We start from the raw sequence: 227,695 nt of genomic DNA on the forward strand, positions 1-227,695 counted from the left end.
CCGTGATCATGTTCTTCACATAGTCAGCGTGGCCCGGGCAGTCAACGTGCGCGTAGTGGCGGTTGGCCGTTTCGTACTCGACGTGGGCGGTATTGATGGTAATACCGCGTGCCTTTTCTTCCGGCGCTGCGTCGATTTCGTCGTACTTTTTGGCGGCACCACCGAACTTCGCAGCCAGCACCGTAGCGATCGCTGCCGTCAGCGTGGTCTTGCCATGGTCAACGTGACCAATCGTACCAACGTTCACGTGCGGCTTGGTCCGCTCGAATTTTTCCTTTGCCATTTTTCAGCTCCTGATAGGAATGCAATCTTGTTGTTTCATCGCGCCGCCGCACCGGCAGGCGCGGCGGCGAACTTCCAATTACTTGCCCTTGGCCGTCATCACGGCTTCGGCGATGTTCTTCGGTGCCTCTGCGTAATGCTTGAATTCCATGGTGTACGTGGCGCGGCCTTGCGTGGCCGAGCGCAGCGACGTCGAATAACCGAACATTTCCGACAGCGGGACTTCGGCCTTGATGATCTTGCCGCCGCCCACCATGTCATCCATGCCCTGCACGATGCCGCGGCGGGACGACAGGTCGCCCATCACGGTACCCGTGTAGTCTTCCGGCGTTTCCACTTCCACGGCCATCATCGGCTCGAGCAGAACCGGGCTGGCCTTGCGCATGGCTTCCTTGAAAGCCATCGAGCCGGCCATGCGGAACGCGTTTTCGTTCGAGTCCACGTCGTGGTACGAACCGAACGTCAGCGTGACCTTCACGTCCACCACCGGGAAGCCAGCCAGGATGCCGTTCGGCAGCGTGTCGACGATACCCTTTTCGACCGCCGGGATGTATTCGCGAGGAATCACACCGCCCTTGATGGCGTCGATGAACTCGAAGCCCTTGCCCGGCTCTTGCGGTTCCAGCGTGATCACAGCGTGACCGTACTGGCCGCGGCCGCCCGACTGCTTGACGAACTTGCCCTCGACGCCTTCGGCCGTCTTGCGAATGGTTTCGCGGTAGGCCACCTGCGGCGCGCCGATGTTGGCTTCCACGCCGAATTCGCGCTTCATGCGGTCGACCAGAATTTCGAGGTGGAGCTCGCCCATGCCCGAAATGATGGTCTGACCCGATTCTTCATCGGTACGCACGCGGAACGACGGATCTTCAGCGGCCAGGCGGTTCAGGGCGATGCCCATCTTTTCCTGGTCAGCCTTGGTCTTCGGCTCGACGGCCTGCGAGATCACCGGCTCCGGGAACACCATGCGCTCGAGCACGATCGGTGCAGCCGGATCGCACAGCGTGTCGCCCGTGGTGGCGTCCTTCAGACCCACTGCAGCGGCGATGTCGCCGGCCAGCACTTCCTTGATTTCTTCGCGCTGGTTGGCATGCATCTGCAGAATACGGCCGAGGCGTTCCTTCTTGCTCTTGACCGGGTTGTACACGGTGTCGCCCGAATTGATCTTGCCCGAGTAGACGCGGAAGAAGATCAGCTGACCAACGAACGGGTCGGTCATGATCTTGAACGCCAGTGCCGAGAACTTTTCGTTGTCGTCAGCCTTGCGCTCGAGCTTCTTCTCGCTGTCGTCCTCGTCCGTGCCCGTAACCGGCGGAATGTCGACCGGCGACGGCAGGAAGTCGATCACGGCGTCGAGCATACGCTGCACGCCCTTGTTCTTGAACGCGGTGCCGCACAGCATCGGCTGGATTTCGCAGGCGATGGTACGGTCACGCAACGCCTTGACGATCTCGGCGCGGGTCAGCTCTTCGCCGCCCAGGTACTTTTCCATCAGCTCTTCGCTGGCTTCGGCGGCGGACTCGACCATCTTCTCGCGCCATTCGTCAGCGGTGGCTTGCAGCTCAGCCGGGATGTCCCGGTATTCGAACTTCACGCCTTGGCTGGCTTCGTCCCAAATGATCGCCTTCATTTCCAACAGATCGACGACGCCTTGGAAGCCGTCTTCAGCGCCGATCGGCACCACGACGGGCACCGGGTTGGCCTTCAGGCGGGTCTTCAGCTGGTCATAGACCTTGAAGAAGTTCGCGCCGGTACGGTCCATCTTGTTGACGAATGCCAGACGCGGCACGCCGTACTTGTTGGCCTGACGCCAGACGGTTTCCGACTGCGGCTGCACGCCACCCACTGCGCAGTACACCATGCACGCGCCGTCCAGCACGCGCATGGAACGCTCCACCTCGATGGTGAAGTCCACGTGGCCCGGGGTGTCGATGATGTTGAAGCGATGCTCGGGGTAGTTGCCGGCCATGCCCTTCCAGAAGGCGGTGGTAGCAGCGGAGGTAATCGTGATGCCGCGCTCCTGCTCCTGCTCCATCCAGTCCATGGTGGCCGCGCCATCATGCACTTCACCGATCTTGTGGTTCACACCGGTGTAGAACAGGATGCGCTCGGTCGTGGTGGTTTTACCCGCGTCAATGTGAGCCGAGATACCGATATTGCGGTAGCGCTCAATGGGAGTCTTACGAGCCACTTTAATCCTCTATTCGTCCGTGAGGCGCCGGCATCTCATGGCCCGCGCCCCTAACACAAACGGGCGAGATGTGTAAAAACACAGCCCGCCCGGCAACCAACAAACGCTATCGCGCGCTTAGAAGCGGAAATGCGAGAACGCCTTGTTGGCTTCGGCCATGCGGTGCACTTCGTCACGCTTCTTCATTGCGCCGCCACGGCCTTCCGATGCTTCCAGCAGCTCACCTGCCAGGCGCAGCGCCATCGACTTCTCGCTGCGTTTCTTCGCGGCCTCGCGCAGCCAACGCATCGCCAATGCCAGACGACGCGACGGACGGACTTCGACCGGAACCTGATAGTTGGCGCCGCCCACGCGACGGCTCTTCACTTCCACCACCGGCTTCACGTTGTTGATGGCAACGGAGAACACTTCGATGGGGGCCTTGCCTGCCTTCTTTTCGATCTGGTCGAACGCGCCATAGACGATACGTTCGGCAACCGACTTCTTGCCGTCCAGCATCAGCACGTTCATAAACTTGGCAACTTCAACGTTGCCGAACTTCGGATCAGGCAGAACATCCCGCTTGGGGACTTCACGACGACGTGGCATCTTCTTTCCTTTAGATTCAGTTGAGAGCGCGGTCAGTTGTTCCCGCTCTCCGGCCACCAACTAGCTTGCATTCTTTTGCAGCAAATTCGCCGGGTGACCACTTACTCGACGGCACGGTTGCCAAAAAGGCGCTCCGTTGTACCGCCGCCTGGTGACAGCACCATGACTCGCGCCACAGGCTATCGTTTGTTGCTTCGGGTCTTTCCGACCCAGGCTGCTTAAGCTTAGGCTGCCTTCGGACGCTTCGCGCCGTACTTCGAACGAGCCTGCTTGCGGTCCTTCACGCCTTGCAAGTCGAGCGAGCCACGGACGATGTGGTAACGCACACCCGGCAGATCCTTCACACGGCCACCGCGGATCAGCACGACCGAGTGTTCCTGCAGGTTGTGGCCTTCACCGCCGATGTACGAAATGACTTCGAAACCGTTGGTCAGGCGCACCTTGGCAACCTTACGCAGTGCCGAGTTCGGCTTCTTCGGCGTCGTGGTGTACACGCGGGTGCACACACCACGGCGCTGGGGGCAGTTCTCAAGCGCCGGGCTCTTGCTCTTGACGACTTCAGAGACGCGCGGCTTGCGAACCAGTTGGTTGATAGTTGGCATTGTTCAATCCAGCTTGGTTTTACGAAAAACGCCCCTCGCACCGGCATGGGCCAGGAAGGAGAGGCAACTACGGGTTTTGGGCGGGAGAGATGAGCGGACGCGCTCTGGAGACGGGACTGTGCGGTAACAGCATGCCAAAGAGCGCGAGCCGGCACCCGGATCCCGCGTCTGCCGCCACCGGTCCATCAAACCGATCCGGGAGGCTTGCCGGCAGCGGCATGAAAGCCACATGTCCGACGGGCGAGCGAAATCCAAAGCCAAAAACTCGAATCTGGCACTCTAGCAGGGGAAGCGTATACCGTCAAGTCGTATACCCAACCTGTACATTCGGGGGGCCGCCTGAGACTAGACGCCGCGCAGCGTGTCCAGAATGCCTTGGCCATAGCGCTCCAGCTTGGAGGCACCAATCCCGGGAATGCCCTGCATCGCCGACAGCGAGTCGGGTGCGGTGCGCGCCAGTTCAGCCAGCGTCGCATCGTGGAAGATCACGTAGGCCGGGACGCCATGCTCGCGCGCGGCCTCGGTACGCCAGCGGCGCAGTGCCTCCCAGTTGGCCAAGGTGTCGGCGTCCATGTCGGCGGTGTGATCGGTGCGGGTTCCGCGCGCCGCGCGCTCGCCGGACTTGCCCGGCTTGGCAGCCTGGCGGCGCAGGATGATCTGCCGCTCGCCCTTGAGCACCTCGCGCGCGCCCTCGCCTAGCAGCAGCGCGCCGTGGCCGCCGTGGTCGATCACCAGCCAGCCCTGGGCGATCAGCTGGCGAAAGACGGTGTGCCATTCATGCACCGACCGATCCTTGCCAATGCCGAAGGTCGATACCTTGTCATGGCCCCACTGCCGGATCTTCTCCGAGGCGTTGCCGCGCAGCACGTCGACCAGGTGGGTCGCGCCAAAATGCACGCGGCTGGCCTGCGCGGTGCGGTACACGCACGACAGAGCCATCTGCGCCTCGCGGGTACCGTCCCAGGTAGCGGGCGGCTCGAGGCAGGTGTCGCAGTTGCCGCACGGCTCGCTGGTTTCGTCGAAATAAGCCAGGATGCGCACGCGCCGGCACCCGGCGGTCTCGCACAAACCCAGCAGCGCATCGAGCTTGGCCGACGACACGCGCTTGAAGGCCTCGTCCGCCTCGGACTCGTCGATCATGCGCTTCTGCTGCACCACGTCACCCAGGCCATAGGCCATCCAAGCATTGGCCGGCAGCCCGTCTCGGCCGGCGCGGCCGGTTTCCTGGTAGTAGCCTTCCATGCTCTTGGGCAGGTCCAGGTGGGCAACAAAGCGGACGTCGGGCTTGTCGATGCCCATGCCGAAGGCGATCGTCGCCACCATCACCAGCCCTTCTTCCTCACGGAAGCGCGCCTGATGGCGCTGGCGCACCTGCCCGTCCATGCCGGCGTGGTACGGCAGCGCGTTGATGCCGTGCCCGCTCAGCCACTGCGCGGTGTCCTCCACCTTCTTGCGCGACAGGCAATAAACGATGCCGCTGTCGTGTGTGCCGTCAGCCGCGGTGTGCTCGGCCTTGATGAAGGCCAGCAGTTGCTGGCGCGCATTGTCTTTCTCGACGATGCGGTAGCGGATGTTGGGACGGTCGAAGCTGGAGATAAAGACGCGGGCGTCGTCCAGCGCCAGGCGCTCGATGATCTCGTTGCGCGTGAGCGCGTCGGCCGTGGCTGTCAGCGCAATGCGCGGCACATACGGGAAGCGCTCGTGCAGCACGGACAGCTGGATGTACTCGGGCCGGAAGTCATGGCCCCACTGCGACACGCAGTGCGCTTCGTCGATGGCAAAGAGGCCGACCCGAATGCGTTCGAGCAAATCCTGGAAGCGCGGCGTCATCAGCCGTTCCGGCGCCACGTAGAGGATCTCGATGCGGCCGGCGAGCAGGTCGCGCTCCACCGCGGACGCTTCCGAGCCACTCAGCGTCGAATTCAGCACCGCGGCACGGACGCCCGCTTCGGTCAGCGCCGCCACCTGGTCCTGCATCAGCGCGATCAGGGGCGACACGACGATGCCAACACCCTCGCCGCCGCGCTGGCGCAGCAGCGCCGGGATCTGGTAGCACAGCGACTTGCCGCCGCCGGTCGGCATCAGCACCAGGCAGTCACCGCCGGTAGCGACGTGATCGATGATCTCGGCCTGGCGCCCGCGGAAGGCGTGATAGCCGAAGACATCTTTGAGGATCGCCAGCGCGTGCGACATAGACAACGGAATTGCTGAAGCCGGAAAAGCCGTAACCATACCACTAAGGGACCCCGCTTCCGCGGCGGCAGGGCAAACTCTCCGACGTTTCTCACGAAAGCAAACGCCGCGTGCAGGCGAAAAAAAGCCCGGCTGGATCAGCCGGGCTTTCGGGCCGCCTTGCGGCGGCAAACAGCTTACTGCGTTCAGACGTTGTCGCCTTCGCCTTCGGTCGTCGCCTGCACCACCGGCGCCGGCTCGATGAAGAGCGACTGCTCTTCTTCGGCGATCGCCTGGGCGCGTTCGCGCTCGGAGGCCTCGCGCGCCTTGCGGGCACGATGGTAGGCCAGGCCGGTACCGGCCGGGATCAGGCGGCCGACGATCACGTTTTCCTTCAGACCACGCAGGTCGTCGGTCTTGCCCATGATCGCGGCTTCGGTCAGCACGCGCGTGGTTTCCTGGAACGATGCCGCCGAGATGAAGCTGTCGGTCGACAGCGACGCCTTGGTAATACCCAGCAGCAGGTTCTCGTAGGTAGCCGGACGCTTGCCTTCGGCGATCACGCGGTCGTTCTCGTCGAGCAGTTCCGAACGCTCCACCTGTTCACCCGGAATGAACTTGGTGTCGCCGACATCGGCGATCTGCACGCGGCGCAGCATCTGACGAACAATCACTTCGATGTGCTTGTCGTTGATCTTCACGCCCTGCAGACGGTACACGTCCTGGACTTCGTCCACGATGTAGTGCGCCAGCTCTTCGATGCCCTTCAGGCGCAGGATGTCGTGCGGATCCGCCGGACCTTCCACGATCATTTCGCCCTTGTTCACCACTTGGCCGTCGTGCACCAGCACCTGCTTTTCCTTCGCGATCAGGAACTCGTGGGCATTGCCGTCCAGGTCGGTAATGACCAGGCGCTGCTTGCCCTTGGTGTCCTTGCCGAACGAGGTCGTGCCGGTGACTTCCGCCAGCACGGCGGCGTCCTTCGGCGAACGCGCTTCGAACAGCTCGGCCACACGCGGCAGACCACCGGTAATGTCGCGGGTCTTCTGCGATTCGGTCGGGATACGCGCGAGCACTTCACCCACGTGCACCTGCTGGCCGTCCTTCACGGTAATCAGCGCGCCGACCTGGAAGCCGATGGTCACGGAGTGGTCCGTGCCCGGGATCTTCACTTCCTGGCCGCTGGCGTCGAGCAGCTTCACCTGCGGGCGGATGCCCTTGGTTGCAGCCGTGCGGCGCTTGGCGTCGATCACCACCAGGGTCGACAGGCCCGTCACTTCGTCCATCTGCTTGGCGACGGTCACGCCTTCTTCGACGTTTTCGAACTTGGTCGTACCGGTGTATTCCGAAACGATCGGGCGAGTCAGCGCGTCCCACGTGGCCAGCTGCGTGCCAGCCTTGATGGCCTGGCCGTCCTGCACCAGCAGCGTGGCGCCGTACGGGATCTTGTGGCGTTCGCGCTCGCGGCCGTGGTCGTCGGTGATCAGCGCCTCGCCCGAACGCGAGATGACGATCAGTTCGCCCTTCGCATTGGTGACGTAACGCATAGTCGCCGTGAAACGCACGGTACCGGTTGCCTTGGCTTCCACGCTCGATGCCACTGCCGCACGCGATGCCGCACCACCGATGTGGAACGTACGCATGGTCAGCTGCGTGCCCGGCTCACCAATCGACTGGGCGGCAATCACGCCAACCGCTTCGCCGGAGTTCACCAGTACGCCGCGGCCCAGGTCGCGGCCATAGCACTTGCCGCACAGGCCGTAGCGTGTGTCGCACGACAGCGGGGTGCGGACCTTGACTTCGTCCACGCCGATCGCGTCGATCAGCTCGACCAGGTCTTCGTCCAGCAGCGTGCCAGTTTCGATCGCGGTTTCCTGGGTTTCCGGGTTCACCACATCGGCCACGGTCACACGGCCGAGGATACGGTCGCGCAGGGCTTCGATCACTTCACCGCCTTCGACCAGGGCCTTCATGGCCACGCCGTTGGAGGTGCCGCAATCGTCTTCCACCACGACCAGATCCTGCGTCACGTCGACCAGACGACGAGTCAGGTAACCCGAGTTCGCGGTCTTCAGTGCCGTATCGGCCAGGCCCTTACGGGCGCCGTGGGTCGAGATGAAGTACTGCAGAACGTTCAGGCCTTCACGGAAGTTCGCCGTAATCGGCGTTTCAATGATCGAGCCGTCCGGCTTGGCCATCAGGCCACGCATCCCCGCCAGCTGGCGGATCTGCGCTGCCGAGCCCCGTGCGCCCGAGTCGGCCATCATGTAGATGGAGTTGAACGACTCTTGCTTCACGGTCTTGCCTTCGCGGTCGACCACGTCTTCGTGCTGGAGCTGCTCCATCATCGCCTTGCCCACCTGGTCGCCGGCGGCGCCCCAGATGTCCACGACGTTGTTGTAGCGCTCCTGGTCGGTCACCAGGCCCGACATGTACTGCTTGTCGTATTCCTTCACCTTGGCCGAGGCCTCGGCGATGATCTTTTCCTTCTGCGGCGGCACCAGCATGTCGTCGATGGCGATCGAGATACCGGCGCGGGTTGCCAGGCGGAAGCCCGACTGCAGCAGCTTGTCGGCGAAGATCACGGTCTCGCGCAGGCCGCACTTGCGGAACGCGGTGTTGATCAGGCGCGAGATTTCCTTCTTCTTGAGCGGCTTGTTCAGCACCGAGAACGGCAGCCCCTTCGGCAGAATCTCGGACAGGATCGCGCGGCCGACCGTGGTGGCCTGCAGCGTGATCTTGGGTGCGAAACGGGCGTCGCCCTCGGCGTCCTTGTCGACCAGCTCATACTCGGTGATACGCACGTTCACGCGGGAAGCCAGCTCGACTTCCTTGTTCTCGTAGGCGCGGATCACTTCGCTGATGTCGGCGAAGGTCATGCCCTCGCCGCGGCCGTTGATCTTGTCGCGGGTCGTGTAGTACAGACCCAGCACCACGTCTTGCGACGGGACGATCGACGGGTCGCCGTTGGCCGGGAACAGCACGTTGTTGGAGGCCAGCATCAGCGTGCGGGCTTCCATCTGCGCTTCCAGCGACAGCGGGACGTGGACAGCCATCTGGTCACCGTCGAAGTCGGCGTTGAACGCCGCGCAGACCAGCGGGTGCAGCTGGATGGCCTTGCCTTCGATCAGCACCGGCTCGAACGCCTGGATACCCAGGCGGTGCAGCGTCGGCGCACGGTTCAGCATCACCGGGTGCTCGCGGATCACCTCTTCGAGGATGTCCCACACCACCGGCGTCTGGCTTTCGACTTCCTTCTTCGCCGCCTTGATGGTGGTGGCGATGCCCATCGTTTCCAGCTTGTGGAAAATGAAGGGCTTGAACAGCTCGAGCGCCATCAGCTTGGGCAGGCCGCACTGGTGCAGCTTCAGCGTCGGGCCCACCACGATGACCGAACGGCCCGAGTAGTCGACGCGCTTGCCCAGCAGGTTCTGACGGAAACGGCCGCCCTTGCCCTTGATCATTTCGGCCAGGGACTTCAGCGGACGCTTGTTGGCGCCGGTCATCGCCTTGCCGCGACGGCCGTTGTCCAGCAGCGAGTCAACTGCTTCCTGCAGCATGCGCTTTTCGTTGCGCACGATGATTTCAGGCGCCTTCAGTTCCAGCAGACGCTTCAGGCGGTTGTTACGGTTGATGACGCGGCGATACAGGTCGTTCAGGTCCGAGGTCGCAAAGCGGCCGCCGTCCAGGGGCACCAGCGGACGCAGCTCGGGCGGCAGCACCGGCAGCACTTCGAGGATCATCCACTCGGGCTTGATGCCCGAACGCTGGAAGGCCTCGAGCACCTTCAGGCGCTTGGCAAACTTCTTGATCTTGGCTTCGGAACCGGTGGCCTGCAGCTCGGCGCGGATCTGTTCGATCTGCTTCTCGATGTCGATGCCGCGCAGCAGTTCACGGATGCCCTCGGCACCCATCATGGCGACGAACTCGCCCTCGCCGTACTCGTCGCACTTCGCCAGGTAGTCGTCCTCCGACATGATCTGGCTCTTCTTGAGCGGGGTCATGCCGGGTTCGAGCACCACGAATGCTTCAAAGTACAGCACGCGCTCGATGTCGCGCAGCGTCATGTCGAGCACCATGCCCAGACGCGACGGCAGCGACTTCAGGAACCAGATGTGCGCGGTCGGCGCGGCCAGTTCGATGTGGCCCATGCGCTCGCGGCGCACCTTGGCCAGCGTCACTTCAACGCCGCACTTCTCGCAGATCACGCCACGGTGCTTCAGGCGCTTGTACTTGCCGCACAGGCACTCGTAGTCCTTGATCGGGCCAAAGATCTTGGCGCAGAACAGGCCGTCGCGCTCCGGCTTGAAGGTACGGTAGTTGATCGTTTCCGGCTTCTTCACTTCGCCGTACGACCACGAACGGATCTTCTCGGGCGAGGCCAGGCCGATCTTGATCGCGTCGAACTGCTCTTCCTGCTGAACCTGCTTAAAGAGATCGAGCAATGCTTTCATTGCAACTCCTTGTTTCGCCACCGCCCCGGAATCTGTCCGGGTCGATGGCATTCATCCTGTGGGAAATCCTTGCCGCTGTTTCGTCGACAGGGAGCCGGCCGCAACCGGCTCCCCTCACCTGCCCGATCAGTAGCGATCGAGATCGATGTCGATACCCAGCGAGCGGATTTCCTTCACCAGCACGTTGAACGATTCCGGCATGCCGGCGTCGATCGAGTGCTCGCCCTTGACGATGTTCTCGTACACCTTGGTACGGCCGTTCACGTCATCGGACTTGACCGTCAGCATTTCCTGCAGCACATACGATGCGCCGTAGGCTTCCAGTGCCCACACTTCCATCTCACCGAAACGCTGGCCACCGAACTGGGCTTTACCACCCAGCGGCTGCTGCGTCACCAGCGAGTACGGGCCGGTGGAACGTGCGTGCATCTTGTCGTCGACCAGGTGGTGCAGCTTCAGCATGTGCATCACACCCAGCGTGACCGGACGCTCGAACGCTTCGCCGGTGCGGCCGTCGTGCAGCGTGACCTGCTGCTTGGAAGCAGTCAGGCCCTTCTCCTTCGCAATCTCTTCCGGATAGGCGAGGTCCAGCATGCGGCGGATTTCGTCCTCATGCGCACCATCGAACACCGGCGTCGCGAACGGCACGCCCTTCTTCAGGTTCTCGGCCAGTTCCAGGACTTCCGAATCCGACAGGCTGTCGAGGTCTTCGACCTTGCCACTCTCGTTGTAGATCTGCGTGAGCAGGTTGCGAACTTCGGCTGCCTTGGCTTGCGCCTTCAGCATGTTGCCGATGCGCTCGCCCAGACCGCGCGCGGCCCAGCCCAGGTGCGTCTCGAGAATCTGACCCACGTTCATCCGCGAAGGCACGCCCAGCGGATTCAGCACGATGTCGGCAGGCGTGCCGTCGGCCATGTAGGGCATGTCTTCGATCGGGGTGATCTTGGACACGACACCCTTGTTACCGTGACGGCCTGCCATCTTGTCGCCAGGCTGCAGGCGGCGCTTGACGGCCAGGTACACCTTGACCATCTTGATCACGCCCGGCGGCAGTTCGTCGCCCTGCGTGAGCTTCTTGCGCTTCTCTTCGAAGGCCAGGTCGAACTCGTGACGCTTCTGCTCGATGGCTTCCTTGACGGCTTCCAGCTGGGCAGCCACGTCCTCGTCGGCCGGGCGGATGTCGAACCAGTGGTACTTGTCGATATCGGCCAGGTACTCCTTGGTCAGCTTGGCGCCCTTGGCCAGCTTCTTCGGACCGCCGTTGACGGTCTTGTCGAGCAACAGGCGCTCCAGACGCTGGAACGCGTCGCCTTCCACGATACGCAGCTGGTCGTTCAGGTCCAGGCGGTAGCGCTTCAGTTCGTCGTCGATGATCGACTGGGCACGCTTGTCGCGGGTCACGCCTTCGCGGGTGAAGACCTGGACGTCGATCACGATGCCGCTCATGCCCGAGGGCACACGCAGCGAGGTGTCCTTCACGTCCGATGCCTTCTCGCCGAAGATCGCGCGCAGCAGCTTCTCTTCCGGGGTCAGCTGGGTCTCGCCCTTCGGCGTGACCTTGCCCACCAGCACGTCGCCGGCTTCAACTTCAGCGCCGATGTAGGTGATGCCCGACTCGTCCAGGCGAGCCAGCTGGGCTTCGGCCAGGTTCGAGATATCCCGCGTGATTTCTTCCGGTCCCAGCTTGGTGTCGCGGGCAACGACCGACAGTTCCTCGATGTGGATCGAGGTATAGCGGTCTTCGGCCACCACACGCTCCGAGATCAGGATCGAATCCTCGAAGTTGTAGCCGTTCCACGGCATGAACGCCACCAGCATGTTCTGGCCCAGTGCCAGTTCACCCAGGTCGGTCGAGGCGCCGTCGGCGATCACATCGTTGCGGGCAACGATATCGCCAACCTTGACCATCGGACGCTGGTTGATGTTGGTGTTCTGGTTCGAGCGCGTGTACTTGATCAGGTTGTAGATGTCCACGCCGACTTCACCGGCCACGGCTTCGTCGTCGTTCACGCGGATCACGATACGCATCGCGTCGACATAGTCGACCACACCGCCACGCATCGCCTGCACGGCCGTACCCGAGTCGACCGCAACGGTGCGCTCGATGCCGGTACCGACCAGCGGCTTGTCCGGACGCAGGCAAGGCACAGCCTGACGCTGCATGTTCGCGCCCATCAGTGCACGGTTCGCGTCATCGTGTTCCAGGAACGGCACCAGCGAGGCAGCGGCCGACACGATCTGCGACGGCGCCACGTCGATGTACTGCACGCGGTCCGGCGTGACCATACGGGTTTCACGCTCGGAGCCTTCACGCGCCGACACCAGTTCGTCGGTGAGGATGCCTTCGGCGTCGACGGTTGCATTGGCCTGCGCCACCACGTACTTGCCTTCCTCGATAGCGGACAGGTAGTCGACCTGGTCGGTCAGCTTGCTGTTCTCGACCTTGCGGTACGGGGTTTCCAGGAAGCCGTACTCGTTCAGGCGCGCGTACAGTGCCAGCGAGTTGATCAGACCAATGTTCGGACCTTCCGGCGTTTCGATCGGGCACACGCGGCCATAGTGGGTCGGGTGCACGTCGCGGACTTCAAAGCCGGCGCGCTCGCGCGTCAGACCGCCCGGGCCCAGTGCGGAGACACGGCGCTTGTGCGTGATCTCGGACAGCGGGTTGGTCTGGTCCATGAACTGCGACAGCTGCGACGAACCGAAGAACTCGCGGATCGCCGACGAGATCGGCTTCGAGTTGATCAGGTCGTGCGGCATCAGGTTCTCGGTCTCGGCCTGGCCCAGACGTTCCTTGACAGCACGCTCCACGCGCGACAGGCCGGCGCGGAACTGGTTTTCGGCCAGTTCGCCGACGCAACGCACGCGACGGTTGCCCAGGTGATCGATGTCATCGACCTCACCCTTGCCGTTGCGCAGGTTGACCAGGATCTTGATGGTCTCGAGGATGTCCTCGTCCTGCAGCACCATGGCGCCTTCGCCGCTGGGGCGGCCCAGGCGGCTGTTGACCTTCATGCGGCCAACGCGCGACAGGTCGTACGACTCTTCGCTGTAGAACAGGCGCTGGAACAGCGCTTCCACCGCTTCTTCGGTCGGCGGCTCGCCCGGGCGCATCATGCGGTAGATCGCGATACGCGCAGCGGTCTGGTCGGCGGTCTCGTCCACGCGCAGGGTCTGCGACATGTACGGGCCCTGATCCAGGTCGTTGGTGTACAGGGTCTGGATCTGCTTGACGCCGGCTTCGCGCAGGTTTTCCAGCAGCGTTTCAGTCAGCTCGTCGTTGGCGTTGGCAATCACCTCGCCGGTATCCGGGTCGATGATGTTCTTGGCCAGCACGCGGCCCAGCAGGTAGTCTTCCGGCACGCTGATCAGCTTGGTGCCGGCCGAGTCCAGGTCGCGGATATGCTTGGCGTTGATCCGCTTGTCCTTCTCGACCACCACGCGACCGTTCTTGTCGGCGATGTCGAAGCGTGCGACTTCACCGCGCAGGCGCTCGGGCACGAACTCCAGCTGCGCGCCTTCCGACTGCAGCGTGAAGTTGTCGAACACGAAGAAGTGCGCGAGGATCTGTTCCGGGGTCAGGCCGATCGACTTCAGCAGGATCGTCACCGGCATCTTGCGGCGGCGGTCGACGCGGAAGTACAGGATGTCCTTCGGGTCGAATTCGAAGTCCAGCCACGAACCGCGGTAGGGGATGATACGTGCCGAGAACAGCAGCTTGCCCGAGCTGTGGGTCTTGCCCTTGTCGTGCTCGAAGAACACGCCCGGCGAGCGGTGCAGCTGCGAGACGATGACACGCTCGGTGCCGTTAATCACGAACGAACCGGTGGAAGTCATCAGTGGGATTTCGCCCATGTAGACTTCCTGTTCCTTCACTTCCTTGACCTTGCCAGGATTCTCGCGATCGTTGATGATCAGGCGAACCTTGGCGCGCAGGGCCGAGTGGAAGGTCAGGCCACGCTGTTGACACTCCTTGACGTCGAACGGCGGGTTGGACAGGTGATAGGAGACGAACTCCATACGGGCGAGCCCGTTATGCGAGGAGATCGGGAAAATTGCGTTGAAAGCGGCCTGGAGGCCTTCAGTCTTGCGACGCGCGGTCGGCGTTTCCGCTTGCAAGAACTGGGTGTAGGATTCAATCTGGGTGGCAAGCAGGAATGGAACCTGATGTACCGTCGCACGCTTCGCAAAACTTTTGCGAATGCGCTTCTTTTCGGTGAAGCTGTACGCCATGGGATCTCCGAATCATCGCAGGACGGCTGGACCTGGCCGCGCCTGAGGTGTTCAGCGACTGGGAGGGGATTTGGCGGTTGGCCGCTACCAACCTCTGGCTGACGGTGTCCGCACGCTGCGGGCGGTGTGGTCGTCGCATCAGCGCAACGCCTGTACTCGCCCGGGGGACACCCGACCAAACTTGTCTTCTGCAGTCGGTTCAGAAGACAAACATCAGCAGCAACCCCTTAGTGTGCCACTGATGTTTGGCCTCTGCTGAATCGCCGGCAAATCAAGTCCTGCCGGGGATCGCAAACATCACTTTTTACGACTTTGTTGCTGTGCGGAGTGGTGACTAAAACACAATCGCACAAGCGCAAAAAGGCTGGCGCCGGGAATTTCCCTTTGCCAGCCCCATTCGCGTGCCGCAAGGGCACGCGAGCACTGCATTACTTGACGTCGACCTTTGCGCCGGCGTCTTCCAGCTTCTTCTTGGCTTCGGCAGCAGCGGCCTTGTCCACGCCTTCCTTGACGGGCTTCGGTGCGCCATCGACCAGATCCTTGGCTTCCTTCAGGCCCAGACCGGTGATTTCGCGAACAGCCTTAATCACGCCAACCTTGTTGGCGCCGACTTCGGCCAGGATCACGTTGAATTCGGTCTGTTCTTCGGCAGCAGCAGCGGCAGCGCCCGGGGCAGCAGCCACGGCCATGGCAGCGGCGGACACGCCAAACTTCTCTTCGAACGCCTTGACCAGGTCGTTCAGTTCCATCACGGACATCGCGCCAACGGCTTCCAGGATGTCGTCTTTGGTGATTGCCATTTGAAATACTCCTACTAGATTTGATTCGGTATCGGTAATGCGATCTTTCGATGCGAGGCCTGGATTGCCTTAGGCGCCGGCGGCTTCCGCTTCCGCGGGAGCGCCTTCTGCGTTCTTGGCAGCCAGTGCAGCCAGCAGACGGGCGAAGCCCGACACCGGTGCCTGCATCACGCCCAGCAGCTGAGCAATCAGTTCGTCGCGGCTCGGGATCGAGGCCAGCGCCTTCACGGCGGCAGCGTCGAGAACCTTGCCGTCATACGACCCAGCGCGCAGGACCAGCTTGTCGTTGGTCTTGGCGAAGTCGTTCAGAACCTTGGCCGACGACACTGCATCTTCGGAAATACCGTAGATCAGCGGACCGGTCATCTGCTCTGCGAGGCCTGCAAACGGCGTACCTTCGACGGCACGGCGGGCCAGCGTGTTCTTCAGAACACGCAGGTACACGCCTTGCTGGCGAGCGGCAGCACGCAGCTTGGTCAGATCGCCAACCGCAATGCCGCGATATTCGGCCACGACGATGGTCTGGGCCTTGGCGACTTGCGCCGAGACCTCAGCAACGACGGCCTTCTTATCTTCAATATTGAGTGGCACGGTTAAGCTCCAAAATGACGCTGTCTCTCCGGCAATACCGGAGCCTTCACGTCAGCACAAACGAACGGCGTCCGATTGGCCCGAATCGACCGGGGCAGTGCCCGGCTTCTTCAATCCCTTCGGGTGCGCCATCTGCGCTGGCTGGCCGGAAGACGTCGCTCAGGCTGGGAAGCCTTCCCGCACGTTCCGACCGATTAAGCCCTTTCCGCATCACTGCCGCAGACAAGGACACCAGCGGTCTTTGATAACCAGCAGTGCCCGCCGATATGCTTGCGCATCCGGCCGGACACCACTGCCCAAAGCCTTGCTCCATCCCTCGCGGTCCGGAGACGACCCCCGCCATTGGCCAGGGTCTTCAATTCTTCTTGCCGACCAGCGTTATCGGGTTCCGGTCAGCAATTTGCCGTCAGCTCAGGCAGCCAGCGTACCCTGGTCGACACGCACGCCAACGCCCATGGTCGACGAGACGGCAACCTTGCGCAGGTACACGCCCTTGCTGGTAGCCGGCTTGGCCTTGACCAGCGCGTCCAGCAGCGCCGCCAGGTTGCTCTTCAGCGCGGTGTCTTCGAACGAACGACGGCCGATGGTGGCGTGGATGATGCCGGCCTTGTCGACACGGAACTGGACCTGACCGGCCTTGGCGTTCTTCACGGCCTGGGCCACGTCGGGGGTCACGGTGCCAACCTTCGGGTTCGGCATCAGGCCGCGCGGGCCCAGGATCTGGCCCAGCGTACCGACGATACGCATCGTGTCCGGCGAAGCGATCACGACGTCGAAGTTCAGGTTGCCGGCCTTGACTTGCTCAGCCAGGTCTTCCATGCCGACGATGTCAGCACCGGCGGCCTTGGCGGCTTCGGCCTTCTCACCCTGGGCGAACACAGCCACGCGCACCGACTTGCCGGTACCGGCGGGCAGCACCACGGAGCCACGAACCACCTGGTCCGACTTCTTGGCGTCGATGCCCAGTTGCACGGCCACATCGATCGATTCGTCGAACTTCGCCGAGGCGCAGCCCTTCACCAGGCCCAGGGCCTCGTCGATCGGGTAGAACTTGGTACGCTCGATCTTCGCCTTGTTGGCGGCGACGCGCTTGGAAACCTTAGCCATTTACAGACCCTCCACGGTGATGCCCATCGAACGAGCCGAACCGGCGATGGTACGCACGGCGGCGTCCAGGTCGGCGGCGGTCAGGTCAGCGTTCTTGGCCTTGGCGATTTCTTCAGCCTGGGCGCGGGTGATCTTGCCAACCTTGTCCGTGTGCGGCTTCGGCGAACCCTTGGTCACGCCGGCTGCCTTCTTGATCAGCACGGTCGCGGGGGGCGACTTCATCACGAACGTGAAGCTCTTGTCGGCGAAGGCGGTAATCACCACCGGCACCGGCAGACCAGGCTCCATGCCTTGGGTCTGGGCGTTGAACGCCTTGCAGAACTCCATGATGTTCAGACCACGCTGACCCAGTGCGGGACCAACGGGCGGGGAGGGATTTGCCTTACCAGCCGGAATCTGCAGCTTGATAAAGCCAATGATCTTCTTGGCCATCTCTACTCCAATCCGGATCGCTCTTTCGGGATGCGATCCTGTTGAGTCGTAACGCGCTGTCGCCGCACCGTCGGCACGGCCTCACGCTCCTCTTGGCGCCGCCACCGGGGCAGCGTCGCCGTTGCCAGTTGCCGCCCTTTCAGGCTGCAGCCGGCAAATTCCTTAAACCTTCTCGACCTGGCCGAACTCGAGCTCGACCGGCGTTGCGCGCCCGAAGATCGTGACCGAGACGCGCAGGCGCGACTTCTCGTAGTTCACTTCCTCGACGTTGCCGTTGAAGTCGGTGAACGGGCCATCCTTGACCCGCACCATTTCGCCCACTTCGAACAGCGTCTTGGGACGCGGTTTCTCGACCCCTTCCTGCATCTGGGTCATGATCTTGTCGACTTCGCGCTGCGAAATCGGGCTCGGGCGGTTGCGGGCGCCGCCCACGAAGCCGGTGACCTTGCTGGTGTTCTTCACCAGGTGCCAGGTTTCGTCGGTCATTTCCATTTCCACCAGCACGTAGCCCGGGAAGAAACGGCGTTCGGTGACCGACTTGTGCCCGCCCTTGATTTCCACGACTTCTTCGGAAGGCACCAGGATGCGGCCAAACTTGTCCTGCATCTCGGCGCGCTCGATGCGCTCCTGCAGCGCGCGTTGCACGCTCTTCTCCATACCGGAGTAGGCATGCACGACATACCAGCGCTTCTTCGACGAAGGCGATTCCGGCGCGGTGGTTTCCTGCTGAGCGTTATCCGTCATGTGCTACCTCTTATTTCCAGCCCAACACGAGCGAGAAGACGATCCACTCGATGAGCTTGTCCGCCGACCACAGGAACAGTGCCATGATGACGACAAAGACGAAGACCAGTCCCGTCATCTGCCCGGACTCCTTGCGCGTCGGCCAGACGACCTTGCGAACTTCCCGGTACGATTCCTTGGCGAACCCGATAAAGTCCTTGCCTGGTGCCGACACCAGCGCAACCACGATACCCAGTGCAATGCCGCCGAACAGCGCAGCGCCACGTACATAAGACGGTTGCTGTGCTAGTGCATAGAAACCGATGACACCGGCAACCACCAGCAGCACCGCGACGCCGAGCATCCACTTGCCGCTGTTGGCGTTCACGGTTTCAACATTGGGATTGGCCATGTTTCGCAAACGAGACTAAGCCGCGTCACGATTGTTCTTCGCGACGCGGCTGATTGATTTGGCAGGGGCAGAGGGAATCGAACCCCCAACCTTCGGTTTTGGAGACCGACGCTCTGCCAGTTGAGCTATACCCCTAAAACAACTGGGGGCCGACGCACGCGCCAACCCCTTTCTGGCAACGAACGCGGCCGGTTGGTGCCGCGTTCGCTATCGAACAACTTAGTCGAGGATCTTTGCCACGACGCCGGCGCCGACGGTACGGCCGCCTTCACGGATAGCGAAGCGCAGGCCTTCTTCCATGGCGATCGGGGCGATCAGCTTGACGGTGATCGACACGTTGTCACCCGGCATCACCATTTCCTTGTCCGCCGGCAGCTCGATCGAGCCGGTCACGTCGGTGGTACGGAAGTAGAACTGCGGGCGGTAGTTGTTGAAGAACGGGGTGTGACGGCCGCCTTCGTCCTTCGACAGGATGTACACCTCGCCGGTGAAGTGGGTGTGCGGCTTGATCGAACCCGGCTTGCACAGCACTTGGCCGCGCTCGACGTCTTCACGCTTGGTACCGCGCAGCAGCAGGCCGACGTTGTCGCCAGCTTGACCCTGGTCCAGCAGCTTGCGGAACATTTCCACGCCGGTGCAGGTGGTCTTCACGGTCGGGCGGATACCGACGATTTCGATTTCTTCGCCGACCTTGATCACGCCACGCTCGATACGGCCGGTCACCACGGTGCCGCGACCCGAGATCGAGAACACGTCTTCCACCGGCATCAGGAAGGTACCGTCAACGGCACGCTCCGGCGTCGGGATGTAGTTGTCCAGGGCGTCGGCCAGGTTCATGATGGCCACTTCGCCCAGCTCGCCCTTGTCGCCTTCCAGCGCCAGCTTGGCCGAACCCTTGATGATCGGGGTGTCGTCGCCGGGGAACTCGTACTTCGACAGCAGCTCGCGAACTTCCATCTCGACCAGCTCGAGCAGTTCAGCGTCGTCCACCATGTCGCACTTGTTCAGGAACACGATGATGTAAGGCACGCCAACCTGGCGGGCCAGCAGGATGTGCTCACGCGTTTGCGGCATCGGGCCGTCAGCGGCCGAGCACACCAGGATTGCGCCGTCCATCTGGGCAGCACCCGTGATCATGTTCTTCACATAGTCAGCGTGGCCCGGGCAGTCAACGTGCGCGTAGTGGCGGTTGGCCGTTTCGTACTCGACGTGGGCGGTATTGATGGTAATACCGCGTGCCTTTTCTTCCGGCGCTGCGTCGATTTCGTCGTACTTTTTGGCGGCACCACCGAACTTCGCAGCCAGCACCGTAGCGATCGCTGCCGTCAGCGTGGTCTTGCCATGGTCAACGTGACCAATCGTACCAACGTTCACGTGCGGCTTGGTCCGCTCGAACTTTTCCTTTGCCATTTCGCGACTCCTGTCTCGGTAGCGATATTGCCAGTGCGTGGTATTGGTGCCCATGGGCAGGATCGAACTGCCGACCTCTCCCTTACCAAGGGAGTGCTCTACCACTGAGCCACATGGGCGAAACTTGACGTACTACTTTGACAGCAACCGCGCGACTGGAGCGGGTGAAGGGAATCGAACCCTCGTCGTAAGCTTGGAAGGCTTCTGCTCTACCATTGAGCTACACCCGCCCGGTTCTTTCCTGCTTCTTCACCGGCACTGCCGGCTGCTGTCTTACATTCTGGTGGAGAGGGCTGGATTCGAACCAGCGTAGGCGTAAGCCAACAGATTTACAGTCTGCCCCCTTTAGCCACTCGGGCACCTCTCCGCAGAGAACTATCGATTATGGGGCTGTTCACCTCGCCTGTCAAGCACTTTCCGTTGCGGATGCTGTACTTGTTCAGACTAGGGAAGGCGTTCCAGCGTGGCGCTTGACGCCGCCTGATCGCTCCCACAAGCGCAGTTTAGATTTCTGCGTTCTCACCCTATAGGGCTTTCCGGCGCCAGCTCCTGGACGCTCTTAGGCCGCCTGGCGGGCGCCGGCGGCACGCACACCGACAACCGGAAAAGACAAAACCCCTCGCAGCATCAGCTGTCGAGGGGTTTTGCGGTATAAGAGCCTGGCGATGACCTACTTTCACACGGGTAATCCGCACTATCATCGGCGCGGAGTCGTTTCACGGACCTGTTCGGGATGGGAAGGGGTGGTTCCAACTCGCTATGGTCACCAGGCATAAGGGGTTGCAACGCTGGGGTTGAGGCCAACGCTGCGAATAGGGATGTAGTTGGGGTTGTGCGTCTTGTGTCAACTGTTTCGGCACAGTCGCGATCACACATACCAGGTAAAACACACTGGTTATAGGATCAAGCCTTACGGGCAATTAGTACTGGTTAGCTTAACGCATTACTGCGCTTCCACACCCAGCCTATCAACGTCCTGGTCTCGAACGACCCTTCAAGGAGGTCAAGCCTCCAGGGAATCCTCATCTTCAGGCGAGTTTCCCGCTTAGATGCTTTCAGCGGTTATCTCTTCCGTACATAGCTACCCTGCGATGCCTCTGGCGAGACAACAGGTACACCAGCGGTACGTCCACTCCGGTCCTCTCGTACTAGGAGCAGCCCCCGTCAAGATTCCAACGCCCACGGCAGATAGGGACCAAACTGTCTCACGACGTTTTAAACCCAGCTCACGTACCTCTTTAAATGGCGAACAGCCATACCCTTGGGACCGGCTACAGCCCCAGGATGAGATGAGCCGACATCGAGGTGCCAAACACCGCCGTCGATATGAACTCTTGGGCGGTATCAGCCTGTTATCCCCAGAGTACCTTTTATCCGTTGAGCGATGGCCCTTCCATTCAGAACCACCGGATCACTATGTCCTGCTTTCGCACCTGCTCGACTTGTCGGTCTCGCAGTTAAGCACGCTTTTGCCATTGCACTTTAGGTACGATGTCCGACCGTACCAAGCGTACCTTCGAACTCCTCCGTTACACTTTGGGAGGAGACCGCCCCAGTCAAACTGCCTACCATGCACTGTCCCCGACCCGGATTCACGGGCCAAGGTTAGAACCTCAAACAAACCAGGGTGGTATTTCAAGGACGGCTCCACGTGAACTAGCGTCCACGCTTCAAAGCCTCCCACCTATCCTACACAGATCGGTTCAAAGTCCAATGCAAAGCTACAGTAAAGGTTCATGGGGTCTTTCCGTCTAGCCGCGGGGAGATTGCATCATCACAAACACTTCAACTTCGCTGAGTCTCGGGAGGAGACAGTGTGGCCATCGTTACGCCATTCGTGCAGGTCGGAACTTACCCGACAAGGAATTTCGCTACCTTAGGACCGTTATAGTTACGGCCGCCGTTTACCGGGACTTCAATCAAGAGCTTGCACCCCATCATTTAATCTTCCGGCACCGGGCAGGCGTCACACCCTATACGTCCACTTTCGTGTTTGCAGAGTGCTGTGTTTTTATTAAACAGTCGCAGCCACCATTTTATTGCAACCCCGTCACCCTTCTGGCGCAGGCCAGTCAAGCTACCAGGGCGTACCTTATCCCGAAGTTACGGTACCAATTTGCCGAGTTCCTTCTCCCGAGTTCTCTCAAGCGCCTTAGAATACTCATCTCGCCCACCTGTGTCGGTTTGCGGTACGGTCTCGTATGACTGAAGCTTAGAGGCTTTTCTTGGAACCACTTCCAATTGCTTCGCAGCACTAGGCCGCTCGCCCCACATCCTTGAATTCCGCGCCCGGATTTGCCTGAGCGCCTTCTCCAATGCAGGGACCGGGACTTCCAACACCCGGACAACCTTCCGCGATCCGTCCCCCCATCGCATCATACGACGGTGCAGGAATATTAACCTGCTTCCCATCAGCTACGCATCTCTGCCTCGCCTTAGGGGCCGACTCACCCTACGCCGATGAACGTTGCGTAGGAAACCTTGGGCTTACGGCGAGGGGGCCTTTCACCCCCTTTATCGCTACTCATGTCAGCATTCGCACTTCTGATACCTCCAGCATCCTTTACAAGACACCTTCACAGGCTTACAGAACGCTCTCCTACCACGCACTTGCGTGCGTCCGCAGCTTCGGTGACTGGCTTAGCCCCGTTACATCTTCCGCGCAGGACGACTCGATCAGTGAGCTATTACGCTTTCTTTAAAGGGTGGCTGCTTCTAAGCCAACCTCCTGACTGTTTTAGCCTTCCCACTTCGTTTCCCACTTAGCCAATCTTGGGGACCTTAGCTGGCGGTCTGGGTTGTTTCCCTCTTGACACCGGACGTTAGCACCCGATGTCTGTCTCCCGTGATTGCACTCTTCGGTATTCGGAGTTTGCTATGGCGGGGTAATCAGCAATAGACCCCCCAACCATGACAGTGCTCTACCCCCGAAGGTGAGACACGAGGCACTACCTAAATAGTTTTCGGAGAGAACCAGCTATTTCCAGATTTGTTTAGCCTTTCACCCCTATCCACAGCTCATCCCCTAACTTTTCAACGTTAGTGGGTTCGGTCCTCCAGTACGTGTTACCGCACCTTCAACCTGGCCATGGATAGATCATCTGGTTTCGGGTCTACACCCAGCGACTCAACGCCCTGTTCGGACTCGCTTTCGCTACGCCTTCCCTAATCGGTTAAGCTTGCCACTGAATGTAAGTCGCTGACCCATTATACAAAAGGTACGCCGTCACCCCCGAAAGGGCTCCGACTGTTTGTATGCATGCGGTTTCAGGATCTATTTCACTCCCCTCCCGGGGTTCTTTTCGCCTTTCCCTCACGGTACTGGTTCACTATCGGTCGATCACGAGTATTTAGCCTTGGAGGATGGTCCCCCCATCTTCAGACAGGATTTCACGTGTCCCGCCCTACTTGTCGTACACCTAGTTCCACAACGCTGTTTTCGCATACAGGGCTATCACCTGCTAGGGCCGGGCTTTCCATCCCGTTCTGCTAACAATGCTGCTAAAGAGTACAAGGCTGTTCCCATTTCGTTCGCCACTACTCTGGGAATCTCGGTTGATTTCTGTTCCTGCAGCTACTTAGATGTTTCAGTTCGCCGCGTTCGCTTCCCACACCTATGAATTCAGTGTGGGATGACCCATACGGGCCGGGTTTCCCCATTCGGACATCTCCGGATCAAAGCTTGTTTGCCAGCTCCCCGAAGCTTTTCGCAGGCTACCGCGTCCTTCATCGCCTGTGATCGCCAAGGCATCCACCACATGCACTTGTTCGCTTGACCCTATAACGAGTGTGTCTCGATCGCTCGAAGACCTCGCTACAGGATGAGTTCTCGCATTTGTGCCGTATTCCAAGTCATCTTTCGATCACTTAAATACATTTTGGTTGATACAATCACAACCCGGTATCGCGTTGGTACTGCAGCGTCTCATCAACGCTCGCGCGACACCTTTACTACATCCCATATTGTTAAAGAACAGCCGATCGTTAGATCGCTTGGCAATGCCAAATGAAAACACTCGCAACCTCATCGTCGCGATGCGCTTTCATTTGACAACCAATCCAAGGTACCAGGTGATGGTGGAGGATGACGGGATCGAACCGACGACCCCCTGCTTGCAAAGCAGGTGCTCTCCCAGCTGAGCTAATCCCCCGCATGGATAACTTGGTGGGTCTGGTAGGACTTGAACCTACGACCCCCGCCTTATCAAGACGGTGCTCTAACCACCTGAGCTACAGACCCTTGGCTGTAACAGCAAACAAACCGATAAGTGTGAACGCTAGGCTTGAGACACAAGCCTCTGGAAAGGAGGTGATCCAGCCGCACCTTCCGATACGGCTACCTTGTTACGACTTCACCCCAGTCATGAACCCTGCCGTGGTAATCGCCCTCCTTGCGGTTAGGCTAACTACTTCTGGCAAAACCCACTCCCATGGTGTGACGGGCGGTGTGTACAAGACCCGGGAACGTATTCACCGCGGCATGCTGATCCGCGATTACTAGCGATTCCAGCTTCACGTAGTCGAGTTGCAGACTACGATCCGGACTACGATGCGTTTTCTGGGATTGGCTCCCCCTCGCGGGTTGGCAACCCTCTGTACGCACCATTGTATGACGTGTGAAGCCCTACCCATAAGGGCCATGAGGACTTGACGTCATCCCCACCTTCCTCCGGTTTGTCACCGGCAGTCTCTCTAGAGTGCTCTTGCGTAGCAACTAAAGACAAGGGTTGCGCTCGTTGCGGGACTTAACCCAACATCTCACGACACGAGCTGACGACAGCCATGCAGCACCTGTGTCCACTTTCCCTTTCGGGCACCTAATGCATCTCTGCTTCGTTAGTGGCATGTCAAGGGTAGGTAAGGTTTTTCGCGTTGCATCGAATTAATCCACATCATCCACCGCTTGTGCGGGTCCCCGTCAATTCCTTTGAGTTTTAATCTTGCGACCGTACTCCCCAGGCGGTCAACTTCACGCGTTAGCTACGTTACTGAAGAAATGAATCCCCAACAACTAGTTGACATCGTTTAGGGCGTGGACTACCAGGGTATCTAATCCTGTTTGCTCCCCACGCTTTCGTGCATGAGCGTCAGTGACGTCCCAGGGGGCTGCCTTCGCCATCGGTATTCCTCCACATCTCTACGCATTTCACTGCTACACGTGGAATTCTACCCCCCTCTGACATACTCTAGCCTTGCAGTCACAAGCGCCATTCCCAAGTTAAGCTCGGGGATTTCACGCCTGTCTTACAAAACCGCCTGCGCACGCTTTACGCCCAGTAATTCCGATTAACGCTCGCACCCTACGTATTACCGCGGCTGCTGGCACGTAGTTAGCCGGTGCTTATTCTTCCGGTACCGTCATCGACCCGGGGTATTATCCCAGGCCATTTCTTTCCGGACAAAAGTGCTTTACAACCCGAAGGCCTTCTTCACACACGCGGCATTGCTGGATCAGGGTTGCCCCCATTGTCCAAAATTCCCCACTGCTGCCTCCCGTAGGAGTCTGGGCCGTGTCTCAGTCCCAGTGTGGCTGATCGTCCTCTCAGACCAGCTACTGATCGTCGCCTTGGTAGGCTCTTACCCCACCAACTAGCTAATCAGACATCGGCCGCTCCTGTAGCGCGAGGCCTTGCGGTCCCCCGCTTTCACCCTCAGGTCGTATGCGGTATTAGCTAATCTTTCGACTAGTTATCCCCCACTACAGGGCACGTTCCGATGTATTACTCACCCGTTCGCCACTCGCCACCAGGCCGAAGCCCGTGCTGCCGTTCGACTTGCATGTGTAAGGCATGCCGCCAGCGTTCAATCTGAGCCAGGATCAAACTCTTCAGTTCAATCTCTGTGTGGACCCTCGCGGGTCCTCGCTCTTTCGAGCGGTCGCTCACTCTCAGAAAACTGACTGACCAGATCCGAAGATCCAGTCACGTTTTGCTGTGCGAGCACTGATAACTTTTGAAGCAACACTGTCCGAAGACAGCGGCGTCCGCTACCCAGCGCCCACACTTATCGGTTGTTTGGTTGTTAAAGAACCCGGTCTTTCGACCTCGCCTCCGGCTTTGCCGTTTGCGTCGCTGCGTCAGCAGCAGAGAAAGAGATTATGCAGAGCTTTCTTCGTTTCGTCAACCGTTTCAGCAATCTTTTTTTGCTGCGGTCAGCGCTGCAAACCTCGCTGCGCCAACCTCCCGGTCGACCCCGCAACCCTTGCTGCGCCTGCTTTGCAGCGCTGCGTTGTGTTGCGAGGGGGCGAATATTAAGGGAGCCATGCGGGCTTGGCAAGCGATTTCGCGAAATAATTCGCGGAATCGACAAAAGCGGCGTGTACGCCTCAAATGTCGTGATGGCGACAGCTTCCTGCCGAGGCTCGGCTTAAGCTGATGCCAAGGCGCTGACCCAACCCGAACCGCCTTCTCTTCTATATATAGGCGTCGAATACGATCAGAGCAGTTGAAGGAGACAAGATGACCCAACCCGTGAAGCCCGGCCTGTCGCTGGTTGCCGGCAATCCCGACATTCCCCTTTCCGACGAGACGATCCCTGCACTGCTGGCCCGGGCCGTCGCGGCAAACCCCGGCGGCCCGGCCGTGGTGTTCCGCGAGCATGGCGTGCGCTGGAGCTGGGTCGAGTTTGCCGACCAGGTCGACCGCCTGGCCAGCGGCCTGCTCCAGCGCGGCATCCAGCCCGGCGACCGCGTCGGTATCTGGGCGCCGAACCGGCCCGAGTGGCTGGTGACCCAGTTCGCCACCGCCCGCATAGGCGCAATCCTGGTCAATATCAACCCGGCCTACCGCCAGGCCGAACTGGAATATGCACTGAACAAGGCCGGCGTGCGCATGCTGATCACCGCCGCGCGCTTCAAGACCAGCGACTACCTGGGTACGCTGCTGGCGCTGGCGCCGGAGTTGGCCCAGGCGGAACCCGGCGCGCTACGCGCCGCGCGCCTGCCTAAGCTGCAATGGCTCGCGCGCATGGGTGCGGAGGCCACGCCAGGCATGCTGAACTACGAGGCGCTGCTGGCCGAGCCGGATGCGGTCCGGCTGGACGCCATTACCGCCACCCTCAGCCCGCACGACGCCATCAATATCCAGTTCACGAGCGGCACCACCGGCAACCCCAAGGGCGCCACGCTGACCCACCACAATGTAGTTAACAACGGCCGCTTCGTGGCGATTGCAATGCGCTTCGGGTCCAGGGACGTTTTGTGCATCCCAGTGCCGCTCTATCACTGCTTCGGCATGGTGCTGTCGGTGCTGGCCTGCGTTTCGGTCGGGGCCTGCATGGTCTTTCCTGGCGAGGCTTTCGATCCGCTGGCGACCATGGAGGCCGTCAGTGCGGAACGTTGCACCGCCCTGCACGGCGTGCCAACCATGTTCATCGCCCAGCTCGACCACCCAGAGTTCAGTCGTTTCGACTTCTCCGCGTTGCGCACCGGCATCATGGCCGGCGCCCCCTGCCCGATCGAGGTCATGAAGCGGGTAGTCGCCGATATGCACATGGCCGAGGTCACCATCGCCTACGGCATGACCGAGACCAGCCCGGTCTCGTTCCAGAGCGCCACCGACGACCCGCTCGACAAGCGCGTCTCCACCGTCGGCCGCGTGCAGCCGCACCTGGAGTGCAAGGTGGTCGACGCGCTCGGCCAGATCGTGCCGACTGGCACCACCGGCGAGCTGTGCACTCGCGGCTATTCCGTGATGCAGGGCTACTGGGAAGACGAGGCGCGCACGCAGGAGGCGATCCGCGACGGCTGGATGCACACCGGCGACCTGGCCACTATCGACGACGAGGGTTACTGCAATATCGTCGGCCGGGTGAAGGACATGCTGATCCGCGGCGGCGAGAACATCTATCCGCGCGAGATCGAGGAGTTCCTGTTCCGCCATCCCAAGGTCCAGGCGGTCCAGGTGTTCGGCGTGCCTGACCAGAAGTACGGCGAGGAAGTCTGCGCCTGGATCGTGCTCAAACCCGGCCAGATCGCCACCGAGGAAGAGATCCGCGCCTTCTGCCGCGACCAGATCGCCCACTATAAGATCCCGCGCTATATCCGCTTTGTCTCGGAAATGCCGATGACTGTCACAGGAAAGGTGCAGAAGTTTGTCATGCGCGACACCATGATTCATGATCTGGGGCTTGAGGCAAACGCGAAGCCCGACGCAACCGCGTAGGCGAACATCAGCGGGATCATCCATGACCATCCGAATCGTAAAACTGGGTTCGCCACGCGCGGCCGATGAAGGCCTGCGCATCGGCACGGTACGGCGGCCGCCGCGCGGCGTGCCCAAGTCCGAGTTTGCCAGCCGCGATTTCTACGATGTCTGGTATCCCGCGCTGTCGCCTTCGCCTGAACTGGTGGCACAGGCGCTGGCGGCCAGCGACGACAAGGAATGGCGCGCGTTCGTCAGGCACTTCCGCAAGGAAATGGCCGAACCCGAAGCGAGCCGTACGCTCGACCTGCTGGCCGCGCTGTCGCACCAGACCAACTTCTCAGTGGGTTGCTATTGCGAAGATGAGGCGCATTGCCATCGGTCCATACTGCGCGAGTTGCTGGCCGAACGTGGGGCCGTGATCGGCTGATCCTACGCTGTGCCGGGGGCAACCCCGGAGATCCCTTCCCAGCATTCGCAATCCGATGGCCCTGAACGTAGTCTGGCTCGGTTTTTTCCTGATTTCCTTCCTCGCCGCCTGCATCCGCCTGGCCAGCGGCGACCTTGCCGTCTTCCCGGCGATGCTGGCCAGCCTGTTCGACAGCGCGCGCACGGCCTTCGAGATCGCGCTTGGCCTGGCCGGGGTGATGAGCTTGTGGCTGGGCATCATGCGCATCGGCGAGCGCGCCGGCGTGGTCGATGCCTTTGCGCGGCTGGTGAACCCGCTGCTGCGCCATTTCTTTCCCGGCGTGCCACAGGGCCACCCGGCGCAGGGCGCGATGATGATGAACGTGTCGGCCAACCTGCTCGGCCTGGACAACGCCGCCACGCCGCTCGGCCTGAACGCCATGCGCGAGTTGCAGACGCTGAACCGGCGCCCGGACGTCGCCACCGACGCCCAGATCATGTTCATCGTGCTGAATACGGCCGGGCTCACGCTGATCCCGACCTCGGTGATTGCGATCCGTCAGGCGATTGCGGTCAAACAGGGCCTGGTCGGCTTCAATGCCGCCGATATCTTCCTGCCGACGCTGCTGGCGACGGGCGGCTCATGCCTGGCGGGGCTGTTGGCGGTGGCCTGGGTACAGCGGCTCAACCTGTTGCAGCCGGCCGTGCTCGCGGCGTTCGGGCTGGTCGCGGCGCTGCTGGGCGGCATGTTCGCCTGGCTGCACCACGCGCCGCCGGAGCAGGTCGGCAGCGTGACCGCACTGGCAGGCGCCGGCTTTATCCTGTCGCTGATCACCCTGTTCCTGGTCTGTGGCGCGCTGCGGCGGGTCAATGTCTACGAAGCCTTTATCGATGGCGCCAAGGAAGGTTTCGGCGTCGCCGTGCAGATCATTCCTTATCTGGTGGCGATCCTGGTCGCGATCGGATTGTTCCGGGCGACAGGCTGCATGGACGTGCTGATGGGCTGGCTCACGCTGGGCTTTGCCTACCTGGGGGTCAATACCGATTTCGTGCCAGCCCTGCCGGTTGGACTGATGAAAATCCTGTCGGGCGCGGGCGCCCGAGGGCTGATGGTCGACGTGATGACGACCTACGGCGTGGACTCGTTCCAGGGCCGGCTGGCAGCGATCATCCAAGGATCGACCGAAACCACCTTCTATGTGCTGGCGGTTTATTTCGGCAGCGTCAATGTGCGCAACACCCGCCATGCGCTCGGTTGTGCGCTGGTGGCGGATGCAGCCGGCATCTTTTGTGCTGTTTGCGCCGCTTATCTGTTCCGGTAGTGCATTTCGCGCCGCAAAATTCCACCCTGTTGCATCAACGCAACGCTATTGTGCTTATCGCCAGACATTAACACATGGACGACTTGGTGCGTCGCAACAAAGCGTGTATAGTGAAGTCTGTCTCCTCCACCACCTCGGTGGATTCCAGCCCACGCACAACCTGCGTGGGTTTTTTTTGCCCTGTCGCCGGCCACTGCAACCGGCGTTGCTGATATTAGGCGGGACAAGCGCTGAATTTGTGCTTTGCGCACCTCGGCGGGCTTGCGACGCCCAGTACCGGTGCAACCACCCGCCGGAAGCGGCCCCGATGCCGGCTTTGTTGCACCGCACCAACCTGTGTCGTAGAGTGGCTAGACGATGGGCGGCCAATCCGGCCCCGCCTTCGTTACTTCCGGCCCGCATGTTCGCCAACGCCCGCCTGATCCAATACTGGCCCGAAACCGCGCTGCTCCGACGCGGGACCATCTATGCGCTGTCGTTCCTGGCATTGGCCGGCGTGGGCTGGCTGACCGGCGAGCAGGGCTACCTGTGGTCGGCCACTGCCTCCATCTGGACTTGCCTGGCGGACCGGCCGGGGACCGCGTCGGCGCGGTTCTCAAGCGTGGGCGCGGTCGGCATCGGCGGGGCAGTGGCGAGTGCGCTGGGCGCCGCGGTGGCACCCACGCCGTGGCTGGCCGTGCTGGCCGTCATGGCGGGCGGTCTCGCCGCGGGGCTGGCGGAAACGCGCGGCCAGGCCAGCGCGCTGGCAGCCAAGCTGCTCTATGTGGTGCTGGTGGCCGCATGCCTGCAGCCGATCACCGGGCCGGACCTGGCAGCACAGGCACTGCAGGGCGGCCTGGACTACCTGCGCGGCGGGGTGTTCGCTTGCGTGGCATGCCTGGCGCTGATCCCGTCCGCACGCGACGAACGGCCGCGCGCCGAAGTACTGGCCACCTACGATGCCCTGTTGCGGTTCGCCGCGGCGCTGGCGGACACGTCCCACGGCAGCGACCTTGCCGCTTGCAAACAGGACGTCCGCAACCGGATCGAAGCCGCGCGCCTGGCCATCGCTGCGCGCCGCAGCCTGCGCGACACCTTCAGCCCACTGCACCATGCCTATGCGGTAGGCGTGGCCGACGCCCTGTTCGCCCTGCTGATCGTTGCCGGCGAACTACGCGAGCGCGCCGGCGCCGTCCACGGCCTGCCCCTGCGCCATATCGCACGCAGCGTGGCCGATGCCCGCGAGCAGGTCAGCCAGGCACTGGATCGCCACGCACCCGACCTGCCGGCACTGAGCGCCGCACTGCGCCACGAACTGCGCCGCCTGACCGCGCCGGGCGCCAACACCGGTGCCCCGCCTTCCTATCACTCAGCGTTATCGGCCCTGGCGCGCCACCCCGATTTCGATACCTGGCGTGCCGGCTTTGCCTGGCCACGCCGGGGCCTGAGCCATGGCCTCGGCCGCATGCTGCGCGCGCTGGCCGACCACGCGGCACGCGACGCTCTGGCCGCGCGCCACGCCCTGCGCCTGGCGCTGGCCGGCAGCCTCAGCCTGGTGCCGGCGCAGCTATGGCACCTCGACCACGGCTACTGGGTCGCGGTGACGGTGATCATGGTGCTCAGCCCGCAGCTGCAGACCACGCGGCAGGTGTCGCTGAAGCGGTTCGCCGGATCGCTGGCTGGCGCGCTGGGCGCATGCGTGATCGGCCTGCTCCATCCGGCGCCCGCGGTAGCTCTGGGCATCAGCTCGGCCTTCCTGGCCGGCGCCTACGCCAATCGGCTGGCCGGGCAGCCGGGTGCATTCGCCTTCTGCCTGACGCCGGCGGTGATCCTGTTCTCATGGGTGGGCGCACCGGCCATCGACAGCAGCCACTTTGCCGCGCTGCGGGGGATCGACACCGCGCTGGGCTGCCTGATCGCGCTGGCCACGTACTATGTACTGGCCCCGCGTGTGGAAATGTCGCGCGTGTTCCGCCACGCCGTCGACGCGGTGGCGGTCAATGCGGTCTACCTGCGCGCCGCCCTGGCCGCCAGCCGAGTGGCCGATGCGGCCACGGCGCCGGCCGTGCCGCGCCTGGAAGCCTTGCGCATCGCCGCCGGCCGTGCATCCACCCGCGCCGAGCACACGCTGGCCCAGTCCGCCGCCGCCCTGGCGCCGGACTATGCGGGCGCCTACCAACGGGTGCATGCGACCGCGCGCCGCATGGCGGCGCTGGCAGGGGTGGTGCGAGCGGGGGTGGAGTCGGGCGCTTTTACGCTGCCCGCCGGCACCGAAGTGCGCGCGCTGATGGCAATGCTCGAAGCGCAACTGGCCGAGCTGGCAATGCGCCCGGGCCTGGCCGAGCGCGCCGGCACCGCCGAACCCACGGTCCTGCCGCGCTGCGCCGCAGGCGCCCTCGACGCCTTCCTGGCCGAGCAGGCCGACTATGCCGCCGCGCATCTCGCCGCCGCGCACGCCGCGGTAGCGGACCTGCGCGCGCTGGGGGTCACCGCGCGCCCGCCGCTGGGGCGCCGGCGGGCGCACAGTGGCTGATCGAAGGGAAGCAATCTGGCAGCAGCGCCGGCCGCCGACGCACGCGCGGCGAGGGAAGCCTTTACGGAACGCGACGATGACCTAGAATGATCTAATACCCGCCGCCAGCACGAGGCACGCCATGTCAGACATCACGTTCCCTCGCAGCCTCCCGACCTACTGCGCAGCCAGCCTGACGCTGTCCTGTCCCGCCACGGTCAACGGCAGTCCCACCCTCTATTCCGTCACCGCCGAGGCCCTCGAGGCCCATTTCGGCGCGCGCTCGCCGCGTGAGGAGGACCTGGTCGCCGCGTTCACCAGCAACCGCCAGCGCATCGAGCGCCTGGCCGAAAGCCTGTTCGAGCTGACCGAGGCGCGCGAGATCGTGCTGCGCAGCGGCCATTTCCGTTTCGCTGGCTGATCTGCACCGGATTCCGATCGAAGGCGCCAGGGGCGATGCCGCCCCGGCGCCCGCACGCGCTCAGTCTGCCTTGGCTTCGCCGCGCACCAGCAGCACCGGCATGGTGGACTGGCGGATCACTGCCTCGGCCACGCTGCCCAACATCAGCCGGCGCACCCCGCGCCGGCCGTGCGTGCCGATCACCAGCAGGTCGGCGCCCCACTGGCGCGCAGCCTCGTTGATCGAGGCACCGATATCGCCGGGCACCGGTGCTTCGCTGACCAGCCGGGTTTCATGCGCCACACCGGCCGCTGCAAGCCGCTGCGCCGCCGCTTGCAGCGCACGCTGGCCGCTTTCCTCGAACGCCTTCTGCAGTTGGCTCGGGTCGTAGTAGCCGGCATCGAACATGGGCATGAAGTTGTCGACGACATAGATCGCCAGCACGGTGGCGCCGCCCGGGCCCGCCACGCGGATGGCCTCGCCCAGCGCCAGCTCCGACGTGCTGCTGCCGTCCACCGCTACCACGATCTTGCTGTATGCCGCGCTTGCCATATGCGTTACCTCCGTAGACAGGTCTGGAACAGAAACAAGAAGGCGGCGGCAACGCCGCCCACGCTTCGATACTACACGTGCGGCAGTCGCCACGTGCCTGGTCGGATCAAGGCATCAGCACGGGAAACGGCCTCCACCTTAAATTGACCGACCGGTCGGCTTATATATAATAGGGCCAGCCGCCGCGCCCGGAACGGACCTGACAAAAGCGCGGCACCCCCGCGAGAGGAGGCCCCATGTACACCCAGAGTCTGGACCTGCCCGGCCAGCACGCCGAACCAGGCCAAGCCCACGCGCCCCAGGACGACGCTGCCCGCCAGGCCGCGTTCGATGCATGCATGGCCGCCGACGGCAAGATCGAGCCGCAGGACTGGATGCCCGCCGCCTACCGCAAGACGCTGGTGCGCCAGATCTCGCAGCACGCGCATTCCGAGATCGTCGGCATGCTGCCCGAGGGCAACTGGATCAGCCGGGCCCCGTCGCTCAAGCGCAAGGCGATCCTGCTGGCCAAGGTGCAGGACGAAGGCGGCCACGGCCTCTACCTGTATTCCGCCGCCGAAACGCTGGATGCCTCGCGCGACGACCTGGTCGACGCGCTGCACAGCGGCAAGGCCAAGTACTCGTCGATCTTCAATTACCCGACGCTGACCTGGGCCGATGTCGGCGTGATCGGCTGGCTGGTCGACGGCGCGGCCATCATGAACCAGATCCCGCTGTGCCGCTGCTCGTACGGCCCGTATGCGCGCGCGATGATCCGCATCTGCAAGGAAGAGTCGTTCCACCAGCGCCAGGGCTTCGACGCGCTGCTGGCGATGATGCGCGGCACCGACGCCCAGCGCGAGATGGTGCAGGACGCGGTCAACCGCTGGTGGTTCCCGGTCCTGATGATGTTCGGCCCGCCCGACGCAGCCTCAACCAACAGCACCCAGACCATGGCCTGGGGCATCAAGCGCATCTCCAACGACGACCTGCGCCAGAAGTTTGTCGACGCCACGGTCGAACAGGCGCGCGTGCTCGGCGTGACCCTGCCCGACCCCGGCCTGCAATGGAATGCCGAGCGCGGCCACTATGACTACAGCCCGCTGGACTGGGACGAGTTGTGGCGCGTGATCAACGGCGACGGCCCCTGCAACAAGGAGCGTCTGGCCACCCGCGTCAAGGCGCACGAGGACGGCGCCTGGGTGCGCGAGGCCGCGCTGGCGCACGCCGCCAAGGTGGCCGAACGCGCAGCGCGCGAAAGCCGCGCCGCCGCCTGACCCCCCAACCCCGTTAGCGAGGACGGAGGAGACAACGATGAACCGCAAGGAATGGCCGCTGTGGGAAGTGTTCGTGCGCAGCAAGCAAGGCCTGGAACACAAGCATTGCGGCAGCCTGCACGCCGCCGACGCGCAGCAGGCGCTGCACATGGCGCGCGACGTCTATACGCGGCGCCAGGAAGGCGTGTCGATCTGGGTGGTGCCGTCCGCGGCCATCACCGCGAGCGTGGCCGAGGAAAAGCCGGAGCTGTTCGACCCGATGGCCGACAAAATCTACCGGCACCCGACGTTCTACCAGCTGCCCGACGAAGTCAATCACATGTAAGGGCCCCGCATGATCACTGCGCCCCCACCACCCACTGCGCCCGCCACGCTGGACCACCTGCCGCCGGCGCGCACCGCCGCGCTGCGCTACTTGCTGCGCCTGGCCGACAACGCCCTGGTCCTGGGCCAGCGCAACGCCGAATGGTGCGGCCACGGGCCGGTGCTGGAAGAGGACATCGCTCTGGCCAATATCAGCCTGGACCTGATCGGCCAGGCACGTCTGCTGTACGGCCGCGCCGGTGAGCTGGAAGGCGAGCTGACCGGCCTGCCCCGCCATGAGGACGACTACGCCTACTGGCGCACCGAGCGCGAGTTCCGCAACTGGACGCTACTGGAGCTGCCGCACCGCGGCCCGCTCGCCGGAAACGCGGCCGCCGAGCGCGACTACGCCGTCACCATCATGCGCAACTTCCTGTACAGCGCGCTGATGGTCGAGCTGTGGCAGGCGCTGCTGGCGAGCCGCGACGAGCAGGTCGCCGCCATCGCCGCCAAGTCGGTCAAGGAAGCGCGCTACCACCTGCACCACGCCGCCGGCTGGGTGGTGCGCCTGGGCGACGGGACCGAGGCATCGCACGCACGCATGCAGAGCGCGCTGGAGCACCTGCTGCCCTATATGAACGAGTGCTTTGCCGAGGACGCGGTGGAAACCGAAGCCGCCGAGCAGGGCATTGGCATCGTCACCGCCACGCTGCGCCCCGCCTGGGACGCCACCGTCGCCGAGACGCTGCAAGCCGCCACGCTGACGTTGCCGCCGGCCACGAGCTTTGTCTCGACTGGCAAGCACGGCGTGCATTCCGAGCATATGAGCTACCTGCTGGGCGAGATGCAGGGGCTGGCACGTGCCCATCCGGGTGCGCAATGGTAAGCGCACGCTTCGCCGCCAAGGATTGGCCAGCATGAAAGTCGCCACCCTCCCCCGCCGCAGCGATGGCGCCGCCGACGGCCCCACCGACGACCGCCTTGCGCGCGCGTGGGCGGCGCTCGAGGCCGTGCCTGACCCGGAGATCCCGGTGGTGTCGATCCGCGAGCTGGGCATCCTGCGCGATATCACCGCCGCATCGGACGGCCCCCTGGAAGTGGTCATCACCCCGACCTACTCCGGCTGCCCGGCAATGTCGCAGATCGCCGAGGACATCGGCCAGGCGCTCGACGATGCCGGCCTGGCGCCTTGGCGCATCCGCACCGTGCTGGCGCCGGCCTGGACCACCGACTGGATCACCCTGGCCGCGCGCGAGCGCCTGCGGGAATTCGGCATCGCGCCGCCGGGCCAGTGCGGCACGGCCGCCGCCGCGCAGGAGCTGCGCTTCGTGCCGCGCGCCGCCCGCGCCGGCGCGCCCGACACCGTGGTCTGCCCGCGCTGCGGCAGCGTGCATACGCAGGAGATCTCGCGCTTCGCCTCGACCGCATGCAAGGCGCTGTACCGCTGCCTGGACTGCCGCGAGCCGTTCGACTATTTCAAACCCTACTGAGCCCCGCCGGGCCGAAGCCAGGCTGCCATGACCCCACAGTTCCACCCGCTGCGCGTAGCGCAGGTGCGCCCCGAGACCGCCGACACCATCTCGATCGCATTCGAGGTGCCGGAGGCGCTGCGCGACGCCTACCGCTTCACGCAGGGCCAGTTCCTGACGCTAAGGGCGCCGGTCGATGGCAAGGACCTGCGCCGCTCGTACTCGATCTGCTCGGCGGTGCAGGACTATGACGAGCACGGCGAGCTGCGCGTGGCCGTGAAGCTGGTCGAGGACGGGCTCTTTTCCTCGCACCTGCATGACTCCATCGCACCCGGCCAGGTGATCGACGTGATGACACCCGACGGCCGCTTCCATGTGCCGCTCGATCCCGCCGCCGCGCGCCACTACGTGGCCTTTGCCGCCGGCAGTGGCATCACGCCGGTGCTGTCGCTGATCCGCACCACGCTGCAGGCCGAGCCGCTCAGCCGTTTCACGCTGGTCTATGGCAACCGCAACGTCGACAGCATCATCTTCTCCGAGACGCTGGAGGACCTGAAGAACCAGTACCTGGCGCGCTTCACGCTCTACCACGTGCTGTCACGCCAGCCGCAGGAGGTCGACCTGTTGCACGGGCGGCTCGACCATGACCGCGTAACCGCCTTCCTGCAGACGCTGATCCCGGTGGACGATATCGACGCGGCCTTTGTCTGCGGGCCAGCCTCGATGATCGACGAGGCGGAGGCGGCGCTGCGCGATGCGGGTCTCGATCCGCACCGCATCCATGCCGAGCGCTTCGGCGTGCCGCTCGCGCAGGCCAGGCGCAAGCCCGCCCCCGCCCACACCGATCATGCCGGCACGGCCGAGCTGGTGGTGGTGCTCGACGGCAAGCAGCACAGCTTGCGCCTGCCGCTGGAAGACGCCAACGTGCTCGACACCGCGCTGGCCGCCGGCCTGGACCTGCCTTTTGCCTGCAAGAGCGGCGTCTGTTGCACCTGCCGCGCCAAGGTGCTGGAGGGCCAGGTGGAGATGGAAAAGAACTACACGCTCGAGCCGTGGGAGATGGAAAAGGGCTTCGTGCTCACCTGCCAGGCGCGCGCGCTGACGCCCCGGGTGGTGGTCAGCTACGACGAACGCTGACCCGGACGCTGAGGAGGCGCCGCGGCCGTGGCGCCTCGTACGCGTTCAGACAATCGCCGGCATTGGCCGGGTATGGAGCAACACCGCCCGTGATTACAATGGCGGCAGACCGGCATCCGGCTGGCGCGATGCTTGCGGGAGGATGACCGGCTGGCAGTGCCAGCGAACCGTCCCACCCATATACAATCACGGCCATGCAATATATCCACGTCGTCAACGGTGATGTAGCAGGCACGACCTTGCGCCAGGCCCTGGCCCAAGCAGCGCGGCCCGACCCGGTCGTAGTGCTGCGCGACGACCTCGCGGTGGGCCCGCTGGCCGACATCGACAGCACCGGGCTGATCCGCTCCGGCTTCTGGCAGCGGGTGGCCCCGCACACGGACATCGACTTCGCCGCCGAGATGCGGCAGGCGCTGGACCAGCTCCAGGCGCTGCGCCAGGACGACATGGAAGTGGCGATCTGGCACGGCCAGAGCGCGGCCGACCAGCTGATGCTGCGCCGGGTGGTGTTCCACCTGTACCAGGCGCCGCAACGGATCAATGAAGTCGCGATGGACCTGCGCGAGCTCGAAATGCCCGCGCAAGGCAACCTCGCGGCCATCGGCATGTACTCGCCCGCGCGGCTGGCGCGGCGCTTTTCCACCATCGCGCCGGTCTCGGTGCTGCGGCTGGGGCGGCTGGGCTACGAGTGGCAGCAGAACGTCAAGGAAAACGCCGACGTGCGCCTGTGGAAAGGCAACACGCTGGTGCCGGCGGCGTACCACACCATCGACGAGATCATCATGGAGCGCGCCCCGCTCGATTGGACCCCGGCGGCGCAGGTGGTGGGCAGCGTGATGGGCGCGATCGAAGGCCTGCTGGCCAGCGACTGGTTTGTGTTCTGGCGCTGCCGCGAGCTGATCGCCATGGGCCAGTTGGTGCTGCGCGGCAGCGCCGACTCGCTCGAGACCTGCGAACTGCGCCGCCACTCAGGTACCGGCGGCGAATAATCATCAATATGGCCCGTACCAAGGCACCCGATTTCGAGGCGCAGCGCGAACAGATCCTGGACCTGGCCGCCGCCGCCTTCGCCAACAGCAGCTACCCCAGCACCTCGATGGCCGACCTGGCCGCCGCCTGCGGCACCTCCAAGGCGCGGCTGTATCACTATTACGAGAGCAAGGAAGCGATCCTGTTCGACCTGCTGGACCGCTACACGCGCCGGCTGATGCTGCTGGTCACCGAAGTGGAAGCCGACGCCGAACGCCACGCCCGCAGCGACAAGGAAGCCTTCGCCAACCTGATCCGCGCCTTCCTGGCGGAGTATGAGACTTCGCAGACCCGCCACGTCGCGCTGATCAACGACGTCAAGTTCCTGGCCGACACCCAGCGCGACCTCATCCTCGGGCGCGAGCGCGACGTGGTGGCCGCCTTCTCGCGCCTGCTGCGCCGGGCCTATCCGGAACGAGTCACGCGCGATAACCAGACCGCGCTGACCATGACCGTGTTCGGCATGATCAACTGGACCTTCACCTGGCTCAAGCCGGGCGGACGGCTGTCGTACGCGGAGTTTGCCGAGATGGTGGTCGACCTGCTCGAAGGCGGTCTGCCCGGGCGGGCCGCGGCGGGGCGCTGATCCCGCCAGTCCCGCCAGTCCCGCCAGTCCCGCCCTGCCTCCAGGACCTCAGGTCCACTCCGCTTCTTCCCGCTGGCGCCGCTGCTCGCGGTCCTGGCGGAACATCTCCTCCAGCTCGTCGCGTGCCTGGTGCGCCAGCGAGACCAGCTTTTTCTGATCCGTGTAGTGCGGGTAGAAGCGGTCGATCGCCTGGATGTTGTGGCGCCGGAAACGCAGCGCCACGTTGCGCGCCTCGGCCGGGTCGAAGCCCAGCCCTTCCAGCACGCGCCGGCCCAGCATCAGCGAACCCTCGAACATCTCGCGCTCGAACAGGTGCACGCCGCGGTCCTTGAGCTGGTAGACGTGCGACACATGGCGTGCCCGCGCGTAGATCTGCAGCTCCGGGAAGCGCTCGCGCACGCGGTCGATCAGTTGCAGGCTCTCGTCCATGCCGTCGATCGCCACCACCAGGATGCGCGCACGGGCGATGCCGGCGGCTTCCAGCAGGTCCAGCCGGGTAGCGTCGCCATAGAAGACCTTGAGGCCATACTGGCGCAGGAACTCAATCTGGTCCGGGTCGTGGTCCAGCACCGTGACGCCCACGCCCTGGCTGTACAGCAGCCGCCCGATGATCTGGCCGAAGCGCCCGAAGCCGGCGATCAGCACCGGATTGTCCTGCGGCGTGATGGTCTCGCCCGGGCGCGCGCGGCGCCCGCCCAGGCGCGGCGCCACCAGTTGGTCGTAGGCCAGCAGCAGCAAGGGCGTGGCCACCATCGACAGCGCCACCACCAGCACCAGCAGCGCTTCGGTCTCGCGCGCGAGCAGGCCCGCGCCGCCGGCGACGCCGAACACCACGAAGGCAAACTCCCCGCCCTGCGAGATCAGCAGCGCGAACAGCAGCCGCTGGCCGCGGGCGACGGCGAAATGCCTGGCCAGCAGCGCCAGCACCACGGTCTTGGCGGCGACAAAGGCCGCCACCAGCCCGAGCACCAGCCACGGCGAGCGTGCCAGGATGGCAAAGTCGATCGACATGCCGACCGCCATGAAGAACAGCCCCAGCAGCAGGCCCTTGAACGGCTCCAGGTCGGCCTCGAGCGCGTGCCGGTATTCCGAGTCGGCCAGCAGCACGCCGGCCAGGAAAGTGCCGAGCGCCATCGACAGGCCCACCGCGTCCATCATCAGCGCGATCCCCACCACCAGCAGCAGCGCAAACGCGGTGAACATCTCGCGCATGTCGGTGCGCGCGATAAAGCGCAGCGCCGGCCGCACCAGGTAGCGGCCGCCGGCAACCACCAGCCCGATCACCGCCACCGCCTTGCCCGCGGCCAGCCAGCCGGTCGCGCCCGCCGCGCCTTCTGCACCCTGGGTGGCCAGCAGGGGCAGCAGCGCGATCATCGGGATCGCGGCGATGTCCTGGAACAGCAGGATGCCGAAGCTGGCCGCTCCCGCCGGCGTGCCGAACAGGTTGCGCTCGGTCAGCGTCGCCAGCGCGATCGCGGTCGACGACAGCGCCAGGCCGAGCCCGGCCACCAGCGCCACCTGCCACGGCGCGCCCGCCAGCGCGGCGGTTACGCCGATCACCAGCGCGCACGCGGCCATCTGCGCGCCGCCGAAGCCAAAGATGCTCCGCCGCAGCGCCCACAGCTTGCGCGGCTCCAGCTCCAGGCCGATCACGAACATCATCAGCACCACGCCGAACTCGGAGAAATGCAGGATCGACTCGACATTGGTGACCAGGCGCAGCGCGAACGGCCCGATCGCCGCCCCCGCCAGCAGGTAGCCCAGCACCGCGCCCAGGCCGCTTCTGCGCGCCAGCGGCACCGCCACCACGGCCGCGACCAGGAACACCAGCAGCGCAATCAGGAAGTCGTGCTGGTTCATGCCTGCACCTCCGCCGGGGCCGCATCGGTGCCCAGCCGTCCGCAGACATGGGCGATATGGTCGGCCAGCGCCTGCGCGTCGGCATTGTCGGCATCGTGCAGCACCACCGGCGGCAGCCAGTTCATGCCGCACAGCGAGGTGGTCTGCTCCAGCGGCAGCAGAAAGTCCTCGATCGGATGGCCATGGCTGCCGTCCGGCCCGTACGAATCGGCAGTACCACCGGCGCTGACCACCGCCAGCATCGACTTGCCGCGCAGCGCCGTGCCGCCGGGGCCGAAGGCCCAGCCGGCCTCCAGCACCTCATCCAGCCAGAGTTTCAGCAGCGCCGGCACGCTGTACCAGCGCACCGGGTACAGCAGCACGACCGTGTCCGATACCGACAGTACGCGCTGCTCGGCGACGACGTCGATGTCGTAATCCACATAACTGCGATAGAGGTCGCGTACCTGAACCTGCGGCAACGCCGCCAGCGCATCGGCCAGGGGCTGGTTGACGCGCGAACGGCTGGGCGTGGGATGCGCGTAGATCACAACGATTGGGGGCTCGGTCATCGGAAGGCGATCGGCTGGTAGGAGGAAGCGGAAGATACGGGATGCGGCGGCCGATTGCGGCGTTGCACCAAATCCACAACTGATGGCGCGCAACAAATCATCACATTTATTCAAACCGTTGATTTTATTTGATTTATCGCGCGCATGAGGCGATACGCAGACCTGTTGCGGCGCAGGAAGCTTACGCCGAACTGACAATTCCACTACAATACTTTTCGCACTGTATCAAGATGGTGTTTCCCCCGAGTCTTGCACCGAGCCAGGGAAAAGCGCCTGGCGGAACACCAACGCAGTGCTATTTTTATCTGTGACTGCATCAGGAAGGAAATAATCGTGAACCCGCTCGAACTGAGCAAGGCCGTCGGCGCACTGACCGACGAAGATCTGCGCAAGGCAGCCGAAGCCGCACAGGCCACCCACCGCGCCACCGTCCTGGTGCGCGAGTTGGCGGCCCATCACCGCTCGCGCCTGCTGAAGCATTTCCTCGCCCTGGGCGAGGAGGATCGCCTGCTCCGTTTTGGCCAGTCCGTGGGCGATCACGTGATCGAAGCCTATGTCGACAGCATCGACTTCGACCAAGACTCCGTGTTCGGCGTCTACGACGACAAGCTCGAGCTGGTTGGCGTGGGGCACTTCGCCAACCTGCGCGACAACGCCCAGGGCCGCGTCGCGGAGTTCGGCGTGTCGGTATCGCGCAGCGCCCGCGGGCGCGGCATCGGCAGCGCGCTGTTCGAGCGTGCCGCGATACACGGCCGCAACACCAATGTGCGAACGCTGTACATGCATTGCCTGTCGCGCAACGCGGCGATGATGCATATCGCCAAGAAGGCCGGCATGAAGGTCCAGTACGCCTATGGCGAGGCCGACGCCTACCTGGAACTGCCGCCCGCCGACACCGTCAGCCGCCTGACCGAGGCGCTGGACGAGCAGCTCGCCGACCTGGACTACGCGATGCGCCGCAACCTGCGCGACGCGCGCCGCTTCGGGCTGCGCTTCTGGCGCAGCATGGTGCCGCAGAAGCATACCGCCTGACCCAGCCCTTCGTGGCTTTCCTGCCAGACGGCGCATCGCAACGATGCGCCGTTTTTGTTTCAGGCCGTCAGGCGGCGCCGCCCACCGGCAGCGCGGTGGTGTCCTTGATGCTTTCCAGCGCAAAGCTGGAACGCACATCGATCACCGACGGATGCGCCAGCAGCTGTTCCTGCATGAAGCGCGCGAAGTGTTCCATGTCTTCGACGTAGACCTTGAGCAGCAGGTCCATCTCGCCGGTCATGGCATGGCACGCGGCCACCTCCGGCCAGACCGCGATCGATGCGCGGAACAGGTCCAGCGGCGCCTTGCCCTTGGGCGCGCCGCCATGCTTTTCCAGCCGGACGTTGATATAGGCCAGCAGGCCCAGCCCGATCTTGTTGGGCTCCAGCAGCGCCGCGTACTGCCGGATCACGCCGATCTCTTCCAGCCGCCGGATACGGCGCAGGCAGGGGCTGGGCGACAGGTTCACGCGCTCGGCCACCTCCAGGTTGGTCAAACGGCCGTTGGTCTGCAGCACTTCCAGGATCTTCCGGTCGATCTTGTCCAACTCCACCTTGCTCACGATATTGTTGCTCCGCAATATGTTTATTGGCAATTTTTTTGCGCAAATTTAGCAAGCCGTGCACAAGTACGCAATTTTTTGTTTGGTTGCGCCCGATCCAGCCCCCGTTCGCACCAACCGGCGGCCTCATCGGTCACTCATGCAGCAGCCGGTCGGGCTGGGCAATCCTGTTGGCACGGGCGTATCGCCATCGCGCTCGCCGACCGGGAGCAGGCAAGGATGGTGCCAAGCCCGGCGCACAGGGAAGCGGCATTCTACGGGCGTTTGCCACGCAAGTCAGAAGCTTCCTGGTACACGCAGCGCCCGGGGGCCGGCGGTGCTGCAAAAAGATGCGCAAATCGGGATAGGGGCGGTCAGGTAATCTGACCGGTCCCCTCCCACACCACCTGGCATGCGGGTCCGCACCAGGCGGTTGGAATGGTTGAGGTCGTCGGGCTTGTGTTGCTCCCGACCCGACGCCCAGGCTTGCCTTTGTCCGGTTCGGCGGAACTGATTCCTCGCTGCCGGGGCCTGTCGGGCTTCACCCTATCCACCTTACCGACGAGCTTCGCTCTCGCGAACATCTGAGGCGCTTCACTTCCGATAACCAGAGGGCTCCCCCTCCCATTCCTTCGGCCCTTCGCCGGCAGCTTTAGCTTTCCCAGCCACGCCGCCCAACTACTATGGCCTCTGCTGACTCCTCGCTCCGACTCGACGTCGTTGCCCTTTCAGGCATGAGGCGAGGCCTCCCCAGGTAAGAACGCACTCCTTCACCGCACAGCCGCTGCATTTACGCCACTTCGCCTTGGTCACAAGAGCTTCGCGGTTTCTTGCCCGCTCGCCCTGCTCGGCAGCGCCTTCTATGCAGTTCTTGTCCATCGGCTCGCGATTTACGCTCCACGCTTCCTCCCCACACTCGGTCGCCCTCATGCGGTTGCGCTTCACTTCATTCGCCGTGACCAGCTTATGGCGGGACTTACACCCGCAGGAGTGCGCCCATGCTGGGCGCACAAGAAAAAACGCGCGCCCCAAGGGGGCGCGCGCGCTCACTGTGTCAGCGGCAGGACGTTCTGGCCGCCCTGCCCCGGGATCAGCCGCCGCTGGTGGCCGGCGCACCCGGCGCACTCGGGGTGGCCGGCGCGGGCTGGCTGCCGCGCTGGCCGCGGTCATCGCGTTGGTGGTGGTCGCGGTGCATCTTCTCCATGCCGGCGCGGATCTCGTCGCGGGTCAGCTTGCCGTCGCGATTGGCGTCAAGCTGGTCGAAGCGCTTGGCCAGGCGCGGCAGGCCGGCGTTGGCCTCGGCCTTGGTCAGCGCGCCGTCGCCGTTCTTGTCGGCGGCCTTGAATTTCTCGTCGAAGGCAGCCTGCATGCGGGCGTGGCGCTCGGCCATGGTGGCCTTGCGGTGCGCTTCCATCTCGGCCTTGTCGATCTTGCCGTCGCGGTTGGTGTCGAGCTTGCTGAACCACGCGTCGGCTTCCGCCTTGGAGATCGCGCCGTCGCCATCGGTATCGATGGACTTCATCCACATGCCGCCGTGGCCCATATGGTGATGGTGGCCGTGCCCCGGCTTGCCAGCCTGGCCGGAGGGCGCGGCAGGCGCGCTGGCCTGCGCAAAGGCGCCACCGGCGACCAGGAGGGCGGCCGATGCGGCCAGGAACTGCTTCAGGATCTGCGGCTTGTGATTGCGTTGCATGTCTGGCTCCTTTTCATCACGTTTGGCATGTACGGATTAGAACGCAGACGATGCACGTAAGTTGGCGCTTTTAATACGATGTTACCCGGCTCACAGAAAAGCCGGCACGCCGTAAGGGAACGCAATCCAGTGCGAATATTCGCTTTATCGCCGGGTTAGTTCTTCGGGACCAGCGCGCCCCCGGCGGGGGCCGGCGGGACCATCGCGGGCTGGTACTGGCGGGGATCAGCCATCTGGGGCTGGGCCGGCTGGCTCGGTTGGGTCTGGGGCTGAGGCTGCGGGCTCTGCGGCGGCGGTACCGGCTGGCTGACCACCGGCGCCGGCGGTGGCATCGGTGTCGCCATCGGAGCCGCGGCGCCGGCCGGCGGCGTGGGCAAGGCAGCTGGCGCGGCGGGCGGCGGCGCGGCGCGCGTGGCGCCCGCCTGCAACGGCAGCGCGATCTCCTGGCGCACGCCGTTGCGCTCGATCACGACCGAGCGCTGGCGGATTTCCGCCAGCCGGATCTGCTGCGACAGCGACGCACCGGAACGCACCGCCTTGGGCGGGCCGCCGTCCAGCGACACGATCGCCGCGCCCGCGCCGCCGTCCACCTCAGCCACCACGCCGAGCAGCTGCACGTCGCGGGGGCCGCCCTGCGCCGAGCCACCGAACAGCGTGGCCACCGCACCGGTCTCGACGGCCTCCGTCTGCGCCACGCGCGCACTCTGCGGGACCGGGATGGTGCGCATCGCGCTGAAGGTCAGCGCCCAGTACGTGGCCAGCGCACACAGCGCGATAAACAGCACCAGGCTGGCCAGGCGTGGCAGCCAGGCCGCCGAGGCATCGAAGCGAAAGTCAGGCCGGAGAGAGAGTTGCACGGAACGGTACCCTTGGCGCGGGCGATAACGCAGAAGTGCGGACGCGCCAAGCGTACCAGAGCCTCATGACACTGTCTGTCCCGCTGCCGCTCGGATCAGGCTCAGAGCAGGTCGTCCAGCAGGTCGGGCCCGAACACCTCGCGCTCGATATGCGCCACCGGCACGCCCGTGCTGACCAGCGCATGGCGCAGCGCCTGCATGAAGCCAAGCGGTCCGCACAGGTAGAAGCGGCCGTCGATAAAGCGCTGCAGGTCGGGCTGGCTCAGCAGCTCTGTCAGCGGCATGGTGCCGGCGTGGTCGTAGTCGCGGCCGGCGACATCGCCAGATTCCGGGGCTTCATAGCTGACGTGCGTGGCCAGTTGCGGCAGGCGCTCGCGCGCCCATTGCACGTCGGCACGGTGCGCGTGATGGCGGCCGTTGCGGGCCGCGTGGGCGAACAGGATCTGACGCTGCGAGCCCTGCGCGGCCAGCGTGCGCAGCACCGACAGCATCGGCGTGATGCCGATCCCGGCCGACAGCAGCACCAGCGGGCGGCGGCCATCGAGCGCCGGCGTGAAGTCGCCGAACGGCGCGCTTACCTTCAGTTCCGTGCCCTCGTGGGCGTTGGCGTGCAGCCAGCCGGAGACCGCGCCGGCCGGCGTGGCCTGGTCGCCGTCCTCGCGCTTGACCGAGATGCGCCAGGTCGGCAGCCCGCTTTCGCCCGACAGCGAATACTGGCGCAGCTGGCGCGTACCGTCATCCAGCAGTGCCTCGACGCTGATGTACTGGCCAGGGCGGAATTCGCGCAGCGGCCCGCCGTCAGCGGCGGCCAGCGTCAGCGCAACGACCTGCTCGCCCTGCGCCTCGCGGCGGATCACGCGTACCGGCGTCAGTTCGCCGGCGGCGACACCGGTGCGCTGGTACAGGCGCGCCTCGGCGGCAATCATATCGCCCGCCAGCAGCCAGTAGGCCTCGTCCCAGGCGGCCAGCAGCGGCGGCGTGGCGGCCTCGCCCAGCACCGCGGAGATGGCGCCCAGCAGGTAGTGGCCGACGATCGGGTAGTGCGCGGGGGTCAGGCCCACGGACGCGTGCTTGTGCACGATGCGTTCGATCACCGGCGCCAGCGCCGCCGCGTTGTCGATATTGGCGCCGTAGGCAAACACGGCCGAGGCCAGCGACTGCTGCTGGCTGCCGTTGGCCTGGTTGCCCATGTTGAACAGCTGCGTCAGTTCAGGCCGGTCGGCGAACATCTCGCGGTAGAAATGCGTGGTGATGGCTAGGCCATGCTCGCGCAGCACGGGGACGCTCGCATCGATATAGGGGCGGGAAGCGGCGGACAGCATCAGGTAACACTCCGTTCAATAATCATGCATGTAATATGCATGTTTTTACTCACAATAAAACCGGCGCTCGTCGGCGCCTGCTCGGACAGGGTCCGCTCAGGCCGAACGCCGGTTCAGGAAATCGCGATGCAGCCGGATGATCGACTCGGCCGTCTGGCTGCCGGTGACATCCGCCAGCGTGACATCGTCCAGCGCCCGGTAGAACGCCTGCTCGGCCACGTCCAGCGCGCGCCGCAGCCGGCAGTTGCCATTCAGCGCGCAGGGCGGGTTGTCGCAGTCGATGATCGGCTTGTGGCCTTCCAGCTCGCGCAGGATGGTGCCGATGGTCAGCCGTTCGGCGCCCGGGCCCAGTTGCAGGCCGCCGTGGCGGCCGCGCGTGGCGGTGATCCAGCCCAGCTTCGACAACCGCGCCGCCACCTTGACCAGGTGATTGTGCGAGATATCGAACTGCTGCCCCACCTCGGCAATGGTGATGGGTCGGCTGCCGTCGCCACGGGCGACGTACATCAGCAGGCGCAGCGCATAGTCGGAGAAGCGGGTCAGTTGCATCGTGCCGCCATCTTAAAAAAGATGCATTTGAAATGCAAGTTAAATCCGACGGCCGCCCCGGGCTGTGATCCGGATCAGACTTTGCCGAGGCGCCAACGCCACCCCCCATAAAACAGTCATGTGGCGCCGGTTATACTGACTGGCGAACCCGGCCCGCCGCGTCTCCCAGAGCCGCGGCCAGGGCCCAGCCATCCAAGCAACGAGGTCCACAGACGATGCGCATTTTCACTACCCGTTCCGCCAGCCCTGCCCGTTCTGCATCCGCGCCCGTGCGGCATGCCCGCCGTGCGCGCGGCTTCACCCTGATCGAGATCATGGTGGTGATCGTGATCCTCGGCGTGCTGGCGGCGCTGGTGGTGCCCAAGATCATGAGCCGTCCTGACGAGGCCCGCATCGTGGCCGCGCGTCAGGACATCTCATCGATCATGCAGGCGCTCAAGCTGTACCGGCTCGACAACAGCCGCTACCCGACCACCGAGCAGGGCCTGGCCGCGCTGGTGAGCAAGCCCACCACCGAGCCGGTGCCCAACAACTGGAAGGGCGGCGGGTACCTGGAAAAGCTGCCCAAGGATCCCTGGGGCCATCCGTACCAGTACCTGAACCCGGGCGTGCGCGGCGAGATCGACGTGTTCAGCTTCGGTGCCGACGGCCAGGCCGGCGGCAGCGGCAACGACGCCGATATCGGCAACTGGGAATAAGCGCGGCAGCGCCTCCACCAACCTTCCATGACCACGGCCCCGCGCCCCCGCGCTCCCCGTCGGCGGCGCCGGGGCTTCACCCTGCTCGAACTGCTGGTGGTCATGGTGATCGCCGGCATTGTGATTTCCCTGGTGGCCGTCAACGCCTCACCCAATGAGCGGGGCCGCGTGCTGGACGACGGCCAGCGCATCGCGCGGCTGTTCGAGCTGGCGCAGGAAGAGGCGCAGCTGGGCGCGCGCCCGATCGCCTGGGAGGGCGACGCCAGCGGCTGGCGCTTCCTGGAATCGACCCCTAATGGCTGGATCCCGATGCGCACCGACGTGTTCGCCCCGGGCCACTGGCGCCTGGCGCTGGACCAGGTCATCGTCACCGAGGGCGGCCGCACCGCCGGTACCGGCGGCCCGCCCCGGCTGATCTTCGGGCGCGAGCTGATCGACGCCCCGCAGCGGCTGATCCTGGTGCGAGGCGATATCCGCGTGGACATAGCCAGCGACGGCAGCGGGCGCTATTTCGCCAGCACGCCATGACCCGACCCGTCATGCGCCGGCGCGCGGCCGGCTTCACGCTGATCGAAGTGCTGGTGGCGCTGACTATCCTGGCGGTCGCGCTGACCGCCGCGATGCGCGCGATGGGCTCGATGGTCGATGCCAGCATGTCACTGCAGACGCGCATGCTGGCGGAATGGAGCGCGGAGAACCACCTGGCCTCGCTACGCCTGTCCAAGACTTGGCCGGAGCCCGGCGTCAGCGGCTACGCCTGCCCGCAGGGCGGCACGCCGCTGTACTGCGAGCAGTCGGTCTCGGCCACGCCCAACCCGGTCTTCCGCCGCGTCGAGGTCGCGGTCTACCCGTCCGCCACCGACAAGTCCGTGCGGCTGGCGTGGCTGGTCACCATCGTCCCCAATGAAACCCGCAACGTGCTCTGAGCGCCGGCGCGCGCGCGAACGCGCTGGCAAGCGCCGCGGCTTCACGCTGCTGGAGATGCTGGTCGCCATCACGCTGCTGGCGGTGATGGCGGTGATCGGCTGGCGCGCGCTCGACAGCCTGACGCGCAGCCACGAACGGCTCACCGACCACGATGCGCGCCTGGATGCGCTCAAGGTCCTCTACGGCCAGTTCCAGACCGATTGCGAACACCTCGCCGATCCCACGCTGCTGCAAGCCAGCCCGGTCGAGATCGGCCAGAACCGCCTGCTGCTGGTGCGCGACCGGCGCGACGAAGGCCAGCCGCCGGCGTGGCAGGTGCTGTCATACCAGCTCGACGGCAATACCCTGCTGCGCGTGGCCGCGCCGCCGGTAGACAATCGCGCCGCGCTGCAGTCGGCCATGCTGGCGCTGCGCCAGACCGGCGGCACCAGCGCCGCACAGGTGCGGCGCGTGCTGGCCGACGTGGACGGCATGAGCGCGCGCGCATGGGTGGAGCCCGCCGGCTGGCAGGCAGATACCGGGCGCATCCGCAATGTGCTGTTCAGCGGCAACGCCGCCAGTGCTGTGGAGGCCTCGGCCGTTGGCGCCGCCCTGCCCAACACCGGGGTGCGCGCAGTGGAGCTGACCATTTTTGCGCGCATGGGCGGCGGCGACGCGCCGCGGCAGTTCCAGAAGATCTGCATGACCGGGCTATGAGCCACGCCCTCCGCCGCTCCCCTCGCTCCCTGCCCTGGGCCCGCCGCCAGCGCGGCGCCGCCGTGGTCACCGCACTGCTGATGGTGACGCTGGCCGTGGTGGTGGTGTCGGGCATGCTGTGGCGCCAGCAGGTGCAGATCCGCGCTATCGAGAACCAGCGGCTGCTGGCCCAGGCCACCTGGATCGAGCGCGCCGCGGTGGACTGGGCGCGCCTGATCCTGCGCGACGACCAGCGCCGCACCAATGTCGACGAACTGGGCGAGCCCTGGGCCGTGCCGATCGCCGAGACCCGGCTGTCGGACTTCCTCGGCGCGTCGCTGCGCACCGATGTCGCCGGCGAGACTTCGTTCCTGTCGGGCCGTATTCTCGATGCGCAGGCACGCTTCAACCTGGCCAACCTGGTGATATGGACCGCCAGCGGCGCGGAGGGCGGCCGCATTGCCTCGATCGACCAGCCCGCGCAGGCGGCCTACCGCCGGCTGCTGCAGACCGTGGGCCTGAACCCGGCGCTGGCCGAGACCACCGCGCGCTACATGCTGCAAGCCGCCCAGGGCGGCAGCAGCGACGGGCGCGCCGCGCCGCGCCCGCTGGACAGCGTGCAGGGCCTGCTGGCGCTGCCCGGCTATACGCCCGAGATGGTGGCGGTGCTGGAGCCCTTCGTCACGGTGTTGCCCGAGCGCACGCTGGTCAACGCCAATACCGCCGAGGCCGAGGTGCTGGCCGCCGTAATCGACAAGCTGCCCGTGGAGCGCGCGCGCGAGCTGGTGCGCCAGCGCGACCGCGCCTACTTCAACAACATCAGCAACCTGCAGACGCAGCTTTCTTCCTTGGCCCCGCAGGCGGATACCAGCAACCTGGGCAATATGCTCGACGTCCGCACCCACTATTTCCTGGTCTACGGACTGGTGCGCCATGAACGCGCCAGCCGGCTGCAGGTGTCGCTAGTGTTCCGCGGCGAGCCGCTGGGCGCCACCAACACCACCCGCGTGGTCTGGATCCAGGATGCGGACAGGCTGCCGGTTCTGCGCTGATGTCTGAAGCAATGCCGGCGAAGCAAGGAATTCCGCGGCGCCGGCTACCGGGGAGAATGCTATTGACGCGGTTTAGTCACACAGGCAAGGTATGCTGCGGCGCTGGCGCGAGCGTGGCACCAGCCCACCCGCCGCCGTCCGGCCTGCCTGGCCGCCCGCCGGCATCCCCGCGCCCCGGCCGTCGTCCGATTCCGGGGCGATCCCGGGCGCAATCCCCCGGGCCATGCGCCTGCCCGAGCCGTTCCACCGAAGCCAAAGCAAGGAAACCTTGAGCACCACCCTGTACGTCCGCCTGCCGCATCGGCCGCATGACCAGCCGCAACCGTGGCAGTTCGGCGCCCTGCCGTTCGCGCTGGTGCGCACGGCCGCCGCCGCGGCGGTCGGGTCCGCACGGCGCGGGGAGGCTCGCACGGCACCGGAAGTGTTGCGCGAAGGCCACGCCCGCATCGCCGAGCTGCCCGCGGCCGAGCGCCTGGTGCTGATCCTGGCCGCCAGCGACGTACTGCTGACCACCGCCAGCGTGCCGCCGCTACCGCCCGCGCGTTTGAAACTGGCACTGCCGAACCTGATCGAGGATGCGCTCGCCACCGACGCGCAGCCCTGCCATGTCGGCGTGGGGCCGGTGCTGGACGGCAGTGCCCCCGCGCGCGGCCCGCGCCGGCGGCTGCTGATGGTGGCCGACCGCGCCTGGCTGCGTGCCGTGCTCGACGCCTTTGCCGAACACCGCCATCGCCGCCGTCACGTGCTGGCCGCGCAATTGTGCATGCCGCTGGTCCCGCCGGAAGCCTCCCCGGCCGAGCCGTCGCTGGCGCCGGCCGCCGAAGCTGCGGCACCCGAGACCACGCCGGCGCAGCCGGCGACCCTGGTGGTCGAAGCCGCCGCAGGCGCTTTCGCGCAGAGTGGCGAGCTGCTGGACCCCGCCGCCGTTGCCGCCGCGCCGGCCGCACCAGCCCCGGCGCGCCAGTGGCAGCTGACCGTGCGCACCGGCGAGCATGCCGGCTACGGCCTGCTGCTGGGCGACGACGCGCTGGCCGCCTGGCAGGCCCTGGCGCCGGCGGGCACCTGGTACGCCGATGCCGAAGCCGCCGCCACCGCCCCGGTGCCCGAGCTGCGCCAAGCCTCCCGTACCGGCTGGCGCCTGTGGATCGAAGGCGCACAGGAATGCCTGCGCGAGCCGGCGCTGGACCTGGCGCAGTTCGAGTTCGCACAGGGCCGCGCCGACCGCTGGAACCTGGCCGCCTGGCGCTTGCCGCTGGCGCTGCTGGCCGGCATCGTGCTGGTGCAGGTGCTGGGCATGAATATCCACTGGCTGCTGCTGCGTCGCGAGCAGCAGCGCCTGGAAACCGCGCAGCTGCAGACGCTGCGCGGCACCTTCCCGCAGATCCAGACGGTGCTGGACGCGCCGCTGCAGATGCGCCGCGAGGTCGAGCAGCTGCGCACAGCCAGCGGGCGCAGCACGCCCGAGGACTTCCTGCCGCTGGCGGACCGCTTCGCCCAGGCCGCGCGCCGCCTGCCGCCCGACGCGCTGCAGGGGCTGGAATACCGCGGCCGCATGCTGTTGGTCACGCTCAAGCCGGGCACCGACATCGCCGGGCTGCGCGGCGCCGCACGCCAGGCCGGACTGCAAATGGAAGAGGACAAGACCGGCGGCGCAGTCAGTGGTACCGCCACCAGCGCGGGCAGCCCCGTGACGCCAGGCTCGCGCTGGGCCGTCAGGCCGGGCCTGTAAGGGCCCGACGAGCAAGCATGAACGCAGTCAACTACCCCGGCCTAAAGGCCGGAGCTTGAAAGGCAACTGACAAGCTCGGGTTGACCAGGCAAAGCGGTAGCCAATCCGCTACGTTGCGCGCAGGTGCAAGACCGACGTTGGGATGCTTCCTTAGTCCCAACCTCTCGAAGCCCCGGTTGCAGACAAGCGACAGGGTAAGCACGAAACGGATCGGGGCAGATCGCCGGTTCGCAACATTGCCGAAGGGAGACGCCCCGCAAGGGGCGCGTAACCAGGCCCGTAAGGGCACCTAGTAGGAGAGATTGCATGGCAGTCTTTGTGCTGGACAGGCACGGCAAGTCGCTCATGCCGTGCAGCGAGAAGCGGGCCCGCTTGCTGCTCGAGCGCGGGCGGGCTCGCGTGCATCGACTGGTGCCGTTCGCAATCCGGCTGACCGACCGGCGACTGGTGGACAGTGAGCTCCAGCCGCTGCGCCTCAAGCTCGATCCAGGCAGCAAGGAGACCGGTGTCGCCATCGTCCGCGAAATGGCTTCGCACGCCGGCGGCGCGCCAGACGCCTTCGTGCTTTCGCTGGCCGAGATCATCCACCGCGGCCGGCAGATCAACGAGGCACTTACTGCCCGACGCGCCATGCGGCGGGCCCGGCGCGGGCGCATGACGCGCTATCGCGCGGCCAGATTCGACAATCGTCGAAAGCCGGAAGGCTGGCTCGCGCCCAGCCTTCGTCACCGCGTCGAGACGACTGCGGCATGGGTGCGCCGCTTCCGCAAGCTTGCCCCAATCACCGCCCTCAGCATGGAATTGGTGCGCTTTGACATGCAGGCCATGGAAAACCCGGAGATCTCCGGCGTTGAGTACCAGCAAGGCACGCTCCTGGGCTACGAGGTCAAGGAGTACCTGCTGGCGAAGCTCGGCCGAACTTGCGCATATTGCGACGCAACGGATCGCCCCTTGGAGACTGAACACATTGTCGCCAAGGCCAAAGGCGGGTCCAACCGCGTTTCGAACCTGACGCTTGCGTGCCGGCCCTGCAACCAGAAGAAGGGGAACCTTCCATTAGAGGTCTTCCTGCGCAAGGACCCCGATCGCGCCAAGCGCATCCTGGCGCGCGCGAAAGCACCGCTGCGAAACGCCGCAGCCGTGAATGCAACTCGCTTCGCCCTGCTCAATGCCCTCAAATCCTTCGGGCTGCCGGTCGAAACCGGATCCGGCGGTCAGACGAAGTACAACCGGAGGCGTCTCGACATCCCAAAGTCGCATGCGCTAGACGCGGCCTGCGTTGGCAACGTGCATTCCGTCTGGCCCTGGCAACGGCCCATACTGCGCATCAAATGCGCCGGCCGCGGTAGTTATCAGCGCACTCGCGTTACCGCTCACGGCTTCCCGCGCGGTTATCTCATGCGCAGCAAACGCGTGTTCGGCTTTCAGACCGGCGACATGGTCAAGGCGGTGGTTCCCTCCGGGAAAAAGGCAGGTACGCATATTGGCCGGGTTGCCATCCGAGCAACCGGCTCTTTTAACATCCAAACCGTCGCTGGCGCCGTGCAGGGTATTTCCTACAAGCACTGCAATCTGCTCCAGCGCGGCGACGGGTATGGATATTTCTTCATAACGCCCACCACAAAGGAGAGCGAGACCAGGGGCGACGCTTCGCGTCGCGCGCTATCCCTCCCCGACCTGAAGGCCGAGGTTTCTCGCGCAAACTGATGAAAGACTCCGCCCGCAACCAGACGCCCCGCCCTCATGCCACGAATGGCCCTGCCCGGCCCGCCGCGACCTCCGCGCTGGGCGCGCGCCTGGCGCGGCTGCGCCCGTCGGTGCCGCAGGCCTGGCAAGACCGCTTCAACGCCTTCTGGTCGGCGCGCAACCCGCGCGAACAGGCGATCCTGGCCGGCGGCGGCGCCGTGCTGGTGCTGGTGATCGGCTACATGCTGCTGTGGGAGCCGGCCGCCGAGGGCCGCCAGCGCCTGGCGCGCAGCCTGCCGCAGATGCGCGCCGACCTGGCCGAAATGGAATCGCTGGCGCAGGAAGCACGCGGCCTGAAGGCCACGCCGGCGCCGTCGCTGCGCGGCGATGCGCTTACGCAGGCGCTGCAGGACAGCCTCGGCCAGCACGGCCTGAAGGCGAGCAGGCTCGCCGCCGGCGCCGACAACAGCGTGCAGGTGCAGCTGGACAAGGTACCCTTCGGCGCGGTCAGCGCCTGGCTGCAGGACGTGCGCCAGCAGCAGCGCATGAAGGTGATCGACGCCCGTATCGTCTACGTCGGCGCCACGGCGCTGGTCAATGTCAGTGCGACCCTGCAGGGTCCGGGCGGCCGCAGCTGATGGTACGGCTGGAAACGCTGCGGCTGCCGCGCCGCAAGCCGCGCCAGCCGGGCGCGTGGCGGCGGCTGCGCTGGCTCGGGATCGGGCTGGCCAGCGCCGCGGTGACCGTGGTGGCGATGCTACCGGCGACCTGGATCGCCGAGCGCGTCGCCACGCAGACGCAGGGACGGGTATTGCTGGCCGATGCCAGCGGCTCGGTGTGGCGTGGCAGCGCCACGCTGGCGCTGTCGGCCGGCACCGGCAGCCAGACCGCGACGGTGCTGCCCGGGCGGCTGCAATGGACGCTGGCTTTCTGGCCGCTGTTGACCGGCACCGCGCGCCTGGTGGTGAGCCACTCCGAGGCGATGGCCGCGCCGGTGGCCATCACCGTGACGCCGGGCGGCTGGACCGCGCAATCGGGCGCGATCCGCTTGCCGGCGTCGCTGCTCGAAGGCGTCGGCGCGCCGTTCAACACGCTGCGCCCGGACGGCCTGATGCGCCTGAACTGGTCCACGCTACAGGGGCGTTTCTCGGGCACGAACGGCAACGGCATGAGCGGCCATATGACACTGCGCATCGAGCAGGTGTCGTCGGCAATCAGCCGGCTGCGCCCGCTGGGCAGCTACCGCGCCGAGATCGACTGGGCCGGCGCGGGCGGCGGCAGGCTGCAACTGAGCACTATTGCCGGGCCGCTGCACCTGGAGGGCAGCGGCACGCTCGGCCGGCAGGCGCGCTTCGAGGGCACCGCGCACGCCGAACCCGAGGCGGCAACACAGCTGGCCAGCCTGCTGAGCCTGCTGGGACGACGAGACAACCATGTGACAAGGCTGCGCTTCTGATACCAGGCAGAAGCAGAAGTGCACGGAAATGACTATGAAAACCCACGCCATCCGACCTGTTTTCCAGACCGCCTGCGCCCGCGCGGTGGCCCTGCTGTGCGGGATCTCGCTGCTGGCGCCCGCGCCGCTGTGGGCCCAGCCCGCTGGTGCCGCAAACCCGCCGCCGCCACCAGACATCTCGCCGTCCAACCGCGATCAGGTGGTGCTGAACTTCGTCAACGCCGACCTCGATTCGGTGATCAAGGCGGTCGGCCAGGCCACCGGCAAGAACTTCGTGATCGACCCGCGCGTCAAGGGCACGGTGAACCTGGTCACCGAGCAACCGGTCTCGCGCGCGCAGGCGCTGCAGACGCTGGGCTCGGTGCTGCGCATGCAGGGCTATGCGATGGTCGAGAGCAATGGCTTCACCAAGGTCGTGCCTGAGGCCGACGCCAAGCTGCAGGGCTCGCCCACCGTGATCGGCCCCGGCGCAAGCCGCGGCGACCAGGTGGTGACGCAAGTGTTCCGGCTCAACTATGAATCGGCCAACAACCTGGTGCCGGTGCTGCGGCCGATGATCGCGCCCAACAACACGATCACCGCCTACCCGGCCAATAACACGCTGGTCATCACCGACTACGCCGACAACCTGCGCCGGCTGGCACGCATCATTGCCGCCGTCGATGCGCCGGCCTCGGGCGAGGTCGAGCTGGTGCCGCTCAAGCACGCACTCGCCAGCGATACCGCACTGGTACTGCAGAAGCTGATGGACCCCTCGGCCGCGGGCGCGGCCGGCGGCGCCGGCGCGCCCGGCATCGACAGCAGCCTGCGCACCACGGTGGTGGCCGAGCCGCGCAGCAACGCGCTGATGATCCGCGCCTCCAGCCGTGCGCGGCTGCAGCAGGCGCGCCAGCTGATCGAGAAGCTCGACCAGCCCTATGCGCGCCCCGGCAACATCTGGGTGGTGCCGCTGAAGAACGCCGATGCGGTCAAGCTGGCGGCGACGCTGCGCGCGATCGTCGCCGCGGACAGCAGCTTTACCACGGCCACCCAGCCCGGCGCCGCGGGCGCTGCCGCCGGTGGCATCGGCGGCGCCGCGGGGATGACCAGCGTCTCGACGCCGACCGGCTCGCAGTTCACCGGCGGCACCACCGGCACCCAGACCGGCATGCGCAGCGGCAACGGCGGCACGGGCGGCGGCGCCTATGGCAGCTCGGCCTTCGCCGCGTCGTTCGGCACCAGTACGCAGCCGACCACCGGCGGCATCATCCAGGCCGACCCGTCCACCAACTCGCTGATCATCACCGCCAGCGAGCCGGTCTACCGCAACCTGCGCGGCGTGATCGACGACCTGGACGCGCGCCGCGCGCAGGTCTACATCGAATCGATGATCGTCGAGGTGACCTCCACGCAGGCGAGCGAGCTGGGCATCCAGTGGCAGGGCCTGATCAGCTCGCCGGGCGGCAACAACAACGTCTTTGCCGGCACCAACTTCGGCTCCGGCGGCCAGAACATCCTGAACCTGACGCTGGCCGGCGCGCTGTTCGACACCAACCGCACCGCCGGCATCGCTGCCGCGCAATCGCTGGTGCCCGACGTGGGCGGCCTGAACCTGGGCATCGTCAACAAGGCCATGGGGCTGGGCGCGCTGCTGCGCGCACTCGGCACCAATGGCAGCGTCAACCTGCTGTCCACGCCGAACCTGATCACGCTGGAAAACGAGGAAGCCAAGATCCTGATCGGCCAGAACATCCCGATCACCACCGGCTCCTACGCGCAGACCGGCGGCGCGGCCTCGGTCACGCCGTTCCAGACCTTCGACCGCAAGGACGTGGGCATCACGCTGCGCGTCAAGCCGCAGATCACCGACGGCGGGCTGGTGAAGATGCAGATCTTCCAGGAGTCGTCGTCGGTGGTAGCGGGCACGCTCGCCCAGATCCAGGGCCCGACCACCAATGTGCGCTCGATCGAGACCAACGTGCTGGTCGATGACGGCCAGATCATCGTGCTGGGCGGCCTGATCGAGGACACGTACGGCGACGGCGTGCAGAAGGTGCCGCTGCTGGGCGACCTGCCGCTGATCGGCGGCCTGTTCCGCTATGAGAACAAGAACCGCGGCAAGACCAACCTGCTGGTGTTCCTGCGCCCGTATGTGATGCGCACGGCTGGCGCCGCCGACCGCCTGACGCAGGACCGGTACGACTACATGCGCGCGCAGCAGCAGGGCTTTGTTTCGCCTAACATCATGTTGCGCGAGCCGAACACGCCGATGCTGCCACCGGCCGATGCGCCGACCACGCCGTTCATCGACCCGCGCGCGAACGGGCCGGTTGCCGCCCCGCTGCCTCTGCCGCAGACGATTCCGCAAAATGCGCCGCAGCCAGGTGTCCCGGCGCAGCCTCAGCCCATCCAGCAACCAGCGACCGCACCGCAGCCGCTGAGCCAGCGTGGTGAATCCGCCACGCTGAACGCCGCGCAGCCGGCTACGCCGGCCCGCCAGAACTGAGCCCTGCCATGGCAAGCGAAGTCCAATCCGCTACCCCCGAGCCGCTCGAGCCGCCCTCGCCCATGGCCGCGCGGCTGGTCTCGTACGGCTTTGCGCGCGAGGCGCCGCTGCTGATCGCGCACCAGCGCGCCGACGGGCTGGAGGTGTGGGTCAGCCGCGCCACCTCGCCGACCGCGCTGGCCGAAGTGGCGCGCGTGCACGGCGCGCTGCGGCTGCGCGTGCTCGAGCCCGAGGCACTGGAACTCGCCATGGCCGATGCCTACAACCGCCAGGACGCCGGCAGCGCCGCGCAGGTGGTGGGCGAAGTGGAAGGCGAGGTCGACCTGTCGCGCCTGATGCAGGACATCCCGGCGGTGGAAGACCTGCTCGAGTCCGAGGACGACGCGCCGATCATCCGCATGATCAACGCGCTGCTGACGCAGGCCGCGCGCGAAAACGCGTCGGATATCCACATCGAGCCGTTCGAGTCGTCGTCGGTGGTGCGCTTCCGCGTGGACGGCACGCTGCGCGACGTGGTGCGGCCCAAGAAGGCGCTGCACGGCGCGCTGATCTCGCGCATCAAGATCATGGCGCAGCTCGATATCGCCGAGAAACGCCTGCCGCAGGACGGCCGCATCACGCTGCGCGTGGGCGGGCGGCCGGTGGACGTGCGCGTGTCGACGCTGCCGACCGGGCACGGCGAGCGCGCGGTGCTGCGCTTGCTGGACAAGGAAGCGGGCCGGCTGGACCTGGCCAAGCTCGGCATGGCGCCGGGCACGCTGCGCGGCTTCGATCACCTGATCAACCAGCCGCACGGCATCGTGCTGGTGACCGGGCCGACCGGCTCAGGCAAGACCACCACGCTGTACGCGGCGCTGTCGCGGCTGGACTCGCGCACCACCAACATCATGACGGTGGAAGACCCGATCGAGTACGACCTGGACGGCATCGGCCAGACCCAGGTCAACCCGCGCATCGACATGACCTTCGGCAAGGCCCTGCGCGCGATCCTGCGCCAGGACCCGGACGTGGTGATGATCGGCGAGATCCGCGACCTGGAGACCGCGCAGATCGCGGTGCAGGCCTCGCTGACCGGTCACCTGGTGCTGGCGACGCTGCACACCAACGACTCAGCCTCGGCGGTGACGCGTCTGGTCGACATGGGGATCGAGCCGTTCCTGCTGTCGTCGTCGCTGCTCGGGGTGCTGGCGCAGCGGCTGGTACGGCGCCTGTGCCAGCACTGCAAGCGCGAGGACATGATCGAAGTGACCGCCGCCGAAGCCGAGGCACTACAGGCGCAGGGCAAGCCGCTGCAGCGCGTCTGGCACCCGGTGGGCTGCGACAAGTGCGCCCAGTCGGGCTACCAGGGGCGCATGGGCGTCTATGAGCTGCTGACCGTCGATGACGAGATCCGCACCATGATCCACCGGCAGTCGCCCGAGTCCGAGATCAAGCACGCGGCGCTGGCGCGCGGCATGCACACCATGCGTGGCGATGCGCAGCGCTGGATCGACAGCGGCGCGACCTCGCTTGAGGAAGTGTTGCGCGTGACGCGCGACTGAGCGGAGCCGCCCGGATGCCAGCCTTCCGCTATGAAGCCGCCGACGCCACCGGCAAAACCGACCGCGGCGTGATCGAGGCCGACAGCCCGCGCCAGGCGCGCTCGCAGCTACGCGCGCGCGGGCTGACGCCGCTGACCGTCGATGCGCTGGCCGGCGCCGGCCTGGCGCCGCGCAGCGGCAGCCAGCTGTTCGCGCGCAAGCTGTCGACGCAGGAGCAGGCGCTGTTCACGCGCCAGCTGGCCAGCCTGATCGTGGCCGGGCTGCCGCTGGATGAGGCGCTGGGCGCACTGGCCGACCAGGCCGAGCGCCCCTACGTGCACGAACTGCTGGCCGGCATTCGCGCCGAGGTGATGGGCGGCAGCTCGCTGTCGGTGGCGCTGGCGCAGCATCCGCGCGATTTCCCCGACATCTACCGCGCGCTGGTTTCGGCCGGCGAGCACTCCGGCCACCTGGGGCTGGTGCTGGAGCGACTGGCGGGCTATATCGAGTCGCGCAACACGCTGGCCTCCAAGATCCGGCTCGCCTTCACCTACCCCGCAATCGTCACGGTGGTGGCGTTCGCGATCGTGATCTTCCTGCTCTCGTACGTGGTGCCGCAGGTAGTAAGCGTGTTCGCCAATACCAAGCAAAAGCTGCCGACGCTGACCATCATCATGCTGGCGCTGTCGGACTTTGTACGCAACTGGTGGTGGGCGGCGCTGGCGGTGATCGCGGTCGCGGTATTCGCGATCCGCAGCCTGCTGAAACAGCCCGCGGTGCGGCTGGAATGGGACCGCTGGCTGCTGACCGCGCCGCTGCTGGGCAAGCTGATCCGCGGCTACAACACCGCGCGCTTTGCCGGCACGCTGGCGATCCTGGTGTCGGCCGGCGTGCCGATCCTGCGCAGCCTGCAGGCCGCGGGCGAAACGCTGACCAACGAGGCGCTGCGCGCCAATGTGGAAGATGCCAACACGCGCGTGCGCGAAGGCGCATCGCTGGCGCGCGCGCTGGCCGCGCAGAACCAGTTCCCGCCGGTGCTGGTGCACCTGATCCGCTCCGGCGAGGCCACCGGCAACCTGCCGGTGATGCTGGACCGCGCCGCGCAGGGCGAGGCGCAGGAACTGGAACGGCGCACGCTGTTCCTGACCAGCCTGCTGGAGCCGCTGCTGATCCTGACCATGGGCGTGGTGGTGCTGCTGATCGTGCTGGCGGTGCTGATGCCGATCATCGAGATCAACCAGCTGGTGCGCTAAAGCAAAGCGCCGGCACAGGGCCGGCGCTTCTTGCGCTTGCGGCCGGCATTGCGCCGGCCTGCCATATCACTCGGCTTTCTCCTTCTTGCTCGGGCGCTTGCGCGTCTTCCGTGCCGGTGCCGGCGCGGGCGCCGCTTCGGCGGCCGCTTCCTGCCGGGGCTGCACCTCAGGCTGGGGCTCGATCTGCGCCGTCAGCACCGTCGTGCCCGGCGCAGCAAACACCGACTGGTCGATCGGCCACGGCGTTTCGCTCAGCGTCACATCCGGGCGGCGCGCGGCGCGCTTGCGCGCGGTGTGGCCCTTGGGGGCGGCCTCGGGCTGCGGCGCGGCCTCGACTACCGGGTCGGCGGCGGGATCCGGCTCGACCGCATCGGCGGCGACGAACGGCAGATCGGGCTCGGGTTCGCGGACCTGCACCGGCTCCGGTGCCGCCTCCGGCTGGGACATGACGGGCGCAGGCGGATCCGCGGGCACGGGCGCCGGTTGCGGCTGGCGGCGCGCTTCAGGCTGTGCCTGGGCCTGCTGGGCCGGGCGCTGCTGCTGCGACTGTTGCGGCTGGGATTGTTGCGGCTGGGATTGTTGCGGCTGCGGCTGGCCACGCCCGTCGCTCTCCCCGCCACCCTTGGAACGCTTCTTGAGCCGGATCCAGATGGTCTTGTTGTTGCCGCCGTTGCGGGTCTCGACCTCGAACAGGCCGGTGGCTGCCACCAGCTCGGAAAGCTTGCCGTAGCCGTAGTTGCGCGAGTCGAATTCCGGCGCCTGCTTGGCGATATGGTTGCCCATGCTGCCCAGCGTCAGCCAGCCGTCCTCGTCCGACACCGCCTGCGCCGCGTTCTGCAGCAGGCGCACCAGGCGCGAGTCCTGGCGCAGCTCGCCGGTGCTGCGCTTGCGCGTGGGCGCGGCGGCCTCGTCGGCCCCCTCCGTATCCGCATCGGCGCGCAGCACGTCCGAGTAGATGAACTTGTCGCAGGCGGTGACGAAGGGCTTGGGCGTCTTGCGCTCGCCGAACCCGTAGACGGTCAGCCCCTGCTCGCGGATGCGCGAGGCCAGCCGGGTGAAGTCGCTGTCGCTCGAGACGATGCAGAAGCCGTCGAAGCGCTCCGTGTACAGCAGGTCCATGGCGTCGATGATCATGGCGCTGTCGGTGGCGTTCTTGCCCACGGTGTAGCGGAACTGCTGGATCGGCTGGATCGAGTGCGACAACAGCCGCTCCTTCCAGCCGGCCAGGTTGGGCCGGGTCCAGTCGCCATAGATGCGCTTGACGGCGGCCACGCCGTACTTGGCAACCTCGGCCAGCAGGCCTTCGACGATGGCGGGCGCCGCGTTGTCGGCGTCGATCAGCACGGCCAGGGTCGCGGTGCCCTGGCGGGGGGAATTGGTCATGTTCAGGTATTCGCTGGTTTGCCCGTGCACAGGACAGGCAATCGGAAAGCAGGTTGCACCAGGCTGGCTGTGCAGATGTGGCGCATCGCAGACAGCCTGGCAGTGACGCGGGCCATCTCGATGCAACGCAGTGTACACGCGAACCCCTGTCCATACGGGAAATCACGGGCGCCACGGGCATGCTTTGTGCTGCATTGCAAGGTACCGCCAATTTTGTGGCGGTGCTACCATGCCGCGCAGAGACACGACCGCCCTACGCCTTCACAAGAGGCCACGAGGCGGTTGCCCACAACTGTAGGTGTCGGTGATCCCGACAGCACGCCCATAGAGGAGCACCTATGAATGCCCCCCTGACCCCTCCGGTCAGCGACGCCATCCGCCGCGCGCTCGAAAACGTTTCCCTCGAAGACAAATACACGCTGGAGCGTGGCCGCATCTATATCAGCGGCACGCAGGCCCTGGTACGCCTGCCGATGCTCCAGCAGGAACGCGACCGCGCTGCCGGCCTGAACACCGCCGGTTTTATCTCCGGCTACCGGGGCTCGCCACTGGGCGCGCTGGACCTGTCGCTGTGGAAGGCCAAGAAGCACCTCGCCGCGCACAACATCGTGTTCCAGGCCGGCCTCAACGAGGACCTGGCCGCGACCTCGGTGTGGGGGTCGCAGCAGGTGAACATGTATCCGGACGCCAAGTTCGATGGCGTGTTCGGCATGTGGTACGGCAAGGGGCCGGGCGTGGACCGCACCGGTGACGTGTTCAAGCACGCCAACTCGGCAGGATCGTCGAAGCACGGCGGCGTGCTGGTGCTGGCCGGTGACGACCATTCGGCCAAGTCCTCGACGCTGGCGCACCAGTCGGAGCACATCTTCAAGGCCTGCGGCCTGCCGGTGCTGTATCCGTCGAACGTGCAGGAGTACCTGGACTACGGCCTGCACGGCTGGGCCATGAGCCGCTACTCCGGCCTATGGGTGGCGATGAAATGCGTGACCGACGTGGTGGAATCGTCGGCCTCGGTGGAACTGGATCCGCACCGCGTGCAGATCGTGCTGCCGGACGACTTCATCATGCCGCAGGGCGGCCTGAACATCCGCTGGCCGGACCCGCCGCTGGAACAGGAAGCACGCCTGCTCGACTACAAGTGGTACGCAGGCCTGGCCTATGTGCGCGCCAACAAGATCGACCGCATCGAGATCGATTCGCCGCATGCGCGCTTCGGCATCATGACCGGCGGCAAGGCCTACCTCGACACACGCCAGGCGCTGGCCGACCTGGGCCTGGACGATGCCACCTGCTCGCAAATCGGCATCCGTCTGTACAAGGTGGGCTGCGTGTGGCCGCTGGAAGCGCACGGCGCGCGCGCCTTTGCCGAGGGCCTGCAGGAAATCCTGGTGGTCGAAGAGAAGCGCCAGATCATGGAGTACGCGCTCAAGGAAGAGCTGTACAACTGGCGCGACGATGTGCGCCCCAAGGTCTACGGCAAGTTCGACGAGAAGGACAACGCGGGCGGCGAATGGTCGATCCCGCAAAGCAACTGGCTGCTGCCGGCGCACTATGAGCTGTCGCCGGCGATCATCGCCAAGGCCATTGCCACCCGGCTGGACAAATTCGAGCTGCCGATGGACGTGCGCGCGCGCATCACCGCGCGCCTGGCGATCATCGAGGCCAAGGAGAAGGCGCTGGCCACGCCGCGCGTGACCGCCGAGCGCAAGCCGTGGTTCTGCTCGGGCTGCCCGCACAACACCTCGACCAATGTTCCCGAAGGCTCGCGCGCGCTGGCCGGCATCGGCTGTCATTACATGACAGTGTGGATGGACCGCAATACCAGCACCTTCAGCCAGATGGGCGGCGAAGGCGTGGCGTGGATCGGCCAGGCACCGTTCGCGGGCGACAAGCACGTGTTCGCCAACCTGGGCGACGGCACCTACTTCCACTCCGGGCTGCTGGCGATCCGCGCGTCGATCGCGGCGAACGTCAACATCACCTACAAGATCCTGTACAACGACGCGGTGGCGATGACCGGCGGCCAGCCGGTGGACGGCCAGCTCTCAGTGCGGGACATCGCCTGGCAGGTGCATAGCGAAGGCGCGAAGAAGATCGTCATCGTCAGCGACCAGCCGGAGAAGTTCAACGGCGCGATCAAGCTGCCCGAGGGCATCACCATCTATCACCGCGACCAGCTCGACCGCGTGCAGCGCGAACTGCGTGAAGTGCCGGGCTGCTCCATCCTGCTCTACGACCAGACCTGCGCCACCGAAAAGCGCCGGCGCCGCAAGCGCGGCACGATGGAGGACCCGCAACGCCGCGCCTTTATCAACGATGCGGTGTGCGAAGGCTGCGGCGACTGCTCGGTCAAGTCCAACTGCCTGTCGGTGGAACCGCTGGAAACTGAATTCGGCACCAAGCGCCAGATCAACCAGTCGTCCTGCAACAAGGACTTCTCGTGCGTGAACGGCTTCTGCCCGAGCTTTGTCACGGCCGAAGGCGCGCAGGTGCGCAAGCCCGAGCAGCACGGCGTGTCGATTGGCAGCCTGCCCGCGCTGCCTGAGCCGGAACTGCCGCCGATCCGCCGTGCCTACGGCATTCTCGTAACCGGCGTGGGCGGCACCGGCGTGGTGACCATCGGCGGGCTGCTCGGCATGGCTGCGCACCTGGAGAACAAGGGCGTCACCGTGCTCGACATGGCGGGCCTGGCGCAGAAAGGCGGCGCGGTGCTGTCGCACGTGCAGCTGGCCGCGCGCCCGGACGACCTGCATGCCACGCGCATCGCGATGGGCGAGGCGGACCTGGTGATCGGCTGCGATGCGATCGTGTCGGCCACCGACGAGGTCATCTCCAAGACCCAGGCGGGCCGCACCCGCGCCGTGGTCAACACCGCGCAGACGCCGACGGCGGATTTCATCAAGAACCCGAAGTGGCAGTTCCCCGGCCTGTCGGCCGAGCAGGACGTGCGCACCGCCGTGGGCGAGAAGTGCGAGTTCATCAACGCCTCGGGTCTCGCCGTGGCGCTGCTGGGCGACGCGATCTACACCAACCCGCTGGTGCTCGGCTATGCCTGGCAGAAGGGCTGGATCCCGCTGACGCTGCAAGCGCTGGAGCGCGCCATCGAGCTGAACGGCGTGGCTGTCGAGAAGAACAAGGCCGCATTCGACTGGGGCCGCCATATGGCGCACGACCCCGAGCACGTGCTGTCGCTGACCGGCAAGCTGAAGAACACCGCGGAAGGCGCGGAAGTGGTCAAGATGCCGACTTCGAGCGGCGCGATGCTGGAGAAGCTGATCGCCCGGCGCATGGAGCATCTGGCGGCCTACCAGGATGCCGCGTACGCACGCACCTACCGCGAAGCCATCGACCGCGTGCGCGTGGCCGAAAGCGCGCTGGCTGGCAGCGGCAAGTCGCTACCGCTGACGGAGGCCGCGGCACGCAACCTGGCCAAGCTGATGGCGTACAAGGACGAGTACGAGGTGGCACGGCTCTACACCGACCCTGTCTTCCTCGACAAGCTGCGTGCCCAGTTCGAGGGCGAGCCGGGCAAGGACTACCAGCTCAATTTCTGGCTGGCGCCGCCGATCAGCGCCAAGCGCGACGACAAGGGCCACCTGGTCAAGCGCAAGTTCGGTCCCTCGACGATGAAGCTGTTCCGCGTGCTGGCGAAGATGAAGGGGCTGCGCGGCGGGATGTTCGATGTCTTCGGCAAGACCGAGGAGCGCCGCATGGAACGCGCCCTGATCGGCGAGTATCGTGCGCTGCTGGACGAACTGGTTGCGGGCCTGAGCCTGGCCAACTATGACACCGCGGTAACGCTGGCGAACCTGCCGGACGATATCCGCGGCTTCGGCCACGTGAAGGAGAACAACCTGAAGGCAGTACGCGGGCGCTGGGCGAAGTTGCTCGAGCAGTTCCGGCATCCGGAGACGGCGCAGCGCGCTGCCTGACCGGCGCCGCATCCCCCAACGGCCTCGCTTTGCATGAAGCGAGGCCGTTGTGCTTTCAGGGCTGTGCGAGCGTCGCTTCGCCAGGTTTCACATACATCGAATTCTTCGGCTGCGACAGCACGCGCCGCACCATCGGCTCGAAGAACGACAGCGGCAACGTGTCGTAGTCCGTCATGAAGGCCGCGGCATCATACTTGCGGCAGAACTCCGCGGTGCGCTCGAACAGTTCGGGCTGGCTGCGGTACTGCTCGCGCAGGTTGCGGTCCAGGCCCAGGTGGTGGAAGAAGTAGTAGCCCTGGAATACGCCATGCTTTTCCACCATCCACAGGTTCTCGGCGCTGACGAAGGGCTTGAGGATGGCAGCGGCGATATCGGGATGGTTAAAGCTTCCGAGCGTATCCCCGATATCGTGCAGCAGCGCGCAGACCACGTACTCCTCGTCCTGCCCGTCGCGGTGCGCAAGCGTCGCGGTCTGCAGCGAATGCGTCAGCCGGTCCACCGGAAAGCCGCCGCAATCGCCGTCGAGCAGGCGCAGGTGCGCCAGCACGCGATCCGGCAGGGCCTGCGCGAAGGGCATGAACTCGGCGGAGATGGCCGCCCAGTCCTCGCGGGTGCCTTGCTCCATGTGGCTGAAAGTGGCGCGTGCAGGCGCGTGGGTGTCGCTCATGCTGGTCTCCTTTGTGGGGGCGTGCGCGGTGGCCGCCATCATCGGTTATGCAATTGTTCCGGGGCATTGTGGCATCCGCAGCAGGGCTACACTGTCAAAAAGCCAACAATGTGCGCGTATTGCAGCGCACCACAGCACTATGCTGATCCGCCCTTTCCGCACCGAAGACGAAGACACGATCGTTGCCCTGTGGCAGGCATGCGGCCTGACGCGCCCCGTGGAACGACCCGCATCGCGATATCGCGCGCAAACTGACCGAGCAGCCGGAGCTGTTCCTGGTGGGCGAACTCGGCGGCCAGCCGGTGGCCTCCGCCATGGTGGGGTTCGACGGGCATCGCGGCTGGGTCTACTATCTGGCAATACACCCCGAGCTGCAGGGCAAGGGTTACGGACGCATGCTGATGGCGCATGCCGAACAGCTGCTGGTCAAACGGGGCTGCCCCAAGATCAACCTGCTGGTGCGCGCGGGCAATCGCGCGGTGATCGATTTCTACGACCAGCTGGGCTACGCGCCCGACGAGGCGGTCAGTCTTGGCAAACGGCTGATCCCGGATATCTAGCAGCCGAGACAGGCTGACGAAAGGAGACGACATGACCTTCCACGGAAGCTGCCACTGCGGCGCGATCGCATTCGAGGTCGAAGCCGACAGCATCCCCAGCGTGATCCGATGCAACTGCTCGATCTGCCGCCGCCGCGGCCACCTGCTGTGGTTCGTGCCGCGCGCGAGCTTCAAGCTCGAGACGCCCGAGAGCAACGCCTCCACCTATCGCTTCAACACCATGAAGATCGCGCACCGCTTCTGCCCGGTCTGTGGCTGCGGCCCGTATGCGGACGGCCAGGACAAGGACGGCAAGCCGATGGCCGGGGTCAATGTGCGCTGCCTGGACAATGTGGACCTGGACAGCCTGAAGATCATCGACTATGACGGCCTGCACCACTGACGCCGCCATGTTCCGCATCCTCGGCATCGATCACCTGGTACTGCGCAGCGCCGACGTGGAGGCGCTGCGGCGCTTCTATGTCGACGTGCTGGGCTGCAGCGTGGAGCGCGAACAGACGGACCTGGGCCTGACGCAGCTGCGCGCGGGCAATGCGCTGATCGACCTGGTCTCGCTCGACGGCCCGCTGGGCCGTGCCGGCGGCGCGGGTCCCGGCGCGGAAGGGCGCAACCTCGACCACTTCTGCGTGCGCATCGACCCGTTCGATGCCGGCGCGCTGCGCGCCTGGCTGGCGCAGCACGGCGTGCAGACGGGAGAGGTGGCGCAGCGCTTCGGCGCCGAGGGCAAAGGGCCGTCGCTCTATGTGCAGGACCCGGACGGCAACGTCGTCGAACTGAAAGGACCGCCCACACCGGTGACCGCACAGTAACGCGCGCGTCCCACCGCACGGCGCGTGCAGGATCGCTACAATTTCCGGCTGGCCCCACGCGCCGCCACCATGGCGATCTCCCCCCCCCGGGCCCGCCATGACCCAGTGCGCGGCAAGCCCCGCCATTCATGGTGGGGAAGGATAGCGCGGACGGCGTAGCCGTCCTTGCTGTTGGTTTTTCAGTGTGGGGTCTGCTGTTGTTCGATGTACTGGCGCACGATGGCGATCGGTGCGCCGCCACAGGATGATGCGAAGTAGGAAGGCGACCACAGCACGCCCTTCCAGTAGCGTTTCTGGATGTCGGGTCTTTCCTTGCGCAGCAGGCGGCTGGACACGCCCTTGAGGCTGTTCACCAGATTCGACACCGCGACCTTTGGCGGGTACTCCACCAGCAGGTGAACGTGATCGTCCTCGCCGTCCATCTCGATCAAGTTCGCCTCGAAGTCGGCGCATACCTTGTCGAAGATGGCGTGCAGCCGTTTGATGGCGTCGCCGTCGAACACTCTGCGGCGGTATTTCGCCACGAAGACCAAATGGACGTGCATCTTGAAAACACAGTGTCTTCCGTGTCTAATATCGTTGTCATCGCTCATAGGCCAAGAGTATGATTGAGCCATGCAGCGACTTCAAGCCTACAAGTACGAACTGATGCCGACCGGCGAGCAGCAACGCAACATGCGTCGCTTTTCTGGTTCGTGCCGGTTCGTCTTCAACAAGGCACTGGCGTTGCAGAAGGCTCGTTACGAGCAAGGCGAGAAGAAGCACGGCTACGCCGGACTGTGCAAGCTGCTCACCGAGTGGCGCAACAGCACGGAAACCGCATGGCTGGCCGATGCGCCGGTTCATCCGCTGCAACAGACGCTCAAAGATTTGGAGCGGGCCTACGGCAACTTCTTTGCCAAGCGGGCCGACTTTCCGCGCTTCAAGAAGAAGGGCCGGGGCGACAGTTTCCGCTATCCCGACCCCAAGCAAATCAAGCTCGACCAGGCCAGCAGCCGCCTGTTTTTGCCCAAGCTGGGCTGGCTACGATACCGCAACAGCCGGAAGGTGCTGGGGGTGGTGAAGAACGTCACAGTCAGGCAGTCCTGCGGCAAGTGGTTCGTGTCGATCCAGACCGAGCGTGAGGTCGAACAGCCGGTGGCACAGGCCGCGAGCGCGGTTGGCATCGACATGGGTGTTGCCCGGTTCGCCACGCTTTCGGACGGGACGTTCTACGCCCCGCTCAATAGTTTCAAGCGGCAAGAGGCCGCGCTGCGCAAAGCGCAGCAGGCGATGAGCCGCAAACAGAAGTTCAGCAGCAACTGGAAGAAGGCGAAAGCCCGCGTCCAGCGCATCCATTCCCGCATCGGCAATGCCCGCCGAGACTACCTCCACAAGTGCTCCACCACGATCAGCCAAAACCACGCGATGGTGTGTATCGAGGACTTGCAGGTACGGAACATGTCCAGGTCGGCGGCAGGCAGCACCGAACAGCCGGGCAAGCAGGTTCAGGCCAAGTCCGGCCTGAACAAGGCCATCCTCGATCAAGGCTGGTTCGAGTTCCGCCGCCAACTGGACTACAAGCTGGCTTGGAACGGTGGTTATCTCATCGCCGTGCCACCGCAGAACACGAGCCGCACCTGTCCGTGCTGCGGCCATGTCTCGGCAGACAACCGCCAGACGCAAGCCCGGTTCGAGTGCGTGGAATGCGGTTTCGAGGAAAATGCCGATGTGGTCGGCGCGATCAATGTTCTAAGGGCGGGACACGCCCGGTTAGCCTGTGAAGTGAACGCTGCGGTAACGGCGTCAGCAGCAGGAACCCACCGAAGCGACTCAGGGGCGGCTCAATGCCGCGTCTGAGCGCCGTAGGAATCTCCGGCCTTCAGGTCGGGGAGGATGTCAAAACACTAGAAGCCAGCTCCGACGCGGACGCCGCCAACGCCAAAACTGACGCCAGCCCGGCACGCTCCGGACCCGCGCACCCCGCCACGCCGCCGCGCCGGCTGGTCTGGATCCTCGGCCTGACCGAGACCATCTCCTGGGGCACGCTGTTCTTCGCCTTCACCGTCTTTATCGACCCGATGATCCGCAGCCTGGGCTGGTCCAAGCCCTTCCTGGCGGGCGGCTATTCGCTCGGGCTGCTGGTGTGGGCGATGTGCTCGTTCGCGGTCGGACGGCTGCTGGACCGTGCGCCGGCGCGCAGGGTGATGGGCGCGGGCTCGGTGCTGGCGGGGCTGGGCCTGCTGCTGTGGGCGTGGACGCCCTCGCAAGCCATGTTCCTGCTGATGTGGGTGCCGATCGGGCTGGCCATGGCCACCACGCTGTACGAACCCGCCTTCGTGGTGCTGCGCCAGGCCTATGGCGACCAGTACCAGAAGCCCATCATGGTGGTCACGCTGATGGCCGGCTTCGCCAGCACGATCTTCGTGCCGCTGGCGCAATGGCTGGTGATTCATCTCGGCTGGCGCCCGACGCTGGTCGGCTTTGCCATGCTGAACCTGCTGGTCTGCGCGCCGCTGCACGCACGCATGCGCTACGCGCTGCACCCGACCTACACCGGCATGACCCCGTCCGACGGCGAGCCCAGCAGCGATGGCATCGCGCGCACCACGCTGCGCCAGCCGGTGTTCTGGGCGGTGGTGCTGGCCTTCACCGCCACCGCGGTGGTCGCTTCGCTGCTGGGCGCGCACCTGATCCCGATGCTGACCGAGAAGGGCCTGCCGGTGGCGCAGCAGCTGGTGGTGGCGGCGCTGATCGGCCCCGCGCAGGTGGTGGGCCGCATGCTGATGATGCGCGCTGCGGTGCGGCACCCGGTGCGGCTGTCGCTACCGGTCTATGTGCTGATGGTCGCCGGGCTGCTGTGCTTTGCCCTGGGGCAAGGTGCCTGGCTGATGGTGGCCGCGGTGCTCTACGGCTGCGCCAACGGCGTCAACACCATGCTGCGCGCGATGGCCATGCCCGAGCTGATCTCGCGCCATCACTACGCCACGCTCAATGGGCTGATGATGACGCCGGTGCTGCTGATGCAGGCGGCCGCGCCTTGGCTGGGCGCGCTGCTGTGGCGCGCCGCGAGCGGCTACTGGCTGATGCTGTGGGTGATGGTGGCGCTGGCGCTGGGCGCGCTGCTGGCCTTCGGCTATGCGCTGCACCGGCGCGGGCTGCTGCGAATGGATCGCGCCGCACGCTAGCGCCCCCGGGGCACGGTTACACCCGTTTCGCGCCGATGCGGGACAATGACGGCTTTTGCAGGCCCGGCGCGGCAGCGCCCGCCTGCCGCCGTGCCCCGCTATGGCTGATTTCCCTTCTCCTTCCGCCACCGCCGCCCTGGCCTCGCCAGGCACGGTGGCGCGCGCCACGCGCGGCACCATGGCGCTGTTCTTCGCCAACGGCGCCACCTTTGCCACCTGGGGCGTGCATATCCCGACCATCAAGGCGCGCTTCGGCCTGTCCGATGCCTGGCTGTCGCTGGCGATGCTGGCCGTGGCCGGCGGCGCCATCCTGGCGATGGGGCCGGTCGGGCGCTGGGTCGCACGCGCCGGCAGCGGGCGCGCGTCGATGGCCGGCGGGCTGTTGTTCGCGCTGTGCACCGTGGCGATCCTGGCGATGCCTACGTTCTGGCTGCTGCTGCCCGCGCTGGTTGCGTTCGGCATGGCCAATGCAGCCTTCGACGTCGCCATGAACGCGCAGGCCGCCACGGTCGAGGCCAGTCGCACGCGGCCCGTGATGTCGGCGCTGCACGGCATGTTCAGCCTCGGCGGGATGGCGGGGGCCGGGTTCGGCGGGCTGATGCTGTCGCTGGGGGTGGCGCCGCTGGCGCATGCGTCATTGATGGCGGGCGTGACGGCGCTGGTGGCGCTGCTCACCCTGCCCGGGTTGCTGCCCGACCATCCGGTGATGCCGTCGGCGGGCCACCATCGCGACCACGCCGTGCGCGCGCTGTGGCTGCTGGGGCTGCTGGCCTTCCTCGGGTTGATCGGTGAAGGGGCGATGTACGACTGGACCAGCGTCTATATGCGCGACGTGACGCAGGCGCCCGATGGCTGGATCAGCCTGGGCTATGCCGCGTTCTCGGGCGGCATGGCGTGCGGGCGCTTCGGCGGCGACCGCCTGCGTGCACGCCTGGGCGATGGCACGACGCTGACCGGCAGTGCCTGGCTGGGCTTCGCCGGCATCGCATTGGCGCTGCTGGTACCGCTGCCAGTAGCGGCGCTGGCCGGCTTCACGCTGATGGGACTGGGTGCGGCCAATATGGTGCCGATCTTCTTTGTCGCCGCCTCGCGGCTGCCGGGCGTGGCGCCGGCCGAGGCGATCTCGCGCGTGGCGCGCTTTGCCTACCTGGGCCTGCTGCTGGGGCCGGTGCTGATCGGCGGCGTGGCGCACCTGGCCAATCTGCGCATCGGGCTGGCGGTAGTGGCGCTGACGATGGGCTGGATCGCACTGGCGGGCGCCCGCGCGGCGCGGCGCTATCTGCCGCCGCGCGACCGGTAATCCACCCGGGCGCCGAGCCTCAGACAACGGCCTTCAGCGGCGCGCCCGCGCCCATCCCTTCAAACACGAAGCTGTCCATGGCGAGCACGCCATAGGTCACTTCATCGGCCACGCGCGCCACGCTGACTGGAGCGGGCGTACCCGCGCCTGCGCCCTGCGGCCCCAGCGCAGCGCCCAGCGCCACGTAGAACGGCAGCAGGTGCTCGTCGGTCGGGTGCGCGCGGCGCGCATACGGCGCCTGCTCACGGTAGTCGGCAATGCGGCTGGTATCGCCGGTGTCAAGCGCTTCGTCGAGCGCCTCGGTCATCCAGCTGCGGAAGGCTTCCACATACGGCTCGGCCTGCGGCCCATGCTGGTCGCGCCGGCTGCCGCTGCCGAACACCTCCTGCAGGTTGTGCGTGAAGCTGCCCGAGGCCAGCAGCAGCACGCCCTCCTCGCGCAGCGGCGCCAGCGCGCGGCCGATCGCGATCTGCGTGGCGGGCGGCAGGTAGGGATTGAACGCCAGTTGCACCACCGGCACGTCGGCATCCGGGAAGAAGTGCCGCATCGGCATCCAGGCGCCGTGGTCCAGCGGCCGTTCCTCGTCCTGGCAGACAAAGCCGGCGCCGGGGATGGCGGCAGCCTCGATCAGGGCCTTGGCCCGCAACGCCAGCGCCGGCGAGCCTGGGGCATCGTAGCGCAGCGCGTACAGCTCGCGCGGGAAGCCGCCGAAGTCATGCCAGGCTTCCTGCCGCTCGCGGTTGCTCACCACCAGCGTGCTGTAGATCCAGTGAGCCGAGACCACCAGCACCGCGCGCGGGCGCTGCGCGCGCAGCCGCTCGCCGAGCGCATCGAAGGCGGCGCCGGTCGGACCGGGATCGATCGCAAGCATCGGGGAGCCGTGTGAGATATAGAGTGCGGGTAGCATGGTAGTGACCACCTTCAAACGGTTTTATGTACTGCATCGAGTGTGGCAAAGAACCGTGGCCGGCACGGCAGCCATTTGCGGACACCTCATGCAAAAAAGTTGAAGGCCGCCACCTGGCGTGGCGCGCCCGCCGCCCTGCGTTGGGCGGCGCACACACCGCATTGCGCAACCGCGGCCGCGGTCGGGGCAATCGGCCTATGATGCAGACAGGAGCCGACTTGCATGCCGCGCCACTTCCGGCGCGCCTGCCGCCGGGCCAGCCCGCAACGCATGACGCCACCGGCACGCCCTCCCGCGTGCCGCGCGTGGCCGGAGACTTCGGTGGTACCGCGCATCCTGCGCCGCCCCGGGCGGCACGTTCCCTTCCTCTCCCACTGGTGGCAGCCCGGTGTCTACGGCAGTGTGCCCGCCGTCGCGCTGTGGATCCTCGCCAGGCTGCCCGACGGCCTGCTGGTGTCGCTGACCGGCACCGCGCAGGCATCGGCCTGGCTGAACCATGCAGGCGATACCGTGTTCGTCACCGGCTGGGCCGCCAGCGCCTTGCTGCTCTGGCTTGCGCGCCGGCGCCCGCCGCCTGAGCGCAGCGAGAGCCACGCCGTGCCGGCTGAAGCGGCGCCACGCCCGGCGCCCCGGCGCCGCCCTGCCGCCTGAAGCTGGCATCGAAGGATCGCGGCCGGCATCTCGCCATGGCAGCGATCCGATATAAAACACCAGCAAGCCGATCTGAAAACTTTCATGCAGCGCTCGCGCACCGGTCCGTCTCGCTAGAATTCGCGGGACGGTTGCCGCGTGCCGCAGCGCACCGCGGCACTGACAGCAAAGGGATCGCCCATGTCCGCTTGCCAGCCATCGCGCCGCGCCCGCTGCGCCCAGCTTGTGCGCACGCCCGCCGCTTTGTGCGGCCTTGCAGCGGGCCTGCTGCTGACGGCCGGCGCCGCCCAGGCGCAGGGAGCGCCGGGGCTCGGCCTGGTCGGTGTCAATGTGCAGAAGCACGCCAATGCCGTGCTGTCGCTGATGTCGTATTCAGTGGTGCCGGACCTGACCTCCAGCTCGGTATCGATCGACAGCGCCAGCACCGACAACCCCGGCATCGTCATGTCGCAGCTTGGCGGCGGCTTCACGATCAGCAAGTCGTTCCCGCTCTACCTGGAGGGCGCGATCGCCTACAGTCGCTATGACCCGACCTTCGTCGCCACCAACGGGGCCGAATCCCGTTCCATCCCGACGCGCTGGAACACCTTCTCGGGCACCATCGGCATCGGCTGGGACTTTCCGCTCACCGCCAACAAGGAGCTGGTGTTCCGGCCCATCTTCAACGCTTCGCTGGGCAATGTCTCCAGCGACCTGTCGATCGGCAAGTTCGCGCTCGAGCAGGTCACCGACCGCCAGATCGATTTCCTCGACGGCGGCAGCCTGAACGCCTATGGCCTGGGCGGCTCGGTGATGCTGGACTGGGAGCACTACCGCGAGAACTATGAAGTCGACGTCGAACTGCGCTACACCAATATCCACCTGCAGAGCTTCGGCGGCACGACCAGCTCGGTCACCGGCACGGCCACGGCCCAGACCGCCAACCTGTGGGCGCGCTGGCGTGCGCCGACGGGGCTGCGCGCGCTCGATCGGCCGGTTAGGTACGTGCTTGAATTGTCACATTCGCAATATCTCGGCAGCCAGGCTGGCATCCTTGGCTTCAACCACCTGACCACGCTCGGGACCGGGCTGGAACTGGATACCAGCGCCCATGAAGTGTTCGTCACGCGGATACGGGCGGTGGTGCGCTATGTGTTCGGCAACAATGTGTCCGGGGTATCGCTGGGCCTGGCGGCGAGCTTCTGAGCGCGTAGCAGCCAGTCTTTTTGTAGCGCGCCGGCGAACAGCTGCCTACGCCTCGTCCTCGCCTTCCCGAAAGATATTGATCACATGCCGCGCCTCGAAGCACAGCGGCATGCCAGGGCTAATCTCGTCGGTGCAGTAGGGCTGGTTGTCGAGTTCGCCCGCATAGAGGCTACCCTCGCGCCCGATGACGTTCACCCACATCCGCTCGACATGAACCTCCTCGCGGCCCGTCTCGTCCGCGACCAGGATGCGGAAGATCAGCTTGGCCTGCTGGCCGGGGACCAACGCGTCGCGCTCCTCGCGGGGCGGCATCCAGAAGGTGTCGGGATGGGCGGCGGCAATGGGCTCGGCGTCGTCCAGTTCCCAGCCGTCTTCGTCCAGTGTTGCCAGTTGCATGTCCATTTTCAGCCTTCCGCAATCTCTCAGGTGCGGGCATGATCGCAGCAAATGCGCTGGTCCGCGAGAGGCTGGCCGGCGCTCGAAGTTCTCAACGGGGAAAGTAACGCATGACGAGCAAGAAGGAAGCGCCGGCCGCGCCAGTACGCTGCGGCTGGTGCGGCACGCTGGAAGACTACTGCCACTACCACGACCACGAGTGGGGCTTCCCGGTCGCTGACGACCGCCGGCTGTTCGAGAAGCTGTGCCTGGAGGGCTTCCAGGCGGGGCTGAGCTGGCTGACCATCCTGCGCAAGCGCGAGGCGTTCCGCAAGGCGTTCGCCAATTTCGATATCGACAAGGTCGCCCGCTTCGGCGAGCGCGATATCCAGCGCCTGCTGGGCGACGCCGGCATCGTGCGCCATCGCGGCAAGATCGAGGCAGCCATCAGCAATGCCCAGCGGGCGCGCGAACTGCTGGAAACGGAATCGTCGCTGGCCGCCTACTTCTGGCGCTTCGAGCCGGATCCCGCCAGCCGGCCGAAGGTGCTGACATCCGAGGTGCTGCGCACCATGGCGACCTCGCCGGAATCCGTGGCGCTGTCCAAGGACCTGAAGAAGCGCGGCTGGCGCTTTGTCGGCCCGACCACCATGTATGCGCTGATGCAGGCGATGGGGCTCGTCAACGACCACCAGGACGGCTGCACGACACGCGCGGAGGCGCTGCGGGCGCGGCAGGCGTTCAAGGTGCCGCGCTAGGCCGGTATACGCGGTGGCGCCGACGTATACCTTCGCTGCCTTAACGGAGGGAGCCGCCGGTATACGTCCTGAGGAAGATGGACCGTTGCTTGCAAACCCCGCGCGGAGCAACGGTCCTGGTTATGTCTTTTATATTGTTTACGTATGTATACATAGTAGTAGTAGGTAAACCGGGCCGCGGGCCGTGGATAAGTCACCTTTTCCCTTTTGACTCAGGGACTTGCGAACAAGATAACCACCCCGTGATAACCCTGATTCGCCGGGATAGCTCGCGGGTGGCGTATACCTGACCCGTGCGGGCCCCGGAGTTGTTCGTATACGTCCCACAACGTGCCCCCAGGCGGGGCACAGCTTGTCCGGACAGTTATCCCCAGCCGCGGGCGAAGATGTCCACAGGCGGGCTCAGGCCGCTGTGGGCTGGCCGGTGACGTATACGGGATCGACGTGAGTCATCACGTTGAGCACGTGATGGTGGTCGAGCGTGCGGCGCCGGGTTTCCACCGCGATCGCGTGACCCTGCGCCACCGTCAGCGTGGCGTCGATCTCCAGGTGCACGTCGACCAGGACCTGGTCGCCCATCTTGCGTGTGCGCAGGTCATGCAAACCCAGCACGCCGGGCGTGCCGAGCATGGTCTGGCGGATGGCCTCGACGGTTTCTTCATCGGCTGCGCGGTCCATCAGGTCGTTGAGCGCACCCCAGCCGAAGCGCAGGCCCATGCGCGCCACCATCAGCCCCACCACGATGGCCGCCACCGGGTCCAGCATGTGGTACCCAAGCAGATTGCCGCCGATGCCCATCGCCACCACCAGCGACGAGGCCGCGTCCGAGCGCGCATGCCAGGCATTGGCCACCAGCATGCCGGAACGCACGCGCTGCGCCACGGCCAGCATGTAGCGGAACAGCAGTTCCTTGGATACCAACGCGGCCAGCGCGACCCACAGCGCCAGCGGCTGCACCGGCTGCGCGCCCGCGGGATGCTGCAGCTTGCCCACCGCCGCCCACAGCATGCCCGCCCCGACCGCCAGCAGCAGCCCGCCCAGCGCCAGCGAGGCGGCGGTCTCGAAGCGCAGATGGCCGTACTGGTGGTCGGCGTCGGCATCCTTGCGGCCCTGCCAGGCGGCCAGCAGCACGACGAAGTCCGACAGCAGGTCTGACAGGGAATGGGCCGCATCGGCGATCAGTGCCTGCGAGCCGGAGATGACGCCCGCCACCGCCTGGGTGGCGGTCAGCCCGAGATTGACCGCCACGCTGACCAGCGTGCTGCGGCGGCCGGCGCGATGGCGTGCGTCGACATCGGCCGCGCTGCCGGCGGTGGTGGCATCGTCGGGCAAATCGGCGGGTTCAGGACGCATGGCGTGGTATTCCGATTCCATCGGCCGACTATAGCCCAGGACGGGGCGTGAGGATCACGCTGGGCCACACCCGGTGAGAGGTCCGGTTTGCAAGCTTTACCACCGAAAGCGTTTCTGCGATGCGACTTTTGCCAATCCGCGCGGCCGTCGCATGCCTCCGGCTGTGGAGGGCGACGGCCGAACTTCTGGCGGCAAACGCAAGCCATCCGGGGCGTCGTGGAGATTTCGTAACAGCGCTGGCGAAGTTCTTGCGACGCCTTTACCGTAGACGGGACGGGCACACCCGGTCACTGCAAGGAGGTCCCCAACGATGGCGATCCGGTCAATAGCCTCGCACAGCACATCCCAATTGCGCCGCCTGGTCGGACAGATGCAGGCGGAAGTCGACGCACTCGAACACCTCTCCACCCCCGACGCCGATGCGCAAAGCCGGCTGGGCTATGCCACCGCGCGCCTGCGCGACGGGATCGAGGCGGTAGAAGACGCGCTGCAGTCGCTGCGAGCGCTGCAACAGGTACGGCCCTCGGCGATGAAGGCCAGGCGGCCTACGCGGGTAGCTTAGCAGGGCAACCGCGGCGCACTCCGCTGACAAGACACAGCCCGGAAAGCACAAAAGCCTCGGAAGATTTCTCTTTCCGAGGCTTTTGCGACAGCGATTCTGGTGGACCGAAGGAGGATCGAACTCCCGACCTCTGCATTGCGAACGCAGCGCTCTCCCAGCTGAGCTATCGGCCCGTAGCGGACGATTGTAACGACTTCGCCGTCTGCCTTCAATCCTTCGCGGCCGGCATGAGGACGCTGCGCAACATCAGGCGGCGATGCCCGGATTGCCGTCCATGCCGCGCACCCGGGGCTGGTTCAGCGGCCGGGCGCTGACTTCCTTTGTGCTGCGCAGCCATTGCGCCATCACGTCCCAGATCGGGGCGCCGCCGGCCTGGCGGGCTTCCTCGGCCACCGGGGCCCAGCCGGCGACCTTGTAGGACTTGCCGGCCTCCAGGGGCTTGCCGGCCAGGCGCATGTCGGTGATGCGCTTGCCCATGCCCGCCTTGGGATCGACGGTGTACTGCAGCCCCCCCACGCGCACCATGTCGCCGCCCTGCTGGTAGTACGGGTCGGGGTTGAACAGGTTGTCGGCCACGTCCTCCAGGATGGTCTTGATGGTTTCGCCGCTCATCTGCGTCACCGTGGTGTACGGATAGGTGATCGCGGTCTGGTCCATCAGGTGTTCCATGGTGATGGCCTGGCCCGGCAGCAGCGTGGTGCCCCAGCGGAAGCCAGGCGAGAAGGCGATCTGGGCGCCCTGCACCTGCATCAGGCCGTCCAGGATCAGCTGGTCGAAGGTGCCATTGAAGTTGCCGCGGCGGTAGAGCAGGCCGCGGTTGACCGCCAGCACCTCGCCCAGCTTCTGTTCGTACGGGGCGCGGACCTTGCTGATCAACGCCTCCATGGCCGGGTCGGCCGGCAGGTAGTTGGCGAACACCGGCAGCAGCCGGTAGCGAAAGTCTGCGACCTTGCCGCCCTTCACATCGAAATCGAGCACGCCCAGGAACTTGCCGTTGGAGCCGGCATTGGTCACCAGCGTGGTGCCGCCGGCGTTCTTCACCGGCACCGGCGCCGGCACGCCGTCGTGGGTATGGCCGCCCAGGATGGCGTCGAGGCCGCGCACGCGCGAGGCCAGCTTCAGGTCGACGTCCATGCCGTTGTGCGAAAGAAGTACCACCGCCTGCGCGCCCTTGCCGCGGGCCTCGTCGATGACCTGCTGCAGGTTCTCTTCCTGGATGCCGAAGGTCCAGTCCGGCACGAAGTAGCGCGGGTTGGCGATCGGCGTGTACGGAAAAGCCTGGCCGATGATGGCAACCGGCACGCCATTGATCTCGCGGATCACGTAGGGCTCGAACACCGGGTCGCCGAAATCGTTGGTCTTGATGTTCTGCGCGAGGAAGGCGACCTTGCCCTTGAAGTCCTTGTCGACGATCTCCTTGACGCGGTCCGCGCCGAGGGTCATTTCCCAGTGCGGTGTCATCACATCGACGCCAAGCGCCAGCGCCGCATCGACCATGTCCTGGCCCTTGGTCCACAGCGCGGTGGCCGAGCCCTGCCAGGTGTCGCCGCCATCGAGCAGCAGCGCGCCTGGACGGTCGGCCTTCAGGCGTTTGACCAGCGTGGCCAGGTGCGCAAATCCGCCGACCTTGCCGTAGCGGCGCGCGGCGTCGTTGAAATCGAGGTAGGTGAACGCGTGCGCCTGTGGCGTGCCGGGGCGGATGCCGTAGTGGCGCAACAACGCGTCGCCGACCAGGTGCGGCGCCTTGCCGGCATAGTCGCCGATGCCAAGGTTGACGTTGGGTTCGCGGAAATACACCGGCCGCAGCTGCGCATGGCAGTCGGTGAAATGCAGCAGGTGGACATTGCCGAAGCGCGGCAGGTCGTACATCGCGTCGGCGGCCTGCGCGGCGTGCGCGTCTTGAAGGGGGAACGTCATGCCGCCGGCACTGGCGATGGCCAGCACCTGCAGGAACTCGCGTCGGTCCATGTCTCTTCCTGTGGATTGTGCGTACCGGTCGGCCCGTGGCGTCCGGCACCGCCTGGCTATGGCTTGGCGTACCGCTCCAGCGCCGCCACCTCGTCTTCAAGCATCTCGCCCACTTCCTTCTGCACCACGCGCCCGCGTGCATCGATCACGTACAGTTCGGGCAGCCCCTTGCGCTCGCCGAACACGGCCTGCAGCGCGGCGGAGTCCATCGTCGCCGGGAAGGTGTAGCCGCGCTTCTTCATGTACCCGGCGGCTTCACGCGGGTCTTTGTCGATGCTGATGGCGAGCACCTGCAGCGGTGTGCCGCGCGTGCGTTCATGGAGCTTCTGCAGGCGCGGGTTCTGCATCGCGCAGAACGGGCACCAGGAGGCCCAGTACTCGACCACCAGCGGCTTGCCGGCCAAAGCCGCGGCGCTGAGCGTGCGGCCGTCGAGCGTCCGCACGTCGGGCAGTCGCACGGTGTCGCCCACTTCCAGCGCGGCCGCACCGCCGGCCGCGCCGGCCAGGCTGAAGGCCAGCAGCCAGCGCAGCAGCAGGGCAGGCGCGCGCATCGGGCTTATTGGTTGACCGGCGAGGCCGGGTCCAGCAGCAGTGCCATCACGTCGCGGATCTGGGCTTCGGTCAGGATGCCCTTGTGGCCGAAGCGCGGCATGTTGGAGCAGGCGGCGTAGGCGCTGGAATCCCAGATCTTGCCCCAGGTGTACTTGATGACTTCCTGCGAGTTGCCGCGCAGCTTGCCGTACTGGTACAGCGACGGGCCGATATTGCCGAACGAGATCTCGGCCTTGGTCATCTGGTGGCAGGCGTAGCAGTTGCCGCCGTTGGTGCCACCGACCTGGTCGGTGAACTGCATGCCGCGACCGTTCTGGGCGATCTTCTCGCCCTCCTTCCAGTCGCCCAGCCAGTTGCTGTCGCCCGGGTATTTCACCTGCCTGAGCTCGGCGGCCTCGATCTTCTTGGCAACCTTCTCGGGCACCTTGGTGCGGTCCGGGTACTCGCTGCAAGCCTGCTGCATGCCGTCCTGGTTGAGCACGCCTTCGACCGTGACCGGCCCCCTGGACGAGAACGAGTCCTCGATCAGGTGCTTCATGTCGGCGCCGCTGACTGCGGCGGGCTTGCCCTTGGCAGGGCGCGCCTTGGTGGTGGTGTCCTGCGCATGGGCGCCCGTTGCCAGCAGGGTGGCCAGGGCCGCGATGGCCAGCGCCTTGTTCTGTCGTTGCATGTTGTCTCTCCCGTACCGGTCAGCGCTTCATTGCCGGGCCATCGTAGGTCCCGCCGTTGGCGTTCTTCGCCAGGAACATGGTCAGCGCGGTGATCACGTCCGAGCCATAGGCGGGTTCGGGAAAGCGCTGCTGGCGCAGGCAGTCGTACAGGCGATGCTGCATCGAGCGGACCTCGCCCTGCGAAACGCGGTAGGCGGGCCAGGTGGTGTAGGCCGCCTGCGCCCCCTTCTCAGTCAGCAGGTTGGGCAGGTCCTGCAGGCGGATGCGCTGGCCGTCCACCGCGTGGCAGGTGGCGCAGGCAAAGTCATAGGCGCCGCCGCGGTAGAAGAACATCTTCTGCCCGAGCGCGTAGGTGCGCTTCTCTTCCGGATGGTTGAGCTGCACGTTCATCTTCACGCCGCGCGACTCGCCGGTCAGGTAGGCCACCAGCCGCTCGATCTCGGACGGCTTGCCCGAGGCCGAAAACGGGTTCTTTGTCGCCTCTTCCTTAGTGAGCCCTTGCAGCGTCACGCGGCAGTACGCCAGCCGCTGCTCCAGGTCCATCACCTTGTTGGCATCCTTGAAGTAGCGCGGCAGCTCGGCATAGGCGCCCTTGGTCACGCCCGGACCCTTGCCCAGGTCGCACTGTTCGAGCGAGACGTTCTTCGGGCCGGCGGGCTTTTTCCACAGCTCTTCGCCGGCCGCTTCCCACAGCTCGGCGGGATTGCCTTCGGCCAGCATCTGGCGGTACTTGGCGATTTCGTCGGCGGTGCTGCCCTGCGCATGCACGGCGGCAGCACCGGCCACAGCGGCGGTGGCGGCCGCGGCCAGCGCGGCGCGCCGGCCCAGGCTTCGGATGGTGTTCATGGGGCTTCTCCTCGCGGCCTCGCCGTGGCGGGCCGTTTTCTCTTGTGTTGAGGTCAGCTGCGCCTGCCCGGCTCAGGGCTTGATATAGGCGTAGCCTTCCTCGGCCTGCAGGCGGGCGATTTCCACCACGCCGGCCTGTACCACCTTTGCTTCCATCAACAGGCTCGATTCAGCGATCTTGCGTGCGGTCAGCGTGTTGCGGCACACGCGGAACTCCACGCCGGCCGATGCCAGCGCGCCCACCGGGGCGTCAAACGTATTGCCGCGCGCATCCTTGGCGCCTTCGACCAGGAAATCGACGCCGTAGCCGAACGCGACCACCACGATCTTCGTCCCCGGCGCACCGTTCAGGTGGTTGCGCAGGTTGCCCATGGCGCGCACCGCCTGGTCGACGCCTTCCGACAGCTGGTACACCACCTTGATGCGCCCGCCCTTGCCTGCAGCCGGCGCAGCCTGGGCCGCGGCCTTAGCCGACAGGCCGATGGCGGCCAGCGCCGCCGATGCTCGAATAAATGCTCGCCGCATAGTGTTCCTTCCGGCCGGGTCCGTCCTGGCCGCAGCGCCCGTCGCGCGGCCCGTCCCGGCATCCGACCCGAACCTTAGCAGAGGACGGCGGGCGCTGCCGGGGCCGGCGCGATCGGCGCCTGGCCCGCGACGATCAGGCGATGGTCGCTTCGTCGGTACGCTTGTCGCCGCGGTTGTCGATCCAGGTCACGGTAACCTTGTCACCCTTGGCGCCGCCCTTGAACTTGAAGTTCAGGAACGGGTCCTTCGACACCGCCGGGCCGAACTGGGCGCGGAACACTTCCTTGCCCTTGCACTGGGCGGTCACGGTCTGGATATGCCAGGCCGGCACGAGCTTGCCGGACGCGTCCTTGCGCTGGCCGGTTTCCATGTCGTGCTTCATGAGGATCTTGACGTCTACCACGCCGCCGTTTTCGGTGGCGCGTACGCGCATCGGGTCTGCCATATGGTTCTCCTGTTGCAGTGTTGGCGGGAAATCTCGGGTCGGGATGGGTTCAGCGGCGTCAGCCGCCGCAGCCGCCCAGCGTGACCTTGATTTCCTTCGATGCCACGTACCACTTGCCGCCGGCCTTGACCGCGGCGTGCACGACCGAGGTCTGGCCCATCTTCACGCGCGTGGAGACGAACGGCTCGGTGCCGGCCGGGATGACGAAGTCGGCGGCCAGCGTGTTGGGGTTCTTCTCGACCAGGATCGCGATCTGCTCGGTATCCGGGATGGTGCTGGTCACGGCCACCGGCACCACGGCGCCGTTCTCGGCGATATCGGGGGCGGTGAAGGTGATGGCGGTGCTTTTCTCGGTGCCGCTGCCGCCGAGTGCCTTGATCACGTCGGCAACGCTCTTGCCGTCAAAGGCGTTCTTGTTCCACTCGGCCGCCTGCGCTTCGCTGATCAGGCCGGTGGCGGCCATCAGCGACAGGACAGCGGTGACCCGCAGCACTTCTCGTCGTTTTGAATTCATTGCATGCTCTCCGGCTACTCCGTTCCAGTCCGTCAATGACCGCTTCGGCTGTACTTCTGGTGTTCTTTCTGGTGTTCTTGCTTGCGGCCGGTACATTGCCGGCCGCTGGTCTGTACAGGTCGTGCGGCATTCACCGTCCGGCCTTGCTGCATCGGCGGAACACCCGCCAGGGCGGTAAGGCTTACTTGGCGGGGGCGCCTGCCAGCACCCATTCGACCACCGTCTTCAGGTCGCCGTCGCTGATGGCGGCATTAGCCGGCATCGGCACCGGACCCCAGACGCCCGAGCCACCGCTCTTGACCTTCTTGGTCAGGGTCGCCAGGGCATTCTTGTCGCCCTTGTACTTGGTCGCCACTTCCTTGTAGGAAGGACCGACCAGCTTCTTGTCGACCTGGTGGCAACCCATGCAGGCGTTCTTGTTGGCGATCTCCTGTGCCTTGGCGGCATCGACCGCGTGGGCCGATGCGGCGGCGCCGAGCATCAGCGCTGCGATGACAAACTGCTTCATTGTTAAGCTCTCCAAGCTCTGTAAAGCCGTGGGGACGGCAAAGGCCGCCAGGCAAACACTGCAAAAAACTGCCTCGCGGCACACACTGGCCGCCGCCTGGGGGCACTGCGGCGGCCAGCCCGCTATTTTGCCTCAAGAATCCAGCCCACCATGGCCTGTACGTCCGAATCGGGGATCTGCGGCTGCGGCGGCATCGGCACGCTGCCCCAGGCGCCCTGCCCGCCCGCCTTGACCTTGCGCGCCAGCGCGGCATGGGCGTCCTGGCCCTTGTACTTGCCGGCGATGTCGGCGAATGACGGTCCCACCAGCTTCTTGTCCATCGCATGGCAGGCAACGCACTGGTATTGGCTGGCCAGGCGCGCGCCGGGCGCTGCCGGCGCTGATGCGTCGGACGCGCCACTTGCCGGCACCGCGACCCGCGCCGCCACGCCGCGCACCGGTCCGAAGATGCGCTGCTGCCGCGCCAGGTCGCCATGGGCATCGCGGGCGTAGTCCGGCATCGACGAGGCGATCGCCACCCGGTCCGCACAATGCTTCATGCAGGCGACGTTGCGCGTGTCCGGCCGCCCGCGCCCCGGCCACAGGCCGTGGTCGGTGGTCATGCCGTCGCGGTTGGGCATGCGCCGCTGAACCGCGGCGATATTGGCGTCCGACAGCGTGAAGTCCGCCGGCACGATCTCTCCCAGGTGCAGCAGGTAGGCGGTAACCGCGTAGACCTCGTCGGCGCCCAGGCTCTTGGGGGCGTTCCACGGCATGGCGCGGTGGATGTAGTCCCACAGCGTGCTGACGGTGCTGACCTTCATCAGCGTGGTGCGGTAGGGCTGGTTGCCGGTCATGGCCGCCACCCGGCCGCGCTTGATGTCCTCCGCGGTGGTGCCGCCCACCAGGGGCGTGAACACCTCGTTGGATTCGCCGAAGTCGCCGTGGCACGACGCGCACTTGCCGTCCCAGATCGTCTGCCCTTGTGCCACCGTGCCGCTACCCTTGGGCAGTCCCTTGAAATCCGGGCGCACGTCGATATCCCATGCGGTCACTTCGGCGGTGGTGGCAGTGCGGCCGAGTGCCGCACGGGCGTCAGCCGTTCCCGCCCACGCCGGGGCGGCAAGGGCAGCCGACAGCATCAGCGCGGCAAGGGTCCGGCGCTCAGCCCACATGGACATTGGACACCTCGCCGCCTGCCGCCACCTGCCAGCTCTGGATGGCATTGTTGTGATAGATCGAGCGGGTGCCGCGCACCGCGCGCAGTTGCGCCAGCCTGGGCTGCACGTAGCCGGTCTCGTCGATGGCACGGCTTTGCAGGATGGCCGGGGCGCCGTCCCAGACCCAGTCGAGGTTGAAGCGCGTCAGGCATTTGGACAACACCGGCGACTCCAGCCGCGCGGTGCGCCAGTTGCGCCCGCCGTCGGTCGAGACATCGACCCGCTTGATACTCCCGCGCCCGGACCACGCCAGCCCGCTGATGTTGTAGAAGCCCTTGCCTACCAGCTGCTGCCCCCCGGAGGGCGTGGTGATGACCGATTTGCACTCCTGGATCGAGGTGTACTGGCGCAGCCTGCCGTCCGGCATCATGTCCACGTAGTGGATGGTCTCGTCCTTGGCGTTCCACGGCTGGTCGCCCAGCTCCAGCCGACGCAGCCACTTGACCCACGACACGCCCTGCACGCCCGGCACCACCAGCCGCAGCGGGTAGCCGTTCTCGGGACGCAGCATCTCGCCGTTCATACCCCAGGCGACGATGATCTCGTCGGCCAGCGCCATCGGGATGGTGCGCGTCATCGACGAGCCATCGCCGCCTTCGGCCAGCAGGTAGTGCCCACGGCGCAAGTCGGCGCCGGCATCGTCCAACAGTACCCGCAGCGGCACGCCAGTGAACTCGCAGCACGACAGCATGCCGTGGGTGTACTGCACCGTCGGCACGGCCACGTTACCCCACTCCATGCCGGTATTGGCGCCGCATTCGATGAAATGCATCCGCGACACTGCCGGAAGGCGCATCAGGTCGTCCATGGTGTAGACGCGCGGCGCGCGCACCAGGCCGTTGATCATCAGGCGGTGGCGGGCGGGGTCGATATCGTGCCAGCCCTGGTGGTGGCGCTCGAAGTGCAGGCCGTTGGGGGTGATGATGCCGAAGAAGCCCTGCAGCGGCGCAAAGGCGACGGAGGCAGCGGAAACGCGTGTCAGGCCCGGCGACTCGCGCCGCACCAGGTTCTGCTCATGCACGGACGGCTGACCGTACGGCCGTGCCGCGACCGGCTGGCCGAGCGAGGTGGCCCACGGCTGCGGCTGCAGGATGGCGGGATCGCCATCGGCGGCCAGCGCGCGCCGTCCCGCGGCGGCGGCGGCAACACCGGCCGCCGCGCCGAGGAAGCTCTTGCGCAGGAAATCGCGCCGCGGCGCGTCCAGGCCGTGCCGGCCGATATCCTGCGCCAGCGATGCGCTGACGAAGTGCTGGGGCGCGGGCACGATGCGCCCGGGCCGGTTCCGTTCCTGCAATGCCGTCTCCTCCGGCTGGCTCGCCCTGGACCGTCGGCGGCCGCCTGTTATCGGTCAGCCGTGCCGTGGCGCAGCTGCCAGCGATTGGCCGGAAGAGCCGGAATGCGCGCGTTCAGCTTGCGGTGCGACGCCGGCGCGGCGACGGTTCGGGCGCGGGCTGCGCCATGAAACGGTCGACCGCGTTGGAGGGCAAGGCGTTGTCCTCCAGCCGGCTCGCCACCTGCACGCACACCGTGCGGCACAGCTCGATCACGCTTTCGTCCGCAATGGCGTAGAACACCAGGTTCGCCTCCTTGCGGCGCGACAGCACGCCCGAGCGGTACATCGCGTTGAGATGCCGCGACACGTTGGTCTGCGACGAACCCACCGTCTCGACCACCGTGCTGACCGGCTTCTCGCCATCGCACAAGGCGTGCAGGATCTTCAGCCGCGTCGGCTCCGCCAACAGGCTGAAGTAGCCCGATACCTTCTCGAATACGCGATCCAGCTCTTCCATGCCGTCCAATATATTCGTATATGCGTGAATGCGCATATAGTGTTTACCCAATGATGCAGAACAGCATGATTGTGCCGGCGACGGATCTTGCGCACCAACCATGGTTTGCCAGCGTTGCTGGTCCGGCTCAGCGCCGCACCAGCGCCCTGCCCGCCCACAGACGCTGGCCGAACACGTTGAGCAGCAGCCCCACCATGACCACCGCCGCCCCCGCCCATTGCGCACCGGACAGGTCCTCGCCCAGCAGCACGTGGGCCGACACCAGCCCCACCACCGGCACCAGCAGCGTCAGCGGCGCCACCTGGCTGGCCGGGTAGCGCGTCAGCAGCCGGCCCCACATGGTGTAGCCGAACACGGTCGCGGCAAAGGCCAGGTACAGCACCGCGAACACACCCATGCCGGACACATGGGTGACGCTCTGCACGATGCGCGCCGGCCCTTCCACCCACAGCGACAGCAGCGCGAACGGCACGATCGGGATCAGCGCGCCCCAGATCACCAGCCCCAGCAGGTCCACCGGCCCGATCTTCTTGCTGACGATATTGCCACTGGCCCAGCAGAACGCCGCGCACAGCGTCAGCACGAAGCCGGCCACGCTCATGCCGCCGGCACTGGCGGCGGCGCCGGAGCCGATCAGTGCCAGCCCGGCCGCCGCGACCGCCATGCCGGCGATGTTGTGCCAGCGCACCGGCTCGCCCAGCCACAGCGCGGCGATCGCCAGCGTGAAGAAGGCCTGCGATTGCAGCACGAGCGAGGCCAGCCCGGCCGGCATGCCAACCGCCATCGCGTAGAACAGGAAGGCGAACTGGCCCAGGCTGATGGTCACGCCGTAAGCGAGCAGGAGGCGCCAGGGCACGCGCGGACGCGGCACGAAGAAGATCGCGGGAAAGGCCACCAGAAGGAAGCGCAGCGCGCCCAGCAGCATCGGCGGCACGCCCGCCAGCCCGACCTTGATCACGACGAAGTTGACGCCCCAGACGCAGACGATGGCGAGGGCGAGGAGGCGGTCTCTGGCTTGCATGGGGGCGGCGCGGGGCTGGTCGCGGAATCGAACGAAGCCCGTAGGGTAGCAGCCGGGCGCGCCAGGCGCCTGGCAAGTTTTTGCGATCCTCCCGGCACGACTGGCGCTGCCGGACCGCCCCGACGGCGCCGCTAGCCCAGCATCTCCGCCCAGATGCTCCTGGCCCAGGCGAGCGCGTAGTCGCCTTCCAGGATGTTCGGCGCCTCCGACAGCCCGCCCGAGCCCGGCACCGTCAGCATGGTCTTCTGCGCGGCGTCGTAGCGGTGCACGCTGGCCACATGCACGGCCTCGCGATCCGAGGTGAAGCTGTAGCAGGTGTTGTTATAGAGCGGCTGCGGGTCCGGTGCGCGGCCTGACAGCAGTGCCACCATGGCGGCGGCGGCCACCTTGCCGTGCTGGTTGGCCATATGGCCGGACTTGGGCATCAGCGGCGCAATCTGGATGGCATCGCCGATCACGTGGATATTCGGCGCCGCGCGCGACTCGAAGCTGACGAAGTCCACCTCGCACCACTTGCCGTTGGCCGTCGCCAGCCCGGCCGACACTGCGATCGCGCCGGCGCGCTGCGGGGGCAGCACGTTGAGCACATCCGCCCGCTCGTCGTCCTGCACCTCGAACTTGAGCGTGCGCGTGGCGGGATCGACATCGACTGTGTTGTACTGCGGCCGGTATTCGACCATGCCCTTGTACTGTGAGGCCCAAACCTGCCGGAACAACCCCGCCTTGGAGGTAATGTCCGGGTTCGCGTCGAGGATCAGCACCTTGCTGCGCGGCTTGTGCTGCCTGAAATAATGCGCCACCTGGCAGGCGCGCTCGTACGGGCCCGGCGGGCAGCGGTACGGCGCCAGCGGGATGGTGATGGCGTAGGTGCCGCCGTCGGGCATGGCCTCGAGCTGGCGGCGCAGCGCCACGGTCTGCGGGCCGGCCTTCCAGGCGTGCAGCACCTGGTCGCCGCCGGGCTGCTTCAGCCCGGGCAGCGCGTCGCTCATCATGTCGACGCCGGGCGACAGCAGCAGGCGGTCATACGGCAGCGTGGTGCCGCCCGCGAGCCGCACGGTGCGCTTTGCCGGATCGATGGCGACGGCGGTGTCGCGCACCAGCTTCACGCCATGGCGGCGCACCAGCGCGTCGTACGGCAGCGTGAGGTCGGCCAGTTGGCGGCTGCCGCCGATCACCAGGTTCGACAGCGGGCAGGAAATAAAGGCCGGATTGGGTTCGACCAGCGTCACCTCGATGGCCTGGCCGCTCCACTCCCGCAGGTAGCGCGCCGCGGTCGCGCCGCCATAGCCGCCGCCGACCACGACCACCTTTGCCGGCGCCGCAGCCCGGGCCGCCTGGGCCGCCCCAATGCCGACCGAACCCAGTACTGCGGCGCCCGTGGCGCCCAGGAAGCTTCGTCTTTGCATTGCCGGTCCCCTTTCAGCGCACCGCGGCGAACCACGCCGCGATGGTGGCGATCTGCTCGTCGTCGTAACCCTTGGCGATCTGGTGCATCACCGTGGCCGGCCGCGTGCCGGCCCTGAACGCCTGCATCTGTGTCACCAGTTCGGCCGCCGGGCGGCCCGCCAGCGACGGGATCGGGCTGCCGGCCGGCGCGCGCCCGGCGGGGCCATGGCAGCTGGTGCAGGCGGCGGCCTGGTTGCGGGCGCGCAGCGCGGCTTCGGTGGATGGGACAGCTGCCGCAGCATCTGCGGCCAGCGCCGGCTGGGCGCCGCACAGCGCCGATGCCAGCAGCGCCAGCCGCACGAACACAGCGGGCCGGGGAATTGTTGTCATTGGTCTCGCTCCGTGTGGGGCCGGCGCGGGGATCCGCTTGGGGGCGGCCGGCGTGGCAACCGTATCACAACGGGCGGGAATGGTGTGCGGCGAAAACCGCAGAAGGACGAGCGGCGCCCGCATGAGCGGGCGCCGTCGAGACCGGGCCGGAACTGGCCCTGGTGCTCAGGGCAGGTTGCGCCCCGGGGGCAGCGTCACCGGCGAGGCCACCGGCGCGGTGACCGGGCTGGCCGTGGCCGCCGCGTCGGTGCCCGCCGGCGCGTCGATCGGACCGCCGACGCCCGGCACCGACTGCACTGGCGCCGGCGTGCCGATATTGCCGGCACTGCTGTCAGGCGACGGGTTCTGCGCGGTCGAGGCCGCGTCCAGGCGCGCGCGCTCAGTATCGTTGACGTAGTCGAAGGCCTTGACCACCTTGGTCACGCCCGAAGCGTTGCGCGCCACGTCGGTGGCACGATCGCCCTCGGCGGTGGTGACCACGCCCAGCAGGTAGACCACGCTCTTCTCGGTGGTGATCTTGATCGAGTTCGACGGCACGCCTTCCGCGGTCATCAGCAGCGTCTTGACCTTGCTGGTCAGGTAGGCGTCCTGGCTCTGGGTCATGAAGCCCGGCGAGCTGACGACCTCCAGCTCGTTGATCACCACGCGCGCATTGGGCAGGCCGCGCACATATTGCTCGACCTGCTGCCTGACGTTGTCGTTGCTGGCTTCGCCAGTCAGCAGCACTTTGCGGTTGAACACGGTCACGTTGACGCGTGCCTGGCCGCTGTAGCGCGAGTTGATGGTGTTCTCGGCCTCGAGCTGCAGGCCGCGGTCCACGGTCTGGGTGGCGGTGGGCCGGCGGTCGGTGGCCATGGCCACGCCGGTCCCCATGGCGCCGGCGATCACCGGGAAGCAGCCGGCGAGCTGCGTGGCCGAGACCAGTACGGCGGCCGCGGCCAGCGCGGCGCGCGCCAGGCGCGGGGTGCGGGCAGGATGGCGCGCGCCGGCGCCGTTCCGGGAGTCATGCGTAGTGGGCAGAGTCGTCATGCGGTCCTTGCTATGGCTGGATGTTGGGAATGGGCGGATGTGCGGATCAGCGGGATCAGGCTTCCCCGAGCAATGCCGCGTCGATGCCGTCGCACAGGCAGTGCAGGGTCAGCAGGTGCACTTCCTGGATGCGCGCGGTGCGCTCGCTGGGCACGCACAGGTGGATATCGAACTCGTCGAGCAGGCCGCCAATGACGCCGCCACCCTTGCCGGTCAGCGCGATGACGGCCATCTCGCGCTGGCGTGCGGCCTCGATGGCGGCGATCACGTTGGCCGAGTTGCCCGAGGTGGAGATCGCCAGCAGGATGTCGCCGGGCAAGCCGAGCGCCTCGACCTGCTTGGAAAACACCTTGCTGAAGTCATAGTCGTTGCCGATCGCGGTCAGGATCGAGCTGTCGGTGGTCAGCGCAAGCGCCGCCAGGCCCGGCCGTTCGCGTTCGAAGCGCCCGACCAGCTCGGCCGCGAAGTGCTGCGCGTCGGCCGCCGAGCCGCCGTTGCCGCAGGCCAGGATCTTGTTGCCGCTGGTCAGCGCGCCGACCATGCGTTCCACGGCGGCGTCGATATAGGGGGCCATCACCGCCGCGGCCTGTCGCTTGGTCTCGGCACTGTCTAGGAATTGTTGCTGGATACTGTCGATACTCATGGCTCTGTGGCCTTTTTCATTGCCGATGCGGCGCGGGGGCGCCCGCCTATCGTGCGGTCGCGATAGCGCGCATTATGAACCAGCCCCGGCGGCATCCAGGTCAAAGGCGTGCTGCAGCCAGTCCAGCCGGCCCGGTTCCAGCGCCACCACCTCGAAGCGGCACGGCGGCGCCTGCGCCAGCGTCGCCAGGTAGTGCGCCCCCGCCAGCAGCACGCGGCGCTGCTTGGCGGGCGTCACGCTGGCGGCCGCCCCGCCAAAGCCCCTGCCGCTGCGCTGGCGCACCTGCACGAACACCAGCGTGCCGTCCGGCGCGCGCATCACCAGGTCGATCTCGCCGCCTTTGCAGCGATAATTGCGAACCACGGGCTCCAGGCCCTGGCGCCGCAGGTGTGCCAGCGCCCGGTCTTCGGCCCGCGCCCCGCGCGCCTGCGTGGTGGATTTGAATGGTTGCATCAACGGAAGTTCTCAATGAGTGACTGGATCTCGCTGGCGGCCAGCCAGTCGTACCCGGGCGGCACGCTGTATGTCGTGGCCACGCCCATCGGCAACGTCGCGGACCTGTCGCTGCGGGCCCTGCACGTGCTCGGCCTGGCCGATGCCGTGGCCTGCGAAGACACCCGCAATACCGGCCAGCTGCTGTCGCGCGTCGGCCTGCAGCGGCCGCTGGTGGCCGTGCACGAGCACAACGAGCGCGAAGCCGCCGGCCGCATCGTGGCGCGGCTGGCCGCGGGCGAGCGCATCGCCTACGTCTCCGATGCGGGCACGCCCGGCATCTCCGATCCCGGCGCACGCCTGGTCGAGGCGGTGCGCGCCGCCGGCCACCTGGTGGTGCCCCTGCCCGGGCCCAGCGCCGCGGTCGCCGCGTTGTCGGTGGCCGGCGAGATGCTCGACGCCGGCGAGGGCCGCTTCACCTTCGTCGGCTTCCTGCCGAGCAAGCCCAAGGCACGCGCCGAATCCATCGCCCGGCTGGCGGCGCTGGACCACGCCTGGGTCTGCTATGAGGCACCGCACCGGATCGCCGACACACTGGCCGCGTTGGCCGCCGGCCTGCCGGGCGAGCGCCGCCTGCTGGTCGGGCGCGAGCTGACCAAGCTGTTCGAGGACATTGCCGTGCTGCCCGTGGCGCAGGCGCCGGCCTGGTTGGCGGCCGACCCGAACCGGGCCAAGGGGGAGTTCGTGCTGGTCGTGGAAGGCGCTGGCGCCGCCGCTGCCGCGGATGGACAGCCGGATGCCGAAGCGCAACGTGTACTGGGGCTGCTGCTGGCTGAGTTGCCGGCCAAGCGCGCCGCCAAGCTGGCAGCGGCGATCACGGGCGCGGGCACCGATGCGCTCTACCAGCTGGCGCTGGCGCAACGCGCCGGCGACGCCGAGGATTGAAGCGGCCCGGGCATGATCCCGGGCTGGGAGAGAGGAAAGTAACGGAGAGGTGTCAGCGCGCGGTGGCATGCATCGGCGCTGGAGTCGTCAGCGGCGCTTGCGCTTGACCGTCTTGCCGCTGGCCTTGGTCGACTTGCTCGCCTTGGCGGGCGCCAGCGAGTTGGCCAGTTCCGGCACGGACACGTCGTCGTCGCCGCTGCCATCGCCGGATTCAGTGCCGCCGGCATCCACCTGCGGGCCCAGCGCGGCCACTTCGGTGCGCGTCAGGCGGCGGATTTCCACCTGGGTGGCGCCGCGCTCGACAAAGCCCAGCCGGCGCGCGGCGCCCATGGACACGTCCAGCACGCGGTTGCCGTGGTACGGCCCGCGGTCATTGATCCGCAGCACCGCCACCTTGTTGTTGCGCAGGTTGCGCACCAGCACCCAGCTGTCGAGCGGCAACGACGGGTGGGCGGCGGTCATGGCGCGCATGTTGAAGCGCTCGCCGTTGGCGGTCTTGCGGCCGTGGAAGCCCTTGCCATACCACGACGCGACGCCGCGCTGCTCGAAGGTGCCGATGTCGGCACGCAGGCCGTCCAGCGAACTGCCGCTGCGGCTGTCGTCCGGGTCATAGCCGAACAGGTTCCAGCTGCCGTTGTCATTATTACGCGCAGACTTGCCGCCGTCGGGCTTGGCGGCGTTCTTTGCTGCCGCGCGCGTGGGCACCGCGCCGGAGGTGCCGGCGCTGGCCGCGTCGTCGCCCTCGGGGGGCGTGGCACAAGCGGCCAGCACCAGGGCACATGCGGTGCATGTCCCGAGCTTGGCCAGCCGTTGCCAGCGCTTGGTGAGGGCGGAGATCCTTAGCATGGGCGCGAGTCTAACATCGACTATTGCGGACTATGGCTTTCATTTTGTTACGAAATCTGTACGATTTCGCACCAACGGGTGCTATCTGCCCGGAATCCCGCATGTGGCAAGGGATTGCGGCCGATCACCTGTTCCGGCAGGCGCGAAACTAATAAGTCACATTGGCGATAGCGCGGCGGTGTCCCGGCCGCCCGGCGCTACAATGCATGGCACTGGTCCGCCGTGCGCTCGGGCCAATCCGGCGCGCCCCTCAGAAGGCGCCAGGATCACAAAAACACATCCATGAAAGTCCTGCTTATCCCCGTTACGCCCTTCCAGCAAAACTGCTCGCTGCTAATTGATGAAAGCACCAATCGTGCCGCCGTCTGTGATCCCGGCGGCGACCTGGAACGCATCCGCGAGGCGGTCAGGGAACAAGGCGTCACGCTGGAAAAGATCTTCCTGACGCACGGCCATGTCGACCACTGCGCGGGCGCCGCGGCACTGTCGCGCGAGTTCGGCATCCCGATCGAAGGCCCGCAGCAGGACGAACGCTTCTGGATCGAGCAGCTGCCCGAGCAGACGCGTCGCTTCGGATTCGGCCAGGCCGAGGCCTTCGAGCCCGACCGCTGGCTGGAGAACGGCGACACCGTGCAGTTCGGCAACGAAATCCTGGAGGTCTACCACTGCCCCGGCCACACGCCCGGCCACGTGGTGTTCTTCTCGCGCGGCAACCGGCTGGCGGTGGTGGGCGACGTGCTGTTCGCCGGCTCGATCGGCCGCACCGACTTCCCGCGCGGCAACCACGCCGACCTGATCCGCTCGATCCGCACGCGGCTGTGGCCGCTGGGCGAGGACGTGACCTTCATCCCCGGCCACGGACCCGTCTCAACCTTTGGCGAAGAGCGCCGCAACAACCCGTTCGTAGCCGACCACCTGATCGACGTGGGCTGAGCGCCATGGCCAAGCGACAGGCGCCCGACACCCGCCCGGAGATCTACGTCAGCACCGACGTGGAGGCCGACGGCCCGATCCCGGGCCCGCATTCGATGCTGTCGTTCGCCTCGGCGGCGATGCTGGCGGACAAGACCGTGGTCGGCACCTTCTCGGCCAACCTGGAAACGCTGCCCGGCGCCGCCGGCCACCCGGTGCAGATGCAGTGGTGGCAAACCCAGCCCGAAGCCTGGAGCGCCTGCCGGCGCGACCTGCAGCGCCCCGAGGACGCCATGGTGCGCTACGTCGAATGGGTCGAGAGCCTGCCCGGCAAGCCGGTCTTCGTGGCCTTTCCGGCCGGTTTCGATTTCACCTGGATGTTCTGGTACATGATGCGTTTTGCCGGGCGTTCGCCCTTTGGCTGGGCGGCGCTGGATATCAAGACGCTGGGCTTCGCGCTGACCGGGCGGCCCTACCGCAGGACGGTCAAGGCAGCCTTCCCGGCCGGATGGCTGGACCCGCTGCCGCATACCCACGTGGCGCTGGACGATGCGCTGGAGCAAGGCGCGCTGTTCTGCAACATGCTGGCGACATTGCGCGAACGCGAGGCCGCGATGGCGGCCCCGGGGCCCGGCAGTGCCGACGAGGCAAGCGAGCCGTCACCCCCGCCAGCGCAGTCCTGAACCTGCCGCTGCGCCGCAGCATGCATGGCGGCACGTCCTTTGCAGACTGCGCCTCGCATCCGACCTCATCCCGCCTATATTAGAAGTGGATATGGCGCACCGGGCGAAACGAGCCAACAGACTATCCGGCGCAATCGCGCAACCCCGCCATATACCGTCTGACCCATGTTGCCCGGTCCGCGCGGCGCCTGCCGAGGAGGTGTCGATCATGCGTTTTCCTACCGACCTGCACTTGAGAGACCTGGCCGGCCGGATCCACTGGCCGCATGCCACGCGCGGCGCCACGCCCATTACCCATCGACACACCTCGGATGAGGACGCCGAAGTCGCCAAGGCAACGTTGTACGTCAGCACGGTGACGCTGGTGGTGCTGCTGGTCGTGCTGGCGGCCATCGCTTTCGGTCAGGAGGCCATGCACTGGCTGGGTGTTCATTAGACGACCCGCCTGAAGCAGTTTGTCTCGCAGACCGGCCGGCCCCCACAGTCCGTGGGGGCCGGTTCTATTCCGGGGCCGCGCTTGACAAGGGTCAGGCCAGCAGTTGGGTCACGTTCTCGGGCGGCCGGCCGATCGCGGCGCGGCGGTTGCGCACCACAACCGGGCGCTGCAGCAGGATCGGGTTGTCGGCCACGGCGGCCAGCAGTTCGGCGTCGGTCAGGCCGGGGTCGTCCAGGCCCAGTTCAGCGTACGGCGCCTCGTTGTCGCGCAGCATCTCGCGCACCGGCACGCCCAGCATGGTGTGGAGCTGGCGCAGCGTGGACAGCGACGGCGGGTGCTTCAGGTACTCCACGATTTCCACCGGTTCGCCCAGCCTTTCGGCGGCGGCTTCGACCAGGGCCAGCGTCTCGCGCGACTTGGAGCAGCGGGGGTTGTGGTAGATCGTGATCATGGCAGGTCCTTTCTTGTCCTTTCTGGTCATTATCGTGCCCCGGACTGGGGCGTCGGCACTAATGCGGTGCAAATCAAACCGCACTATATACAAGACACCGGCGATCGCGCAGGGGTAGGTACGATCATGTGTCCGGCACGCATCCTGCGTTGCCCCAATTCCTTGCTTCCGGCCAGCCGAGCCTGCCTTTTCCGATGACCTCCGCCACCGCTTCCACCAGTCCCGCAGACCGCACCACCGCGCCCAAATCGTTCTCGCTGCGCGACGCTACCCCCGCCGACGTTCCTGCCATCCACGCCATCTACGCGCACCACGTACTGCACGGCCGCGCCTCGTTCGAAGAGGTGCCGCCCACGCTCGACGACATGCAGCGGCGCTTTGCCGAGGTGCAGTGCAAGGGACTGCCCTATCTGGTCGCCGAACGCGAGGGCGAGGTGCTGGGCTACGCCTATGCCTCGTCGTACCGCACTCGCAGCGCCTACCGTTTTGCCATCGAGGACTCGATCTATATTGACCACCGCCGCGTCGGCGAAGGCCTGGGCCAGGCGCTGCTCGCTGAACTGATCGCGCGGTGCGAGACCGGGCCGTGGCGCCAGATGGTCGCCGTGATCGCCTGCACCGCCGGCGGCGAGGGTGCCGGCTCGCTGGCCGTGCATGAACGGCTGGGTTTTCGCACCGTAGGCCGGCTGGAGGCGGCGGGTTTCAAGCATGGCCAGTGGATCGATACGGTGCTGATGCAGCGGGTGCTGGGGGCGGGGGCGAATACCCTGCCGGAGTAGGCAGAATCGGCCTCCGCGAGTACGGCCTCGCAGATCATTGCGGTGCTGATGCGCGAGTACCCGTCGGGCGCGAGGTGAGCGGAGCAGCATCACTGTCTGATCGACCATCCAACAAAAAGACGCCACGGACCCTCCGTGGCGTCTTTTCTTGCTTTTGCGCAACCGCCTGCCGGCGGCGCTCATCGAACTGCTTACTTCATCAAATCCGACAACGCCAGCGCCACCACCTTGGTCGCCCGGTTCAGGTCGTTCAACCGCAGGTTCTCATCCGAGTTGTGGCCGCGCGCCTCCATCAGCGTGCGCGGACCAGCGCCATACAGCACAGTCGGGATGCCGCGCTTGGTGTAGTGGCGTGCGTCCGTGTACAGCGGCACGCCTTGCACCGGGATCTCCACGCCGAACACCGACTCGGCACGGCTCTTCAGCGCGCCGATCAGCTTTTCCACGCCCGGCAGTTCCGACAGCGGCTCGGCCAGGATGATGCGCTCGACCTTGACTTCGATGCCCGGACGGTCCTTGGCGGCGTTCTCCACCACGGCGCGGATCTCGCCTTCGGCGTCGAAGCCGATTTCCTCGGGGATCATGCGGCGGTCGACGCGGAAGGTCACCAGGTCCGGCACCACGTTGGTGTTGATGCCGCCCTTGATCAGGCCGACGTTCAGCGTGGCGGTGTCGATGCCCGGCACCTTGGACTTGCGCGTGGCCAGCTCGGCACGCAGTCCGTAGATGGCCTGCAGGATGTGGGTCGCGGCTTCGATCGCATCCACGCCGGTGTGCGGCATGGCGGCGTGGCCCTGCTTGCCCTTGACGGTCACTTCCACGTGCAGGCAGCCGTTGTGCGACGAGGTGATGCCGTACGAGAAGCCGGCCGAGATCGCGTAGTCGGCCTTGCTCAGGTTGTTGTCGAGCAGGAACTTGGGACCGATATCGCCGCCGGTTTCCTCGTCATAGGTGAACTGCAACTCGACCGCGCCGTTGATCTTCGCGCCCTGCTTCTCGGCTTCCATCAGCGCCAGCACGGCATAGGTGTAGGTGGCGAAATCCGACTTGGACACCGCCACGCCGCGGCCGTACATGACCGGACCATGCTCGCTGTCGGCAACCTCGCCGCCGTAGGGGTCCTTGGTCCAGCCCAGGCCCGGGGGCACCACGTCGCCGTGGGCGTTCATGGCGATGGTCGGGCCGCCCGTGCCGAACTGCTTGCGCACGATCAGGTTGGTGGCGCTGATCATGCCGGCCGCCTTCACCTGCGCGTCGGGCACCTTGTGCGCTTCCACCGCAAAGCCCAGGCCCTCCAGCAGTTCCTTGGCGCGCTTGCCATGGGCGTCGCAGTCACCGGCCGGGTTGTCCGAGGGCACCTTGACCAGCTCCGCCAGGAAGGCTTCCTGCTCCGGGCGGTGCTGGTCGATGAACTGGGTCAGCGTGGTTTCGATGGGGTTCATATTGTCTCGTGCGGTCATGACTTGTTCTCGTAACTACTCAGGAGGGTTCGGGTGGGGTTCGGGGCGTGCGCGCTTACTGGGGCAGCCGGAAGCTTTCGACGAAATCGCTGAACACGCGCGCGGACACGGCTGCATCTTCGGCGGTCATGGTTTCGGTGGGATGGTGGCTGATGCCGCCGTTGCCGCAGCGCACGAACAGCATGGCGACGTCGGCGATGGCGGCAATAGCCATGGCGTCGTGGCCGGCGCCCGACGCCAGGTGGCGCACCGGCACGCCCTGGCGGGCAATGGCAGCGGCCCATTGCTCTTGCAGCCACGGGGCGCACGGCACGCTCTTCGCCTCGTGGGTCTTGCGCACTTGTGCGCGCACGTTGCGGCGCGCGCATACGCGCTCGATCTCGGCCAGCACGTCGTTGACGGCGGCCTCGCGCTCGGCGTCGATGCCCGAGCGGATGTCGATGGAGAACACCGCGTGGCCGGGCACCACGTTGGTGGCGCCGTTGGGCACGCTGAACTGGCCCACCGTGCCGACCAGGCCCGGCTTGCCGCCGCAGCGCTTCTCGATAAAGAGGCCGATCTCGGCACCGGCCATGGCCGCGTCGCGGCGCATGTCCATCGGCACCGTGCCGGCGTGGCCGGCCAGGCCTTCGAGCTCGACGATAAAGCGGGTGGCGCCGGAAATGGCCGTCACCACGCCTACCGGCAGGTTTTCGTTGAGCAGCACCGGGCCCTGCTCGATATGGACTTCGACGAAGGCCAGCACCTTGCTGCGATCGTGTTTCGCGGCCGGCAGCGCGGCGGCGTCGAAACCGGCCTCGTGCATCACTTCACGCATGGTCTTGCCGGAATCGTCGACGTTGTCGAGCACGTTGTTGTCGAAGGTGCCGGCGATGGCGCGGCTGCCGAGCAGCGTGGCCTTGAAGCGCACGCCCTCTTCCTCGGCAAAGCCCACCACCTCGATCGCGAACGGGAAGCGCTTGCCCTGGCGGTTCCATTCCGCCACGCAGGCGGTCGGCAGGATCACGCCGAGGTTGCCGTCATAGCGGCCGCCGTCGCGCACGGTGTCGAAGTGCGAACCGGTCAAGAGTGCGGGTGCGTCCGGCGAGGTGCCCTCGTAGCGGCCGATCACGTTGCCGGCGGCATCGCGCCGCACGGTCATGCCGGCCTGCTGCATCCATTCGGTCAGCTGCGCGGCGGCGCCGTGGTGGGCCTCGGTCAGGTAGGTACGGGTGAGCATGCCGGGCTGCTCGGTGTGGACGGCCAGGGCGTCGGCCCAGCCCATGATGCGCGTGCCTACCTCTGCGGGTGTGGACGGCGACGGATTTGCTGCCATGCGTTGTCTCCTGCTGGAAGTGCGTGATTGCCGCGGCGGGATGATCCGGCCGAACCTTCCGGCGTCTGCCGGGGCCAGCCGGCGCGGGCATGGCGCCCGTGCCGAAGCTCTATTCTGTGCGATTCATGTTAGCACAGTGAATTCAAAAATTGCATACAAAAATGATATGCACTATATTCGATTCCACGTTCAGACAATTCGCTGCGGACAATCCGGTCCGGACAGCGGATTGCGTGGATACCGTCCCAACAGGGGGGCTGTCCGCGAGGTGGCGAGCTTCCGACCTGGAGGCCCCGCCCGGAACGTAAGGCCGGCAGCCCACCAGCCAGCAGAGCAGTACGGGGGCAGCCGGTGATTCCTGGATCAGATGGGCCAGCCTGCACAAGCCAATGGACAAGTGCAGGACCGGCCCGGCACGGAGACAACCATGCAGCATGCAGTTCCCTCGCAGCCCCGCCCGGGCACCCCTCGCCTGCACACCCGCTTTACCCGCTCGCTGTTCGGCCAGGTACTGATCGCACTTGTGATCGGCACCGCACTCGGCCTGGTTTTTCCTGAGTTCGCCGCCAAGCTCAAGCCGCTTGGCGACGCCTTTATCAAGCTGATCAAGATGCTGATCGGGCCCATCGTGTTCTGCGTGGTGGTGGCCGGTATCTGCGGCGCCGGCGAGCTGAAGAAGGTCGGCCGTGTCGGCATCAAGGCTGTGGTGTATTTCGAGATCGTCACCACCATTGCGCTGGCGCTGGGCATCTTGCTGGCCTATGTGTTCCAGCCCGGCGTCGGCATGAATGTCGACCCGCGTTCGCTCGATGCGTCGGCCATCGCCGGCTTCATCGACAACGCCACCAAGGTCAAGGACCAGGGCACGGTCGACTTCCTGCTCAAACTGATCCCCAATACCGTGTTCGGCGCGTTTGCCAATGGCGACGTGCTGCAGGTGCTGCTGGTATCGATCCTGTTCGGCTGCGCGCTGTCGCTGGTCGGTGAGCCGGGCCGGCCGCTGGTCAAGCTGATCGACACCTTCTCGCACACGCTGTTCAAGATGATGGGTTTCATCATCAAGCTGGCGCCGCTGGGCGTGCTGGGCGCGGTGGCCTTTACCGTGGGCAAGTACGGCATCGGCTCGCTCAAGCAGCTCGGTTTCCTGGTGTTCCTGTTCTACGGCGCGGTGATCATCTTCGTGCTGGTGGTGCTGGGCACCATCATGCGCGTGTGCGGCTTCTCGGTGATCAAGCTGATCCGCTACCTGCGCGCCGAGCTGCTGGTGGTGCTGGGCACCGCCTCGTCCGACAGCGTGCTGCCGCAGGTGATGAAGAAGCTGGAATTCATGGGCATCAAGAAGTCGGTGGTGGGCCTGGTGATTCCTACCGGCTACTCCTTCAACCTGGATGCGTTCTCGATCTACCTGACGCTGGCCGCGGTGTTTATCGCCCAGGCCACCAACACGCCGCTGGCAATGGCAGACCTGCTCGGCATCCTGGCGGTGGCGCTGGTCACCTCCAAGGGCGCGCACGGCATCCCGGGCTCGGCCATCGTGATCCTGGCGGCGACGCTGTCGGCACATCCGGCGATTCCGGCGATCGGGCTGGTGCTGGTGCTGTCGGTGGACTGGTTTATCGGCATCGCGCGCGCCCTCGGCAACCTGATCGGCAACTGCGTGGCAACCGTGGTGGTGGCGGCCTGGGAGAAGGATATCGACCGCGAACGGGCGCATGGGGTGCTCAACGGCACCATCGAGGCGACCGACCTGGATGCGGGCCTTGCCGCGATGGCGCAAGACGGCGCCGGTGCGGGTTCGCCCGCCGCCGTGCCCGGGACCGTCGTGGGGCGCTAGAATCACGGCATCTCCCCTACCGCGCAGCCTCTGCGCAAGTGCGCTGCCATGCCCGAGCATATCGATCCTGACATGACCGCCGAAGCGATCGCCGAAGACATTGTCGCGGCGATCGTCTCGCACCGCCTGCCGCCCGGCACCAAGCTGCGCGAGGAGGCCCTGGCCAGCGTCTATCGCGTCAGCCGCACCAAGGTGCGCGCGGCGCTGCTGATGCTGTCCAAGGACAAGGTCATCCAGATGGTGCCGGACAAGGGCGCCTTCGTCGCCAAGCCCAGTGCGGAAGAAGCGCGCGAAGTCTTCGCGGTGCGCCGCATCCTGGAAGCGGCGCTGGCGCGCGAGTTCGTCGCCAAGGCGACGCCTGCCGACTACAAGCGCATCGACAAGCACCTGGCGTCCGAACGCAAGGCGCTGGCTGGCAACGATGCGCAGGTGCGCACCCGGCTGCTGGGCGACTTCCATATCGTGCTGGCCGAGGTGGTCGGCAACGGCGTGCTGACCGAGATGATGCGCGAACTGTCGACGCGCAGCGCGGTGATCACCATGCTGTACCAGTCGCGCCGCGACGCGGCGTGCTCGTCGGACGAGCATCGCGAGTTCATCGAGGCCGCCCGTGCCGGCGATGTCGAGCGGGCCGTCGCGCTGATGGTGGAGCACCTCGGCCATGTCGAGGGCGCCCTGCATTTCGAGGAAACCCCGCCGGTGGCGCGGGGCAAGGACCTGGTGGCGGCACTGCTGGCCTGATCACTTCCGAGGCGCCTGACCCGCGCTTGACGTGAGTCAAAGCAGCAAGCGCCGCCCGCGCGCACACTTGCCCTCGCCATGAAGACGCGGGGGCGCACTTCATGAGCACTCCGCCTTCCGCGCCTTATCGCCGGAAGGCTGCCCGCACGCTGCAATGGTGTGCGGGCTTTCTTTTTTCTGAGGACTGGCTTTCGTGCCGCTGAACGGCGCACCGCCGGGGCCAGTGTTCTTCCCCTCCGGGGCATGCCGTTTTCCCTTTCCAGCCAGCGCTTTGCGGCGACTGCAGCCGCGTTGACGGTGCCGCCGCCGCGCTCGCACTATTGCGCCGGCGGCGGTCCGGCATTGCCGACGGCGCGCGTGAACGAACCCCGGCTTCGGGTTAGGATGCCGGAGGCCCGAGCCAGAGGCCAGCGCCGCCGGAGCATCCGCGCGGACGTAAATCAGAACGCAGAAATGGAGACCAGTCATGCGCTACTGCGCCACGCCCGCCCGGCGGCCACGCCGCCGGCGCTAGCACCCTCACTCGCTTCCCCGCCCCACCCCGCCACGATCTGCCCTGCCGGATCGCGGCAAGCATCGCCCTGACCATCGATCGAGAGGACTTTCCATGCCCAGTGCCTTCCGCGCAGACGCCTTCGCCGGCAAGACCGTATTTATCGCCGGCGCTTCTTCCGGCATCAACCTCGGCATCGCGCACGGCTTCGCGCGCGCCGGCGCGAAGCTCGCGCTGATCAGCCGCACCGCCGAACGCATCCAGGCCGCGGCCGATACCATCACCGCGGCCGGCGGCACCGCCATCGGCATGGCCGCCGACGTGCGCGACTACGCCGCCGTGGAAGCGGCCTTCGCCCGCACCCAGGACGAGCTGGGCCCGATCGACGTGGTGATCTCCGGCGCAGCGGGCAACTTCCTCGCGCCGGTGGTCGGCATGTCGGCCAATGCCTTCAAGACCGTGGTCGATATTGACCTGCTCGGCACCTTCAACGTATTCCGCGCCAGCTTCGACCACCTCAACAAGCCAGGCTCGTCGCTGATCGCCATTACCGCGCCGCAGGCGGTCAACGCGATGATGTTCCAGGCCCACGCCTGCGCGGCCAAGGCCGGCATCAACATGCTGATCAAGTGCCTGGCGATGGAATGGGGCCCGGCCGGCGTACGCGTGAACGGCATCTCGCCTGGCCCGATCGCCGATACCGAAGGCATGGCGCGGCTCGCGCCGACGCCCGAGGTCGAGGCCCGCTACAAGGCGCGCCTGGCACTGCGCGACTACGGCACCAAGGACGATATCGCCGACGCGGCGATGTACCTGAGCAGCGACAACGCGCGCTACGTGACCGGCACCATCCTCGACTGCGACGGCGGCAGCAAGCTGGGCGACGCCTCCGCCGACGCGCTGAAGAAGCCGCAGTAAGGCCATCGCCTTTTGAACAAATAACTATCTACATGGAGAACCGACCTATGACCGCTGCCGTGCTCTACCAATCCAGCGAAGGCGTGGCCACGCTCACGCTGAACCGCCCCGACGTGCTCAACGCGATGAACGCCGAGCTGATGGGCGCACTGCGCGAAGGCGTGGAACGTGCCGCCGCCGATGCCGAGGTGCGTGCCGTGCTGCTGACCGGCGCCGGCCGCGGCTTCTGCGCCGGCGCCGACCTGGCCGCGCGCCAGGGCGGCGGCAACGGCCTGTCCGATTCGGGCGCGCTGCTGCGCGAGCGCTACCACCCGATCATCATGGCGCTGCGCCAGATGCCCAAGCCGGTGATCACCGCGGTCAATGGCGTGGCCGCCGGCGCCGGCATGAGCCTGGCGCTGGCCGGCGACGTCGTGCTGGCGGGCCGCTCGGCCAGCTTCCTGCAGGCGTTCTCCAAGATCGGCCTGATTCCCGATGCCGGCAGCACCTATTTCCTGCCGCGCTACGCTGGCGAGATGCGCGCCCGCGCGCTGGCGATCCTGGCCGAGAAGATCGACGCAGAGCAAGCGCATCGCATCGGACTGGTGTGGAAGCTTTATGACGACGAAGCGCTGCAGGACGAGGCCAGCAAGCTGGCGCGCCACCTGGCCACCATGCCGACGATGGCCTACGGGCTGATCAAGGAAGCGCTCAACCAGAGCTTCGACAACGACCTGGCCGCGCAACTGGAGGTGGAAGCCACGCTGCAGTCGCGTGCCAGCCGCAGCGAAGACTGCCGCGAGGGCGTGGCCGCCTTCGTCGAGAAGCGCAAGCCCCAGTTCAAGGGCCGCTGAGCGCCAGCGCATTCGCCGTTTGCAGCACCCTCGGGGACAGCCGTCCCCGAGGCAAGGGAAACAGCACCTGGAGACGCATCATGCTTGGCCTCATGCAAGACCGTCCGTTGTTGATTTCTTCGCTGATCGAATACGCCGCGGCGTACCACCCGAGACAGGAGATCGTCTCGCGCACGGTGGAAGGCGACACCGTGCGCAGCAACTACGAGACCGTGCACCGGCGCGCGAAACGCGTTGCCAATGCACTGGCCGCGCTCGGCGTGCAGCCGGGCGACCGCGTCGGCACGCTGGCGTGGAACACGCACCGGCACCTGGAGCTGTACTTCGGCGTATCCGGTTCGGGCGCGGTACTGCACACCGTGAACCCGCGGCTGTTCCCGGAGCAGATTGCCTACATCATCAACCACGCGGAAGACCGCGTGCTGTGCTTCGATACTACCTTCTCGCCGCTGGTGGCGCAGCTTGCGCCGCATCTCACCAGCGTGCAGCACTATGTCGCGCTGACCGGCCGTGCACAGATGCCGGCGGTGGTGGCGGCCGGCGTGCCCGATGCGCGGTGCTACGAAGACCTGCTCGATGCTGAGAGCGATACCTACGACTGGCCGCAGTTCGACGAACGCACCGCGTCCTCGCTTTGCTACACCTCAGGCACCACGGGCAATCCCAAGGGCGTGCTGTACTCGCACCGCTCCACCGTGCTGCACAGCCTGAAGGCGAGCGCGGCGGATACCTTCGGCGTCGGCCCCGACAGCAGCGTCCTGATGATCGTGCCGCTGTTCCACGCCAACGCCTGGGGGCTGCCCTACGCGTGCGCGATGAACGGCGCCAAGATGGTCCTGCCGGCGCAGCACCTCGACGGTGAAAGTGTTTACCGGCTGCTGCGCGACGAGCGTGTGACCTATTCCACCGCCGTGCCGACAGTATGGCTGATGCTGTTCCAGTACCTCGATGCGCATCCCGAGATCGATCCTTCGCAGCTCCCGCTCAAGGTTGCGGGCGTCGGCGGCTCGGCCGCGCCCGCGGCAATGATCGAGCGCTTTGACAGGCAATTCGGCGCACGGCTGATGCAAGGCTGGGGCATGACCGAGACCAGCCCGATCGGTGTCATCAACACCCTGCTGCCGCAGCACGCCGGACTGGAGGATGCTGCGCGCCTGAAGGTGCAGCTCAAGCAGGGCCGCGCGCTATGGGGCGTGGACCTGCGCATCGAGGACGATGCCGGCAACGCGCTGCCGCACGACGGCAAGGCCTTCGGCCGGCTCAAGGTGCGCGGGCCGTGGATCGCGTCGGGCTATTTCAAGGCCGGACCGAGTGCGCTCGATGACAATGGCTGGTTCGACACCGGCGACGTTGCCAACATCGACCCTGACGGCTACGTGCAGCTGGTGGACCGCGCCAAGGACGTGATCAAGTCCGGTGGCGAATGGATTTCGTCGATCGACGTCGAGAACGCCACCATGGGCCACCCCGCCGTGGCCGAAGCGGCGGTGATCGGCGTGCCGCATCCCAAATGGCAGGAACGCCCGCTGCTGGTGGCAGTAAAGCGCGCCGGCGAGGACGTCAGCGCGGCCGAGCTGCTGGACTACCTCGCCGGCAAGATGGTGCGCTGGTGGGTGCCCGACGACGTGGTGTTCGTCGAGGCGCTGCCCCATACCGCCACCGGCAAGCTGCTGAAGGTGAAGCTGCGCGAGACCTATCGCGACTATGTACTGCCGACCGCCGACACTGCGCGCACGGCATAACCCCAAACCCGTATCCAAGGAGCCCGCGCATGAGCGCCAGCAGCAACGAACGAATTCTCGTGACGATCGACGATGGCGTCGCCGATGTCCGCCTGAATCGGCCCGACAAGATGAACGCGCTCGACCAGGCGATGTTCGATGCCCTGATCGAAACCGGCGAGCAGCTGGCCCGCATGCCGGACCTGCGTGCGGTGGTGCTGTCGGGCGAAGGCCGCGCCTTCTGCGCCGGTCTCGACATGGGCCGCATGGCGGGGATGCTGTCGGACGACGGCACGGGCGATGGCCAGGCGCACAACGACAGCATTGGCGCCGGCCGCCTTGGCAAGCGCACTCACGGCATTTCCAATCGCCCGCAATACGCCTGCATGGTGTGGCGCGAGTTGCCGGTCCCGGTGTTCGCCGCGGTGCACGGCGTTGCCTTCGGCGGCGGCTTGCAGGTGGCGCTGGGCGCGGATGTGCGCTACGTCGCGCCGGACACCAGGCTGTCGGTGATGGAGATGAAGTGGGGCCTGGTGCCCGACATGGCCGGCATGGTGCTGACGCGCGGCCTGGTCCGCCCCGACGTGCTGCGCGAGCTGATCTACAGTGCGCGGGTGCTGAGCGGCACCGAAGCGTGCGAGCTGGGCCTCGCCACCTACGTTGCGGACGACCCGCGCGCCGCCGCGCTGGAAGCCGCGCGCCAGGTCGCGCTGAAGAGCCCCGACGCGATCCGCGCCGCCAAGCGGCTGATGGCGGTGGTGGAGCGCGGGGGCGACGCTGAAATCCTGCAGGCCGAGTCCGATGAACAGGACAAACTGGTCGGCTCGCCCAACCAGCGCGAGGCGGTGCTGGCCAATATGGAAAAACGCGCGCCGCGCTTCGATCCGGCACGCTGAAGCGCAACGTTCAGTGGTGACGCCGCACGGCCCGCCGGCGGCGCCACCACAGCGCGTAGATCGCCACGTTGACCACCAGCACCACCACGCCCAGCCACAACTGCACCGCCGGCGTAAGCCCTGCCGGATAGATCAGCGGCAACAGGTAGCGCTCGATAAACCCGCCGCTGTAGCCAGCCTGCCCTGCGGCATGCCGCAGCGTATTTTCCAGCGGCGTCAGCGGGCAGATCCAGCCGAGCCATTCGATCAGCACGCCCCACACCGCCGCGGGCAGGTGCAGCCACGCCACGCGCGGCCAGCGCAACACCAGCAAGCCGCCCGCCACCACGAACAGGATAAACAGCCCGTGCGCCACGACGACGAGGTCGGCGAGCCAGGCTGTCATCATCGTCAGCCCCTCAGTCTCCGTTCCCGGCCGCCATCCAGTAGCCGGGCCGCGCGAACTGCGCCTTCAGGTGCTCGATAAAGAAACGGATCTTGGCCGGCACCGGACGCTGCTGCGGGTACACGGCCAGGATGTCGTAAGCGGGCAGTGCGTATTCGTCGAGCACGGTAATCAGTTCACCGCTCTCGAGCTGCGGCAGGATCTCCCAGGTCGAACGCCAGCCCAGCCCCAGGCCCTCGCCGGTCCAGCGGTGCAGCAGCTCACCATCGTTGCAGTCGAGGTTGCCGTTGACGCGCACCGTCACGGTCTTGCCGTTCTGGCTGAAGTACCAGCCGCGCTGCTGGCCGCCCTGCAGGTTGAACGCCAGGCAGTTGTGCTGCTCCAGGTCATCCAGCGTCTGCGGCACGCCGTACTTGGCGAAGTAGGCCGGCGTGCCGCACACCACGCGCTTGTTGGACGCGAGCTTGATCGCGACAAAGTTCGGATCGATCGCGCCGCCGATGCGGATGCCCACGTCATAGCCTTCGCGCACCAGGTCGACCACGCGGTCGGTCAGGTTGAAGGAGATCTGCACTTCCGGGTTCGCGGCGAGGAAGGCCGGCGCGTGCGGCGCCACGTGCTTGCGGCCGAACGCGGCCGGCGCCGACACGATCAGGTGGCCGGTGGCCTTGTGTCTGCCTTCGGCGATCAGCATCTCGGCGCGGTCCAGGTCGGCCAGCGCCTTCTTGCACTGCTCCATGAACACCGCGCCCTGCTCGGTCACGGCGATGCGGCGCGTGGACCGGTGCAGCAGCTTGACGCCGATGCGCGCTTCCAGCGCGTTGATGCGGCGGCCGATCATCACCGGCGTGACGTTCTGCGTCAGCGCGGCGGCCGCCATGCTGCCGTGCTCCACCACGGCGATAAAGGCTTCGATTTGCTTGAGTTTGTCCATCTGGTATTTGTCTCCCGGGCGCCATTGTGCGGCATCGGCGCCGCCGTGGCACCCCGGCGGCGCTTATGAAGCGGATCGGGCGCGGCGCATGGCGGGCAGTTTTTCAGGGCACTGGCGGGCACAATGCCGCACTTCGAGCCGCTGGTGGTGGTGGCCTCGCTGGTACTCAGCGTGCTGGCGGTGTACCCGATCGCCGCGGCAACGGCGAAGGCGAGTTCGGCAGCTGCATGGACAACCCCGGCTACGACTTCAACGACGCGGTGCTGCCGCTGGGTGCGGCGGCCTGGGTGCGACTGGTGCAGACCTATCTTGCGGCCTGATCACGTCTGCCGCGGCGTCGCGCCGGCGCGTTGCGCCCGGCGCGCGTCCAGCTCGGCATTCATCTGCGCAGCCTCGCCCAGCACGTAAGCCAGCCGCCGCAACGGCCGGCTGCATTGCACGTGCAGGTACAGGTAGCTGGCGCCGCCGGCGACCAGCATCACTCCATAGCCCCATAGCAGCATCGGCACCGTCTGCTCCGGACGCGGCAGCGTGCGCCAGGCGCTGGCCAGCACCACGGCGGCAGGCGCCAGTGCCAGCAGCAGCCCCAAGGTGCGCGCCGCCCCCTCCCAGAGCCGCAGCTGCAAGGCCACGCGCCGCTGCCGCGCTTCCAGCTGCGCCGGCGGTACGCGCGCGAGCTGCCGCAGCAGCACGTCTTCGGCCGCGCGCTGGCGGTCCATCTCGGCCGCCTGCCAGCGCAGCGGGTTGCGCAGCCTGGCCAGCACCGTGCCGGTACGCGCCAGCCCCGTACCCACGTAGCAGGCGGCGGCCAGCGCCAGCAGCGCCTCGAAGGTGCGCAGCGACCACAGTGGCACCGGGTGCTTCAGCCACAGCCGCCAGACTGCAAGCGCACCGCCGCAGACCAGGGTCGCCACCAGCGCGGCGATAAAGCCGAACCACAGCGCGCGCGCGAAGCCGCCGGCCGGCGCGGGCGCCGCAGTGGTGCGCGCCTCAAGGGCTTCAAGCAGTTCGTACGACGGCGGGAGCCTGGAATACATGGTCGGGCCTGGCGAGGGAATACCGCCATTTTCGCCGCTTGCGCACGTGCCGGATAGACACCACGCCGCGCGGGACCGGGGCGTACCCACCGCTGCGCTGCGTGGCCGGCTCATCACACCACATATCCAATTGCATACGCCGGCGTGCCATCGGCGACCGTCTCATCGGGCTTCCATGGCCATATTCCATACACAGGGTATCGAATCAACTGATCGTCCTTCTGTTTATCCCGCCCCCGTTGCGGGACTAGGATCGACTCCAATGCGAATCCCACCACCATTGGAGACAAGATCATGGCAAAGATGAGAGCAATCGACGCGGCCATCGCGGTTCTGGAGAAGGAAGGCGTGACCACGGCGTTCGGCGTCCCGGGCGCGGCAATCAACCCGTTCTACTCGGCGATGCGCAAGTCGGGCAACATCAGCCACGTGCTGGCCCGCCACGTCGAAGGCGCCTCGCACATGGCCGAGGGCTACACCCGTGCCGAGCCGGGCAATATCGGCGTCTGCGTCGGTACCTCGGGCCCCGCCGGCACCGACATGATCACCGGCCTGTACTCGGCCTGGGCGGATTCGATCCCCATCCTCTGCATCACCGGCCAGGCCCCGCGCGCCCGCCTGTACAAGGAAGACTTCCAGGCCGTCGATATCGAATCGATCGCCAAGCCCGTGACCAAGTGGGCCGTGACCGTGCGCGAGCCGGCGCTGGTGCCGCAGGTGTTCCAGCAGGCCTTCCACCTCATGCGTTCGGGCCGTCCGGGCCCGGTGCTGATCGACCTGCCGTTCGACGTGCAGGTCGCCGAGATCGAATTCGATCCGGAGACCTACCAGCCGCTGCAGCCGTACAAGCCGGCCGCCTCGCGCGCCCAGATCGAGAAGGCCATCGCCATGCTCAATGCGGCCGAGCGCCCGCTGATCGTGTGTGGCGGCGGCGTGATCAACGCTGACGCGTCGGAACTGCTGGTCGAGTTTGCCGAACTGGTCAACGTGCCCGTGGTGCCGACGCTGATGGGCTGGGGCGTGCTGGCCGACGACCACCCGCTGCAAGCCGGCATGGTCGGCCTGCAGACCTCGCACCGCTACGGCAATGCCACGCTGCTGGCCTCGGACTTCGTGATGGGCATCGGCAACCGCTGGGCCAACCGCCACACCGGCAGCGTCGATGTCTACACCAAGGGCCGCAAGTTCGTGCACGTCGACATCGAGCCCACCCAGATCGGCCGCGTGTTCGGCCCGGACCTGGGCATCGTCTCCGACGCCAGGGCCGCGCTGGAACTGTTCGTCGAAGTCGCCCGCGAAATGAAGATGGCCGGCCGCCTGCCGTGCCGAAAGTCGTGGGTCGCCGACGTGCAGAAGCGCCGCCGCACCCTGCAGCGCAAGAGCGACTTCGACAACGTGCCGGTCAAGCCGCAGCGCGTGTACCGCGAGATGAACCAGTACTTCCCGCGCGACGTGCGCTACGTCAGCACCATCGGCCTGTCGCAGATCGCCGCGGCGCAGTTCCTGTCGGTCAACCAGCCGCGCCACTGGATCAACTGCGGCCAGGCCGGCCCGCTGGGCTGGACCATCCCGGCCGCGATCGGCGTGAAGACCGCTTCGCCGGATTCGGATGTGGTGGCGATCTCGGGCGACTACGACTTCCAGTTCATGATCGAGGAGCTGGCCGTGGCCGCGCAGTTCAAGGTGCCGTACATCCACGTGGTGGTGAACAACTCCTACCTCGGCCTGATTCGCCAGGCGCAGCGCAACTTCGAGATGGACTACTGCGTGCAGCTCGCCTTCGACAACGTCAATTCCCCTGAGCTGAACGGCTACGGCGTGGACCACGTCAAGGTGGTCGAAGGCCTGGGCTGCAAGGCGATCCGCGTGTTCAAGCCGGAAGACATCGCCCCGGCCTTTGCCGAAGCGCGCGACCTGATGGCCGAGTTCTCGGTGCCGGTGGTGGTCGAGGTGATCCTGGAGCGCGTGACCAATATCGCGATGGGCACCGAGATCGACAACATCAACGAGTTCGAGCCGATCGAGGATATCGAGGACGCTGACGAGGCGATCCTGACCGAAGAAGTGGAAACGGCGTAAGCAGCACGATTCCAACATGGAAGCGCGGGCTATGGCCCGCGCAAATCCAGCGCCCCTGCATAACCGGTTCTGCACCGGCAGAACGACAACACAACTAAACCGGAGAGACGTATGACCAAACTTGCGGCCAACCTGACCATGCTGTTCAACGAAGTGGGCTTTCTCGACCGCTTCGAAGCCGCCGCGCGCGCGGGCTTCCGCGGCGTGGAATTCCTGTTTCCGTATGCGTTCCACGCGGACCAGATCGCTGACCGCCTGAACCGCTTCCAGCTGGATCTGGTGCTGCACAACCTGCCCGCCGGCAAGTGGGAAGCGGGCGAGCGCGGCATTGCCTGCCATCCGGACCGCGTGGGCGAGTTCCAGGACGGCGTGGGCGAGGCCATCAAGTACGCCAAAGTGCTGGGCGTGCGCCAGTTGAACTGCCTGGTCGGCATCCTGCCGCAGAACGTCAAGCGCGAACAGGCGCAGGAAACGCTGGTGGAAAACCTGCGCTTCGCTGCCAGCGCCCTGGCCGCCGAGCATATCGACCTGCTGGTCGAGCCGATCAACACCTTCGACATCCCCGGCTTCTTCCTGTCGCGCACGCAGCAGGCTGTCGACCTGATCAACCAGGTCAACGCGCCCAACCTGTACGTGCAGTACGACATCTATCACATGCAGCGCATGGAAGGCGAAATTGCCAACACCATCAAGGTCAACCTGCCGAAGATCAAGCATGTGCAACTGGCCGACAACCCGGGCCGCAACGAGCCGGGCACGGGTGAGCTGAACTACCAGTACCTGTTCAAGTTCCTGGACGAGATTGGATACACCGGCTGGATCGGCTGCGAGTACAAGCCGAAGACCACCACCGAGGCCGGGCTGGGCTGGCGCGCCGCGCACGGCGTGCAGTGACCGCTGCGGTAACCCCTGCTGTAACCCGTTACCACCTACGCCAACCAAGACAGACTTAATCTCATACAAGGAGACATCAACATGGCAAACCAACGCAACGTCGGCTTCATCGGCCTGGGCATCATGGGCGCACCGATGGCGGGCCACCTGCGCGCCGCCGGCCACACGCTGTTCGTGCATGACGTCAACCCGGCCCCGCAAGCGCTGGTCGATGCAGGCGTGACCGTCTGCACCAGCGCCGAGGAAGTCGCCAAGCGTGCCGACATCATCGTCATCATGGTGCCGGATACCCCGCACGTGGAAGCCGTGCTGTTTGCCGACAAGGGCGTTGCCGCCGCGCTGAAGGCCGCCGGCAAGGAAGCCAGCTACAGCAAGATCGTGGTCGACATGAGCTCGATCTCGCCGATCGCGACCAAGGACTTCGCCGCACGCATCAACAAGCTGGGGGCCTCGTACCTGGACGCACCGGTGTCCGGTGGTGAGGTGGGCGCAAGGGCCGCTTCGCTGACCATCATGGTCGGGGGGCCGCAGGAAGCCTTCGACCAGGTCAAGCCGTTGTTCGACCTGATGGGCAAGAACGTCACGCTGGTGGGCGGCAACGGCGACGGCCAGACTACCAAGGTGGCAAACCAGATCATCGTCGCGCTGAACATCCAGGCCGTGTCCGAAGCGCTGCTGTTCGCCTCCAAGGCGGGTGCCGATCCGGCCAAGGTGCGCCAGGCGCTGATGGGCGGCTTCGCGGCCTCGCGCATCCTGGAAGTGCACGGCGAGCGCATGGTCAAGCGCACCTTCGACCCGGGCTTCCGCATCGAGTTGCACCAGAAGGACCTGAACCTGGCGCTGCAAGGTGCCAAGGCGCTGGGCGTGGCACTGCCCAACACCGCCACCGCGCAGGAGCTCTTCAACACGTGCTCGGCCAACGGCCTGGGCAAGCAAGACCACTCGGCACTGTGCCGCGCGATCGAAATCATGTCGAACCACCAGATCGCGAAGTAAGCAGCAACCACGTCGTCCCCGCCCTGCGGGGACGACACGCTTTTCCCGTCAGCACCAGGATTCTTCATGCTCGTCACCGAACCCCAAGCCGCCCTGCTGTCGCCCCAGCGCACGGCAGCCAATCCCGGACAGCTCAATCCCCGCGCGCTGTTGCGCGACCTGTTCGATACCGCGGTCGCCTCCGTCAGCGCCAGCCACTGCCTGCCCCCGCACCTGCCCGTGCCGCCCAAGGGCCGCACCGTGGTGATCGGCGCCGGCAAGGCCGCCGCCGCGATGGCGCAGGCGGTGGAGGCGAACTGGCAAGGCGAACTGTCGGGCCTGGTGGTGACGCGCTACGGCCATGGTGCCGACTGCAAGCGCATCGAAGTCGTGGAAGCCGCCCACCCCGTTCCCGACGAAGCCGGCGCGCGTGCCGCGCAACGGATGGTAGAACTGGTGCAGGGCCTGACGGCCGACGACCTGGTGCTGTGCCTGATCTCAGGTGGTGGCTCGGCGCTGCTGGCCGCGCCCGCCCCCGGCCTGACGCTGGCCGACAAGCAGGCCGTCAACAAGGCACTGCTCAGGAGCGGCGCGAGCATCGGCGAGATGAACTGCGTGCGCAAGCACCTGTCCGCGCTCAAGGGCGGCCGCCTGGCGCTGCACTGCGCGCCGGCACGCGTCGAGACGCTGCTGATTTCCGATATCCCCGGCGATGATCCCACGCTGATCGCGAGCGGCCCGACGCTGCCCGACGCGACCACCTGCGCCGATGCGCTGGCCGTCATCGCCAAGTACGGCATCGAAGTGCCGGCCAATGTGCGCGCGCACCTGGAAAGCGGCGCGGGCGAAACGCCCAAGCCCGGCGACGCGCGTTTCGAAGGTCACCGCAGCGCGACGCTGGCCACCGCGCAGCAATCGCTCGAAGCCGCCGCCGCGCGTGCGCGCGAACTCGGCTACGAAGCCCACATCCTGTCCGACTGCATCGAAGGCGAAGCGCGCGAGGTGGCCGAAGTGCATGCCGCCATCGCGCGCCAGATCGCACAGCGCGGCCAACCCTTCAGCAAGCCGTGCGTGCTGCTGTCCGGCGGCGAGACCACGGTGACCGTGCGCGGCAAGGGCCGCGGCGGGCGCAACGCGGAGTTCCTGCTGTCGCTGGCCGTCGCACTCGATGGCCTGGCCGGCGTGCATGCGATCGCCTGCGATACCGATGGCATCGACGGCTCCGAGGACAACGCCGGCGCGCTGCTGTCGCCCGACACGCTGACCCGCGCCACCGCGCGCGGCCTGTCGGCGCGCGCACACCTGGACAACAACGACGGCTACGGCTTCTTTGCCGGCGTGGACGACCTGATCGTCACCGGCCCGACCCGTACCAACGTGAACGACTTCCGCGCCATCCTGATCGTGTAAGCCGTCCGCAGCATCGCAGCAAAGCCGTACCGAACCAGTAGTTCACCTGAACAGCATCATCCGGCGCGCCATGTGGCGCGCCACTCGAGAATGGAAGAGGAGACATCATGAGACGCCAGCGCAAAGCGAAGATCGTGGCCACGCTCGGCCCCGCCAGCACCGACATCGCGGTGATCCGCGCGCTGTTCGAGGCTGGCGCGGACGTGTTCCGGCTCAACTTCAGCCACGGCACGCACGAGGACCACCGCGCGCGCTACGACGCCGTGCGCCAGGTCGAGGCCGAGACCGGCCGCCCCATCGGCGTGCTGGCCGACCTGCAGGGCCCCAAGCTGCGCATCGGCACCTTCGCCGCCGGCAAGGTCGCGGTGCGCGCGGGCGATGTGTTCGTGCTCGACAGCGATCCCACGCCGGGCGACGGCACCCGCGTCTACCTGCCGCATCCCGAGTTGTTCGAGGCCGCGCAACCCGGCCAGTCGCTGCTGATCGACGACGGCAAGGTGCGCCTGTCGGTCGAGTCTGTGTCCACCGGCAGCATCACCACGCGCGTGGTCAACAATGGCACGCTGTCCGACCGCAAGGGCGTGAACGTGCCCGACGCCGTGATCCCCATCCCCGCGCTGACCGAGAAGGACCGCAAGGACCTGGACTTCGCGCTGTCGCTGGGCGCGGACTGGATCGGGCTGTCGTTCGTGCAGCGCCCGTCCGATATCGTCGAAGCGCGCGAGATCGTCGGCACCCGTGCCGGCATCCTGTCCAAGATCGAGAAGCCGGCCGCGCTGCAGCAACTCGAAGAGATCGTGCGCGTGTCCGATTCCGTGATGGTGGCCCGCGGCGACCTTGGCGTGGAGCTGCCGCCGGAGCGCGTGCCGGGCGTGCAGAAGCGCATCCTGCGCGTGTGCCGCCAGCTCGGCAAACCCGTGGTGATCGCCACGCAGATGCTGGAATCGATGATCGACTCGCCGGTGCCCACGCGCGCCGAGGCGTCGGACGTGGCCAGCGCCATCTATGAAGGCGCCGACGCGGTGATGCTGTCGGCCGAGTCGGCCAACGGCCGCTACCCGGTGCCGGCGGTGTCGATGATGAACCGCATCGTCACCGAGGTGGAACGCGACCCGCTGTACCGCAACCTGCTCGACGCCCAGCACGAGACCCCGCTGAACACGCGCCAGGATGCGATCTGCGCGGCGCTGCGCGAAGTCACGCAGATCATCGGCGCGGCCGCGACGGTGACCTACACCTCGTCTGGCGCCACGGCGCTGCGTGCGGCGCGCGAGCGGCCGTGCGCGCCCATCGTCAGCATTACGCCGAACCTGGAGATCGCGCGCCGCCTGGCGATTGCCTGGGGCATCCACTCGACCGTGAGCCCGGACGTGCAGAGCGTCGATGAAATGGTCGACGCCGCCACGCGCGCGGCGCTGGTGGAAGGCTACGCCGCGCCGGGTGACCAGATCACCATCGCCGCGGGCATGCCGTTCGGGCAGGGCGGGACCACCAACCTGCTGCGCGTGGCGGAGGTCGGCGCCAGCGCCGCAGCCACCACGCCTGCCACGCGCGAGGCTGCCCTGGCCTGAGCGAACCGATAGCGTTCCCGGCCCGGGACCTTCAGGCAGTGACGGAACCGGGCGCGAGCCCGGTTCTTTGTTTTGCCGCACACCACTTGCGTTGCCCGACTCCAGGGCGAGCAGGTGGTGTTTTTTTGTGCGCTGCCGCCATGGCGGCGCACAAAGCGAAAGTGCGCTAACGAAGACCGGCCCGCCGCTGTCCGGAATGCAACGGTCGCGCTCAGCGGCATCCGCTACCCCCGATTGCTATACTGGTTGCCACCTGCACCTCGCCAGAAACCCTACTCTCCCGGAGCCCCCATGCGCCTAGATGACGAAGCCGAAAGCCAGCACGTTGAAGACCGCCGCGGCGGATTCGGCGGTGTCGGCGGGAAGACGATCGGCATCGGCACCGTCATCGTTGCACTGGCCGCGTCGTACTTCTTTGGCATCGATCCGACGCTGATCATGCAGGGCGCGTCGGTGCTGCAGGGATCCGGCCCGCCGCAGCAACAACAGGTCAACCGCCCGCCGGCGACGGACCAGATGACGGTCTTCACGCGCAAGGTGCTGGGCAATACCGAGCGCACCTGGCAACACATCTTCGAGACCGAGCTGAACCGCCGCTACGCGCCGCCGACGCTGGTGCTGTTCTCCGGCGCGACGCCGACCGCGTGCGGCACGGGCCAGTCGGCAATGGGCCCGTTCTACTGCCCCGGCGACCAGAAGGTCTATATCGACCTGGCGTTCTATGACGAGCTGCGCCAGCGCTTCGGCGCTAGCGGCGACTTTGCCCAGGCGTATGTGATCGCGCACGAGATCGGCCACCATGTGCAGAACCTGCTGGGTGTTTCGGACAAGGTCGATACCGCGCGCCGCCGCATGGGCGAGGCGCAGGCCAACCAGCTGTCAGTGCGCATGGAGCTGCAGGCCGACTGCCTGGCGGGCGTGTGGGCGGCCACCGCACAGCGCGCCAACCAGCAACTGCTGGAGCCGGGCGATATCGAGGAAGGCCTGAAGGCCGCCGCCGCCATCGGCGACGACCGGCTGCAGCGCCGGTCGCAGGGCTATGTCGTGCCGGAGGCCTTCACCCACGGTTCCAGCGAGCAGCGCGTGCGCTGGCTGCGCCGCGGTATCGAGTCAGGCGACATCCGCAAGTGCGATACCTTCGCCTCGCGCGATCTCTGAGTTCCGGCCCCACCCCCGACGCCGGAGGGGTACCGGCAATGTGACGGTCGCGTTGTCCGGGCCCGCCTCGAGTACGACGTGCGCTGGACCGGCCGCGCCTTCGAGCAGCAGCAGACCGGTACGCAGGCGCCGTGGCTGTTTGCGCTGTCGCTGCTGTTTATCTTCCTGTGCCTGGTGGCGCTGTATGAAAGCTGGACGCTGCCGCTGGCGGTGATCGCCATCGTGCCGACCGGGCTGATGGGCGCTGCCGCGGCGATCTTCCTGCGCGGCATGCCCAGATGTCTACTTCAAGGTGGGCGTGGTGGTGATCCTTGGGGCTGGCCGCCAAGAACGCGATCCTGATCGTCGAGTACGCCGAACAGCTGCGCCGTGGCAGTGCGGGCGCTATGGGCACGGTTGAAGCCGCCACGCGTGCCGCGCGCCAGCGGTTGCGGCCGGTGGTGATGACCTCGCTGGCGTTCGTGCTCGGCGTGGTGCCGCTGGCGATCAGCACCGGCCCGGGCGCACGCGCGCAGCAGGCGGTCGGTACCGGCGTGCTCGGCGGCATGCTGGGTGCAACAGTGCTGGGGACACTGGCGGTGCCGCTGCTCTACGCGGCGATCGCGCGCAGGTCGCCACGCTTGCAGCAAACGACGGCGGCGTAGGATGGCAGCGAGGCAACGCAAACGCCATCGACAAGACGCTCAGGCGCGCACGGCAAGTGCCGGGGATCGGTCAGGAAGGAAAAATCGCCTGCCAGGCGAAGAGAGAAGGAGGAGGAGGTCGGCCGGGCAGGCGGGAGAGAAAACTTGCGGCCACCGCAGTGGCCGCCCGGGGTCCTGGAGAAGACCCGTGAAGATCAGACGCGATACCCGTACAGCGAACCGTCACCGCTGCGCGAGTTGTCCAGCGCGCGGTCGGCGATATCGCCGCTGAAGGTGTGCGTACCTTCACTGAAGGTATCGAACTTGCCTTGCTTCGAGATCTCGCCGCTGAAGGTATGCGTGCCTTCGCTGAAGGTGTCGAACTTGCCACCACTGCGCGAGCCTTCCGAGAACGAGTCGAAGCGGCCGGTACGGGCGCCATCGGTGTACGTATCGAACTTGCCTTGCTTGGCGCCGTCCGTGTACACGTCGTACTTGCCTACGCGCAGCGCGTCGGCATACACATCAAATTTGCCAACCTTGCTGGCAGCGGGGGCAGCCAACGCCGCAGCGGACGCGGCGACAGCCGCGAACACGAGCGCGCCGCCAAGGATACGTCTGGCGATCATTTTGGGACTCCTTCAACTGATTTCGGCTTTTCTTGGTATGTGACCGGTTAAAACTCCGGCCGCTCTGCAATCTACGTTGTGATGCGAGCACGGATTGAAGGTTAGTCACAGTCCCCGCAAGCAGAAATACCGCTGCGACGAATGGTGCGTTGCGAGTCGTGAAACGACAGGCTTGCGGATGAATGGTGTCCACGGATCGCCAACGGTGCGCACCCCCGACGGCCGGCACGTGGCGCCGGCGGCACGCACGGGGAGCTGGCTCAGAGGGTGTACTGGCCGCTCGCTTCGGGCTGGAACGCGATTTCGTCGATCGTGACGTGCTGCTCCCGGCCGTCCGGCAGTTGGTAGCTGACGGTCTGCCCGGCACGTGCGCCCAGCAATGCGTGGCCCACCGGCGACAGCACCGAGAGCCGGCCGGCATCGAAGTCCGCGGCGTCCGGATACACCAGCGTCCAGTTGCGCGGCGAATGCTCCCCCGGCAGCGTGCACACCAGGCGCGAGTTCATGGTGACCACGTCGGTCGGGATCTCGTCCGGCGCGACGATGGTGGCGCGTGCCAGCAGGTCGTCCAGTAATTCTTCGAGCTGCGCCGAGCCGGCGCGGCTGGCGATGCGCTCCAGGCGGGTGATGTCGAGTTCGGTCAGGTAAAGCGTCGGATTGGTCGGGGTGGCTTGGTTGGCCGTCATGGCAGGTTCCTCCGGCAGTCAGGGTAGGCGCGGCCCGGCGGCCTGCGTTCAGGCGGGGGGGGGCGCAGTCAGGTCTTGGCTTTGCGCAGTAGCGCAGACATCAACGGATCCGGCGCTGGCCCGTGGGCGCGCGCCGGCAACAACGGAAACGCTGGCTCGGGCCCGGTTCGGCCCGGGTGCCCCGCAGTGGGGGACGAATCAGGCTGGGAACCGGGCGGAATCAGGCGGTGCGCTGATCCGGCGGGGAGACATCGCGCGCGGCGCGCGCTCAGGCAGGGCGGCGGCCATGGCGATCGCGGCCGCGCGCGGGCGGCCCGTCCGCGGCAAGCGGGCAGGCACGTCGTTCAGCGGCATCAGGCGATCAGGCACGGTCACGCGAGAAATCATCAGGGGTTGGGATCGACGGCAGAGTCTGTTGCTGGGTCTGGCATGCTTCGTAAGTCATTGCTTACTGCGTGCACTGCCGTCGTGGTACGTGCACCGCTGTGGTGCGGTCACGGGTATAGCCATCGTAGCACAGTGACGCGCGCGCTTGCCTCACCCATTGGCGGCATGGCCCTGGTCGTGCACGTCCGGATGACATTCGCACGCGGCGCCGGCGGCGGCCTGCTGCAGGTTCTGCAGGATGCCGCACTCGCTGGCGGGCTGGTGATGTTGGTGGTGGCAGGTCTCGCGCAGTGCGCGCAACTGCCCTTCCAGTGCCTCCAGCGCCACACGCTGGGCATGAATCTGCGCGATCTGGCGATCCAGCAGCGTATTGATGTCATCGCAGTCCTGCGAGGGGTTGCGCTCGAACTCGCGCAGCCGGCGCACGTCCGACAGGCTCATGCCGAGCGAGCGGCAATGGCGCACGAAGTTGAGCTGGACCAGGTGGCCGTCGTCATACCGGCGGTAGCCGTTGGCCTCGCGCCGGGGCGCGTCGAGCAGCCCTTCGCGTTCGTAGTAGCGGATGGTCTCGACATCGCAGCCGCTGGTACGGGAGAGTTCGCCAATGCGCATATTGTTTCCCCTCTGGCCGGACAATCCCTGAAACTACTACAGGGTAGGCCATAGTGTAGGCCAGTCCGGGCTAGCGTGCAGAGGCGGCGGATGCGCCGCCTTGCGCGCGATTCCCGGTCCGGGTTGAGCCGCCCCGGGCAACTGGTTGCGCATGGTGTGGTATCCCTCATGCTTGCCGCATGCGCCATGGCGCATCCTGTAGAATTCGCTGAACACTTACTGACAAGCCGTCCTCGCGTGCGCTCCATTCGGCTTCTCCTTCTGATCGTGATGCTGGCCTGCCTGCCGTTCCAGGGCTGGGCGGACACGCTCGCGCACGCCGTAGCGTCCCCTGCCGAGATGGCGGGTGCATCGGCCCCCACCACTGGCAGCGCCGACCTCGACGACGCTGCCGCCACGGGTGGCCAGCCGTCACCCTTCTCCGAAATCTCCGAGCTGCAACTGCAGCCCGGTGCCGACCTCGCCGAGCAACTACTGCCGGCACCTCCCTTGCACCTTGCGGCCTGGTCCGGCCGCGCGGGGCCGCCGCACTATGCCGGCGCTCCGCTGCCTGACCCCGACCTGCCGCTGCTGCCGCGTCCGCCGCGCGCCTGAATCCCACCGGCGCGGCCTGACCGCGCCCGCCCGTTCCTGCGTGCCGCGCCCAGGCACGCGTCCGCGGCTCGTCCGCACCTTTCCGCCGTACTGCTCCACTCCATACACATGAAACGCGTATTGCTTTTCCTGGCGACCAACCTCGCCGTCATGCTCGTCCTCAGCATCACCGCCAGCGTGCTGGGGGTGAACCGCTACCTGACCGCCAACGGCCTGAACCTGGGCACCCTGCTCGCATTCGCACTGCTGATGGGCTTCGGTGGCGCCTTTATCTCGCTGCTGATGTCCAAGACCATCGCCAAGTGGTCGACCGGCGCGCAGGTCATCACCCACCCCAGCACCAGCACTGAGCTGTGGCTGGTGCAAACTGTCGAGAAGCTGGCCCAGCGCTCTGGCCTGCCCATGCCTGAAGTGGCTATCTACGACGGCGAACCCAACGCCTTTGCCACCGGCGCGACCAAGAAGAGCTCGTTGGTGGCGGTGTCTACCGGCCTGCTGCAGTCGATGTCGCACGACGAAGTCGAGGCGGTGCTGGCGCACGAAGTGGCGCACGTGGCCAATGGCGACATGGTCACGCTGACGCTGATCCAGGGCGTGGTCAACACGTTCGTGATCTTCCTGGCGCGCGTGGTCGGCTACTTCGTCGACTCGATGCTGCGCAAGAATGACGAGGAATCGCGCGGGCCGGGCATCGGCTACATGGTCACGGTGGTTGTCTGCGAAATCGTGTTCGGCGTCCTGGCCAGCATCATCGTGGCCTGGTTCTCGCGCCACCGCGAATTCCGCGCCGACGCAGGCGCCGCCGGCCTGATGGGTTCGCCCACGCCGATGGTGTCGGCACTGCGCCGCCTGGGCGGCCTGGATCCGGACGGACTGCCGCAGAACATGCAGGCGATGGGCATCGCCGGCGGCAAGTCGTGGCTGGCGCTGTTCTCGAGCCATCCGCCCATCGAGCAGCGCATTGCCGCGCTGCAATCCGCGCGCTGAAACCTGGCGCACCTAAGGCACTGGCGCCGCGGCTATCGCGCGCGGCGCCGGTCATTTGAGGGGGGGGCGCGATGCAATCGAGCCTGCTGGAACCGGGAAGCCCGGCGTGGCGCGACACGCTGACGCGCTGTCGCCACGACTGCCACCACACGCCTGGGTGGTACACCGCCGCCGAGCGCAGCGACCACGGCATCGCCGCCGCAGTGCGGGTGACCGACGGCACCCACGAGTTGCTGGTGCCGCTGGTGCGCCGCCCCCTCGACTGCGGCAGCTGGGATGCCACCTCGGCCTATGGCTATGGTGGCCCGGTGCTGAGCAGCGATGCTCCTGCCCGCTTTGCCGACGACGCACTGGGCGCGGCGATCGCGCTGCTGCGCGAGCACGGCTGCGTGTCGTGGTTTATCCGCCTGCACCCGCTGCTCAATGCCGGCTGGGACAGCCGTCTCGGGCTGGTGGTCGAGCAGGGCGAGACGGTGTCGATGGACCTGACCAAGAGCCCCGAGCGGCAGTGGCAGGAGACGCAGTCGCGCCACAAACTGGGCATCAACCGCGCCCGGCGCGCCGGCGTGACGGTACGGCTGGACCGTGAGTTCGCCACGCTGCCGCGCTTTGTCGAGCTGTACAACGAGACCATGACGCGCCTGGAGGCGTCGCCCTATTACTTCTTCGATGCGCAGTACTACCGCACGCTGGAGCGCGCGCTCGGAGACGACCTGCTGCTGTTCGTGGCCGAGGAAGCGGGCTGCGTGATTGGCTCGGCACTGTTCACCGTGGCCAATGGCAGCGGCATCATGCAATACCACCTGTCGGCCTGGGACTGGGAATACCGCCATCGCCAGCCGACCAAGACCGTGATCCACGCCGCGCGCGAATGGGGCCGCACCAATGGCTTGCACTACCTGCACCTTGGCGGCGGGCTGGGCTCGGCCAACGATTCGCTGTTCGAGTTCAAGCGCGGCTTTTCGCCCGACACCCATGTGTACCGGACCCAGCGCCTGGTAGTCGACCCCGATCGCTACGTGGCACTGTCCGGCGGCGACTACACCACGCTGGAAGACCTGAACGGCTTCTTTCCCGCCTACCGGCGCCCCGGCGCACGCGTCGGCCCGCCGCAGGCCGATGCCGGCGACGACCTGGCCGCGCCTCCGGCGCCCGCGACGGTCAAAAGCGAGATCTGACGCAGGACTGCGGCAGAGGACTGAAGCCGTACTGAAGCGGTACTAGTCGAGCACCCGGCCGCGCAGCGCCTTGACCTGGCTGCGCTGGCTCTTGGATTCCAGCCGGCGCTGGCGCGATGCCCGCGTGGGCCGCGTGGCCCGGCGCGCGCGCGGGGGCGTGGCCACGCTGCGCACCAGCTCGTGCAGCCGCCGCACCGCTTCGTCGCGGTTCAGGTCGAGGCTGCGGAACTGCTGGGCCTTGATCACCACCACGCCGTCGCGCGTGATGCGGTGGTCGTGCAGCGCCAGCAGGCGCTCCTTGTGGTCGGGCGCCAGCGAGGAGGCACGCACGTCGTAGCGCAGGTGCACGGCATTGGACACCTTGTTGATGTTCTGGCCGCCCGCCCCTTGCGCGCGGATCGCCGTGATCAGGTACTCGTGGTGGGGAATGACGGGGTCGTCGGTCATGGCGGCATCATAGCAAGCGCCTACTGGCGCCAGCCAGCCGGTGTTCGCCTACACTTGATGCCTCGTACAGCACACGTCAAGAACATGAGAAAAGCGGGCCGGATCAAGTCGTGGCATGCCCCGAAGGGCTTTGGCTTCATCGAGGTCCACGCGGACTCAAAGGATGTCTTCTTCCATGTCACGGCGCTGCAGGCGCGCGCCGTGACGCCCAAGCCGGGCGACCGCGTCAGCTTCGAACTCGCCCGAGGCAAGGATGGCCGGATGCAGGCGCTTGACGTTGCCATCGCGGGCGCGCCCAGCCAAAACGCGGAGGCAAGCTTGCTGCCAGCCCTGCTCGGCCTGGCAGCCCTGGTCGTCATCGTCGGATGCGGCCTCACGGGTTATCTCCCGCGGCAAGCCGGTATCGTAAGCGTCCTCGCCAGCATCCTCGCGTTTCTCGCCTACGCGGCGGACAAGGCGCGCGCGGCTCGCAACGCATGGCGCATCCCTGAGGCCAAGCTGCACCTGCTGGCGCTGTGCGGCGGCTGGCCGGGCGCGCTTGCCGCCCAGCACCTGCTTCGGCACAAGAACAGGAAGCCGGCGTTTCAGGCGAACTTCTGGGGGACGGTGGTCCTGAACATCGCGGCGATGGCGCTATGGAAGACGGGTGTCGGCGGGTAGTCCGGAGCGCCGCCTGAACGGGCGGTCACCGATGGCGAGGGCCATCACTTCACGTATCGGAAGGAAATCTTGGCGCGCCCGGCTGGGATCGAACCAGCAACCCCTGCCTTCGGAGGGCAGTACTCTATCCATTGAGCTACGGGCGCACAGGACGGTTTTGCAACCGGTTTTGCGGGTACAGCGGTTGCGGCCAGCGAATGCCGCCGCAGGGAAGTCGCATAGGATACCGCTTTTGCCCGATGCCGTCCATGCGGGCCCGCCAGGGGCGTCGTGCGACGTCTCGGAACCGTCGCTTTTGGGCACTGGCAAGGGGGCTTTGGCGCTATAATCGCCAACTATTTGCGTCAAATCGTGCCCGCTGTGCAATCCATGACGCCAGTCGATCAAGGTCAAGGTTGCGCGGCCCGTTGTCGGTGACAATCGGGGCCCGGTCCGGGAGACAGTCCGAAGCACGCAAATAGCAACAGACCCAAGTCAGGCAAAGGCCGCAGGGCAGCACGGGCGGTCCGGATGGGGCCAGGTAGTGGTCATGCAAATGGCCGGGATCGGGCCAGAAAAAGCAAGCCGAGCGTGAGCGGCCAGAAGGTTTCCTGCAAAACTGAGAGTTCTGTATGAGCGACGTCCACAACGAACACCCCGAACACGAGTCTCCCATCAAGACGCCGAAGCAGCTGATCGCAGTTGTGATCGCGGCTTTCCTGGTGCCGATCATCGTGATCATTCTGCTGGTCAACTTTGTCGGACACGGCTCGACCGAAAGTGCCGGTGCGGGCACCACAGCAGAAGCCATCAACGACCGCATCAAGCCGGTCGCATCGCTGGAAATCAAGGATCCGAACGCGCCGCGCGTGTTCAAGACCGGTGAACAGGTCTACAAGGAAATCTGCGCCGCTTGCCACGCCACGGGGGCGGCGGGTGCGCCCAAGTACGGGACCGCTGCGGACTGGAGCGCACGCATCGGCCAGGGCTTTGACGGCCTGATGAAGTCGATGCTCAACGGCAAGGGCGCGATGCCGCCGCGCGCCGGCAGCACCCCGGACGACTATACCGATTACGAGCTGGCCCGCGCCGTGGTCTACATGGCCGATGCCGGCGGCGCCAAGTTCCCTGAGCCGCCCGCCCCGGCAGCTGCCGCCCCGACGACGGCCGCGGCCCCCGAGGCAGTTGCCGCGCCGGCTGCCGCCGCCCCGGCCGCCGCTTCGGCGGAAGTCGGCAAGAAGGTCTACGAGCAAGTCTGCGCCGCGTGCCACGCTGCCGGCGTGGCGGGTGCGCCGAAGTTCGGCGACAAGGCCGCCTGGGCGCCGCGCCTGAAGGAAGGCATGGATGCGGTCCACAACTTTGCGCTCAAGGGCAAGGGCGTGATGCCGCCCAAGGGCGGCTATGCCGGCCCGGACGCCGACGTGATCGCCGCCTCGGACTACATGGCCAACGCCGCCAAGTAAGCCCGCCAGCCGCAAACAGAAATGCCCGCGTCCGCGGGCATTTTTTTCGTCCGGAGCATCGGTGCGGCGCGCTACACGACGCGCGAGTAGCGAGCCCGCGGCACGAAGCGGATCGGCTGCGAGCCGTCATTTGCGGCTTCGACACTGGCCTCGGGCGCGCGCGCGGCGTCCTCGCGCAGGTAGCGGTCAAACACCATCGCCACGCGCCGCACCAGCAGCCGGCCCAGCGGCGTCACGGTGATGCGCCCGGGTTCGCACTGCACCAGCCCGTCGGCAGCCAGGCCGCCGAGTTCGGCGAGCTCAGGCGCAAATGCCGCACTGAAATCGATGCCGTGCCGGGCTTCCAGCGCCGGCAGGTCGAGCACGCCGTTGCACATCAGGTCGCCGATGATCTCGCGCCGCAGATGGTCGTCCGCGCTCATCGCCACGCCGCGCGCCAGCGGCAGACGCCCTGCATCGAGCGCGCCGTAGTAATCGTCCAGCGTGCGCGCGTTCTGCACATAGCGCCCCGCGATCGCGCCGATCGCCGAGATGCCGAGCCCGACCTGGTCATAGCCGGCGTGGGTCGAATAGCCCTGGAAGTTGCGCTGCAGGCGGCCTTCGCGCTGGGCGATGGCAAGGTCGTCGTCGGGCAGCGCAAAGTGGTCCATGCCGATATAGACGTAGCCCGCCGCGGTCAGCCGTTCGATGGTCGAGACCAAGATGTCGAGCTTCTCGCCGGCGGGCGGCAAGGCGTTCTCGTCGATGCGGCGCTGCGGCTTGAACACATGCGGTAGGTGGGCGTAGCTGTAGACCGAAAGCCGGTCGGGGCGCAGCGCCAGCACCTGTTCGATGGTGCGGCCAAAGCGCGCCGCGGTCTGGTGCGGCAGGCCGTAGATCAGGTCCAGGCTGACCGAGCGGAAGCCGAGGGCGCGCGCGGCGTCGACCACGGCGCGCGTCTCTTCGAACGGCTGGATGCGGTGGATGGCCTGCTGCACCTCGGGGTCGAAATCCTGCACGCCCAGGCTGACGCGGTTGAAGCCAAGCTCCGCCAGCAGCGCCATGCGCGCGTAGTCGACGCGGCGCGGGTCGATCTCGATGGAATGCTCGCCGTCGGCGGGCAGTTCGAAATACTTGTGCAGCAGCGCCATCACGCGGCGCATTTCGTCGGGATCGAGGAAGGTCGGCGTGCCGCCGCCCCAGTGCGACTGGAGCACTTGGCGGCGCGCACCGAGCTTGTCCGCCACCAGCGCCATCTCGCGGCCAAGGTAGTTGACGTAGCGCGCGCTGCGGCCATGATCGCGCGTGATGATCTTGTTGCAGCCGCAGTAGTAGCAGATGTTCTCGCAGAACGGGATATGCAGGTACAGCGACAGCGGTGCCGGCGCACTGGCGCGGCAGGCGTCCAGCGCGTCGTGGTACAGCGACAGGTCGGGGCCGTTGCGGAAGCGGTCCGCGGTCGGGTACGAGGTGTAGCGCGGGCCGTTGCCATCGATGCGGCCGGCCAGCGCGCGGAAGTCGGACAGCGCGCGACGGTCGAGCGCAGGGGAAGTCATGGCAGACGGTTTCATGGGGGCGCGGGGGATCGGGTGTGTGACGGCCCATCGTAGGGCCGCGGCGCGGCCGGCGCGTTGACCGTCGTCAAAGCGCGGCGGAACCCATGCGCGACGAGCCCCTCGCTGGTGGGGGGCGGGCGTCACATCTGTGTCATGCGTGCCGGATACGCTGCGCGCGGCCTGCGAATACCGCCCCCCTCACCCATCTCCGCTCCCCGTACCATGCCTATTCCCCTGTCGCCTCGCCTGCGGCGCGGCCACGCGCATCCACCCTCCGCAGCCAAACGCCGCCTACTGCTTGCCACCGCGGCCGGGCTGGCGCTGCCTGCCCTTGTCCAGGCCCAGGCGCCCGCGCGCCACACAGTGGTGGTCGGCCACCTGCTCGACCGCACTGGCGCGCAGGCCGACCTGGCGCGGGACTACCTGGCCGGGGCCAAGGTGATGTTTGATGCACTCAATGCCGGCAACGGACCGGTGCGCGTCGTCCATGTGGTCCGAGATGCCGATGCCGACCCGCGCCGCGCACTGGCACAGGCGGTGGCCCTTGCCGATGGCGAGCGCGCGGAACTGCTGTTCGGCCCCGGCGACCGGCTGCTGCCGGCGCTGGCCTCCTCAGCCGAACTCAACCGGCGCGGCGTGCAGATCGTGGCGCCACTGTCGGGACTGGCGCTGGCGGCGGAGAACGTCTGGTTCACCCGCGCCGACTACCAGGCCGAGCTGGACGCGGCGGTGAAGCAGCTGCGCAGCTATGGCCTGACCAGCATCGCGCTGGCGGTGTCGGGGGAATTTGCGGCGGGCGGCACGTCGGGCGCGCAGTGGCTGGGCCGGCTGGAGGCGCAGACCGGCACGCGCGCGGTGCCGCTGGACGGCAATCCCGACGCCGCCGCGCGGCGCATCGCCGCGACCCGTCCGGGTGCGGTGATCGTGGCTGGCGATACGCTGGCCTATGCCGGCCTTGGCCGCGCATTGGCCGCGCAAGGCTGGTATGGCTTTCTGGTCGGACTGTCGTCGGTCAGCGCCACCGCGGCGCGCGAGATCCTGGGTAGCGGCTACACCGGTGGCATGGTGCTGACGCAGATTGCGCCGGGCCCGCAGCAGGCCACGCTGCGCGTGGTGAAGGAGCACGTGGCGCGCATGAAGCAGTACCTGGACGAGCCGCCGTCGGCGGCGACGCTGGCGGGCTATATCGGCGCGGCGTGGCTGGCGCGGGCGCTCGCCGGGCTGCGCGGCAGCGGCGCCGCCGAGATGCGGCGGGCGCTGCAGGGGCGTGTCGACGTGGGCGACTTTGCGCTGGACTTCACCCGCGGCCAGCGCGGCTCGCAGTACGTCACGCTGGCGGCGTCAGGCGCGCGGTAGCGACAGGCGCGCGCGCAGGCCGCCTTCCGGGCGGTTGGTCAGGGTGAGCTCGCCGCCATGGCGCGCGGCGATGTCCGCGGCGATCGACAGACCCATGCCGACCCCGCCGGTGGCGCGGCTGCGCGAGGACTCGATGCGGTAGAACGGCTCCATCACGCGCTGCAGTTCGTCAGGCGGGATGCCGGGGCCGTCGTCGCAGATATCGATCAGCACCCGTTCCGCGCTATCGGTCAGCACGATGCTGGCCGCGCCGCCGTAGCGCCGCGCATTCTCCACCAGGTTCACCACCGCGCGCCGCAGGTCGGACGGGCTCGCCAGCAGCGGCTGCGCCTGCCCGCTGAGCGCGACCTCGTGGCCGGTCTCGGCGGCGTCGTCGACCACCGCCTGCAACAGCGCCAGCACGTCCACGCGCTGGCGCGGGCCGCTGGCTTCATCGCGGTCGCGCAGGTAGTACAGCGTGGCGTCGATCAGGCCGTTCATCTCGGCCAGGTCCTGGCGCAGGCGGTAGCGCACTTCGCCGGCCTGCTTGCTGTCGATCCCCTCGCTCCCATCCATGCGTTCGATGCGCAGGCTCATGCGCGTCAGCGGCGTGCGCAGGTCGTGCGATACCGCCGCCAGGAAGCGCGACTGCTGCGCCAGCTGGTTGCGGATGCGCTGCTGCATATGGTTCAGCGCCTGCGCCGCGGCGCGCGCCTCGGCCGGGCCGGCGCTTTCGTCGAGCGGCGCCGCATGGACGTCCTGCGCGAGCCGGCCGGCGCCGCTGGCGAGTTGCTGCACCGGGCGCGCCAGCAGCCGCGCGCCGGCCCACGAGGCCGCCACGATCGCGGCCACCTGGAACAGCAGGCCGATGTGCGGCGGCCACGGCCAGCGCGGCGGTGGTGGCCGGTGCGGCGCGCCGGCGTCGGCGCCTTCAGGCGGCGGACCTGGACGCCATTCGCCCGGAGGCGGCGGGCCCGGACGCCACTCGCCCGGCGGCGGCCCGCCCGGTCCGTCGCGCAACGCGCGCTCCAGCCCCGGCCGCGGGAACAGGTTTTCGATCACGGTCATGCCAAGCAGGTGCACGGCCAGCATGATCGCGGCCATCACCACGAACAGCCGCACGAACATCGAGTCATAGCGCGCCAGGCGCCCGGTCTTGCTCATGCTTCCAGCGTCGCGGTAAAGACATAGCCCTCGCCGCGCACGGTGCGGATCAGCGTGGGGTCGCGCGGGTCGTCGCGCAGCTTCTGGCGCAGCCGCGACACCAGCAGGTCGATGCTGCGGTCGAACACGTCGAGCCCGCGCCCGCGCGCCTGGTTGATCAGCAACTCGCGGTCGAGCACGCGGTTGGGCTGCTCGACAAAGGCCAGCAGCAGGCGGAATTCGGCATTGGACAGCGGCACCACCACGTCGTCGCGATCGACCAGCTGGCGCAGCGTGGTATTCAGGCGCCAGTCGCCGAAGCGCAGCTCGTGCCCGGACGGCGCGGCGGCACGGCGTGCTTCGGCGCCATTGCCGCGGCTGCGGCGCAGCACGGTGTGGATGCGCGCTACCAGCTCGCGCATCTCGAAGGGCTTGGTGACGTAGTCGTCGGCGCCCACTTCCAGCCCGACCACGCGGTCGGCCAGCTCGGCGCGCGCGGTCAGCATGATCACGGCGACATCGGTCTGCGCGCACAGCTCGCGGCACAGTGCCAGGCCGTTCTCGCCGGGCAACGACAGGTCGAGGATCACCAGGTCATACGGCGTGGCGGCCATCGCCTGGCGCATCTCCACGCCGCCTTCGACGCCATCGGCCTGCATGCCGAAGGTGGACAGGTATTCGGCCAGCATGGAGCGGATCTGGGGATCGTCGTCGACGATCAGCAGGCGGATGGGAAGCGTGGGGGTGAATTCCATAAGCGAAGGGATCGGCATATGCCGGCGGCAGGCGCCGGCGCCGAGGGGCATGCGGTGCCCCACTTTACCAGCCCGCGATGACCCCACTGTGCCCGCTTTGTATCAACGCTGATACGCAGCCTGGCCGGGGCACCTGGCTTGTACGCGAATGCAATACGGGCCTGACCAAGTGCTCAAGCAATGCGGCGCGCCCTTCCCTAGCATGGACCGGCATTCCAACAAGCTACCCAACCACAGGAGAAGTCCATGCCCGCCCTACCCGCCCTGAATGCCCGGCTGCGCGCCGGCCTGTCCGTGCTGACGCTGTGCGCCGCCTGCCTGGTCGCCTTGCCGGCCAGCGCGCTGCAAGCCGGCCCGCTGCCCGGCGCCATGCCGCCATCTGCGCCGGCAACCGCCGAGTCGCTCGGCCTCAATCCCGCGCAGGCGCGCCTGTGGCAGGCGGCCCGCAGTGCCACGCGCGAAGCCGAGGCGCACGCGCTCGAACTGCGTGCCCGCTTCGTGCGCGAGACCGCGGACGAGTCGCCAGACGGCCCGCTGCGCCCGCGCGTGCAGGCCATGGAGCGCCTGCATGAAGCGTTCGAGCAGGACCGCCGCGCGGTGCGTGAATGCTGGCTGGCGCTGGACGACAGCCTCGACCCCGCGCAACGCAGGCGCCTGCGCGGCTTGCCCGAGGCGGCGCACTGGCTGGGCCTGCCGCCGCACGCGGCGATGATGGCGCCGCCGCCGGGCGGACTGCAGCGGTAGGTACGCGCCCGCCGCCACGAAAAAATGCCCCCGCACGCTTGCGCGCCGGGGGCCGGAGAACAGGGAAATTCCGAACGCGAGGTCCGGTACGGCAGGAAAGCCGGGCGAGCCCACCGCAGCACGCCTGCGCAAGCGCAGGCAGCACAGTCACTATGCTAGGGAGCACGGCGCGCGCCGTCTTGTCAGGCTGGTAGGGATTTGTATCGGGACTGTAGTGCGGATTAATGGAATTCAGCCCGCGGCAGTCTTGCCGGGCGTGCCCAGCAGCGCCTTGAGCGCGCCGAGCCGGTCCTTGGGGCTCATCGCCGGGGTTTCGTCCTTGGGCGCGGGCGCTTCCTCCAGCTTCATCTCGCCGATAAAGCGCGACGCCTGGCAGGAATAGGTCTCGCGCGCGCGCTTGCGCTTCTTGCACCAGCTGATCTGCAGGCTGCGCTGCGCACGGGTGATGCCGACATACATCAGCCGGCGCTCTTCCTCGATCTTCTCGTCGGTCATGTCCTCGTCTTCGCGGCAGTGGGGCAGGATGCCCTCTTCCACGCCGACCAGGAACACATGCGGATATTCCAGCCCCTTGGAGGCGTGCAGCGTCGACAGCCGCACCGCGTCAGGATCTTCCTCGCGCCCTTCGAGCATGCTCATCAGCGCCACGGTCTGGGTCAGTTCCAGCAGGTTCTTGCCTTCGTCGCCAAAGCCGTCGGCGTTGTCGAAGCCGGTGGCCTCTTCGCCCTCGGCGGCTTCCGGCTTGGTGCCCTTGCGCTTGAGCCAGTCGAGGAATTCGAGCGTATTGGTCCAGCGCGACTGGGCCTGGCGTTCGTCGAAGGCGTCGTACAGGTAGGCCTCGTAGTGGATGCCTTCCATCAGGTCGTCGAGCACCACGGTCGCCGGGTCCTTGGCCGCGCGATCGGCCAGCCGCACCATCGATTCGCAGAACACGCGCAGCGGTTCCAGCTGGCGCGGCTGCAGCTTGCCTTCGATGCCGCCCATCATCGCGGCCTCGAACAGCGACACCTTGGCCTGCCCGGCAAAGGTGCCCAGCACTTCCAGCGTGGTAGTGCCCACCCCGCGCCGCGGCGTGGTGATGGCACGGATAAAGGCGGGATCGTCGTCCGGATTGGAGATCAGGCGCAGGTAGGCGCAGATGTCCTTGATCTCGGCCTTGTCGAAGAAGCTCTGGCCGCCCGACAGCACGTAGGGAATGCGCTCGCGGCGCAGGATCTGCTCGAAGAGCCGCGCCTGGTGGTTGCCGCGATAGAGGATGGCGTAGTCGCGGAACTGCGCGCGGCGCTCGAACTTGTGCGCGGACAGGCGGAACACCACCGACTCGGCCTCGTGCTCCTCGTCGTTCATCGGGTGAATGGCGATGGGATCGCCCATGCCGTGCTCGCTCCACAGCTTCTTGTCGAACAGCTTGGGATTGTTGGCAATGACCGCGTTGGCCGCTTCCAGGATGCGCACGGTGGAGCGGTAGTTCTGCTCCAGCTTGACCACCTTCAGGGCCGGGAAATCGGTCTGCAGCAGGCGCAGGTTGTCCAGCGTGGCGCCGCGCCAGCCGTAGATGGCCTGGTCGTCGTCGCCCACCGCGGTAAAGGCCGGTGCGCGCAGGTGCGAGCCGCCCGCCAGCAGCTTGAGCAGCTGGTACTGGCACGCGTTGGTGTCCTGGTATTCGTCGACCAGGAAGTAGCGCAGGCGGTTCTGCCACTTGAGCTGTACCGTTTCATTGCGCGCGAACAGTTCGGCGGGCAAGCGGATCAGGTCGTCGAAGTCCACCGCCTGGTAGGCGTGCAGCGTGGCTACGTAGTTGCGGTAGACCAGCGCGGCCTGGTGCTCGTCGGCATTGGCCGCCTGCGCGATCGCGGCCTCGGGGTCGACCATGCCGTTCTTCCACAGCGAGATCGTGCTTTGCACGCCGCGGATCAGCTTCTTGTCGGTGGTGCCGAGCTGCTCCTGGATCAGGCCGAAGCAGTCGTCCGAATCCATGATCGAGAACTGCGGCTTCAGGCCCACATGCTCGGCCTCCATGCGCAGGATCTGCACGCCGAGCGAGTGGAAGGTACAGACCGTCAGCTGCTTCAGAGGAATGCGCTTGCCCTCGCGCGTGGTCTTGCCTTCCATCAGCTTGCCGATGCGCTCCTGCATCTCCTTGGCCGCCTTGTTGGTAAAGGTGACGGCGGCGATATGGCGCGGCTCGAAGCCCTTGTCCTCGATCAGGTGCGCGATCTTCTGCGTGATCACGCGGGTCTTGCCCGAGCCTGCCCCGGCCAGCACCAGGCAGGGCCCGTCCAGGTAGCGGACGGCTTCGGATTGGGCGGGGTTCAGGCCGTGGGTCATGCGAGGGGCGCGGTTGGAGACGGAAGGGGAATCGGCAAGAGAGGCGGGACGCGCCAGCTCCCGCGAAAGGTAGCGGCGGCAAAGCTGCTGATGTTAACACGCTGGCCGCCCCCGGTCAGTCAGCGAAAATCGCATTGACAGCTCCTCTTGTGTCACTGGCGTAACACTTCGTAAAGGCCGGAGCCGATCGCATAGGGCGCCGATCTAACTAATGTGTCCCCCAGCCTGCGCGGCCGTTCGGACATGCATTAATCATCACACGGAGCCAATAATGAAAACCCTGCAAACTTTGACCAAGGTGACCCTGATCGGCGCAACGGTCGCGGCCTTTGCCGGTTGCGCAGACATGACCCCGAAGCAACGCAACACCGCCATCGGCGCGGGCGCGGGTGCCGTGGGCGGCGCCATCCTCACCGAAGGCAGTGCACTGGGTACGCTGGGTGGCGCGGCCGTGGGCGGCGTGATCGGTAACGTCGTCACCGACGACAAGAAGAAGTAAATTCGCCGCCCCTGGCGGCGGGGCGCAGGAACGGGTACAGCCGCCGGGCGGCTTCCGGCCCGCGTTTGACAAAGGCCGGGGCCTCCCGTACATTGCGCGCATCCGACCGGGAGAGCGCGCATCTCTGCGCCGCCGAAGGGGTATCACCCGAAAACTCTCAGGCACCACGGACCGATCGGATCGGCATGCAACATGCACACAATGCATGCCGCACTCTGGAGAGCGGCACCCGCCATTCATGGCGAGCGTGCCCACCGAAGGGGCGCACGAGGATGGGGTCTACGGATCCGCCTTGTAATCTCTCAGGTATCGAGGACAGAGGGGTCATCCGCCGCAGCGGATTGCTACGCCATATTGTTGGCGCGGCGAGCGTTGCGGCGGATGACCCTTTTTTCGTTTTCGCAACCCGAGACTGCCCCCGAGGATTCCATGACGCTCCAGGCCACGCCCCTCAACGCCATCCACCGCGCCCTCGGCGCCCGCATGGTCGACTTCGGCGGCTGGGACATGCCGGTCAACTACGGCTCCCAGATCGAAGAACACAACGCCGTGCGCAGCGATGCCGGCATGTTCGACGTGTCGCACATGTGCGTGGTGGACCTCAGCGGCGCCAATAGCCGCGCCTTCCTGCGCGGCCTGCTGGCCAACAATGTCGACAAGCTGCAGACGCCGGGCAAGGCGCTCTACTCCTGCATGCTGGACGAGAAAGGCGGCGTGATCGACGACCTGATCGTCTACTTCTTTGCCGAGGACCGCTTCCGCCTGGTGGTCAATGCCAGCACCGCGCTGGGCGATATCGACTGGATCCGCTCGCGTAATGCCGCCACCGGCAGCGGCGTGACCATCACCCCGCGCCGTGAAGACGTCGCCCCCGAGGGCGTGCAGCCGCTGGCCATCGTCGCCGTGCAGGGCCCGAACGCCCGCGCCAAGGTGTGGAGCACGTTCCCGTCGACCCAGCCCTCCGACGCCCTCAAGCCCTTCAACGCCGTCGTGGTCCAGGACCCGGCCATCGGCGAAATCATGGCCGCCCGCACCGGCTACACCGGCGAAGACGGCTTCGAACTGGTGGTGCCCGCCGCGAGCGTCGCCGCCGTGTGGGAAAAGCTGAACGCCGCGGGCGTGCGCCCGGCCGGCCTGGGCGCGCGCGACACGCTGCGCCTGGAAGCCGGCATGAACCTGTACGGCCAGGACATGGATATCAACACCTCGCCGCTGGACGCGGGCCTGGCCTGGACCGTCGACCTGCAGAGCGAACGCGACTTCACCGGCAAGGCGGCACTGGCCGCGGCTGGTTCGCGCCAGCAATTCCTCGGCCTGATCCTGCGTGACAAGGGCGGCGTGCTGCGCTCGCACCAGAAGGTGATCACCGCGGCCGGTGACGGCGAGATCACCAGCGGCACCTTCAGCCCGTCGCTGTCGCAGTCGATCGCCTTTGCGCGCCTGCCGCAGGGCGTCAATGTCGGCGACACGGTGCAGGTAGAGATCCGCGACCGCAAACTCAGTGCGACTGTGGTTAAACTGCCGTTTGTGCGCAATGGCAAGGCACTCGTGAGCTAAGGGGAAAACCCGCTCACCCAACGGTCGCCCTCGCCTGCCGGCAGCTTCGCCGGGCAGGCATCACCCAACAAGAAACAGATCTGTATCCGGAGAACCTCCATGAATTTCCCCGCTGACCTCAAGTACACCGAGTCGCATGAGTGGGTACGCGTCGAAGCCGACGGCACGCTCACCATCGGCATCACCGACCACGCGCAGGACGCGCTGGGCGACATCGTCTTCCTGGAACTGCCCGAAGTGGGCAAGTCGGTCGGTGCCGGCGATGCGCTGGCAGTGGTGGAATCGGTGAAGGCCGCTTCCGACATCTACGCTCCGGTGGCCGGCGAAGTGATCGCCGTCAACGAGGCCGCCACGGCCGCGCCGGAAAGCGTCAATGCCGATGCCTTCGACGCCTGGCTGTTCAAGCTCAAGCCGGCCAACGCCGACGACGTCAATGGCCTGATGTCGGCCGACGCGTACAAGGCCAGCGTCGGCGCCTGACGCCGGCCACGCCGGTCCCGCGCGGACCGGCCACTGCAGACAGACGCGCGCCGGCGGGCTGACCACCTGCCGACGCGCCCCCCACGAGGTTCTTGCCAATGAACGCCCCGCTTCCCATGAACGCCGCCCAAGGTAACCGGCCCACGCTGGCCGAACTGGAGGCGCGCGACGCCTTCGCCGCCCGCCATATCGGCCCCGATACCCCCGAACAGCAGCACATGCTGAAGGTGCTCGGCTATGACAGCCGCGCCGCGCTGATCGACGCCGTCATCCCCGCCGCCATCCGCCGCCGCGACGGCATGCCGATGGGCGAGTTCACCGAGCCGCTCAGCGAAGAAGCGGCGCTCGAGAAGCTGCGCGGCCTCGCGCGCAAGAACAAGGTACTGAAGAGCTTTATCGGCCAGGGCTACTACAACACGGTCACGCCGGCGGTCATCCTGCGCAATATCTTCGAGAACCCGGCCTGGTACACCGCCTACACGCCCTACCAGCCGGAAATCTCGCAGGGCCGCCTGGAAGCGATGCTGAACTTCCAGCAGATGGTCACCGACCTGACCGGGCTGGATATCGCCAATGCGTCGATGCTGGATGAAAGCACCGCCGCCGCCGAGGCGATGACGCTGCTGCAGCGCGTGAACAAGCACGATTCGAACATCTTCTTCGTCGCGGACGACGTGCTGCCGCAGACGCTGGAAGTGGTACGCACGCGCGCGCTGCCGCTGGGCATCGAAGTCAAGGTCGGCCCCGCTGCCGACGCCGCCGCGGCCGGCGCCTTCGGCGTGCTGCTGCAATACCCGGGCGTGAACGGCGACGTCAACGACTATCGTGCCATCGCTGACGCCGTGCACGCTGCCGGCGGCCTGGTGGTGGCCGCCGCCGACCTGCTGGCGCTGACGCTGGTGGTCGCGCCGGGCGAATGGGGTGCCGACGTGGCCGTGGGCAACTCGCAGCGCTTTGGCGTGCCGCTGGGCTTCGGCGGCCCGCACGCCGGCTATATGGCGGTGAAGGATGCGTTCAAGCGCTCGATGCCGGGCCGCCTGGTCGGCGTGACCATCGACGCGCAGGGCAACAAGGCCTACCGCCTGGCGCTGCAGACGCGCGAGCAGCATATCCGCCGCGAGAAGGCTACCTCCAACATCTGTACCGCGCAGGTGCTGCTGGCCGTGATGGCATCGATGTACGCCGTCTACCACGGCCCGCAGGGCCTGAAGCGCATCGCCCAGCGCGTGCATCGCCTGACCGCGACGCTGGCCGCCGGTCTGGAAAAGCTCGGCTTCGCGCGCACCAACGCCACCTTCTTCGACACGCTGACACTGGAAACCGGCTTCAATACCGAGGCCATCCACGCCGCCGCCACCGCGCGCGGCCTCAACCTGCGCCATGTCAGCGCCACGCGCGTCGGCGTCTCGCTGGACGAGACTGCCACCCGCGCCGACGTGGTCGCGCTGTGGGAAGTCTTCACGCAAGGCAAGCCGCTGCCCACGGGCCTGGACTTCGACAAGCTCGAAGCCGCCACGCAGGACGCGTTCCCCGCAGCGCTGGCACGCACCACCGAATACCTGACGCACCCGGTCTTCAACACGCACCACGCCGAGCACGAGATGCTGCGCTACCTGCGCATGCTGGCAGACAAGGACCTGGCGCTGGACCGCACTATGATCCCGCTGGGCTCGTGCACGATGAAGCTGAACGCCACCAGCGAGATGATCCCGGTGACGTGGCCTGAGTTCAGCCAGATCCACCCGTTCGCGCCGCTGGACCAGACCGTGGGCTACCGCGAGATGATCGACCAGCTCGAAGCCATGCTGTGCGCCGCCACCGGCTACGCCGCGGTGAGCCTGCAGCCCAACGCGGGCTCGCAGGGCGAATACGCGGGCCTGCTGATCATCCACGCCTACCACGCCAGCCGCGGCGAGAGCCATCGCGACATCTGCCTGATCCCGTCGTCGGCGCACGGCACCAACCCGGCGTCGGCGCAGATGGCCGGCATGAAGGTGGTCGTGGTGGCCTGCGACGAGGACGGCAACGTCGACCTGGACGACCTGGCGAAGAAGGCCGAGCAGCACAGCAAGAACCTGGCGGCCATCATGATCACCTACCCGTCCACGCACGGCGTGTTCGAGCAGGGCGTGCAGCAGATCTGCGAGATCGTGCACCAGCACGGTGGCCAGGTCTATGTCGACGGCGCCAACATGAACGCGATGGTCGGCACCGCCGCGCCGGGCCAGTTCGGCGGCGACGTCTCGCACCTGAACCTGCACAAGACCTTCTGCATCCCGCACGGCGGCGGCGGCCCGGGCGTGGGCCCGGTCGCGGTCGGCGCGCACCTGGCGGACTTCCTGCCCAACCAGGACAGCGTCGGCTATCGCCGCGACGACCGCGGCATCGGCGGCGTGTCGGCGGCGCCGTTCGGCTCGGCCAGCATCCTGCCGATCTCGTGGATGTATATCGCGATGATGGGTTCGGCCGGCCTCACCGCCGCCACCGAGAACGCGATCCTGGCTGCCAACTATGTCGCCAAGCGCCTGGCGCCGTACTATCCGGTGCTGTACACCGGCCAGCACGACCTGGTCGCGCACGAGTGCATCCTGGACCTGCGCCCGCTGCAGAAGGACACCGGCATCAGCAATGAAGACGTGGCCAAGCGCCTGATGGACTACGGCTTCCACGCCCCGACCATGAGCTTCCCGGTGCCGGGCACGCTGATGATCGAGCCGACCGAGAGCGAAGCGCTGCATGAGCTGGACCGCTTTATCGACGCGATGATCGCGATCCGCCAGGAAATCGGCCGCGTTGCCGACGGCACCTTCGACCGCGACGACAACCCGCTCAAGCACGCGCCGCACACCGCTGCGGTCGTGACCGCCGACGAGTGGACCCACAAGTACACGCGCGAAGAAGCCGCGTACCCGGTGGCATCGCTGCGCACGCAGAAGTACTGGCCGCCGGTTGGCCGTGCCGACAACGTGTACGGTGACCGCAACCTGTTCTGCGCCTGCGTGCCGGTGAGCGACTACGTGGTCGACTGACATGCAGGTCCGGCGGGCCGCCGCGGCACCGGGCGCCCGCCAAAGCACTATGCTCGATATGTAGGGCACCGCGCCGTGCGGTGGCCGTCCTGAGCGGAGGCTGCATGTGGAACCTGAGTGCCCCCTGGTGGGAATTCGTGCTGCGCGGGCTGATCGTCTACGGCGCGGTGCTGGGGTTGCTGCGCCTGTCGGGCAAGCGCCAGATCGGGCAGTTGACACCGTTCGACCTGGTGCTGCTGCTGGTCATTTCCAACGCGGTGCAGAACGCGATGAACGCCGGCGACAACTCGGTCAGCGCCGGGCTGATCCTGGCGGTGACGCTGGTCGGCGCCAACGCGATGATCGGCTTCCTGACGTGGCGTTTCCGCAAGCTGGAGCTCCTGGTCGAGGGGCGCCCGCAGGTGCTGGTGCACGACGGCAAGGTCTACCGCGACGTGATGCAGCGCGAGCACATCAGCTTCGATGACCTGAACAAGGCGCTGCGCCATGCCGGCTGCGACAGCGTCGGGCAGGTGCATTTCGCGATCCTGGAAACCGACGGCACGGTCTCGGTCAAGATGCGCGAGCGAGCGCAGCAGGGCGAGGCCCCCGCCACCAGTACCACGGCCACAGGCAGGCCTACGATCTGGACCCATCCCGGCATGGACGAGCCGGTCTGACCTTACAGCACGCACAAGTGCCCTTCACGGGCCATCCTGGAGACATTCCGTGGCAGTCAGCGTTTTCGATCTGTTCAAGGTGGGCATCGGCCCGTCGAGCTCGCATACCGTGGGCCCGATGCGCGCGGCCCTGATGTTCGCGCAGGGACTGGAGCGCGACGGCCTGTTGCCGCAGGTGGCGAGCGTGCGCGCAGAGCTGTACGGTTCGCTGGGCGCCACCGGCAAGGGCCACGGCACCGACAAGGGCGTGATCCTCGGCCTGATGGGCGAGGCCCCCGACACCATCGATCCCGATTCCATCGACACGCGGGTGGCCGCGCTGCGCGCCAGCCGGGAGCTGTCCTTGCTGGGCAAGCACATCGTGCCCTTCGTCGAGAAGGAACACATCGCTTTCTACCGGCGCGAGGCCATGGCCGAGCATCCCAACGGCATGAAGTTCCATGCCTTCGATGCCAGCGGCGCTTCGCTGCGCGAGGCGCGCTACCTGTCGGTCGGCGGCGGCTTCGTGGTTACCGCGGGCGCACCCAATACGCAGGTACTCAACGCCGCGCAGCAATTGCCGCACCCGTTCCGCAGCGGCAAGGACATGCTCGAGATGGCCAAGGCCAGCGGCAAGAGCATTGCGCGGCTCATGATGGAGAACGAGCTGACGTGGCGCAGCGAGCAAGAGGTCACCAGCGGCCTGCTGCATATCTGGGACGTGATGCAGGCCTGCGTGGCGCGCGGCTGCCGCACCGACGGCGAACTGCCGGGCCCGTTCAAGGTCAAGCGGCGCGCGCCGGAGCTGTTCCGCAGCCTGACCGAGCGCGCCGAGCGCACGCTGTCCGATCCGCTGTCGGTGATGGACTGGGTCAACCTTTACGCCATCGCCGTCAATGAAGAGAACGCCGCCGGCGGGCGCGTGGTCACCGCGCCGACCAACGGCGCGGCCGGCATCATCCCGGCGGTACTGCATTACTACGATCGCTTCGTGCCGGGCGCCAGCAAGCAGGGCGTGGTCGACTTCCTGCTGACCGCGGGCGCGATCGGGCTGCTGTACAAGCTCAATGCATCGATCTCCGGCGCCGAGGTCGGCTGCCAGGGCGAGGTCGGCGTGGCCTGTTCGATGGCTGCGGGTGCGCTGGCGGCGGTGCAGGGAGGTACCCCCGCGCAGGTGGAAAACGCCGCCGAGATCGGCATGGAGCACAATCTCGGCCTGACCTGCGACCCGGTCGGCGGGCTGGTGCAGATCCCATGCATCGAGCGCAATGCGATGGCTTCGGTCAAGGCGGTCAATGCGGCGCGCATGGCGTTACGCGGCGACGGGACGCATTACGTGTCGCTGGATTCGGTGATCAAGACCATGCGCGAGACCGGGGCCGATATGAAGACGAAATACAAGGAGACGGCGCGGGGCGGGCTGGCGGTCAATATCGTGGAGTGCTGACCGCCCTCTGCTAGTGCCCATCGGCATGCCCGGCGTATCATGGCGGCGTTCCCCGATCGCAAAAAGAAGAGGACAGCCATGCAGACCTTCCACCAGCTGTTCGACGAAACCTCGTCCACCTTCACCTACCTGCTGATCGACGCCGCCACGGGAGACGCACTGCTGATCGACCCGGTCGACCACCAGCTGGAACGCGACATGGCGCTGCTGCAAGACACCGGCGCGCACCTCGCGTGGGTCATCGAGACCCATGCCCACGCCGACCACATCACCTCGGCCGGCCACCTCGCGTTGCAGACCGGCGCGCACACGGCAGCCCCGTCCGGCTGCGATATCAAGCCCGCGCAGAAACAGCTGATCGATGGCGACACGGTCGCATTCGGCAAGCAGGTGCTGCGCGCGATCCATACGCCGGGACACACCGCCGGCAGCATGAGCTACCTGTGGGAAGAACCCACGCCCGACGGCATCGTGCGCCGCATCTTCACCGGCGACGCGCTGCTGATCGACGGCTGCGGCCGCACCGATTTCCAGTCGGGCGATGCGGGTACGCTTTACGACAGCCTGACCAAGAAGCTGTTCGCGCTGCCCGATGACACGCAGGTCTATCCGGCCCATGACTACAAGGGCCGCACCTCTTCCACCATCGGCCAGGAACGCGCGCACAACAGCCGCGTCGCCGGCCGCACGCGCGAGGAGTTCGTCGAGATGATGCGCAACCTGAACCTGCCGCGGCCGAAGCTGATCGACGTTGCGGTACCGGCCAACCAGCGCCTGGGCCTGCGCGACGGCGAAAGCGTGCCGCACGGCGCCTGAGCTTTCCCAACGTTAGGAGTCACCGCATGTCCGCATATACCGCCGAAGTCCTGTGGCAACGCGATGGGCAGGATTTCACCGGCAACCGCTACAGCCGCCGGCATGTGCTGCGCTTTGACGGCGGCGTGGAAGTCCCCGGTTCGTCATCGCCCCATGTGGTGCCGCTGCCGATGTCGGATCCGGGCGCGGTCGATCCGGAGGAGATGTTCATCGCCTCGCTGTCGAGCTGCCACATGCTGTGGTTCCTGTCGCTGGCGGCGAAGCAGCGCTTTGTCGTGGACCGCTATATCGACGCGGCCAGCGGTGTGATGGAAAAGAATGCCGACGGCCAGATGGCGATGACGGTGGTCACGCTGCGCCCGCAGGTGACCTTTGGCGGCGAACGCGAGCCGACGCGCGAAGAACTCGACGCGCTGCACCACGCCGCACACGACGCCTGCTTTATCGCCAACTCGGTCAGGACCGAGGTGCGCTGCGAGCCGGTGTTCGCCGGCGCGTAGCCCGCTTGCCATGTCCGGCAACGTCCCGGCGCAAGCTTCAGCGGGACTGGCGCCGCCGCGGGCCACGCGGGCACGCGTTCGGCCGATGTGGTGGCTTGCCATTGGCGTCGTGCTGCTCACGGGAATCAGCATGCTGCAGGATCACTTCCTCTACTTCCCCGACAAGGCGTCGGTCGATGACATGGTCGCGCCCGGGCTGCGCGCCTGGCCGGGGCCGGAGGACTTTCGCGGACTGGTAGCCGAGCCGGCCGGAGCCGCGCGCGCCACCGCCATGGTGTTTCACGGCAATGCGGGGCACGCCGGGCATCGCGAGTACTACGCCAGCGCGCTGACGAAGCTCGGCATTCGCGTGATCCTCGCCGAGTACCCGGCATACGGTCCGCGCCCGGGTGCGCTCGGCGAGCGCAGCTTCGTGGACGACGCTGAACAGTCCATTAAGCTGGCCCGGCGCCAGTTCGGCGGCCCGCTGCTGCTGATCGGCGAGTCGCTGGGCGCAGGCGTGGCTGCAGCGGCCGCAGCGCGCCAGCGCGACAAGGTTGCCGGCCTGCTGCTGATCACGCCATGGGACAAGCTCGCGCATATTGCCTCGCATCACTATCCCTGGCTGCCGGCCGGCTGGGTGCTGCGCGACCGTTACGACAGCGCGGCCAACCTGGCAGGCTTCGGCCGCCCCGTGATGGTCGCGATCGCCGAACGCGACACCATCGTGCCGGCACGCTTCGGCAAGGCGCTCTATGAGACGCTAGGCGAACCCCGTCGGATGGCGGTGATCGATGGCGCCGGTCACAACGACTGGACCGGGCATGTCGATGCCGCATGGTGGCAAGACGCGGTCGCGTTCCTGCTGGCGCCCCGTTAAGCGCGTGGCGTGCGCCGGCATGCACCTGGCGCCCGCCCTGCAAACAAATAACATCGCGCCGCCAAAACGCTGAGTTGACTTACCCCTGTGCGCTGCAATACTGGCCTTCACAGAACGGCTCGCCACTTGCGCACCGGTCGGTGCATCCGGCGTTGCGTAGCCGACACCCGTGGGGGAACTCCATCATGAAGCAATGCCAGCATCGCAAGCTCTACCGTGGCCTCGGCGTACTGGCCGCCGCGGCGATCGCGCTGATTCCGGCCCAGGCTATGGCGCAGAACAAGCCTATGGCCTATCCGGCCAAGGGCCAGAGCCAGCAACAGCAAGCCAGCGACGACGGTGCATGCTACAGCTGGGCCAAGCAGCAGACCGGCGTGGATCCCGCACAGGCTGCCAACGCACCGCCGCCGGCCCAGGCCCAGAGCGGCCAGCGGGTGCGGGGTGCCGCGGGCGGCGCCGCGGCGGGTGCTGTGGTGGGCGCGATGGCAGGCGATGCCGGCAAGGGTGCGGCGGTCGGCGCTGCAGCGGGTACGGTGGGGGGCGGCGTGGCGCACCGGCAGTCGCGGCGGCAGGCGGACGCCGCGAACCAGCAGGCGGCGGCCAATACCAGCCAGGCAATGGGTTCCTACTACCAGGCCTGGACCGCCTGCATGCAGGGGCGAGGCTACAGCGTTAAGTGAAACGGCGTGCAGTAGCTCAGCGCAGGTTCAGGTCGCCCAGCGCTCGCACGCCTTGCGCACAGTTTCGCGCTGGCTGCGCGCATCCGCATCGACCTGTCGCAGCCATTCGGCATCGCCATCGCGGCGCGCGGCCAGTGCGCGGATATTCGCCAGCGCTTCCAGCGAACCCAGCGCCTCGGCGTGCGGCACCAGCGCATCGCAGATCGACAGGATGTGGTCGGCGATCGGCATGCGCGTCAGTTCGTTGGGATGCACGTATTCGCCGTCCAGCCCGAAGCGGCAGGCCTGGAAGCGATTAAAGGTGTACACCAGGTAGTCGTCTTCCTGCGGCATGAACGGGCGCGACAGCAGCAGGTAGCGCGCCAGCATCTGGATATAGGCGGCGATATCGCAGGCGCGCTGCACCGTCAGCGGCGTGTCCATCACGCGGACTTCGATGGTGCCGAATTCCGGCTTGGGCCGGATATCCCAGTAGAAGTCCTTCATGCTCTCGATCACGCCCGTGTTGCGCATCTTCTCGAAGTACGCGGTGAAGGCGTCCCACGTCAGCAGGAACGGCGCGCGCCCGCTCATCGGGAAGGCCGCCACCGAATTCAGCCGCGCCGAGGCAAAGCCGGTATCCACGCCCTGCACATAGGGCGACGACGCTGCCAGCGCGACAAAGTGCGGCACGTAGCGGCCGATCGCATGCAGCAGGAACAGCGACTCGTCCGCGCTCGGGCAGCCGATATGCACGTGCTGGCCGAACACCGTGAACTGCTTGGCCAGGTAGCCATACAGCTCCGAGATGTACTGGTAGCGCGGCGAATCCGAGATGGTGCGGTCGGCCCATTGCATGAACGGGTGCGTGCCGCCGCCGGCGATGCCCAGGTTGAGCGAGCGCGAGGCCGCCACCATCAGGTCGCGCATGGTGGTCAGCTCTTCCAGCGCCTGCTGGTAGCTGTGGCAGATGCCGGTACTGATCTCGATCATCGACGGACTGATCTCCGGCTTGATGTCGCCGGCATGCTCGGCGCCCTTGAGCGCGCGCAGCAGGTCGGGCGCGAATGGCGCCAGGTCATAGTCATGACGGTTGACGAGCTGCAGCTCCAGCTCCACGCCGAAGGTCAGGGCCTCGGAATGCTTGAACGATTCGAGAGACATCAGCGCCCTCCTCCATTGCCGCGAACCTCGCCAGCGAAGCGCAGCGCCCAGGCCGCGATCACGGGGCCGAGCAGTTGTTCGATTGCCAGCGCGCACAGGATGATGGCGGCCAGCGGCTGTCCGGTTCCCGGGTAAAGGCGTGCCACGTCGCTCATCAGCAGGTAGGCCAGACCCGACATCGGCGCCAGTGCCAGCCCCAGCGCCATGCACTGGCGCATGCTCAGGCCCGAGAATGAACCCAGCGAGACCACACCGGCCAGCTTGGCAGTATGGCGCAGCAGCACCAGCACGACGGCATAGATGCCGCCCACGGCCCAGTCATGCGCAGTCAGCGGCAGGCCCAGCGACACCACCATCACGATGATCAGCAGGCTGCCCGCGCTGCCGAAGTGCGGCGGCCATACATGCGGCTGGCTGTCCTGGTGCTTGAAGACCACACCAGCCAGCATCAGCGTCAGAGGCATCGACAATTTTAGTACCCGCGTCAGCGCGAGCGTGAACAGCACCAGGCCCACCAGCACCAGGAAGCTGTAGTGATCGTCGGCCGACATGCGGTCATAGATGGCGTGGCCGATCTTGCCCACCACCCACGCCAGCAGGCATGAGCCCACCAGCAGGTACAGCGGGTGCAGCAGCGCCGCGCCCAGGTTGCCATACTCGGAATGCAGCCAGCCCGTGGCGACCTGCACGATGGCGGCGGCGTAGATGCTGTTGAGCGCCGCCATCGCCATCAGGCGTTCAGTGACCTGGCCTTCGGCGCGCAGTTCGTTCTTGAGTTGCAGCACGATGGTGGGCGAGGTGCTGACCGCGATGCCGCCGGCCAGGATCGCCACGCCCGGCGAAGCGCCGATCCATTGCAGCACCGCCGCTACCAGGCCCCAGGTCAGCAAGCTTTCAAAGGCGCTGGTCAGCAGCAGCCAGCGGTTGGCGCGCAGCCAGGTGAGGGAGAGGCGATGCCCGAGTTCGAACAAGGCCAGCGCCAGCGCCATATCGATCAGGATACGGGTCTGGTTGATCATGTTCTCGTCGACGATGCCGCGGCCCAGCATGCCGGCGCACAGCCCCGCCACGGCATAGCCGACGATGCGCGGGAAGCGCAGCCAGCGGCGGCTGACCTCGCCCGCGAGGCCGGCGCCGACCAGGGCCAGTCCGACCCAGAAAAGGCCACCTGGCGCGAGCGGGAGGGTGGGGAAAAGTTGGCTCAGTCCATTCATGGTCGACATGGTAATGTAAGCACATCACAATCCATGTCAGTGATTGTCCGACACCGCACCAAACCTGACAGCTACTTCTGTCAACTACTCGTAAAAAACGCCATCTCCTGGATGGCGTTTTTTACATTCGTTACACGATCCGGCGGTTCGAAGCGCCCGTGAGACGTTTCAGACGCCCCACACTTTCCACTTCGGCCGGGTGGCCTTCAGCGCCGTTTCGACTTGCCCGTACAAAGTGCGCGTTGCGCCCTGCGCAGCACCGCGAGCGCGGGCTTTGTCGAAGTACGCCAGCGCCGTCTCCCGCTGGTCCAGGCCGAGTGCGGACTGGACCGCGCGCAGGTACACCTCTGCGTCCCAGTCGTCACGTACGGCAAACGCCGCAACAAAGTCCGCCATGGCAGCATCGTGCCGCTGCGCGGCGTTGTGGATAAGTCCTCGCTGCATACGCGGCCCTGCCTGGTCCAACGGATCGCCCTCGGTCAGCGCCACAGCCTGCTCGAACAGCGGCAGCGCGCGCTCGGGCTCGCCGGCGTCGCGCCAGACCTGGCCGAAGCGGTTGTACAGCCACGCATCCTCCACCAGCAGCGCGCGGCGTTGCTGGGCTTCGATCTCGGCGAGCGCATCGGTGCGGTCATGCTCATCCATGCCGGCCATGCGCGCCTGCAGAAGCGCGGCATAGTGCGCGCGCGCGTGGGCCATCGGGTGCGCGGCCTCGCTGCGCGCTTCCACCGGCAGCGCGTCGAGGCGGGCGTCCATATGCATGATGGCGGCGCGCGCGGCCTCGGTCGGCTCGGCGCCGCCCATCGCCTTCCACGCCGCGATCAGGCGGCTGAAGGCCCAGGTCACGTCGGCCGGGTTGCGCTCCAGCGGATAGCGGTTGAGCACTTCGCCGGCCAATTCCACCACCTTCTGGTGCTGGCCCGCGCCGGCGTGGCAGTCGAGCAAGTCGATCCAGTGGTCGATGAACTCGCTGGCGGCCATGCCCTGGCGGTGCAGCGCGATGCGCTCTTCGAGGTGCGCGGCATCGGCCGGCAAGCTGCGCGACAGCAGCCGGCACAACAGCGAATAAACATGCGGGTCGGCATTGCCGCCATGGCCGGCGGCATCGCCCTGGCCGGTGGCGAAATACTGGTCGAAGCGCGTCACGCCGTTGCGGCAGCCCTGCACCAGCACGGGCCGCAGCGCGGCTTCGGCGGCCGGCACTTCGTCGATAAACTCACCCAGCGCCATGGCGGCGCTGTGGTAGGCGGCGCCGTCGTCGGAATTGTCGGTCAGGTTGAAGCGCAGCCACGGCTCGCGCTCAACCTGCTGCACGCCGTCGCCGGCCTGCGCCAGCTGGTGGCGCCACGCCAGTTCACGTACCTGGCTCTGCGGGTCGGGCACCTGGCGCAGGTAGACCGCGAGGTCGTCGAGCGCGCCCTGGGTGTCGCCGACGCCCCAGCGCAGCGGCGCGCGCAGGCGGCGCGCCTCGGGGTGGTCGGGCTGTTCGGCCAGCACGCGGGCGGCCTGGTCGGCGGCCACGGCGTCGCCGGCATCGGGGTCGAGCTCCAGCAGGTGCGGGTTGTCCAGGGCGACACGGCCCAGGCACACCCGCATCAGCGGCTCGGCCGGCACGCCGGCGGCCTCGGCCCGGCCGATGTAGTCGCGCACCAGCGGCGCGATGTCCTCGGCGCCTAGGTCGGGGTTGCGCACCATCAGGTCATGCCAGTAGCGCGCCGCGGCGGCCATGTCGCCCATGCGCAGGGCCACCAGCCCGGCGTGGAAGTGCGCGGGCCAGTCGCCCGACAGCAGGCCGCTGCGCTGCGCCGCCTCGTGCAGCCACGGGCGCGCCTCGGCGTCGCGGCCCAGGCTCATCAGCATGGCGCCGTAGCGGTGCGCGATCACGCCGCGCGAGGCCCAGCGGTGCGGCGGCTGCAGCGGCAGCGTGTCGAGCCGCGCCAGCGCCTGGTCCAGCACCGCCAGCGCCGCAGCTGCGTCGCCATTGTCGAAGTGCAGCCGCGCGCGCAGTGTGACGAAATCGACCACCTCGGGGCGGGCCTGCGACAGCTGGTCGGCGATCTGCAGGGCTTCGGCGAAGCGCCCTTGGTTGGCTAGCCCGATGGCGTGGTCGTAGCTGGCTTCCTGCTGGGACACGTACTGCTCCTATGGATAAATTGTGCGAGTGCGGGATTATGCGCCAATGGTGCGATCCGCATCCGGACAACAATCGGCAGCGCCCGTCTTTTCTTGAGCACAGCCGCCGGCAAGAAAAACGCCACCGAAGGCTAGCCGTTAACAAAAAGTGTTGAAAATCGGCTGAGACCGGGCCTAGGATCTTTACTCAGCCTGGGCCTTCTCTGTCGACCGTGCCGACGAATTCTTCCACAGGAAAGACAAACCAAGCCCTACGAGGCGATGCCAGCGGCGAGTCGTTGTAGGCGTTGCCCCTCGGCACGAGCCTCGGCCAGCAACTGGTTCCAGTCACCTGGAGGCTGGCCACTTTCCAGCATCTTGCGGAAAACCCGGTAGGCGTCGTCGCTGCTCTCGCAGGCGCGCTTCGTGCTCTCATCATTTACCCACGCAAACACAATCACCTTGCTCGACACGTGGTAGCGAAAGAACAGCCGATACTGCTGGAAGAACTTCGCTCGGAACCAGTGCTTGTGGTCGTCGCCAAGGGTGCTGCCTTGCCGGTACTCCGGTCGCGCTGGATCTTGCGGGATGACATCGAATGCGAGTTTGGTGATCGCCGCCAGTCGCTTGCTGGCGTTCTTCTTTACGTACCCACTCGGGTCCTTCTGCTTGAGGGCCTCGACCTGCTGCGCCAGTACTTCAAGCTGCGCCAGGAACAGTGGGTGAGCGAAAATCGTCCAGCCATGAATGACCAGAGGTGCGGGCTTGCCCGCCCTCATTCATCGTCTGCCGACAGGGCCGCATCGAGATCGACTTCGACGCCACCGACCAGCGACTCGAGCCGTTGGACGAGACCTGCATCCAAGGCCTGCAGGCGTTCAGGATGGTTGGCGATGTCGCGCGCCAAGAATCCCAGGAACCGGCTGAGCACCGGGTCGTCGCCCTCGGAAGCTTCGGCGCGGGTTAGTACCACCTCGCCGCTGGCGCGGATGGTGTAGTGGATCTTGTCGCGCTTACCAAGCCGAAGGGCGCGGCGGACGGTCTCCGGTACCGTAGTCTGGTAGCGGTCGGTCAACGTGGATTCGACCTCGAGGGTGGCAGGCATCATGATGGTCTCCGGTCAAGAAACGGGGATACCTCCATGGTAATGCAAATACCTTCCCATGGCAATGCAAATGCATTGTCTGTGGTGTGGTGGCCGCTCCCGCGGTGTGGACCGACAGTCCTACGTGGTCACCTTGGGATGATGTCCTTGAAGTCGAGCACTCCTTTGTCGGCTGAGGCTACGGCCGAGATGAGCAGCGGTCCTTGCGGTCAGTTAATTCTCGTAGCCTCGCGACAGGATACGTCCCCCACAAAACAAACGGGTCCGGAGCTAAGACCGCACCCGTTTGAGCTTTCAACACTTTTTGCTAACGGCTAGCACCGAAGGTGGCGTTTCACACGGCAGTACCGAAGGCTTACTTGCCGCCAACCGTTTCCAGCACGGTCCACTTGCCGCCGACCACCTTGTAGACGGTGATACCACCATCCTTCAGGTCGCCGCGCGCATCATAGGCCAGCGTCTTGGTGGTCACGCCCTGCATACTGGTCGCAGCCAGCACCGGCAGGTAACGCGCCGGATCGGCCGACCCGGCCTTGACCATCGCCGTCATCATCGCGGTGGCGCCGTCATAGGCGTACGGCGAGTAGGTCTGCACCTTCGAGCCGAAGCGCTTCTCGTACTTCTTCTCGTATGTAGAGCCGCCCGGCATCTGGTCCAGCGGCAGGCCGGCCAGCGACACCACGGTGCCTTCGGCAGACGGGCCGGCCAGCTTCAGGAAGTTGTCGGTCTTGGACATTTCGCCCGACACCAGCGGGGCCTTCATGCCCAGTTCCTTCACCTGCTTGGCCATCGGCGCGGACTGGGTCTCGGCGCCGCCGTAGAAGATGATGTCCGGGTTGCTGCGCTTGATGTTGGTCAGCACGGCCTTGAAGTCCACCGCCTTGTCGTTGGTGAACTCGCGGCGCACGATCTTGCCGCCGGCGGCCTTGGCGGCCTTCTCGAACTCGTCGGCCAGGCCCTGGCCGTAGGCGGTGCGGTCATCGACGATGGCGATGTTCTTCGCGCCCAGCTTCTTCACCACGAAGGCGCCAATCACCGAACCCTGCTGGGTGTCGGAGGTCATCATGCGGAAGGTGGTCTTGAAGCCTTGCTTGGTGTATTCCGGCGCGGTCGCCATGGCGATCTGCGGAATGCCGGCGCGGTTGTAGACCATCGACGCCGGGATGGTGGTGCCCGAGTTGAAATGGCCGAGCATGCCCTGGATGCCGTTATCCACCAGCTTCTGCGCGACTACCGAGCCGGTCTTCGGGTCGGCCTGGTCGTCTTCGGAGACCAGCACGAACTTGACTTCCTTGCCGCCGATCTTGGGCTTGGTGGCGTTCATGTCCTCGATCGCGAGGACGATGCCGTTCTGCATGTCCTTGCCGTACTGCGCCTGGCCGCCGGTCATCGGGCCGGCAAAGCCCAGCTTGATTTCCTGGGCCTGCGCGAACGCGGCCGAGGCGGCGGTCAGGCCAGCCAGGGTCAGGGCAACGGTCACTGCCGTCTTGTGGAATGTCGAGCTCATCAGATCTCCTTGGGTCCCAAATGGTGTCGATGTGGTGCCGTTGCCGGCATTGTTGGAGGCGCGGTATTGGCAGTGCCGCGCCGTTCTTCATATGCGCGCCGGGGCGGGATCGCCGCCACCGCCGCGCGCTTCGACAAGACGATGTCCGAGGTTGCCTCAGCCGATCGTCATCAAACTGGCATTGCCGCCCGCGGCCGCGGTGTTGACCGAGAGCGAGCGCTCGATCAGCAAACGGTCGAGCGCGACATTCGGTTCACCTTGCGCCAGGCCCTGCACGCCGATGATCGGGCCGGGGCGCGCGGCCACCTGCTCGCACACCGTGCGCAGCTGATCGGAGTCGCCGTGGTGCAGCACCGCATCGAATCCGGTATCCGCAGCGGTCCAGTCGGCCACCATGCGGACGCGCGATTGTACGCCCTTAGGCAGGCGCGCAAACAGCCCCCGGCCGACAGGGTTTTCCGGCCAGACCGCCTCGGCGCCGACGGTCAGCACGGCGCCCAGCTGCAGCGCCAGGTCGGCCTCTTGCGCGGCCAGGCACAGCACGCGTTCGCGCGGCAGCAGCGTGTAGGTGTTACGCTCGCCAGTGGGGCCGGCCAGCGTCACCGCCAGGCCCGAGGGCGAGGCCTCCGCGAAGCGTTCGCAGGCGGCGGCCACTTCCGGCAGCTCAGCGCGGGCCCAGGTGCGGAAGGCCTCGGCCGGGCGCACCGCCTCGTCGGCCGGGCCCACTGCTTCGGCGCTGCTGCTGACATCGGCCGCGCGCACGCTGCGCGCCACCGCGTCCTGCGGGCATACCGACAGCAGGCGGTGCAGGTAGAGCGGGCCGCCCGCCTTCGGGCCGGTGCCCGACAGCGCCTCGCCGCCGAACGGCTGCACGCCCACTACCGCGCCGACGATATTGCGGTTCACGTACAGGTTGCCCACATGGGCGCGGCTGACGATAAACGAAATGGTCTCGTCGATGCGGGTATGGATGCCCAGCGTCAGGCCGTAGCCGGTGCCGTTGATCTGGCTGACCATGGTGTCCAGCGCCGTGCGCGGGAAGCGCACCACGTGCAGCACCGGGCCAAACACTTCGCGCTTCAGTTCCTCGATGCTGTCGAGCTCGATCAGCGTCGGCGGCACGAAGGTGCCATGGCGGCAGCTGGCCGCCTGCGGCGCGTTGGGATCGGCCTGGTGGACACGGCGGCCCTTGGCGCGCATGGCATCGACATGGCGCACGATATTGGCACGCGCCTCTTCGTCGATCACCGGGCCGACGTCGGTCGACAGGCGGTCCGGGTTGGCCATGTTCAGCTCCTGCATGGCGCCCTTGAGCATTTCCAGCACGCGGTCGGCCACATCCTCCTGCAGGCAAAGCACGCGCAGCGCCGAGCAGCGCTGGCCGGCCGAGTCGAAGGCGGAGTTGACCACGTCGCCGACCACCTGCTCGGCCAGCGCCGACGAGTCGACGATCATCGCGTTCTGGCCGCCGGTCTCGGCGATCAGCGGGATCGGGCGGCCGGCGGCGTCGAGGCGGCCGGCCACGTTGCGTTGCAGGATGCGCGCGACCTCGGTCGAGCCAGTGAACATCACACCCTTGACGCGGGCATCGCCCACCAGCGCGGCGCCGACGGTCTCGCCCCGGCCCGGCAGCAGCTGCACCGCGCCGGCCGGCACACCGGCCTCGCGCAGCAGCCGCACCGCAGCGGCGGCGATCAGCGGGGTCTGCTCGGCGGGCTTGGCCAGCACCGGGTTGCCGGCGGCCAGCGCAGCGGCCACCTGGCCGGTGAAGATCGCCAGCGGGAAGTTCCACGGGCTGATGCAGACTACCGGGCCCAGCGGGCGGTGAGTGTCGTTGTCGAAGCTGCGGCGGATCTCGGCGGCGTAATAGCGCAGGAAGTCCACGGCCTCGCGCACTTCGGCGATGGCATTGGAGAAGGTCTTGCCGGCCTCGCGCATGATGATGCCCATCAGCGACTGCATCTGGGCTTCCATCAGGTCGGCCGCGCGCTCCAGCGCGGCGGCGCGCACGTCCGGCGGCGTGGCCTGCCAGATCGGCGCGGCGTTCACGGCGGCTTGCAGCGCGGCGTCGACGTCGGCCTGGCTGGCCTCGGTGACATGGCCCACCACGTCGCGGTGGTCGGCCGGGTTCAGCACCGGCGCGGTAATGGCGTCGGCAGCGCGCGGCACCTCGGCGCCCACCAGCGGCTCGGCCACGGCGCGTTCGCTGGTGCCGGCAAGCAGCGCCGACGACAGCGAGGCCAGCCGGTGCTCATTCGCGAGATCGATACCGGCCGAGTTGGGGCGGCTCTTGCCATACAGCGTGCGCGGCGACGGGATACGCGGGTGCGGCAGGCCCAGCACGCCCTCTTCGCGGTGCATGGCTTCGACCACGGCGACCGGGTCCGCCACCAGTTCGTCCAGCGAGATGGTGTCGTCGGCGATGCGGTTGACGAAGGAGGTGTTGGCGCCGTTTTCCAACAGTCGGCGCACCAGGTAGGCCAGCAGCGTCTCATGCGTGCCGACCGGGGCGTAGATCCGGCACGGACGGTTGAACTTGCCGTCGGCGGTGGGCCCGACCACCTGGTCGTACAGCGGCTCGCCCATGCCGTGCAGGCACTGGAACTCGTACTGGCCGGGGTAGTAGCTGTGGCCGGCGATCTGGTAGATGGCCGACAGCGTATGCGCGTTGTGCGTGGCGAACTGCGGGTAGATCGCGTCCGGCACCGACAGCAGCTTGCGCGCGCAGGCCACGTATGACACGTCGGTATAGACCTTGCGCGTGTAGACCGGGTAGCCCTCCAGCCCTTCGACCTGGGCGCGCTTGATCTCGCTGTCCCAGTAGGCGCCCTTGACCAGGCGGATCATCAGGCGGTGGCGGCTGCGGCGTGCCAGGTCGATCAGGTAGTCGATCACGAACGGGCAGCGCTTCTGGTAGCCCTGCACCACGAAGCCGATGCCGTTCCAGCCAGCCAGCTCGGGCTCGAAGCACAGGCGTTCGAGCAGATCCAGCGAGATCTCCAGACGGTCCGCTTCCTCGGCGTCGATATTGATGCCGATATCGTACTGGCGCGCCAGCAGCGTCAGCGACTTCAGGCGCTCGTACAGTTCCGTCACCACGCGCTCGTGCTGGGCGCGGCTGTAGCGCGGGTGCAGCGCCGACAGCTTGATCGAGATGCCCGGGCCTTCGTAGATGCCGCGCCCGCGCGAGGCCTGCCCGATGGCGTGGATGGCCTGCTCGTACGAGGCCAGGTAGCGCATCGCATCGGCCTCGGTCATGGCCGCTTCGCCGAGCATGTCATAGGAGTAGCGGAAGCCCTGCGCTTCGTACTTGCGCGCGTTGGCCAGCGCTTCGGAAATGGTCTCGCCGGTGACGAACTGCTCGCCCATCAGGCGCATCGCCATGTCTACGCCCTTGCGGATCAGCGGCTCGCCGCCCTTGCCGATGATGCGCGTGAGCGCCTTGGTCAGGCCGGATTCGGTATGGGTGGCAACCAGCCTGCCGGTCAGCAGCAGGCCCCAGGTGGCAGCGTTGACGAACAGCGACGGGCTCTGGCCCAGGTGCGACTGCCAGTTGGCGCCGCTGATCTTGTCGCGGATCAGTGCATCGCGGGTAGCCTTGTCCGGGATGCGCAGCAGGGCCTCGGCCAGGCACATCAGCGCCACGCCTTCCTGCGACGACAGCGAGAATTCCTGGATCAGCCCCTGCACCAGCCCTTCACGTCCGGTGCCGACCTTCTGCTCGCGCAGCCGGGTGGCCAGCGTCTTGGCCATCTTGATGGCGGCGTCGGCCTGCTGTTGCGGCAGGCGGGCCTGCTCCAGCAGCACCGGCACGCAATCGGTTTCCGGGCGGCGGTAGGCGGAGGTAATGGCTGCGCGCAGCACCGACTGCGGCTGGATGCTCTGCGCGAATTCCAGGAAGGCCTGCGGCGCGCCGTCGGCGTGGGCCGGCTCGGCGGCATCCGGGCCATCGGACTCCGCCGTGCCGGCGGCGCTGGTCTCGTGCGGCAGGTGGCCGCGCTCGACTTGCTCCAGGTAGGTGAAGATGGCCTGCTTGATCAGCCAGTGCGGCGTGCGGTCGATGGATTGGGCGACGCGCTTGAGGCGATCGCGCGAGGCGTCGTCGAGCTTGACGCCGAGAGTGGTGGTGGCCATGCGGGCAAATCTCCGTAAGACTGGAGGCCGCCGCCGGTGCTACCGCGTCTGTGCCGGAATGGCAGGGCGCGCGACCGGCCGCAGCCTGTGAGCTGGGGCGATCTTACTCCCGGGAATCACGAAGGTGCAACCCGGTGCAACCCTATCGAAAACCCTAATGCAGAGGTTGCACCAGGCGGCATGGATCAGATCCGCAGCGGATCGATTTCCAGCTGCCAGCGCACCCCCTTGGCCTCCGTTCCTACCTCTGCGAAAGTCTGTACCCACTCGGCCACAAAGCGTTGCAGCGCCGGGCGTGAAGTGGCCTCGACCAGCATCTGAGCGCGCTCCCGGTTGGCGATGCGCACCATCGACATCGGCACCGGGTCATGCAGTTGCACCTCGGCGGCGAGCTGGCAGGTATCGGCATGCCGGCGCGCCACCTGCAGGAACTGCAGCGCCCGTTCCAGCTGGCCATGCTCCGCGGTTACCAGCACCTGGAAGCAGAACGGGGGCAACCCGGCCTGGCGCCGCTCGCGCAACTGGCTGGCCGCGAATCCATCATAGTCGTGGCGCGTCAGCGCCTGCAATGCCGGGGTGTCCGGGTAGCGGGTCTGGATCAGTACCTCGCCCGCCAGGCCCGCGCGCCCTGCCCGGCCGGCGACCTGCATCAGCGAGGCAAAGAGGTGCTCGGCGGCGCGGAAGTCGTGGCTGAACATGGCGGCGTCGGGATGGACGATCCCCACCAGCGTCACGCGCTGGAAGTCATGGCCCTTGGCGACCATCTGCGTGCCCACCAGGATATCGACCTCGCCCGCGTGGACCTCGTCGAACATCGCCTGCGCGCTGCCCTTGCGCCGTGTCGAATCGGCGTCGATGCGGGCGATTCGGGCCTGCGGAAAGCGTGCCGCCAGCGCCTCTTCGATGCGCTGCGTGCCGCGCCCCAGCGGCGCGATATCGACATTTCCGCAGTCCGGGCAATGGTGCGGCACCGGCGCTTCCAGCCCGCAGTGATGACAGCGCAGGCGCCGCTCGGGCCGGTGCAGCACCAGGTACGCCGAGCAGCGCGGGCAGCCCGACAGCCAGCCGCAACTGTCGCAGGCGAGCACCGGCGCATAGCCGCGGCGGTTCAGGAACAGCAGGCTCTGCTCGCCGCGCGCCAGGCGGGCGTCGATGGCTTCAAGCAGCGGCACTGACAGGCCTTCGAACAGCGTGCGTTGGCGCTGGCGTTCGTGGTTGAGATCGACCAGGCGCACGGTCGGCAGCGCAGCGTCGGCCTGGGCGCGCTCGCGCAGCACCAACTTACGGTAAGTGCCCTGCCCTGCCCGCCACCAGGTCTCCATCGACGGCGTGGCCGAGCCCAGCACCACCGCGATGCCGCGTTGCTTGGCGCGCCACACCGCCAGGTCACGCGCGGAGTAGCGCAGCCCCTCCTGCTGTTTGTAGGAGGTGTCATGCTCCTCGTCGACCACGATCAGCGCCAGCGCCGGCAGCGAGGCCATCACCGCCATGCGCGTGCCCAGCACGATGCGCGCCTCGCCGCGGTGGGCGGCCAGCCACTGCAGGCTGCGCTCCTGGTCGGCCAGCCCGCTGTGCAGCACGGCCAGCGGCAAGTGTGGGAAGCGCGCGGCAATGCGGGCCTGGAGTTGCGGCGTCAGGTTGATTTCCGGGACCAGCATCAGTACCTGGGCCTGGGCATCGCGTTCCAGCACCGCCTGCATCGCATGCAGGTAGACCTCGGTCTTGCCGCTGCCGGTGACGCCGTGAAGCAGGAACGGCGCGAACCCTCCGGCCTCGGCGATAGCCTGGACAGCGGCGCGCTGCTCGTCATGCAGCGCGGGCGCCACGGACGGTGGTTGCCCCGGGTCGATTGATAGCAGCGGGCGTGCGGTACGGCTGGCCTCGACCCAGCTGGCGGCCTGCCATTCGGCCAGCCGGGCCGGCGCGGCCGCGCACAGCACGCGCGCGTCGGCGAGCGCCAGCGGCTCGTCGGTGGTGGCGGCGCGGTCGGCCAGTGCCTGCGCCAGCGCACGCACGCTGCGTGCGCGCGGCGGCACGGCGGCCAGCAGGTCGGCGGCGTGGCCGGGCAGCAGGCGGTATTCGTCGGTGCGGGCACGCTGGCCGAGGCCAGGCCAGCTCTCGGCCTCGCGCAACGCCGGCGGCAGGGCCGGCAGCATCACCTCGCCCAGCCGGCGCTGGTAGTAGCGCGCGGCAAAGGCGGCCAGCTCGATCCAGTCGGGCGGCAGCGGCGGCATCCAGTCCAGCCGCTGTGCCACCGGGCGCAAGCGCCCGGCCGGCACATCGGAGCTGTCGGCACGCGCCACGGCCACACCGACCAGGCTGCGGCGGCCGAACGGCACCACCACCAGGTCTCCCAGGGCGATGTCGGGCGTGGCGAGGTAGTCGAAGCAGTCGTCGGCGGGCGTGTCCAGCGCGACCCGGACAATGGGCCGGGCGCTGGCAGACGGCGCCACGGCCTCGGTGGGTGCCATATCGGGCTCAGCGAGAGGGATGGCGCCGCTAGCGTGCGCCATGCGTCGATTCCTGGTGCACCGCCTTTGCGCACACGCTATGCAGCTGGCGGCCCAGGGGGCGGACGAGGGATTTTTGTGTGCGGCGCAACATCAACTTAAAGTAAAACTTCAAATGTGGCCCTAAGTCGATGATAGATGACTGGTTTTCCACTAATTCCACCGCCCCTGTGGATAACTTTGTTGAAAAGTCGCGCCGGGGAGCCCGGAAGCCCCGCAAAACAAGGGATTCACCGGCATCGTCCCATGCTTTGAAAATCTTCCAAATCCTTAAAAATCAAGACTTTGCAAACATCCCCCGGATAGGTTAGAGGGTGGCCTCGTCTTGCACTGCGGCAAACCTATCGGTGTGCATAAGTCAAGTACCGGCAATCAACTCCGAGCACCTTTTTGGCGAATGCTGGCGAAAAAGTTTACTTGACAGCAGTAGCGACGCGCCTCGCGCAGCACTGGGTACACCAGCGCACCAGTTCGTTGCAGCGCGGGGCGCGTCAGCAAAGGCATGCTGCCGCGCATACCGGCACCGTCACTTCTGTGCGGCGCGCAGCTTGCGGCTGTGGCGATGCACTTCATCCACCAGCACGGTGACGTTCTCGGGCGGCGTGAACTGCGAGATGCCGTGGCCGAGGTTGAACACATGGCCGTCGCTGCCGCCGCCGGCGGCGTAGCTGTCGAGTACGCCGCGGACCTGCTCGCGGATCGCCGCTTCCGGGGCGAACAGCACGGTGGGATCGATATTGCCCTGCAGCGCCACGCGGCCGCCAGTGCGCTGGCGCGCCTGGGCCAGGTTGACGGTCCAGTCCAGCCCAATCGCATCGGCACCGGTGTCGGCCAGCGCCTCCAGCCACAGGCCGCCGCCCTTGGTGAAGACGATCGCCGGTACCTGCTCGCCGTCGTGCTCGCGCTTCAGGCCGGCCAGCACGCGGTGCATATAGGCCAGCGAGAAGGCCTGGTACATGCCGTCGGCGAGCGCCCCGCCCCAGGTGTCGAAGATCATCACGGCCTGCGCCCCGGCTTCGATCTGCGCGTTCAGGTAGGCGGTGACGGCCTCGGCGTTGATCTCGAGGATGCGATGCATCAGGTCCGGACGGCCGTACATCATCGCCTTGACCGTGCGGAAATCGTCCGAACCGCTGCCTTCGACCATATAGCAGGCCAGCGTCCACGGGCTGCCGGAGAAGCCAATCAGCGGCACGCGCTGGCGCCCGTCCTGCACCAGCGCGCGGCGGATCTCGCTGACGGCGTCGAAGACGTACTGCAGCGACGTCATGTCGGGCACGGCCAGCTTCTGCACGTCGGCCTCGGTGCGCAGCGGGTGCGCAAAGCGCGGGCCCTCGCCCTGCGCGAACGACAGGCCCAGGCCCATCGCGTCAGGCACGGTCAGGATATCGGAGAAGAGGATGGCCGCGTCCAGCGGATAGCGGTCCAGCGGCTGCAGGGTGACCTCGGTGGCGTAGGCCGGGTTCTTGGCCAGCCCGAGGAAGCTGCCGGCGCGGGCACGCGTGGCGTTGTACTCGGGCAGGTAGCGGCCTGCCTGGCGCATCAGCCACAGCGGCGTGTATTCGGTGGGCTGGCGGCGCAGCGCGCGCAGGAAGGTATCGTTCTGCAGAGCGGTCATGGTCATCCTCGTAAGACCGCCATTCTAAGGGATGGCCGCGCCGCGCCGGAGCTTTGCGCGCCGCCTGTCCGGGAATCCGTGGGAATCCGCTCAGGCGTCGTGCAGCAGGTCGGCAAAGGCGGCGGCGGTGCGCCGCATCCATTCGCGCGCGCGTTCGGCTTCGGGCTGCAGGCGCGCGAAGCCGTGGGTCATGCCGCCGGCCTCGATGGTGATCACCGGGGCGTCATGGCGCACCAGGAAGTCGGCATAGGCCAGACCGTCGTCGCGCAGCACGTCGTGCGCGGCGACCACCACCACGGTCGCGGGCGGGCGCACCGGCGGTGCGGCCATCAGGTGCACGCGCGGGTCGGGGTGCGCGGCGCCTTGCGCCAGCGCTTCGGCGCCAATGAACTGGGTCCAGAACCACGCCATCTCGTCGCGCGTCAGGCCTGGGCCGTCGGCAAAGGCGCGGTAGCTTTCGGAGCTGAGTACCGGCGCCGTCACCGGGTAGATCAGCAACTGCGCGTTCACTCGCACCGCGTCGCCCCCGTTGAGCTGCTGCGCGGCCTGCGCGGCCAGGTGGCCGCCGGCGCTGTCGCCCGCCACCCCGAGGAAGTCCGGCGCCAGGCCAAGCGCCTGGCGCTGGCCGGAGAGCCACAGCACCGCGTCGGCGGCGTCGTCGCTGGGTGCCGGGTACGGATGCTCCGGCGCGAGCCGGTAGTCGACACTGGCAACCGCGCAGCCGGTATCGGCGGCCAGCAAGGCGGACACGGTGTGGTGCGTCTGCGCCGAGCCGATCACCCAGCCCCCGCCATGGAAGTAGACGATCAACCGCGGTGCCACTGCGCCTTGCGGACGGAACAGCCGCGCCCCCAGTGTGCGACCTGCCAGCGCCAGCTCCAGATCCTGCACCGCGATGCCCTCCGGGTCCGGCAGCAGCGACGCGGCCGCGATCTCGGCAAAGCGGGCCCGGTGCGCGGCGATGTCGGCCGGGGCCGGCTCCCCGGCGTAGCGGTCAGCAAGGCGGCGGTAGTAGGCGAGCAGTTGCGGATCGATGGCCATGGTTGGTGGCGGGGGAAAATTGGTAAGAAGGTGGGACAGGGTTGTGGATAACTTGCCCGGCTCGCTTCAGTCCAGGCCAAGCTGGCGTGTCAGCTCGATCTTGCTGCAGCAGTCCTGTACCGCCAGCAGGCCGGCGTCGAGGGCACGGCGCACGGCTTCGTCGTTGACGATGCCCAGTTGCAGCCAGACCCCGCGCGCGCCGATGGCGACGGCCTCGTTGACCACGGGCAGCGTATCCTCGGCCCGGCGGAAGATATCGACCCACTCGATGGGGGCCCCCGCCGCTGCCGCGGTGTCGGCCGCTTCACGGAGCGTGGCGTAACAGGTCTCGCCCAGGATGCGCTCGCCGGCGTGGCGCGGATTGACCGGCACGATACGGAAACCGTGGCCTTGCAGGAATTCGGCCACTTCGTGGCTGGGGCGCTCCGGACGGTCGGACAGTCCGACCACGGCCACGGTTTTCATCGCCAGCATGGCTTGTATCGCTTGCTGCATCTCGGGGGGCATTGCGTCTCCGGCATGTGGACAAGTCCTGCACCGGACACGGCCGGCGTGGGCAGCATCGGGCGCGACGTATCGAATCGTAACCGCGAATCGTCACGCAGGGCGATGGTGCGCGAACGAACACGGTAAACCTGCCTGGAATGATAAGGTAGCTGCACGTTACGACATCGAACGCGGCGCCAACGTGCAAAAATGTGGCGAACGCGCCGGATCTTGGCACCGCCAGCTTTCAACTTCTTGCAAAACGATACATTTTGTTACTGCCATGCCGGGGAGTTTCCCCCACAATGCATTGACACACCCGCTGTCTGGGTGCGGCGCCCCGGCAAACAAAGGCTGTGCAGACCTAAAGGGGCGGTGAAGAAAGCCTTTTTGTAGTGTTTTTTGCAGTAACCCGATTTTCCGATCCAGCAAAAACGCCGCTGGACCGGAGTACCAGGAAGACCGTTTGCAGCGCGTGGCCTTTGCGGCCTGTGTGCGGATATTGAATATCCGTTGCGCCTTGATTGTCGACCTGGACCGAACCCGTTCCTTCGAATTGACCCCTCGAAGGGATTTTCCCGTCCGCGCGGAGCCTCCCCGGCCCGCGCGCTTTTTTTTGTCCAGGCGAGTCGAAAGCATATCGCTGTGCCCACAAAAAAGGCAGCCTCGCGGCTGCCTTTTTTAAATGTCGCATCGAAAAAACAACAATGCGACGGTGCTGCTCTATTCTTACTTTTTACGACGCAGGCGGGCGATGGCAGCCAGCTGCGCGGCGGCCACGGCCAGCTCGCTCTGGGCGCGGGCCAGGTCCAGGTCGCTGCTCTGGTTCTGCATCAACTCCACGGCCGCACGCTTGGCTTCCTGGGCCTTGGCTTCGTCCAGGTCGCCACCGCGGATGGCGGTGTCGGCCAGCACGGTAACGTGCTTGGGCTGGACTTCGAGAATGCCGCCGGCAACGAACACGAACTCTTCGCTGCCGTCTTCCTTCTCGATCCGCACCGCACCCGGCTGGATGCGCGTGATCAGCGGCGTGTGACCTGGCAGGATGCCCAGCTCACCCGACTCGCCCGGCAGCGCCACGAACTTCGCCGGGCCGGAGAAGATCGACGCTTCCGCGCTGACGACGTCTACAAGAATGGTTGCCATATCAGATCCTTTCTCCAATCCCTTCGCTTCGGACGGCCGGACGCACATGGCGGCCGACCGTCACCCCTGCCGCGAGGCAGGAGCGTCAAAGCAAGGCTTACTGGAGCTTCTTGGCCTTTTCGAAGGCTTCGTCGATCGAGCCGACCATGTAGAACGCCTGCTCGGGCAGGTGATCGCACTCGCCGTCGACCAGCATCTTGAAGCCGCGGATGGTTTCCTTCAGCGGCACGTACTTGCCCGGCGAACCCGTGAACACTTCTGCCACGTGGAACGGCTGCGACAGGAAACGCTGGATCTTACGAGCGCGGTTCACTGCCATCTTGTCTTCCGGCGACAGTTCGTCCATGCCCAGAATCGCGATGATGTCGCGCAGTTCCTTGTAGCGCTGCAGGGTCTGCTGCACGGCGCGCGCGACGTTGTAGTGCTCCTGGCCAACCACTTGCGGATCCATCTGACGCGAGGTCGAGTCGAGCGGGTCCACAGCGGGGTAGATACCGAGAGCGGCGATGTCACGCGACAGCACCAGGGTCGAGTCCAGGTGCAGGAAGGTGGTTGCCGGCGACGGGTCGGTCAAGTCATCCGCAGGCACGTACACGGCCTGGATCGAGGTGATCGAGCCAGTCTTGGTCGAGGTGATGCGCTCCTGCAGCTTGCCCATTTCTTCAGCCAGCGTCGGCTGGTAGCCCACGGCGGAAGGCATACGGCCCAGCAGTGCCGACACTTCGGTACCTGCCAGCGTGTAGCGGTAGATGTTGTCGACGAAGAACAGGATGTCACGGCCCTCGTCGCGGAACTTCTCGGCCATGGTCAGGCCGGAAAGTGCCACGCGCAGACGGTTGCCCGGCGGCTCGTTCATCTGGCCGAACACCATGGCCACCTTGTCGAGCACGTTGGAGTCCTTCATTTCGTGGTAGAAGTCGTTCCCTTCACGGGTACGCTCGCCCACGCCGGCGAACACCGACAGACCGCTGTGCTGCTTGGCGATGTTGTTGATGAGCTCCATCATGTTGACGGTCTTGCCCACGCCAGCACCACCGAACAGGCCCACCTTGCCGCCCTTGGCGAACGGGCAGATCAGGTCGATCACCTTGATGCCGGTTTCGAGCAGGTCGGTGGAAGGCGACAGCTCGTCGAACTTCGGCGCCTTCTGGTGAATCGCGCGACGCTCGTCGGAAGCGATCGGGCCGGCCTCGTCAATGGGGCGACCCAGCACGTCCATGATGCGGCCCAGCGTGCCCTGACCCACCGGCACCGAGATCGGCGCTTGGGTGTTCTTCACCGCCATGCCGCGGCGCAGGCCATCCGACGAACCGAGGGCAATGGTACGCACCACGCCGTCACCCAGCTGTTGCTGCACTTCGAACGTCAGGCCCTTTTCGGCGAACGACGATTCGCCGCTGTCTTCCAGCACCAGCGCGTCGTACACCTTCGGCATCCCGTCGCGCGGGAACTCGATGTCCACCACGGCGCCAATGCACTGCACAATATTTCCGATACTCATTTCGTATCTCCGATAGCTTGAATTCTTGACGCCTCAGACCGCTGCCGCGCCGCTGACGATCTCCGACAGTTCCTTGGTGATCGCTGCCTGCCGGGTCTTGTTGTAGTCCAGCTGCAATTCGCCGATCACGTTCTTGGCATTGTCGGATGCCGCCTTCATGGCCACCATGCGCGCCGACTGCTCGGACGCCATGTTCTCGGCCACGGCCTGGTACACCAGCGCCTCGACGTAGCGGACCAACAGCTCTTCCACCACGGTCTGCGCGTCAGGCTCGTAGATGTAGTCCCACGAGTAGGCGCGCTTCTCTTCTTCCGTCTGCGACAGCTTGTCGGCGGCGAGCGGCAGCAGCTGCTCAACCAACGGTTCCTGCTTCATCGTGTTGATGAACTTGGTGTACGCCAAGTACACCGCGTCGACTTCACCGTTGGTGAATGCGTCGAGCTGGACCTTGATCGCGCCGATCAGCTTTTCCAGGTGCGGGGTGTCGCCGAGCTGCACCACATTCGACACCACCTTGGCGCCGATGCGACTCAGGAACTGCAGGCCCTTGCTGCCGATGGCAGTAGCTTTGACATCCACGCCGCGACCCTGCAGGCTCTTCAGCTCGTTGGTCACCGCACGCAGCACGTTCGTGTTCAGACCGCCGCACAGCCCCTTGTCGGTCGTGACCACGATCATGCCGATGCGCTTGACTTCGCGCTCCTGCATGAACGGGTGCTTGAACTCGGGGTTGGCCGAAGCCAGGTGCGCCGCGATGTTGCGCACTTTCTCGGCGTAAGGACGGGCGTTGCGCATCCGCTCCTGCGCCTTGCGCATCTTGGATGCGGCGACCATCTCCATCGCCTTGGTGATCTTGCGCGTGTTCTGCACGCTCTTGATCTTGGTTCGAATCTCTTTCGTTCCGGCCATATCTTCCTCTCCAGCCGAACCAGCGCCGCGCCGGCGTGAGCCAGGCGCGGCGGTGGTGTCGGGGAATCACGCGGTTAGAACGCGGCGGACTTCTTGAAATCCTCGATCGCAGCACGCAGTGCGGGCTCATCTTCCTTCGAGAGCACCTTGGTCTCTTCGATGCGGTTGACGAGGTCAGCGTACTTGGTCTTCAGATGGTCGTGCAGGCCCTTCTCGAACGGGAGGATGTCCTTCACTTCCACGTTGTCGAGGAAGCCATTGTTGGCTGCAAACAGCGACGCCGACAGCTGCCACACTTGCTGCGGCTGGTATTGCGCCTGCTTGAGCAGCTCGGTCACGCGGCGGCCGCGCTCCAGCTGCTTGCGGGTTGCGTCGTCGAGGTCCGAAGCGAACTGCGCGAACGCAGCCAGTTCACGGTACTGCGCCAGGTCGGTACGGATACCGCCGGCCAGGTTCTTCACCACCTTGGTCTGGGCAGCACCACCCACGCGCGACACCGAGATACCGGCGTTGATGGCGGGACGGATACCGGCGTTGAACAGGTCGGTTTCCAGGAAGATCTGGCCGTCCGTGATCGAGATCACGTTGGTCGGCACGAACGCGGACACGTCGCCGGCCTGCGTTTCGATCACCGGCAGCGCGGTCAGCGAACCGGTCTTGCCCTTGACGGCGCCGTTGGTGAACTTCTCGACGTACTCGGCGTTCACGCGGGCAGCACGCTCCAGCAGGCGCGAGTGCAGATAGAACACGTCGCCCGGGTAAGCTTCACGGCCCGGCGGGCGGCGCAGCAGCAGCGACACCTGGCGGTAGGCCCAGGCTTGCTTGGTCAGGTCGTCATAGACGATCAGCGCGTCTTCACCGCGGTCGCGGAAGTACTCGCCCATCGTGCAGCCGGCGTAGGCAGCCAGGTACTGCATGGCGGCCGAGTCCGAAGCGGCGGCGGCCACGACGACGGTGTATTCCATCGCGCCGTGCTCTTCCAGCTTGCGCACCACGTTGGCGATCGTCGAAGCCTTCTGGCCAATGGCGACGTACACGCAGTACATGCCCTTGCCCTTCTGGTTGATGATCGCGTCGACCGCCACGGCGGTCTTGCCGGTCTGGCGGTCGCCAATGATCAGCTCACGCTGGCCACGGCCGATCGGCACCATCGAGTCGATCGACTTCAGGCCGGTCTGCACCGGCTGGCTCACCGACTGACGCGCGATCACGCCCGGGGCGACCTTCTCGATCACGTCCGTTTCCTTGGCGTTGATCGGGCCCTTGCCGTCGATCGGCTGGCCCAGCGTGTTGACCACGCGGCCCAGAAGTTCCTTGCCCACCGGCACTTCCAGAATGCGGCCGGTGCACTTGACCGTGTCGCCTTCGGAAATGTGTTCGTAGTCACCCAGCACCACGGCGCCGACCGAGTCGCGCTCGAGGTTCAGCGCGAGGCCGAAGGTGTTGCCGGGGAATTCCAGCATCTCGCCCTGCATCACGCCGGACAGGCCGTGCACGCGGCAGATACCATCGGTCACGGAGATCACCGTGCCGGTGTTGCGCACTTCAGCTTCAGCGCCAAGGCCCGAGATGCGGGTCTTGATCAGCTCGCTGATTTCTGAGGGGTTCAGTTGCATCACAATGCTCCTAATTCTTCAATCCGTCGGCCGGTGCGATCAGGCGGTCAGCGCCACTTGCATGGCTGCCAGGCGCGAGCGCACGGAGGTGTCGAGCACTTCGTCGCCAACCTTGACGCTGACGCCGCCGATCAGGGACGGGTCCACCGCCACCTGCGCGTGCAGCTTGCGGCCGAACTTGCGTTCGAGTGCGGCGACCAGGTCGTTCAGTTGCTGATCGTCCAGCGGGAAAGCGCTGGTGATCTCAACGTCGGACGACCCTTCGCGGGCGTTCTTGAGCGCATGGAACTGTTCGGCGATTTCAGGCATCACCGTCAGGCGGCCGTTCTCCACCAGCATCTGGACGAAGCGGCGTGCCTCGTCATTCAGCGGAGACTTCAGCACCGACAGGAACAGTTCAGCCAGCTTCTTGCCGGGAACGTTCGGATCGCCGGCGATCGCCTTCATGTCGGGATTGGCGGCAACCTGCCCCATTTCCGACACCAGCTCGGACCATGCACCCAGATTGCCTGCGCTCGACTCGCTAGCGACGCGGAACAGCGCCTCAGCATAGGGACGGGCAATGGTTGCGGTTTCTGCCATGATTAGAGCTCAGCCTTGAGTTGATTGAGCAGGTCGACGTGGACCTGCGCGTTCACTTCACGCTTGAGGATCTGCTCGGCACCCTTGACAGCCAGCACGGCGACCTGGTCACGCAGTGATTCGCGTGCGCGGGTAACCTGCTGTTCGGCTTCGGCCTTGGCCTGGGCAATGATGCGTGCGGCTTCTGCCTGGGCGTTGTGCTTGATCTCGTCTGCCGTCAGCTGGGCGCGCTTCTCGGCGTCAGCGACGCGTTGAGCGCCTTCGGTGCGGGCTTCGGCCATAGCCTGGTCCACACGCTTGTTGGCGAGTTCGAGCTCGGCCTTGCCCTTTTCGGCAGCGGCGAGGCCATCGGCGATCTTCGTTGCGCGTTCGTCGAGCGCCTTCACCAGCGGCGGCCAAATGAATTTGGCAACAACCCACCACAGGATGAAGAACACGACCATCTGCGCAAAAAACGTTGCGTTCAGATTCATGGTGTGTTCCTTTCGGTAATCAAACTACAGATAAATGCACAAAAGGCGGCCAGGCTGGTGGCCCGCGCCGCCCGTCAGCATCATGCAGACCGAAAAGAATTACTTGATGACAGCCAGCAGCGGGTTGGCGAAGGCGAACAGCATTGCAACACCCACGCCGATCAGGAATGCAGCGTCGATCAGGCCAGCCAGCAGGAACATCTTGGTTTGCAGCGGGTTCATCAGCTCAGGCTGACGTGCGCAGGCTTCGATGTACTTGCCGCCCATCAGGGCAATACCCAGGCAGGCGCCGATAGCGCCCAGGCCGATGATGATGCCGATACCGATGGCGGTCAGACCCTGGACGTTGGCGAGAAATTCTTGCATGACGACTCCTTTAATTTAGAGAGACTTAGAACCAAAAAACCAAAAAACCAAAAACCGGAAATCAGTGGTGATCGTGAGCCTGGCCGATGTACACCAGCGTCAGCATCATGAAAATGAACGCCTGCAACAGAACGATCAGGATGTGGAAGATCGCCCAGACCGCGCCGGCCAGTACGTGGCCAACGAAGCCCAGCGCCGACAGGTCTGCGCTGAACGTCCAGATGGAGCCCAGCAGCGCGATCAGCAGGAACACGAGTTCGCCGGCGTACATGTTGCCGAACAACCGCATGCCGAGCGAAACGGCCTTGGCCAGGAATTCGATGAGGTTCAGGACCAGGTTGAACGGGGCCAGGTACCACTTGGCGCCGAACGGGGCCGAGAACAGCTCGTGCATGAAGCCGCCCGTGCCCTTGATCTTGAAGCTGTAGTAGATCATCAGCACCAGCACCGAGCACGACATGCCCAGCGTGCCGTTCAGGTCGGCCGTGGCCACCGCGCGGTGGTGGGGGAGATGGATGTGGAAGATGCCCAGGACGTGATTCAGGCCGTTGACCCAGTCCACCGGGATCAGGTCGATCGCGTTCATCATGGTGATCCAGCAGAACACCATCAGCGCCAGCGGCGCAATCCACGAACGGTCGCCGTGGATGATGCCCTTGGCCTGGTCGTCGACCATCTCGACGATCATCTCGACGAAGGCCTGGAAGCGGCCCGGCACGCCGGCGGTAACGCGGCGCGCGGCGGCGTACAGGAACAGCACGGCAATGGCGCCGCACAGGACCGACCAGAACACCGTGTCGTAGTTGATCACGGAGAAGTCGACCACCGACGCCTGCTTGCCGCCGACCGAGTTCAAGTTCTGCAAGTGTTCGGCGATATAGCCGGAGGGTGTCAGCGCGTGTTCGGCGCCTTGGGTAGCATCAGACATGTCGATACGAACGGTATATTGCGAAATCTTCAGGCCGTGCGCAGCCACTCTCTGGCCAACGCCCGGTACGCGTCTTGCATCGCCTTCGGCGGATTCGCCGGTCACCGCAATGCAAGCGGGGTCCAACCTTGGCCGTGTCCGGTGTCACCACTGTGAAACCGTCACGGGAAAATCTTGATATTCCGTCTTGGCGCCCCACTTCCGGAGGAAGCACCGTCTTCGTGTGGCTGGCCTAGCGGATCACCAGGGCCACCACCCAATATGTCTTGAGCGCTAGCAGGAACGTGACCAGCATCGGCACCCAACGCAGATCCCGGTACAGCACCACCACCAGCACCAGCAGTGCGGCCGTGCCAAAGACCTTGATCGCCTCGCCCAGCACCAGCCCGCTGATCGAAGCCCGGTCGCGCGCCAGCCACAAGCGGAACGCGAAGAACCCGCTCGGCACGAAGCACACGATGCCACCGAACAACGCCGACCAGCCGTACGGGCCTGGCTCTTTCGCGAACAGCGCCCAGCACAGTGCCGACAGCAGGGTGACGATCACCTGCGTCAGGACAACCTTGCCCGGGGTCATGCGCGACGGACGCAGCGCGCGCTCGCCAAACAGCCTTTCCACGTCGGCGCGCGTCAGCGGATCGACCGCTTCTTCCTCTCGGTCTGCGCCCTCTTTCCAGTCGTCCCAGTCATCTTCCTGACGGGACCCGGCGCTTCGCTGCTGACGGTCTCGAACCACTACCTTCCTGCCTCATTCCAGACCGGAACTTTTCGGCCCGGCCAGAATTCAAACCGCACGATTTTAAGGGGAACTACTGATTCGCGTCAATCTGCTTACAGTTAGCTTGCAGTGCATTGCGCACAACGGTTGCCATCACGATTGCATGATGGCTGCGTAAAAATTGCGCAGCAATAATGTTTGACGTAATTGGATTGCGCAGCGAACCCTGCGCATGATGGTGGATTAACGGCCACGCGGTACGTATACCGACCATTGAATTTGCTACTGCGGCGTGCACGCAACAGTCATCGCGGCAATGGCCGTTTATCGCACCGAATTGCGCGCGGAAATACTCTCGGAATTGCCTGATTAAAAATCAGGCAACCCGCTGCCCTGCCTGCGACTCGCGCAAGCGCGCAAGCACCTCTTCCAGCGCGTCGTTGTCGTTGAAGTGGATGGTGAGCTGACCCTTGCCGCGTGCGCCGAGCCGGATCTGCACCGCCAGCCCCAACGCATCCGACAGTTCTTCTTCCAGCCGCGCCACGTCGCGAATGTTATTGGCGCCCTTATGCTTGAGCGACTTCAGGTCGAACGGCTTGAGCGTGGACGCCACCAGCTTTTCGGTCTCGCGCACCGACAGCCGCTTGTTGACGATCTGGTTCGCCAGCGTGATCTGGTTGGCGCCGTCGACGGCCAGCAGCGCGCGCGCGTGGCCCATATCGAGATCGCCCGCCATCAGCATGGTCTGCACCGGCGCGGCCAGGTTCAGCAGCCGCAGCAGATTCGATACGGCGCTGCGCGAGCGCCCGACCGACTCCGCCGCCTGCTCATGCGTAAACTTGAATTCGCGGATCAGGCGCATGATGCCCTGCGCTTCTTCCAGCGGGTTCAGGTCTTCGCGCTGGATGTTCTCGATCAGCGCCATCGCGGCGGCGGCTTCGTCGGCCACGTCCTTGACCAGCACCGGTACCTTGTCCAGGCCCGCCAGCTTCGAGGCGCGGAAGCGGCGTTCGCCCGCGATGATCTCGTAACGATCCGGTTCGGCGACGCGGCGTACCAGGATCGGCTGCATCAGCCCTTGCGCGCGGATGCTCGCTGCCAGCTCCTGAAGCGCGCCTTCGTCCATGCGCGTGCGCGGCTGGTACTTGCCCGGCTGCAGCTGGTCCAGGCGCAGCACAGTGGGCGCGCCGTCCTGCTTGACCGATTCCACGATCTCGGCCGGCCCGCCCAGCAGCGCTTCGAGGCCGCGGCCCAAGCCCTTCTTCTTTACCGTGCTCATGCTCAACCTCCCCTTCAGCCCAGCTGCCTGACGCGCGCGATCATCTCGGCGCCGAAGTCCAGGTACGCCTTGGCGCCCTTGGACGACGGATCGAATGCCACGCCCGGCATGCCATAGGACGGTGCCTCGGCCAGGCGCACATTGCGCGGGATCATGGTCTTGAAGACCTTGTCACCGAAATGCGACTCCAGCTGCGCCGACACCTGCTGCTGCAGCGTGACGCGCGGATCGAACATGACGCGCAGCAGGCCGATCACCTTCAGCTCGCGATTCAGGTTGGCGTGTACCTGCTTGATGGTGTTGACCAGGTCCGACAGTCCTTCGAGCGCAAAGTACTCGCACTGCATCGGCACGATCACGCCGTGTGCCGCACACAGGCCGTTCAGCGTCAGCAGCGACAGCGACGGCGGGCAGTCGATCAGCACGAAGTCATACTGATCATCGACTTCGTCGATGGCCTGCTTGAGCCGGCGTTCGCGCTGGTCGAGCTCGACCAGCTCCACTTCGGCGCCAGCCAGCTCGCGGTTGGCGGGCAGCACGTCGTACTTGCCGGTCTCGGAGCGCTGGCGCGCCTGCGTGACGCTGGCCAGGCCAACCAGGACCTGGTACACGCTGTGTTCCAGCGCCTGCTTGTCGATGCCGGAGCCCATCGAGGCATTGCCCTGCGGGTCCAGGTCGACCAGCAGCACGCGCTGGCCCTGCGCGGCCAGGCCGGCGGCGAGGTTCACCGTGGTGGTGGTCTTGCCTACCCCGCCCTTCTGGTTTGCGATCACGAATACCTTGGCCATAAGCTTCTGCGGCTCCTGCTTCAATTCATCCGGCCAGCCCGGGGCTGGCAGTTCGCGGCGCTGCCGTTGCAGCGTCGCGGCGTAGGTCCTGCTTGCGCGCTTCAGCGCCGCGACAACACCACCAGGTGGCGCTCGGCGTCCAGCTCCGGCACGATGAGCCGGGGCACGGTATCGACCTGCCATTGCGCCATCAGGCCGGCCGCTTCCATGCGGTCGAGCTCGGCCTGTGGATAAACACCCTTCATGGCAATCAGCTTGCCGTGCGGCGCCAGCAGATGGCCCGACAGGTTCACAAAGTCTGTCAGTTCGGCGAACGCGCGCGAGGTGATCACGGCATAGCCGTCTGCGTCTTCCAGCTTTTCCACCGGGCCCCAGTGGGCAGCGGCATTGGCAAGTCCAAGCTGCGCACGGCACTGGGTCAGGAAAGCGGTCTTCTTCTGCACGATGTCGACCATCAGCACCGACAAGTCCGGGCAGGCGATCGCCAGCGGCAGGCCGGGCATGCCGCCGCCCGAACCCACGTCCAGCACCCTGCCCCGGGCCGGCGTGCCTGGCGCTGCGGCGCGCGCGGCTTTGGCCAGCGCGGGCACCGCGGCGAGCGAATCCAGCATGTGATGCGTAAGCATCTCATCGGGATGACGGATTGCGGTCAGGTTGTAGACGCCGTTCCACTTGCGCAGCAGTGCCAGGTAGTCGAACAGCTTGTCGATCTGGGCCGGCGCCAGGGCCAGGCCGATCGTTTCCAGACCGGCTTCGAGGCGACGACGCTGGGCGGCGTCGTCGATCATGGTGTGTCGCGGACCGGCCACTCAGGCTGCCTCTTGCGAGTTGCTGCCCGAATTGGTACCAGCAGCCGAGTCAGCAGAGTCAGCGCGCGTGCGGCCCAACCCCTTCTTCTTCAGGTGTACCAACAGTAGCGAGATGGCAGCCGGCGTCACGCCGGAGATGCGCGAGGCCTGGCCCAGCGTTTCCGGACGATGCTGGTTCAGCTTCTGGCTGACCTCGAAGCCCAGGCCGCGTACCTCGGTGTAGTCCAGCCCCTCCGGCAGGCGCGTCGACTCGTTGGCTTCCAGCTTGTCGACCTCGGCCGCCTGGCGGGCGATATAGCCGTGGTATTTGATGCCGATCTCGATCTGCTCGCGAATCTGTTCGGCCAGCATGGCGTCGGCATCCAGCGGCGTCTCCGGCGCATGGCGGCCGCCCTGCAGCGCCATCAGCGACTCATAGCGAACTTCCGGCCGGCGCAGCAGGTCGGCCAGGCTGTACTCGCGCTCGATCGGCTTGCCCAGCAGCGGCACGGCGTCTTCGGCCGGCAGCATCGCCGGGTTCACCCAGGTGCTCTTCAGGCGCTCTGTTTCACGTGAAACAGCGTCGCGCTTGCGGTTGAAGGCATCCCAGCGCCCATCGTCGACCACGCCCAGTTCGCGGCCGACTTCGGTCAGGCGCATATCGGCATTGTCTTCACGCAGGCTCAGGCGGAATTCCGCGCGGCTGGTGAACATTCGGTACGGCTCGGTCACGCCACGGGTAATGAGGTCGTCGACCAGCACGCCCAGGTAAGCCTGGTCGCGGCGCGGTGTCCAGGCGTCACGTTCGCGCACGTAGCAGCCGGCGTTGATACCGGCCAGCAGGCCCTGCGCGGCGGCTTCCTCATAGCCGGTGGTGCCGTTGATCTGCCCGGCAAAGAACAGGCCGCGGATTGCCTTGCTCTCCAGCGAGGCCTTCAGGCCACGCGGGTCGAAGTAGTCGTACTCGATCGCATAGCCGGGGCGCAGGATGTGCGCGCTCTCCAGCCCGCGGATCGAGCGCACCAGTTCCAGCTGCACATCGAACGGCAGGCTGGTCGAGATCCCGTTCGGGTAGAACTCGTTGGTGGTCAGGCCCTCGGGTTCCAGGAAGATCTGGTGGCTTTCCTTGCTGGCAAAGCGATGGATCTTGTCCTCGATGCTCGGACAGTAGCGTGGCCCTACCCCTTCGATCACGCCGGTGTACATCGGCGAGCGGTCCAGCCCGCCGCGGATGATGTCGTGGGTGCGGCTGTTGGTATGGGTGATCCAGCACGGCAGTTGCTGCGGGTGCTGCTCCGGGCGACCCAGGAAGGAGAACACCGGCACGGGGTCCAGGTCGCCGGGCTGCTCTTCCATCACCGAGAAGTCAATGGTGCGGCCGTCGATGCGCGGCGGCGTACCGGTCTTCAGGCGCCCTTGCGGCAGCTTCAGGTCCTTCAGGCGCGCCGACAGCGACACCGCAGCCGGATCGCCGGCGCGGCCGCCGGTGTAGTTGTCCAGCCCCACGTGGATCTTGCCGTCCAGGAAGGTACCAGCGGTCAGTACCACCGCGCGGGCGCGGAAGGCAATGCCGACCTGGGTCATGGCGCCGACCACGCGGTCGCCCTCGACCATCAGATCGTCCACCGCCTGCTGGAACAGCATCAGGTTCGGTTGGTTTTCCAGCCGGGTACGGATCGCCTTGCGGTACAGCACGCGGTCCGCCTGGGCGCGCGTGGCGCGCACGGCCGGGCCCTTGCTGGAGTTGAGGATGCGGAACTGGATGCCGGCCTCGTCCGTGGCGGCAGCCATGGCGCCGCCCATCGCATCCACTTCCTTGACCAGGTGCCCCTTGCCGATGCCGCCGATGGACGGGTTGCAGCTCATCTGGCCCAGCGTCTCGATGTTATGGGTCAGCAGCAGCGTCTGGCAGCCCATGCGGGCGGCCGCGAGCGCAGCTTCAGTGCCGGCGTGACCACCACCGACGACGATGACATCGAACTCTGTTGGGTAAAGCATGGGACACCTCCTCCGGGAGGCTGGCGGGAAAATTCAGGAATGCCGAATTATAGCGGCAATCGACTGGGGGCTTTTCGATGGTATCCATGTTTCACGTGAAACATGGCGTCGGCGGTACCCGAGGAGTCGTTCCGAAACCACGCTATGTTCCACGTGAAACAAAAAGGCCGGGCACAAGGCCCAGCCGATGTTTCACGTGGAACAAACGCCTCAGAGTTGGGTGCGGATATAGGCCGCAACCTGCTCAGTTAGCTTGCCAAGGTCGCGCTGCAGCGTGGCGAATCCGCCATTGCGCTCCCGGCTAACGTCGTCCATGTACAGCGGACGCCGGATCTCGATCTGCAGGCTATTGCGCCGCTCGGCCGGCCGCCCGATCTGGGCAATCAGCTGCACGCCCTTGTAGGGATCATTGCAGGCCACCGCGTAGCCCATGCCGCGCAACTCCCCTGCTATCAAGTCGACCAGCCCCGGCTCGCACGTGGTGCCGTCCCGGTCGCCGAGCACAAAGTCCGCCAGGGGATGCGGGCTGTCGATCTTGAGGCGCTCATAGGCGTTGTTCGGCATCGAGTGCAGGTTCAGGTGCCACACCGCGCCGAAACGCTGCCAGGCGCCCTCCACCGCCTCGGCCAGCGCAGCATGGTACGGCCGGTAGTAGCGGTCGATACGGGCCTGCACTTCGGCCACCGACAGGCGGCGGTCGTAGATCGGCGTGCACGCATCGACCCGGCTCCAGATCAGGCCATAGCCCAGCTGCGTCTTCGGGCCCGGGGCCAGCGCGGTCGGCCAGGGGCCGTCGAGCTGGTCCGGGTCGATATCGTCGGCCATCCGGTTGGGATCGATATAGACACGCGGGAACGTCGCCGCCAGTAGCGTACCGCCTGCGGCCGGCACAGCATCCCACAACGCATCGACGTGCGTATCCTCGCCGCCACGCAGGCGGGCCGCCGGGATGGCGGCACCGAAGTCCGCCGGGTATGCGGTACCGCTGTGCGGCGAGTCGCACACCAGCGGCAGCGCCTCCCCTTCCGGCAGGCGCACGAGCACCGGGGGCAGCGCGGCGGTCTCGTTGGTCGTCGGGTTCGTCACTTCAGCCATGCCTCAGTCCAGCTTGATATCCGCCGCCTTGGCCACGCGGGCATAGCGCGCCATGGCCTGCTGGATCTGCGCCTTGAACTGCTCGGGCGTGGTCGGCACCAGCGTGCCGCCCGACTCGTCGACCTTGCGCTTGAACTCCGGGTTCTGCATGGCCTTGTGGATGGCCTGGTTCAGCCTGGCGACGATCGCAGGCGGCGTATTCGCCGGCGCCACGATGCCGAACCAGCCGCCATCGCCCATGTCCTTGAAGCCCAGTTCGGCGTAGGTCGGCACGCCGGGCAACTGTGCCGAGCGCGACGCGCCCAGCACCGCCAGCGCGCGCAGCTTGCCCGATTTCACATGGGGCAGCGTGGACGACAGGTTGTCGGTGATGGCATTGACCTGCCCTGCCACGGCGTCATTCAGCGCCAGGCCGGCGCCCTTGTACGGCACATGCAGCAGGTCGATCTTGGCCAGCATCATGAAGTTCTCGATGTTGACGTGCCCCAGCGAGCCGGCGCCTGGCGAGGCAAAGCTGTATTTGCCCGGGTTGGCCTTGGCCAGCGCGACGAACTCCTGCATGGTCTTCGCCGGCACGCTGGGATGCACCGCGAACACGCTGGGGATCGCTACCACGTTGGTGACGGGGGCGAAGTCCTTGACCGGGTCGTACTTCAGCCTCGGGTACACCGCGGGGTTGGAACCGTGCGTGCTGACCGTGGCCATGCCGATGGTGTAGCCGTCCGGCGCGGCATTGGCCACCTGCTCCATGCCCAGCGAACCGCCAGCGCCGCCCTTGTTCTCGACCACGATGGACTGGCCAAGCTCACGCCCGGCAAATTCGGCCACCAGGCGCGCCGAGAGGTCGGTGGAGCCGCCTGCCGCGAACGGCACGATCAGGCGGATCGGGCGCGTCGGGTAGTTGGCCTGCGCGAAAGCGCTGCCGGCAAACGCCAGCGTGGCAGCGGCGGCGGTACCGGACAGCAGCAGCTGGCGGCGGGTCATCCTGGCTCGGATCATGGGGATCTCTCCTGTTGGTTTTGTGCAATGAACCGGGCGAGTGTCAGCCGTTTACCGGGTCGACACAAACGACTATATTGCACGTTTGCATTACCAAAGATCATCCTGTGCAGCCGCCCTGGCTGCCCTGCCCCGCCATGCGGCTGCGTTCCCCATCGATGTCTGAGTTGCACGCCTTCGCCGCCGCGGCACGGCTGGGCAGCTTCACCCGTGCGGCCGAGCTGCTGTGCGTGACGCAAGGGGCCATCAGCCGCGCCATCGCCCGGCTCGAAACGCATTTCGGCCAGCCACTGCTCCAGCGTAATGCCCATCGGCTGCTGCTGACGGACGCCGGCAAGCAACTGCTGGACGCAGTGGCCGAGCCGCTGGCCGCAATCGAGAACGCCAGCGCCGCCCTGCTCGCCGGTGACCGCCGGCACCACCTGACGTTGTCGGTCGTGCCCACGCTGGCCAGTGTCTGGCTTGTGCCGCGGCTGCCTGACTTCCACCGTCGCCATCCGGACATCAGGCTCGACTTCGTGCCATACGAGCGCGATGAGGACTTTTCTAGCCCGGCCCCCGATGCAGCCATCCTGGCGGGCGAAGCCGGCAAGTGGCCGGGCCTGCTGGTCGACTATGTGGTTGGGCGTGAAATGGTGCCGGTCTGCCACCCGGAACGCGCTCGCGCGCGTCGCGCGGCAGGCCAATGGCAGTCGCCGGCTGAGTTGCTGCAGGAGCCCCTGCTCTATCACACCACCGCGCCGGCGAACTGGCAGAACTGGCTGCAGGCTGCGGGCGTACCTAGCGCTGCGCCGACGTTATCCACAGGTTTCGACCAGGTTTCGATCCTGATCCAGGCGGTGCGCGCGGATATGGGCGTAGCAGTGCTGCAGCGCTGCCTGTTGCGCGATGAACTGGCCGCCGGCCGCGTGGTAGCACCGTTCGACCTGCCAATTACGCTGATGCGCGGCTATTTCCTGTGTGCCCCCAAGGAACGGCGCGATCATCCGGCGCTGAACCGCTTTCGGGAGTGGCTGTTGGAAACGGCAAAGCATGATACCAACGTCGATGCTGCATAATATGCAGCGGATCACTGATGATCTTCGCAAAGCTAGACATATCATTCATTTGATTGATTAATTTCGCAAATTCATGCTTATGTAAGATACGAACAGCCGAATTTCTGACCCTGAAATTCATACAACGAATTTTTCTGTACCCAGTTCAGCGCATCTGGCATTTGCGCCCCCTGAACCCATCCCGAATTCGGTTATCCCCAAAGTTATTCACAGGAAAAATAAAAAAGGGCCTGCAGCCGCAGGCCCTCATTCATCCGGCAATCGCCGCGACGTTTACGCCGCTTTCTTTGCCAATCCAAGGTAAGTCTCGATCACCTTTGGATTCGCCGCCAGCTCATCCGCCGGCCCTTCCATCGACATATCCCCGGTCTCGATCACATAGCCATAGTCCGCCACCTGCAGCGCGGCACGCGCGTTCTGCTCGATCAGCAGGGTCGCCACGCCCGTCGTGCGCAGGTTGCTGATGATGTGGAAGATCTCCTTGACGATCAGCGGCGCCAGCCCCAGGCTGGGTTCATCCAGCATCAGCAGTTGCGGCTTGGCCATCAGCGCGCGGCCCACCGCGAGCATCTGGCGCTCGCCGCCGGACAGCGTGCCCGCCTCCTGTCGCGCGCGCTCGCGCAGGCGCGGGAACAAGTCATAGACCACATCCATCTGGTCGAGATAGTTCTTCTCGCCCGCGCGCTTGCGGCGGAAGGCGCCAAGCTGCAGGTTGTCCTCCACCGTCATCGACGCGAACAGCTCGCGCTTCTCCGGCACCAGGCACATGCCGCGCGCGACGCGCCCCTCCACCGGGATGCCGGCCATGTCGTGGCCGAGGTAGCTGACCGATCCGCTTGACGAGCCGTTCACCGGCAGCGCGCCCATGATCGCATTGAGCATGGTTGACTTGCCGGCCCCGTTGGGGCCGATCACGGTGACGATCTTGCCGGCTTCCACCTTCAGGTTGGCGCCGTGCACCGCCTCCACCTTGCCGTAGCGGACGTGGAGGTCCTTCACTTCGAGAATCAGGCTCATGTCGGGTCCTTACTCCACGCCACCGAGATAGGCTTCCAGTACCGCGGGGTTCTTCTGCACTTCCTCGGGCACGCCCTCGGCAATGCGCGTGCCAAATTCCATCACCACCAGCCGGTCGGTCAGGTTCATCACGAAGTCCATGTCGTGCTCGACCAGCAGCACGCTCATGCCCTCGCCCTTGAGCTTGCGCAGCAGCTCGGCCAGCGCCTGCTTCTCCTTGTAGCGCAGGCCAGCCGCAGGTTCGTCGAGCAGCAACAGCGCCGGGTCGCAGCACAGCGCGCGCGCGATCTCCAGGATGCGCTGCTGGCCCAGCGCCAGGCTGCCGGCTTCCATGTACATGCAGTCGGCCAGGCCTACGCGTTCGAGCTGGCGCTTGGCCTCGAACAGCAGCTTCTCTTCCTCGGCCTTGTTCATGCGCAGGATCGCAGCGGAGACACCGCCCTGCGCGCGGAAATCGCCGCGCAGGTGCGCGCCGATGGCGACGTTCTCCAGCACCGTCATGGTCGGCAGCAGGTGCACATGCTGGAAGGTGCGGCCGATGCCGCGCTTGACGATCTCGCGCGACGGCAGGCCCGAGATCACCTCGCCACGATAGCGCACTTCGCCGCGCGTGACTGGCAGCACGCCCGTCACCAGGTTGAAGGTGGTGGACTTGCCGGCGCCGTTGGGACCGATCAGGCCGATGATCTCGCCGGCCCGTACCTGGAAGCTGACATCGTTCACCGCGACCAGTCCGCCGAACTCCTTGCGCGCGGCGCGCACGTCCAGGATCAGCTCGCCGGCCTCAGGCTTCTGCCGCACGGCCAACGCCTCGGCTTGCGCCGGTGCCAACACCGCCGGGCCCGAAGGAAAGAGACGACGCAGGAACGGCCAGATGCCATCGCGCGCGTACTGCAGCAACAGCACCAGCAGCACGCCGAAGACGATGATCTCGAAGTTGCCGTTGGCACCGAGCAGCTTGGGCAACACGCCCTGCAGCACGTCCTTCAGGATGGTCAGGATGCCTGCACCCAGCACCGCGCCCCACACGTGGCCCACGCCGCCAACCACCGCCATGAACAGGTACTCGATGCCGTAGTTCAGCCCGAACGGCGTCGGGTTCACCGCGCGCTGCAGGTGCGCATACAGGAAGCCCGACACGCACGCGAGGATCGCCGCCACGACGAAGATCACCACCTTCATCCACGCCGTGTTCACGCCCATGGCCTCGGCCATCACGCCGCCGCCCTTGAGCGCGCGGATGGCCCGGCCCAGGCGCGAGTTCAGCAGGTTCTGCGTCGCCAGCACGGACACCAGTACCACGGCCCAGATCAGGTAGAACATCGAGCGGCCCGACTGCAGCTCGATGCCAAGGAACGACAGCACCGGGATGCCGTTCAGCCCGTCATACTTGCCCAGGAATTCCAGGTTGCCGAACAGGAAGAACAACGACAGGCCCCACGCGATCGTCGCCAGCGGCAGGTAATGCCCGGACATGCGCATCGTGATCAGCCCGATCACATAGGCCGAAGCGACCGTGATCACCAGCCCCACCAGCAGCCCGAACCACGGCGACAGCCCGAACTGCGTAGTCAGGTACGCGGTGCTGTACGCTCCCAGCCCCACGAAGGCGGCCTGTCCGAACGAGGTCATGCCGCCCACGCCGGTCAGCAGCACCAGCCCGATCGCCACGATGCTGTACAGCCCGATGTAGTTGCCCAGCGTGATCCAGAATTCCGGCGTGGGCAGTACCGGCAGCAGCACCAGCACCACGATAAACGCCAGCACCAGCACCCGGTTGCGGTTCAGGCGCGCGCGGCTGCCTGCCTCGGTTCCGGCCACGGCCGCCTGCTTGTCGGTCAGCATGGTCATGGCTTATTCCTCCTCCTCGACATGCTTGCTCGTCAGCGAGCGCCACAGCAGCACCGGGATGATCAGTGTGAAGACGATAACCTCCTTGAACGCACTGGCCCAGAAGGACGAATAGGATTCGAGCAGCCCCACCAGCAGCGCACCCAGTGCTGCGACCGGATAGCTGACCAGCCCGCCGACGATGGCCCCGACAAAGCCCTTCAGGCCCACCAGGAAGCCCGACTCGTAATAGACCGTGGTCAGCGGCGCGATCAGGATGCCGCACAAGGCACCCATCGCCGCGGCCAGCGTGAACGACAGGCGCCCCGCCTGCGTGGTGCCGATGCCGACCAGGCGCGCGCCCAGCCGGTTCACCGCGGTCGCGCGCAGCGCCTTGCCCTGCAGCGTGCGCTCGAAATAGAAGTACAGCGCGCCAATCAGCAACGCCGACACGCCCACCACCCACAGGCTCTGCCCCGAGATGCTGAGCGCGCCCACGTCGAAGCGCGCATCAGAGAATGCCGTGGTCCGCGATCCTTCCGCACCGAACATCACCAGCCCCAGCCCCACCAGCGCAAAGTGCACGCCGACCGAGACGATCAGCAGCACCAGCGTGCTGGCCTCGGCCAGCGGCTGGTACGCCAGCCGGTACAGCATCGGCCCGAGCGGGATGATGATCAGCAGCGTCAGCGCGATCTGCGCCAGCATCGGCAGTGGCTGCGCGCCATACTGCTGCGCCATCCAGTGCACCGCGAGCGGAAACACCAGGTACTTGCCGGCCAGCACGCCCAGGCGCTGGCCCAGCGTGCGCCGCAGCTCGGCGCTGCGCAGCACGGTCACGGTTTCATAGAGGAAGGTGAGCACGCCCATCGCCAGCAGCAGCCAGCTGGTCTGTGGCGCGTGCCCCGCCTGCATCGCCGCCAGCGTCAGCGCGCCGTAGGCCACGAACTCCCCTTGCGGGATGAAGATGACGCGGGTCACCGAGAACACCAGCACCAGGGCCAGTGCCAGCAGCGCGTAGATCGCGCCCGAGGTGATGCCGTCCTGCGCCAGGATGGCAGCGATAGATAAGTCCATTGTCTCCCCGTGTCGTAGAAATACCTGCCTGCATCGAAGGGGGCCGACAGGGCGCTGAGCGCGTTGGGATTACGAAATAGTAAACGGATTGCCCATAGCGCAAATACAGGGCAACCCTAACGACCCCACGCTCAGGATGGCGCCAGGCCGTGCGTCGTGCAATCCGCATCGGGCAAAAAAAAGCGCATGGCCGAACCATGCGCTTGTGCTGCGTCCCGCCTTAGCGAAGCGATGCGGTGAATGAAAGCGCTGCCAGCCCTACTTCGTCAGCAGCTTCCACTTGCCGTCGACGATCTGCACCATCACGCGGGCGCGCTGGTCGAAGCCGAGGTGGTCGGTGGCGCTCATGTTCATGATGCCGTGCGAGACCGGCAGGTTCCTGGTCTGCTCCATCGCGTCGCGCAGCGCCTTGCGGAATTCCTTGGTGCCGGGCTGGCCCTTCTTCAGCGCTTCGGGGATGGCGTGCTGCAGGATCAGGCCCGCATCCCAGGCATGGCCGCCGAAGGTCGAGACCTGCCCGCCGAACGCCTTCTCATAAGCGGTCTTGTAGGTCATCGCCGGCTTCTTCACCGGGTTGCTGTCAGGCAGCTGCTCGGCCACCAGCAGCGGACCGGCCGGCAGGAAGGTGCCTTCGCAGTCCTTGCCGCACACGCGCAGGAAGTCCGCATTGGCCACGCCGTGGGTCTGGTAGATCTTGCCCTTGTAGCCGCGCTCCTTCAGCGTCTTTGCCGGCAGCGCAGCGGGCGTACCCGAGCCTGCGATCAGCACGGCGTCGGCGTTGGCGCTCATCATCTTTAGCACCTGGCCGGTCACCGAGGTATCGGTGCGGGCAAAGCGCTCGTTCGCGACCACCTTGATCTTGCGCATGTCCGCCACCTTGGCGAATTCCTGCGCCCAGCTATCGCCATAGGCATCCGCGAAGCCGATAAAGGCCACCGTCTTCACGTTGTTGTTGCCCATATGCTCGGCAATGGCGGTAGCCATATGCGAGTCGTTCTGCGGCGTCTTGAAGACCCAGGCGCGCTTGGCGTCCATCGGCTCGATGATGCGGGCCGAGGCAGCCATGGTGATCATCGGCGTTTCGCTCTCGGAGACCACGTCGACCATCGCCAGCGAGTTCGGCGTCACGGTGGAACCCACCACCACGTCGACCTTGTCTTCGCTGATCAGCTTGCGGGTGTTCTTGACCGCGGTGGTGGTGTCGGAGGCATCGTCGAGCACGATGTACTCGATCTTCTTGCCCCCCACTTCCTTGGGCATCAGCGTGAAGGTGTTCTTTTCCGGGATGCCCAGCGAAGCCGCCGGACCCGTGGCCGATACCGTGACCCCGACCTTGACCTGTGCGTGGGCTGCGCCGAGAACCAGGCTGAGGCTGGCCGCCGCGATTGCCAGCAGGCTGGCGCGCTTGAAATCCATCTTGTCTCCTTCGGTTCCTGAAACGGAAAGGCATCCGTCCGGCGTCCGCCGGCGGATGCCCCTTTTCTAGTGACCCCTCGGGTCTGACGCAGGCACATCGCTGGCGCCCGCGCTACAGCCAGGAACGATGCGACATCGTTCCGCTTCTCCCGTCCGCACCAGCCCCCGGACTTGGCGCTTCCGTCATTCACCGACCGCACGGTCGGGAATGCGGATCGAGTCTATCACAGCGTTTTGGCGCGAAAAGGGAGGATTAACCCGCATCGCGCCACGGCGCAGGCCCTGGCCGGATCAACGCAGGAACGCATCCCACGCCGTCTTCAGGATCAGCGCGCTCACCACCACGATAAACACCTTGCGCACGAAGGCGCTGCCATGCCGCAGCGCCAGCCGGCTGCCCACCTGGCTGCCGGCAACGTTGGCCACCGCCATCACCAGCCCCAGCTGCCACCAGATATGGCCCTTGCTGGCCAGCAGCAGCAACGCCGCCAGGTTGGTGGCGAGGTTGACCAGTTTGGTCGAGGCCGCCGCGTGCAGGAAGTCATAGCCGAACACGCGCACGAACACGATCATCAGAAAGCTGCCGGTGCCGGGACCGAACACGCCGTCATAGAAGCCGAGCACCGCGCCGGCCAGCAGCGCGGCCAGCCGTTCGCGCCCGCCCGACAGCGTGGGCGCGTGCTCCGTACCCAGGTCCTTCTTGGCGACCGTATAGACCAGCAGCACCACCAGGATAAACGGCAACGCCTTGCGCATCGGCTCGGCCGGGAGCATGGTCAGCGCCCAGGCGCCGGCCATCGAGCAGATAAAGGCCGCCACCACCGCCGGCGCGGTAGCACCCCAGTAGATGCGCACGCTGCGGCCGTAGCGCAGTGCCGCGTTGGCGGTGCCCGCGATCGACGCGACCTTGTTGGTGCCGAGCAGCGTGGCCGGCGACATGCCGGGATAGGCCGAGAACAGGGCCGGGATCTGTACCAGGCCACCGCCGCCGGCAACCGCATCGATCAGGCCGGCGAGAAAGGCGGCAACCGCCAGGAATGCAAATTCCATCATTGCAGGAAACGGGAAAGCGAGAAGGGAGAAACGGAGGGGAACGTCAGGCGCGCGGCCAGGCGTGCCGGCTCAGCCGAGCACCTTGGCGGCGGGCACCAGGCCGCGATGCCACATGCCGCTGCCGTGGGGGCTGAAGCCCGCTGGCGGGCCACCCTTCCCCGACACCAGCGCGGTCACCAGCGCGGGCGCCAGCAAGGCGTGGCGGATGCCGTGGGCGCGGCCCCAGTCGGCCAGCGTGTCGCAGCAGGCCTGCAGGCACGTCCGGCCGGCCTCGGGCGGCAAGCCGGGGCGTACCCACCACTCCGTCGCACAGGCCACCAGCCCGGCAAGGTCCAGGCTCGGCACCAGCGCCACCGGCAGGCAACCCAGCACATCGTCCGGCGCCGCCCCGTGCGCGATCAGGCAGATGCCGCGCCCGGACTGGGCCAGCAACTCATCCAGCATCAGCCGGCGCGCGCGGGCGGCGGGCACCGGCAGCGGCTGCACGACGTCCAGCCAGGCCGCCAGTATGGCCGCATCGGCACCCAGCCCGAGGCGTACCAACCCCTGCGGCGCGGGTGAGCCGGGACCACCGGGGGTGTCTGGGGAATCGGGAGAGTCAGGAACGGCGGGCATGGCGGGCAACGGAGAGCGCCCGCATTGTCTCACGCGGCAGGGGGCCAGGTGATGCCGATGCGGCATGGATGCCCCAGGATGGGGCGAATGCGACACAGGCGCGGAGGGAAGCCCAAATGAAAAAAGCGTTGCCGAGGATCACCCGGCAACGCCCTTTATTTATAACGCTGCTACCCGACACCGGGTGCGCGCCTGTCGTCTCCTCGCTTCCGCCTCCATTTAACCTGCGAAAACCGTATATGGAATGTAACGAAGCGGTGCATCGAGGACAAGCTAGAAAAAACCCTAGCCCCAGATTCGGGCATGTCGATCGGCGGTCACTCCTGCTTGCGACCGAAGCGCGCCAGCAGCTCGCCCATGATGCCACGGCGGAAGGTCAGCACGCAGATCACGAAGATCACGCCGGTCACCATCGTCACCGACTCGCCCAGCGTATTGAACCAGCCGAAGCCCGTGGTCGATGCCAGGAAGCTGCCGATGTCGCCCAGCTTGTTCTCCAGCGCCACGACCACGAAGGCGCCGACGATCGGGCCCGACAATGTGCCCAGGCCGCCGACCAGCGTCATCAGGATCACCGAGCCCGACATCGACCAGTGCACGTCGGTCAGCGTCTCGAAGCCCAGCACCAGCGCCTTGATCGAACCGGCCAGCCCCGACAGCGCCGCCGACAGCACGAAGGCGGTCAGCTTGAAGCGGTCGACGTCATAGCCCAGCGAGATCGCGCGCGGCTCGTTCTCCTTGATCGCCTTCAGGATCTGGCCGAACGGCGAATGCACCGTGCGCACGATCAGCGCGAAGGCCGCGACGATGATCACCAGTGCCACGTAGTACAGCGTCAGGTCACTAGACAGCGACAGCACGCCGAACAGCTTGCCGCGTGGGATGCCCTGCAGGCCGTCCTCGCCGCCGGTGAACGGCGCCTGCAGGCAGATAAAGAACAGCATCTGCGCCAGCGCCAGCGTGATCATCGAGAAGTAGATGCCCTGCCGGCGGATCGCCAGCGAGCCCACCACGTAGCCGATCAGAGCGCCGGTGGCCGTGCCCAGGATCAGGCCGATCTCCGGCGTCACGCCCCAGGCCTTCATCGCCTGGCCGGCCACGTAGCCGGCGCCGCCGAAAAAGGCCGCGTGCCCGAACGACAGCAGGCCGGTATAGCCGATCAGCAGGTTGAAGGCGCATGCAAACAGCGCGAAGCACAGCACCTTGAGCACGAACACCGGATAGGCGCCCGCCAGCGGCGCGGCAACCAGTGCCAGCAACAGCAATCCGTACAACAGTTTCTTCTGCACGCCTTGTCCCTTTCCTGCCTGGCCTGCGTTGGCCGCCACCGGCGTTTGCGTCGATGATGTGGATGGTGCGCTCATCACTTCTCCTTCCCGAACAGCCCGGCCGGGCGCAGCAGCAGCACGATCACCATGATGAAGAACACCACGGTCGACGATGCTTCAGGATAGAACACCTTGGTCAGGCCCTCGACCACGCCCAGCCCCAGGCCGGTCAGGATCGAACCCATGATCGAACCCATGCCGCCGATCACCACCACCGCGAACACGATGATGATCAGGTTCTGCCCCATCAGCGGCGAGATCTGGATCACCGGAGCAGCCAGCACGCCCGCAAACGCGGCCAGCGCCACGCCGAAGCCGTAGGTCAGCGTCACCATCAGCGGCACGTTGACGCCGAAGGCCTCGACCATCTTGGGGTTCTCGGTGCCGGCGCGCAGGTAGGCGCCCAGCTTGGTCTTCTCAATCACGTACCAGGTGGCGAAGCACACCACCAGCGACGCCACCACGACCCACGCGCGGTAGTTGGGCAGGATCATGAAGCCCAGATCGGTCGCGCCCTGCAGCGCGTCCGGCGTCGAGTACGGCAGCCCCGACACGCCGTAGATCGAGCGGAAGATGCCCTCGATCACCAGCGTAATGCCCAGCGTCAGCAGCAGGCCATAGATATGGTCGAGCTTGTAGATCCAGCGCAGCATGGTCTTCTCGATCACCACGCCCAGCGCGGCAACGACCAGCGGCGACAGCAGCAGCATGATCCAGTAGTTCAGCCCGGCGTACTCCATGCCCATCCAGGCCAGTACCGCACCGAGCATGAACAGCGCGCCGTGCGCGAAATTGATGACGTTGAGCAGGCCGAAGATGACCGCGAGGCCCAGGCTCAGCATCGCATAGAAAGCGCCGTTGACCAGCCCCAGCAATAGCTGGGAGAGCATGGCAGGCAAGGGGATTCCGAAGATGTCCATGAGCATCGATTGCTGGTGGGGTCTCCCCTCTTCCGCGAGCGGGAGAGGGGTTGGGGGAGAGGGCCGGCGCGGAAGGGGCTACGAACTTCAACGATGGCGCCGGCATTGGTCACGCCGCGCCGCGTCTACCGGCGTCGCGCTCCGGCCGACGCCCGCCCTCTCCCCCTGCCCCTCTCCCGCAAGCGGGAGAGGGGAGCAAACCGTCGCAGGCCTGCTGCGTCTTACTTCTTCAACATCGCGCACTTCGAGTCGGCCACCGTGGTGAAGGCCTGATCGCCCGGGATGGTCGCCACCACCTTCAGGTAATCCCACGGCTTCTTCGATTCGGCTGCCGTCTTCACCTGCATCAGGTACATGTCGTGGATGCCGCGGCCGTCCTGGCGGATATAGCCCTTGGTGTAGAAGTCGTTGATCTTCATCTTCTTCAACTCAGCCATGACCTTGTCCGGGTCGTCGGTCTTGGCCGCTTCCACCGCCTTCAGGTAGGTGCTGGCCGCCGAGTAGTCCGCCGCCTGCAGGCTGCTCGGCATCTTCTTCATCTTGCCGAAGAAGCGGTTGGCGAACTTGCGGGTGTCGTCGTTCATGTCCCAGTACCAGCTGTCGGTCATCAGCAGGCCTTCGGTGTTCTTCAGCCCCAGGCTGTGGATGTCGTTGATGAACATCAGCAGGCCGGCGATCTTCATCGACTTGGTGATGCCGAATTCCTTGGCCGCCTTGATCGCGTTGATGGTGTCGCCGCCGGCGTTGGCCAGGCCCAGGATCTGCGCCTTGGACGACTGTGCCTGCAGCAGGAACGAAGAGAAATCCGATGCCGACAGCGGATGGCGCACCTGGCCCGCCACCGTGCCACCGCTGGCCTTGACCACCGCCGCGGTGTCACTTTCCAGCGAATGGCCGAAGGCGTAGTCGGCGGTCAGGAAGAACCACGACTTGCCGCCCTGCTTGACCACCGCGCTGCCGGTGCCCTTGGCCAGCGCCACCGTGTCATAGGCGTAGTGCACCGTGTACGGCGAGCACTCTTCGTTGGTCAGGCGCGCGGTGCCGGCGCCGATGTTGATGTAGACGCGCTTCTTCTCCGAAGCCACTTTGTTCATCGCCAGCGCGGTGCCCGAGTTGGTGCCGCCCAGCAGCAGGTCCAGGCCCTGTTGATCCATCCATTCGCGCGCCTTGGAGGCGGCGATGTCGGCCTTGTTCTGGTGGTCGGCGGAGACAATCTCGATGGGCTTGCCCAGCACCTTGCCGCCGCGGTCCTCGATCGCCATCTTGATGGCTTCCAGGCCACCCGGGCCATCGATGTCGGCGTACAGGCCCGACATGTCGGTGATGTAGCCGATCTTCACGGTGTCGCCCGACACCTGGGCAACGGCGCTGAAGGAAACCGCACCCATGGCAATGGCCGCCATCGCGGCCGCGAGCCGAGTCTTTTTCATGTCTATGTCTCCTGATTTGCGGCGGCATGCGCGCCACCCGTTCCTGCCAAACAGCAACCAATGATCCGTGCGGATCAGACCCCGAGCAGTTCGTGCAGCACCGGCATCTTGGCCTGCAGCTCATTGGCCGCGAAGCGCTCGACGATGCTGCCATGCTCCATCACGTAGAAGCGGTCGGCCAGCGGCGCGGCGAAGCGGAAGTTCTGCTCCACCATCACCACCGTGTACCCCTTCTGCTTGAGCATCAGGATCATGCGCGCGAGCGCCTGCACGATCACCGGTGCCAACCCTTCCGAGATTTCATCGAGCAACAGCAGGTTGGCACCCGTGCGCAGGATGCGCCCGACCGCCAGCATCTGCTGCTCGCCGCCGGAAAGACGCGTGCCCTGGCTCTGGCGGCGCTCCTTCAGGTTCGGGAACATCTCGTAGATATCCGCCTCGCTCATGCCCTTGCTGGTGTCGGCGCCCTTGAGCACGGGCGGCAGCATCAGGTTTTCTTCGCATGAGAGGCTGGAGAAGATGGCGCGCTCTTCGGGGCAATAGCCAATGCCGTAGTGCGCGATCTTGTGCGTGGGCAGGCTGATGGTTTCATGGCCATTGACCTTGATCGAGCCCTTGCGCGCCCCCGTCAGGCCCATGATCGCGCGCAGCGTGGTGGTGCGACCGGCGCCGTTGCGGCCCAGCAGCGTGACCACTTCACCGCGGTTCACCGTCAGGTCCACGCCGTGCAGGATGTGCGATTCGCCGTACCAGGCCTCCAGGCCCTTGATTTCGAGGGCAGGTGTATTCGATGTCGTCATGTCGTGCCCCTCAGTGCGCGCCTTGCAGTTCCGCGTCGACGGTACCCATGTAGGCCTCCATCACGCGCGGGTCCTTCGACACTTCAGCGTAAGGGCCCTCGGCCAGGATCGCGCCGCGCTGCAGCACCGTGATCTTGTCCGCGATCGACGACACCACGCTCATGTTGTGCTCCACCATCAGGATGGTGCGGCCCGCCGAGACCTTCCTGATCAGCTGCGTGACGCGGTCCACGTCCTCATGGCCCATGCCCTGCGTGGGTTCGTCCAGCAGCATCAGCTCGGGCTCCATCGCCAGCGTCGTGGCGATCTCGAGCGCGCGCTTGCGGCCGTACGGCAGGTTCACCGTGACGGTGTGCGCGAACTCGGTCAGCCCGACCTGCTCGAGCAGCTCCATGGCGCGGTCGTTGAGCACGTTCAGCGAGCGCTCGCTGCGCCAGAACTGGTACGCGGTGCCAAGCTGGCGCTGCAGGCCGATGCGCACGTTCTCCATCACCGTCAGGTGCGGGAACACCGCCGAGATCTGGAAGGAACGGATCACGCCGCGGCGCGCGATCTGCGCGGGCTTCTCGCGGGTGATGTCGATGCCGTTGAATAGGATGGTGCCGGTGGTCGGCTCCAGGAACTTGGTGAGCAGGTTGAAGCAAGTGGTCTTGCCCGCGCCGTTGGGCCCGATCAATGCATGGATCGACCCGCGTCGCACCCGCAGGTTGACGTCGCTCACTGCCGTGAACCCCTTGAATTCCTTGGTGAGGTTCCGCGTTTCCAGGATGGTTTCCTGCTGGTTCATGTCTCCTGCCCGCCCTCTTGCTGAACTGCCGGGGTGATGCCCGGCACTGACAATGGTCCGAACCGGCCTGGTAGGCCCTTGGTGCCGCGTTTTCCGTCAGGCCGGCCGCTCCTGCGGCCTGCCTGCGGACTTCTTATCTGTGCGCGGGGCGGCTCCCGCTGGTGCCTGGCGACTGGCTAGCATGTGCTGCCGCCGCACCCTGTGAGGCGTCTATTGTGTGCGCCTGTTGCATCGCAAAACATCGGGGTTTGCACTATGAAACATGAACCAAGTGTCAGTTTTTTTGCAGGCGCACATGAGCAGGAGGCGCCACCTGGCCGACGCCGCCTGCCTGCCTGACTTTCTGCTGCGACGCCGCGCCCCATCAGGCGCTCTCCACCGCCGCTGCCGGCGCCGGAGCTGCAATCTCCTGCGTGTCCGCCGCGCGCCGGCGATCCTCGCGGATCATGTCGCTGGCGCGCTCGGCAATCATGATGGTCGGAGAGTTGGTATTGCCCGAGGTGATCAGCGGCATCACCGAGGCATCGACCACGCGCAGGCCCTCGATACCCAGCACGCGCAGTCGATGGTCCACCACCGCCGTAGGATCGTCGGCGCGGCCCATCTTGCAGGTGCCCACCGGATGGAAGATGGTGGTGCCGATATTGCCGGCGGCTTCGGCCAGCTCCGCGTCGGTCTGGAACGCGGGGCCCGGCAGCCATTCCTCGGGCTGGTACGGTGCCAGCGCGGGCGAGGCCACGATGCGGCGCGTGAGCCGTATCGAATCGGCCGCGACGCGCCGGTCCGCTTCCGTCGACAGGTAGTTCGGCGCGATCGCTGGCGCCTGGCGGAAGTCCGCGCTGCCGATATGCACGCTGCCGCGCGAGGTCGGCCGCAGGTTGCAGGCGCTGGCGGTAAAGGCGTTGAACGCGTGCAGCGGGTCGCCGAACTTGTCCAGCGACAGCGGCTGCACGTGGTACTCGATATTGGCGCGCGCCTGCCCGGGGTCCGAGCGCGCGAACGCGCCCAGTTGCGACGGCGCCATGCTCATCGGCCCGCTCTGGTTGATGGCGTATTGCACGCCGATACAGAACTTGCCCCACAGGCTCGCCGCGCGGGTGTTGAGCGTGCGCACGCCGTTGACCTTGACCACCGTGCGCAGCTGCAGGTGGTCCTGCAGGTTCTCGCCCACGCCGGGCAGCGCGTGCCGCACCGGGATGCCCAGCGCGCCCAGACGCTCGGCCTGGCCGATGCCGGAGAGTTCCAGAAGTTGCGGCGTATTGACCGCGCCCGCGGCAAGGATGACCTCGAGCGTGGCCGCTACCGTATGCGGCTGGCCGCCGCCGACGTAGTTCACGCCGTTGCAACGGCGTCCGTCGAAGGTCAGGCCGCTGACCTGCGCGCCGGTGACGATGGTCAGGTTGGGCCGCTCCGAGGCGCGCCGCAGGAAGGCCTTGGCCGTATTCCAGCGGATGCCGCGGCGCTGGTTCACTTCGAAATAGCCGACACCGAAGTTGTCGCCGCGGTTGAAGTCCTCGGTGCGCGGGATGCCCGCCTGCTCGGCCGCATCGGCAAAGCGCTCCAGGATGTCCCAGCGCAGCCGCTGGCCTTCCACGCGCCACTCGCCGCCGGCGCCATGGAAGTCGCTCGGGCCGCGGTGATGGTCCTCGCTGCGCTTGAACAGCGGCAGCACGTTGTCCCAGCGCCAGCCGTCATCGCCGGTGAGCCGCGCCCACTCGTCATAGTCCTCGCGCTGGCCGCGCATATAGATCATGCCGTTGATGGATGAGCATCCGCCCAGCACGCGCCCGCGCGGATAGCCCAGCGAGCGGCCGTTCAGTCCGGCTTCCGCCTCGGTGCGATAGAGCCAGTCGGTACGCGGATTGCCGATGCAATACAGATAGCCGACCGGGATATGGATCCAGTGGTAGTCATCCTTGCCGCCGGCTTCCAGCAGCAGCACCTTGACGTCCGGGTCCTGCGTCAGGCGGTTCGCCAGGACACAGCCGGCCGAGCCGGCGCCCACGATGATGTAGTCGAATGTCTCCATGGCTCTTTTGGTTATCGTGGCAGGGGTGGCGGGAATTATTTCGCCACCGGCATGGTGAACTCCGCGCCCTTGGCGATCGAATCCGGCCAGCGCTGCATCACGCTCTTGTAGCGCGTGTAGAAGCGCACGCCCTCTTCGCCGTAAGCATGGTGGTCGCCAAACAGCGAGCGCTTCCAGCCGCCGAACGAATGCCAGGCCATCGGCACCGGGATCGGCACGTTGATGCCGACCATGCCGATCTGGATCTGCCGCGCAAAGGCGCGCGCGATGCCGCCATCGCTGGTGTAGCAAGATACGCCGTTGCCGTACTCATGCGCATTGATCAGCTTCACCGCCTCGGCAAAGTCATGCACGCGCACCACCGACAGCACCGGGCCGAAGATCTCTTCCTTGTAGATCGTCATGTCCGGCTTGACGTTGTCGAACAGCGTGCCGCCGACATAGAAGCCGTTCTCGTGGCCGGGCACGGTATGGCCGCGGCCATCGGTCACCAGCGTCGCGCCCTCTTCCACGCCCTTGGCGATATAGCTCTCCACCTTCGCCTTGTGCGCAGCGGTCACCAGCGGACCCATTTCGGCGTCGGACTCCATGCCGTTGCGGATCTTCAGCGAGCTGGCGCGTTCGGCGAGTCGCGGCACGAGCTTGTCGGCCACGTCGCCAACCGCCACCGCCACCGAGATCGCCATGCAGCGCTCGCCGGCGGAGCCGTAGGCCGCGCCGATCAGCGCATCGACCGCCTGGTCGAGATCCGCATCGGGCATCACCACCAGGTGGTTCTTGGCACCGCCCAGCGCCTGCACGCGCTTGCCGTGCCTGGTGCCTTCCGTATAGATGTACTCCGCAATCGGCGTCGAACCGACGAACGACAGCGCCTGCACATCCGGATGCGCCAGCAGCGCATCGACCGCTTCCTTGTCGCCCTGCACCACGTTGAACACGCCATCGGGCAAGCCGGCCTGGCGCAGCAGGTCGGCAATCAGCAGGCTCGGCGACGGATCGCGTTCCGAAGGCTTCAGCACGAAGGTATTGCCACAGGCGATCGCCACCGGGAACATCCACATCGGCACCATCACCGGGAAGTTGAACGGCGTGATGCCGGCCACCACGCCCAGCGGCTGGCGCAGGTTCCAGTTGTCGATGCCGCCGCCGATGTTGTCGGTGAAGTCGGTCTTGAGCAGGTTGGGGATGCCGCAGGCGAACTCCACCACCTCGATGCCGCGCGTGACTTCACCCTTGGCATCCGAGAACACCTTGCCGTGTTCGCGCGTAATCAGCGCGGCCAGGTCGTCGTGGTGCCGGTCGAGCAGCTCCTTGAACTTGAACAGGATGCGCGCGCGGCGCAGCGGCGGGGTTTCCGACCACGCGGGGAATGCGCCTTTTGCCGCAGCCACGGCGTCGCCCACATCCTGCACCGTGGCCAGCGCCACGCGCGCGGCGACTTCGCCCGTCGCGGGATTATAGATATCGGCCAGACGCTGCGACGTACCGCGCGTCTGCCGGCCTGCGATGGCATGGCCGATGATGGTTTGCACCGCGCTGGCTTCTGCAAGGATGTCTTCCACTTCCACTCCTCAATGCTTGGATCTCTGATGGCATGTGGCCCGCCGATCTTTGCGTCCGTTGAAGACGCTGCTTCGTGCCGGGAGGTGGCCCCTGGCGACGCGGATAGCGCGCCGCACAAGGACTATAGGCCGTCGATGAGCGCAAGCTTGGTGTAGTTGCGCGGCCCCGTCCAATGATTTATCGTCAATCGCAATATAAGCCGCGCAAAATATTGCGCCGCACCACCTGCCGCCCCTGCCGCCCTCCAACACTCCCCTTGGACCTCCACCACCTTCGTGCCTTTGTCGCCGTCGCGCGCGAAGGCAACCTCACCCGCGCCGCCCAGCGGCTGCACCTGACGCAGCCGGCGGTCAGCCTGCAGCTCAAGGCACTGCAGTCGGCGTGGCGCATCAAGCTGTTCGAGCGCACCGCCGCGGGTCTGACGCTGACCGTCGACGGCGCCGCGCTGCTGCCGCTCGCCGAGCGCATTCTCGACGGCGTGGGCGACCTGCAGCACACCGTCAGCGCGATGCATCACACCGTGCGCGGCCGGCTGGCGATCGGCACCATCCTCGACCCGGAATTCACGCGGCTGGGGCCGATGCTGCGCACGCTGGTGGAGCGCCACCCGCAGATCGGCACCGAGCTGCGCCACGGCATGTCGGGCGGGGTGCTGCAACAGGTACGCAGCGGTGCGCTCGATGTCGGCTTCTATCTGGGCCAGCCGCCCGATGCGGGCTTCCATGCGCTGACGCTGACGCCGTTCTCCTATTACGTGCTGGCGCCCAAGGGCTGGAAGGAGCGCACCGCGCTGCGCTCCTGGGCGCAGCTGGCGACGCTGCCGTGGATCTGGACGCCCCCCGAATCCGCGCACCATCGGCTGCTGTCGGCGCGCTTCGCGCAGGCCGGGGTCGATGTGGCGACCGTGCCCAAGGTGGCGCATGTGGACCAGGAGGCGTCGATGCTGGACCTGGTGCGCTCGGGCGTGGGCTTGTCGCTGGTGCGCGACTCCATTGCGCTGCGCGAATCGCATGCGCACGGGCTGGTGATCGTCGAAGGGATGTCGGTGCCGACCGAGCTGACGCTGGTATGCCTGGCCACGCGCCGCGACGACCCGGTGGTCGCGGCGGTGTTCGGCGTGGCGGAATCGGTGTTCCGGACGTAGGCCCGCCTACTGCGGTGCCGGCTGCAGGTGCCGGCGCAGCCAGCCGGTCAGCACCGCGAAGACTTCGCCGCGCAGCGGCTGGGCCTCGTTGAAGATCTCGTGGTAGCCCTGCTCGAACCAGACTTCGTCGCGCAGGTCCGGTGGCGCGTGATCGAAGAAGGTGCGGCTGCCGGAAGGATCCACCACGCGGTCGGCGCCGCCGACCAGCATCAGCATCGGCGCCTCCAGTTGCGCGGCATCGGCCTGCGCCTGCGCCATGCCGCGGATAAAGCTCTCCAGCACGCTGGCGGTGATGGTGGTCTGCACCAGCGGATCGGTGCGATACGCGGCCACCACCGCGGGATCGTGCGACAAATGGCGCGCGTCGATCGGGTTGGGCACGCGCAGCCGCGGCGCCAGCGCCAGCAGCACGCGGTGCACGGTCAGCGTCGCAGGCGACAGCCGCAACGCCAGCGCGGGCGAAGACAGCACCAGCGCACGCACCGCCCGCACGCGCGCGGTGGCGAAACGCGCCGCGATCAGGCCGCCCATGCTGTGGCCGAGCAGGATCGGCAGCTCGTTCCAGCTGCGCAGCGCGGCGTCGTAAATTTCGGCGAGGTCGGCCAGGTAGGCGTCGGGATGCTCCGCCACCATGCGCGCGCCCCCGCTGGCGCCGTGGCCGCGCAGGTCATGCGCGCGCACGCGCAGGCCCAGGCCGCACAGCACATCGGCCACGTGCTGGTAGCGCCCCGCGTGTTCGGCAAGCCCGTGCACCAGCAGCACCGAACCGAGCGGCTCGGCAAAGCGCGCCGGGTCTGGCTGCCAGGTACGCAGCAGCAGCTCGGTGCCGTCGCGCATGCGCTGGCGGCTCTGCACCGGGGCGTGCGTGCCGGCGGCGATGCCGGCGGGCGCACCGGCCATGGCATCGGCGGCAGCGGGAGGGTCCGTCATCGGGTTGTCCGTCGTCATGGGCTTGTCCATTCGCGCAAATCTCCCGCTGCACGGAACGCGTGCACTGGCGTTGTTCTTGTTGCTTCTTCGCTTGCGCCACCCGGCCGGATCAGCCGTGGCAGGCGGCCCTGCCTGGCGCGTCCGGCGGTGCCGGATCGGCAATATCGGCCAGGATCGGGCAGTCCGGCCGCACGTCGCCGCTGCAGTGTTGCGCCAGCTCGCGCAGCGTGTCGCGCATCGCGGCCAGCTCGGCGATGCGCTGCTCCAGGTCGGCCACGTGGCGCAGCGTCAGCGCCTTGACGTCGGCGCTGGCGCGGCCGCGGTCGCGCCACAGCGACAGCAGGTTGCGGATCTCGTCGAGCGAAAATCCCAGATTACGGGCCCGCCGCACGAAGCGCAAGGTGTGCACCGCGCGTTCGTCATAGCGGCGGTAGCCGCCTTCGGTGCGCGGCGGCGTCTCCACCAGCCCGATCGATTCGTAGTGCCGGATCATCTTGGCCGACACGCCCGAGGCCTGCGCCGCTTCGCCGATATTCATCATTTCCCTCCCTGCGCCGTGGCAGCCCCGGCCTGCGGGCGCCAGCGGCGCAGCAGCAGCGCATTGCTGACCACGCTGACGCTGGAGAATGCCATCGCCGCACCCGCCACCACCGGGTTCAGCAGCCCGGCCGCCGCCAGCGGAATGCCTACCACGTTGTAGAAAAACGCCCAGAACAGGTTCTGCCGGATCTTGCGCACGGTGCGGTGCGAGACCGCCAGCGCATCCGCCACCAGCGCCGGATCGCCGCGCATCAGCGTGATGCCGGCCGCATGCATGGCCACGTCGGTGCCGGTGGACATGGCGATGCCCACGTCCGCCGCGGCCAGCGCCGGCGCATCGTTGATGCCGTCGCCCACCATCGCCACCACCGCGCCGCCCCGCCCCAGCGCCTGTATGCGCGCGGCCTTGTCCTCGGGCAGTACCTCGGCCTGCACCTCGTCCAGGCCGAGCGCCTGCGCCACGCGCGCCGCCGCGCCGGCGTTGTCGCCGGTCAGCATCACGGTACGCACGCCGGCGGCCCGCAGCCGTGCAATGGCTGCCGGTGCGCCGGGCTTGATGGCGTCGCCAAATGCAACCAGGCCGATGACGCGCGGCGGCGTGGTTTCGACCAGCCACGAGACGGTGCGGCCTTCTTCGCGCAACTTGTCAGCCACTGGCGCCAGCGTACCCGCTTCAGCACCCAGCGTTTCGCGCAGGCGTTCGCTGCCGAGCTGCAGCGCCTGGCCCGCCACCACGCCGGCGATGCCGCGCCCGGGCAGGGCCTGCACCTCGGTGGCCGGCGCCACGGCAATGCCGCGCGCCTGTGCCGCGGCCAGCACCGCGCGGGCCAGCGGGTGCTCGCTGCCGGCCTGCAGCGCGGCCAGGCGCGTCAGCAGCGCGCTGCCATCGCCATCTGCCGGGTCTGCCGCGTGCAGCGCCACCACGTCGGGCTTGCCCACCGTCAGCGTGCCGGTCTTGTCGAACGCCACGACGCTGACGCGGTGGGCAATCTCCAGCGCCTCGGCGTCCTTGATCAGAATGCCCGCGCGCGCGCCGGCGCCGGTACCGGCCATGATCGCGGTGGGCGTGGCCAGCCCCAGTGCGCACGGACAGGCAATCACCAGCACCGCCACCGCATTGAGCAGCGCCGCTTCCCAGTCGCCGGCAAAGAGTCCCCACCCCAGCACCGTCACCAGCGCGATGCCCAGCACCACCGGCACGAATACCGCGCTGACCTGGTCGACCATGCGCTGGATCGGCGCCTTGGCCGCCTGCGCGTGCTCGACCATGCGGATGATGCGCGCCAGCACGGTCTCGGCGCCCACCGCAACGGTGCGCGCGACCAGCAAGCCTTCGAAGTTGATGGCGCCGCCGGTGATGCGGTCGCCGGGCTTCTTCGGCACTGGCACGCTTTCCCCGGTCAGCATCGACTCGTCGGCGTGGCTGTTGCCTTCGATCACCTCGGCGTCGACCGGAATGCGTTCGCCGGGGCGCACCACAACCTCGTCGCCCACGCGCACCGACGCCAGCGGCACGCTCTGCTCCTGCCCGCCGCGGCGCACGCGCGCGGTATCCGGGCGCAGCGCGGCCAGCGCGCGGATGGCATCGGCGGTGTGGCGCTTGGCGCGCGTCTCCAGCCACTTGCCCAGGCGCACCAGCGTGATCACCACCGCGGCGCTCTCGAAGTACAGGTGTGGCATGGCATCGGCCGGCGTGCGCCACATCAGCCACAGCGACAGCCCGTAGGCCGCCGTGGTGCCGAGCGCCACGAGCAGGTCCATATTGCCCGCACCCGCGCGCACGGCCTTCCAGCCCGCCTTGTAGAAGCGCCAGCCGAATACGAACTGCACCGGCGTAGCCAGCAGCCACTGCACCCAGGCCGGCAGCATCCAGTGCACACCGAACCATTCCAGCACCATCGGCGCCACCAGCGGCAGCGACAGCGCCGCCGAGATCGCCACCGGCCACGGACCGTCCCGGAACGCAGTGGTGCGCGCGGCCTGCACTGCCTGCGGGGCCGCTTCTGTGACCGGCGTGGCACCGTAGCCGGCGCGCGCGACCGCGGCCGCCAGCGCCGCGGTGTCCGCCGCGCCGCGCAGCACGGTGACGCTGGCACGTTCGGTCGCCAGGTTGACCTGCGCGTCCATCACGCCGGGCACGGCGCGCAGCGCTTTCTCCACGCGCGCCACGCACGAGGCGCAGGTCATGTCGGCAATATCCAGTTCGATGGTGTCCTGCGGCACCGCATAGCCGGCATCGGCCACGGCGCGGGCGGCGGCGGGCAGCACCGCGCCGGAGTCGGCGCGCAGCGTAGCGGTTTCGGTCGCCAGGTTCACGGCCACGTCGTGCACGCCCGGCACGCGCGCCAGCGCGTTCTCCACGCGGCGCACGCACGAGGCGCAGGTCATGCCATCGACCGGCAGGCGCCACTCGGGCGCATCAGCCGCCGGGCGCACGGGCTGGGAAGGAAGGACAGCGCTGGAACTTGGCATGGTTCTGGATCATCGGCAGTGGCTATGACTGCATGATGGACCTTACCATCATAGGAAGGTAAAGGCCGGATGCCATGCCGCGGGCGCCATTTTCGTCCATAGCAGATTCCGCTTGCGCTTCCCACGATAGGAAGGTTCAAACTATGTCTGTCGCGGCGTCCTGCCGCCCTTCCATCTTCTTCAGGAGATTCCAGCCATGATCCAGTTCCAGGTCGAAGGCATGTCGTGCAGCCACTGCATCGGCGCCATCACGCGCGCGGTGCAGGCAGTCGACCCGGCCGCGAAGGTGAGCGCCGACGTACCCACGCAGGCGGTGCGCGTGGAAAGCGGCGCCGATACGCTGGCCCTGCGCCAGGCCATCGAGGAAGCCGGCTACCCGGTCAAGTCCTTGGCGTAAACCGCAAGCGTTGCCGAAGCAAAAAGGGCGCCCGGGCGCCCTTATGCTTTGTCCGTGTGTCGCGCTCAGAAGCGGTAGCCCACATTCAGGAAGGTCACCACCGGATCGATCTTGATCTTGGTGTGCGACACGATCGTTACCGGGCCCGCCTGCGTGGTGAAGGTGGCGCGGGTCGACAGCGGCAGGTACGACACCGACAGGCCGACGAACCAGTTGTCGTCGATGGCGTAGTTGGCGCCGATATTGAACACCGGGTTCCACGACGGCTTGGCGCTGGCGGTCATGTTGGCGCCGGGCAGGAACTCGTGATTCACGAAGTTCTGGTTGGTGATGGTCTCGTCGGTGAACCAGGTGTAGTTCACGCCGATGCCGACGTAGGGACGGAATTTGGTCTTGGCGTCGAAAAAGTGGTACTTGACCAGCAGCGCCGGGCTCCACTGCTTGACCGAACCCAGCTTGCCATACTGGGCGTAGTTGCCGGTGCCCTTGACGTCATGCTTGGGCGGAATGCCGGCGACGATTTCGCCCGAGATGTTGTCGGTGAAGTAGTGCGTAAAGGCCAGGCCCACGGTGTCGGCGGATTCGATATCGGCGCCGGTGTTGGGGCGGGTCATGCCGACCGGGCGGCCGTTGATGCTGTCAACGGTCAGCGGATCGGCCGAGCTGTTCGGCATCACGCGGAACCAGCCCATGCTGACGATATTGCTGCCGGCGGACTGTGCTTGGGCGGCGCCAGCCAGGGCCATGACAGCGCCAGCCACCAGCATCTTCTTATTGGTCGATTTCATAGTCCTCTTACTCCTCATTCGGTTACTGCGGCATGCATTATCCGACTTGCGGGAGCAGAACTGTTTCACCAACGATACAGAATCGTAGAGGCCGAGCCCTAAAGAAAGGGTTAACCACTAAGTAAACACCCGAAAACCGGCGCGAAGGCCAGTGCTGCGCTGCATCGACGCAACGGCTTGTATCGCACGCCGGAAAAAACCCCTCATGTCGATGAGGTTTTATGGGGCAAGCATGCGATCGACCGCCTGCCCCATCGCAATGCACTCAGGGCGTCACGATGCCGAAGTTCGGCTCGAACTTGTCCATCAGCGCCACCCACGCACCCAGCGCCTGCGGGTCGCCGTCCACGCGTGCGCGGCCGGCCTGGGTCTCGCGCACCTGCGCGCCGCGGATGGTGTACAGGTTGTGGGTGGCGTCCTCGGCGGCGCACAGCGCTTTCCACTGCGGCAGGTACAGCAGCATCTCGGCCGGGGCTTCGGTGCCGGGCGCCATCAGGAACTCGATCTGCACACCGTCGATGGTGCGGGTCTCCGTCGCGGTGAGCGGATCAATCAGGATCAGCCCGGTCTCGCCCTCGATGATCGTCATGTTGGAGATGTCGAAGCCGCGTACCTGGTAGATGCGGTCCGTCACCTGAAACCGCGAGTTCGGCCAGGAGCTCGCCCTGGACCGGCATGCCGGCAAGACGCCGGCGCAGCGGCTGGAAAACATATTCGACGAGGTGGCGGCGTACTTCGCCGCGAATCCGGAAGCCAAGGGCGTGGTGCTCGCGCAGCTGTTCTCGGGCAGCGTGCGCCAGGAAATCCGGCGCAGCTGGGACGCGCACGTGCAAGCGCTGGCCGAGGCGCTGTCAGAGCCACCCCTTTCAAGGTGACGAAAATTGGGGCACCCTCCGTGTTCTCGAACAGAAACCGGAGTCAATGGCGTGGTACTGGACGCAGTGGTGGAACGCTTTATCGAACACAGCCCGATCAGCGTGATGGCGCGCCTGGGGTTGCAACGCGCCCTTGATCCGGCCTGGATCGACGAGTTGTTCGAGCAAGAGCGTGAAACGCAGTACACGCGGGAGTTATTGTTCTCGACGACGGTGGAAATCATGTCGCTGGTCGCCGTGGGGCTGCGCCCGTCGGTGCATGCGGCAGCCAAGGCCAGTCCGGCGCTGCCGGTTTCCATCACCGCGCTGTACGACAAGCTCAGCCGGACCGAGCCGGGGCTGGTTCGTGCCCTGGTGCAAGGCAGTGCGCAGCGATTGGGGCCGGTCGTGCAACCGATGTTGCGCAAGCAGCCGCCATCGGTGAATGGCTATCGCCTGCGCATCGTGGATGGCAGCCATTTGCCGGCGAGCGAAAAGCGCCTGAAACCATTGCGGGGGTTTCGGGGTGCGGCCTTGCCAGGGCAGTCATTGGTGGTCTATGACCCGGACACGGCGATGATCGTCGATCTGGTGCCCTGTGAAGATGCGCATGCCCAGGAGCGGGCCATCATGGAAACCCTGCTCGCATCGGCCCAGCCGGCCGAACTGTGGATCGCCGATCGCAACTTCAGCACCCGGGCGATTCTTGCCGGGTGGCAGCGTCGCGGCAGCGCCTTCATCGTGCGGGAGCACGGCCGCAATCCGAGCCCCAGCGAGCTGGAGCCATTACGCGAAATGGGCCGGGTCGAAACCGGCATCGTGTACGAGCAAGCGGTCAGCATCCCAGATGAATCGAACGCGCCGCTGGTGCTGCGGCGCATCGAGCTGCATCTGGATGGCGCCACCGAGGATGGTGACACCGTCATCCGCCTGCTGACCAATGTCCCGGCCGCCCATCTGACGGCCGAGGCAGTCGCCCGGCTATACCGGCGACGCTGGAGCATAGAGAATCTGTTTCAGCGACTGGAATCGGTGCTCAACAGTGAGATTCGTTCGTTGAGCCAACCGCGCGCGGCGCTGCTGGCCTTCGGCGTGGCGGCGCTCGCGTATAACGTACTGAGCGTGATTGCGACTGCGGTGAGAATCCGGCATGAGCTGGATACCAGCGACATCGAGCTCTCACCGTATTACCTCGCCAGCGAAATCCGGGCAACTTATGCCGGCATGATGATCGCGGTGCCGCCCGAGGTGTGGCAGGCCTATGACCTCCTCACCCCAGCTCAGCTCGGTCGCGAGTTGATCAAGATGGCGACGCACGTTGATCCCCGCGCGATGCGCAAACATACGCGGGGACCGAAAGCGCCGAAGAAGAAAGGCTATGTGGCCGGATGCGTAGCACGGCGGCATGTTTCTACCGCCCGTGTCATCAAGGCTGGACGTGTCGTCTAATCACCTTGAAAGGGGTGGCTGTCAGAGCCCGGCCAGCCAATGTCCGCGGACATGGCGCGACTGATGGTGGCGACCATCCACGGCTGCTACTGCCACTGGTACGCCAGCGACCGCAGCGAACCGATGGCCAGCTTCCTGGCGCCGGCGAGCGAGCTGTTCAACGGCTGGCTGCGCGGCCGCGAGCCACACGAGGCTGAAGGCAAGGCCGGCACCACGCGCCGGCGCTCATCAATCTAGTGGTTCAGGCGGCGCCAGCCCGGCTGGCCAGCACGCAGGCCGCCAGGTCCCACAGCGCATAACCCACGCTCTTGAACACCAGCGGGCTGCCGGCGCGGGCGCGGATCGCATCGGCCTGCAGGATCGCGGTCTCGAACGGCTGCACCGTGGCCCAGTCGATGCCAGCCTGCAGCAGGTCCCCCGCCTCGTCTTCGATGCCGAACAGCGTATCGGCCAGCAGCCGGCCGTTGTCCGCGGCGGCATGGCACAGTGCCGGCGGCAGTTCGCACATATCGGGCCGGAAGGCGCCGACCGCGGCGACGAAGTGATGGTCGCGCCAGAGGCCGCTGTCGAGATCCGGCAGCACCGGCGTGCGGCTGGACGTGACCGTCACCACCATCGACACGCGCGCGAGCACCGCCGCGACCGCATCGGTCACCTCGGCTTCGACACCCAGCGTGCGCGCGTGCGCCGCCAGCGCCTCCACCTTGTCGCGCGTGCGCGAATGCAGCCACACCTTGCGCACGCCCAGCCCCGCCACGAAGGCCTCCAGGTGCGTCAGCGCCTGCACGCCGGCGCCGACGATCAGCAACTCGCCCTCCGGCCGTGCCGCAAAGCGCTGCGCCGCCAGCAGCGAGACCGCCGCGGTGCGCCGGCCCGTCACGGTGGGACCGTCGAGCATGGCAACGCGTTCGCCGGTGTGCGCATCGGCCACCACCACTTCGCCGAGGATATTGGGCAGCCCACGCTGCGGGTTGCCGGGATGGACGGTGATGTTCTTGGTCATCACCAGGTCGCGGTTGCGCGCCGGCATCACCAGCAGCGTGCCCTCGCCGCGCTCGGCATCGCCTACCGGCAGTGCGATGCGCGGCGGCGCCATGGCGGTGCCGTCGCGTAGTTCGGCCAGCATATCGGAGATGGCCTGCGCCAGTTCGGGATATGGCAGGCGCGCCGCGGTGCTGGCGGCATCGAGGGGGACCAGGGACATGCGCTCACTCCGGCAAGACGTTGGCGAAGCGCCATTATTGCGCAGCCCCGCCCCCTCAGCGCGCCAGCAGGCTCATCACTTGCGCGGCGTAGCGCGTACCCGCCGCTGCGCCGGCCGGGAACACCGCGGCGATCCCGGCCAGGTCCCGCGCATCGAGCCGCACCGCGAGCGCGCCCAGATTGTCTTCCAGGTTGGCCACGCGGCGCGTACCCGGGATCGGCACTACCTGCGGCCCGCGCGCCAGCACCCAGGCCAGCGCCAGCTGTGCCGGCGTGCAACCCTTGTCGGCCGCCAGTGCGCGCACCTTGTCGACCAGCGCCAGGTTGTGCGCGAAGTTCTCGCCCATGAAGCGCGGATTGGTACGGCGGAAATCGTCCTCGGCGAAATCTTCCGGGCTGCGGATGGCGCCGGTCAGGAAGCCGCGCCCCAGCGGGCTGTACGGCACGAAGCCGATGCCCAGGCGCTCGCAGGTGGCGAGGATGCCGTCCTCGTCGACATCGCGGCTCCACAGCGAGTATTCGCTTTGCAACGCGGTAATCGGGTGGACCTTGTGTGCGCGCTCGATAGTCGCAGCGCTCGCTTCCGACAGCCCCAGCCAGCGCACCTTGCCGGCCTTTACCAGCTCGGCCATCGCGCCCACGGTTTCCTCGATCGGCACTTCCGGGTCGACGCGGTGCTGGTAGTACAGGTCGATATGGTCCGTGCCCAGCCGCTTCAGGCTGGCCTCGCAGCTGGCGCGCACATACTCGGGGCGGCCGTTGACGCCGCGCGCGATCGGGTTGGCGGGGTCGCGCACGATGCCGAACTTGGTCGCCAGGACCACCTGTTCGCGCCTGCCGGCAATGGCGCGGCCCACCAGTTGCTCGTTGGTGTGCGGGCCGTAGATATCGGCGGTGTCGAGCAGATTGATGCCGCGCTCGAGCGCGTGGTGGATGGTGCGGATCGATTCGGCATCGTCACGCGCGCCGTAGAAGTCGCTCATGCCCATGCAGCCGAGGCCGAGGGGGAAAACCTTGGGGCCGGTATTGCCGAGCTGGCGATGTTGGACGGATATGGCGCTTGCGGTCATCGAGAGGCTCCTGTTGGCCGGCAGCCTGCCGGCGTGTACGTCGGATGCAGGCAAGTATGGCCACTCGACCCGCGCGGAAACAGCGTGGTACGCTGCATGCATCATGAAGCCAGACTTCACAATCGACGCCGATTCACTGCCCGCCATGGCCGCATTCACCCGCGTGGCGCGGCTGGGCAGTTTCACCGCCGCCGCAACCGAGCTGGCGGTGAGCCCGTCCGCGATCTCGCAGACCATCCGCCAGCTGGAAGCGCGGCTGGGCGTGCGGCTGCTGCAGCGGACGACCCGCAGCGTGGGGCTGACAGAAGCCGGCGCCGCGCTGCTGGCACGCGTCGAGCCCGCGCTGGCCGAGATCGGCGCCGCCACCGACGATATCCGCCAGCAGCGCGACATGCCCGCCGGCACGCTGCGCCTGACCACGCCGACCACCGCCGGCGCGCTGGTGCTGCGTCCGCTGCTGGCCGAATTCATGCGCGCCTGCCCCGGCATTACCGTCGACGTCGTCACGGACGACCGCTTTGCCGACCTGATCGCCGAAGGCTTCGACGCCGGCCTGCGCCTGGGCGAAGCGCTGCAGCGGGATATGGTGGCCATCCCCGTCACCGGCCCGCTGCGCATGGTGGTGGCTGCCGCACCCGCCTACCTGTCGCGCCACGGCACGCCGCGCCATCCGCGCGAGCTGCACGCGCACGCCTGCCTGCAGTACCGCTTCGGTCCGCACGGCAGCGTCTACCGCTGGGAGTTCGTGGAGGACGGCCGCACCTTTACCGTCGATACGCGCGCCGCGCTGATCGCCAACGACAAGACGCTGCTGCACCAGGCGGCGCTCGATGGCATGGGGCTGATCTACGAGTTCCCGGTCCATATCCAGGCCGCGCTCGACAGCGGCCGGCTGGTCACCGTGCTCGATGCCTGGCTGCCGCCGTTCGACGGCTTCTACCTGTACTACCCGGGCCGCGTGCTGATGCCGCCCAAGCTGCGGGTGTTCGTCGACTTCCTGAAAGCGCGCGCGCCGGTTTCAGCGCTTTGAGGCAGTGGCCGGCGCGCGCACCGATGCGCCGCGCACTTCGATGCCTATACGGTCCACCACCTTGCCCGCGGCATCGAGCAGTTCCACCTGGTGCCGCCCCGGCCACGGGAGCCAAGCCACCTCGCCGCCGCGGCCCAGCGGCTTACCGTCCATGCGCCAGCTGACCGCGCGCGCGGCCTGCCCCGCCACGCCCTCGGCCTGGAACCACACGCGCTGCGACGCGGGCGGCATGTCGGGATCGAGGGCGAACACGGTGCCGTCGGCCGGGTTGGCGATCACCGGTGCGCTCGGGCGCGCGGCGGGGGCGCCGACGCTGACGCGCGTGATCGCGGTGCCGGTCAGGAAGACTTCTTCGCGCGCGGGTTCGAGGCCATCGGCAAAAGTCAGCGCCGCGCGCTCCACGCCCGCGGGCGCCGCGGGCGCGCGGCTGCCTTGCGCGCGGTGCAGCGCTTCCATGACGTCATGCCACACCGGCGCCGCGCCCGACACGCCCGAGACATCGTGCATGCTGGCACCGCTGGCATTGCCGACCCACACGCCCACCGTATAGCGCTGCGACCAGCCGATGCACCAGTTGTCGCGCATGTCCTTGCTGGTGCCGGTCTTGACCGCGGTCCAGAAGCGCGTGGTCAACGGGCTGTCGAGGCCGAAGGTGCGCGCACGCGCGTGGCGATCGGACAGGATATCGGCGATCACGTAGCTCGCGGCCGGCTGCATCACCGGTATCATCGCCGGCGCGGCCATGCCTTGCCTGAGCCGCGGCGGCGCGTAGCGCCCGCCGTTGGCCAGCGCGCGATAGGCATTGGTCAGCGCCAGCAGCGATACATCGGCGCTGCCCAGCGCCAGGCTGTAGCCGTAGTAGTCGCCCGCCTCGGTCAGCGGCAGCCCGAGCGCCACCAGCCGCTTGTGGAAGCGGTGCGGGGTCACCATCACCAGTGTGCGCACCGCCGGCACGTTCAGCGACGCGGCCAGCGCCGCGCGCGTGCTGACCCAGCCGGCGTAGCGGTGGTCGTAGTTCTGCGGCACGTAGAGCCCGCCGCCAACCGGCAGGTTGACGGGCCGGTCGTCCAGCAGCGATGCCGCGGTGATCCGCTTCTCTTCCAGCGCCTGTTCGTACAGGAACGGCTTGAGCGTCGAGCCCGCCTGCCGCAGCGCGGCAGCATGGTCCACCTGCGCCGCAGCCGACAGCGCGCCAGACGAGCCCACGTAGGCCAGCACATCGCCGCTGGCGTTGTCGATCACCACCACCGCGCCGTCTTCGACATTGCGCCCGGTCAGTTCGCGCAGGTGCCGGTCGAGGCTGGCCATGGCCGCGCGCTGCAGGCGGGCGTCGAGCGTGGAGGCGATGCGCGCGGGCATCGGCGCACCGGGCGCCAGTTGCGCCCGCGTTTCGCCGACCAGCCGGCGCGACAGGTGCGGCGCAAACTGTGGCGATGCCGAGGTCGCCATCGCTGCCGCCGCGCGCTGTGCCACCGGGCCGGTACGCAGCAGCGCGAGCTGCGCGAAGCCTTCCAGCCCGTCGCACTCGCGCGGCACCCGCATCTCGCGCAGGATGCCGCAGGCGCGGCTCGCCACCTGCGCCGCCTTCGCATTGGGCGCGCGCACCAGCGCCACTGCCAGCGCCGACTCGCGCGCGTTGAGCCCTTCCGGATACTTGCCGAACAGCACCTGTGACATCGCCGACAAGCCCACCAGCTCGCCGCGGAACGGCACCAGGTTCAGGTAGGCCTCCAGGATCTGGTCCTTGCTCCAGCTACGCTCCAGCGCGGCTGCGCCCGCGGCCTGTCCCAGCTTCTGCGTGAAGCTGCGCCCCTGCCCCGCCGCGCCGGGCCGGCGCAGGTCGTCGTCGAGCAGCCCCGCCAGCTGCATGGTCAGCGTCGAGGCGCCGCGCGTGCGCGTGTTCCACAGGTTGGCCCACGCGGCGGCGGCCACGCCCTGCCAGTCCACGCCGCTATGCGCATAGAAGCGCCGGTCCTCCGACAGCACGATGGCAGTGCGCAATGCCGGTGAGGTATCCGCCAGCGCGACCCAGTCGCCGCGGCGCGCGCGGAAATCGTCGCGCACGCGGCCCACGGTATCGCCGTGGCGGTCCAGCACCACCACGTCGGCACTGCGCCAGTCGGTGCGGACCTGTTCGAAGGAAGGCAAGGCCTCAGCCGGCGCGGACCAGGCCACTACCGCGATCAGCAAGGCGCGACGGCAATGTGGCCTCATGCCTGCGCGCGTCCCGACACGATGCCCGCTACCAGCAACAGCTGCGCGGCGGCGTAGGTCCACCAGATGCTGAGGTGGAAGTTATCGAACGGCAACAGGAAGCGCGCGATGCCGATCATCAGGTCCGATGCGGCAAAGCACAGCGCGCCCAGAGCCGCCAGTGGCGTAGGCAGCCGCGCCACCAGCGCGCTGCACACCATCGCCGTGAGCACGATCACGTACACCACCACAGGCAGCATCAGCGCGCCCAGGTTGGGCCAGAAGCGGCCGAGCATGGTGCCGGCCACGCCCATGATGGCGCCGCACGCGATCAGCCGGTGCGCACGGTAGTCACCCGCACGCGGCACCAGCACGCACATGTAGGCCAGGTGCGCGAGCAGGAAGGCACCCAGGCCACCGACACACGAGACCGACAGCGACGGCACCGCCAGCAGGAAGTCGCCCTGCGCCGAGAACACCAGCGCCGCCACCATCCAGTTCCGCTCGGCCACGGGCCGGTGGAACCACGCAGCGCGCGCCAGCAGCAGCGCCATCGCGCTTTTCCATATCGGCTGCATGGCGATCTGCCCGGTCAGCGGCGCGCCTTCGGGCAGTTCCATCGCCACCTGCACCAGCAGCGCGCCGTAGACCACGCCGGCGACCGCCCCCGCGAGCCACCACTCGCGCACGCGTGCCGGCATCCTCAGCGCCTGCCAGCTCATGGACGCGCCCCCACCACCAGCCGCGCGTTCGGCGCCACGCCGAACACGTCGGGGGCATACAGCGCTTCGACGCGCGTGGGCGGCAGCGCGAAGTCGCCGGCGTTGTTGAGCCGCACGGTGTATTCGACCGAGGCCGTGCCCTTGGGCAGATAAGCGAAGTACTCGCGATAGGCCTGCGGCGTGCGTTCGGTATAGGCCGGCCAGGCCATGCCCTTGCGCTTCTCGCCGCGCGTGGCAATCTGGGAATCCCGCCCCAGGCCGCTGCCAAGGATGGTCGCGCCGGCCGGCACCGGATCGCTGACCACCACCCAGGTCATCTCGGCCTGCGCATCGATCTCCAGCTTGACGCGGTACACATCGCCGCGCGACCACTTGCCCGCCACCGCCTGTTCCTGCGGCGTCACTGTGCGCTTGATGCGGTAGCCGGCGGCCAGCGGCGCGGTCACCGGCACTGCGGCCTGCGCGCGCACCGTAGTCCAGGGATGGCCGGCACCGGCGTGGTCGACCTGCAGCGTGCCACCGTCAGCGCCACCCGGCCAGGGCAGGTCGACGCCGCCCTGCGCCACGCCATCGGTACGCTGCGCGCGCGCCCAGTCGAAGCTGCGCGTGGCATCGGCGGCATTGCTGACGCTCACGCGCGTGCTGCCCGCCACCGGCGTCTTCTCGAACACCTGCGCGAAGCGCGTCACCGCCAGCATGCCCCACGCGTTGGCTGTGGTGGTACCCCAGGCGCCGCGCACTTGCCGGCCCAGCAGCCCGGTCGCAAGTTGCGGTGCGTCGTCCTTCCAGCCCGGCAGTTCGGCAGCCAGCGCCAGCAGGCGCGCGGCGTTGGTGTCGCCGCCGGCCATCATCCACCACCAGTCGTCATTGCGCTCGGTAGAGAAGGCCAGCCGCGTGCCCTGCACCGTCAGGCGCGAGCGCAGCAGTTGCTGGGTTTCGGCCAGCCGTTGCTCGCGCTGCGGGATGTCCTGCATGCGCGTCAGCAGCAGGGTCCAGTCGAGCAGCGCGGACGTGGGCCACTGTGCCGGCAGGATCTGGATCGAGCCGAGCATGCGTGCCTGCGCATGGCCGGTGCGCGACAGCGCCTCGAGCGCCGCCAGCTTGCGCACTTCCAGGTACTGCGTGCCGCCAACCGGGGCCCAGCTGTCGCGGCGGATGCGGCCTTCGACAAAGTCCGTCAGCCCGCGCTCCATCTGCGCGCGCTGCGCGTCGGGGATGCGCAGCAGCAGGCCGGCGCGCGCGGCTTCGTCGGTCACCGACAGCAGGTAGGCGGTCAGCACTTCGCTGCCGAAGTCGCCATCGGCATTGAGCGGGAAGTACGAGGCCAGCCCGTTGGCATCGAGGTAGGACGGCAGTTGCGTCATCAGTGCATCCCACGCGGCCGTGTCGTTCAGGCCAATGGCCTTCGATGCGCGCTGCTCCAGGCAGGTGAACGGGTAGTTGCGGAACCAGTCGCGCACGCCCGGCATGCCGCCCGCCAGCGACGACTGGAAGTTCACCTGCAACCCGCCGCGCAGCTTGCCGGAGGGATCGCTCAGCGCGCCCGGCGGTGCCTTGACTGGCACCGACAGCGACGGCGCCACCTGAGCCAGCGTGGCCTGCTGCACCGTCACCGGTACGGCGGGCACGATCTGCTGCGACACCTTGATGCGGTCGGCTGCGCCGCCCGTGCCCTGCTCGCTCGCCTGCACTTCCCACTGCACCGTGCCGCTGCGCGAATACGCCAGCAGCGCCGGCGCGGTCACGTCCCAGCCGATCTCGCGCGCCTCGCCGGCGGGGATCTGCACGGTCTGCGCGGGCAGCGCGGCCTCATTGCCGACCAGCGTGCCGCGCGCGCTCGCCTGCACCGTCATCGCGCGCTTGGTGGTATTGCGCAGCGTGAACATGGCGCGATAGCGGTCATCCTCGCGCACCAGCAGCGGCAGGCCGGAAATCACCTGCAGGTCCTGGGTCGCGGCGATGGTCGCGCTGCCGGTGCCGAAACGGCCCACGCCCAGGTCGGCCACGGCGACGATGCGGAAGCTGGTCAGCGAATCGTTGAGCGGCACGTCCAGGCTGGCACGGCCCTCGGCATCGAGCTGCACGCGCGGGTTCCACAGCAGCAGCGTGTCGAACAGCTCGCGCGTCGGGCTCTTGCCACCGCCGCCGCCCGCAGGCACCGCCTTACGGCCGTAGTGACGCCGGCCGATGATCTCCATCTGCGCGGTAGAGGTCTCCACGCCGTAGCCGCGCCGCTGCAGCATCGCGTCGAGCAGATCCCAGCTGGTGTTGGGCATCAGCTCCAGCAGCGCCTGGTCCACCGCGGCCAGCGCCACCTCGCCGTTGGCGGCGGGCTTGCCGTCGGGCAACTTGACCTGGATCGCCACGCGCGCCTTGCCGCGCACCTGGTATGTCGTCTTGTCCGGCGTGACGGTGACGTCGAGCCGGTGGCCGGCATTGCCAACGCGAATCTCGGCCAGCCCCAGCCGGAAGGCCGGCTTGGACAGGTCCACCAGCGCCGTCGGCGCGGCGTAGTCGCGGCCTTCGCTGCGGAACGCGCGCCACCACTCGCCCGGCTGGCGCCAACCCCAGGTGAAGAAGGAATACCAGGGCACTTCATGCAGGCGCCCGCGCAGGGCCAGCACCGACACGTAGACGTTGGGGCCCCATTCCGGCTTCACCTGCACGCGCACGGTGGGATCGCTGCCGTGCAGCTCGACCACCTGGGTCTGGTAGATGCCTTCGCGCTCCACCGCCACCAGCGCGATGGCGTGGCGGAACGGCATGCGCACCTGGAACACCGCGGTGTCGCCCGGGGCGTAGGACTTCTTCTCGGGCAGCAGGTCGATGCGGTCATGGTTCTCGCCGCCGAACCACAGCTCGCCCTGGCGCGTGACCCAGACCGTCGACGCGGCCTGCGCGGTGCGACCGTCCTTGTCGCGCGCGCTCGCCACCAGTTCCACCTGGCCGGCCTGGTCCAGCGCCACTTCGCAGCGCGCGCGGCCCTGCGCGTCGGTGCGCGTCTCGCAGACGGTGCCAAGGTCGCGCGTCTCCCTGCGGTTGTCATAGCGGTAGAAGCCGCCCACCACGCGCTTGCGCGCCGAGGTGGTGATGCGCGCCCGCGCGCTGACCTTGACCGGCGCGTCCGCCACCGGCTTGCCGTTGACGTCCAGCACCACGCCATGCACGGCCAGCTTCTGCTTGATCGAGACCCAGCCTTCGGTGCGGATGCCGGCCACCACCGCCGCCGGCCATACCGGCACGGTCTGGCGCAGCGTCTGGATCTCGCCGTTGGGATCGGCAAAGCCGGCTTCGAGCACCAGGTCGCGCGGCGCTTCGGTCTTGGGCAGTTCGCGCAGCGTCACGCTGCCATTGCCGTTCTTGTCGAGCGTGACCGGCAGCTTGTCGGCGACCAGCTTCTGGCTGTCGGCATTGCTCTGCTCATCCTGGTCCATCTCCTCGTCGCCCCTGGTGCTTTCGCGCTCCGCGCGCGGCGGGTTGAACGAGAACTCGTCATAGCCGGGGAAGCTGACGTACTTGTCGCGCAGCAGCGCGGACACGCGCACTGGCAGGCCGGCGGCGCCACCGCCGGAGAGATAGTGGATCTCGACGCCGACCGGCAGTTCGGCGGGCGCGATCACGGCGCCCGGCTTGCCGGCAACCTGCAGCGTGCCGGCAAGCACCGGCAAGCGGAAAGCCTCGACGCGGAAACTGCCGCTGGTGTAGCTGCGCGCGCCGCCATCGTCCTGCGCGCCTTCGCCTTTCTGCGTTTCCAGCTCGACGGTGTAGACACCGAGCTTCGCCGCCGGCGGCACCTGGAACGTGCTTTCCGCGCTGCGCCCGCCGGTCGCGGTCTGGCGCCATTGCAGCGGCAGCTCGTAGGTCTGGCCGCTGCCTTCATGGCGGATGACTGCGCGCATGGGCAGCGGCCGGCTGGCCGGCGGCAGCGCAAAACCCTGCAAGGTTTCGGCGCGGATCAGGTGCTTCATCGATACGGTTTCGCCGGCGCGCAGCAGCGTGCGGTCGAAGATGGTGTGCGCGCGCACCGTGGGCGCCGTGCTGGTATCGGTCGGCACATGGAAGCGCCAGCTCTCGATGCCTCGGTTCCAGTCCGACATCACGAAGGCCATGTCGGCCTTGCCGCGCGACTGCGGATGCCCGGCGGCGATGCGCGCCGAGACGAAATAGCCCGACAGGCCGTTCTGGTCGCAACTGGCCTCAGGCGCGGCGCCGAGCTTGCCAAAACGCACCACGCCGCTGGCATCGGTACGCCCCTCGCCCAGCAGGCGCCCGTTGCAATCGCGCACTGCCACGGCGGCATCGGCCACCGGCTTGCCGTCATCCAGCGTGGTCACCCACGCCAGTCCGCTGCGGCTGCCGTCGTCCTCGTTGCCGGTGCTGCGCCCCAGCTTGAAATGCACACCAAGGTTGGTCACCAGCGCCGCGGTGCGCACGTACATCGGCGCGCGCTTGCCGAGCAGCGCCTCGCCCAGCATCGGCGAAGCGATCTCGACCACATGGAAACCAGGTTCCGGCAGCGGGATGCCGACCACCTCGAACGGCCGCGGCGCATCGCCCGAGGGCTTGGGCACGGCCAGCTTCTGCACGCCGGGGGCGTGCTCGAGCAGCGTCACCGAGCGCGTCTCGATCGCCACGGCGTTGCGCGGATTGTTGACCCGGTATGGCGAGCGGCCCGCCAGCACGGCATCGAGCTCCGCGCGGGTATAGCTGCTCTCGTGCATGCGGCGCACCAGGCCGAACCAGTGCATCACCGCCGCATCGTCATCCAGCTTCAGCTTCATCACGGTGCCGGCCTGCGCCTGCACGCCGCGCACCGCGAGATCGGCCTCGACATTGCGCAGCGTCACCGGCAGCAGCGGCGGATAGTCCGCCGGGGATTTGCCGCGCGGCAGCTCGCCAAAGCGCTCGACCACGCCAAACGGCGCCGCGGCGAACTTGGCCAGCGGCGGCATCGCCGCGGTGGTGACCTTGAGCGGGAACAGGTCGGCATTGGCCAGCGTGCGGCCGCTGTCGTCCTTCAGGTCTTTGGGCACATCGATGGTGAACTGGGCCTTTTCCGCGAACGGCGCGGCAAAGGTCAGCACATTGAGGCTGGCATCCGGCGCCAGGTCGGGGTCGAACTTCGGCGCGCGCGGACCCGCGGAGCCCTTCAGCACCACGCGCTCGGCCTGCTTGCGCGATACCGGCGAGGAGAAGGTGACCGACATCGGTCGCAGCGGCGTGCAGGGCGACTGCGCGTGCTCGCGCTCGCAGCTGAAGCTGGCGGTAAAGGGCTCGCGCACGGTGTAATCGAAGCGGCGCTCGTCGCGCGTGGCGACACCGGACGGGGTGGCAATGCCCGCGCCCAGCACCAACTGCACGCGCGCCGCGGCCGGCAGGCGCTGCTGGCAGGCGAGCAGGTGCACGGCATCCGGCGCCTGTTTGGCAATGCGTTCCCAGTAGATGGCCTTGAGCACTGCCTCGCGCTCGTGGCCGGACAGCAGCCGCACGGGGATGCGTTCGCCCAACCCCTGCGCCTGGCACCAGGCATGTTCGCGCACCGAGGCCGGCGTGGCCACGCCGTTGAAGCGCAGCGCGAAGACCTGGTCTTCCTCGATCTCGCCGCCCGAGGGACGGCTGGCGATGACGGTGGGGCCGCCGGTCTCGAAGCGGTATTCCGGCTTGCCGGCGTAGGCGGTGCCGGCCGCGCTGCGCAGGTCGGCGCGCATGCGCACGCTGCAGCGCACGCCGGGCGGCAGGTCGCTGGTGAAATCGTAGACCCAGTTTTTCGCATCGACCCAGCGGGCCTGCCCGCCGGTGCTGGCGCCGGTGCAGGAAACCGTCGCGGGCGCTGCGGCCTGGACATCGCCCATCGGCACCATCGCCTCGTCGAAGCGGATCGCCACCTGCCTGACCTGCCCGACCGTGCCTTCCGGCGAGAAGCGGGTCACCTGTGCCGCCTGGGCGCCGGCGCCCGCCAGCGATGCGAAAGCGCCCGCCAGGGCCAGTGCAGCGGCGGCGCGCCGTGCGTGCGGTTGCTGCGGCGCCTTGCCAAGGCCCCGATCTGCTCGGGCAACGATTCCCTTCATCCTGCCAGCCTCCGGTTATGGCACCCGGCGAGGGTGACACGCACGCCACAGGAGTGCAAGACCGGTACGCAATCCTGCAACGGGCCGCGGGAAAAGATTCAGCGCAGGTGGGACAGCGGCAGCGCGCCCTCGCACTTGATCGCGGTCAGCACGATATTCGAACGCACGCTTTCGACACCGGGCACTCGCATCAGCCGCTTCATGGTGAATTCGGCCAGCGTGGGCAGGTCGGCCACGACCACGCGGATCAGGTAGTCGGCCTCGCCCGCCACCGAGTAGCACTCCTGCACTTCTTCCAGCAGCAGGATCTCTTCGCGGAAGCGCTCGATGATGGTGTCGCCGTGGTGAGCCAGCTTGACGCTGATAAAGACCAGCACGCCCAGGCCCAGCGCTTGCGACGACAGGCTGACCCGGTAGCCGGTGATTACGCCGTCGGCCTCCAGCCGCGCCAGGCGGCGGCCGACCTGGCTGGGCGACAGGTGTACGCGCTCGGCCAGTTGCTGATGGGTGGAGCGCCCGTCGGCCTGCAGCGCGGCCAAAAGGGCCAGGTCGAAGGGGTCGAGGGAGACGTTCTGGGCAGTCATACACAAATCCCGCATTCTGTGATCGCACGATGCACATTATATGCACGCATACCCAGAAACAAGCGGATTATGCGGCCAGTTTGCGCGTGTCGATGTCTAAACTACGCAGTAAATCCGCATTCTTGCTGCCGACGATGCAGCAGCCACGCATTCCAAGGAGACGCTCCCCCATGTCCGCCACCGCTACGGCCGCACAAGCCCCCGACAGTGCCTTCCAGGGCACCCTGACCGACAAGCTCAAGGAACAGTTCGACGCCGGCCTGCTGTCCGGCCAGTCGCTGCGCCCCGATTTCACCATCGAGCAGCCGGTGCACCGCTACACCAGCACCGACCACGCCATCTGGCGCAAGCTGTACGAGCGCCAGGCCTCGATGCTGCAGGGCCGGGTCAGCGACGAGTTCCTGCAAGGCCTGGCCACGCTCGGCATGGAAAAGGACCGCGTTCCCGAATTCGACCAGCTCAACGAAACGCTGATGCGCGCCACCGGCTGGCAGGTCGTGGCCGTGCCGGGGCTGGTGCCGGACGAGGTGTTCTTCGAGCACTTGGCCAACCGCCGCTTCCCGGCGAGCTGGTGGATGCGCAAGCCCGAGCAGCTGGACTACCTGCAGGAGCCGGATTGCTTCCATGATGTGTTCGGCCATGTGCCGCTGCTGATCAACCCGGTCTTTGCCGACTACATGGAGGCCTACGGCAAGGGCGGCCTGAAGGCGGCCGGGATGGGCGCGCTGGACATGCTGTCGCGCCTGTACTGGTACACCGTTGAATTCGGCCTGATCCGCACGCCGCAAGGGCTGCGCATCTACGGCGCGGGCATCCTCTCCAGCCAGGGCGAGTCGATCTACAGCCTGGATTCGGCCAGTCCCAACCGGATCGGCTTCGATGTGCGCCGCATCATGCGCACGCGCTACCGCATCGATACCTTCCAGAAGACCTACTTCGTGATCGACAGCTTCGAGCAGCTGTTCGACGCCACCCGGCCCGACTTCGCGCCGCTGTACCAGGAACTGCGCGCGCTGCCTACGCTGGGCGCGGGCGACGTGGCGCCGGGCGACCAGGTGATCAACGTCGGCACCCGCGAAGGCTGGGCCCAGACGGACGATATCTGAGCGGCAACGCCCGCAATCCCGGGCCTTCGGGCCCTGCCCCACCTCCCGCTTTGTGAAACAATGCCGGCATGCCCGCCGCCACGGCGCGGGCGGGCCGGCTGTCCGCATTTTTGCGGACTTCGTTTTCCTACGACCAGATCGAGCCCTCTATGACCCCTCTTTCTCCGCAAGCACGCGCCACACTGCTGGCCGACCTGCCCGGCTGGACCCCCGTCCAGGACCGCGACGCGATCTTCAAGCGCTTTACCTTCCACGACTTCAACGCCGCCTTCGGCTTTATGACGCGCGTGGCGATCCAGGCCGAAAAGGCCGACCACCACCCGGAATGGTTCAACGTCTACAACCGCGTCGATATCACGCTGTCCACGCATGACGCCAACGGCCTGACGCAGCGCGACATCGACCTGGCGCACTTTATCGAGCGCGCCGCCGCCGCGGTGGCGCAGGACTGAGGGGAGCGCAGCCGGGCAGGCATGGCTGCGGGCGCGGCTGTAGGCTAACCGTAAGGAACCGGCCGCCCGCGCCTTGTACAATCTGCGGCAGGCCCGCACCTCATGTGCGCCAGGGGCCTTCCCTCCAGCCATGCCCAATTTCCTGCCCGAGCCGCCATGCGTATCCTGCTGATCGAGGACGACCGCCAGATTGCCAGCGGCGTTGAAGCCGGCCTGTCCCGCGCCGGCCACCAGGTGCGCGTCGTCCATGACGGCGTCTATGCCACCGAACACCTGCTGCGCGAGCAGCATGACCTGGTCATCCTCGACCTGGGCCTGCCCGGCATCGACGGCATGACCCTGCTGGCGCGCTACCGCGCCCGCAACCGCACCACCCCCGTGATCATCCTGACCGCTCGCGACGAGCTGGAAGACAAGCTCTCCGGCCTGAATGCCGGCGCCGACGATTACCTGATCAAACCCTTCGCGCTGCCCGAGCTGGAAGCCCGCGTGCGCGTGCTGCTGCGCCGCAGCCAGCACGGCGAGGCCGCGCCCGAACGCGATGTGCGCCTGGGGCGCCTGCGCCTGTCGGGCAACGACCGCCGCATGTTTATCGACGCCCGCCCGCTGGAACTGTCGCCGCGTGAGTTCGCTGTGCTCGAGCTGCTGCTGCAGCGCCAGGGCCGCGTGGTCAGCAAGGCGCAGCTGCAGGACCACCTGGCCACCTTTGCCCACCCCGCCGGCGAAGGCGGCGACACCGTGGGCGACACCGCGATCGAGGTCTATGTGCACCGCGTGCGCAAGAAGCTCGAGGACAGCGATGTCGAGATCGTCACCGTGCGCGGCTTCGGCTACCTGCTGCAGAACCGCGCCGGCCAATGAACCCCGACCGGCCGCAGGCAGCGTTGCGGCCGCGCCTCTCGGTCTAGCCGGCAATGTGGCCAAGATCCCGTAATTCCCGTTCCGCCTCTGCCGCCGAGCCTGTCGCCGGCCGCAGCGCGGCCGTGCCCGGCGCCGAGCCCGCTGCACCCGCCATGCGCCAGGCCACGCGCCCCGGCTCCAATCCCAGCCTGCGCGTGCACCTGCTGCGCGCGCTGGCCACGCCGCTGTTTGCACTGGTGCTGACCAGCGGCTCGCTGTCGTACTGGCTGGCGGCGCACTACACCACGCAGGTGTTCGACCGCGCGCTGTACGGCGTGGCCAACAATATCGCCCAGCAGATCCACATCGCCGGCCCGCGCCTGGAGCAGGACATCCCGATGATCGCGCAGACGCTGGTCGAGGCCGAGGGTACCGACCGCATCTACTGGCGCATCCACGGCCCCGACGGGCTGATCGGCGGCATGGACACGTGGCTCGGCTACGGCACCGGCCAGACCACGCTCCACGACGCCCGGCTCTTCTACGCCTGGTTCAGCGGCCGCCAGGTGCGCGCGGTGCGCCTGCCGGTGATGCTGCCCAGCCCCGCCGTGGACGAACTCGGCACCAGCGAGGCAGGCAAGGCCGCGCGCGGGCCGATCGTGGTGGAAGTGGCCGAACTGCTGGACCGGCGCGAGACGGCCGCCAACGAGATCCTGCTGTCGGTCTCGGTCCCGTTGATCCTGCTGCTGCTGGTGGGCAGCCTGATCCTGTCGCACGTGCTCAAGGAAGAACTGGTTCCGCTGCAGATCCTGGCCGACAAGCTCAACCGGCAGACCGCAAGATCGCTGGCGGCGCTGGACGAAACCCAGGTGCCGGCCGAGGTCGCGCCGCTGATCCGCGGCCTGAATGCGCTGCTGGCACGGCTGCGCGATGCGCTCGACGCCCAGCGCAAATTCATCGCCGACGCCGCGCACCAGCTGCGCACGCCGCTGACCGCGGTCAAGCTGCACGCCGACCGGGCCATGGAGGCCGATTCGCTGGAGATCACCCGTCACGCGCTGCGCGAGGTGCAGACCGCGGCCGACCGCGCGGTGCGGCTGTCCAACCAGCTGCTGTCGCTGGCGCGCGCCGAGCCCGGGCTGTCGCTGGAACGGCTGGGGCCGGTGGAACACTTCGACCTGGCCGAGCTTGCCTTCGAAACCGGCGCCGAGTGGGTGCCGCAGGCGCTGGCGCGCCGCATCGACCTGGGCTTCGAGGTGCTGCCCGGCCCTACCTTCACCGGTAGCGCGCCGGCGATCGTGCGCGGCAACCGGCTGCTGATGCGCGAGGCGCTGTCCAACCTGATCGACAATGCGGTGAAATACGTGCCCGCGGGCGGGCGCATCACGGTGCGCGCCGGCGGCGAGGCCATGGGCCACCGCGGCATGGCGGTGGTGATGGTGGAAGACAACGGCCCCGGCATCCCGCCGCAGCGGCGCGAGGAGGTGTTCAAGCGCTTCTTCCGCGGTGACCGCTCGCCGGAACCGGGCGGGGGCGGCCGTGCCGCACCCACCGGCGGCGCCGGCCTGGGGCTGGCCATCGTGCACGAGATCGTGACCCTGCACCAGGGCACCATCCGCATCGAGGATGTGCCGCCGGTGCCCGGCGGCGTCACGGCTCCGGCCCAGGCGGGTGACGGGACGCCGGAGCGGCGGCCGACGATGCGCTTCGTGATCCGGATTCCCTGCGAGCCGGCGGGCTCGGTGGCCTGAACCCGCTCGCTGCGCGTGCGGCGCCCGCTGGTCCGGGCTCCCGCCTTACTTGTCCTTCTTCTTCTTTTCCTTGGGCGCCAGCATCGTGCCGCGGCATTGCGGGCTGCCGCAGCGGCACTCGAACTCTTTCTTCAGCTTGGCGGTATAGCGCGCGTCGATGACCAGGCCGTAGTCATAGAACAACTCTTCGCCCTGGGCGATATCGCGCAGCGCGTGGATAAACACCCGGCCCTTCTTCTCGCGCGCCTCGCAGTTGGGCGCGCAGGCGTGGTTGATCCAGCGCGCGCGGTTGCCGCCGTACTTGGCGTCGATCACGCTGCCATCGTCAAGGCTGAAATAGAAGGTGTGGTTGGGATCGCTCGGATCGTGCGGATGGCGCTCCAGCGCCTTCTTCCACGAGATGTGCTCGCCCTTGTACTCGATCACGCGCTCGCCTTCGGCAATCGCCGCGATCGCATAGACGCCCTTGCCGTGCACACCTGACTGGCGCACCTCGATCCGGTCGCTCGCTGTCTTCTTCCTGCCCTCGCCCGCTGCCTTGCGCTTTGCCTTGTCCGCCATTTGCCTATCCGTGCGTGTCGCCTGTTGTGCCTGCCGTGCCGGCGATCGGCATGATACCGGCGCAGCCGCAACACGTATACGTGCGCCTTGCGCGTGCCGGCACCAGGCGCCGCAGGTATACGCGTGCCAACCTCTGCGCGACCACGGTATACCTCGCGCGCTGGTATGACCACCCGGTTTGCGCGGTATACACCACAACATTTCCCGGCGTCGCGCCGATCGTTTACGCCTCCCGCTGTGGATAACCCGGCCCCGAACTGTGGAAAAGCGCGCGGATTCGATGTGGGCTGCCTGGGGCTGGCATGGGGATGCATCAGGCATAAGTCGGAGGGGCTCCGGCACCGACCTCATCCATAGGGCTGAGTCATCCACCTCGACCAACACTGGATAAGACCACTTCTCGTTTACGTAAACCGTTGAGCAAAAAGACGTTTACGGGGTTTTCCACAGCGCAGGCGGGTGTTTACCTACTACCACTATTTGTATACATGAAAAGAAAGAGGTAAACCGAAAGAACAAGCCCGGCCCGGTGGCCCCGAAGCAAGGCTCAGCCGAAAGGAGGTGGCCGTTTACGCCAGGAGACGCTTTGGTTTTTGGAGAGGAAGTCGCGTATACGCCCCCCAGGAGGTATACGCGGCGCGGGTGTGTCGACGGCGTATACGCCGCGATGCGTGCCTGACGGAAGCGCCCGGGAGCCCATGCATGGGCCGAATACCAGCAAGGTTTCGGTGAACTGCGGCTGGGCGGGCAAACGTGCAACATAGTGCATGCCGCCTGTGAGGCACCATAGGCGGTCCCTGAGCGATTTGAGACTTCTGGGCTACTCCGCCTGCGAAAGACGACGAGAGGCCCTCTACAGCCTCTCAGGGGCCTCTGGCGCGCTGACCTACCCCTGCTGGTCCCGGAACGCGTCCAGGGGCCCTTAGCGGCCTCATGGAGCGTTTCCGTCACGCCTTTGCCCTTGCGCGGCAGCCCCGAACGCTGCGTCACATTCCCGCCAGGCACGGCCTGAAGCGGGCTGGCGGAAACTACCCCGTAACAATCTGTTCCCGGTGCGCCTTGTCCGACACGGTATCATGTGGCCCGCGGCGTCTTTGCCGGGGCCGTGCCAGCCTGGCCGCCCGGGACCGGGACGCCTGTGTTTTATCAACTCGATACGGAGTGAAGCATGACGAAAACCGAACTGATCGACGCGATCGCAGCCGGGGTTGACGGTCTGACCAAGGCCAAGGCGGAACAGGCACTGAACGTGACCCTGTCGGCCATCATGGACGCCGTGGCCAAGGGCGACACGCTGAGCCTCATCGGCTTTGGCACGTTCAGCAAGGGCGAGCGTGGCGAGCGCATGGCGCGCAACCCGCGCACCGGCGAAGAAATCAAGGTCGAAGCCGCCAAGACCGTGAAGTTCAAGGCCGGCCAGAAGTTCAAGGACGCGGTCAACCAGTGAGCCTGACGGGCTGCAGCACTGCACGGCCCGGATTTGCCTGACCCCGCCATGCCGCCGCCCAGTGCCCGAGGGCGCAGGTGTGCGCCAGGCGGGGGACGTTATCCACAGCAGTGTTCCGGAATTTCTGCAGTATCCGCCGCATCGCTGTAGCCGCAGCCACAGCGATCGCGCGCGAAGTCTTCCAACAGGCGTCCAGCCTTGGCCGTTGCTGGCCGGACCGGGTGCCGCAGTACGTGGGGCTCCTATGTTCGCCCGTCCGCCGCGCCGCAGATCTCCACAGCGTTATTCACAGCGCTTTCCACAGTCGATTCCACAGGTTTCTCCACAGGCATTTTGTGCCGCCATGGCGCTTGCGCTGCTCAGCGCCTGTACCACCATCAGCGAACCCGCCCGCCCGCAGGCGCGCGCCCTGCCCGACAACGAAAGGCCGGTAACGCACCCAGGCGCCACGCCGCGCGAACGCATCGTCGAGATCGCCACGCAGGAATGGGCACGCTGGGGCGGCCAGGTGGTGCGGCTGGGCCGCGACGATAGCGCCTGCGTCACCTATAGTCCGCTGCCCGCACCGGAACTGCCCCCGCCGCTGCCCGAGCCGCCGGAGGTCCCGGGCGATAGCCCGGCCCCCGGCCAGCTTCCCACCAGCGCCGATACCGAAACCAATGCCAACCAGCCGCCGTTGTCCCACTGCCTGTCCTTCCCCGACGGCACTGGCATGGAAGCGACGCCGCTGGGCTGCACCCTTGCCCGTCGCTACTGGGGCATCGTCGGCGAGACCCCCAGCTGCGGGCAGGTGACGCAGGGCGCGTGGGCCTGGTCGGCGGTGTTCATCTCCTGGGTGCTGCGCAAGGCGGGATTGGACGAGCGCCAGTTCCTGACCGGCCAGTCGCATTCGATGTACGTGGTGGATGCGCGCGACGGCATCCTGCCCCGGCCTGCCTTCCATCTCGAGCCGGTGCCTGCCATGCCGCGTCCCGGCGACATCATCTGCGCGGGCCGCGGGCGTGACCGCTACCTGGAGGACATCGGCGAGATCGGCTTCGGCACCACGCCGATGCATTGCGACATCGTGGTCGCGGTGGACCCGGCAGCGCGCGTGATTCGCGCCATCGGCGGCAACGTGCAGCAGTCGGTGTCGTTGGAAGAGATCGAGCTGGGCGATTCAGGCCGGCTCGATGGCCTGACCAACTCGCATATGCCGTGGCTGCTGGTGATGCGCAACGACCTGCAGTAGGCAAAAATATTGTCGCGACTTATCGAGTTGGTGATTTTTTTGGTTCGTTGATTATTCGCTTGAATAATCCATGGGGTTTAGTCGAATAATTCCAGCTGCGACGTATCCCGGTCGCTGGTCCCCACCCCGACGCCCAGCAGCCGCACCGGCAGCCCGCGGCGCGCATGCCCTTCGGCCAGCAGGCGCGCATAGACGGCGCGGTCGGGCGCATGGCCACGGCACTCCACCGTGGTCTGGCGGAAATCCGAGAAACGCAGCTTGACCGTCAGCTTGTCGATGGTGTCGTGCGCCTGCGCCCGCGCAATGCGGCCCTCCAGCATCGCGACCAGCGGCTCCAGCTCGGCCAGGCACGCCTGCAGGTCGGGTAAGTCGTCGGCATAGGTTTCTTCCACGCTGATCGACTTGCGCTCGCGCTCCGGCGACACCTCGCGCTCGTCCACGCCCCGGCACAGCCGGTAGAGCCGCGCCCCGAAGGCACCGAACTCGCGGTGCAGCCGGTCGGCCGACCAGGGCCGCAGGTCGCCGCAGGTCTCGGCTCCCAGGCGCCGCAACTTGGCCGCGGTGACCTTGCCCACGCCATGGATGCGCTCCACCGGCAGCGCGGCGACAAAGGCGTCGACCGCCGCGGGCCTGACCACGAACAGCCCGTCGGGCTTGTTCCAGTCGCTGGCGATCTTGGCGACGAACTTGCTCGGCCCCACGCCGGCCGAGACCGTCACCCCCACCTCATCGCGCACGCGTTGGCGGATCTCTTCGGCGATGCGCGTGGCGCTGCCGGCGTGGCGTGTGCAGCGGCTGACATCAAGGTAGGCCTCGTCCAGCGACAGCGGCTCGACCAGCTCGGTGTATTCACGGTAGATCGCGAAGATCTGGCGCGACACCTCGCGATACTTGTCCATCGCCGGGCGCACGATCAGCAGATCGGGGCAGCGCTTGACCGCCTGTGCCGACGCCATCGCCGAGCGCACGCCAAAGGCGCGCGCCTCGTAGTTGCAGGTGGCGATCACCCCGCGGCGGTCGGGCGAGCCGCCCACGGCCATCGGGCGGCCGCGCAGCGACGGGTCGTCGCGCATCTCGACCGAGGCGTAGAAGCAGTCGCAGTCGCAATGGATGATCTTGCGCTGGAGCCCGGGCGTGGCATCAGGCGGGGCGGACAGGTGGCCAGGCACCGTATCGTTATCCGTGTGAAGAATGAAGCGGTCCGATCTTCAGACTGATTCATTAGTCGGCTGGATGGGCGCTGGCTTCTGCCGCGCGCTCATCCACAGTCCCTCGGCCGCATACAGCGCCAGCGAGATCCAGATCAGCGCGTAGCCGACCTGCTTCTGCGCCGGGAACGGCTCGTTCCACAGCCATACGCCCAGCAGCAGCTGCAGCGTCGGCCCGGTGTACTGCAGCAGGCCCAGCAGCGACAGCGGGATGCGGCGCGCACCGGCCGCAAAGAACAGCAGCGGCACAGCCGTCACCGGCCCCGCCATCAGCAGCAGCAGCTGCGTACCCGGCGCTGCGTGGGTGAAGCCGTCCTGCCCGGTGGCGAACAGGTAGCCCAGCACCGCCGCCGCGATCGGGAACAGCAGCAGCGTTTCCAGCGACAGCCCTTCAAGCGCGCCCAACGCCCCGGTCTTGCGCAACAGCCCGTAGCCGCCAAAGGAGGCCGCCAGCCCCAGCGCGATCCACGGCAGCTGGCCCGCCGCCACCGTCAGCCAGGCCACGCCGGCCGCGGCCACCGCGATCGACAGCCACTGCACCGGGCGCAGCCGCTCGTGCAGGAACACCACGCCGAGCAGCACGCTGAACAGCGGGTTGATGAAGTAGCCCAGACTGGCATCGACCACGCGGTTGGCCGACACCGCCCAGATATAGAGGAACCAGTTGCCGCACAGCAGCGCCGCACTTGCCGCGAACGCCAGCAGCAGGCGCCGGTCGCGCACCACCTGGCCCAGCCACCCCCACTGGCGCCGCCAGGCCAGGATCAGCCCCAGGAAGACCAGCGACCACACCATCCGGTGCAGCAGGATTTCCACCGGCGCGATGCCGGGCAACGACTTGATGTAGAGCGGGAGCAGCCCCCAGATGACATAGGCCAGGAGGGCGTAGAGGATGCCGAGTTGCATGGGGAATTCCGGTAGATGCCGGCGATTCTACCGGCGCCGGCCAGATCGCGCCGCGCAGGCGAGGCAAGGCGGGCCAAAGGCAGGCCGGCAACAAAAAACCCCATGCTCCCGGAGGAACATGGGGTTTGCAGGTCGGCCCGGGGTAACCCGGGCGGCGTGCCGCTTACAGCTTGCGCGCGTAGCTGAACTGCGCGAAGCCCTGCTCGGCCACGTTGAACCAGGCGGCCTCGTTGTTGCGGAACACACGCCAGTCGTCGTAGATCTTCTTGAACGACGGGTTCTTGGCGGTTTCGTCGGCGTAGGCTTCCTGGGTCGCCTTGAAGCACGCTTCCATGATCTCCTTGGAGAACGGGCGCAGCTTGACGCCGTTCTCCAGCAGGCGCGCCAGCGCCTGCGGGTTGACCGTGTCGTACTTGGCCATCATGTTGGTGTGGGCCTCGATAGTGGCCGTTTCCAGCGCGCGCTTGTACAGCGCCGGCAGCTTCTCATACTCGCTGGCCGAGGCGTAGAACGACAGCTGCGCGCTGCCTTCCCACCAGCCTGGGTAGTAGTAGTAAGGCGCCACCTTGTAGAAGCCCAGCTTCTCGTCATCGTACGGGCCCACCCACTCGGCCGCGTCGATGGTGCCCTTTTCCAGCGCGGGGTAGATGTCGCCGCCAGCGATCTGCTGAGGCACCACGCCCAGGCGCGACAGCACCACGCCGGCAAACCCGGCGATGCGGTACTTCAGGCCCTGCAGGTCGGCCACGGTCTTGATTTCCTTGCGGAACCAGCCGCCCATCTGCGCACAGGTGTTGCCGCCCAGGAAGTTGACGACGTTGTATTCCTTGAAGAATTCGCGCAACAGCTTCATGCCGTTGCCCTGCAGCATCCAGGCATTCTGCTGGCGCGCGGTCAGGCCGAACGGGACGGTGGTGTCGAAGCACAGCGTCGGGTTCTTGCCGAAATAGTAGTAGCCGGCGGTGTGGCCGAGCTGCACGGTGTTGTTCTGCACCGCGTCCAGCACCTGCAGGCCCGGCACGAGTTCACCGGCGGCGAAGACCTTGATATTGAACTTGCCGTCGGTCAGTTCCTTTACGCGCGTGGACAGCAGTTCGGCGCCGCCGAAGATGGTGTCGAGCGACTTGGGGAAGCTCGAGGCCAGGCGCCATTCCACGGCGGGATTGCTACCGACGACGGCCGGCGCTGCCGGGCCGCTGGCGGCAGCAGGCGCTGCCTTTTGTTCACCCTTGCCGCACGCGGCCAGTGCCCCGGTGGCGGCCACGGCCGACGCCTTCAATAGAAAGGAACGACGTTCCATCTCCACTTCTCCTCTTATAGATATTGATTCGGATGCAGGCCCGCGGCTCGCATGAGGCCGCGCACCAGACCGTGACGCACTGGCCGCCGGGGTACGGTGGCCTGCGCAACGCTGTGCCTGTTGCGAACGGGCACGGCGGCGTGCCCCCAGTGCCGGACACTGGTCGCGGCAGCCACGGACTTGTCCGCCCGGGAGAGCGGCGTGCGCGGCGAGGGCTGTCTTACCCGAAAGACAAGCCCGCCGATTATAGCGGTGGCCCTTTCGCCACGGGGCCCTGCGCGAGTGCGGGTTTTCGCTAGTCGATTACGCCAGTGCCAAGTGCTTTTCACATTGTGAGACGAGCAACACTACGATGGATTTTGTAACCCGGCTTGCGGTCAAATGAACCGGCTGATAAAAAACAGACCCCGCCCCCGGAGGGTTTGTCTGCTCCGGCCACCATTGCTGCATGCCTGAATTGTTGTCCGCCTCCCGCCGCATCACCGCTTCGCCGCCCTGCCCGCGCATCCCGGCCGGGCGCGGCGGCCTGCCCCTGCGCCGCTTCGGCTTTGCCGTGCTCGCCGCATGGGGACTGGTGGCGTGCGCGCAGACCGGTGGCTCGATGATCAGGACGAGCACAGACACGACCACGCCGCCGCCGCGCTTTGAGCCGCGGCCAGAGCTGCCCCCGGTGGTGTCCGCTGTCGGCCCTGCCGCTGCGCAGCCAGCCGCGGCCAATGTGCCGCCCGCCACGCCAGCGGCCGTGGATGATCCGCTGGCCGCGCTGATTGGCGGCGACGCGGCACCAGCGCCAGGCGCTGCCCCGCCTGCACAGGCCCAGGCGCAGCCTGCCCAGCCCGCTCAGTCCGACCAGCCCGCACCGGCCGCTGCGCAAGCTGACGTCAGCGCTCCCGCAAGCGTTGCCGCCACCAACCCGGCAGCCGATCCGAACTTCGTCGGCCCACCCGAGCCACCGCCCCCTGCGCCGCCGCCGCTGGTACTGTTCCCGCCCCGGCTCGGCGAGTTCCAGGCCGAGCCGCCCGCCCAACCGGCGCAGGCCAGGGTCGCGGCCCCCGGGGAGGCGCCACCCGACGCGCCACCGGTGCTGCGCTCGCAGTTGCCCGCCGACGATGCCGCGGTGGACACAGTGTGGCGTTTGAGCTACAGCGGCCGTGCCGCCGTCGAGGAGCGCCCGGCCAACATGCGCGCCTGCCCCGGCGGCGCGCTCTCGACCGGCATCGGCAGCGGCCTGGCTTGCCGCACCGCCGGCGAGGTCAAGATCCGCGAATCCGTGCTCGCCCTGGATGGCGGTGCGCAGGTGATGCTGATCGCCCAGGCGCGTGGCACCGATGCCACCACGGTCAACGGCCGCCCGGAGGCGATCGACCCCTATGCGCTGGTGCCGCAGTTCTATACGGCAGTCAGCGGCCTCGCGGTGCTGGACGGCGCCACCATGTGGGCCGGTCGGCGCGACAATGCGCCCTTCCTGATGTCGTCGGGCCTGCTGCCGCCCAATTCCACCGCGATGCGCTTCGGCGTGGACAACGCCAAGGTGATCGGCGATATCGGCCTGAGCTACCAGTACACCGCGCGCGCCGACCAGAAAGGCCAGAACCTGCCGAGCTACCACTCGGTGCGTACCGCGCCGATCAACACCAATGAAAAGGGCTCGGTCCAGCTCGGCTTTACGCGC

196 protein-coding genes, 8 tRNA genes, 3 rRNA genes, 4 pseudogenes and 2 riboswitches (2 of these 213 running past the window's edge) are annotated in these 227,695 nt (G+C 66.8%); of the genes and pseudogenes, 86 read left to right on the forward strand and 125 right to left on the reverse strand.

Annotated features, from left to right (window positions below; translation table 11 throughout):
* The 23 genes from tuf (ABNX08_RS19815) to ABNX08_RS19925 all read right to left on the reverse strand — a co-directional run.
* Positions 1 to 283: the 5' portion of an elongation factor Tu gene (gene tuf / locus ABNX08_RS19815; protein ID WP_022536864.1), read on the reverse strand. The gene continues 908 nt to the left of window position 1, outside the view; only the first 283 of its 1,191 coding nucleotides appear in the window; its start codon is at positions 281 to 283; its stop codon lies beyond the left edge, outside the window.
* A gap of 78 nt (positions 284 to 361) precedes the next feature.
* A complete protein-coding gene (fusA, locus tag ABNX08_RS19820) occupies positions 362 to 2,470 on the reverse strand; it encodes an elongation factor G (protein WP_022536865.1) in 2,109 nt (702 codons plus the stop codon).
* A 117-nt stretch (positions 2,471 to 2,587) separates the two neighbouring features.
* Positions 2,588 to 3,058, reverse strand: a complete 471-nt coding sequence (rpsG, locus tag ABNX08_RS19825) for a 30S ribosomal protein S7 (RefSeq protein WP_010810459.1) — start codon at positions 3,056 to 3,058, stop codon at positions 2,588 to 2,590.
* Positions 3,059 to 3,282: 224 nt separating this feature from the next.
* Positions 3,283 to 3,660, reverse strand: coding sequence for a 30S ribosomal protein S12 (gene rpsL / locus ABNX08_RS19830; protein WP_010810460.1), 378 nt, complete (start codon positions 3,658 to 3,660; stop codon positions 3,283 to 3,285).
* Positions 3,661 to 4,005: 345 nt separating this feature from the next.
* Positions 4,006 to 5,853: a DNA helicase RecQ gene (gene recQ, locus ABNX08_RS19835; protein ID WP_022536866.1), complete on the reverse strand. Its 1,848-nt coding sequence runs from the start codon at positions 5,851 to 5,853 to the stop codon at positions 4,006 to 4,008.
* 185 nt (positions 5,854 to 6,038) lie between these two features.
* Positions 6,039 to 10,286 carry a DNA-directed RNA polymerase subunit beta' gene (gene rpoC, locus ABNX08_RS19840; RefSeq protein WP_022536867.1) on the reverse strand — a complete coding sequence of 1,416 codons (4,248 nt, stop codon included), beginning with the start codon at positions 10,284 to 10,286 and terminating at the stop codon, positions 6,039 to 6,041.
* Between the two features lie 126 nt (positions 10,287 to 10,412).
* On the reverse strand, positions 10,413 to 14,519 hold the full coding sequence (gene rpoB, locus ABNX08_RS19845) for a DNA-directed RNA polymerase subunit beta (protein ID WP_022536868.1): 4,107 nt from the start codon (positions 14,517 to 14,519) through the stop codon (positions 10,413 to 10,415).
* Positions 14,520 to 14,947: 428 nt separating this feature from the next.
* Entirely contained in the window at positions 14,948 to 15,319 is a 372-nt protein-coding gene (rplL, locus tag ABNX08_RS19850) for a 50S ribosomal protein L7/L12 (protein ID WP_022536869.1), read from the reverse strand.
* Between the two features lie 69 nt (positions 15,320 to 15,388).
* Positions 15,389 to 15,910, reverse strand: coding sequence for a 50S ribosomal protein L10 (rplJ, locus tag ABNX08_RS19855; RefSeq protein ID WP_022536870.1), 522 nt, complete (start codon positions 15,908 to 15,910; stop codon positions 15,389 to 15,391).
* 411 nt (positions 15,911 to 16,321) lie between these two features.
* Positions 16,322 to 17,017: a 50S ribosomal protein L1 gene (rplA, locus tag ABNX08_RS19860; RefSeq protein WP_022536871.1), complete on the reverse strand. Its 696-nt coding sequence runs from the start codon at positions 17,015 to 17,017 to the stop codon at positions 16,322 to 16,324.
* On the reverse strand, positions 17,018 to 17,449 hold the full coding sequence (rplK, locus tag ABNX08_RS19865; protein ID WP_011299323.1) for a 50S ribosomal protein L11: 432 nt from the start codon (positions 17,447 to 17,449) through the stop codon (positions 17,018 to 17,020). It lies immediately after the preceding gene.
* A 162-nt stretch (positions 17,450 to 17,611) separates the two neighbouring features.
* Positions 17,612 to 18,193 carry a transcription termination/antitermination protein NusG gene (gene nusG, locus ABNX08_RS19870; RefSeq protein ID WP_010810468.1) on the reverse strand — a complete coding sequence of 194 codons (582 nt, stop codon included), beginning with the start codon at positions 18,191 to 18,193 and terminating at the stop codon, positions 17,612 to 17,614.
* A gap of 10 nt (positions 18,194 to 18,203) precedes the next feature.
* Positions 18,204 to 18,584, reverse strand: a complete 381-nt coding sequence (gene secE, locus ABNX08_RS19875) for a preprotein translocase subunit SecE (protein WP_022536872.1) — start codon at positions 18,582 to 18,584, stop codon at positions 18,204 to 18,206.
* 59 nt (positions 18,585 to 18,643) lie between these two features.
* Positions 18,644 to 18,719, reverse strand: a tRNA-Trp gene (locus ABNX08_RS19880).
* 84 nt (positions 18,720 to 18,803) lie between these two features.
* A complete protein-coding gene (gene tuf / locus ABNX08_RS19885) occupies positions 18,804 to 19,994 on the reverse strand; it encodes an elongation factor Tu (protein ID WP_022536864.1) in 1,191 nt (396 codons plus the stop codon).
* Positions 19,995 to 20,038: 44 nt separating this feature from the next.
* A tRNA-Thr gene (locus tag ABNX08_RS19890) sits at positions 20,039 to 20,113 on the reverse strand.
* Positions 20,114 to 20,150: 37 nt separating this feature from the next.
* Positions 20,151 to 20,224: transfer RNA gene (locus ABNX08_RS19895), tRNA-Gly, on the reverse strand.
* A gap of 51 nt (positions 20,225 to 20,275) precedes the next feature.
* Positions 20,276 to 20,361 (reverse strand) — tRNA-Tyr (locus ABNX08_RS19900).
* A 290-nt stretch (positions 20,362 to 20,651) separates the two neighbouring features.
* Positions 20,652 to 20,765 (reverse strand): 5S ribosomal RNA (rrf, locus tag ABNX08_RS19905).
* Positions 20,766 to 20,893: 128 nt separating this feature from the next.
* A 23S ribosomal RNA gene (locus ABNX08_RS19910) occupies positions 20,894 to 23,772 on the reverse strand.
* A 297-nt stretch (positions 23,773 to 24,069) separates the two neighbouring features.
* Positions 24,070 to 24,145, reverse strand: a tRNA-Ala gene (locus tag ABNX08_RS19915).
* A gap of 12 nt (positions 24,146 to 24,157) precedes the next feature.
* A tRNA-Ile gene (locus tag ABNX08_RS19920) sits at positions 24,158 to 24,234 on the reverse strand.
* 62 nt (positions 24,235 to 24,296) lie between these two features.
* A 16S ribosomal RNA gene (locus ABNX08_RS19925) occupies positions 24,297 to 25,828 on the reverse strand.
* Together the 16S, 23S and 5S rRNA genes with 5 tRNA genes alongside form the textbook arrangement of a ribosomal RNA operon.
* 624 nt (positions 25,829 to 26,452) lie before the next feature.
* Here ABNX08_RS19925 and ABNX08_RS19930 point away from each other — a divergent pair.
* From ABNX08_RS19930 to ABNX08_RS19950, 5 genes are all read left to right on the forward strand, one after another.
* Positions 26,453 to 28,156 carry an AMP-binding protein gene (locus tag ABNX08_RS19930; protein WP_022536873.1) on the forward strand — a complete coding sequence of 568 codons (1,704 nt, stop codon included), beginning with the start codon at positions 26,453 to 26,455 and terminating at the stop codon, positions 28,154 to 28,156.
* Between the two features lie 22 nt (positions 28,157 to 28,178).
* Entirely contained in the window at positions 28,179 to 28,565 is a 387-nt protein-coding gene (locus tag ABNX08_RS19935) for a DUF488 domain-containing protein (RefSeq protein WP_022536874.1), read from the forward strand.
* 55 nt (positions 28,566 to 28,620) lie between these two features.
* Positions 28,621 to 29,865 (forward strand): nucleoside recognition domain-containing protein, encoded by a 1,245-nt coding sequence (locus ABNX08_RS19940; RefSeq protein WP_022536875.1) that lies wholly within the window; start codon positions 28,621 to 28,623, stop codon positions 29,863 to 29,865.
* 400 nt (positions 29,866 to 30,265) lie between these two features.
* Positions 30,266 to 32,377 (forward strand): FUSC family protein, encoded by a 2,112-nt coding sequence (locus ABNX08_RS19945; RefSeq protein ID WP_022536876.1) that lies wholly within the window; start codon positions 30,266 to 30,268, stop codon positions 32,375 to 32,377.
* 121 nt (positions 32,378 to 32,498) lie between these two features.
* Positions 32,499 to 32,777: a DUF1488 domain-containing protein gene (locus ABNX08_RS19950; RefSeq protein ID WP_013958269.1), complete on the forward strand. Its 279-nt coding sequence runs from the start codon at positions 32,499 to 32,501 to the stop codon at positions 32,775 to 32,777.
* Positions 32,778 to 32,837: 60 nt separating this feature from the next.
* Here ABNX08_RS19950 and ABNX08_RS19955 read toward each other — a convergent pair whose 3' ends face one another.
* Entirely contained in the window at positions 32,838 to 33,308 is a 471-nt protein-coding gene (locus ABNX08_RS19955) for a universal stress protein (protein ID WP_349609771.1), read from the reverse strand.
* Positions 33,309 to 33,544: 236 nt separating this feature from the next.
* Here ABNX08_RS19955 and paaA point away from each other — a divergent pair, with 236 nt between their 5' ends.
* The 7 genes from paaA to ABNX08_RS19990 all read left to right on the forward strand — a co-directional run bounded on the left by paaA (position 33,545) and on the right by ABNX08_RS19990 (position 39,088).
* On the forward strand, positions 33,545 to 34,564 hold the full coding sequence (gene paaA, locus ABNX08_RS19960; RefSeq protein ID WP_022536878.1) for a 1,2-phenylacetyl-CoA epoxidase subunit PaaA: 1,020 nt from the start codon (positions 33,545 to 33,547) through the stop codon (positions 34,562 to 34,564).
* Between the two features lie 37 nt (positions 34,565 to 34,601).
* Positions 34,602 to 34,889 (forward strand): 1,2-phenylacetyl-CoA epoxidase subunit PaaB, encoded by a 288-nt coding sequence (gene paaB, locus ABNX08_RS19965; RefSeq protein ID WP_349609769.1) that lies wholly within the window; start codon positions 34,602 to 34,604, stop codon positions 34,887 to 34,889.
* 9 nt (positions 34,890 to 34,898) lie between these two features.
* Positions 34,899 to 35,753, forward strand: a complete 855-nt coding sequence (gene paaC / locus ABNX08_RS19970; protein WP_022536880.1) for a 1,2-phenylacetyl-CoA epoxidase subunit PaaC — start codon at positions 34,899 to 34,901, stop codon at positions 35,751 to 35,753.
* 31 nt (positions 35,754 to 35,784) lie between these two features.
* Positions 35,785 to 36,357, forward strand: a complete 573-nt coding sequence (paaD, locus tag ABNX08_RS19975) for a 1,2-phenylacetyl-CoA epoxidase subunit PaaD (protein ID WP_349609767.1) — start codon at positions 35,785 to 35,787, stop codon at positions 36,355 to 36,357.
* Positions 36,358 to 36,384: 27 nt separating this feature from the next.
* Entirely contained in the window at positions 36,385 to 37,473 is a 1,089-nt protein-coding gene (paaE, locus tag ABNX08_RS19980; protein ID WP_349609765.1) for a 1,2-phenylacetyl-CoA epoxidase subunit PaaE, read from the forward strand.
* A gap of 194 nt (positions 37,474 to 37,667) precedes the next feature.
* Positions 37,668 to 38,462 (forward strand): DUF1835 domain-containing protein, encoded by a 795-nt coding sequence (locus ABNX08_RS19985; protein WP_022536883.1) that lies wholly within the window; start codon positions 37,668 to 37,670, stop codon positions 38,460 to 38,462.
* 8 nt (positions 38,463 to 38,470) lie between these two features.
* Complete coding sequence (locus tag ABNX08_RS19990; RefSeq protein WP_022536884.1) at positions 38,471 to 39,088, forward strand: TetR/AcrR family transcriptional regulator; 618 nt, start codon at positions 38,471 to 38,473, stop codon at positions 39,086 to 39,088.
* Positions 39,089 to 39,136: 48 nt separating this feature from the next.
* On the opposite strand, the gene kefC is transcribed toward ABNX08_RS19990, so the two are convergent.
* Entirely contained in the window at positions 39,137 to 40,948 is a 1,812-nt protein-coding gene (kefC, locus tag ABNX08_RS19995; protein ID WP_022536885.1) for a glutathione-regulated potassium-efflux system protein KefC, read from the reverse strand.
* Entirely contained in the window at positions 40,945 to 41,499 is a 555-nt protein-coding gene (locus ABNX08_RS20000; protein WP_022536886.1) for an NAD(P)H-dependent oxidoreductase, read from the reverse strand. The genes kefC and ABNX08_RS20000 overlap by 4 nt, the downstream gene beginning before the upstream one ends.
* Positions 41,500 to 41,832: 333 nt before the next feature.
* Between ABNX08_RS20000 and ABNX08_RS20005 the strand changes: the two genes are divergently transcribed.
* On the forward strand, positions 41,833 to 42,531 hold the full coding sequence (locus ABNX08_RS20005; protein ID WP_022536887.1) for a GNAT family N-acetyltransferase: 699 nt from the start codon (positions 41,833 to 41,835) through the stop codon (positions 42,529 to 42,531).
* Positions 42,532 to 42,598: 67 nt separating this feature from the next.
* Here ABNX08_RS20005 and ABNX08_RS20010 read toward each other — a convergent pair whose 3' ends face one another.
* The 5 genes from ABNX08_RS20010 to ABNX08_RS20030 form a co-directional block, all read right to left on the reverse strand.
* Positions 42,599 to 43,093 (reverse strand): Lrp/AsnC family transcriptional regulator, encoded by a 495-nt coding sequence (locus tag ABNX08_RS20010; protein WP_010813460.1) that lies wholly within the window; start codon positions 43,091 to 43,093, stop codon positions 42,599 to 42,601.
* Between the two features lie 1,069 nt (positions 43,094 to 44,162).
* Positions 44,163 to 44,765: an EF-hand domain-containing protein gene (locus ABNX08_RS20015; RefSeq protein WP_022536888.1), complete on the reverse strand. Its 603-nt coding sequence runs from the start codon at positions 44,763 to 44,765 to the stop codon at positions 44,163 to 44,165.
* A gap of 155 nt (positions 44,766 to 44,920) precedes the next feature.
* Positions 44,921 to 45,622 (reverse strand): type II secretion system protein N, encoded by a 702-nt coding sequence (locus ABNX08_RS20020; protein ID WP_022536889.1) that lies wholly within the window; start codon positions 45,620 to 45,622, stop codon positions 44,921 to 44,923.
* 101 nt (positions 45,623 to 45,723) lie between these two features.
* A complete protein-coding gene (locus tag ABNX08_RS20025) occupies positions 45,724 to 46,944 on the reverse strand; it encodes a globin domain-containing protein (RefSeq protein WP_022536890.1) in 1,221 nt (406 codons plus the stop codon).
* A 96-nt stretch (positions 46,945 to 47,040) separates the two neighbouring features.
* A complete protein-coding gene (locus tag ABNX08_RS20030) occupies positions 47,041 to 47,493 on the reverse strand; it encodes an Rrf2 family transcriptional regulator (protein ID WP_022536891.1) in 453 nt (150 codons plus the stop codon).
* Between the two features lie 215 nt (positions 47,494 to 47,708).
* On the opposite strand from ABNX08_RS20030, the gene gspG reads away from it, so the two are divergent.
* From gspG to gspF, 12 genes are all read left to right on the forward strand, one after another.
* Positions 47,709 to 48,191, forward strand: a complete 483-nt coding sequence (gene gspG, locus ABNX08_RS20035; protein WP_022536892.1) for a type II secretion system major pseudopilin GspG — start codon at positions 47,709 to 47,711, stop codon at positions 48,189 to 48,191.
* A 27-nt stretch (positions 48,192 to 48,218) separates the two neighbouring features.
* Positions 48,219 to 48,719, forward strand: a complete 501-nt coding sequence (locus ABNX08_RS20040; protein ID WP_022536893.1) for a GspH/FimT family pseudopilin — start codon at positions 48,219 to 48,221, stop codon at positions 48,717 to 48,719.
* A complete protein-coding gene (gspI, locus tag ABNX08_RS20045; RefSeq protein ID WP_022536894.1) occupies positions 48,716 to 49,117 on the forward strand; it encodes a type II secretion system minor pseudopilin GspI in 402 nt (133 codons plus the stop codon). The genes ABNX08_RS20040 and gspI overlap by 4 nt, the downstream gene beginning before the upstream one ends.
* Positions 49,095 to 49,814 carry a prepilin-type N-terminal cleavage/methylation domain-containing protein gene (locus tag ABNX08_RS20050; RefSeq protein ID WP_041681168.1) on the forward strand — a complete coding sequence of 240 codons (720 nt, stop codon included), beginning with the start codon at positions 49,095 to 49,097 and terminating at the stop codon, positions 49,812 to 49,814. The genes gspI and ABNX08_RS20050 overlap by 23 nt, the downstream gene beginning before the upstream one ends.
* A complete protein-coding gene (gene gspK / locus ABNX08_RS20055; protein ID WP_022536896.1) occupies positions 49,811 to 50,845 on the forward strand; it encodes a type II secretion system minor pseudopilin GspK in 1,035 nt (344 codons plus the stop codon). Before ABNX08_RS20050 ends, gspK begins: the two co-directional genes overlap by 4 nt.
* 268 nt (positions 50,846 to 51,113) lie before the next feature.
* A complete protein-coding gene (gene gspL, locus ABNX08_RS20060; protein WP_022536897.1) occupies positions 51,114 to 52,574 on the forward strand; it encodes a type II secretion system protein GspL in 1,461 nt (486 codons plus the stop codon).
* A gap of 306 nt (positions 52,575 to 52,880) precedes the next feature.
* A complete protein-coding gene (gene iscB / locus ABNX08_RS20065) occupies positions 52,881 to 54,281 on the forward strand; it encodes an RNA-guided endonuclease IscB (RefSeq protein ID WP_022533665.1) in 1,401 nt (466 codons plus the stop codon).
* Positions 54,281 to 54,898: a type II secretion system protein M gene (locus tag ABNX08_RS20070; RefSeq protein WP_022536898.1), complete on the forward strand. Its 618-nt coding sequence runs from the start codon at positions 54,281 to 54,283 to the stop codon at positions 54,896 to 54,898. The genes iscB and ABNX08_RS20070 overlap by 1 nt, the downstream gene beginning before the upstream one ends.
* Positions 54,898 to 55,716: a type II secretion system protein N gene (locus tag ABNX08_RS20075; RefSeq protein ID WP_022536899.1), complete on the forward strand. Its 819-nt coding sequence runs from the start codon at positions 54,898 to 54,900 to the stop codon at positions 55,714 to 55,716. The genes ABNX08_RS20070 and ABNX08_RS20075 overlap by 1 nt, the downstream gene beginning before the upstream one ends.
* A 34-nt stretch (positions 55,717 to 55,750) precedes the next feature.
* A complete protein-coding gene (gene gspD / locus ABNX08_RS20080) occupies positions 55,751 to 58,201 on the forward strand; it encodes a type II secretion system secretin GspD (RefSeq protein WP_022536900.1) in 2,451 nt (816 codons plus the stop codon).
* Positions 58,202 to 58,209: 8 nt separating this feature from the next.
* Positions 58,210 to 59,742: a type II secretion system ATPase GspE gene (gene gspE / locus ABNX08_RS20085; protein ID WP_022536901.1), complete on the forward strand. Its 1,533-nt coding sequence runs from the start codon at positions 58,210 to 58,212 to the stop codon at positions 59,740 to 59,742.
* Between the two features lie 14 nt (positions 59,743 to 59,756).
* A complete protein-coding gene (gene gspF, locus ABNX08_RS20090; protein WP_349609757.1) occupies positions 59,757 to 60,974 on the forward strand; it encodes a type II secretion system inner membrane protein GspF in 1,218 nt (405 codons plus the stop codon).
* Positions 60,975 to 61,040: 66 nt separating this feature from the next.
* Here gspF and ABNX08_RS20095 read toward each other — a convergent pair whose 3' ends face one another.
* Complete coding sequence (locus ABNX08_RS20095) at positions 61,041 to 62,357, reverse strand: NYN domain-containing protein (RefSeq protein ID WP_349609756.1); 1,317 nt, start codon at positions 62,355 to 62,357, stop codon at positions 61,041 to 61,043.
* Positions 62,358 to 62,695: 338 nt separating this feature from the next.
* Here ABNX08_RS20095 and ABNX08_RS20100 point away from each other — a divergent pair, with 338 nt between their 5' ends.
* Positions 62,696 to 66,289 (forward strand): indolepyruvate ferredoxin oxidoreductase family protein, encoded by a 3,594-nt coding sequence (locus ABNX08_RS20100; RefSeq protein WP_349609754.1) that lies wholly within the window; start codon positions 62,696 to 62,698, stop codon positions 66,287 to 66,289.
* 55 nt (positions 66,290 to 66,344) lie between these two features.
* Here ABNX08_RS20100 and ABNX08_RS20105 read toward each other — a convergent pair whose 3' ends face one another.
* Positions 66,345 to 66,956, reverse strand: a complete 612-nt coding sequence (locus ABNX08_RS20105) for an HD domain-containing protein (protein WP_022536905.1) — start codon at positions 66,954 to 66,956, stop codon at positions 66,345 to 66,347.
* 139 nt (positions 66,957 to 67,095) lie between these two features.
* Here ABNX08_RS20105 and ABNX08_RS20110 point away from each other — a divergent pair.
* The 3 genes and pseudogenes from ABNX08_RS20110 (at position 67,096) to ABNX08_RS20120 (ending at position 68,325) form a co-directional block, all read left to right on the forward strand.
* Positions 67,096 to 67,516: pseudogene (locus ABNX08_RS20110) on the forward strand (GNAT family acetyltransferase).
* Between the two features lie 31 nt (positions 67,517 to 67,547).
* Positions 67,548 to 67,898 carry a GFA family protein gene (locus ABNX08_RS20115; RefSeq protein WP_022536907.1) on the forward strand — a complete coding sequence of 117 codons (351 nt, stop codon included), beginning with the start codon at positions 67,548 to 67,550 and terminating at the stop codon, positions 67,896 to 67,898.
* Between the two features lie 7 nt (positions 67,899 to 67,905).
* Positions 67,906 to 68,325 carry a VOC family protein gene (locus ABNX08_RS20120; protein ID WP_041681631.1) on the forward strand — a complete coding sequence of 140 codons (420 nt, stop codon included), beginning with the start codon at positions 67,906 to 67,908 and terminating at the stop codon, positions 68,323 to 68,325.
* Between the two features lie 179 nt (positions 68,326 to 68,504).
* Here the strand turns inward: ABNX08_RS20120 and tnpA are convergent, their stop codons facing one another.
* Positions 68,505 to 68,918: an IS200/IS605 family transposase gene (gene tnpA, locus ABNX08_RS20125; RefSeq protein ID WP_374063612.1), complete on the reverse strand. Its 414-nt coding sequence runs from the start codon at positions 68,916 to 68,918 to the stop codon at positions 68,505 to 68,507.
* 22 nt (positions 68,919 to 68,940) lie between these two features.
* Here tnpA and ABNX08_RS20130 point away from each other — a divergent pair, with 22 nt between their 5' ends.
* The 3 genes from ABNX08_RS20130 (at position 68,941) to ABNX08_RS20140 (ending at position 72,792) form a co-directional block, all read left to right on the forward strand.
* Complete coding sequence (locus ABNX08_RS20130; protein WP_374063629.1) at positions 68,941 to 70,164, forward strand: RNA-guided endonuclease InsQ/TnpB family protein; 1,224 nt, start codon at positions 68,941 to 68,943, stop codon at positions 70,162 to 70,164.
* On the forward strand, positions 70,152 to 71,492 hold the full coding sequence (locus tag ABNX08_RS20135; protein WP_022536910.1) for an MFS transporter: 1,341 nt from the start codon (positions 70,152 to 70,154) through the stop codon (positions 71,490 to 71,492). Before ABNX08_RS20130 ends, ABNX08_RS20135 begins: the two co-directional genes overlap by 13 nt.
* 100 nt (positions 71,493 to 71,592) lie before the next feature.
* Positions 71,593 to 72,792, forward strand: a complete 1,200-nt coding sequence (locus tag ABNX08_RS20140; RefSeq protein ID WP_349604454.1) for an MFS transporter — start codon at positions 71,593 to 71,595, stop codon at positions 72,790 to 72,792.
* A gap of 19 nt (positions 72,793 to 72,811) precedes the next feature.
* Here ABNX08_RS20140 and ABNX08_RS20145 read toward each other — a convergent pair whose 3' ends face one another.
* Positions 72,812 to 73,699 carry a class III extradiol ring-cleavage dioxygenase gene (locus ABNX08_RS20145; RefSeq protein WP_349604453.1) on the reverse strand — a complete coding sequence of 296 codons (888 nt, stop codon included), beginning with the start codon at positions 73,697 to 73,699 and terminating at the stop codon, positions 72,812 to 72,814.
* 222 nt (positions 73,700 to 73,921) lie between these two features.
* Between ABNX08_RS20145 and ABNX08_RS20150 the strand changes: the two genes are divergently transcribed.
* The gene (locus ABNX08_RS20150) at positions 73,922 to 74,350 is read left to right on the forward strand and encodes a hypothetical protein (protein WP_374063630.1); all 429 of its coding nucleotides are present in this window, start codon (positions 73,922 to 73,924) and stop codon (positions 74,348 to 74,350) included.
* 180 nt (positions 74,351 to 74,530) lie between these two features.
* Positions 74,531 to 75,535, forward strand: a complete 1,005-nt coding sequence (locus tag ABNX08_RS20155) for a hypothetical protein (RefSeq protein WP_022536914.1) — start codon at positions 74,531 to 74,533, stop codon at positions 75,533 to 75,535.
* Between the two features lie 45 nt (positions 75,536 to 75,580).
* Here the strand turns inward: ABNX08_RS20155 and ABNX08_RS20160 are convergent, their stop codons facing one another.
* Positions 75,581 to 75,937: a DUF2314 domain-containing protein gene (locus ABNX08_RS20160; protein WP_022536915.1), complete on the reverse strand. Its 357-nt coding sequence runs from the start codon at positions 75,935 to 75,937 to the stop codon at positions 75,581 to 75,583.
* Positions 75,938 to 76,041: 104 nt separating this feature from the next.
* Between ABNX08_RS20160 and ABNX08_RS20165 the strand changes: the two genes are divergently transcribed.
* Positions 76,042 to 76,668: a DNA-3-methyladenine glycosylase I gene (locus tag ABNX08_RS20165; protein ID WP_349604449.1), complete on the forward strand. Its 627-nt coding sequence runs from the start codon at positions 76,042 to 76,044 to the stop codon at positions 76,666 to 76,668.
* A gap of 402 nt (positions 76,669 to 77,070) precedes the next feature.
* Here the strand turns inward: ABNX08_RS20165 and ABNX08_RS20170 are convergent, their stop codons facing one another.
* Positions 77,071 to 78,021, reverse strand: coding sequence for a cation diffusion facilitator family transporter (locus ABNX08_RS20170; protein WP_349604448.1), 951 nt, complete (start codon positions 78,019 to 78,021; stop codon positions 77,071 to 77,073).
* A gap of 310 nt (positions 78,022 to 78,331) precedes the next feature.
* Between ABNX08_RS20170 and ABNX08_RS20175 the strand changes: the two genes are divergently transcribed.
* Positions 78,332 to 78,583, forward strand: coding sequence for a hypothetical protein (locus tag ABNX08_RS20175; RefSeq protein ID WP_022536918.1), 252 nt, complete (start codon positions 78,332 to 78,334; stop codon positions 78,581 to 78,583).
* A 97-nt stretch (positions 78,584 to 78,680) separates the two neighbouring features.
* On the opposite strand, the gene ABNX08_RS20180 is transcribed toward ABNX08_RS20175, so the two are convergent.
* The 18 genes from ABNX08_RS20180 to ABNX08_RS20265 all read right to left on the reverse strand — a co-directional run bounded on the left by ABNX08_RS20180 (position 78,681) and on the right by ABNX08_RS20265 (position 92,523).
* Positions 78,681 to 78,756, reverse strand: a tRNA-Ala gene (locus ABNX08_RS20180).
* A 73-nt stretch (positions 78,757 to 78,829) separates the two neighbouring features.
* A complete protein-coding gene (gene soxB / locus ABNX08_RS20185) occupies positions 78,830 to 80,551 on the reverse strand; it encodes a thiosulfohydrolase SoxB (RefSeq protein ID WP_022536919.1) in 1,722 nt (573 codons plus the stop codon).
* A gap of 56 nt (positions 80,552 to 80,607) precedes the next feature.
* Positions 80,608 to 81,102: a TlpA disulfide reductase family protein gene (locus tag ABNX08_RS20190; RefSeq protein ID WP_022536920.1), complete on the reverse strand. Its 495-nt coding sequence runs from the start codon at positions 81,100 to 81,102 to the stop codon at positions 80,608 to 80,610.
* A gap of 5 nt (positions 81,103 to 81,107) precedes the next feature.
* Positions 81,108 to 81,773 carry a sulfur oxidation c-type cytochrome SoxX gene (gene soxX / locus ABNX08_RS20195; RefSeq protein WP_022536921.1) on the reverse strand — a complete coding sequence of 222 codons (666 nt, stop codon included), beginning with the start codon at positions 81,771 to 81,773 and terminating at the stop codon, positions 81,108 to 81,110.
* Positions 81,774 to 81,792: 19 nt separating this feature from the next.
* Positions 81,793 to 82,620 (reverse strand): sulfur oxidation c-type cytochrome SoxA, encoded by an 828-nt coding sequence (gene soxA, locus ABNX08_RS20200; RefSeq protein WP_022536922.1) that lies wholly within the window; start codon positions 82,618 to 82,620, stop codon positions 81,793 to 81,795.
* A gap of 72 nt (positions 82,621 to 82,692) precedes the next feature.
* Positions 82,693 to 83,145 (reverse strand): DsrE family protein, encoded by a 453-nt coding sequence (locus ABNX08_RS20205; RefSeq protein ID WP_022536923.1) that lies wholly within the window; start codon positions 83,143 to 83,145, stop codon positions 82,693 to 82,695.
* A 133-nt stretch (positions 83,146 to 83,278) separates the two neighbouring features.
* Entirely contained in the window at positions 83,279 to 83,590 is a 312-nt protein-coding gene (gene soxZ / locus ABNX08_RS20210) for a thiosulfate oxidation carrier complex protein SoxZ (RefSeq protein WP_022536924.1), read from the reverse strand.
* Positions 83,591 to 83,648: 58 nt separating this feature from the next.
* A complete protein-coding gene (soxY, locus tag ABNX08_RS20215; protein WP_013958319.1) occupies positions 83,649 to 84,104 on the reverse strand; it encodes a thiosulfate oxidation carrier protein SoxY in 456 nt (151 codons plus the stop codon).
* A 181-nt stretch (positions 84,105 to 84,285) separates the two neighbouring features.
* Positions 84,286 to 84,612 carry a c-type cytochrome gene (locus ABNX08_RS20220; RefSeq protein ID WP_022536925.1) on the reverse strand — a complete coding sequence of 109 codons (327 nt, stop codon included), beginning with the start codon at positions 84,610 to 84,612 and terminating at the stop codon, positions 84,286 to 84,288.
* A gap of 122 nt (positions 84,613 to 84,734) precedes the next feature.
* A complete protein-coding gene (locus ABNX08_RS20225; RefSeq protein ID WP_022536926.1) occupies positions 84,735 to 85,772 on the reverse strand; it encodes a c-type cytochrome in 1,038 nt (345 codons plus the stop codon).
* Positions 85,756 to 87,105, reverse strand: coding sequence for a sulfite dehydrogenase (gene soxC, locus ABNX08_RS20230; protein WP_349604445.1), 1,350 nt, complete (start codon positions 87,103 to 87,105; stop codon positions 85,756 to 85,758). The genes ABNX08_RS20225 and soxC overlap by 17 nt, the downstream gene beginning before the upstream one ends.
* A gap of 112 nt (positions 87,106 to 87,217) precedes the next feature.
* Complete coding sequence (locus ABNX08_RS20235; protein WP_041681171.1) at positions 87,218 to 87,637, reverse strand: winged helix-turn-helix domain-containing protein; 420 nt, start codon at positions 87,635 to 87,637, stop codon at positions 87,218 to 87,220.
* A gap of 91 nt (positions 87,638 to 87,728) precedes the next feature.
* Complete coding sequence (locus ABNX08_RS20240) at positions 87,729 to 88,622, reverse strand: EamA family transporter (protein WP_349604442.1); 894 nt, start codon at positions 88,620 to 88,622, stop codon at positions 87,729 to 87,731.
* A 131-nt stretch (positions 88,623 to 88,753) separates the two neighbouring features.
* Positions 88,754 to 90,028 carry an NAD(P)/FAD-dependent oxidoreductase gene (locus ABNX08_RS20245; protein ID WP_349604440.1) on the reverse strand — a complete coding sequence of 425 codons (1,275 nt, stop codon included), beginning with the start codon at positions 90,026 to 90,028 and terminating at the stop codon, positions 88,754 to 88,756.
* 13 nt (positions 90,029 to 90,041) lie between these two features.
* Positions 90,042 to 90,398, reverse strand: coding sequence for a c-type cytochrome (locus ABNX08_RS20250; RefSeq protein WP_022536931.1), 357 nt, complete (start codon positions 90,396 to 90,398; stop codon positions 90,042 to 90,044).
* A 165-nt stretch (positions 90,399 to 90,563) separates the two neighbouring features.
* Positions 90,564 to 91,427 (reverse strand): BON domain-containing protein, encoded by an 864-nt coding sequence (locus tag ABNX08_RS20255; protein ID WP_022536932.1) that lies wholly within the window; start codon positions 91,425 to 91,427, stop codon positions 90,564 to 90,566.
* A 55-nt stretch (positions 91,428 to 91,482) separates the two neighbouring features.
* Positions 91,483 to 92,070: a phosphoheptose isomerase gene (locus tag ABNX08_RS20260; protein WP_022536933.1), complete on the reverse strand. Its 588-nt coding sequence runs from the start codon at positions 92,068 to 92,070 to the stop codon at positions 91,483 to 91,485.
* A 72-nt stretch (positions 92,071 to 92,142) separates the two neighbouring features.
* Positions 92,143 to 92,523 carry a YraN family protein gene (locus tag ABNX08_RS20265; RefSeq protein ID WP_349604439.1) on the reverse strand — a complete coding sequence of 127 codons (381 nt, stop codon included), beginning with the start codon at positions 92,521 to 92,523 and terminating at the stop codon, positions 92,143 to 92,145.
* Between the two features lie 15 nt (positions 92,524 to 92,538).
* Between ABNX08_RS20265 and rsmI the strand changes: the two genes are divergently transcribed.
* Positions 92,539 to 93,447: a 16S rRNA (cytidine(1402)-2'-O)-methyltransferase gene (rsmI, locus tag ABNX08_RS20270; protein ID WP_349604437.1), complete on the forward strand. Its 909-nt coding sequence runs from the start codon at positions 92,539 to 92,541 to the stop codon at positions 93,445 to 93,447.
* An 87-nt stretch (positions 93,448 to 93,534) separates the two neighbouring features.
* On the opposite strand, the gene ABNX08_RS20275 is transcribed toward rsmI, so the two are convergent.
* Complete coding sequence (locus tag ABNX08_RS20275; RefSeq protein ID WP_022536936.1) at positions 93,535 to 94,293, reverse strand: septal ring lytic transglycosylase RlpA family protein; 759 nt, start codon at positions 94,291 to 94,293, stop codon at positions 93,535 to 93,537.
* A 282-nt stretch (positions 94,294 to 94,575) separates the two neighbouring features.
* Here ABNX08_RS20275 and ABNX08_RS20280 point away from each other — a divergent pair, with 282 nt between their 5' ends.
* From ABNX08_RS20280 to ABNX08_RS20290, 3 genes are all read left to right on the forward strand, one after another.
* Positions 94,576 to 95,226 (forward strand): MBL fold metallo-hydrolase, encoded by a 651-nt coding sequence (locus tag ABNX08_RS20280; RefSeq protein WP_349604435.1) that lies wholly within the window; start codon positions 94,576 to 94,578, stop codon positions 95,224 to 95,226.
* 5 nt (positions 95,227 to 95,231) lie between these two features.
* Positions 95,232 to 95,888: an exonuclease gene (locus ABNX08_RS20285; protein ID WP_349604433.1), complete on the forward strand. Its 657-nt coding sequence runs from the start codon at positions 95,232 to 95,234 to the stop codon at positions 95,886 to 95,888.
* Between the two features lie 208 nt (positions 95,889 to 96,096).
* Entirely contained in the window at positions 96,097 to 96,324 is a 228-nt protein-coding gene (locus ABNX08_RS20290) for a hypothetical protein (RefSeq protein WP_022536939.1), read from the forward strand.
* A 91-nt stretch (positions 96,325 to 96,415) separates the two neighbouring features.
* Here ABNX08_RS20290 and arsC read toward each other — a convergent pair whose 3' ends face one another.
* Positions 96,416 to 96,775, reverse strand: coding sequence for an arsenate reductase (glutaredoxin) (gene arsC, locus ABNX08_RS20295; protein ID WP_022536940.1), 360 nt, complete (start codon positions 96,773 to 96,775; stop codon positions 96,416 to 96,418).
* Positions 96,776 to 96,969: 194 nt separating this feature from the next.
* Here arsC and ABNX08_RS20300 point away from each other — a divergent pair, with 194 nt between their 5' ends.
* Entirely contained in the window at positions 96,970 to 97,554 is a 585-nt protein-coding gene (locus ABNX08_RS20300; protein ID WP_349604430.1) for an N-acetyltransferase family protein, read from the forward strand.
* A gap of 191 nt (positions 97,555 to 97,745) precedes the next feature.
* On the opposite strand, the gene ABNX08_RS20305 is transcribed toward ABNX08_RS20300, so the two are convergent.
* Together ABNX08_RS20305 and ABNX08_RS20310 are read right to left on the reverse strand one after the other, a co-directional pair.
* Positions 97,746 to 99,014: a M20/M25/M40 family metallo-hydrolase gene (locus ABNX08_RS20305; RefSeq protein ID WP_022536942.1), complete on the reverse strand. Its 1,269-nt coding sequence runs from the start codon at positions 99,012 to 99,014 to the stop codon at positions 97,746 to 97,748.
* Between the two features lie 55 nt (positions 99,015 to 99,069).
* Positions 99,070 to 100,329, reverse strand: a complete 1,260-nt coding sequence (locus ABNX08_RS20310; protein ID WP_349604428.1) for an allantoate amidohydrolase — start codon at positions 100,327 to 100,329, stop codon at positions 99,070 to 99,072.
* Between the two features lie 427 nt (positions 100,330 to 100,756).
* Between ABNX08_RS20310 and ABNX08_RS20315 the strand changes: the two genes are divergently transcribed.
* The 6 genes from ABNX08_RS20315 to ABNX08_RS20340 all read left to right on the forward strand — a co-directional run bounded on the left by ABNX08_RS20315 (position 100,757) and on the right by ABNX08_RS20340 (position 107,765).
* The gene (locus ABNX08_RS20315) at positions 100,757 to 102,163 is read left to right on the forward strand and encodes a C4-dicarboxylate transporter DctA (protein WP_022536944.1); all 1,407 of its coding nucleotides are present in this window, start codon (positions 100,757 to 100,759) and stop codon (positions 102,161 to 102,163) included.
* A gap of 48 nt (positions 102,164 to 102,211) precedes the next feature.
* On the forward strand, positions 102,212 to 102,904 hold the full coding sequence (locus tag ABNX08_RS20320) for a GntR family transcriptional regulator (protein ID WP_022536945.1): 693 nt from the start codon (positions 102,212 to 102,214) through the stop codon (positions 102,902 to 102,904).
* 607 nt (positions 102,905 to 103,511) lie between these two features.
* Positions 103,512 to 104,315: an SDR family oxidoreductase gene (locus ABNX08_RS20325; RefSeq protein WP_022536946.1), complete on the forward strand. Its 804-nt coding sequence runs from the start codon at positions 103,512 to 103,514 to the stop codon at positions 104,313 to 104,315.
* Between the two features lie 47 nt (positions 104,316 to 104,362).
* A complete protein-coding gene (locus tag ABNX08_RS20330) occupies positions 104,363 to 105,148 on the forward strand; it encodes an enoyl-CoA hydratase-related protein (RefSeq protein WP_349604425.1) in 786 nt (261 codons plus the stop codon).
* A gap of 80 nt (positions 105,149 to 105,228) precedes the next feature.
* Positions 105,229 to 106,890 carry a long-chain-fatty-acid--CoA ligase gene (locus ABNX08_RS20335; RefSeq protein WP_349604423.1) on the forward strand — a complete coding sequence of 554 codons (1,662 nt, stop codon included), beginning with the start codon at positions 105,229 to 105,231 and terminating at the stop codon, positions 106,888 to 106,890.
* A gap of 29 nt (positions 106,891 to 106,919) precedes the next feature.
* Positions 106,920 to 107,765: a crotonase/enoyl-CoA hydratase family protein gene (locus ABNX08_RS20340; protein ID WP_022536949.1), complete on the forward strand. Its 846-nt coding sequence runs from the start codon at positions 106,920 to 106,922 to the stop codon at positions 107,763 to 107,765.
* A 10-nt stretch (positions 107,766 to 107,775) separates the two neighbouring features.
* On the opposite strand, the gene ABNX08_RS20345 is transcribed toward ABNX08_RS20340, so the two are convergent.
* Together ABNX08_RS20345 and ABNX08_RS20350 are read right to left on the reverse strand one after the other, a co-directional pair.
* A complete protein-coding gene (locus tag ABNX08_RS20345; protein ID WP_022536950.1) occupies positions 107,776 to 108,153 on the reverse strand; it encodes a DUF2784 domain-containing protein in 378 nt (125 codons plus the stop codon).
* 10 nt (positions 108,154 to 108,163) lie between these two features.
* Positions 108,164 to 109,084 carry a LysR family transcriptional regulator gene (locus tag ABNX08_RS20350; RefSeq protein ID WP_022536951.1) on the reverse strand — a complete coding sequence of 307 codons (921 nt, stop codon included), beginning with the start codon at positions 109,082 to 109,084 and terminating at the stop codon, positions 108,164 to 108,166.
* A 197-nt stretch (positions 109,085 to 109,281) separates the two neighbouring features.
* On the opposite strand from ABNX08_RS20350, the pseudogene ABNX08_RS20355 reads away from it, so the two are divergent.
* Positions 109,282 to 109,404 (forward strand): annotated as a pseudogene (locus ABNX08_RS20355) (amidohydrolase); the annotation flags it as partial.
* Here the strand turns inward: ABNX08_RS20355 and ABNX08_RS20360 are convergent.
* Positions 109,405 to 110,121 (reverse strand): hypothetical protein, encoded by a 717-nt coding sequence (locus tag ABNX08_RS20360; protein ID WP_349604421.1) that lies wholly within the window; start codon positions 110,119 to 110,121, stop codon positions 109,405 to 109,407.
* A gap of 294 nt (positions 110,122 to 110,415) precedes the next feature.
* Between ABNX08_RS20360 and gcl the strand changes: the two genes are divergently transcribed.
* The 7 genes and pseudogenes from gcl to ABNX08_RS20395 all read left to right on the forward strand — a co-directional run.
* Complete coding sequence (gcl, locus tag ABNX08_RS20365; RefSeq protein ID WP_349604420.1) at positions 110,416 to 112,200, forward strand: glyoxylate carboligase; 1,785 nt, start codon at positions 110,416 to 110,418, stop codon at positions 112,198 to 112,200.
* A gap of 111 nt (positions 112,201 to 112,311) precedes the next feature.
* A complete protein-coding gene (gene hyi, locus ABNX08_RS20370; RefSeq protein ID WP_349604419.1) occupies positions 112,312 to 113,094 on the forward strand; it encodes a hydroxypyruvate isomerase in 783 nt (260 codons plus the stop codon).
* A gap of 81 nt (positions 113,095 to 113,175) precedes the next feature.
* Positions 113,176 to 114,090 carry a 2-hydroxy-3-oxopropionate reductase gene (gene glxR / locus ABNX08_RS20375; RefSeq protein ID WP_022536956.1) on the forward strand — a complete coding sequence of 305 codons (915 nt, stop codon included), beginning with the start codon at positions 113,176 to 113,178 and terminating at the stop codon, positions 114,088 to 114,090.
* Positions 114,091 to 114,156: 66 nt separating this feature from the next.
* Positions 114,157 to 115,479 carry a glycerate kinase gene (locus tag ABNX08_RS20380; RefSeq protein WP_349604416.1) on the forward strand — a complete coding sequence of 441 codons (1,323 nt, stop codon included), beginning with the start codon at positions 114,157 to 114,159 and terminating at the stop codon, positions 115,477 to 115,479.
* Positions 115,480 to 115,586: 107 nt separating this feature from the next.
* The gene (pyk, locus tag ABNX08_RS20385; protein ID WP_022536958.1) at positions 115,587 to 117,050 is read left to right on the forward strand and encodes a pyruvate kinase; all 1,464 of its coding nucleotides are present in this window, start codon (positions 115,587 to 115,589) and stop codon (positions 117,048 to 117,050) included.
* A gap of 291 nt (positions 117,051 to 117,341) precedes the next feature.
* Complete coding sequence (locus ABNX08_RS20390; protein WP_041681174.1) at positions 117,342 to 118,208, forward strand: neutral zinc metallopeptidase; 867 nt, start codon at positions 117,342 to 117,344, stop codon at positions 118,206 to 118,208.
* Between the two features lie 69 nt (positions 118,209 to 118,277).
* Positions 118,278 to 118,852 (forward strand): annotated as a pseudogene (locus ABNX08_RS20395) (efflux RND transporter permease subunit); the annotation flags it as partial.
* Positions 118,853 to 119,046: 194 nt separating this feature from the next.
* On the opposite strand, the gene ABNX08_RS20400 reads toward ABNX08_RS20395, so the two are convergent.
* The 3 genes from ABNX08_RS20400 to ABNX08_RS20410 form a co-directional block, all read right to left on the reverse strand.
* Complete coding sequence (locus tag ABNX08_RS20400) at positions 119,047 to 119,460, reverse strand: hypothetical protein (RefSeq protein WP_349604414.1); 414 nt, start codon at positions 119,458 to 119,460, stop codon at positions 119,047 to 119,049.
* Between the two features lie 260 nt (positions 119,461 to 119,720).
* Positions 119,721 to 120,146, reverse strand: a complete 426-nt coding sequence (rnk, locus tag ABNX08_RS20405) for a nucleoside diphosphate kinase regulator (protein WP_022536963.1) — start codon at positions 120,144 to 120,146, stop codon at positions 119,721 to 119,723.
* 537 nt (positions 120,147 to 120,683) lie between these two features.
* Positions 120,684 to 121,145, reverse strand: coding sequence for a Cd(II)/Pb(II)-responsive transcriptional regulator (locus ABNX08_RS20410; protein WP_022536964.1), 462 nt, complete (start codon positions 121,143 to 121,145; stop codon positions 120,684 to 120,686).
* Positions 121,146 to 121,382: 237 nt separating this feature from the next.
* Between ABNX08_RS20410 and ABNX08_RS20415 the strand changes: the two genes are divergently transcribed.
* The 3 genes from ABNX08_RS20415 (at position 121,383) to ABNX08_RS20425 (ending at position 123,904) form a co-directional block, all read left to right on the forward strand.
* Positions 121,383 to 121,739: a hypothetical protein gene (locus ABNX08_RS20415; protein ID WP_349604413.1), complete on the forward strand. Its 357-nt coding sequence runs from the start codon at positions 121,383 to 121,385 to the stop codon at positions 121,737 to 121,739.
* 108 nt (positions 121,740 to 121,847) lie between these two features.
* On the forward strand, positions 121,848 to 122,726 hold the full coding sequence (htpX, locus tag ABNX08_RS20420; protein ID WP_041681178.1) for a protease HtpX: 879 nt from the start codon (positions 121,848 to 121,850) through the stop codon (positions 122,724 to 122,726).
* Between the two features lie 71 nt (positions 122,727 to 122,797).
* Positions 122,798 to 123,904: a GNAT family N-acetyltransferase gene (locus ABNX08_RS20425; RefSeq protein WP_349604411.1), complete on the forward strand. Its 1,107-nt coding sequence runs from the start codon at positions 122,798 to 122,800 to the stop codon at positions 123,902 to 123,904.
* A 42-nt stretch (positions 123,905 to 123,946) separates the two neighbouring features.
* Here ABNX08_RS20425 and arfB read toward each other — a convergent pair whose 3' ends face one another.
* On the reverse strand, positions 123,947 to 124,351 hold the full coding sequence (gene arfB, locus ABNX08_RS20430) for an alternative ribosome rescue aminoacyl-tRNA hydrolase ArfB (protein ID WP_022536968.1): 405 nt from the start codon (positions 124,349 to 124,351) through the stop codon (positions 123,947 to 123,949).
* Between the two features lie 84 nt (positions 124,352 to 124,435).
* Between arfB and ABNX08_RS20435 the strand changes: the two genes are divergently transcribed.
* Entirely contained in the window at positions 124,436 to 125,011 is a 576-nt protein-coding gene (locus ABNX08_RS20435; RefSeq protein WP_022536969.1) for a cold shock and DUF1294 domain-containing protein, read from the forward strand.
* Positions 125,012 to 125,081: 70 nt separating this feature from the next.
* Here ABNX08_RS20435 and ABNX08_RS20440 read toward each other — a convergent pair.
* Positions 125,082 to 125,157, reverse strand: a tRNA-Arg gene (locus tag ABNX08_RS20440).
* Positions 125,158 to 125,622: 465 nt separating this feature from the next.
* Between ABNX08_RS20440 and ABNX08_RS20445 the strand changes: the two genes are divergently transcribed.
* Positions 125,623 to 126,453 carry a c-type cytochrome gene (locus ABNX08_RS20445; protein WP_349604409.1) on the forward strand — a complete coding sequence of 277 codons (831 nt, stop codon included), beginning with the start codon at positions 125,623 to 125,625 and terminating at the stop codon, positions 126,451 to 126,453.
* 71 nt (positions 126,454 to 126,524) lie between these two features.
* Here the strand turns inward: ABNX08_RS20445 and hemN are convergent, their stop codons facing one another.
* Positions 126,525 to 128,003: an oxygen-independent coproporphyrinogen III oxidase gene (gene hemN, locus ABNX08_RS20450; RefSeq protein ID WP_349604408.1), complete on the reverse strand. Its 1,479-nt coding sequence runs from the start codon at positions 128,001 to 128,003 to the stop codon at positions 126,525 to 126,527.
* A gap of 207 nt (positions 128,004 to 128,210) precedes the next feature.
* Between hemN and ABNX08_RS20455 the strand changes: the two genes are divergently transcribed.
* A complete protein-coding gene (locus ABNX08_RS20455) occupies positions 128,211 to 129,344 on the forward strand; it encodes an ABC transporter substrate-binding protein (protein WP_022536972.1) in 1,134 nt (377 codons plus the stop codon).
* Here the strand turns inward: ABNX08_RS20455 and ABNX08_RS20460 are convergent.
* Together ABNX08_RS20460 and ABNX08_RS20465 are read right to left on the reverse strand one after the other, a co-directional pair.
* Positions 129,330 to 130,487, reverse strand: coding sequence for an ATP-binding protein (locus ABNX08_RS20460; protein WP_349604405.1), 1,158 nt, complete (start codon positions 130,485 to 130,487; stop codon positions 129,330 to 129,332). The two genes, ABNX08_RS20455 and ABNX08_RS20460, sit on opposite strands and share 15 nt — an antisense overlap.
* A complete protein-coding gene (locus ABNX08_RS20465) occupies positions 130,484 to 131,221 on the reverse strand; it encodes a response regulator (protein WP_022536974.1) in 738 nt (245 codons plus the stop codon). Before ABNX08_RS20465 ends, ABNX08_RS20460 begins: the two co-directional genes overlap by 4 nt.
* A gap of 246 nt (positions 131,222 to 131,467) precedes the next feature.
* On the opposite strand from ABNX08_RS20465, the gene ABNX08_RS20470 reads away from it, so the two are divergent.
* Positions 131,468 to 131,965, forward strand: a complete 498-nt coding sequence (locus ABNX08_RS20470; protein ID WP_349604404.1) for a Spy/CpxP family protein refolding chaperone — start codon at positions 131,468 to 131,470, stop codon at positions 131,963 to 131,965.
* A 231-nt stretch (positions 131,966 to 132,196) separates the two neighbouring features.
* Here ABNX08_RS20470 and ABNX08_RS20475 read toward each other — a convergent pair whose 3' ends face one another.
* A complete protein-coding gene (locus ABNX08_RS20475; RefSeq protein WP_349604402.1) occupies positions 132,197 to 134,293 on the reverse strand; it encodes a UvrD-helicase domain-containing protein in 2,097 nt (698 codons plus the stop codon).
* Positions 134,294 to 134,564: 271 nt separating this feature from the next.
* Here ABNX08_RS20475 and ABNX08_RS20480 point away from each other — a divergent pair, with 271 nt between their 5' ends.
* The 10 genes from ABNX08_RS20480 (at position 134,565) to ABNX08_RS20525 (ending at position 144,798) form a co-directional block, all read left to right on the forward strand.
* The gene (locus tag ABNX08_RS20480) at positions 134,565 to 134,792 is read left to right on the forward strand and encodes a glycine zipper 2TM domain-containing protein (protein ID WP_013958366.1); all 228 of its coding nucleotides are present in this window, start codon (positions 134,565 to 134,567) and stop codon (positions 134,790 to 134,792) included.
* Between the two features lie 97 nt (positions 134,793 to 134,889).
* Positions 134,890 to 134,976, forward strand: a riboswitch (glycine riboswitch).
* A 21-nt stretch (positions 134,977 to 134,997) separates the two neighbouring features.
* Positions 134,998 to 135,121: riboswitch (glycine riboswitch) on the forward strand.
* 100 nt (positions 135,122 to 135,221) lie between these two features.
* Entirely contained in the window at positions 135,222 to 136,349 is a 1,128-nt protein-coding gene (gcvT, locus tag ABNX08_RS20485) for a glycine cleavage system aminomethyltransferase GcvT (protein WP_349604400.1), read from the forward strand.
* 99 nt (positions 136,350 to 136,448) lie between these two features.
* On the forward strand, positions 136,449 to 136,829 hold the full coding sequence (gene gcvH, locus ABNX08_RS20490) for a glycine cleavage system protein GcvH (RefSeq protein ID WP_011299457.1): 381 nt from the start codon (positions 136,449 to 136,451) through the stop codon (positions 136,827 to 136,829).
* 98 nt (positions 136,830 to 136,927) lie between these two features.
* The gene (gene gcvP, locus ABNX08_RS20495) at positions 136,928 to 139,858 is read left to right on the forward strand and encodes an aminomethyl-transferring glycine dehydrogenase (RefSeq protein WP_349604397.1); all 2,931 of its coding nucleotides are present in this window, start codon (positions 136,928 to 136,930) and stop codon (positions 139,856 to 139,858) included.
* A 104-nt stretch (positions 139,859 to 139,962) separates the two neighbouring features.
* Positions 139,963 to 140,517 carry a DUF421 domain-containing protein gene (locus ABNX08_RS20500; RefSeq protein ID WP_022536979.1) on the forward strand — a complete coding sequence of 185 codons (555 nt, stop codon included), beginning with the start codon at positions 139,963 to 139,965 and terminating at the stop codon, positions 140,515 to 140,517.
* A gap of 49 nt (positions 140,518 to 140,566) precedes the next feature.
* Positions 140,567 to 141,943, forward strand: coding sequence for an L-serine ammonia-lyase (locus ABNX08_RS20505; protein ID WP_022536980.1), 1,377 nt, complete (start codon positions 140,567 to 140,569; stop codon positions 141,941 to 141,943).
* Between the two features lie 78 nt (positions 141,944 to 142,021).
* Entirely contained in the window at positions 142,022 to 142,759 is a 738-nt protein-coding gene (locus tag ABNX08_RS20510; protein WP_022536981.1) for an MBL fold metallo-hydrolase, read from the forward strand.
* A gap of 26 nt (positions 142,760 to 142,785) precedes the next feature.
* On the forward strand, positions 142,786 to 143,259 hold the full coding sequence (locus ABNX08_RS20515; RefSeq protein ID WP_022536982.1) for an OsmC family protein: 474 nt from the start codon (positions 142,786 to 142,788) through the stop codon (positions 143,257 to 143,259).
* 85 nt (positions 143,260 to 143,344) lie between these two features.
* Complete coding sequence (locus ABNX08_RS20520; protein ID WP_022536983.1) at positions 143,345 to 144,118, forward strand: alpha/beta hydrolase; 774 nt, start codon at positions 143,345 to 143,347, stop codon at positions 144,116 to 144,118.
* Between the two features lie 185 nt (positions 144,119 to 144,303).
* The gene (locus ABNX08_RS20525) at positions 144,304 to 144,798 is read left to right on the forward strand and encodes a YMGG-like glycine zipper-containing protein (RefSeq protein ID WP_022536984.1); all 495 of its coding nucleotides are present in this window, start codon (positions 144,304 to 144,306) and stop codon (positions 144,796 to 144,798) included.
* Positions 144,799 to 144,825: 27 nt separating this feature from the next.
* Here ABNX08_RS20525 and ABNX08_RS20530 read toward each other — a convergent pair whose 3' ends face one another.
* From ABNX08_RS20530 to ABNX08_RS20655, 26 genes are all read right to left on the reverse strand, one after another.
* On the reverse strand, positions 144,826 to 145,941 hold the full coding sequence (locus ABNX08_RS20530) for a YbdK family carboxylate-amine ligase (protein WP_022536985.1): 1,116 nt from the start codon (positions 145,939 to 145,941) through the stop codon (positions 144,826 to 144,828).
* Complete coding sequence (locus ABNX08_RS20535) at positions 145,941 to 147,164, reverse strand: cation:proton antiporter (protein WP_022536986.1); 1,224 nt, start codon at positions 147,162 to 147,164, stop codon at positions 145,941 to 145,943. Before ABNX08_RS20535 ends, ABNX08_RS20530 begins: the two co-directional genes overlap by 1 nt.
* A gap of 159 nt (positions 147,165 to 147,323) precedes the next feature.
* Entirely contained in the window at positions 147,324 to 149,288 is a 1,965-nt protein-coding gene (locus ABNX08_RS20540; protein ID WP_349604391.1) for a tetratricopeptide repeat protein, read from the reverse strand.
* A 251-nt stretch (positions 149,289 to 149,539) separates the two neighbouring features.
* Entirely contained in the window at positions 149,540 to 150,046 is a 507-nt protein-coding gene (locus tag ABNX08_RS20545; RefSeq protein WP_349604388.1) for a type II toxin-antitoxin system YhaV family toxin, read from the reverse strand.
* Positions 150,043 to 150,372, reverse strand: coding sequence for a type II toxin-antitoxin system PrlF family antitoxin (locus ABNX08_RS20550; RefSeq protein ID WP_041681639.1), 330 nt, complete (start codon positions 150,370 to 150,372; stop codon positions 150,043 to 150,045). The genes ABNX08_RS20545 and ABNX08_RS20550 overlap by 4 nt, the downstream gene beginning before the upstream one ends.
* Before the next feature lie 355 nt (positions 150,373 to 150,727).
* Positions 150,728 to 151,879: a branched-chain amino acid ABC transporter substrate-binding protein gene (locus tag ABNX08_RS20555; RefSeq protein WP_022536990.1), complete on the reverse strand. Its 1,152-nt coding sequence runs from the start codon at positions 151,877 to 151,879 to the stop codon at positions 150,728 to 150,730.
* Positions 151,880 to 152,035: 156 nt separating this feature from the next.
* Complete coding sequence (putA, locus tag ABNX08_RS20560; protein WP_349604386.1) at positions 152,036 to 156,013, reverse strand: trifunctional transcriptional regulator/proline dehydrogenase/L-glutamate gamma-semialdehyde dehydrogenase; 3,978 nt, start codon at positions 156,011 to 156,013, stop codon at positions 152,036 to 152,038.
* A 185-nt stretch (positions 156,014 to 156,198) separates the two neighbouring features.
* Positions 156,199 to 158,526, reverse strand: coding sequence for a primosomal protein N' (locus tag ABNX08_RS20565; RefSeq protein ID WP_022536992.1), 2,328 nt, complete (start codon positions 158,524 to 158,526; stop codon positions 156,199 to 156,201).
* Positions 158,527 to 159,049: 523 nt separating this feature from the next.
* Complete coding sequence (gene hemE / locus ABNX08_RS20570) at positions 159,050 to 160,147, reverse strand: uroporphyrinogen decarboxylase (protein ID WP_041681179.1); 1,098 nt, start codon at positions 160,145 to 160,147, stop codon at positions 159,050 to 159,052.
* A gap of 84 nt (positions 160,148 to 160,231) precedes the next feature.
* The gene (locus ABNX08_RS20575) at positions 160,232 to 161,182 is read right to left on the reverse strand and encodes an alpha/beta hydrolase (RefSeq protein WP_349604383.1); all 951 of its coding nucleotides are present in this window, start codon (positions 161,180 to 161,182) and stop codon (positions 160,232 to 160,234) included.
* 66 nt (positions 161,183 to 161,248) lie between these two features.
* On the reverse strand, positions 161,249 to 161,689 hold the full coding sequence (locus ABNX08_RS20580) for a CoA-binding protein (protein WP_349604382.1): 441 nt from the start codon (positions 161,687 to 161,689) through the stop codon (positions 161,249 to 161,251).
* 708 nt (positions 161,690 to 162,397) lie between these two features.
* Complete coding sequence (locus ABNX08_RS20585) at positions 162,398 to 162,814, reverse strand: F0F1 ATP synthase subunit epsilon (protein ID WP_022536996.1); 417 nt, start codon at positions 162,812 to 162,814, stop codon at positions 162,398 to 162,400.
* Positions 162,815 to 162,911: 97 nt separating this feature from the next.
* Positions 162,912 to 164,315: a F0F1 ATP synthase subunit beta gene (gene atpD / locus ABNX08_RS20590; RefSeq protein ID WP_022536997.1), complete on the reverse strand. Its 1,404-nt coding sequence runs from the start codon at positions 164,313 to 164,315 to the stop codon at positions 162,912 to 162,914.
* A gap of 33 nt (positions 164,316 to 164,348) precedes the next feature.
* A complete protein-coding gene (gene atpG / locus ABNX08_RS20595) occupies positions 164,349 to 165,224 on the reverse strand; it encodes a F0F1 ATP synthase subunit gamma (RefSeq protein ID WP_022536998.1) in 876 nt (291 codons plus the stop codon).
* 74 nt (positions 165,225 to 165,298) lie between these two features.
* Positions 165,299 to 166,840 (reverse strand): F0F1 ATP synthase subunit alpha, encoded by a 1,542-nt coding sequence (gene atpA, locus ABNX08_RS20600; protein WP_022536999.1) that lies wholly within the window; start codon positions 166,838 to 166,840, stop codon positions 165,299 to 165,301.
* Between the two features lie 39 nt (positions 166,841 to 166,879).
* Entirely contained in the window at positions 166,880 to 167,422 is a 543-nt protein-coding gene (locus ABNX08_RS20605; RefSeq protein WP_022537000.1) for a F0F1 ATP synthase subunit delta, read from the reverse strand.
* Positions 167,423 to 167,424: 2 nt separating this feature from the next.
* Positions 167,425 to 167,895, reverse strand: a complete 471-nt coding sequence (locus ABNX08_RS20610; protein WP_022537001.1) for a F0F1 ATP synthase subunit B — start codon at positions 167,893 to 167,895, stop codon at positions 167,425 to 167,427.
* 99 nt (positions 167,896 to 167,994) lie between these two features.
* Positions 167,995 to 168,261, reverse strand: coding sequence for a F0F1 ATP synthase subunit C (gene atpE / locus ABNX08_RS20615; protein WP_022537002.1), 267 nt, complete (start codon positions 168,259 to 168,261; stop codon positions 167,995 to 167,997).
* 61 nt (positions 168,262 to 168,322) lie between these two features.
* Positions 168,323 to 169,189, reverse strand: coding sequence for a F0F1 ATP synthase subunit A (gene atpB, locus ABNX08_RS20620; protein ID WP_041681640.1), 867 nt, complete (start codon positions 169,187 to 169,189; stop codon positions 168,323 to 168,325).
* A gap of 232 nt (positions 169,190 to 169,421) precedes the next feature.
* Entirely contained in the window at positions 169,422 to 169,925 is a 504-nt protein-coding gene (locus ABNX08_RS20625; RefSeq protein ID WP_349604377.1) for an ATP synthase subunit I, read from the reverse strand.
* A gap of 358 nt (positions 169,926 to 170,283) precedes the next feature.
* Positions 170,284 to 171,186: a ParB/RepB/Spo0J family partition protein gene (locus ABNX08_RS20630; protein WP_022537005.1), complete on the reverse strand. Its 903-nt coding sequence runs from the start codon at positions 171,184 to 171,186 to the stop codon at positions 170,284 to 170,286.
* 14 nt (positions 171,187 to 171,200) lie between these two features.
* Positions 171,201 to 171,974, reverse strand: coding sequence for a ParA family protein (locus tag ABNX08_RS20635; RefSeq protein ID WP_022537006.1), 774 nt, complete (start codon positions 171,972 to 171,974; stop codon positions 171,201 to 171,203).
* Between the two features lie 101 nt (positions 171,975 to 172,075).
* Positions 172,076 to 172,762 carry a 16S rRNA (guanine(527)-N(7))-methyltransferase RsmG gene (gene rsmG, locus ABNX08_RS20640; RefSeq protein WP_349604374.1) on the reverse strand — a complete coding sequence of 229 codons (687 nt, stop codon included), beginning with the start codon at positions 172,760 to 172,762 and terminating at the stop codon, positions 172,076 to 172,078.
* 21 nt (positions 172,763 to 172,783) lie between these two features.
* Positions 172,784 to 174,760 carry a tRNA uridine-5-carboxymethylaminomethyl(34) synthesis enzyme MnmG gene (mnmG, locus tag ABNX08_RS20645; RefSeq protein WP_349604372.1) on the reverse strand — a complete coding sequence of 659 codons (1,977 nt, stop codon included), beginning with the start codon at positions 174,758 to 174,760 and terminating at the stop codon, positions 172,784 to 172,786.
* A gap of 210 nt (positions 174,761 to 174,970) precedes the next feature.
* On the reverse strand, positions 174,971 to 175,855 hold the full coding sequence (locus tag ABNX08_RS20650; RefSeq protein ID WP_022537009.1) for an N-formylglutamate amidohydrolase: 885 nt from the start codon (positions 175,853 to 175,855) through the stop codon (positions 174,971 to 174,973).
* 3 nt (positions 175,856 to 175,858) lie between these two features.
* Positions 175,859 to 176,854, reverse strand: a complete 996-nt coding sequence (locus ABNX08_RS20655; protein ID WP_022537010.1) for a tripartite tricarboxylate transporter substrate binding protein BugE — start codon at positions 176,852 to 176,854, stop codon at positions 175,859 to 175,861.
* A 137-nt stretch (positions 176,855 to 176,991) separates the two neighbouring features.
* Between ABNX08_RS20655 and ABNX08_RS20660 the strand changes: the two genes are divergently transcribed.
* Positions 176,992 to 177,912 carry a LysR substrate-binding domain-containing protein gene (locus ABNX08_RS20660; protein ID WP_349604456.1) on the forward strand — a complete coding sequence of 307 codons (921 nt, stop codon included), beginning with the start codon at positions 176,992 to 176,994 and terminating at the stop codon, positions 177,910 to 177,912.
* Positions 177,913 to 178,185: 273 nt separating this feature from the next.
* Here the strand turns inward: ABNX08_RS20660 and ABNX08_RS20665 are convergent, their stop codons facing one another.
* From ABNX08_RS20665 to ABNX08_RS20725, 13 genes are all read right to left on the reverse strand, one after another.
* A complete protein-coding gene (locus ABNX08_RS20665; protein ID WP_022537012.1) occupies positions 178,186 to 178,929 on the reverse strand; it encodes an ABC transporter ATP-binding protein in 744 nt (247 codons plus the stop codon).
* 9 nt (positions 178,930 to 178,938) lie between these two features.
* Complete coding sequence (locus ABNX08_RS20670) at positions 178,939 to 180,780, reverse strand: ATP-binding cassette domain-containing protein (RefSeq protein ID WP_374063631.1); 1,842 nt, start codon at positions 180,778 to 180,780, stop codon at positions 178,939 to 178,941.
* Between the two features lie 3 nt (positions 180,781 to 180,783).
* Positions 180,784 to 181,836, reverse strand: coding sequence for a branched-chain amino acid ABC transporter permease (locus ABNX08_RS20675; RefSeq protein ID WP_022537014.1), 1,053 nt, complete (start codon positions 181,834 to 181,836; stop codon positions 180,784 to 180,786).
* Between the two features lie 258 nt (positions 181,837 to 182,094).
* Positions 182,095 to 183,252, reverse strand: coding sequence for an ABC transporter substrate-binding protein (locus ABNX08_RS20680; RefSeq protein WP_349605718.1), 1,158 nt, complete (start codon positions 183,250 to 183,252; stop codon positions 182,095 to 182,097).
* A gap of 291 nt (positions 183,253 to 183,543) precedes the next feature.
* Positions 183,544 to 184,302, reverse strand: a complete 759-nt coding sequence (locus ABNX08_RS20685) for a TSUP family transporter (RefSeq protein WP_041681180.1) — start codon at positions 184,300 to 184,302, stop codon at positions 183,544 to 183,546.
* 72 nt (positions 184,303 to 184,374) lie between these two features.
* On the reverse strand, positions 184,375 to 184,920 hold the full coding sequence (locus ABNX08_RS20690) for a hypothetical protein (protein ID WP_041681181.1): 546 nt from the start codon (positions 184,918 to 184,920) through the stop codon (positions 184,375 to 184,377).
* Between the two features lie 317 nt (positions 184,921 to 185,237).
* Complete coding sequence (locus ABNX08_RS20695) at positions 185,238 to 186,284, reverse strand: branched-chain amino acid ABC transporter permease (RefSeq protein ID WP_022537018.1); 1,047 nt, start codon at positions 186,282 to 186,284, stop codon at positions 185,238 to 185,240.
* Complete coding sequence (locus tag ABNX08_RS20700; RefSeq protein ID WP_010811285.1) at positions 186,284 to 187,168, reverse strand: branched-chain amino acid ABC transporter permease; 885 nt, start codon at positions 187,166 to 187,168, stop codon at positions 186,284 to 186,286. Before ABNX08_RS20700 ends, ABNX08_RS20695 begins: the two co-directional genes overlap by 1 nt.
* 221 nt (positions 187,169 to 187,389) lie before the next feature.
* Positions 187,390 to 188,598, reverse strand: coding sequence for an ABC transporter substrate-binding protein (locus ABNX08_RS20705; protein WP_022537020.1), 1,209 nt, complete (start codon positions 188,596 to 188,598; stop codon positions 187,390 to 187,392).
* A 74-nt stretch (positions 188,599 to 188,672) separates the two neighbouring features.
* Positions 188,673 to 189,398 (reverse strand): ABC transporter ATP-binding protein, encoded by a 726-nt coding sequence (locus ABNX08_RS20710; RefSeq protein WP_022537021.1) that lies wholly within the window; start codon positions 189,396 to 189,398, stop codon positions 188,673 to 188,675.
* A gap of 10 nt (positions 189,399 to 189,408) precedes the next feature.
* Positions 189,409 to 190,185: an ABC transporter ATP-binding protein gene (locus ABNX08_RS20715; RefSeq protein WP_022537022.1), complete on the reverse strand. Its 777-nt coding sequence runs from the start codon at positions 190,183 to 190,185 to the stop codon at positions 189,409 to 189,411.
* Positions 190,186 to 190,549: 364 nt separating this feature from the next.
* The gene (locus tag ABNX08_RS20720) at positions 190,550 to 192,214 is read right to left on the reverse strand and encodes a GMC family oxidoreductase (protein ID WP_022537023.1); all 1,665 of its coding nucleotides are present in this window, start codon (positions 192,212 to 192,214) and stop codon (positions 190,550 to 190,552) included.
* 35 nt (positions 192,215 to 192,249) lie between these two features.
* Entirely contained in the window at positions 192,250 to 193,746 is a 1,497-nt protein-coding gene (locus tag ABNX08_RS20725; protein ID WP_349605723.1) for a CoA-acylating methylmalonate-semialdehyde dehydrogenase, read from the reverse strand.
* A gap of 287 nt (positions 193,747 to 194,033) precedes the next feature.
* Between ABNX08_RS20725 and ABNX08_RS20730 the strand changes: the two genes are divergently transcribed.
* Positions 194,034 to 194,921: a LysR family transcriptional regulator gene (locus ABNX08_RS20730; protein WP_022537025.1), complete on the forward strand. Its 888-nt coding sequence runs from the start codon at positions 194,034 to 194,036 to the stop codon at positions 194,919 to 194,921.
* A 6-nt stretch (positions 194,922 to 194,927) separates the two neighbouring features.
* On the opposite strand, the gene ABNX08_RS20735 is transcribed toward ABNX08_RS20730, so the two are convergent.
* From ABNX08_RS20735 to ABNX08_RS20745, 3 genes are all read right to left on the reverse strand, one after another.
* Positions 194,928 to 195,821 carry an alpha/beta hydrolase gene (locus ABNX08_RS20735; RefSeq protein WP_051369928.1) on the reverse strand — a complete coding sequence of 298 codons (894 nt, stop codon included), beginning with the start codon at positions 195,819 to 195,821 and terminating at the stop codon, positions 194,928 to 194,930.
* A gap of 139 nt (positions 195,822 to 195,960) precedes the next feature.
* Positions 195,961 to 196,389, reverse strand: coding sequence for a Cu(I)-responsive transcriptional regulator (gene cueR / locus ABNX08_RS20740; protein ID WP_022537027.1), 429 nt, complete (start codon positions 196,387 to 196,389; stop codon positions 195,961 to 195,963).
* On the reverse strand, positions 196,389 to 198,863 hold the full coding sequence (locus ABNX08_RS20745) for a heavy metal translocating P-type ATPase (protein ID WP_022537028.1): 2,475 nt from the start codon (positions 198,861 to 198,863) through the stop codon (positions 196,389 to 196,391). The genes cueR and ABNX08_RS20745 overlap by 1 nt, the downstream gene beginning before the upstream one ends.
* Before the next feature lie 196 nt (positions 198,864 to 199,059).
* Between ABNX08_RS20745 and ABNX08_RS20750 the strand changes: the two genes are divergently transcribed.
* Positions 199,060 to 199,260 carry a heavy-metal-associated domain-containing protein gene (locus ABNX08_RS20750; protein ID WP_022537029.1) on the forward strand — a complete coding sequence of 67 codons (201 nt, stop codon included), beginning with the start codon at positions 199,060 to 199,062 and terminating at the stop codon, positions 199,258 to 199,260.
* 65 nt (positions 199,261 to 199,325) lie between these two features.
* On the opposite strand, the gene ABNX08_RS20755 is transcribed toward ABNX08_RS20750, so the two are convergent.
* Both ABNX08_RS20755 and ABNX08_RS20760 read right to left on the reverse strand, forming a co-directional pair.
* Complete coding sequence (locus ABNX08_RS20755; protein WP_022537030.1) at positions 199,326 to 200,048, reverse strand: OmpW family protein; 723 nt, start codon at positions 200,046 to 200,048, stop codon at positions 199,326 to 199,328.
* A 319-nt stretch (positions 200,049 to 200,367) separates the two neighbouring features.
* Positions 200,368 to 200,697, reverse strand: a pseudogene (locus tag ABNX08_RS20760) (hypothetical protein); the annotation flags it as partial.
* Between the two features lie 73 nt (positions 200,698 to 200,770).
* On the opposite strand from ABNX08_RS20760, the gene ABNX08_RS20765 reads away from it, so the two are divergent.
* The 3 genes from ABNX08_RS20765 to ABNX08_RS20775 all read left to right on the forward strand — a co-directional run bounded on the left by ABNX08_RS20765 (position 200,771) and on the right by ABNX08_RS20775 (position 202,588).
* Positions 200,771 to 200,923, forward strand: coding sequence for a hypothetical protein (locus ABNX08_RS20765; RefSeq protein WP_349605724.1), 153 nt, complete (start codon positions 200,771 to 200,773; stop codon positions 200,921 to 200,923).
* A gap of 105 nt (positions 200,924 to 201,028) precedes the next feature.
* The gene (locus ABNX08_RS20770) at positions 201,029 to 202,351 is read left to right on the forward strand and encodes an IS4 family transposase (protein ID WP_374063686.1); all 1,323 of its coding nucleotides are present in this window, start codon (positions 201,029 to 201,031) and stop codon (positions 202,349 to 202,351) included.
* Between the two features lie 39 nt (positions 202,352 to 202,390).
* Positions 202,391 to 202,588: a hypothetical protein gene (locus ABNX08_RS20775; RefSeq protein WP_349608334.1), complete on the forward strand. Its 198-nt coding sequence runs from the start codon at positions 202,391 to 202,393 to the stop codon at positions 202,586 to 202,588.
* A gap of 4 nt (positions 202,589 to 202,592) precedes the next feature.
* Here the strand turns inward: ABNX08_RS20775 and ABNX08_RS20780 are convergent, their stop codons facing one another.
* Positions 202,593 to 203,555 carry a delta(1)-pyrroline-2-carboxylate reductase family protein gene (locus ABNX08_RS20780; protein WP_349608336.1) on the reverse strand — a complete coding sequence of 321 codons (963 nt, stop codon included), beginning with the start codon at positions 203,553 to 203,555 and terminating at the stop codon, positions 202,593 to 202,595.
* A 55-nt stretch (positions 203,556 to 203,610) separates the two neighbouring features.
* Positions 203,611 to 204,624, reverse strand: coding sequence for an aldo/keto reductase (locus ABNX08_RS20785; protein ID WP_349608338.1), 1,014 nt, complete (start codon positions 204,622 to 204,624; stop codon positions 203,611 to 203,613).
* Between the two features lie 103 nt (positions 204,625 to 204,727).
* On the opposite strand from ABNX08_RS20785, the gene ABNX08_RS20790 reads away from it, so the two are divergent.
* A complete protein-coding gene (locus ABNX08_RS20790) occupies positions 204,728 to 205,654 on the forward strand; it encodes a LysR family transcriptional regulator (RefSeq protein ID WP_349608340.1) in 927 nt (308 codons plus the stop codon).
* Here the strand turns inward: ABNX08_RS20790 and pbpC are convergent.
* From pbpC to ABNX08_RS20810, 4 genes are all read right to left on the reverse strand, one after another.
* A complete protein-coding gene (gene pbpC / locus ABNX08_RS20795; protein ID WP_349608342.1) occupies positions 205,643 to 207,868 on the reverse strand; it encodes a penicillin-binding protein 1C in 2,226 nt (741 codons plus the stop codon). The two genes, ABNX08_RS20790 and pbpC, sit on opposite strands and share 12 nt — an antisense overlap.
* Positions 207,865 to 208,569: a lysoplasmalogenase gene (locus tag ABNX08_RS20800; RefSeq protein WP_349608344.1), complete on the reverse strand. Its 705-nt coding sequence runs from the start codon at positions 208,567 to 208,569 to the stop codon at positions 207,865 to 207,867. Before ABNX08_RS20800 ends, pbpC begins: the two co-directional genes overlap by 4 nt.
* Positions 208,566 to 214,637 (reverse strand): MG2 domain-containing protein, encoded by a 6,072-nt coding sequence (locus ABNX08_RS20805; RefSeq protein WP_349608346.1) that lies wholly within the window; start codon positions 214,635 to 214,637, stop codon positions 208,566 to 208,568. Before ABNX08_RS20805 ends, ABNX08_RS20800 begins: the two co-directional genes overlap by 4 nt.
* 98 nt (positions 214,638 to 214,735) lie before the next feature.
* Entirely contained in the window at positions 214,736 to 215,221 is a 486-nt protein-coding gene (locus ABNX08_RS20810; RefSeq protein ID WP_022537039.1) for an Lrp/AsnC family transcriptional regulator, read from the reverse strand.
* 170 nt (positions 215,222 to 215,391) lie between these two features.
* Between ABNX08_RS20810 and phhA the strand changes: the two genes are divergently transcribed.
* The 4 genes from phhA (at position 215,392) to ABNX08_RS20830 (ending at position 219,370) form a co-directional block, all read left to right on the forward strand.
* Entirely contained in the window at positions 215,392 to 216,327 is a 936-nt protein-coding gene (phhA, locus tag ABNX08_RS20815; RefSeq protein WP_022537040.1) for a phenylalanine 4-monooxygenase, read from the forward strand.
* Positions 216,328 to 216,476: 149 nt separating this feature from the next.
* Positions 216,477 to 216,779, forward strand: a complete 303-nt coding sequence (locus ABNX08_RS20820; protein WP_041681643.1) for a 4a-hydroxytetrahydrobiopterin dehydratase — start codon at positions 216,477 to 216,479, stop codon at positions 216,777 to 216,779.
* Between the two features lie 156 nt (positions 216,780 to 216,935).
* A complete protein-coding gene (locus ABNX08_RS20825) occupies positions 216,936 to 217,640 on the forward strand; it encodes a response regulator transcription factor (protein ID WP_022537042.1) in 705 nt (234 codons plus the stop codon).
* Between the two features lie 53 nt (positions 217,641 to 217,693).
* On the forward strand, positions 217,694 to 219,370 hold the full coding sequence (locus ABNX08_RS20830) for a sensor histidine kinase (RefSeq protein ID WP_022537043.1): 1,677 nt from the start codon (positions 217,694 to 217,696) through the stop codon (positions 219,368 to 219,370).
* 45 nt (positions 219,371 to 219,415) lie between these two features.
* Here the strand turns inward: ABNX08_RS20830 and ABNX08_RS20835 are convergent, their stop codons facing one another.
* Positions 219,416 to 219,931 (reverse strand): SET domain-containing protein, encoded by a 516-nt coding sequence (locus ABNX08_RS20835; RefSeq protein WP_022537044.1) that lies wholly within the window; start codon positions 219,929 to 219,931, stop codon positions 219,416 to 219,418.
* Between the two features lie 1,168 nt (positions 219,932 to 221,099).
* Between ABNX08_RS20835 and ABNX08_RS20840 the strand changes: the two genes are divergently transcribed.
* Together ABNX08_RS20840 and ABNX08_RS20845 are read left to right on the forward strand one after the other, a co-directional pair.
* Positions 221,100 to 221,378, forward strand: coding sequence for an HU family DNA-binding protein (locus tag ABNX08_RS20840; RefSeq protein WP_012354324.1), 279 nt, complete (start codon positions 221,100 to 221,102; stop codon positions 221,376 to 221,378).
* Between the two features lie 244 nt (positions 221,379 to 221,622).
* Positions 221,623 to 222,609: a DUF2272 domain-containing protein gene (locus ABNX08_RS20845; RefSeq protein WP_041681182.1), complete on the forward strand. Its 987-nt coding sequence runs from the start codon at positions 221,623 to 221,625 to the stop codon at positions 222,607 to 222,609.
* 77 nt (positions 222,610 to 222,686) lie between these two features.
* On the opposite strand, the gene dinB is transcribed toward ABNX08_RS20845, so the two are convergent.
* From dinB to ABNX08_RS20860, 3 genes are all read right to left on the reverse strand, one after another.
* Positions 222,687 to 223,766: a DNA polymerase IV gene (gene dinB, locus ABNX08_RS20850; RefSeq protein WP_041681644.1), complete on the reverse strand. Its 1,080-nt coding sequence runs from the start codon at positions 223,764 to 223,766 to the stop codon at positions 222,687 to 222,689.
* 51 nt (positions 223,767 to 223,817) lie between these two features.
* The gene (gene rarD, locus ABNX08_RS20855; RefSeq protein WP_349608351.1) at positions 223,818 to 224,723 is read right to left on the reverse strand and encodes an EamA family transporter RarD; all 906 of its coding nucleotides are present in this window, start codon (positions 224,721 to 224,723) and stop codon (positions 223,818 to 223,820) included.
* Between the two features lie 163 nt (positions 224,724 to 224,886).
* Positions 224,887 to 226,023, reverse strand: a complete 1,137-nt coding sequence (locus ABNX08_RS20860; RefSeq protein WP_022537048.1) for a TRAP transporter substrate-binding protein — start codon at positions 226,021 to 226,023, stop codon at positions 224,887 to 224,889.
* A gap of 448 nt (positions 226,024 to 226,471) precedes the next feature.
* Here ABNX08_RS20860 and ABNX08_RS20865 point away from each other — a divergent pair, with 448 nt between their 5' ends.
* Positions 226,472 to 227,695, forward strand: partial view of a carbohydrate porin gene (locus ABNX08_RS20865; RefSeq protein WP_022537049.1) — the 5' portion only. It continues 567 nt past the right edge of the window; the window shows 1,224 of its 1,791 coding nt (coding positions 1-1,224); it begins with the start codon at positions 226,472 to 226,474; the stop codon falls past the right edge of the window.

The sequence above is a fragment of the Cupriavidus sp. DF5525 genome (genome assembly GCF_040149425.2).
In the GTDB taxonomy this organism is placed as follows: domain Bacteria; phylum Pseudomonadota; class Gammaproteobacteria; order Burkholderiales; family Burkholderiaceae; genus Cupriavidus; species Cupriavidus pickettii_A.

Bases quoted from the DNA above. Each gene is read 5' to 3' on its own strand.
- rpsG (WP_010810459.1), bottom strand. From the start codon at position 3,058: ATGCCACGTCGTCGTGAAGTCCCCAAGCGGGATGTTCTGCCTGATCCG.
- rpsL (WP_010810460.1), bottom strand. From the start codon at position 3,660: ATGCCAACTATCAACCAACTGGTTCGCAAGCCGCGCGTCTCTGAAGTC.
- recQ (WP_022536866.1), bottom strand. From the start codon at position 5,853: ATGTCGCACGCGCTGGCGATCCTCAAAGATGTCTTCGGCTATCACGCC.
- rpoC (WP_022536867.1), bottom strand. From the start codon at position 10,286: ATGAAAGCATTGCTCGATCTCTTTAAGCAGGTTCAGCAGGAAGAGCAG.
- rpoB (WP_022536868.1), bottom strand. From the start codon at position 14,519: ATGGCGTACAGCTTCACCGAAAAGAAGCGCATTCGCAAAAGTTTTGCG.
- rplL (WP_022536869.1), bottom strand. From the start codon at position 15,319: ATGGCAATCACCAAAGACGACATCCTGGAAGCCGTTGGCGCGATGTCC.
- rplA (WP_022536871.1), bottom strand. From the start codon at position 17,017: ATGGCTAAGGTTTCCAAGCGCGTCGCCGCCAACAAGGCGAAGATCGAG.
- rplK (WP_011299323.1), bottom strand. From the start codon at position 17,449: ATGGCCAAGAAGATCATTGGCTTTATCAAGCTGCAGATTCCGGCTGGT.
- nusG (WP_010810468.1), bottom strand. From the start codon at position 18,193: ATGACGGATAACGCTCAGCAGGAAACCACCGCGCCGGAATCGCCTTCG.
- secE (WP_022536872.1), bottom strand. From the start codon at position 18,584: ATGGCCAATCCCAATGTTGAAACCGTGAACGCCAACAGCGGCAAGTGG.
- tuf (WP_022536864.1), bottom strand. From the start codon at position 19,994: ATGGCAAAGGAAAAGTTCGAGCGGACCAAGCCGCACGTGAACGTTGGT.
- ABNX08_RS19930 (WP_022536873.1), top strand. From the start codon at position 26,453: ATGACCCAACCCGTGAAGCCCGGCCTGTCGCTGGTTGCCGGCAATCCC.
- ABNX08_RS19935 (WP_022536874.1), top strand. From the start codon at position 28,179: ATGACCATCCGAATCGTAAAACTGGGTTCGCCACGCGCGGCCGATGAA.
- ABNX08_RS19940 (WP_022536875.1), top strand. From the start codon at position 28,621: ATGGCCCTGAACGTAGTCTGGCTCGGTTTTTTCCTGATTTCCTTCCTC.
- ABNX08_RS19945 (WP_022536876.1), top strand. From the start codon at position 30,266: ATGTTCGCCAACGCCCGCCTGATCCAATACTGGCCCGAAACCGCGCTG.
- ABNX08_RS19950 (WP_013958269.1), top strand. From the start codon at position 32,499: ATGTCAGACATCACGTTCCCTCGCAGCCTCCCGACCTACTGCGCAGCC.
- ABNX08_RS19955 (WP_349609771.1), bottom strand. From the start codon at position 33,308: ATGGCAAGCGCGGCATACAGCAAGATCGTGGTAGCGGTGGACGGCAGC.
- paaA (WP_022536878.1), top strand. From the start codon at position 33,545: ATGTACACCCAGAGTCTGGACCTGCCCGGCCAGCACGCCGAACCAGGC.
- paaB (WP_349609769.1), top strand. From the start codon at position 34,602: ATGAACCGCAAGGAATGGCCGCTGTGGGAAGTGTTCGTGCGCAGCAAG.
- paaC (WP_022536880.1), top strand. From the start codon at position 34,899: ATGATCACTGCGCCCCCACCACCCACTGCGCCCGCCACGCTGGACCAC.
- paaD (WP_349609767.1), top strand. From the start codon at position 35,785: ATGAAAGTCGCCACCCTCCCCCGCCGCAGCGATGGCGCCGCCGACGGC.
- paaE (WP_349609765.1), top strand. From the start codon at position 36,385: ATGACCCCACAGTTCCACCCGCTGCGCGTAGCGCAGGTGCGCCCCGAG.
- ABNX08_RS19985 (WP_022536883.1), top strand. From the start codon at position 37,668: ATGCAATATATCCACGTCGTCAACGGTGATGTAGCAGGCACGACCTTG.
- ABNX08_RS19990 (WP_022536884.1), top strand. From the start codon at position 38,471: ATGGCCCGTACCAAGGCACCCGATTTCGAGGCGCAGCGCGAACAGATC.
- kefC (WP_022536885.1), bottom strand. From the start codon at position 40,948: ATGAACCAGCACGACTTCCTGATTGCGCTGCTGGTGTTCCTGGTCGCG.
- ABNX08_RS20000 (WP_022536886.1), bottom strand. From the start codon at position 41,499: ATGACCGAGCCCCCAATCGTTGTGATCTACGCGCATCCCACGCCCAGC.
- ABNX08_RS20015 (WP_022536888.1), bottom strand. From the start codon at position 44,765: ATGCAACGCAATCACAAGCCGCAGATCCTGAAGCAGTTCCTGGCCGCA.
- ABNX08_RS20025 (WP_022536890.1), bottom strand. From the start codon at position 46,944: ATGCTGTCCGCCGCTTCCCGCCCCTATATCGATGCGAGCGTCCCCGTG.
- ABNX08_RS20030 (WP_022536891.1), bottom strand. From the start codon at position 47,493: ATGCAACTGACCCGCTTCTCCGACTATGCGCTGCGCCTGCTGATGTAC.
- gspG (WP_022536892.1), top strand. From the start codon at position 47,709: ATGCGCATTTTCACTACCCGTTCCGCCAGCCCTGCCCGTTCTGCATCC.
- ABNX08_RS20040 (WP_022536893.1), top strand. From the start codon at position 48,219: ATGACCACGGCCCCGCGCCCCCGCGCTCCCCGTCGGCGGCGCCGGGGC.
- gspI (WP_022536894.1), top strand. From the start codon at position 48,716: ATGACCCGACCCGTCATGCGCCGGCGCGCGGCCGGCTTCACGCTGATC.
- ABNX08_RS20050 (WP_041681168.1), top strand. From the start codon at position 49,095: ATGAAACCCGCAACGTGCTCTGAGCGCCGGCGCGCGCGCGAACGCGCT.
- gspK (WP_022536896.1), top strand. From the start codon at position 49,811: ATGAGCCACGCCCTCCGCCGCTCCCCTCGCTCCCTGCCCTGGGCCCGC.
- iscB (WP_022533665.1), top strand. From the start codon at position 52,881: ATGGCAGTCTTTGTGCTGGACAGGCACGGCAAGTCGCTCATGCCGTGC.
- ABNX08_RS20070 (WP_022536898.1), top strand. From the start codon at position 54,281: ATGAAAGACTCCGCCCGCAACCAGACGCCCCGCCCTCATGCCACGAAT.
- ABNX08_RS20075 (WP_022536899.1), top strand. From the start codon at position 54,898: ATGGTACGGCTGGAAACGCTGCGGCTGCCGCGCCGCAAGCCGCGCCAG.
- gspD (WP_022536900.1), top strand. From the start codon at position 55,751: ATGAAAACCCACGCCATCCGACCTGTTTTCCAGACCGCCTGCGCCCGC.
- gspE (WP_022536901.1), top strand. From the start codon at position 58,210: ATGGCAAGCGAAGTCCAATCCGCTACCCCCGAGCCGCTCGAGCCGCCC.
- gspF (WP_349609757.1), top strand. From the start codon at position 59,757: ATGCCAGCCTTCCGCTATGAAGCCGCCGACGCCACCGGCAAAACCGAC.
- ABNX08_RS20095 (WP_349609756.1), bottom strand. From the start codon at position 62,357: ATGACCAATTCCCCCCGCCAGGGCACCGCGACCCTGGCCGTGCTGATC.
- ABNX08_RS20100 (WP_349609754.1), top strand. From the start codon at position 62,696: ATGAATGCCCCCCTGACCCCTCCGGTCAGCGACGCCATCCGCCGCGCG.
- ABNX08_RS20105 (WP_022536905.1), bottom strand. From the start codon at position 66,956: ATGAGCGACACCCACGCGCCTGCACGCGCCACTTTCAGCCACATGGAG.
- ABNX08_RS20115 (WP_022536907.1), top strand. From the start codon at position 67,548: ATGACCTTCCACGGAAGCTGCCACTGCGGCGCGATCGCATTCGAGGTC.
- ABNX08_RS20120 (WP_041681631.1), top strand. From the start codon at position 67,906: ATGTTCCGCATCCTCGGCATCGATCACCTGGTACTGCGCAGCGCCGAC.
- tnpA (WP_374063612.1), bottom strand. From the start codon at position 68,918: ATGAGCGATGACAACGATATTAGACACGGAAGACACTGTGTTTTCAAG.
- ABNX08_RS20130 (WP_374063629.1), top strand. From the start codon at position 68,941: ATGCAGCGACTTCAAGCCTACAAGTACGAACTGATGCCGACCGGCGAG.
- ABNX08_RS20135 (WP_022536910.1), top strand. From the start codon at position 70,152: ATGCCGCGTCTGAGCGCCGTAGGAATCTCCGGCCTTCAGGTCGGGGAG.
- ABNX08_RS20140 (WP_349604454.1), top strand. From the start codon at position 71,593: ATGGCTGATTTCCCTTCTCCTTCCGCCACCGCCGCCCTGGCCTCGCCA.
- ABNX08_RS20145 (WP_349604453.1), bottom strand. From the start codon at position 73,699: ATGCTACCCGCACTCTATATCTCACACGGCTCCCCGATGCTTGCGATC.
- ABNX08_RS20150 (WP_374063630.1), top strand. From the start codon at position 73,922: ATGCCGCGCCACTTCCGGCGCGCCTGCCGCCGGGCCAGCCCGCAACGC.
- ABNX08_RS20155 (WP_022536914.1), top strand. From the start codon at position 74,531: ATGTCCGCTTGCCAGCCATCGCGCCGCGCCCGCTGCGCCCAGCTTGTG.
- ABNX08_RS20160 (WP_022536915.1), bottom strand. From the start codon at position 75,937: ATGGACATGCAACTGGCAACACTGGACGAAGACGGCTGGGAACTGGAC.
- ABNX08_RS20165 (WP_349604449.1), top strand. From the start codon at position 76,042: ATGACGAGCAAGAAGGAAGCGCCGGCCGCGCCAGTACGCTGCGGCTGG.
- ABNX08_RS20170 (WP_349604448.1), bottom strand. From the start codon at position 78,021: ATGCGTCCTGAACCCGCCGATTTGCCCGACGATGCCACCACCGCCGGC.
- ABNX08_RS20175 (WP_022536918.1), top strand. From the start codon at position 78,332: ATGGCGATCCGGTCAATAGCCTCGCACAGCACATCCCAATTGCGCCGC.
- soxB (WP_022536919.1), bottom strand. From the start codon at position 80,551: ATGGACCGACGCGAGTTCCTGCAGGTGCTGGCCATCGCCAGTGCCGGC.
- ABNX08_RS20190 (WP_022536920.1), bottom strand. From the start codon at position 81,102: ATGCGCGCGCCTGCCCTGCTGCTGCGCTGGCTGCTGGCCTTCAGCCTG.
- soxX (WP_022536921.1), bottom strand. From the start codon at position 81,773: ATGCAACGACAGAACAAGGCGCTGGCCATCGCGGCCCTGGCCACCCTG.
- soxA (WP_022536922.1), bottom strand. From the start codon at position 82,620: ATGAACACCATCCGAAGCCTGGGCCGGCGCGCCGCGCTGGCCGCGGCC.
- ABNX08_RS20205 (WP_022536923.1), bottom strand. From the start codon at position 83,145: ATGCGGCGAGCATTTATTCGAGCATCGGCGGCGCTGGCCGCCATCGGC.
- soxZ (WP_022536924.1), bottom strand. From the start codon at position 83,590: ATGGCAGACCCGATGCGCGTACGCGCCACCGAAAACGGCGGCGTGGTA.
- soxY (WP_013958319.1), bottom strand. From the start codon at position 84,104: ATGAATTCAAAACGACGAGAAGTGCTGCGGGTCACCGCTGTCCTGTCG.
- ABNX08_RS20220 (WP_022536925.1), bottom strand. From the start codon at position 84,612: ATGAAGCAGTTTGTCATCGCAGCGCTGATGCTCGGCGCCGCCGCATCG.
- ABNX08_RS20225 (WP_022536926.1), bottom strand. From the start codon at position 85,772: ATGTCCATGTGGGCTGAGCGCCGGACCCTTGCCGCGCTGATGCTGTCG.
- ABNX08_RS20235 (WP_041681171.1), bottom strand. From the start codon at position 87,637: ATGCGCATTCACGCATATACGAATATATTGGACGGCATGGAAGAGCTG.
- ABNX08_RS20240 (WP_349604442.1), bottom strand. From the start codon at position 88,622: ATGCAAGCCAGAGACCGCCTCCTCGCCCTCGCCATCGTCTGCGTCTGG.
- ABNX08_RS20245 (WP_349604440.1), bottom strand. From the start codon at position 90,028: ATGCAAAGACGAAGCTTCCTGGGCGCCACGGGCGCCGCAGTACTGGGT.
- ABNX08_RS20250 (WP_022536931.1), bottom strand. From the start codon at position 90,398: ATGACAACAATTCCCCGGCCCGCTGTGTTCGTGCGGCTGGCGCTGCTG.
- ABNX08_RS20255 (WP_022536932.1), bottom strand. From the start codon at position 91,427: ATGACGACTCTGCCCACTACGCATGACTCCCGGAACGGCGCCGGCGCG.
- ABNX08_RS20260 (WP_022536933.1), bottom strand. From the start codon at position 92,070: ATGAGTATCGACAGTATCCAGCAACAATTCCTAGACAGTGCCGAGACC.
- ABNX08_RS20265 (WP_349604439.1), bottom strand. From the start codon at position 92,523: ATGCAACCATTCAAATCCACCACGCAGGCGCGCGGGGCGCGGGCCGAA.
- rsmI (WP_349604437.1), top strand. From the start codon at position 92,539: ATGAGTGACTGGATCTCGCTGGCGGCCAGCCAGTCGTACCCGGGCGGC.
- ABNX08_RS20275 (WP_022536936.1), bottom strand. From the start codon at position 94,293: ATGCTAAGGATCTCCGCCCTCACCAAGCGCTGGCAACGGCTGGCCAAG.
- ABNX08_RS20280 (WP_349604435.1), top strand. From the start codon at position 94,576: ATGAAAGTCCTGCTTATCCCCGTTACGCCCTTCCAGCAAAACTGCTCG.
- ABNX08_RS20285 (WP_349604433.1), top strand. From the start codon at position 95,232: ATGGCCAAGCGACAGGCGCCCGACACCCGCCCGGAGATCTACGTCAGC.
- ABNX08_RS20290 (WP_022536939.1), top strand. From the start codon at position 96,097: ATGCGTTTTCCTACCGACCTGCACTTGAGAGACCTGGCCGGCCGGATC.
- arsC (WP_022536940.1), bottom strand. From the start codon at position 96,775: ATGATCACGATCTACCACAACCCCCGCTGCTCCAAGTCGCGCGAGACG.
- ABNX08_RS20300 (WP_349604430.1), top strand. From the start codon at position 96,970: ATGACCTCCGCCACCGCTTCCACCAGTCCCGCAGACCGCACCACCGCG.
- ABNX08_RS20305 (WP_022536942.1), bottom strand. From the start codon at position 99,014: ATGACCGCACGAGACAATATGAACCCCATCGAAACCACGCTGACCCAG.
- ABNX08_RS20310 (WP_349604428.1), bottom strand. From the start codon at position 100,329: ATGGCAGCAAATCCGTCGCCGTCCACACCCGCAGAGGTAGGCACGCGC.
- ABNX08_RS20315 (WP_022536944.1), top strand. From the start codon at position 100,757: ATGCAGCATGCAGTTCCCTCGCAGCCCCGCCCGGGCACCCCTCGCCTG.
- ABNX08_RS20320 (WP_022536945.1), top strand. From the start codon at position 102,212: ATGCCCGAGCATATCGATCCTGACATGACCGCCGAAGCGATCGCCGAA.
- ABNX08_RS20325 (WP_022536946.1), top strand. From the start codon at position 103,512: ATGCCCAGTGCCTTCCGCGCAGACGCCTTCGCCGGCAAGACCGTATTT.
- ABNX08_RS20330 (WP_349604425.1), top strand. From the start codon at position 104,363: ATGACCGCTGCCGTGCTCTACCAATCCAGCGAAGGCGTGGCCACGCTC.
- ABNX08_RS20335 (WP_349604423.1), top strand. From the start codon at position 105,229: ATGCTTGGCCTCATGCAAGACCGTCCGTTGTTGATTTCTTCGCTGATC.
- ABNX08_RS20340 (WP_022536949.1), top strand. From the start codon at position 106,920: ATGAGCGCCAGCAGCAACGAACGAATTCTCGTGACGATCGACGATGGC.
- ABNX08_RS20345 (WP_022536950.1), bottom strand. From the start codon at position 108,153: ATGATGACAGCCTGGCTCGCCGACCTCGTCGTCGTGGCGCACGGGCTG.
- ABNX08_RS20350 (WP_022536951.1), bottom strand. From the start codon at position 109,084: ATGGACAAACTCAAGCAAATCGAAGCCTTTATCGCCGTGGTGGAGCAC.
- ABNX08_RS20360 (WP_349604421.1), bottom strand. From the start codon at position 110,121: ATGTATTCCAGGCTCCCGCCGTCGTACGAACTGCTTGAAGCCCTTGAG.
- gcl (WP_349604420.1), top strand. From the start codon at position 110,416: ATGGCAAAGATGAGAGCAATCGACGCGGCCATCGCGGTTCTGGAGAAG.
- hyi (WP_349604419.1), top strand. From the start codon at position 112,312: ATGACCAAACTTGCGGCCAACCTGACCATGCTGTTCAACGAAGTGGGC.
- glxR (WP_022536956.1), top strand. From the start codon at position 113,176: ATGGCAAACCAACGCAACGTCGGCTTCATCGGCCTGGGCATCATGGGC.
- ABNX08_RS20380 (WP_349604416.1), top strand. From the start codon at position 114,157: ATGCTCGTCACCGAACCCCAAGCCGCCCTGCTGTCGCCCCAGCGCACG.
- pyk (WP_022536958.1), top strand. From the start codon at position 115,587: ATGAGACGCCAGCGCAAAGCGAAGATCGTGGCCACGCTCGGCCCCGCC.
- ABNX08_RS20390 (WP_041681174.1), top strand. From the start codon at position 117,342: ATGCGCCTAGATGACGAAGCCGAAAGCCAGCACGTTGAAGACCGCCGC.
- ABNX08_RS20400 (WP_349604414.1), bottom strand. From the start codon at position 119,460: ATGATCGCCAGACGTATCCTTGGCGGCGCGCTCGTGTTCGCGGCTGTC.
- rnk (WP_022536963.1), bottom strand. From the start codon at position 120,146: ATGACGGCCAACCAAGCCACCCCGACCAATCCGACGCTTTACCTGACC.
- ABNX08_RS20410 (WP_022536964.1), bottom strand. From the start codon at position 121,145: ATGCGCATTGGCGAACTCTCCCGTACCAGCGGCTGCGATGTCGAGACC.
- htpX (WP_041681178.1), top strand. From the start codon at position 121,848: ATGAAACGCGTATTGCTTTTCCTGGCGACCAACCTCGCCGTCATGCTC.
- ABNX08_RS20425 (WP_349604411.1), top strand. From the start codon at position 122,798: ATGCAATCGAGCCTGCTGGAACCGGGAAGCCCGGCGTGGCGCGACACG.
- arfB (WP_022536968.1), bottom strand. From the start codon at position 124,351: ATGACCGACGACCCCGTCATTCCCCACCACGAGTACCTGATCACGGCG.
- ABNX08_RS20435 (WP_022536969.1), top strand. From the start codon at position 124,436: ATGAGAAAAGCGGGCCGGATCAAGTCGTGGCATGCCCCGAAGGGCTTT.
- ABNX08_RS20445 (WP_349604409.1), top strand. From the start codon at position 125,623: ATGAGCGACGTCCACAACGAACACCCCGAACACGAGTCTCCCATCAAG.
- hemN (WP_349604408.1), bottom strand. From the start codon at position 128,003: ATGAAACCGTCTGCCATGACTTCCCCTGCGCTCGACCGTCGCGCGCTG.
- ABNX08_RS20455 (WP_022536972.1), top strand. From the start codon at position 128,211: ATGCCTATTCCCCTGTCGCCTCGCCTGCGGCGCGGCCACGCGCATCCA.
- ABNX08_RS20460 (WP_349604405.1), bottom strand. From the start codon at position 130,487: ATGAGCAAGACCGGGCGCCTGGCGCGCTATGACTCGATGTTCGTGCGG.
- ABNX08_RS20465 (WP_022536974.1), bottom strand. From the start codon at position 131,221: ATGGAATTCACCCCCACGCTTCCCATCCGCCTGCTGATCGTCGACGAC.
- ABNX08_RS20470 (WP_349604404.1), top strand. From the start codon at position 131,468: ATGCCCGCCCTACCCGCCCTGAATGCCCGGCTGCGCGCCGGCCTGTCC.
- ABNX08_RS20475 (WP_349604402.1), bottom strand. From the start codon at position 134,293: ATGACCCACGGCCTGAACCCCGCCCAATCCGAAGCCGTCCGCTACCTG.
- ABNX08_RS20480 (WP_013958366.1), top strand. From the start codon at position 134,565: ATGAAAACCCTGCAAACTTTGACCAAGGTGACCCTGATCGGCGCAACG.
- gcvT (WP_349604400.1), top strand. From the start codon at position 135,222: ATGACGCTCCAGGCCACGCCCCTCAACGCCATCCACCGCGCCCTCGGC.
- gcvH (WP_011299457.1), top strand. From the start codon at position 136,449: ATGAATTTCCCCGCTGACCTCAAGTACACCGAGTCGCATGAGTGGGTA.
- gcvP (WP_349604397.1), top strand. From the start codon at position 136,928: ATGAACGCCCCGCTTCCCATGAACGCCGCCCAAGGTAACCGGCCCACG.
- ABNX08_RS20500 (WP_022536979.1), top strand. From the start codon at position 139,963: ATGTGGAACCTGAGTGCCCCCTGGTGGGAATTCGTGCTGCGCGGGCTG.
- ABNX08_RS20510 (WP_022536981.1), top strand. From the start codon at position 142,022: ATGCAGACCTTCCACCAGCTGTTCGACGAAACCTCGTCCACCTTCACC.
- ABNX08_RS20515 (WP_022536982.1), top strand. From the start codon at position 142,786: ATGTCCGCATATACCGCCGAAGTCCTGTGGCAACGCGATGGGCAGGAT.
- ABNX08_RS20520 (WP_022536983.1), top strand. From the start codon at position 143,345: ATGTGGTGGCTTGCCATTGGCGTCGTGCTGCTCACGGGAATCAGCATG.
- ABNX08_RS20525 (WP_022536984.1), top strand. From the start codon at position 144,304: ATGAAGCAATGCCAGCATCGCAAGCTCTACCGTGGCCTCGGCGTACTG.
- ABNX08_RS20530 (WP_022536985.1), bottom strand. From the start codon at position 145,941: ATGTCTCTCGAATCGTTCAAGCATTCCGAGGCCCTGACCTTCGGCGTG.
- ABNX08_RS20535 (WP_022536986.1), bottom strand. From the start codon at position 147,164: ATGTCGACCATGAATGGACTGAGCCAACTTTTCCCCACCCTCCCGCTC.
- ABNX08_RS20545 (WP_349604388.1), bottom strand. From the start codon at position 150,046: ATGAGGGCGGGCAAGCCCGCACCTCTGGTCATTCATGGCTGGACGATT.
- ABNX08_RS20550 (WP_041681639.1), bottom strand. From the start codon at position 150,372: ATGCCTGCCACCCTCGAGGTCGAATCCACGTTGACCGACCGCTACCAG.
- ABNX08_RS20555 (WP_022536990.1), bottom strand. From the start codon at position 151,879: ATGAGCTCGACATTCCACAAGACGGCAGTGACCGTTGCCCTGACCCTG.
- putA (WP_349604386.1), bottom strand. From the start codon at position 156,013: ATGGCCACCACCACTCTCGGCGTCAAGCTCGACGACGCCTCGCGCGAT.
- ABNX08_RS20565 (WP_022536992.1), bottom strand. From the start codon at position 158,526: ATGGCGCACGCTAGCGGCGCCATCCCTCTCGCTGAGCCCGATATGGCA.
- hemE (WP_041681179.1), bottom strand. From the start codon at position 160,147: ATGACCATGACCGCTCTGCAGAACGATACCTTCCTGCGCGCGCTGCGC.
- ABNX08_RS20575 (WP_349604383.1), bottom strand. From the start codon at position 161,182: ATGGCCATCGATCCGCAACTGCTCGCCTACTACCGCCGCCTTGCTGAC.
- ABNX08_RS20580 (WP_349604382.1), bottom strand. From the start codon at position 161,689: ATGCCCCCCGAGATGCAGCAAGCGATACAAGCCATGCTGGCGATGAAA.
- ABNX08_RS20585 (WP_022536996.1), bottom strand. From the start codon at position 162,814: ATGGCAACCATTCTTGTAGACGTCGTCAGCGCGGAAGCGTCGATCTTC.
- atpD (WP_022536997.1), bottom strand. From the start codon at position 164,315: ATGAGTATCGGAAATATTGTGCAGTGCATTGGCGCCGTGGTGGACATC.
- atpG (WP_022536998.1), bottom strand. From the start codon at position 165,224: ATGGCCGGAACGAAAGAGATTCGAACCAAGATCAAGAGCGTGCAGAAC.
- atpA (WP_022536999.1), bottom strand. From the start codon at position 166,840: ATGCAACTGAACCCCTCAGAAATCAGCGAGCTGATCAAGACCCGCATC.
- ABNX08_RS20605 (WP_022537000.1), bottom strand. From the start codon at position 167,422: ATGGCAGAAACCGCAACCATTGCCCGTCCCTATGCTGAGGCGCTGTTC.
- ABNX08_RS20610 (WP_022537001.1), bottom strand. From the start codon at position 167,895: ATGAATCTGAACGCAACGTTTTTTGCGCAGATGGTCGTGTTCTTCATC.
- atpE (WP_022537002.1), bottom strand. From the start codon at position 168,261: ATGCAAGAATTTCTCGCCAACGTCCAGGGTCTGACCGCCATCGGTATC.
- atpB (WP_041681640.1), bottom strand. From the start codon at position 169,189: ATGTCTGATGCTACCCAAGGCGCCGAACACGCGCTGACACCCTCCGGC.
- ABNX08_RS20630 (WP_022537005.1), bottom strand. From the start codon at position 171,186: ATGAGCACGGTAAAGAAGAAGGGCTTGGGCCGCGGCCTCGAAGCGCTG.
- ABNX08_RS20635 (WP_022537006.1), bottom strand. From the start codon at position 171,974: ATGGCCAAGGTATTCGTGATCGCAAACCAGAAGGGCGGGGTAGGCAAG.
- rsmG (WP_349604374.1), bottom strand. From the start codon at position 172,762: ATGATCGACGACGCCGCCCAGCGTCGTCGCCTCGAAGCCGGTCTGGAA.
- mnmG (WP_349604372.1), bottom strand. From the start codon at position 174,760: ATGCTTTACCCAACAGAGTTCGATGTCATCGTCGTCGGTGGTGGTCAC.
- ABNX08_RS20650 (WP_022537009.1), bottom strand. From the start codon at position 175,855: ATGGCTGAAGTGACGAACCCGACGACCAACGAGACCGCCGCGCTGCCC.
- ABNX08_RS20655 (WP_022537010.1), bottom strand. From the start codon at position 176,854: ATGATCCGAGCCAGGATGACCCGCCGCCAGCTGCTGCTGTCCGGTACC.
- ABNX08_RS20660 (WP_349604456.1), top strand. From the start codon at position 176,992: ATGCGGCTGCGTTCCCCATCGATGTCTGAGTTGCACGCCTTCGCCGCC.
- ABNX08_RS20665 (WP_022537012.1), bottom strand. From the start codon at position 178,929: ATGAGCCTGATTCTCGAAGTGAAGGACCTCCACGTCCGCTACGGCAAG.
- ABNX08_RS20670 (WP_374063631.1), bottom strand. From the start codon at position 180,780: ATGACCATGCTGACCGACAAGCAGGCGGCCGTGGCCGGAACCGAGGCA.
- ABNX08_RS20675 (WP_022537014.1), bottom strand. From the start codon at position 181,836: ATGGACTTATCTATCGCTGCCATCCTGGCGCAGGACGGCATCACCTCG.
- ABNX08_RS20680 (WP_349605718.1), bottom strand. From the start codon at position 183,252: ATGGATTTCAAGCGCGCCAGCCTGCTGGCAATCGCGGCGGCCAGCCTC.
- ABNX08_RS20685 (WP_041681180.1), bottom strand. From the start codon at position 184,302: ATGGAATTTGCATTCCTGGCGGTTGCCGCCTTTCTCGCCGGCCTGATC.
- ABNX08_RS20690 (WP_041681181.1), bottom strand. From the start codon at position 184,920: ATGCCCGCCGTTCCTGACTCTCCCGATTCCCCAGACACCCCCGGTGGT.
- ABNX08_RS20695 (WP_022537018.1), bottom strand. From the start codon at position 186,284: ATGAGCGCACCATCCACATCATCGACGCAAACGCCGGTGGCGGCCAAC.
- ABNX08_RS20700 (WP_010811285.1), bottom strand. From the start codon at position 187,168: ATGGACATCTTCGGAATCCCCTTGCCTGCCATGCTCTCCCAGCTATTG.
- ABNX08_RS20705 (WP_022537020.1), bottom strand. From the start codon at position 188,598: ATGAAAAAGACTCGGCTCGCGGCCGCGATGGCGGCCATTGCCATGGGT.
- ABNX08_RS20710 (WP_022537021.1), bottom strand. From the start codon at position 189,398: ATGACGACATCGAATACACCTGCCCTCGAAATCAAGGGCCTGGAGGCC.
- ABNX08_RS20715 (WP_022537022.1), bottom strand. From the start codon at position 190,185: ATGAACCAGCAGGAAACCATCCTGGAAACGCGGAACCTCACCAAGGAA.
- ABNX08_RS20720 (WP_022537023.1), bottom strand. From the start codon at position 192,214: ATGGAGACATTCGACTACATCATCGTGGGCGCCGGCTCGGCCGGCTGT.
- ABNX08_RS20735 (WP_051369928.1), bottom strand. From the start codon at position 195,821: ATGGCCGGTGCGCCCGCCGGCATCGCCGCCGGCACGCACGCCCCGGTG.
- cueR (WP_022537027.1), bottom strand. From the start codon at position 196,389: ATGAATATCGGCGAAGCGGCGCAGGCCTCGGGCGTGTCGGCCAAGATG.
- ABNX08_RS20745 (WP_022537028.1), bottom strand. From the start codon at position 198,863: ATGCCAAGTTCCAGCGCTGTCCTTCCTTCCCAGCCCGTGCGCCCGGCG.
- ABNX08_RS20750 (WP_022537029.1), top strand. From the start codon at position 199,060: ATGATCCAGTTCCAGGTCGAAGGCATGTCGTGCAGCCACTGCATCGGC.
- ABNX08_RS20755 (WP_022537030.1), bottom strand. From the start codon at position 200,048: ATGAAATCGACCAATAAGAAGATGCTGGTGGCTGGCGCTGTCATGGCC.
- ABNX08_RS20770 (WP_374063686.1), top strand. From the start codon at position 201,029: ATGGCGCGCCTGGGGTTGCAACGCGCCCTTGATCCGGCCTGGATCGAC.
- ABNX08_RS20775 (WP_349608334.1), top strand. From the start codon at position 202,391: ATGTCCGCGGACATGGCGCGACTGATGGTGGCGACCATCCACGGCTGC.
- ABNX08_RS20780 (WP_349608336.1), bottom strand. From the start codon at position 203,555: ATGTCCCTGGTCCCCCTCGATGCCGCCAGCACCGCGGCGCGCCTGCCA.
- ABNX08_RS20785 (WP_349608338.1), bottom strand. From the start codon at position 204,624: ATGACCGCAAGCGCCATATCCGTCCAACATCGCCAGCTCGGCAATACC.
- ABNX08_RS20790 (WP_349608340.1), top strand. From the start codon at position 204,728: ATGAAGCCAGACTTCACAATCGACGCCGATTCACTGCCCGCCATGGCC.
- pbpC (WP_349608342.1), bottom strand. From the start codon at position 207,868: ATGAGGCCACATTGCCGTCGCGCCTTGCTGATCGCGGTAGTGGCCTGG.
- ABNX08_RS20800 (WP_349608344.1), bottom strand. From the start codon at position 208,569: ATGAGCTGGCAGGCGCTGAGGATGCCGGCACGCGTGCGCGAGTGGTGG.
- ABNX08_RS20805 (WP_349608346.1), bottom strand. From the start codon at position 214,637: ATGAAGGGAATCGTTGCCCGAGCAGATCGGGGCCTTGGCAAGGCGCCG.
- ABNX08_RS20810 (WP_022537039.1), bottom strand. From the start codon at position 215,221: ATGACTGCCCAGAACGTCTCCCTCGACCCCTTCGACCTGGCCCTTTTG.
- phhA (WP_022537040.1), top strand. From the start codon at position 215,392: ATGTCCGCCACCGCTACGGCCGCACAAGCCCCCGACAGTGCCTTCCAG.
- ABNX08_RS20820 (WP_041681643.1), top strand. From the start codon at position 216,477: ATGACCCCTCTTTCTCCGCAAGCACGCGCCACACTGCTGGCCGACCTG.
- ABNX08_RS20825 (WP_022537042.1), top strand. From the start codon at position 216,936: ATGCGTATCCTGCTGATCGAGGACGACCGCCAGATTGCCAGCGGCGTT.
- ABNX08_RS20830 (WP_022537043.1), top strand. From the start codon at position 217,694: ATGTGGCCAAGATCCCGTAATTCCCGTTCCGCCTCTGCCGCCGAGCCT.
- ABNX08_RS20835 (WP_022537044.1), bottom strand. From the start codon at position 219,931: ATGGCGGACAAGGCAAAGCGCAAGGCAGCGGGCGAGGGCAGGAAGAAG.
- ABNX08_RS20840 (WP_012354324.1), top strand. From the start codon at position 221,100: ATGACGAAAACCGAACTGATCGACGCGATCGCAGCCGGGGTTGACGGT.
- ABNX08_RS20845 (WP_041681182.1), top strand. From the start codon at position 221,623: ATGTTCGCCCGTCCGCCGCGCCGCAGATCTCCACAGCGTTATTCACAG.
- rarD (WP_349608351.1), bottom strand. From the start codon at position 224,723: ATGCAACTCGGCATCCTCTACGCCCTCCTGGCCTATGTCATCTGGGGG.
- ABNX08_RS20860 (WP_022537048.1), bottom strand. From the start codon at position 226,023: ATGGAACGTCGTTCCTTTCTATTGAAGGCGTCGGCCGTGGCCGCCACC.